Genomic DNA, 207418 nt, shown 5'->3' with positions numbered 1-207418 from the left:
TATAATCGGTAGCGAGAAAAATCCCATTTCCTAAGAGCGCGATATACAGACGTTGATCCATCGAATGAACCAAACCGCCCACATATCTCTTCAGATATTATCAATTTCAAAGAGCGTAGAGACAAAAGCAAACCGTGATGCGCCCTAACTTCTTGGCGCGCCCCGCCTGCTCTATCTCTGTTTTTCGTTCCGCCTCGTCACCCTTGCGTCTCCGCTCCGGCCCGTCTGGCGCCCCGCCGCTGCATCACTGCGCCGCCGGTGAAGGGGGTTCTAAGTCTAACACCCAAAACCCGCAACCCCTTTTTTCAACATTATGACGGTTTTCTGAAAAAACCCCGTTTCTCCATATAAATCATGGTGTTGGGTTGCAGAAATTTCGCGGACCCAAGGTCAGATCGGATGATTATTACCCGGAGCCCACCGATCCGTTAGCGCAGGACAGTGCATCGCCCGACTTATCCACAGGCTTAGCCACAGGATCGGGCAAAATCGGGGTCGGTGAATCGCAAATTCAGCGTTTCGAGTCGGTCCGAACGGGTGATTTTTCACATCCGACTCGCACATCGGGGTGAATCGCTTTCGATTCTGACTGCGATTCACCCCTGATTTCTCGAATCTTTCGGATATTGCGGCGACTCGCTGGTTTGCATGTTGCGATTCTTTGCGGCAAGTCGCGCGCTCGACTGCCTGCATGGGCCGCAAATTGAAAACGCTTCGCCTGCAAGCCCCCTCAAATCGGCAACACGCTACCGTTTGGCGCGTTTCGGCCAGGGAAGACGCAGGGCAAGCAGCGCCAGAATGATCGCCATATAGACCAGCGGCTCGACCTGAATGCCTTTCACCAGCCAGACATAATGCACGCCCCCCAGGAGAGCTGCCACATAGACCAGCTTGTGCAGCCTGCGCCAGGTGACAGGACCCAGCTTGCGGATGGACCAATTGTTCGACGTCACCGCCAGCGGGATCAACAGCACGAAGGCAGCAAAACCGATGGTGATAAAGGGGCGCTTGAGGATGTCTGCCCAGATCTGGCTCCAGATCTGCACGTCCAGAAACAGCCAGACGGCAAAGTGCAAAGCCACGTATATAAACGTCACCACCCCGATGGCGCGACGAAACCCGATCAGGTTCAGCCCCGCAAACCGGCGGAGCGGTGTGATCGCAAGCCCCGCAATCATCAGCTGCAAGGCCCACTGCCCCAGTTCATGTTCAAGCCCCTTGAGCGGATCACGGCCAAGGCCACCGTTGAGGGCCAGATACAACAGCCACGGCACCGGCAGCAGCAACACTATATACAACGTCCATGCTGGAACACGGCGCGCCAGCGCATTCAGACGGTCGATCATCGGAAATCCCTGCTGTCGGCTTAGAAGTTCGCCTTGAGGTCCATGCCCTCGTACAGGCTGGCAACTTCCTTTTCGTAGCCGTTGAACATCTGCGTGGGCACACGGGATGCAAAGACCCCGCCGCCGATGGGCCGTTCGGTGGCCTGTGACCAGCGCGGGTGGCTGACCTCCGGGTTCACGTTGCTGTAAAAGCCGTATTCGTTCGGGTTGGCCTTGTTCCAGCTGGTCGGCGGCTCTTCATCCGTCAGCGTGATGCGCACGATCGACTTGATCGACTTGAAGCCGTATTTCCACGGCACCACCAGACGCATCGGCGCGCCGTTCTGGTTGGGAATGTCCCTGCCGTAGATGCCCGTCGCCATGATCGTCAGCGGGTGCATCGCCTCGTCCAGACGCAGCCCCTCGACATAGGGCCAGTCGAGCACGGGGTAGCGGACACCCGGCATCTCGTCAGGACGCAGCGCGGTTTCGAAGGCCACATATTTCGCGCCCGATTGCACCCCGGCCATGTTCAAGAGGTCGGCCAGTTCGAAGCCGTTCCACGGAATGACCATCGACCACCCCTCGACACAGCGGAACCGGTAGATGCGCTCTTCGGTGGTCATCGCTTGCAGGATGTCTTCCAACGCATAATCGGCGGGCTTGTCGACCATGCCGTCGATCTTCACGCTCCACGGCTGGGTTGTCAGCGCGTCGGCATAGCGGGCGGGATCTTCCTTGCCGGTGCCGAACTCGTAATAGTTGTTGTACTGGGTGATGTCTTCCCAGGGGTTCGGCTCCAACGCGTCCTGCGCCTTGGCACCGGAGGCCATGCCGATCAGGCCCAGGCCCGCCGCCCCGGCCATCAACTGCCGACGGTTCAGGAATGCAGCCTCGGGCGTTACGTCCCGGTCGGTCAGTGTGTTTGTCCAGCGATTGGCCATTTGGATCGTCTCCCCGTGGGTTTTCCGAATGTTGTACAGAAAGTGGGGTAAATATGTACAAACACCAGCCCCCTCACGCGAAGTTGGCCAAAGTGTAACAATTGCCGGTGCGCCGCGATCACGGCAGCTAGGCTTCGGCGGGCACGCTTGGATAGATCTCGTTCATCGGCACGGAGCGGCCATTGTCCTGCATGATCCGCACGTGCCTGCGCCGCAACAGACGCGGCTCTGCCACCCCGACGGAATGCGAAATCACCTCGACCTCGTGGATGATCTGTTGGGCGTAAAGCGCCACGCGGGCGTCCTTGTCTTCGACCACCAGCCCTTTTTGCAGGCGCGGATCGTGGGTGGTGATGCCGGTGGGGCAGGTGTTCTTGTTGCACTTCAGCGACTGGATGCAGCCCAGCGCAAACATGAACCCACGCCCCGAGGTGACGAAATCGGCACCCGCCGCCAATGCCCAGGCCACGTCGCTGGGATTGACCAGCTTGCCGCTGGCGACCAGACGGATGCGATCCTTCAACCCTGCCTCGTTGCGCAGATCAGCCGCGAGAGGCAGCGATTCCCGCACAGACATCCCCACCAGGTCAATCAACGGCATGGGTGCGGCCCCGGTGCCGCCCTCGCCGCCGTCGATGGTGATGAAATCGGGCGCGCAATCCTGTCCGCGTTTCCTGATCGTCTGCATGAAATCGCGGAACGACGCCCTGTCGCCCACCACGGTCTTGATGCCAACGGGCTTGCCGGTGATGTCGCGCAGGCGCACGATCATATCCAGCAGATCGTCCCAATCGTCGATCTCGGTGTGGCGGTTGGGCGAAATCGCTGCGACCCCGACCTGCAGCCCGCGAATCTCGGCGATCTCGGGGGTGACCTTCTCTCCCGGCAGGATGCCGCCCTTGCCGGGCTTTGCCCCCTGCGCCAGCTTCAGCTCGAACATCTTGACCGACGCATGGGCCGCAATCTTGCGCAGCCGGTCCTCGTCCAGATTGCCATCGGCATCGCGCACGCCAAACTTGGCGGTGCCGATCTGAAAGACGATGTCGCAGCCGCCTTCGAGGTGATAGGGGCTGAGCCCGCCCTCGCCGGTGTTCATCCAGATGCCCGCCCGTGCCGCACCCCGGCTGAGTGCGCGCACTGCGGGCCGCGACAGCGCACCATAGCTCATGCCCGAAATGTTGAAGAACGACTGCGATGTATAGGGCATCCGCGCGTCCGGTCCGATCACCATCGGGGCGGAGCTGGCAAACTGGTCATCGAGCGGCGGAAAGGCGGCGTTGACGAAAATCGGCGTGCCGACGATCGACAAGTTGCGCGTGGACCCGAAGGCCACCGTGTTGCTGTGCGGCTCGCCCGTGCGCTTGATCCAGTCGCGTTGCGCGCGGTTGAACGGCAGCTCTTCGCGGTCCATCGCGAAGAAATACTGACGGAAGAACTCGCCCAGCGTCGAGAAGATATGTCGAAAGCGCCCGATCACCGGATAGTTCCGGCGGATCGCGTCTTCGGTCTGCACCCGGTCGGCGATAAACAGGACCAGCGCCAGCAACAACCCAACGCCGATCAGCCCGATGAACACGAAGGCCAAGATTTCCAGCACCGTCAGTGTCGTGTCCATGTCGCCCGTCTCCTTGCTTGCCCGATCACGCGCACACTGTGGCCAGAACGGAGCCAGCGCAAGCCGATGCAGGCATATGCAAAAGGGCGCCCGGATCGGACGCCCTTTCGTTTCTCTCTATAATACCGCTCAGTGCACCACGGCATCGTCCGGTCTGGGCCGGTTGGTCCCGCCCACGCGGTCGCCGATGATCAGCCCATCGCTGCCCGCTGTCACAGGCACCGTGTCGCCGTCCATGACATCCCCGGCCAGCAGCATCTCGGCCAGCGGGTTTTGCAGCGTGTTCTGGATCACCCGTTTCAGCGGGCGCGCCCCGAACACCGGGTCATAACCTTCGTCCGCCAGCCATTTGCGGGCTGCGTCGTCCAGATCCAGCGTGATCTTGCGCGCCGACAGACGTTTCAGCAAACGTGCCATCTGGATATCGACGATACCATCCATATTGTCGCGGCTCAGCCGGTCGAAGATGATCGTCTCGTCCAGACGGTTCAGGAACTCGGGGCGGAAGTGCGCCCGCACCGCATCCATCACATCGCGTTTGGCACCCGCCATGTCGCCGCCCTCGGGCAGTTGGCTCAGTGCCTGCGCGCCAAGGTTGCTGGTCAGGATGATCAGCGTCTGCTTGAAGTCGACCTTGCGGCCCTGACCATCGGTCAGCACCCCGTCGTCCAGCACCTGCAACAGCACGTTGAACACATCGGGGTGCGCCTTTTCGACCTCGTCGAACAGCACGACCTGATAGGGTCTGCGCCGCACCGCTTCGGTCAGCACGCCGCCCTCGTCATAGCCGACATAGCCCGGAGGGGCACCGATCAGACGCGCGACGCTGTGTTTCTCCATGAACTCGGACATATCCAGACGCACCATCGCGTTGTCGTCGTCGAACATGAAGTTCGCCACGGCCTTGGTCAGTTCGGTCTTGCCGACGCCGGTTGGCCCGAGGAACAGAAAGCTGCCCAAGGGGCGGTTTTCGTCGTTCAGACCGGCCCGCGCACGGCGCACCGCATTGGCCACCGCATGCACGGCGCTGTCCTGACCGACCACGCGGCTGTGCAACTGGTCTTCCATGCGCAGCAGCTTGTCACGCTCGCCTTCCAGCATCCGCGAGGTCGGGATACCGGTCCAGCGCTCGACCACGCTGGCGATCTGCTCGGGGCGCACGGTGTCGGCGCTCTTGGCATCCGCCTCGGTCGCGTCCAGCGTCTCGAGCTGGCGCTCTAGTTGCGGGATCACCCCGTAGGACAGCTCGCCCGCCTTGGCCAGATTGCCCTCGCGCTTGGCGATGTCCAGATCGGCGCGGGCGCGGTCCAGCTGTTCCTTGAGACCCTGGGCCGAAGCGATGGCATCACGGTTGGTCTGCCACTGCGCCGTCATTTCGGCACTTTGCTCCTGCAGGTCGGCCAGATCTTTCTCAAGCGTGCCCAGACGGTCCTTGCTGGCCGCATCATCCTCGGCGCGCAGGGCCTCGGCCTCGATCTGCAATTGCAGGATCTGACGGTCGAGCGCATCCAGCTCTTCGGGCTTGCTGTCGACTTCCATCCGCAGACGGCTGGCGGCCTCGTCCACAAGGTCGATGGCCTTGTCCGGCAGGAACCGGTCGGTGATATAGCGGTGGCTCAGCGTGGCCGCCGCGACCAGCGCGCTGTCACTGACACGCACACCGTGGTGCATCTCGTATTTTTCCTTGATGCCGCGCAGGATACTGATCGTATCCTCGACCGTGGGTTCCTGCACCATCACGGGCTGGAACCGACGGGCCAAGGCCGCGTCTTTCTCCACATACTTGCGGTATTCATCCAAGGTGGTCGCGCCGATACAGTGCAATTCACCCCGCGCAAGCGCCGGCTTGATCAGGTTGGCCGCATCCATCGCGCCATCGGCCTTGCCCGCGCCGACCAGCGTGTGCATCTCGTCGATGAACAGGATGATCTCGCCCGCAGCATCGGTGACTTCGTTCAGAACGGCCTTCAGCCGCTCCTCGAACTCGCCGCGGTATTTTGCACCGGCGATCAGCGCGCCCATGTCCAGCGCCAACAGACGTTTGTTACGCAGGCTTTCGGGCACATCGCGGTTGATGATCCGCAAGGCCAGACCTTCGGCAATCGCAGTTTTACCCACGCCCGGCTCGCCGATCAGAACGGGATTGTTCTTGGTCCGGCGGCTCAGCACCTGCATCGTGCGGCGAATTTCCTCGTCGCGGCCGATGATCGGGTCGATCTTGCCCTGCTCGGCACGTTCGGTCAGGTCAGTGCTGTATTTCTTCAGGGCCTCGTAACTGTCCTCGGCGCTGGCGGAATCTGCCGTGCGACCCTTGCGGATGTCGTTGATCGCGGAATTCAGCGTCTGCGCCGACACGCCGCCCGCATCCAGCGCGGCCTTCGCGTTGGATTTGACCATGCACAGCGCCATCAGAATACGCTCCACGGGCACGAAGCTGTCGCCCGCCTTCTTGGCCAGCGCTTCGGCCTCGGCCAGAACCTTGGTCGTGTTGTTGTCCAGATAGACCTGCGCCGCCTCGCCGGTGACGCGGGGCATCTTGTCCAGCGACAGGGTCAGCGCCTCGGTCACGCGCGCCGGGTTGCCGCCCGCGCGCCCGATCAGGTTGCTCGCAAGCCCCTGTTCGTCGTCCAGCAATGCCTTGAGTATGTGCTCGGGCGCCAACCGCTGATGGCTTTCCCGTGTGGCGATCGTCTGCGCTGCTTGCACGAAACCGCGCGACCGCTCTGTGAACTTGGACAAGTCCATAGATATTCTCCTTTTTAAAAGCGCCCCGGATGATGTCACGCGCCTGACTTGGCAGCACACATGACGGGTTGGAACCTTGAGCTTAATTTGGGCACATCAGCAGCCGGGTTCAAGATTTCGGCGGGTTTAATTCGACGTCGATGCGGCGGCCCCCCCGGCGCAATGCGAGGCAATCCATCATTGGCATGCGCATGCCGCCCCCCGCAGACGATTCGCGCAACACGGGCCAAAGCCTTTGCCAGACAGGCGCGAAAAACCCTTATTAATCAATGTGTCAAAAAAATGTTAACCGGATGTGCAACCGTAAGCCAAGGTCAAGCGTTTATTGATCAGACGACGACGTACAAACGTACAGGTGTTAAGATGCAACAGTATCCAGTCGAACTGAATAACGTTAACTACAACGCGACCACGCAAAGCTTTGAAGCGCTGGTAGCGGTCCACACCCCCCAGGGCACCCATCGTTATGCTTGTGCGATAGATGCGCCCATCACGATGGCATATTCCGACGCCGCATCTGGCCTTGCGACGCAAGCCCTGCGCCGTCACGCAGGCGAGCCCGGCCTGTCGTCTTCTCTCAATCTGGCCGACGCCCAGGCCCGTGCCCGCGCGGGCAAGCCCAAGGCGCGGCGCACGCTGAATATTGACCCCATTGCTATGTTGCGTCGCCTCGCAGCATAGCATCGCGGCCCGCTCTGAGGTGTAATTCTGTCCCCGCACCTTATGACGCCGCACTGCCAGAGACATGTGCCTGCCTGCTAGGTCTCTGTTTCACTGCCCGGATGTGCAAAAGCCATCCGGGCATTTTTTTGGCCTGTGGCCCCCTAAGCTGCGCAGCCTTGCCGCAAAGGCCCCATTCGGGCTAAGCGCATCGCAGCGCAAAGGAGCCCGCACATGACCCAATCGCCCAACCCCCAATCACCCAATGACCGCCTTATTGTCGCCCTCGATGTTCCCAACGCCGTTGCCGGGCTGAAACTGGCGCACGATCTGGGGGACGCCGTGACCTTTTACAAGATCGGGCTGGGGATGCTGACCGGGGGCGGGCTGGGGCTGGCCAATGAGTTGAAGCAGGAACAGGGCAAGCGCATCTTTCTGGACATGAAGCTTTTCGACATCGGCGCCACGGTCGAGGCTGCGGTGCGCGGTCTGGCACAGTTCGATCTGGATTTCCTGACCGTGCACGGCGACCCCCACGTGGTCCGCGCCGCGAAAGAGGGCGCTTCGGGGTCGAACATGAAGATCCTCGGCGTCACGATCCTGACCTCGCTGGATCGCGGCGATCTGGATGACTGCCTGATCAAGGCAGGCGATACCGCCGATCTGGTGGTGGAACGGGCGGGTCGCGCATTCGACGCAGGAGCAGATGGCATCATCGCATCGCCGCAAGAGGCCGCGATGATCCGCGCCCTGCCAGAGGCATCGGGCCGCCTGATCGTGACCCCCGGCGTGCGGCCTGCAGGCGCCGATCTGGGTGACCAGAAACGTGTGGCAACACCGGCGCAGGCGATTGCCGACGGGGCCGATCACATCGTCGTCGGACGCCCGATCTGGGCCGCAGCCAGCCCGCGCACTGCAGCAAAAGACATACTCGCCAGCCTGTCCTGAACGCGGCCTGAGGGCATAGAATGTGGGAAAATTGGCACAGGCCACCTCATATGGGGATGGTCTGGATTTCCCTACTCGCGCAAAACGCGAAAGCTGGCTATGTTAAATGACAGGTGATACTCCCCGACGAACTGGTTCTTCCTGAAGTTCGTCACCTCCCCCCGCTCTGACAGCGGGGGGCTTTTCCGTCTCTGTCAGCCGAACGCACCGCCCTTGGCACCCGACAGGTACAGCGCCAGCCGGTCCTGAAACCGCGGCACGGCCCGCGGATGGGCAATGAACGCCTGCGGCGTCATCAGGTGCCAGCTTTGCCCCTCGTCCCCCAGCACGATCTGCGCGCCAGCCTCCTCCGGCAGATGGGCTGCGAAAAACCATTTGTCGCCAGTGTCTTCGTCAAAGCGTTTGCCCCAGGCCACGGCCTCCGGCGGCACGCGCAGTCCCAGCTCCTCATGGGTTTCGCGCAGCGCGCAGGCCAGCGGGCTTTCGTCGCCTTCACGCCCGCCACCGGGCAGGTCGAAATAATCGGGCCAGGGGATCCTTGGATCGTCGTCGCGCCGGATCACCGCCAGTCGCGCGCCAATGAAAAGCGCCAGTTTGGCACCGTCAAATGGCATGTTCATTTCCGCAACCCCGCGTTAATATCTCACTCACTCTAGCACAGATGCAAACCCATGCCTGCCCTCTGCCGAGACTGCCTGCACCAATTCGATACCGCGCGCCGCTGTCCGGCCTGCGCCAGTCCGCGTGTGGTCAACCATCCCGAACTGCACAGCCTGAGCATCGCGCACATGGATTGCGATGCCTTCTATGCCTCGGTCGAGAAACGCGACAATCCCGAGCTTGAGGGCAAACCGGTGATCATCGGCGGCGGCAGACGCGGCGTGGTGTCGACCGCCTGCTATGTCGCGCGCATCCGTGGCGTACGCTCTGCGATGCCAATGTTCCAGGCGCTGAAACTCTGCCCCGACGCGATCATCGTCAAACCCCGCATGGCCGCCTATGTCGACGCCTCGCGCGCGATCCGCGCGATGATGGAGGATCTGACGCCCGCGATTCAGCCGCTGTCGCTGGACGAAGCGTTCATGGATCTTTCGGGCACCCAGCGTCTGCACGGCGCCCCGCCCGCCGTCATGCTGGCGCGACTGATCAAGCGGATGCGCAGCGAGTTGGGGCTGACCGGATCCATCGGGCTGTCGCACAACAAGTTTCTGGCCAAGATCGCCTCGGACCTCGACAAGCCGCACGGATTCTCGGTGATCGGCAAGGCCGAAACCGAAAGCTTCCTGCACGACAAACCTGTGCGTCTGATCTGGGGCGTGGGCAACGCGGCACAGGCAGCGCTGGACAAGGCGGGGATTCGCAGCTTTGCCGATCTGAAACGCTGGGACCAGCAGGATCTGATCGCCCGCTTCGGCGCGATGGGCGACCGGCTGTGGCATCTGGCGCGTGGCATCGACGCCCGGCGGGTGACGGCGCATGAGCCGATGAAGTCGATCTCGAACGAGACCACGTTCAACGACGACACTGCCGATCCCGACATTCTGGACGGGCACCTGTGGCGCATGGCCGAAAAGGTCTCGGACCGTGCCAAGGCCAAGGATCTGGCGGGCCGCGTCGTCACGCTGAAGCTGAAACGCGCGAATCACACCACGCTGACGCGGCGCCTGTCGCTGCACAGCCCGACGCAGATGGCCGACACCATCTACCGCACCGCCCGCGCCCTGTTCGATCAGGTCGGAAGCGAGGGGCCCTACCGCCTTCTGGGCTGCGGCATCTCCGATCTGACAAACGCCGACCGCGCCGACGTGGAGGGCGACCTGCTGGACCCCGGCAAGGCCAAGCGCAGCCAGGCGGAGCGCGCAACCGACAAGATCCGCAGTCGTTTCGGCCCCGACGCCATCGTCAAGGGCCGCGCCCTGCGCTGACGTTCAGGCTTGGTCGAAGCCGACGAAGCGTGCGGTTTCGCTGACGTCCCGGCGGCGCGAGACAACCGCGTTGGCCGAAAATTCCTCGTCCGGCCAACCCAGCGCCACGCAGGTCATGATCACCTGATCATCGGGAATGCCCGCATGTTCGCGCACCACCGGCGATTGCATGATGCCTTGTCCGTTGATCACGGCACCCAGTCCCCGGCTCCACGCCGCCAGAACCAGCCCGTAGGTCACCGCCCCCAGATCGAAATGCGCGATGGTGCCGCCCTCAAGATCCTTGTCGAAGGTCACGACGACCGACACCGGCGCGTCAAACTGGCGAAAGCCGCGCATGACCCAATCCTGCCGCTTTTCCTTGTTGTCACGCTCGATGCCCATTGCCTCGAACAGCTGGACCGCGATTTCGACCTGCCGGTCGCGGTGCACACCCTGATAGGCCCCGTGGTCCACAATCTCGCGCTGCGGCGGCACGCCTGACAGCATCCGTTCGGAATTGCCGCTGCGCACGGCTTCCAGCGGGGCACCGGTCAGCACGTGAAAATGCCAGGGCTGGGTGTTCATCGACGACGGCGCGCGGTTGGCCAGGGCGATGATCTCTTCCAGCAGGTCGCGCGGCACCGGGTCGGGTTTGAACCCCCTGATGCTGCGCCGTTCGGAAATTGCCTGATCCAGTTCCATCGTCGTCTCTCCCCTGACATGTCTCAAGGGCCAAGCTACCTGCAAATCGCACAAGGACCAGCGTAACGACGCGTCAGATCACTCGGCAGCCAGCGGCATCCGCTCCTGACCGATCTGCGCGATCTCGGCCACGACGGTTTCCAGCCTTGCGCGCACATCCTCGAACCCGCCATTGGGCCGCACCAGCGCCTCGTTCATGTAAAGCGAGCGGTCGATTTCAACCTGAACCGCATGTTGCCCGCGCGCGGGACGTCCGTAAGCCTGCGTGATATAGGCTCCGGCAAAGGGCGCATTGCGCGTGACCACAAACCCGGCGGCGGCAAAAGCCGCCTCGATCCGGTCCACGACCTCGCCCCCCGCAGCGGCGCCAAAGCGATCACCCAGCACCACATCGGGCCGCTTCATCCCGCCGCGCACCACGCTGTCTATCGCCTCGTGCGGCATCGAATGGCAATCGATCAGCACCGCCTGCCCGTGCCGCCGATGTGCGCTGTCCAGCAACTGCTGCAACATCGCGTGATAGGGACGCCAATAAAGCTCGATCCGTCGCTGCGCCTCTTCCAACGTCAGCTTGCCGCGATAGATCGCGCGCCCGTTGGCCACCACGCGCGGCACCACACCCAGACCGGACGCGACACGCGGATTGTGACCGCGCGGACGCACCCCCTCGATCAGCGCGGGGTCCAGCTCGTCTGCCGCCCGGTTCAGATCGACAAAGGCACGCGGCGCGCCTGCCTTGAGAAAGCTGGCACCAAAACGCGGCGCGCAGTCGAACAGCATGTCGACAAAGGCATCTTCCGACGACCGCACCTGGTGTTCGTTCAGCACCGTGCTGCGCAGGAATCGCCAGGAATAATCGCGCCCGGAATGGGGCGAGGCGAACACGACACAGGATGCGTTAACATCCGGGTGCAGGACTTCGTAGGCAAGCTTTGGCATGAGGTCTCCTCGTGAAAAGAACATAGCGCATGAAATACGCTTATCAAAAGCCCTTGATCCCGCTTCCGACTCCTTTTATACGCCCCCCTACCGGCGCGAAATCTCGCGCCCCATTCTTGTTTGGGGCAAAGTTTCGTGAAGGCCAGAGTGGGCGATTAGCTCAGCGGTAGAGCACTTCGTTGACATCGAAGGGGTCACAAGTTCGATCCTTGTATCGCCCACCATTCTATTCACTGTTCGGGCACCCGCCCGGACGCCCGCAACCCCGGCGCTGCTTCGCGCCATGAAACATGAGGAAGAAGCGCCATGAAGGTTCGCAACTCGCTCCGCTCGCTCAAAAACCGGCACCGTGACTGCCGCGTTGTGCGTCGCAAAGGCCGTGTGTACGTCATCAACAAGACGCAGCGCCGGTTCAAAGCCCGCCAAGGTTGAGCATTCAACACATCACGTTTTAAAGAGCCGTCCCACAGTGGGCGGCTTTTTTTATGTCCCGAACCATCGCGCTCTGCCCACCTTCCCTTCTTTTGGCCTTCAAATATCCCGGGGGAGGCGCGTCAGCGCCGGGGGCAGCGCCCCCAGTGTCATCCTGCGGCCTTGCGCCTTTGGCATAAGACCATAGGTTACCCCAGAACCCCTGACCGAAAGGCACTCACGATGACCGACACCTACACGCCACCCGACGTCTGGACCAACGACGCCCAAAGCGGCGGCAAGTTTGCCAACATCAACCGCCCCGTCGCAGGTCCGACCCACGACAAGGAGTTGCCGGTCGGCAAGCACCCGATGCAATTGCATTCGCTGGCCACGCCCAACGGCGTCAAGGCGACCGTGATGCTGGAAGAACTGCTGGAAAAAGGCCACGCGGGCGCGGAATACGATGCCTATCTGATCAACATCGGTGAGGGCGACCAGTTTTCGTCCGGCTTCGTCGAGATCAACCCCAACTCGAAGATCCCCGCGCTGATGGACCGCTCGGGCGACACGCCCGTCCGCGTCTTTGAAAGCGCGTCGATCCTGTTTCACCTGGCCGAAAAGTTCGGTGAATTCCTGCCCGCCTCCGGCCCTGCGCGCACCGAAGTGATGAACTGGGTGATGTGGCAGATGGGCAGCGCGCCCTATCTGGGCGGCGGTTTCGGTCACTTTTACGCCTATGCGCCGGAAAAGTGGGAATACCCGATCAACCGCTTCACGATGGAAGTCAAACGCCAGCTTGACGTGCTGGAACGCCAGCTTGCCGATCATCCCTATGTTGCGGGCGACGACTATACCATCGCCGACATCGCGATCTGGCCCTGGTATGGTCAACTGGTCCTGGGGCGTCTCTACGAGGCGGCGACCTTCCTCGATGTCGAAAGCTACACCAACGTGATGGCCTGGGCGAAAAAGATCGACGCACGGCCCGCCGTGAAACGGGGCCGCATGGTCAACCGTGCCTTCGGCGCACCCGAAACCCAATTGCGCGAACGCCACGATGCGTCGGATTTCGAAACCCAGACTTGGGACAAGATCGGCGACGACAGCTGAGCAACGCCGGTGCGGGCGGCCCGAAGGGGCTGCCCGCGACGCTTCTGCGGTTACCGGCTGCGCCCGACCTGACGGCAGATCAGGATCACCGGCAGCACCCCCACCGCCACGATCACCAGCGATGGCACCGCCGCCCCGTCCAGCCGTTCGTCACTGGCCAGCCGGTACGCCTGCACCGCCAGCGTGTCATAGTTGAAGGGGCGCATGATCAGCGTCGCGGGCAGTTCCTTCATCACGTCCACAAAGACGATCAGCGCCGCCGTCAGCAGGCTGGGCGTCAGGATCGGCAGATGCACCCGGCGCAGCGTCGCCAGCGGCCCCTTGCCCAGCGACCGGCTGGCCGCGTCCATGTTCACATGCACCAGCGCCTGCCCGCCCTCGTAGGCCCCCAGCGCCGCCGCCAGGAACCGCACCATATAGGCCAGCACCAGCAACCATATCGACCCGGTGATCAGCAGCCCGGTAGAGATGTCGAACGTGGTGCGCATCCACGCGTCCAGCCGGTTGTCGAAGGCGGCAAATGGCACCAGAAGCCCCACCGCGATCACCCCGCCCGGCACGGCATATCCCAGCCGCGCGACATAGGCGGCGCCGCGCGCCAGCGGCCCAGGCTGGATGCGATTGTAGAACCCCACAGCAATCGCCGCTCCCAGCGTCAGCATCGCCGCAATCGCCGCCAGCGTCAGTGAATTTCGCGCAAAGCCCAGATAGCGCGCACTGGTCAGATCCTGCTCGGACGCGAGCCCCATGGTCACCAGAATCAGGATCGGCAGCAACGCCCCCAGCAGCACCGGCACACCGCACAGCACCATCGCCAGGGCTGCCCGAAGACCCCGCAGCTCGACAGGGGGATTGCCGCCTTTGCTGCCACGCGACGGATCATGATATTTCGCCCGTCCGCGCTGCGCGCGTTCCAGCATCGCCAGCAGCAGCGCAAAGCTCAGCAGGCACAGCGCCAGTTGCGCGGCCCCGGTGCGGTCGCCCAGGCTGAACCAGCTGGTGTAGATTCCCGTGGCAAAGGTCTGCACGCCGAAATAGGCCACGGTGCCGAAATCGGCGATCGTCTCCATCACCGTCAGCAGCACACCCGCCGCGATGGCCGGGCGCGCCAGCGGCAGGCTGACCTTGAAAAATGCACCCCAGACCGAACTGCCCAGCGCCCGCGCCGCCAGAAACGTCGTGCCCGATTGCTGCAGGAACGACGCCCGCGCCAGCAGATAGACATAAGGATAAAGCACCAGCACCAGCATCAACGCGGCCCCACCCAGGCTGCGGATCTCGGGAAACCAGTAATCGCGCGGCCCCCAGCCCATCACCGCCCGCAGCGTCGACTGCACCACGCCGGGATGATCCAGAACACTGGTATAAGCATAGGCCAGCACATAGGCCGGAAAGGCCAGCGGCAGCACCAGCGCGATCTCGAACAGCCGAACACCGGGAAACCGCGTCATCGTCACCAGCCATGCGGCACCGACGCCCACCATGAAGGTGCCCGCCGACACCAGCAGCACCAGCGCCAGCGTGTTGCCGACATAGCGCGGCAGCACCGTCTGCATCAGGTGTTGCACCGTCTCGAAACCACCGCCAAAGGACGCAAGCAGGACCGCCACCATCGGCAGCAGACAGATCGCCGCCGCCATCAGGGCAACGGTCGACAGCCCGCGCGGTGCCAGCCGGGTTTTTGCGGGCCGCCCCGCGGAATGTATCGCCTGATCGCTCATCGCCCTTATGTCGACCATTTCCGTCGGAATGACCAGAGCACAGCCGCCGCCCTAGCTCGCCTCGAAGAACGCAAGGATGTCATCGAACACACGCGGCTCTGCAACATAGAGCAGATGCCCAAGGCCGGGATAGAAGGTGATCGGTGCGCCTCCGACCCGTTGCGCGAACCTGCGCACCTGCCGGGGCCTGAACACGGTATCGGCACTGCCCGCATAGAAATGCACCTGTCCGGGCGGCAGGCTGAAATCCTCGGGCAATTGCCAACCCACCAGCGCCATCGTGTGCGCCTTGAAGGTGTTGAACGACGGCTCGACCACGATCTTTTTCTCGCGCCCGGCGATGCGCGCGATATCGTCCGCGCGTTCGGGCGACCGCGCGCCTTCGCGTCCGAACAGAAGCACCGGAAAGTAGTCCTCCCAGACCTTGCGGCTGTTGACCGATCTGGCCCGCGCGGCGGCCACCAGAATGTCGTCGATCCCCCGCAGCCCGGTCTGCGCCCCGCCGCCGAACTCCACCGCGCTGGACATGGCCGCCACCTGCGCGCGCGGACCGATCTGCTTGGCCGCCAGCATCGCAATCGGGGCACCGGTGGAAAACCCCAACAGCTTGATCTCCTTGTCGGGATACCGCTCGGCCAGCGTCACGATGGTCTGCGCCGCGCGCGCAATGTCCAGCGGCCCGTCCAGCGGGCGGCCGTCCATGCCCGGAAACCGATAGGCGGCAAAGGCATAGCCCTTGGTATGCCACTCCACTACGGGATCGAAAATGCCCAGCGGCGTCATCGAGCCGGGCACCAGGATCAGCAGCTTGTCCTGCCTTTCGATGTCGGCGGCGTTGAACAGCAGCGGCGTGACCGGGGCCCGCGACGGCTCGGGCCGGGTGCCACAGGCTGCCAACAGGCAGCATACCAACAAAACCCTTACGATCCACATGCGCTCGGCCAGCCCCTGATTTATCCGACGTCTCCTGCCCTTGTCCTAGCCGCGCGGGGCGGTGACCACCAGCCCGCCCGCGATCACAAAATGTCGCGCAGGCCATCCGGGCGCGCACAGAAACTTCGGAACCTTCCAGCCCTGCAAGCCCGTTTTACCACCACGGACCCCGACACCGATCGCCAAAGACGAGGAGCACAGCAAATGACCGAGAAAACCGCCCGCCTGTACCGTATGGTCATGCCCGATCACCTTTGCCCCTTCGGTCTCAAGTCCAGATCCCTGCTCGAGCGTCACGGTTACGACGTCGAAGACCACCACCTGACCACCCGCGACGAAACCGACGCGTTCAAGGACGCGCACAATGTCGAGACCACCCCGCAAACCTTTATCGGGGGCGAACGTATCGGCGGCCACGATGATCTGCGCCGCTTTTTCGGCCACAGGGTCAGCGAAGGCGACGAAAAATCCTACCGCCCCGTGTTGGTGATCTTTGCCATATCGTTCCTGATCGCGCTGGCCATCGCGATCAATGTCCACGGCACGCTCCTCCACTGGCGCGTGATCCCGTGGTTCGTAGCCACCGCGATGACCATTCTCGCCCTGCAAAAGCTGCAGGACGTCGAACAGTTTTCAACGATGTTCCTGAACTACGACCTGCTGGCGCGCCGCTGGGTGCCCTATGCCTATTTCTACCCCTACGCCGAGGCGACGGCTGGCGTGCTGATGCTGGCCGGTGTCGCCCTGTGGTTAGCGGCCCCACTCGCGCTCTTCGTCGGCACCGTCGGCGCGGTGTCGGTGTTCAAGGCGGTCTATATCGACAAACGCGAATTGAAATGTGCCTGCACCGGGGGCAACGACAACGTGCCGCTCGGGTTCATCTCGCTCAGCGAAAATCTCGCGATGGCGGGCATGGGCACATGGATGCTGATCCGCATGATCGCAGGCTAGAGCTTCATCTTGCCAAATAAACTCCGGGGGAGCGCCGCCAGGCGCTCGGGGCAGAGCCCCCTTTCTTCTAACAACTGTCGGCAGAGCTCGCCAAACGCTCAAGCCTCAATCGTACGTCCGCTGATCCTCGATCACCAACCCGTCACGCGGCAGGCTGCCCACGGGCACGATCTCGACCGTACCTTTCAGTTTCAGCGTATCGACCACGCTCGCGGCATAGCTGTGTGCATCACCACCATCCGATTCGATCCGCACGGTCATCGCATCCTGCTGCCCGTCGCGCATCGCAATCACCCGCGCGCGGGCGATATCGCCATGTTTGGCAACCAGCGCGGCAACCTGCTCGGGGCGCACGAACATGCCCTTGATCTTGGTGGTCTGGTCGGCGCGTCCCATCCAGCCCTTGATGCGCATGTTGGTGCGCCCGCAGGGGCTTTGCCCGGCCATCACGGCGCTCATGTCGCCGGTGGCAAAGCGGATCAGCGGATAATCGGGGTTCAGCGATGTCACGACGACCTCGCCCACCTCGCCCGGCTCGACGGGGTTGCCGGTGCCGGGGGTCAGGATTTCGACGATCACGCCTTCGTCCACGATCATCCCTTCCATTGCCGGGGTCTCGTAGGCGATGTTGCCCAGATCGGCGGTGGCATAGGATTGCAGGCAAGCAATGCCGCGGTCCGCGTATTCCTGACGCAGGCTGGGGAACAGCGCCCCGCCACCCACGACCGCGCGCGTGAGCTTCAGGGTCACACCCATCTCGTCGGCCTTGTCCAGGATCACCTTCAGGTAATCCGGCGTGCCGGCATAGGCGGTGGTGCCGATGTCGCGCGCCGCGATCACCTGCAGTTCGGTCTGACCGGTGCCCGCAGGCAAAACGGCAGCGCCGACCGCCCGCGCACCGGATTCAAAGATCATGCCCGCAGGCGTCAGATGATAGCCAAAGCAGTTCTGGACGATATCGCCCTTGCCGATGCCTGCCGCGTGCAGGAATCGCCCCATGCGCCACCAGTCGTGGCTGATCCCGCCCGGCTCGTAGATCGGGCCCGGCGACTGGAACACATGCGCCAGATTGCTGACCGCGATGCCCCCGAAGGGCGGGTTTTCCTTTTGCAACGCCGACAGGTCCGATTTGCGCATCACCGGCAGCTTGACCAGATCCTCCGGGCCCTGCACCTCGGCCGCCGCCGCGCGCCACTCAGCGGAGGCATGGGATATCGACGCCAGCCGGTCGCGCAGCAAGGTCGCCTGCTCGGCCTGCCGCTGGTCCGCACTGCGGGTTTCCAGATCGTCAAAATACGCTGTGTCCGGCATCGGAAGGTGTCCTGTTCGTCTATATGAGAGGTGGGCCGCAGCCCCTGTCGTCGGTCGGGCTTAGCTCAGCCAGCGCTTGCGCCGCCGGTAGGACCGCACATCGCGGAACGATTTGCGGCCTTCATCAGACATGCCAAGATAGAATTCCTTCACGTCGGGGTTCTCGCGCAGCTCGGCGGCGGGGCCGTCCATGACCACGCGACCCGATTCCAGAATGTATCCGTAATGCGCAAACCGCAGCGCCACGTTGGTGTTCTGTTCGGCCAGCAGGAAGGACACGCCTTCCTTTTCATTGACCGATTTCACGATCGAGAAAATCTGCTCGACCAGTTGCGGCGCCAGGCCCATGCTGGGCTCGTCCAGCAGGATCGTCTCGGGGCGGCTCATCAGGGCGCGACCGATCGCGCACATCTGCTGCTCGCCACCCGAGGTGTAGCCTGCCTGCGACTTGCGGCGCTCGCGCAGCCGTGGAAAGTAATCGTAAACCATCTCAAGGTCCGCTGCCGTGGCGCCCTTGCCGTCGGTGCGCGTATAGGCGCCAGTCAGCAGGTTTTCCTCGATGGTCAGGTGTTCGAAACAGTGACGGCCTTCCATCACCTGAACGACGCCGCGTTTCACGGTTTCGGCCGGGTCGGTGTGCTGGATCGCATCGCCGCGATATTTGATCGAGCCCTTGGTGACCTCGCCCCGCTCCGAGGCCAGCAGGCCGCTGATGGCTTTCAGCGTCGTGGTCTTGCCCGCGCCGTTGCCCCCCAGCAGGGCGGTGATCCCGCCCTTGGGCACCGACAGGCTGACGCCTTTCAGCACCAGGATGACGTGATTGTAGATCACCTCGATGTTGTTGACCTCAAGCAAGGTCTCGTCAGTTTTTGCGGCGTCCAGCATGATCAACCTGTCCCGATGGCAATGTTCAGATGGATCTCCGGCGACGGCACCCCGCCGCCGGAGAAAGGGGGTTTAGTTGCAGCGTGGCTCGATGTTGTTCTCGGCGGCATAGGCAGCCGAGTCCTCTTCGATCAGACGCCCGATCAGCTCGCGGTCGGTGGGTTTGTAATCAGAGATCACGTTCCACTGCTGTGCGGCTGCATCCCACTGGGTCACACCAACCAGGCCGGGCCCGCCGTGCTGTTCGCACGACACCTTGAACGCGGGGCCATAGTTCGGCAGGCCCAGTGCGGCCATCTTCTCTTCGGTGATCTCCAGCGCTTCCATGCCATCGCGCATCATCGCGGGGGTGATGTCCGCAGTGCCGTGGATTTCCTGCGCTGTCCGCGCCGCCTCGGCTGCCAGCATCGCGGCGTACATGCCACGGTTATACTGGACCGTACCGATCTGGTCGCCCGCACCGGCAGCCTTGCCTGCGTCCAGAACGAATTTCTGGATGTCGTCATAGACCGGATAGTCCTTGCCGACGCCGTGGAACGTCAGCGCCTTGTAGCCATTCGCCGCAGCGCCTGCGGGGATCACGTCCGCTTCGGAACCCGACCACCACACACCGATGAAGTTTTCCATCGGATAGCGGATGTTCACCGCCTCTTGCACGGCAACCTGGTTCATCACGCCCCAACCCCACATCACGACATAGTCGGGACGGTCACGGCGAATTTGCAGCCACTGCGATTTCTGCTCCTGACCTGGGTGGTCGACGGGCAGCAGCGTCAGCTCAAAACCATGTTGTTTCTGCAGCTCTTCCAGCGTGCGGATCGGCTCCTTGCCATAGGCCGAGTTGTGGTAGATCAGCGCGATCTTCTTGCCGTCCAGATTGCCACCGTTCTCTTCCAGCAGATAGTTGATCGCACCCGACGCACCATCCCAGTAGTTGGCGGGATAGTTGAACACGTGGCTGAACACGGTGCCGTTCGACGCCGACGTCCGGCCATAGCCCATCGAGTGGATCGGGATGCCGTCAGCCGTCGCCTTGGGGATCAGCTGATAGGTTATGCCGGTGGACAGCGGCTGATAGACCAGCGCGCCTTCACCCTTGGTGGATTCGTAGCATTCCACGCCTTTTTCGGTGTTATAGCCGGTTTCACATTCCACCATGCGGACGGGGGCACCTCCAATGCCGCCATCCCGCTCGTTCAGCAGGGTGAAGTAATCGGCATATCCATCCGCAAAGGGAATGCCGCTGGCCGCATAGGGCCCGGTCCGATAGCTCAGCGACGGGAACACGAGATCCGCCATCACCGGGCCTGCCGCCATCACGGCAGCAACCGCCATTGTCGCAAACTTCATCTTCATCGGTGTTTCCTCCCTTGGTTTTTCCGATGCAGCCCCTTTACCGGAGCCTTACGCAGGGCAGGGTTCGTCCCCGCCAGTCTTGGTCGCCAGCCCCGTCAGTGCGGGAATGGCCACAATCTCAATTTTTCCTTGGCCACGCGCCAAAGCTGCGCGATGCCATGTGGCTCGGCGATCAGGAACACGATGATCAGCGCCCCCACGATCACCAGCTGCAGATGCGCCACGATGTCGGTGGGCCAGCCCAGCCAATCCACGCCCACGACCTTCAGTGCCACGGGCAACAGGACCAGAAAGGCCGCCCCGGCAAAGCTGCCAAAGATGCTGCCCAGCCCGCCGATGATGATCATGAAGAGCACCAGGAACGACTTGTTGATGCCAAAGACCTCGCCCACTTCGACCGCGCCCAGATAGACGCTGAAGAACAGCGCGCCCGAGACGCCGACAAAGAACGACGAGATGGCAAATGCGCTCAGCTTGGCGGTCAGCGGGTTCACCCCAATGATCTCGGCGGCGATGTCCATGTCGCGGATTGCCATCCATTTGCGTCCCACAGATCCGCGCGTCAGGTTGCGTGCGATCACGGCGCTGACGATGGTGAAGACCACGCAGAACAGATAGGCAGCCCAGGCTTCGGTGTTGGGCCCGGTGATCAGCACGCCGAATGTGTCACGCTCGGGTGCGTTGATCTGGCCCGAAGCGGAATAGTTGTAGAACCACGGCACGCGGTTGAACAGCCACACCAGAAAGAACTGCGCCGCCAGCGTCGCCACCGCCAGGTAGAACCCCTTGATGCGCAAGGACGGCAGACCGAACAGCACCCCGACCACCGCCGTGATGGCGCCTGCAATGATGACATGCACGAACATGCTGACATCGGGAAAGCTAGTCATCAGCTTGTAGCACGCATAGGCGCCCACAGCCATGAACCCGCCGGTGCCCAGCGACACCTGCCCGCAATAACCCACCAGGATGTTCAGCCCGATCGCGGCAATCGCATAGATCAGGAACGGCAGGAAGATCGAGTTGACCCAATAGTCGTTGACCATGAACGGAATGACGAACACCGCCACGAACAGCACGAAGTAGTAACGCCACCGGTCGAACTTGATCGGAAAGGTCTGGCTGTCATCCTTGTATGTCGTGCTGAATTCGCCTGCTTCACGATAAAACATCAGACTTCTCCCACAGCCCGGAGGCCTTTGTTTCTTTTGGCTGCAAATATCCCGGGGGTGCGGGGGCTGGCCCCCGCGTCCGCTATGACCGGATCACACACGTTCAATGATCTTCTCCCCGAACAGACCCTGCGGACGGAACACCAGGAACACCAGCGCCAGCATGTAGGCGAACCAGTTCTCGGTTGCCCCGCCCAGGAACGGCGCACCGATCAGGAACTCGAACAGCTTTTCACCGACGCCGATGATCAGCCCGCCGACGATGGCACCGGGGATGGATGTGAATCCGCCCAGCATCAGCACCGGCAGCGCCTTGAGCGCGATCAGCGACAACGAGAACTGCACGCCCGATTTCGCGCCCCACATGATGCCCGCGACCAAGGCCACAAAGCCCGCCAGCGACCACACCAGTATCCAGATAAAGTTCAGCGACACGCCCACGGACAACGCCGCCTGGTGGTCATCCGCCACGGCCCGCATCGCGCGGCCCTGCTTGGTATACTGGGCAAAGGCCACCAGTGCCGCGACCAGCACCATCGCCACCAGCGCGGCCACGATATCAAGACTGTCGATAAAAAAGCCGTAGAAGCCTTCACCGCCCAGCCCCTCGGTCGCCTGTTCGATCCACAGGTTTCCGCCTTGCGGCAGGCATGCGCCCACGGCCCAGCACAGGTCCAGCGTCTTGATTTCCGAGCCCCACATCAGGTCCGCGACCCCTTCGAGGAAATAGGCCAGCCCAATGGTCGCCATGAACAGGATGATCGGCTCTTGTCCCACCAGATGCCGGAACACGAACCGCTGCACGGCCCAGGCCAGCGCGATCATCACCAGCACCGTCAGGAACACCGCGACAGTCGAATGCAGGTTCCACCCGAAGGTCGTCACATGCAGCCCGAAGGTCGCGTTGATCAGATGTGCGAACGGCACCTGCCCGTTCTGAAAGCCCACCAGCGTCATCGCCGCGAACAGCGCCATGACCCCCTGGGCAAAGTTGAAGATGCCCGACGCCTTGTAGATCAGCACAAAGCCCAGTGCGACCAGCGCATAAAGCACCCCGGCCATCAGACCGTTCAGGAACACCTCTACCGTATAGAGAAAAGCCTCAGACATCGCGCAGTTCCTTCACATTCCACATCGTTGCATCAGTCATGTGCGACCCCCAGATAGGCGTCGATCACATCCTGATTGCCGCGCACCTCGTCGGGGGTGCCGTCACCGATCTTCTTGCCGTAATCCATCACGACCACGCGGTCGCTCAGGTCCATCACCACGCCCATGTCGTGTTCGATCAGCGCGATGGTGGTGCCGAATTCGTCGTTCACATCCAGGATAAAGCGGCTCATGTCCTCTTTTTCCTCTACGTTCATGCCCGCCATCGGCTCGTCCAGCAGCAGCAGCGACGGCTCGGCGGCCAGCGCGCGCGCCAGTTCGACCCGCTTTTTCAGCCCGTAAGGCAGCCGTGCAACGGGCGTCTTGCGGATCGCCTGAATTTCCAGAAAGTCGATGATCTTTTCCGCGACTTCGCGGTTCACGGTCTCTTCCGTCTCGGCGCGGCCCTTCCACATCGACTGCCAGAACAAGCCGGTCTTCATATGGGTCAGACGCCCGGTCATCACGTTGTCCAAGACGGTCATGCCCTCGAACAGAGCGATGTTCTGGAACGTCCGCGCAATGCCCTGGCGGGCCACCTGATAGGGTTTCATCGGCGGGCGCGGCTGGCCCTGATAGAATACCTGGCCCTCTTGGGGCACGTAGAACCCCGAAATCACGTTCAGCATCGACGATTTACCGGCACCGTTCGGCCCGATGATCGCGCGGATTTCGCCCTCGCGGATGTCGAACGAGATGTCCTTGATCGCCTCGACGCCGCCAAAACGCAGGGTGATGTTCTTCATCTCCATCACCACCGGACCGATCTTGCGACCGTCCGCGGTTGTGTAGCCTTCTGACTGGTCCAGCATCACACGTCTCCCTGCATTGTTGGCCGCTGCATCTGCGCTCCGAGAAAAGCCAGGCCCATCATTCCGCCGCCATCCGCGTCGTCACCTTCTCGACGGCCGCTTCGCGGATCTCCAGCGTCGCCTTGATCGCGCCCTTGCGGCCGTCTTCATAGGTCACTTCGGTCACCGTGCTGATCTGTCTGGACCCGTCGTAGAGCGCCGTGATGATGTCGTGGAATTTCTCTTCGATCTTCTTGCGGCGCACCTTGCGGGTGCGGGTCAGTTCGCCGTCGTCGGCATCCAGTTCCTTGTGCAGCACGACAAAGCGGTGGACTTGGCAGCCCGACAGCATCTCGTCCTCGGCGACCGAGCGGTTCACCGCCTCGACGTGGCTCTGGATCGTGGCCAGCACCTGCGGGTGGCCTGCAAGCTCCTGATAGGACGCATAGGCGATGTTGTTGCGCTCGGCCCAGTTGCTGACGGCGGTCAGGTCGATGTTGATGAACGCCGTGCACTCGTCGCGCCCGTTGCCAAAGACCACGGCCTCCAGGATATTGGGATAGAACTTCAGCTTGTTCTCGACGTATTTGGGCGCGAACAGCGATCTGTCGGCCATCTTGCCCACGTCCTTTGCGCGGTCGATGATCCGCAGATGGCCCGTGTCAGGCTCGATAAAGCCCGCGTCGCCGGTGGCGACCCAGCCCTCGGCATCCTTGGTGTCGGCGGTGCTTTCGGGGTTCTTGTAATACTCGACGAACACGCCCGGCGAGCGGTAGTAGACCTCGCCGTTGTCCTCGATCTTCAGCTCGACGCCGGGGCACACGACGCCCACGGTGTCGCTGCGCACTTCGCCATCGGGCTGGGCGGTGATGTAGACGGTGGCCTCGGTCTGACCGTAGAGCTGTTTGAGGTTGATCCCCAGCGAGCGGTAGAAATCGAAGATTTCCGGCCCGATGGCCTCGCCCGCCGTATAGCCGACGCGCACGCGGGTGAAGCCCAGCGTGTTTTTCAGCGGGCCGTAGACCAGCAGATCGCCCAGCTTGTATTTCATCCGGTCCATGAAGCTGACGGGCTTGCCGTCCAGCAGATCGGGGCCGACCTTGCGCGCATGGGCCATGAAGTGGTCGAACATGCGTTTCTTCAGCTTGCTCGCATCCTCCATCCGGATCATCACGTTGGTCAGCTGGGTTTCGAACACGCGCGGCGGGGCAAAGTAATAGGTCGGCCCGATTTCGCGCAGGTCGGTCATCATCGTCTCGGGGCTTTCGGGACAATTGGTGCAATACCCGGTCCACAGCGCCTGGCCGACGGAAAAGATGAAATCGCCGACCCATGCCATCGGCAGATAGGCCAGAATGTCGTCGGTCTGGCGCAGGTGGTCAAATTCGGAGCTGGTGCGCGAGGTCTCGATCACATTGCGGTTGCTCAGCACCACACCTTTGGGGTTGCCGGTGGTGCCCGAGGTATAAAGCATCACGGCGGTGCTGTCGTAATCCAGCTTGGCGATGCGGGCCTTCATGTCGGCGATCAGGTCGTCTCGCCTGGCGCGCCCGGTGTCCTGCACCTGCGCATAGGACCGCAGCTTTTCATGGTCGTATTTCCGCAGACCACGCGCGTCGAGATATATCATCTCCTCGAACTGCGGCAGGTCGCCTTGTATTTCCATGACCTTGTCGACCTGCTCCTGGTCGCCCGCGATCACGTATTTCGCGCCGCAGTGCCCCAAGGTATAGGTCATCTCTTCAGCGGCGGCGTCACTGTAGAGCGGCACCGGAATGGCCCCGCACATCTGCGCCGACATCATCGCCCAATAGAGCCGAGGCCGGTTGCGCCCGATCACCGCGACGAAATCGCCCTCGGCCACACCAAGGTCGATCATCCCCAGCGCCAGCGCCTCGATTTCATCAAGTGCCTGCGACCAGCTCCAGCTTTGCCAGATACCGAATTCTTTTTCGCGATAGGCAGGGGCATCTGCGAACTTGGTCGCATTGCGATGCAGCAACGCCGGTATGGACGTCAGTCCATCGGCGCCTTCCAGCGTCTTGGTCAATGTATTCTCCTCCCAAACCCGCTGCGGTCGTCGCAACAGGCCCTCCCCGCATGACGCGCGAATCCTCCCCGCGCATCACGCTGTCAGCACACTCGCGGTCAACTTTTTCGGGATGTTTGCGGAATTCTTACGAATTGTTACAGGGCGCGTAAAAGCAATCCGCCCGCGCCGATCACCACCAGAGCACCTGCCGCGATTTCGATCACCGGCAGCAGGCTTGCGGCCATCGGGCTGCCCGCGACGCTGCCCAGCAGGCCGCTGCGCAACCCCACGGCACCGGTCCCGACGGCGACGGTAACCACCGCCGTGCCGATCGCCATCGCAAAGACACCCGCGATGCCAGCGGGCAGGATGCCCATGCCATGGGTGATCACCAGCACGAACAGCGCGCCGGTGCAGGGCCGGATCGCCACCCCCGCAATCAGCACCACCGCTTCGCGAACCGAGTTGATGCCTGCGACCTCTTCCACGCTTGGCGCATGGCGATGCCCGCAGGTGGCGCAATGCCCGTCGTTGTGGCTGTGGTCGTGGCTCTGGTCGTTGTCATGCGAATGACCACCCGCAGGGCTGCGCCGCAGCAACCGCCGCGCGCCACGCCCCAACAGCCACAGCCCGATCAGCGCAATCGCGGCGTAGCTGACCGGCGCCATCACATCCTCTGCGGTGTCGACCATCTGCTCGCGGGTCAGCGCGAACAGCCATAGACCGCCCTGCACCAGCACAATCGCCGTCACCGCCTGCCCCAGCGACGACAGCAGGGCGATTACGCCCAACCGCAGCACCGTCACCCGACGTCCCAACCCATAGCCGCCGATAATCACCTTGCCGTGCCCCGGCCCGACCGCATGAAAAAAGCCGTAAGCGAAACACGCACCCAAAAGCGTCCAGAACGCCCCGGGATTGCCCGCACGCGTCGCACGCAGCGTCAGCGCCATCTCGTTCTGGAACGACCGCTGATAACCCGCAGCCATCTGGCCGATCTGTCCCAGCCCGCCACCGGGCGACAGCCACCAGCCCAGCGCGGCCAGCGCCGCAAGCAAGGCGATCAGCGGGGCGCGCATGTCATTTCAACTTCGGTCGCAAAGGCCTCGCCGACCTCGGGAAAGCCCGCCTCGATCGCATCCTCATCCCGGCCAAGTTTCGACAGCGCGCTTTGCATCTGTTTCATCCCTGCATCCAGATCGGGCAGATGGCGCGCGATCATGCACCCGTCCAGCCCCTCGACGGTCACGTTCAGCGTGACGTCATAGGCCGTGTAATATGTCGGATCAAAGGGCTTCATCGACAGGCTGTGACCGGCCAGCACGGGCGCACCCACCACATCGCGCACATGCGTCGTCACGATCCGCCCCTCGCGCATCACCAGCGAAACATCGCGCGGCCGCGACAGCTTCAGCGGCGCACCGTCCAGCCGCGCGACCAGATCGCCGTCGTATCCTGGAATCCACTGCATGTCGAAACCACGCAGCTGTTCCTCTTCCTGCGGCGTCAGAACCGCATCACCGTCCGGGTCCAGCCCGAAATCCTCGGTGATCAGCAGCGAATAGAACGCATCGTAGGCCCAAGTGACCTCGACCGCCTGCAGCGCGCCCGCATCATCGACAATCGCCACCAAACCCGCATCAATAAAGATGTGCGGATGTGCCTGTGGGGCGGTGGCGGTGCAGATCAAAGCGATTGCGGCGAGGGATCTCATGGCGCAATCTGTAATCCCCTTCGCGGGCGCGCGCAAACCACCCCTTTGCGAAAACGACCCGCGGTGCTACCCCCATCGGCGGAGGATCGCCACGTGCCAAAGAACGATGACCAGAACCGAGCGCTGACCACAGCGGGGCTGAACCTGATCGCGCAGGCCCTGTCGATCTACGATAGCGACCTGCGGCTTTCGGTGTGCAACGTGGCCTTTCAGCAGATGTTCAACCTGCCCGATGCGCTGGTGAAACCCGGCGCCACGTTCGAGGACACGATCCGCCACATCGCCACCCACGGCGAATATGGCCCCATCGACGACATCGAAACCTTCGTGTTTGAGCGTGTCAGCACCGCCCGCGCGTTCGAGCCGCATTACATGGAACGCACCCGCGCCAACGGACGCACGATCTCGGTCGAGGGCGCGCCGCTGCCACAGGGTGGCTGGGTCACCGTCTATACCGACATCACCCGCACCAAGGATCAGGAGCATATGCTGCGCGCACGCTCGGATGCGCTGTCGGATATGGTGCTGTCGCGATCCGAGGAACTGGCCGCGACCAACCGCCAGCTGTCGGCCACCGTCGCCGCGCTGAAGGAGGCTAAGCGCGAGTTGACCGAGATGGAGGCACGCACCCGTCTGGTCACCGAAATGATGCCCGCGCACATCGCCCACGTCAGCGAAACGGGCCACTACACCTATACCAACCGCCGCCTGTCCAGCATCATCCCCGACCGGCCCAGCGACCTCATGGGCCTGCATATCTCCGAGGCCTTGGGACCGGTGAACCACGCGCTGATCGCGCCGCACCTGCAAGCCGCTTATGAGGGGCGCGCTTCGGTGTTCGAGTTTACGGACGGACCCAGCGCGCGCCGCATCCGCGTGGCGTTCACGCCCGACACCGACCGGGGTGCCTATATCCTGTCGATGGACGTGACCGAGGAAACCCAGGCCCGCGTGGCCCTGCAACAGAACCGCAAACGGGCGCTGGCGGCGCAGATGACCTCCGGCCTCGCGCATGACTTCTCCAACCTGCTGACCATCATCCTCGGCCTGCAAAGCAAGCTTGAGCGGATGGACGGCCTGCCCGGCGACGCCAAACCGCTGATCGAAGGCACCCGTGCCGCCGCACGTCGGGGTGGCGATCTGTTGAACGGCATCGCCAACGCCACCGCCGCGCGCCCCCTGCGCCCCGGCCCGGTCGAGGTTGCGGGGTTGCTGGCGGATGTGGCGACGTTGGCCTCGCCGACCTTGCCCGCGGGCCAGACGCTGCGTGTCGACTGTACGCTGCCGTCCGGCCCCCTGCTTCTGGACAACGGGATGGTACAGGACAGCCTGCTGAACCTGATCCTGAACGCCCGCGATGCCTGCGGCGTAAAGGGCACGATCACCCTGACCGCCGCTGCCATCGGCGAGACCTGGGTGGAATTTTCCGTCACCGACACCGGCCCCGGCTTTTCCGAAGAGGCGCTGCACAAGGCCTGCGATCCCTTCTTCACCACCAAGGGCGGCGAGGGATCGGGCCTGGGCCTGCCGATGGTCTATGACATGACCAAGACGGCGGGCGGGCACCTGAGCCTCAGGAACACCCGCGGCGGAGCGGAAGTGCGCCTGCGCCTGCCGCTCAACCGCCCCGCACCGGTGACCGGCGGCATGGTCCTGCTGGTCGAAGACCGCGACGACCTGCGCACGCTCTACCGCGACATGTTGATGGGTCTTGGCCATTCGGTGGTCGAGGCCACCAGCGTCGACGAAGCCACTGCCCTGACCGCCGATCTGCCCGACATCGGCCTGATCCTCAGCGATATCCGGCTCGGCGGTGCCTCGGGGCTGGATCTGGTGGACCGCTTGCAGGACGCAGGCACACCGATCATCCTGATGACCTCGCTCCCGGTGGGCGACCCGATGCACCGCGCGGCCCTCGCCCGCGCGCCCGTGCTGCAAAAGCCGTTCTCGGCGGAAGACCTTGCCGCCCTCCTGATGCCACAGGCCGCACAATGAACAGACCCGACAGCCCCCTCGTGACCATCCTTGACGACGAACCGGCGATCCGCACCATGCTGGCCGACGCGCTGGAAGAGGCGGGGTTTCGCACCCTCAGCTTCGGGCGCGCCTCGGCCTTCGAGGCCGCGTTGAAGACGCACCAGCCCGATGTCTGCCTGGTCGATCTGGGCCTGCCCGACACCGACGGGCTGACCATCGTGCACCGGCTCGCGCTGGAACAGGGCGCCACGGTCATCATCATCTCGGGACGTGCACAGGTACAGGACAAGGTGACGGGGCTGGAACTGGGTGCCGACGACTACATCATCAAGCCCTTCGATCCCGCCGAAGTCGTGGCCCGCGTCCGCGCCCGCCTGCGCTCGACCCAGCAACCCGCCCACAGCGGCAACACCGCCCTTTTCCAGGGCTGGACCGCCTCCTTCGACCGCTATGTGCTGACCGACGACGCAGGCTCGGAAACCCCCTTCTCCCATGCCGAAGGCGAGGTGCTGCGCCTGTTCCTCTCCAGTCCCCGCCGCCTGATCTCGCGCGCGCAGATGCAGGAACAGCTGGGCGGCGGTGCGGGCGAAAGCTTTGACCGAGCGATGGACGTGCGCATCTCGCGGCTGCGCACGAAACTGCGCGAAGACCCGAAAAATCCGCAATTGATCAAGACAATCTACGGCGCAGGCTATATCTTTCTCGGTGACGTCCACTGGAGCTGACGATGCTGCAAGCCCTTCTTTACCGCACCGGCAAGGCCCGCCCGCTGTTCTACCGCGTCGAGATTTCGCGCAACCTCTTCGAAGAGGCCTCGGTCACCCGCGAATGGGGTGCCGTGGGCGGCACACCGCGCACGATCACCTCCTGCCACACCGACCTGCGCGCTGCATCCCGCGCCGCCGACAGCCACCGCCAGCGCGCCCTTGATCGGGGATACATCCGCGACACCTCCCCGCTTCATCTTGCCCGAAAAACTCCGGGGTGAGCCCGCAAGGGCGAGGGGCAGCGCCCCTTACCCCGCCAGCACCAGATCGACGGCCCGCGCCATCACGCGCAGGCCCGCAACCAGATCATCCTCGGCGGTGTCTTCCTCGAACGCGTGGCTGATCCCGCCGATGGACGGCACGAACAGCATCGCCACAGGCATCAGCTTCGAGACATTGGTGGCATCGTGCAGCGCCCCCGAGGGCATCTTGCGCCACTTGCCCGCGGCCTCTGCTAGCGCCGCAGCCTCCAGTGCCCCGCGCAGGCCCGCGTCCATCTGCACCGGCTCCAGCCCCAGCATCTGGCCGAACTCCAGCTTCATCTTGCGCTCCTGCGCGATCTCGCCCGCCAGGTCGCGGATGATCGTCTCCATCCGCCCCAGCCGGTCCGCGTCGCCGTCGCGCCACTGCATCGAAAACCGGACGCGTCCGGGCACGATCGACGAAGCATTGGGCGACAGCGACACGTGGCCGATGGTCCAGACCGTATCGGGCGTCACCACATTGCGCAGCCGGTCATTGAGGCCCGTATTGAACGCGCTCAGCGCCTGGAAAGCATCCTGCCGCAGGTGCATCGGCGTGGTGCCCGCGTGGTTCTGCTGCCCGATCAGGGTGATCGCCATATCGCGGATACCGACGATGTGGCTGACCACACCGATCTGCTCGCCATTCGCCTCGAGGTAGGGCCCCTGCTCGATGTGCATCTCGATGAACCCGGTGAACTGCGCCGGATCCACCTCGCCGGTGACCATGTCCGCCACCGCCTGCCGCGCTTCGGTCAGCGACACGCCCGCGTGGTCTTGCAGCCCGTCCGCCGTCTCCAGCGTCAGGCTGCCCGACCAGACAGCACTGCCCGTGGTCACGCCAAAGCGGCCCTCTTCATCCTGGAACGAGACCACCGAGACGCCGCCGCCCGCTGCCCGCGCGATCTCGAGCGCTGCGATCACGCCCAGCGCGCCGTCCAGCCATCCGCCTGTCGGCTGGCTGTCGCTGTGCGATCCCAGCAGCAGCGAAGGCCCGTCGGCCAGTCCGAACAGATTGCCCATCGCGTCCATCTCGACCCGCAGGCCCGCATCGCGCATCTGTTCGGCCAGCCAAGCCCGCGCCGCCACGTCCGGCTCCGAATAGGCGGGCCGCACCACGCCAATGCCCTGCGCGCCAAAGCTGCGCAGCTTGTGCAAATCCCTCAGAAATCTCTGTCCGTCCACCTGCATAATCGCCCCTCGCGGTTGACCGCCGCACTGCCTCAAGAAATAACGAACGCAACATGCCCCGCCACAAGGTAAAAAGTCCATGACCCAGCCCATCATTGGCATTGATCTCGGCACCACGAACTCGCTGATTGCCGTATTTGAAGAGGGCGCGCCACGTCTTCTGGCCAATGCGCTCGGGCACAGATTGACGCCTTCGGTCGTGTCGTTCGACGATGGTGCCGTGCTGGTGGGCGAGGCCGCGCGCGACCGTCAGACCACGCACCCCAAACAAACCGCCGCTGCGTTCAAACGCGCGATGGGCACCGAAACCACCTTTGCCCTGGGGCCCAAGTCCCTGCGCGCCGAGGAACTGTCGTCCCTGGTGCTGCGCAAGCTGAAAGACGATGCCGAAGCGGCCCTTGGTCAGACCATCCGCGATGTGGTCGTATCGGTGCCCGCGTATTTCAACCAGGGCCAGCGTCAGGCCACGATGGCCGCCTGCGCGATGGCCGACCTGAACGCGGTGCGGTTGGTCAACGAACCCACGGCGGCGGCGCTGGCCTATGGATTGCAGGACCGCGAGGGCGAAAGCCAGTTTCTCGTGTTCGATCTGGGCGGCGGCACCTTCGATGTGACGGTGCTGGAACATTTCGATGGCGTGATGGAGGTCAAGGCCTCGTCCGGCGACGCCTTTCTGGGCGGCGAGGATTTTTCCGAAGCACTGGCCAAGACCATGGCGGACAAGATCGGCACGCCCTGGGCCAAGCTGGGCGCTGACATACAGCAACAGCTACGGCTTCAGGCCGACGTGGCCAAGCGCCACCTGAGCGGCAAGGATGAGTACGAAGCCAGGATAAAGATCGACAGCACGCACCACGGTCTGACCCTGACCCGCACCGACTTTGAAACCGCTTGCGCGGCGCTGATCAAACGTCTGCACCGCCCGATCGAGCGCTGTTTCTATGACACCGGCCTTGATACCGACGGGCTGGACCGCGTCATACTGGTCGGCGGTGCGACCCGTATGCCGATGATCCGCCAGATGGTCGCGCGGCAGTTCCGGCGGCTGCCCGAAATGACCATCGACCCGGATCATGCCGTTGCACTGGGGGCGGCGGTACAGGCCGCGCTGGTGGCACATGACCGCGCTTTGGATGACGTCGTGATGACAGATGTCTCGCCATTTTCCGTGGGTATCGAGACCGCGACCAGACTGAAGAACGGCACCAGCATCCACGGTTTTTTCCAGCCGATCATCGAACGCAACACGCCCCTGCCCGCATCGCGCCAACAGATCTTTTCCACGATGAGCGACAACCAGACCAATCTGCGCATCGACATCTATCAGGGCGAAGCCCCCAAGGTCAGCGACAATGTGCACTTGGGCCGGTTCGACATCAATGTGCCCAAGGGCAAGGCCGGTCAGGAAAGCATGTTCGTACGCGTGACCTATGACCCGTCGGGCCTGATCGAGGTCGAGGCGACGTCGATCAGCACCGGCAAGCAGGCGGGCATCGTCATCAGCGACAACGTCTCGAACCTGACCGAGGCAGACATTGCCAAAAAGCTGAAGCAGATGCAGGCCTTCAAGATGCATCCGCGCGAAGACGAGGCCAATGTGACCTTCATGGCTCGCATCCGCCGACTGTACGAAATGGCCGCAGGCGATGACCGGCACATGCTGCAAGACATACTGATGGCATTCGAAGCCGCGCTGGAAGGGCAGGACCCTGCCGAAATCGCGCGGATGCGGGGCGATATGGGCGAAACGCTGGACCGCATAGACGACTATTATGTCTCCTAGGTGGCCGTGGTCCGAACTGGGCCTTGCAAAACCCACGACCGAACGCGAGGTCAAACGCGCCTATGCCGTACGGTTGAAACAGATCGACCGCAACGATCCCGCCGCGTTCGGCGCACTGCGCGATGCTTTCGACGCCGCCAAACGTCAGGCGCTGGAAGACGACGCAGCACCCAACCGACCCAGCATGGCCGATATCATGGAAGGGCGCACCGGCCAGGACGACGCCGCATCTGTTACGCTGCGCGAACCGGTGCGCCCCACAGACACGGGCCACCCGCCGCCGCAGGAAACCACACCGGATCAGGAAGCGTGCCGGACCAAACCGCAGACCGATGACACCGGCCACAGCCCCATTGCCGAAGAGCAGTTCGCACAACTGCCTGACCCGCCCAAGGCCACATTGAACCCCACGACCGCGCGGCCCTGGGGGCTGGGCATCGGTCAGCTAGACGCGCTCGCCCAAAAGGACTTGGACGCGGCACTTTCGATATTCCAGACAAAGTTCAACGATGCGCTGCGTCCCATGTACTGGGACACAAAGGCGCTGGATGCCCTGTTGTCACTGAACATGGCCCATGACCTGACCCTGCGCCGCAGGCTCGAAGAGCAACTTTACGACTCCCTTCAATCCCGACTGAGCGATCCCGAAACCGGCTATCCCACCGGCATGGCCCGCGTGGTCGAAACCCATTTTCAATGGGCAACGGACGGTGTCGGCGCCAGCAAACGGCTGGGATGGCGGCCCGATTATCAACTGCTGATGTACGGCCACGCGCAATCTCTGCCGCAGGACGAAAAGGCCGCAACCAGACAGACTTCGCGAAACAAGGAAACATACCTCTGGCACAAAGTCGGTATCTTCGTTGTGCTGTACCTGCTGACCATTTCAGGTCAGGAAACGGAGGGCGCTTATGCCGACTTTGCTGTCTTTGTCGCGCTCGCTCTTATTTTCATCGCTGTCCGAGTGCTGACCATTCTGAGTGTGGCGATCATCGTCAAACTGGCCGACCTCCTCAGACTGAACCGCCCCGCGATACGGCTGGCGCACTGGGCCTTTCCCGCAACAACGGCCAAGCTGGCCACCAGCCCGGAATTCCGCAGGCTGGGAGCTTTCGTATTAACCGCTGTCGTTTTGGTCGGGCTTTACCTGATCGACAAATACGCCTGATCCCACCTGTACCGCAGCCGCCTACTCAGCGGCCACCGTGTCATCCTGCGCAGCCTCTACCCGGACCGCCGAGAACTTAAACTCGGGGATCTTGCCGAAAGGGTCAACCGCCGGATTGGTCAGGATATTCGCAGCCGCCTCGACATAGGCAAAGGGCAGGAACACCATGTCGGGGGCCACCGCGCGGTCTTCGCGCGCCATCACCGTGATGCTGCCCCGTTTGGTGGTCAGGCGCACGTGTCCGCCCGCCGCCACGCCCAGCTTGCGCAGGGTCGACGGATGCAGCGAACAGTTCGCCTCGGGTTCCAGCCCGTCCAGAACTGTGGCGCGGCGGGTCATCGACCCTGTGTGCCAATGCTCAAGCTGGCGGCCGGTGGTCAGGATCATCGGATACTCGGCGTCAGGCACATCATCGGGCGCAATCACCGCCGCCGGGGTGAATTTCGCGCGCCCGTCCTTGCGCGGGAAACCGTCGCCAAAGACAATCGCCTGGCCGGGATCGGTCGGCGACAGCGACGGATAGGTCACCGCATTCTGCGCCTCGAGCCGGTCCCAGGTGATGTTATTGAACGACGGCATATTCAGCTTCATCTCGGCAAAGACCTCCGCAGGCCCCTGATAGGTCCAGCCAAGTCCCAGCCGTTTGGCCAGTTCCACCTCGATCCACCAATCCTCGCGCGCCTCGCCCGGAGGGGCCACCGCCGCGCGGCCCATCTGCACCTGGCGGTTGGTGTTGGTCACCGTGCCGGACTTCTCGGCAAAGGCAGAGGCGGGCAGGATCACGTCTGCATAGTTCGCGGTTTCGGTGATGAAGATGTCCTGCACCACCAGGTGGTCCAGCTTGGCCAGCGCATCGCGGGCGTGTTCCACATCAGGATCGGACATGGCGGGGTTTTCACCCAGCACATACATCGCCTTGATGTCGCCCGCATGAACCGCGTCCATGATTTCGGTCACGGTCAGGCCCTTCTGGGCAGAGAAATCCTCGGTGCCCCAGACTTCGGTAAAGGCACGGCGCACGCCCTCGTCGGTCACGTCCTGATAGTCCGGCAGGAACATCGGGATCAGCCCCGCATCGGATGCGCCCTGCACGTTGTTCTGCCCGCGCAGCGGATGCAGGCCGGTGCCGGGGCGGCCCACCTGCCCGGTCATCAGCGCCAGCGAAATCAGGCAACGGCTGTTATCCGTGCCGTGAATGTGCTGCGACACGCCCATGCCCCAGAAGATCATCGCCGACTTGGCGCCTGCAAAGGTGCGGGCCACATCGCGCAGCACTTCGGCGTCGATACCGCACATCGGGGCCATCTTTTCGGGGCTGAAATCCTTCAGATGCGCCTTCTCGGCCTCCCAATTCTCGGTGTAGGCTTCGATATACTGCTGATCGTAAAGCTTTTCCTCGACGATGGTGTGCATGATCGCGTTCAGCATCGATACGTCCGCACCGGGGCGGAATTGCAGCATGTGGCTGGAAAACCGTTTCAGCGCCTGCCCGCGCGGGTCCATCACGATCAGCTTGCCGCCGCGCTTGGTGAACTGCTTGAAATAGGTCGCGGCGACAGGATGGTTTTCAATCGGGTTGGCCCCGATCACGATGGCCACATCGGCGTTTTCGATTTCGTTGAACGTGGCCGTCACCGCCGCTGATCCGACGTTTTCCATCAATGCGGCCACCGATGACGCATGGCACAGCCGTGTGCAGTGATCGACGTTGTTGTGGCCAAAGCCCTGGCGGATCATCTTCTGGAACAGATAGGCCTCTTCGTTGGTGCATTTCGCACTGCCGAAGCCTGCGACCTCGCGGCCCCGGCCCTTCATGCCGCCTGCGGCAAAATCCAGCGCCTCGTCCCAGGACGCCTCGCGGAAATGGGCCTGCCAGTTGGCGGGGTCCACGTTCAGCCCCTTGGCGGGTGCATCCTCGCGGCGGATCAGCGGTTTGGTCAGACGGTGTTCGTGGTGGATATAGTCAAAGCCGAACCGTCCCTTGACGCAAAGCCGTCCTTCGTTCGCGGGGCCGTTGATGCCGTCGACGTATTTTACCTTGCCGTCCTTGACCTTCAGGCTGATCTGGCAGCCGACGCCGCAGAACGGGCAGATGCTTTCCACCTCGCTGTCGAAATCGGCGCTGTCGCCCACCTGGTCGGCGTCCACCACAGTCGCAGGCATCAAAGCACCCGTCGGGCAGGCCTGCACGCATTCGCCGCAGGCCACGCAGGTGCTGTCGCCCATCGGGTCGGCCATGTCGAAGACGGGATAGGCATCATGCCCGCGCCCCGCCATGCCGATCACGTCGTTCACCTGCACTTCGCGGCAGGCGCGCACGCACAGCCCGCATTGAATGCAGGCATCAAGGTTCACGCGCATCGCGACATGGCTGTCGTCGAGCAGCGGAATGCGGCCCTCTTCCAGCTTGGGAAAGCGGCTGTGCGTGACGCCGCTGAGCGCTGCCATATCCCACATATGGGCGGATTTGTCGTGGGCTGTGTTCTGCGGCGGCTGGTCGGTCACCAACATCTCGACCACCATCCTGCGCGCGGTCTGGGCGCGGGCGGAGTTGGTGGTGACGACCATGCCCTCGCTGGGTTCGCGGATGCACGAGGCGGCCAGCACCCGCTCGCCCTCGATCTCGACCATGCAGGCGCGGCAGTTGCCGTCGGGGCGGTATCCGGGGGCCGGCTTGTGGCACAGATGCGGGATGACCAGACCGCGGCCATTGGCCACTTCCCAGATGGTCAGACCGGCTGCGGCCTCGACCTCTTGTCCGTCCAGCACAAACTTAACGACGTCCGACATCACTCTTGCCTCCCAAAACGATGCTTCCTTCTATCAAGATGCCGTGCCCTGCGGGACCCCATTCCCGACGCCCGATCCCGAATTTGCGCCATAGCCGCTTGCCGATGGAATGCAGGTCGTCACAGCAGGCAAGCACCTTCGGCAATCATCGGGTCGGGGGCATCAGCTTGCACCGCGAAAAATCCGCTCCTCCGCTGCGCACTGCACTTTCCACGCCTGCGCCCCTCGCCTACAACGGCGACAAAGCGCGAAAGGCTGCCCATGTCCCACATCACTCTCATCCGTCACGGTCAGGCCAATTCCGGTGCCACCGACGAGGCATCCTACGATCGCCTCTCGCCTCTGGGCTTCCAGCAATCCGCCTGGCTGGGCGAACACATGCGCGCGACAAAGCAGCATCATGTGCGGCTCTATACCGGCACATTGCGCCGCCATATCGAAACCGCCGACGCGATGGACACCGGGCTGATTCCCACCCGCGACGGACGGCTGAACGAGCTGGAGTATTTCACCCTCGCCGCCGCATTGCGCGACGAACAGGGCATTCCGATCCCGACCGAGCAGGTCGAGTTCACCGCACATCTGCCAAAGGTGTTCGCCGCCTGGCAGAACGGCGAAATCCTGAATGTACCCGAGACGTTTCAGCAATTCGAAACGCGCGTCAGCGCCGCCCTGACCGAGATTGCAGCAGGCGACGGCCCCGCGCTGGTGATCACCTCGGGCGGTCTGATCTCGATGGCGATGCGCCAGCACATGGGGTTGGACATCAGCGCGATGGCCAACCTGGCGCTGGCGATCATGAACACCTCGCAGCACCGGCTTTTTCCGGTCGGCGGCACGTGGTCGCCGGTCCTGTTCAATGCGGTCCCGCACCTGGAACACCCCGACCGTCACCACGCGCAAACCCACGTTTGAGTCTCGCAGAAAGGCCATCCAATGCAGCTTTACTACACACCGGGCACCATCTCGATTGCGGTCGCCATCGCGCTGGAAGAAGCCGGGCTGGATTACACCGCCGTCAAGGTCGACTTTGCCGAGGCTGAACAGACCAAGCAGCCCTATCTGGACAAGAACCCCAAGGGCCGCGTGCCCGCGCTTGAGGTGCAGGGGCAATTCCTGACCGAAACCGGCGCGCTGCTGGACTATGTCGCGGCCACCGCACCGCAGGCTGGTCTGGTGCCCGCCACCCCGCTGGAAGCCGCCCGCATGCGCAGCGTCATGTACTATCTCGCCTCGACCATGCACGTGAACCACGCCCACAAGATGCGTGGCAGCCGCTGGGCCGACCAGCAATCCAGCTATGACGACATGACCGCGAAGGTGCCGCAGACGATGGCCGCATCGGCGCGTTATATCGAAGATCACGCGCTGCAAGGGCCCTATGTGATGGGAGACAGCCTCAGCCTGGCCGATCCGTATCTGTTCATCACCTGCAACTGGCTGAAGGGCGACGGGGTCGATCCCGCCGATTATCCGCGCATTTCGGCGTTTCTGGCAGCGATGGAGGCCCGCGCCTCGGTCAAGGCGGTGCGCGCCAACGGGATGTTGCCATGACGCATCTGTGGGTCCGCGCCGAGCAACGCGACAACGAAGAACGTGTGGGTCTGACGCCCGACGGGGTCCGCGAACTGACCAAGGCAGGCATCCGCGTGACCGTCGAGGACAGCCCGACGCGCTGCATGCCCGTCGAAAGCTTTGCCGAGGCAGGGGCCAAGATTGCCGACGCCTATTCATGGCCCGATGCCCCGAAGGATGCGATCATCTTCGGGCTAAAGGAACTGCCCGAGGACGGCACGCCGCTGCCGCACCGCCACATCATGTTCGGCCACGCCTTCAAGGGACAGCCCGCAGGTCTGCGCCTGTTGCAACGGTTCAAGGCAGGCGGCGGGACGCTCTATGATCTGGAATATCTGGTCACACCCGAAGGCCGCCGCGTCGCCGCTTTCGGCTATTGGGCAGGCTATGCGGGTGCCGCCGTCGCCCTGAAATGCTGGGCGGCGCAGCAGCGCGACGCGCTGTGCGGCCCCGTGGGCACCTACCCCTCGGCGCAAGCGTTGCGCGACGATCTGCAATCCGAGCTGGGCGATTCAAAACGCCCCGACGCGCTGGTGATCGGAGCCCTTGGCCGTGTCGGCACCGGCGCTGCGGACCTCTGCGAAGCGATGGGCGTCGCGGTCACCAAATGGGACATCGACGAGACCCGCTCCGGTGGGCCGTTCCCGCAGGTGTTGCAACACGCGCTGTTCTTCAACTGCATCCTTGCCCGCCCCGGCACGCCGGTCTTCGTGCCCGCATCAGCCAAGACAGACGACCGCGCCTTGCGGGTGATCGGCGATATCGCCTGCGATCCCGACAGCGACTTTTCCCCGGTCAAGGTCTATGACCGCACCACCACATGGGACGCGCCCGCGCTGCGCGTGCATGATGCGCCGCCGCTGGACGTCACTGCCATCGACAACCTGCCGTCGATGCTGCCGCTGGAAAGCTCGCAGGATTACGCAGGCCAGTTGCTGCCCAGCCTGTTGACGCTGGGCGATCTGGACAGCGGCGTCTGGGGCCGTGCCAGGGCGACGTTCGACGACCACATGGCCGAACTGTGACGCGTAGGCTCAGCTGAAGATACGGTAATAAATCCAATCGGGCAGGAAGTTCGCGCCGCGGAACACCAGCGAGAACAGCCAGGGGAAGCTGGTCTTGAAATGGTCGGTTTCCATGTGCTCGACCATATGGCGCGCGGCAATATCCGGCTCCATGATCATCGGCATCTTGAAGTCGTTCTTGTCGGTCAGCTGCGTCCTGATGAAGCCCGGATTGCAGACCTGAACCAGCACGCCGGTCTTGCGCAGGTCGGCGTGCATGCATTCCGCCAGCGACATGGTCGCGGCCTTGCTGGCGGTGTAGCCGATTGATCCCGGCAGCCCGCGAAACCCCGTCAGGCTGGACGTGATCACGATGTGCCCCGCATCGCGCGCGACGAAATCCGGCACCACCTGCCCCAGCACCCGCATGAAACCGGTAAAGTTGATATCAGCCATCGCGACGGCCTGATCGGCATCCCATTCCTTGGCGCCGAAGGGCCAGTAGACGCCCGCCAGCAGCACCAGCCCGTCGACCTGCCCCACCGCCTTGGCCGCCGCCCTGACACTGTCCATGTCGGCGATGTCCACAGGTTGCACCGTCGCCTTGCCGGGCAGATCATCGGCCAGCGCCTGCAACTTGTCCTCGGACCGGGCGGACAAGACCAGTTCGACGCCGCGCGCGCTGAGTTTGCGGGCCAATGCCGCCCCCAGACCGTCGCTTGCCCCTACCAGCCAATACCGCTTGCCCTGCCAATCCATGTTCCGTCTCCTATTCCTTGAATTTTCCCGCACCGTCGGCGGGCCTTATGGTCGCCACCAGTTCCGCCACGCAGATCCCGAATTTGTAGAATTGCGAGCGGTTGGTGATCGTGCCATTCGGCGTCAGATACATCCAGTCGATGGCGCTCAAAACATGCCCGCCCGCATCCTCCGCCAGCTTGATGCGGTAACGCAACTGGAACGCGGGGCCGCTGGTCGCGCCCTCGGCGGTTCCGACCACATCCTCGGCGGTGGCGGTCACACGGCCCTCGGCGTGACACTTCAGGGCCCAGGCGCGCGCTTGCGTGCTGCCGTCGGCATAGGTGAAAAGCTCCTTCATCACGCCGGTGTCGCCATCCCATGTGCACGTGAACTGCCCGTGAAACCGGCTGGTCACACGGCCAAGCGGGCCATAGATCACGCCCTCGCAGATCATCGGGCCATCCAGATGGGTGCGCAGGTCAAAGGCGGGGCCGTCTTGCCCGCCGTAATCCGCAGGCCGTTGCGCGGCAAAACGCGTCCAGCGGTTGCGTGCCCAGACCAGCGCCAGAATAAGAATCGCGGCAATCAGTGCGGCTGTCATCATGTCGCTCCTTCAATGCGGGTGGCAATCGGGGTGGCGGCCAACAGGGCCATCGCCAGCAGTTTCAGCCCGCAAGGCACCAGCGCATAAAGCACCGCGAGCAACGTCAGCGCGGCGGCAGGGCTTTCCCCCTTGCTGTCGAAGCCTGCGGCCTCCAAGGCGGGCAGCAGGGTGACGGCGGCAAAGGCCAATGTGAATTTCGACACGAAAGACCACAGCCCGAACCCGTCGGTCGCACCCGGAGAGATCTGCGCCATGCGCGCGGCAAATATCGCAGGCAGCAGCGTCAGGTCCGCGCCAAGTGCGGCCCCCGACGCCAGACAGATCACCGCGAACCACGCCCAGTCGCCCGCGCCCAGAAACACGGCACCGCCCAGCGCTGCAATCGACAGGGCCATCGCGGCCAGCAACACGGGCTTGGGCCCATGACGTTCCGCCAGCACGCCCCAGACCGGCGCGGCGCAGGCCGCAGACAGGAAGAAGGCCAAAAGCAGCGGCCCCTCAAGCCCGCCCGCATCCAGCCGCGCATCGACGAAAAACAAAAACAGCGTGGTCGTAACCGCGACAGGTGCGGCGTTCAGCATCGCGATCAGCAGCAACCGCAGCGCCAGCCCGTCACGCAGCACCGCGCGCAGCCCGGTCGAGGCAGGCAGTCCCGCCCCCGACCATTCGCCCCGCATCAGCACCACAGCCGCCAGCGCCAGCACCGCGAACCCTGCGGCAAAGCCCGCAAAGGGCATCTGCATCCAAAGGCCCAGCACCACAGGCGCAATCGCCGCCACGCAGACGCCCAGCAGCGCACCCGTTTCACGCCAGCGGGCCAGCCGCAGATGGCCCTGCCCCGGCAGTTTAGCCGCGCTCAGCACCCCTTGGGCATAGAACACGATGGTCAGAAAGCTGAACCCCGAGAACACCAGCGTCAGCATCACCGCGAACCAGACCAGCGGCGACACCAACGGCGGCACTGCGAACAGCCCCACCATCGCCAGCGCCATCACCGACGCCGCCACGCCGACGGCCAGCCCGCGCCGGTCGCGCAGACGGTCGCCCAGACGCCCGAACAGCGGGTCCTGGACCACGTCCAGCAAACGCAGCCCAAACAGCACCGCGCCCAATGCGCCCAGCGACACGCCGTATTCATCCACATAGAACTTTGGCGCGTGAATGTAGATTGGCAGACCTGCCGCGGCCAGAAGGGCTGCAAAGACTGCGAAAGCGGGCAAATGCGGAGCGCTGCGGGTCATCCCCGCGACACGTCTTCGGCGGGCGGCGCGGGGCGTGACCGGAACGTCGCGCCCTTCAGCCGCAGCTTAAGCGCTTGCCACAGGATCAGCGCCTGCACCCGGCGCGATCCGAACGGACGGCGCAGCAGCGCGCGCAATATGCCCGCGTTGCTCAGCGGCACACGCTGGCCCGTCAGCGTGGCGATCAGCCCGCCATGGCCCCGGCTGTAGTCGATCCAGATGCCGATACGATCCTGCGAGATGTCGAACCGGAATTCATAGCCGCCTTCGATGGGCTGAAACGGCGAGACGTGAAAGATCTTGGTCGCCCGCATCCGGTCGCTGGGTGCTATGGGCCGGTGATCGGGATGGTGCACCAGATAGCTGTGGCGGTCGCCAAAGGTGTTCGACACCTCGGCGATCACGGCCACCAGCGCGCCGTCCTCGCGACGGCAGAGCCAGAAGCTGACCGGGTTGAACACATGTCCCAGCATCTTGGGCTGGGCCAGCAGTTCAATCCGGGCCACATTCGGCACCTGCCAGTCGCGCAGCACATCGCGCACCCACGCAGCCCCGCGCCCGTCCTTTGGCGCGCCGCCGTGGTCCGCATCGTCCAGTGCGGCGATCCCGCGCCCGTTTCGGGTAAAGAGGGAAGGACCCGTCACTTCGGCCTCGGCATCCAGCAGAACGTAGTCTATCGAATAGCGAAACGCGTTTTCGACCGCCCCCTTGCGCCCGTGAAAGGTCTGCGCCGCGATATGATCAATGCCCGCCGTCATTCCGCCGCCAACATCCCCTGGGGCGTCAACAGGTCCTGCGCCACGTCAAAGGCCGAAGACAGCCCGTCTTCGTGAAAGCCGTTCTTCATCCACGCGCCGCACAGCCAAGTGTGATTGGTGCCGTTCATCTGCGCCGCCTGCTTTTGCGCCGCCAGTGCCGCCAGATCATAGACCGGATGGCGCAGCGTGGCCTGATCCCAGATCAGATCGGGGCGGATGTCGCGGCGGGTGTTGAGCGTGACAAAGAACTGCTCGTTCTTCAGCCAGGGTTGCAGCGAGTTCATCCAATAGGTCAGGTCGATCCGTTCGGAACTGGCATCGGCTGCTTCGGTATAGACCCAGGACGACCATGTCTGACGCCTGCGCGGCATCACGCTTTCGTCGGAATGCAGCACGATGTCGTTGGGCTGATATTTAATGGCACCAAGAACCGATTGTTCCTGCGCGGACGGGTCCGCCAGCATCCAAAGCGTGTCGTCGGAATGGGTGGCAAAGACCACCTCGTCGAAGGCCTCCCACGCACCGCCCCGCGCCTTGACCTCGGCACCAAACCCGGTGCGCCGCACCGATTGCACCGGCGCGTTCAGGCGAATATCGACACCATTGCGGGTCAAGGCAGCCTCCAGTCGGCTGACGTACTGACGGCTGCCGCCCTCGACCGTGTACCACTGATGCTGACCCGAATAGTTCAGCAGCGCGTGGTTTTCAAAAAACTGGATCATCGCGTGCGCCGGAAAATCCATGATCTTTTCCGTGGGCGTCGACCAGATCGCGCCGGACAGGGGCAACAGGTAATAGTCGCGGAACCATTTGCCTGTTCCCAGCAGGTCAAGAAACCCGCCAACAGTCATGTCCTGATCCGCCTGCGCCAGCCGCAGGGCGCGCTTGTTGAACCGCAGGACATCGCGCACCATGCCCAGGAACCGCGGGTCAACCGCATTGCGCCGCTGCGCGAACAGCGCGCCAAGGCTGGCCAGACCATATTCCAGACGCCCGCCGCCGATGGATGCGCCAAAGCTCATGTTCGACGGCACCACCGGCACCTCCAGCTCTGCGAAGAGCTTGGCCAGATGCGGATAGTTTGCATAGTTGAACACGATGAATCCGGTGTCGACCGGCGTGTCGGCATTGCGCCCCGCCATCCGGGTCCGCGCGTGGCCGCCCAGTCGCGGTTCGGCCTCGAACAGCGTCACGGCATGCTGACCCTGCAGCATGTGCGCCGCACCCATCCCCGAAATACCTGCTCCGATGACTGCGATTTTTTTGTGGCCCATATTCTGGCCTTGGGTGCGAGGGGCACCGGGTTCTTCAAAAGGCATGTAGTCTTGCTTCCTTGGCAGCCATTGTTCTTGTGTCTTGATTACGGACGAGATCCGGTTTCGGATGTAAATGCTGTCAAAATAAATTTATTGATCCAACTGGTGACGCGCCGCGTAACTTGGATATGTTCGCAGGTCTCGACACCGCAACGCCTGCCCTTCGGGTCGGCCGAAGTAACAAGAACAAGGGGTTTGGCCCTGCGACAGGACGTAAAATAGTGACGACGCGTGAAAAGGTTGAAAAACGCGCCCTCTGGGTGGAACAGATGGTGCGTATCCACAAGGAAAAGGACCGCGCCGCGTTCGCCGAGCTTTATGCCCATTTCGCGCCGCGCGTGAAGGGGTTCTTGATGAAATCGGGGGCGGATGCGTCCCTGGCCGAGGAATGCGCGCAGGAGGTCATGGTGACCGTCTGGAACAAGGCGCACATGTTCGACGCCTCGCGTGCGTCGGTGGCGACGTGGATTTTCACGATTGCCCGGAACCGAAAGATCGACGCGCTGCGCAAGCAGCGCCGCCCCGAGCCGGAAGACCTGACTTGGGGACCCGCAGAAGAACCGGCGCAGGCGGATGTGATCGCCCTGCAGCAGGAAAGTGAAACATTGGTGCGCGCCATCGCGGATTTGCCCGCGCAACAGCGCGCACTGATCGAAAAGGCATATTTCGGGGATCTGACCCACAGCGAAATTGCAGCACAGACCGGTCTGCCCTTGGGCACGATCAAATCCAGGATACGTCTGGCGCTGGATCGTTTGCGTCACACAATGAAGTAAGAGCAATGACAAACAACATCAAACACCACATCACGGACCAGTTGCTGATGGGATACTCGGCAGGCACCCTGCCCGAGGCGTTCAATATCCTGGTGGCGACCCATGTTTCAATGTGTGACGAGTGCCGCGCGCAACTGGCCAGCTACGACAGCATCGGCGGCGCGATGCTGGACACTGGCGACGAAACGCTGGCGACGCTGGACACCGGCAGCCTGGCCGCCGTGATGGAGCGGATCGAGAATGCGGCTGTCACAGCCAAGCGCGCACCGGCCAAACGCACGGGCAGCACTGTGCCCGCACCGCTCAGCGATTACATCGGCGACGATCTGACCGGCGTAAAATGGCGCCATATCGGCATGGGCGTGCGTCAGGCGATCCTGCCCACGTCGTCGCAAGCCACGGCGCGGCTGCTGCACATTCCGGCAGGGGCCGCGATGCCCGACCACGGCCACAACGGCGTCGAGATGACGATGGTCTTGCAGGGCGCGTTCCAGGACGAAGACGGTTATTTCGCGCGCGGCGATGTGGAAACAGCGGATACGGCGGTGAACCACACACCCATCGCCGACATTCACGAAGATTGCATCTGTCTCGCGGTTTCCGACGCGCCCCTGCAGTTCAAGGGGCTGTTGCCGCGGATTGTCCAGCGGTTCATCCGTATCTGACGGGTGGTCTGGGTCTTCGGTCGCGTCCGTCTTGAGCATGGGACGCGACCTGCTGCTTTGGACCGTTCAGTCATGGCTTTTCTTCGATTCGGCTGCGGCCTTCATGCGGGCCAACAATGCGGCCTTGTCCGAACCCTTGCCGAAAGGGTTCTTGTCCGACCCTTTGGCGTTGTGTTCGCTGTGACGGGGCGCGTTTTTACCGACTTTGGCATTGCCTGATTTCTTGTAATCCACGGGGGTCGCCTTTCGTGGCTGGGGGATGGCTGCCTATGCCGCAAATGCAGGCGCTTCACAAGCCTGCGTTATGTCTCGGGCGTGGCCAGCGGCACGACTTTGCTGGGCACCTCGTCGATTTCCTCGAAGTCGAAGTTGTCCAGCCGCGCCGCCCGTTTTCCCGCACGCTCAGCGGCGGTGCTGATCCCGTCCAGATCCTTGCGCGCCTGACCGAAATGCAGGTTCAGCTTGTCCACGCGCTCCACCACGATCTCGACGTCGCGGTGCAATTGGCGCAGCGTCGTGCGGATCGCGCCCGCCTGTTCGCGCATCCGCGCATCCTTCAGAATCGCGCGCATGGTGTTCAGCGTGGCCATGCAGGTGGTCGGGGACACGATCCAGACCCGCGCATCGAACCCCGCACGCACCAGTTCGGGGAAATTCGCGTGCAACTCGGCATAGACCGCCTCGGACGGCAGGAACATCAGCGCCCCGTCTGCGGTTTCGCCCTCAAGGATATACTTGGTCGAAATATCATTGATGTGTTTCTTGACCGCGACACGCATCGCCTTGGCGGCCTCGTTCAGATCCCAATCCGACTTGGCCTTGCGCAGCGCCTCGTAGGCTTCCAGCGGGAATTTGCTGTCGATCACGATGGGGCCGGGCGGGTTGGGCAGATGGATCAGGCAATCGGCCCGCCGTCCGTTCGAAAGCGTCGCCTGCATCTGGTAGCTGTCGCGCGGCAGCGCCTTGCTGACGATATCGGTCAGCTGGATTTCCCCGAACGCCCCGCGCGTCTGCTTGTTGGACAGGATGTCCTGCAGTGACAGCACGTCCCCCGACAGCTTGGTGATATTGTCCTGCGCCTTGTCGATGGACGCCAGCCGTTCCTGCAATTGCGTCAGGCTGGTCGTGGTCTGCTTGGACGAGCCGTGCAAGGTCTCGCGCATGCGTTCCTGCATCTCGGTCATGGCGCGCTGGCTGCGCGCGGCGTTGTCGGCCAGACGGTCCTGCATCTGTTGCTGGACATGTGCCAGACGCGCCTCGACGGTCTGGATCATCTGCGCCTGTGCATGGGCCTGCGTGTCGCTGACCGTCTGCAGCCCGCCCTGCAATTGCGCCTGCCCCATGCCCAGCTGGTGTACGTTCTGCCCCAGCATCTGCATCTGCTGCGACAGCGGTATCGCCATCCGCGCAGAGCGCCCCGCCGCACGCACCGTCGCGATCAGCAGGAATACGATCAGCAACAGCATCAGCCCGGCCCCCGCAGCGGCCAGCACCAGCGGATCGCTCAGCGCATAGGATTGTCCCGCGATCTCGATCATGTGCGCCCGAAAAGCCGTTCGATATCGGCCAGCTTCAACTCGACGTAGGTGGGCCGCCCGTGGTTGCACTGTCCCGAATGCGGTGTCGCCTCCATCTCGCGCAAGAGCGCGTTCATCTCTTCGGCGCGCATCCAGCGCCCCGACCGGATCGACCCGTGACAGGCAACGCGACTGAGAATAGCCTCGATCCGCGCCTGTACGGTCTGGCTGCTGCCCATGTCGTCCAGCTCGTCCAGAATATCCTTGATCATCGCCTCGGCATTGACCTCGCCCAGGATCGCGGGCGTTTCGCGCACGGCGATGGCCCCGCCGCCAAAGGCCTCGATCCCCAGGCCCAGCCGCGCCAGATCATCCGCCAGTTCCAGCAGACGCGCGCAATCGCCCTCGCTCAGCTCGACGATCTCGGGGATCAGCAATGCCTGCGCCGCCACGCCGTTGTCGGCCATCTGGCGTTTCAGCTTTTCGTAGACCAGACGCTCGTGTGCGGCGTGCTGATCGACGATGACCATGCCGCTGGCGGTCTGCGCGATGATGTAATTCTCGTGCACCTGCCCGCGCGCGGTGCCCAGCGGCAAATCGTGCGGATCGCCGTCCTGCACGGGCGCAGGTGCTGCCACCTGCCCGCTGTAATCGCGCGCCATCTCGGCAAAGCCGCCGTGCTGCGGCGTTTGATAGGGCGACGCCCGCAGACCCAGGCTGGGCCGGTCCATCTGGTAGACACGCGGTACGCTGACATCCGCACCGGTCCGCTCGGGCTGCATCGCCTCGATCACGCCGCCCGCCACGGTCGATGACGCACGGTGCCCCGCCCCCGCCAGCGCATGACGCAGCGCCGACACGATCAGCCCACGCGCCAAAGCCGGATCACGAAACCGCACCTCGGATTTCGCGGGATGCACGTTCACATCGACCAGCGTCGGATCGCAGTCCAGAAACAACGCCGCCGCCGGATGCCTGTCACGGCTCAGGAAATCGAAATAGGCCCCACGCAGCGCGCCCACCAACAGCTTGTCACGCACGGGACGCCCGTTGACGAAGAGGTACTGCGCCACGGCAGACCCGCGTGAATATGTCGGCAACGCTGCATAGCCCGTCAGGTGCAGCCCGTCCCGCTCGGCATCAATCGCCAGTGCATTGTCGGCAAATTCACGGCCCAGAACCGTCGCCAGCCGCCCGTGCAGCGCGTCGAACATATCGCCCGACTGCGCCTCGGCGACGAACACCGTGCGCGGGCTGTCGTTGGAGATATCGCGCAACTCGAATCGCACGAAAGGTTCTGCCATCGCCAGCCGCTTGATGATGTCGGTGATCGCCTGCGCCTCGGCACGGTCGGTGCGCATGAACTTCAGCCGCGCGGGTGTGGCATAGAACAGATCGCCCAACGTGACGACCGTGCCCGCATTCAGCGCCACGGGGCGGACAGTGCCCATCGCGCCCCCCTCGACCTTGATCTGATACGCATCGGCACCGGGCACCCGGCTTGAAATGCTCAGCCGTCCCACGGCGCCCAGGCTGGGCAAGGCCTCGCCGCGAAAGCCGAAGGTGTGGATGTTCAAAAGGTCCGAACCGTCGATCTTGGACGTGGCATGGCGGCTCAGCGCCAGCGCCAGATCGTGGCCCGCGATCCCGCACCCGTCATCGGTGACGCGGATCAGCGTCTTGCCACCGTCGGCGATGTCGATGGTCACACGCCGCGCGCCCGCGTCCAGCGCGTTCTCGACCAACTCCTTGACCGCAGAGGCGGGGCGCTCGACCACCTCGCCCGCGGCAATGCGGTTGATCGCGCCCTCGTCCAACTGTCGGATCACGGGGCGCAGATCGCTGATATTGTTGTCTGGTATGGCCATGACGCCATATCTAGCACGCCACGCGCCGATTCTAAAAGCGCGAAGCCCGAGTTATCCACGGGCCATTCCCAGCGCTTCAGGCCTCGGCAAAGCCCTTGTCCAGCGCGGAAATCACCTGATCGACCTCGGCCTCGGTGATGATCAACGGCGGTGACATCAGGATATTGTTGCCCCCCAGACGCACCATCGCGCCGTTGTCATAGGCGGTTTTGTGGACGCGTTTCATCGTCTCCATGTCCATCGGTGTCTTGTTGATCGTCTCGCTGACCAGCTCCACCCCGGTCATCAGCCCGTGACCGCCGCGCACGTCACCGATGAAATCGTATTTCTCGGCCAGTTTCAGCATCCCCTCGTACAGTTGGGTGCCCCGCGCCGCCGCATTGGTCCTTGTGTCCAGCCGCAGCGTTTCCGACAGGCAGGCGGTGACGGCTGCAGCCCCCACCGGATGGGCCGAATAGGTATAGCCGTGGTAGATGGCACCGGTCTCGTCCGCCGTTTCGAACACCTGTGCCACCTCTTCGCTCAGCAGCGCTGCGCCGACGGGAAAATAACCCGAAGTGATGCCCTTGGCCGTGCACATCATGTCCGGTTTGACGCCCCAATGGCGGCTGCCCGACCAATCGCCGGTGCGCCCGAACCCGGTGATCACCTCATCCGCGATCAGCAGGATGCCATGTCGGTCGCAGATTTCGCGCATCAGGCTCATGAAGCTGGCGTCGGGCACGATCACACCACCTGCGCCCTGGATCGGCTCCATGATGAAGGCCGCGATGCTGCCCGCGCCCTGAAACAATATCTCGTCCTCCATCGCGGCGGCGATGTTCTGCGCCAGAAACACCGGATCGGTCTCGCCGTAGGGGTTGCGATAGGTATAGGGCGCAGGAAGGTGGAAACAGCCCGGCATCAGCGGCTCGTAATTGACCCGGAAGCGGTTATTGCCGTTGACCGACGCACCCCCAAAATGGGTGCCGTGATAGCCTTTTTTCAGGCTCAGGAACTTGGTCCGCCCCGGCTCCCCCTTGATGCGGTGGTATTGCCGCGCCAGCCGCAGGCAGGTTTCCACGCTGTCAGACCCGCCCGAAGTGAAGAAGACGCGGCCGATGCCGTCGTCCTCAAAGAATTCGCGCACGGCATAGCTGGCTTCGATAGCCGCCGGGTTCGACGTGCCCGCAAAGGCCGAATAATAGGGCAGATCGTAAAGCTGCTTGGCAATCGCCTCTTTCACCACGTTGTTGGAATAGCCGAGATTCACGCACCAGAGCCCGCCCACGGCATCCACCGTCTGGTGCCCGTCAATGTCGGTGATCGACGAATTTTCTGCCTTGGTGATGATCGTCGGCGCATGGGCCAGCGCGTCGCCGGGGTGGCCCATCGGATGAAACATGTGGCGCGCATTGTTGGCGCGCAGGAAATTGTCGTCTTTCATGGCGTGGCCCTCCGGTTCGTGTTCGCGCCAAGTCAGCCACGAAACGCCACAGGGGGCAAGCCGACTGTCGCCCGAACGGGGGGCGAAATCCTTTTGCGCTTCGGACGCCGCTGTGGTCAATCTGTGCAAAAGACAGGAGAAGACGCAATGGCATCGGGATATCTGACAACGCATGTTCTGGACACCAGCACCGGCAAACCCGCCGCCGGTCTGTCCATCACGCTCTATCGCTTCGAGGCAACAGCCAAGGTCAAGGTGTCGCATATGGTCACCAATGCCGATGGCCGCACCGACAGCCACATCCTGCCCGCCGAAGGCTTCCGCGAGGGCCAGTACGAATTGGAATTCGAAGCGGGCGACTATTTCGACAGCATTGGCGTGCCCGCTGAGCACCCCCGTTTCCTCAACCGTATCCCGATCCGGTTCGGCATCTCGGACGTCGACGCGCATTACCACGTGCCACTGTTGCTGTCGCCCTTCGGCTATTCGACCTATCGCGGCAGCTGACACCGCGCCAGTTAACGGCGCGCCGGCCCCATCAGGGCAGCACCTGCAACCAGCACGCCCGACACCGTGGCGATCATCCCTGCGGCGCTGACCGAATCCGCAGCGCCCAGCCAAAGCGGGCCGTAGCCTGCCAGCACGTAACCCGCCACCGCAGCGACGGTCGCAAAGACCACCGACCAGGCCACCTGCGTCTCCAGCCGGTTGGTCATCAGCCGCGCGGCGGCAGGCGGACAGATGAACATCGCGATCACGATTATACTGCCCACCGCGTCAAACGCCGCCACCGCCGCAATCGCCGCGACGACCACCAGCGCCAGACCCAGGGGCCCGGTTTGCATACCCATGGTGCGGGCAAACCCCTCGTCGAAGGTCGAGATTTTCAGGGGCCGCCAGAACACCGCGATGAACAGCGCGACCAGACCCAGCGCGCCCGCCATCCGTGGCAGTTCGACCGGCAAATAGGCCAGCGCCTGCGGGTCCCAAAGCGACGACCAGCCCGTCGCGTCCAGCCAGATCAGGCTTTCCAGATTGCCGTACAGCGCGTGTTCCACGTCCAGATGCACGGCAGATGTGTCCGACATTTCCAGCAGCAGCACACCGCCCGCGAACATGGTGGTAAAGACGACACCCATCGCCGCGCCCGGCTCGATCTTGCCCAGCCGCCGGATCGCCTCGATTGCCGCGACGGCCACCAGTGCGGCACCCGCAGCCCCCAGCAGCATGGGCAGGCTGGCCACGATCCCGGTCAGCAGAAACGCCACCACGATCCCCGGCAGAACCACGTGGCTGATCGCATCGCCGATCAAGGCCTGCCGCCGCAGCAGCAGGAAGTTCCCCGGCAGCGCACAGGCCACGGCGACGCAGACACCGATCAGCATCGGTACCAGGGACAGCGGGACAAATTCGGAACCGCTCATGGCATCATCACCTGCGGCGCGGGCAGGCGCGCGTCGATGTCCCGGATCTGGTCAGGGGTCAGCACCTTTTGCATTTCGGTCAGCCCATCATAGCGTTGTGCGGCAGCGGCATAGGCCTGATCGTTGCGCACCACATGCCAACGCGCCTCGTCCAGCAACGCGCGCGCCGCGTGGGCGCGCCCCTCTTCGGTCGCCACACCGTCGCCGCGTATCAGTCCGCGCTGCTCCATCAGACGCCTTGTCAGACGCTCGTAAATCGGCTGGCCCTGCGCCAGCGCCAGCAAGCCCTGCCGTAGATGCACCCGGCGCTGATACTGGCGGTGCTGCAGCACCGACGACAGGACACCACGCCCCGGCGCGCACATCATCGAGATCAGGAACAGCGCAGCGCCGACCAGCACGATGATCGGCCCCGTCGGCACATCCGGCACCGCCGCCGAGATCGCGGCACCGATATAGCCCGACAGCCCGCCAACGATGCCCGCGCCCAGCAGGACACGGTCAACCCGTTCGGTCCAGAACCGCGCGGTGACCGGCGGGATGATCAGCAGCGCCACGATCAGGATCAGCCCCACGATCTTCAGCCCCACGACGGTCACAGCCATGACGATGCCCATCATCGCAAGGTCAATGCGGTTCACGTCGCGTCCCGTCGCGCGGGCAAAATCGGGATCGAAGGCCACCAGCGTCAGCGGACGCCGCAGGATCAGCACCAGCGCCAGCGTCAGCGCCGCCGCCAGCGCCAGCACCAGCGCATCGCTTTGCAGCATCCCGGCGGTCGAGCCCAGCAGGAACCCTTCAAGCCCTGCCTGCCGTCCGCTGCTCATGGTCTGGATATAGGTCAGCACCACGACGCCAAAGCCGAAGAACACCGACAGGACAGCGCCGATCGCCGCATCCTCGGCCAGCCGCGTGCGGGTGGTCAGCCAGTTCACGCACAGCAGCCCGATGGCCGCCGAGACGGCTCCACCCGCCAGCAGGCCGACCAGATTGCGCCCGTCACCGCCCAGCGCCACCATCACCACAAAGGCCAGCCCGACACCGGGCAGGGTCGCATGGCTGATCGCGTCGCTGACCAGCGCACGTTTGCGCAGGAACAGGAATGACCCGCCTACCCCAGCGGCGATGCCCAGAATAGCCGCGCCCAAGGTCACCAGCGTGGCGTTGTAGCCCAGCCCGAGGGTAAGCGCCTCCCAGATCATCGGGCGGATGTCCCAGACAGCGTTTCGGCCAGCGCATCCATCTGCGCGCCCGCCAGCCGTCCACCGTAAGCGGTCTGCAGGTTCTCCTGGGTGAACGTCGTCTCGACCGGCCCTTCGGCCACGGCCTGGGTGTTGATCAGGAACACATCGTCGAAATAATCGCGCACTGTACTCAGGTCATGATGCACGGCCACCACAGTCTTGCCTGCATCCCGCAACCCTTTGAGCACGGTGATGATCGCTTGCTCGGTCGCGGCATCGACCCCGGCAAAGGGTTCGTCCAGAAGGTAAAGATCAGCGCCCTGCGCCAGCGCCCGCGCCAGAAAGACACGCTGCTGCTGGCCACCGGACAACTGCCCGATCTGGCGGGTGGCGAAATCGGCCATGCCGACACGTTCCAGACAGTCCATCGCCTGCGCGCGGTGCCTGGGGCGGACGCGGCCCAGCAGACCCAGCTGCCCGTACATGCCCATCAGCACCACGTCGATCACGCGGGTCGGAAAATCCCAATCGACACTGGCGCGCTGCGGCACATAGGCGATGTGATCGCGCCGCCAGGCAACCGGCTGGCCCAGCACGGTGACCGTGCCCGCAAGCGGTTTCAGAATACCCAGCGCGGCCTTGAGCAAGGTCGATTTGCCCGCCCCGTTCGGCCCGATGATCGCTGTCATGTGCCCGGCCCGCACCGTCATGTCCACCGAGAAAACGGCAGGCTTTTGCCCATAGGATACCGTCAGCCCGCGCACCGCCAGCGGGCTTGCCAGTCGCCGTTCGGCGTCGGTTGCGGCACCGTTGTCGCGTGCAAGTTTGAGGTTCATGGCTCAGCTTCCCTGGTTCAATTGCCCCGACATGCCGCCCGCCGGAACCTCGACGCCCAAGGCGCGGGCGATGGTGGTCACGTTGTGGTCTATCATGCCGATATAGGTTCCCTCATAGGTTCCGTCCTGCCCCATCGCGTCGCTGAAAAGTTCGCCACCGATGCGCACCTGGTGGCCACGCGCCTCGGCCCCTTCGACCAGCGCGCGCATGTTCCGGTCCGAGACCGAGGTTTCGACGAACACCGCCCCCAGCCCGCGCGTCACGATGGTGTCGACCAGCGCGCTGATCCGGTTCAACCCCGCCTCGCTTTCGGTCGAGATGCCCTGAATGCCCATCACTTCGAAGCCGTAAGCCCGTCCGAAATAGCTGAAGGCGTCATGTGCGGTCAGCAGCACACGCTGCTCCTGCGGCACTTGTTCCAGCGTCTCGCGGGCATAGGAATCCAGCGCCCGCAGGCGATCCGCATAGGCCAGCGCATTCGCGGCGAAGGCTTCTGCCATCTCGGGGCGCGCCTCGCCCAGCACGCGACCCACTTCGATGACCACGCCGATGAACAGTTCGGGCGCCATCCAGACGTGCGGGTCAAAGCGGTCTTCGTAATCCGCATTGCTCAGCAAGACATCCTTGGGCAGCGCCTCGGCGACGGCAAAGACGGGCCGCTGGTGCGCCAGATTGAAAAAGAACTCCTCCATCTGCGCTTCCAGGTACAACCCGTGCCACAGGACCACGTCGGCGCGGGTCATCGACACGATATCGCTGCGGGTCTGGCGGTAAGAGTGAGGATCGACCCCCGGCCCCATCAGCGCCTTGACGGTGACGGCATCGCCCCCGATCTGGCGGGCGACGTCGGCGATCATCCCGGTGGTGGCCACCACGTTCAGTGGTTCGGCGGCAAATGCGGGAAGGGCAAGCGCGCTGGCGGTCAGGGCGGCAAGACCACCCAATGCGGCGCGGCGGGACAGGGCAAAGCTGCGTGTTTTGTGTTTCATACCCTTCAATATGAGAATCATTCGCAACAAGTCAAGGCTTTTGCGAATGGCTCGCAATAAGCGGCCCATTGTGCCTGTTTTTCAGCCAAAGTGGTCGGCAAAGCCCGATGCGCGCCCCGGCGCTCTCCTGCGGTTTGCCCACTGGCTGACGCCGCGCCGCACCTTGCACTTGGGCCCCGCCCATGCCAGTTTTCAGACCTTGTTTCCCTTGAAGGTGACCCCATGCTTCAACCCGCCACCACATCGCAGGACGCGCACCTGCCGCAGCTGACCCTGGCCCGCAATCCGGGCATGGATCTGGACATGAACTGGGTCCGCTCGGTACAGGCCAACACTTCGGCCATCGAACGGCGCGCGGCGACCTTGCCCGCCCGCCGCTCGGTGAAAAAAGACCATCAGGCCGCCTGGCTGCTCAAGGCGGTCACCTGCATCGACCTGACCACGCTGTCCGGCGACGACACCGCCGCCCGCGTCCGCCGCCTCTGCGCCAAGGCACGCCATCCGGTCAACGCGCAAGTTCTGGCTTCCCTGGACATGACCGGCATCACCACAGGGGCGGTCTGCGTCTATCACGAAATGGTCGAAACCGCCGTCGCCGCCCTCGACGGTTCGGGCATTCCGGTTGCCGCCGTCTCGACCGGCTTTCCAGCGGGCCTGTCGCCTTTCGATCTGCGCATCGAGGAGATCCGCCGCAGCGTCGCCGCCGGGGCCGCCGAGATCGACATCGTCATCTCGCGTCGGCACGTGCTTGAGGGCAACTGGCAGGCGCTCTACGACGAGATGCGCGAAATGCGCGCGGCCTGCGGCGATGCCCACGTCAAGGCGATCCTTGCCACGGGCGAGCTGGGCACCTTGCGCAACGTCGCGCGCGCCTCGCTGGTGTGCATGATGGCCGGCGCAGATTTCATCAAGACGTCGACCGGCAAGGAAAGCGTGAACGCCACCCTGCCCGTCAGCCTGACCATGATCCGCGCGATCCGCGACTATCACGAGGCGACGGGCATTCACGTCGGCTACAAACCTGCCGGCGGCATTTCCAAGGCGAAGGACGCGATCACCTACCTTGCCCTGATCAAGGAAGAGCTGGGCGCGCGCTGGCTGCAACCCGACTTGTTCCGCTTCGGCGCGTCGTCGCTGCTGGGCGATATCGAACGCCAGCTGGAACACCATGTCACCGGCAACTACTCTGCCGCTCACCGCCATCCGATGGGATAACATCATGACCGTGAAAGAGATTTTTCAGACGATGGACTATGGCCCCGCCCCCGAATCGGCCGCCGAAGCGCTGACGTGGCTCGTCGATCAAGGGGGCCGCTTCGGCCACTTCATCGACGGCCAGTTTACCAAGCCCGCAAGTGGCTTCGACAGCCGCAATCCCGCCACCGGCGAGGTACTGGCAAGCCTGAGCCAAGCCAGCCAGTCGGACGTCGACAGCGCAGTTTCGGCGGCCCGCAAGGCGCAACCCAAGTGGGAAAAGCTCGGCGGTCCGGGGCGCGCGCGATACCTCTATGCCATCGCGCGGCTGCTGCAAAAGCACAGCCGCCTGTTCGCCGTGCTCGAAACGCTCGACAACGGCAAACCGATCCGTGAAAGCCGCGATATCGACATTCCACTGGCGCAACGGCATTTCTATTATCACGCGGGCATGGCCCAACTGATGCACGACGCGCTGCCCGACCGCACAGCGATCGGCGTCTGCGGCCAGATCATCCCGTGGAACTTTCCGCTGCTGATGCTGGCGTGGAAAATCGCGCCAGCGCTGGCGATGGGCAACACCGTGGTGCTGAAACCGGCGGAATACACGTCGTTGACCGCACTGCTGTTCGCCGACATCTGCCGTCAGGCGGGCCTGCCTGCGGGCGTGGTCAACCTCGTCACCGGCGACGGGGCCGTGGGCGAAATGATCGTGAACGCCGACGTCGACAAGGTCGCCTTTACCGGATCAACCGCAGTGGGCCGCCGCATCCGCGAAGCGACCGCAGGCACCGACAAGGAACTGACGCTGGAGCTGGGCGGCAAATCTCCCTACATCGTCTTCGACGACGCCGATCTGGATTCCGCCGTCGAGGGGCTGGTCGATGCCATCTGGTTCAACCAGGGCCAGGTCTGCTGCGCCGGGTCGCGCCTGCTGGTGCACGAGCCCGTGGCCGAACGGTTCTACGCCAAGCTGCGCGCCCGCATGGACAAGCTGCGCATCGGCAACCCGCTGGACAAGAGCATCGACGTGGGGGCCATCGTCGATGCCACGCAACTGAAGACGATCACCGACATGGTCGCCGCCAACAGCGATGGCGACATGCACCAGACGGCTGGCGACATGCCTGCGCAGGGCTGCTTCTATCCGCCCACCCTGATCACCGGCCTCGATACCGCGCATCCGCTGATGCAGGAGGAAATCTTTGGCCCCGTGCTGGTCGCGACCACCTTCCGTACGCCCAGCGAGGCGGTCGAGTTGGCCAACAACACCCGCTACGGGCTGGCCGCGACGCTCTGGACCGAGAACATCAACCTCGCGCTCGACGTGGCGCCGAAACTGGCCGCGGGCGTGGTCTGGACCAATGCCACCAACCTCTTCGACGCCGCCGCAGGCTTTGGCGGCGTCCGCGAAAGCGGCTTTGGCCGCGAAGGCGGCTGGGAAGGGCTAAGCGCCTATACCAAGCCGAAAGACACGGGCAAAACCCTACCGCAAATCGCCCCCTTCGAGGGCAACAAGGGCCCGGCGGAGGGCATCGACCGCACTGCAAAGCTTTATATCGGCGGCAAGCAAACGCGCCCCGATGGCGGCTACTCGGCTCCGGTCTATGCCAAGAACGGCACGCTCCTGGGCCACGCGTCTCAATCGAACCGCAAGGACCTGCGCAATGCCGTCGAAGCGGCCCAAGCTGCAAAAGGCTGGGGCAAGTCCACAGGCCACCTGCGCGCGCAAATCCTGTACTACATTGCTGAAAATCTGTACGCACGTGCCGATGAATTCGAGGCACGGCTGAACGCCCTCCAGGGCGGCAAGACCGCCGCGCAAGAGGTGCAGGACAGCATCGACACGCTGTTCACCGCCGCCGCCTGGGCCGACAAGTACGACGGTCAGGCACACGGCGTCCCGATCCGCGGCGTGGCGCTGGCGATGAAGGAACCGACCGGCGTGATCGCGGCGCTCTGCCCCGACGCGTATCCGCTGCTGGGCCTCGTGTCGCTGATGGCGCCCGCCATCGCGATGGGCAACCGCGTGATCCTTGGCGCATCGCAGCCGTTCCCGCTGGCGGCGACCGACTTCTACCAGATCCTTGACACCTCGGACGTGCCTGGGGGCGTGGTCAACATTCTGACAGGCCCGCATGACGCGCTGGCAGACACGATGACGCGCCACATGGACATCGACGCGGTCTGGTCCTTCTCGGACCCTGCCTTGTCGGAAACCATCCGCAAGGGCTCGGCCAGCAACCTCAAACGCACATGGATCGGCACCAGCCTGCCCGCCATGCGCGACACGCTGGCCGCCGCCACGGAAATCAAGGACATCTGGATTCCCTACGGCGAATAACCCGGATTTCTTTTGGCTCAAAATGTCCCGGAGTTTGAGGCAGAGCCTAAAATAAATGACGCCGGCCAAATGCGGGCGTCATCATCTAAATCAAAACGAACTCACTCAGGCAGCGGCCCGGTCTCCAGCCCCTCGGGCTGACCAACCACCACGAAATGCAGCCCATCAGGGTCCAGCAATTCGTCGGCCACCCGCTTCACGTCGTCCATCGTCACGGCCTCGACCATCTCGTTGCGCGTGGCGATATAGTCGATGGGCAAGCCCAGCATCTGCATCCCCACCATGATCCGCGCGATCGGCGCATTGCCGTCGAACCGCAAAGGATACGCGCCGGTCAGATAGGTCTTGGCATCGCGCAGCTCGTCCTCGGTCACGCCTTCGCTGGCGGCCTTGGCCCATTCGTCGCGGATCACCGCAATCGCCTCCTCGATCCGGTCGTTGGCCGAAGCCACCCGACCCATATAGGTGGCGGCGTAGTCACGCGGCACCAGATAGGAATAGACGCCATAGGTCAGGCCGCGCTTTTCGCGCACCTCGTTCATCAGGCGGCTTTCAAACGATCCGCCCCCCAGCACCTGGTTCAGCACGGTCGCTGCAAAGAAATCGGGATCTTTCTGCGCCATGCCGGGCTGACCGAACAGCGCCACCGACTGCGGCGTTTCAAAGTCGATCACGGTCACGCCGCCGGGAATGTCCACCTCTGCCATTTCTGGCAGCGGCGCGCCGACTTCGGGCAGATCGCCCAGCAACTCGTCCAGCAGCGGACCCAGCTCTTCGGGGGTGATGTCGCCGACGACACCCACATAGAGCCGATCCTTCGCCAGAACCGCATCATGTGCTGCCACCAGATCATCACGGGTCAGCGCGCTCACGCTGTCCACGGTGCCGGTGTACGACGTGCCATAGGGGTGATCGCCATAGGCCAGCTTGTCAAAGGCACGGGCTGCCAGCTCCTCGGGGTTCTTCTCGTCCGAGAGCAGCCCGGTCAGCACCTGCTGGCGCACGCGTTCCACCGCCTCGGGGTCAAACGCAGGCTCCAGCAGCGACGCGCGCAGCAGCTCCACCGCCGCATCGCGGTTCTCGGTTAGGAACCGCGCCGAGACGGCCAGCGCATCGTCGCCCACGTCATAGCTGAACGAGGCAGCAAGTCCCTCCAGCGCGCGGGCAAAGGCGCGGGCGTCCATGTCGGCGGCCCCCTCTTCCAGCAACCCGGTCATCAGGTTGGTCGCACCCCGCTTGCCCGGCGCATCCAGCGACGCACCGCCGCGAAACCGCAGTTCCATCGCGGTGAAGGGGATCGACGGTTCCTCCACCAGCCAGGCGGTGATCCCGCCGGGGCTGACGACTTCGGTAATCTCGACATCGGCACGGGCGGGCAGCGCCAGCACCACGGCCATCATCATCGCAAGGATATATCTCATTGAACTGCCTCCACGGGTTTGGTCAGCCAGCCGGTCACCGATCCTTCGGGACGCAGCACCGATGCGGCGGCCGCCATGATATCCTCTTCGGTCACCGCCTGCAGCACGTCGGGCCATGCCTGCACATCCTCGACCGTCAGGCCGGATGTCAGCGCCGCTCCATAGCGGTTGGCAACGCCGTCCGCGTCATCCCGCGCATAGATCTGCTGCGCGCGCAGCTGCAACTTGATCCGCTCCAGCTGCTCGGCGTCGATGCCCTCTTCCATGAAACTGACAAGCGCTGCGTCCATCGCGTCCTCGGCCTCTTGCAGGCTCACGTCGGGACCGGGCACCACCACCAGATCGAAGGTCGTGGCGTCCAGCGAGTTGCCCCGGTAGAACGCGCCCGAATAGACGGCCACACGGGTGTCGAACTGCAGTTTTTCCGCCAGATAGGACGTTGTGCCCCCGCCCAGAATTTCGGCCAGGATGGTCAGAGCCGCCGCCTCTTCCTGCGCTCCTGCATCCCGCTCGGGCGCGATATAGGACCGGCTTACATAGGGTTGCGCCACCCGCGCATCGCGAAAGATCACCCGGCGTGCGGCGGTTTGCGGCGGCTCTTCGGTGCGCAGGCGTTCGGGCAGGTCCGGCTCGGCGGGGATCACGCCATAATGGGTTTCGGCCAGTTCACGCACTTCCTCGGGGTCCACGTCGCCCGCGACCACCAGAACCGCGTTGTTGGGCGAATAGTAAATATCGTAGAAGCTCAGCGCATCCTCAAGGTCGAGGGTCCGCATCTCGTGCATCCAGCCGATGATCGGCACGCCGTAGCGGTGGTTCAGATACTGCGCCGCGTTCATCTGTTCTCCGAACAGCGCTTGCGGATTGTTCTCGGTGCGCTGGTTGCGCTCCTCGATGATGACGTCACGCTCGGTCTCGATGTTTTCGGGCGTCAGAAGCAAGTTCTCCATCCGGTCCGCTTCCATCTTCATCATCAGGCCCAGCCGGTCTGCGGCAACGCGCTGGTAATAAGCGGTGTAATCATAGCTGGTGAACGCGTTGTCGCGCCCGCCGTTGGCCGCGACCGTGGCCGAAAACTCGCCCGCGTCCATGTTGTCTGTGGCCTTGAACAGCAGGTGTTCCAGGAAATGCGCCACGCCCGACGCGCCCTTGGGTTCGTCCGCCGATCCGGCCTTGTACCACAACATATGGGTCACGACCGGGGCACGGTGGTCTTCGACCACTACGACCTGCATGCCGTTGTCCAATTCGAATGTGGTGACGTTTTCGTTCGCTTCGCTTTGCGCCCATGCTGCCAGTGGCAACAGGGCTGCGATCAATGCCGTAACGGCGCGCAGTCTGGTCATCCTCGGTCCTATATCGGTGGCGTTTCAGGTTTCAGATGGCCACCCTGCCGCGATGTTCAAGCGCGCTGTCGTTTTTGTGACTAGTCGCGGAACCTTGTATCGACGGGGGGCGCACTGGGTGTCGGCACACCGGCACGGCGATAGGCCCGTGCCACCTTGTTCGGGTCGATGGCCTGCGGCTTGTAGGCCTGATTATAGCGGTCCACGGGCACGATCCGGTACTGGGTAAAGCGCCCACGACGCTTGCGAAAGGCTTCGTCCTCGGCGGCCAGAGTGGCGCGAATGTCCGCAGTGCGGCCAAAACGGCTGGCGTGGTTGACCACGGCGCCATCGCTGGCAGGCACGGCGCCCGTGGGCGATCCGCGACGCCCGCCCAATGTGCCGACGCTTTCCTCAAGCGGGCGCAGATCGACCAGGTTGGCCTGACCGGGGGTCGGCGCAGGCAATGCCGTATAGCTGTCGGGTTCCTGCAGGGGCTTTGACGGGGTCACGATAAACTCGTCCGGGCCATCGGATGTGCCGTTCAGATCGCGCAGACCCGTATTGGCGCAAGCTCCCAAAGCCAGCGCTGCCGTCAATGCCATCAGTCCGCGTACCAGGCGCATTGCCTTCTCCCACCACTTGCCCCAACGGGCCTTTGTTCTCTGACTATCGCAGCAGGCGGGGCAATGTCACGCCCGCTTTTTGTCCTGCGCGAAAATCACCAGTCCTATTGCGCCCGCAAATATGAAGATATCGCCAACATTGAACACAAAAGGGTTCTGGATGCCGCAGCACGACATGTTCAGGAAATCCAGCACATAGCCATAGAGCACACGGTCCACGACATTGCCCAGCGCACCGCCGATCAGCAGGCCCGCGCTGACGAACACCACGGGCCGCTGATGCGCCCCACGCAGCCACCACAGCACGGCTGAGCAGATCAGCAGGGCCAGCACGATCAGGATCCACCGACCGGCATCGCCCTCGCCATCCATCAGGCCAAAGTTGATGCCCCGGTTTTCGCCGTAACGGAAATTCAGCAGCGGCGGCAGCACGTCGATCTCGCGCACGCGCCACAGCTGCATCATGTGCACCACGACATATTTGCTGGCCTGATCCAGCAGCAGCGCGATCAGCGCCGATATGGCAATCAACCGCATCTGGTCAGTGCCGGAAGTGACGCATGCCGGTCAGCACCATCGCCAGACCCGCCTCGTCCGCTGCCGCGATGACCTCGTCGTCGCGCATCGACCCGCCGGGCTGGATGATCGCGGTCGCGCCGGCTTCGGCGGCGGTGATCAGACCGTCGGCAAAGGGAAAGAACGCATCAGACGCCACGACAGACCCTAGGGTCAGCGGCTGCGACAGGCCAAGTGCCTCGGCCATGTCCTGCGCCTTGCGCGCGGCGATGCGGGTGCTGTCCACGCGGCTCATCTGGCCCGCGCCGACGCCCACCGTCGCCCCGTCCTTGACGTAGATGATCGCGTTGGATTTGACGTGTTTCGCCACGGTCCAGGCGAAGAGCAGATCGTTCAATTCCTGCTCGGACGGCGCGCGCTTGGTCACGACCTGCAGATCGTCGCGGGTGATCCGGCCCACGTCCTTGTCCTGCGCCAGAAATCCGCCCGACACCTGCCGCACGGCCAGCGCGGCGGCACCGGCAGCGGCCAGACCGTCGGTGGTCAGCAGACGCAGGTTCTTCTTCTGGCTAAAAATATCCATTGCCTCTGCGCTGGCACCGGGCGCGATCACAACTTCGGTAAAGATACCGGTGATCTCGCGCGCCGTGTCTGCGTCAAGCGGCTGGTTCAGGGCGATAATCCCGCCGAATGCGCTGGTGCGGTCGCAATCGAACGCGCGGGCATAGGCTTCTTTCAGTGTCGCCCCGCGCGACACGCCGCAGGGGTTGGCGTGCTTGATGATCGCACAGGCAGGCCCCTGCGCCGGGTCGAACTCGCTGACCAGCTCGAAGGCCGCGTCGGTGTCGTTGATGTTGTTGTACGACAGCTCCTTGCCCTGATGCTGCTTGGCCGTGGCCACACCGGCGCGCGCGCTGCCGTCGGTATAGAAAGCCGCCGCCTGATGCGGGTTCTCGCCATAGCGCAACCCTTGGGCCAATGTGCCCGCAAAGCTGCGCCGCCGCGGGGTGCCGCCGACCTGCGCCGCCATCCAGGTGCTGACTGCAGTGTCGTAAGCCGCCGTGCGCCCATAGGCCGTCTGCGCAAGACGCTGCCGCAAGGCATAGCTGGTCTGGCCATCGTTGGCCTCCATCTCGGCCAGCACCACGTCGTAATCTTCCACGTCCACAACGATGTTGACGAACCCGTGGTTCTTCGCCGCCGACCGGATCATCGCAGGGCCGCCGATGTCGATATTCTCGATCACCTCGTCATAGGCGGCACCCTTCGCCACGGTTTCCTCGAACGGGTAGAGGTTCACCACGACCAGGTCGATCGCACCGATCCCGTGCGCGTCCATCGCGGCACGGTGGTCGGCATTGTCGCGCAGCGCCAGCAAGCCGCCGTGGACAGCGGGGTGCAGCGTCTTGACCCGCCCGTCCATCATCTCGGGGTATCCCGTCACCTCTGCCACGTCCCGCACCGTCAGACCCGCCGCCCGCAATGCCGCCGCCGTGCCGCCGGTGCTCAGCAACTCGACGCCCCGCGCGGCCAGGGCCTGACCAAACGGCACAAGGCCGGTCTTGTCGGATACGGAAATCAGCGCGCGGCGCACGGGATAGAGATCGGTGGTCATTGTATTCAGCAGCCTTTTTGCGGCCTAATCGGCCATATCAAGTTCATCTCGGGACAGGTCCCTGATGCCAATTGCAGTCTCCTGCGCCTTGGACAAGGACCAGCGAATGCGGGTGGCATACTGCATCGCGCGCCCGATGAGAACGATCTGTTGCGTCGCACGCGGCTTTAATCTGCCTTTTTCCAGATAAACGCTTGGGTCCAAACGCAATTCACAATTGCCATCATGCCGAAAAACCCAGATTTCACCGCTTTTCAGCGCCATCGAGATGGCGGCACCGCCCAGATCGAGGGTCGCATCGACCTCCGGGTGCAGGTGAAAGCGGATCGCGAAGGGCACGCCTTGCAGCTTGCCCGCGTCCAGAACCCGGTCAAAGCGGCGCTTGGCGTTGTCTTCCAGCGCCAGCAACATGTCCTCGCCCGCCATGCCGCGCCCGTCAAAGGTCAGCTCGAGCATCCGCGCGTGGGTCAGACCGTGGGTGCTGACAAATCCGTCATGCCCGCCCTCGAACCTGATGCCGTCATAGGCCTGGCTCATCTCGACGGGCACGTCCTTCGGGGTATCGACCAGAATCTCGTTGGCCCCCGAACGGTCCGCGTCGCCCAGCCGCGCGCTGGAATAGCCGTCCAGCACCAGCGTGCTGTGCGACGGCGTCGCACGCCCCGCCCGTCGCCATTCCGCCCCGAACGATCCACCGGGGCCGCAGCTGACGATCAGCGGTCGCCGCCCCGAAGTCAGCTCGAACGCAAGGGTCGAGGCATGTGCATTGCGGCTGGCCTTGCCCGTGGCAGGCGGGCTCGCATCGACGATCACGCTGGTGCGCCCCGCACTCAGCCGCGCATAGCCCATAGACAGCCCGTCGGCCTGCCGCGTCTTTATCCCGCTGGCCGCCAGCGCATGATCCAGCCAGCCCTCCTGCCCGCGCCCGCCGCCATGGAACCGCGCCAGCGCGCCGTCGGAATGGCGCAGGGTGCGCAGGGTCGGTGCGATACGCTCGATGGCGTCCAGATGGGCCGCAGGGGCTTCGCGCCCCGCCTCGCTCAGCGTTGCGGCGGCCCAGGTCAGCAAGGTGAAGACATCCAGCAATTCCTCGGGATTGCGCGTGGGCAGACCGCCCTGCGCGTCGATCTGGCTTTGACATTCGCGGGCCAGCGCCTTGATCGCGGGTTCGGCCAGCGCCTCCATTCCCTCCAGCGACAGACCTGCATAGATCAGCCCGGTCAGCGCCTCGAACCGGGGCAGCCCGGGCGCGGCGGAAGGCCAGCGTTTCGACAGGAACCGCGTCTGCTGCGCGAGCGACTGATAGAACAGATCGCTCTGTTCCTTTTCCTGTCCGCGCAGCACGAACAGCGCGTGGTTGATCCAGCGGATCAGCCGACGCCCGGTCAGATCAGGCGTCCAACCCGCCCCCGCGCCCCTGCCGAAACGGTCGATCCAGCCCCACAGCCACCGCTGCGCGGCCTCGCGCGTGGCCAGATCGCCGACGGCGGCCAGATCGTCCAGCCAGGCAAACCCGTGGAGTTCGTTGGCAAAGGCCTGGTCGGGCACCGCCAGATCCCACAGCCCGACATCGGGCGCTGAAATCAGGTGCCCCGCGAACAGATAGTTGCCCGCGGACAGTTGCCGCCCCCGCGCAAAGCTGCCGATCGTCTTGGGTTCGGGAGAGGACACAAACGCCGTTGCCACCCGTCCACGCGTTGCCAACCGGGCATGAAGCCGGTTGAGAAAACGCGCTTTTCGCGCGGTGAACCCTGTGGGTTCAGACATGGGTGTATCCCGTCATGGGGTCTGGCTCGGCCTCGTGCGCTCTTGCGGTGCGCTCTGACGGCGCTTGGGCCGGATGATAACCCGTCCGGGGGCTCAAGTCACCGCTCTTTGCGCAGCACCGCGATGTAAAATCCGTCCATGCCGCCCAGCGTGGCCCAATAGTCGGGTCGCAGGCGCAATCCGCCTTCTTCGGTGATCCAATCCGCGTCGATGCCCGGTGCGTCCAGCGCTGCGCGGTCCACTGACATATCCTGGTGGCGTTGCAGCGCTTCGATGACCTGCACCTCGCCCTCGTCCGGCAACAGGCTGCAAGTGCAATAAACCATCCGCCCGCCTGCCTCTAGCAGTCCCCATGCGTGGTCGATCATTTGGGTTTGCAGGTCGATCAGCGCGCCGAACTCGCTGCCGTCCTTGGCGTGGGGCAGATCGGGGTGCCGCCGGATCGTGCCCGTGGCCGAACATGGCGCATCCAGAAGGATCGCGGGCCAGCTGCCCTGCAGTTCCAGCACGTCGCCTGCCTGCACCGTGGCGCTCAGCCCGGTGCGCGCCAGGTTTTCGCGCAACCGGCCAAGGCGGCTGTCGGAGATGTCCACCGCCGTCACGTCGGCGCCGGTGGCGGCCAGTTGCAATGTCTTGCCGCCCGGTGCCGCGCAGAGGTCGAGGACGCGGGTGCCCGCCTGCACCTGCAACAGGCGCGCGGGAATCGCGGCGGCGGCGTCCTGCACCCACCAGTCGCCCGCCTCGAAACCCGCCAGGGCTGACACCTGCCCCGCATCCGCCACACGCACCGATCCGGTCGGCAGAACCTTGCCACCGACGGCCTGCGCCACGGCGTCTGCATCGCCCTTCACGCTCAGGTCCAGCGGCGCGCCTGCAAAATGCGCGGCCTCCATCGCCAGCATCGCCTCGGGCCCCCAGGCATCCACCAACGGACTGCGCAGCCATTTCGGCAGGCGCGGCACCCGCAGGGCTGCCCACTGTTCGGGGCCCGTCGCCGCGACCTTGCGCAGCACCGCGTTCACCAGCCCCTTTAGGTGGCCATAGCGTTTGTGCCGCCCGATGATCTGCACCAGATCGTTGACCACACCATGCGCGGCACCGCCGTTGCACAGCTCGGCCGTGCCCAGTCGCAGTGCGTTCAGCACGGTCAGCGGCGGCACCTTGTTCAGGTGTTTCTTCAGCACGCGGTCCGCACGTTCCAGCCCGCGCAGGGTGTCCGAGGCCAGCCGCTGCGCCCGCGCGCGGTCCGGCGCGTCCAGCCTGTCGAGCATGCCCGAACCGATCAGCTCGGCCATCAGACGGCCCTCGTCCTGGATCTGGTCCAGCATCGCAATCGCACTGCGCCGCGCCGGGATGCCCGCCTGCGGTTTGCCCGCCGATTGTGTGCCTTGGTCTGCCATCTTGCGCCTACTCGGGTTGTTCTGTTCCCGAAGGGGCGTATATCAAGGGGGATGACAGGGAAAGCACCCATGACGATGACAGATAACTCCGATACCGACCTGCCTCCCGCCGCCCTGCGCGCTCTGGCCGAGGCCGAGGAACGCCGCAAGGCTGCCAAGCCCTTGGACCTGCCCACCGAACACGGCGGGCGGATCAACGGGCTCGAGCCCGTCCGCTATGGCGATTGGGAGAAAAAAGGGCTGGCGATAGATTTCTGAGCCTCAGGCCCTTTCAAGCGCCTCTGCCAGCAGATCGTAGACCAGCCTGATCCGGCGATTCGTGTGCACCTCGCGGTGGACGGTCAGCCATGTGGGCACCATGACCGGAGCGATCTGCGGCATGATGCGGACGACTTCGGGGGTGTGCAGTGCAATGGTTTCGACCATCACGCTGACGCCCAGACCCTGCCGCACCATTTCCCAGACCGCGACACCGTTGGCCGAGGTCGCGCGGATCATTGCGGCAGTCACCGGCAGACCGTGCTGGTTCAGCAATGCGATTCCCGCCGGGTCTGCGTCGAAGGCGATGAAATCCAGCTGCTGAAAATCGGCCAGCGTGTGCGGCGTGCCGGTCTTGTACAGATAATCCCGAGATGCGTACAGATAAGCGGGCATGTCGGGCAGCTTGCGGGCGATCAGCTCGGGCTCTTTCGGGGCGACGTGGCGGATGGCGATGTCCGCCTCGCGGCGCTGCAGGTCGCGCACCGTGTTGCTGGCGATCACGTCGATGATGATGCCGGGCGCGGCCTTGCGCAATTCGACCAGCACGGCGGGCAGCCAATAGGCCGACATCGCATCGCTTGCGGTGATGCTGACGCGCCCCTCGATACTGTCGGCCCGACCGGCAGCGGCCATCGCCAGCGCATCTGCCGCCGCACCCATCTTGCGCACGTGGGTCAGCATGTCCTGCCCTGCGGGGGTCAGCACCAGAGACCGACCCACGCGCTCGAAGAGTACCACGCCCAGCGCTGCCTCAAGCGCTGCGACCTGACGGCCCAAAGTGGGCTGCGTCAGGCCCAGCGCACGGGCTCCGGCCGACAGTGACCCCTGTTCCGCCGTGGCCAGAAACCCGCGCGCCTGTGTCCAGTCGATCCGCTTATCCATGCGTTAATGCATAGGCTAAGTAAGAATTCTCGCAATTTCTTTTTAAGCCGCGCGGCGCTAATCGTACCCCATTATTTTAACGGAAAGACAATTCATGCCCACCGCAGCAACATTCTGGAGCAAAGCCGCCCCGAAATACGCCAAGTCAAAGATCAAGGACATGGCGACTTATGAACACACTCTTGCGCGCACCCGCGCGTTCCTGCCCGCCGAAGCCAAGGCGTTGGAAATCGGCTGCGGCACCGGCACCACGGCGCTGAAACTGGCCGGAGATGTGAGGACGCTGCTGGCGACGGACATCGCGCATGGAATGATCGGGATCGCGCAGGCCAAGCCCGCGCCGGACAATCTGCGCTTTGCCACGCATGCGCCCGACGATGCCGCGCTGCAAGAGCTGGCGCCGTTCGATGCGGTCCTAGCGTTCAACCTGCTGCATCTGGTGCCAAACCTGCCGGAAACGCTGGGCGCGGTGAGCGGGCTGCTGCGCCCCGGCGGGCGGTTCATCAGCAAGTCGACCTGCCTGCGCGATGGCAGCATGTTCCTGCCGCCGTTGATCTGGGTGATGCAGAAGCTGGGCAAGGCGCCCTATGTCGGAAATTTCGACGCCGCATATCTGGAAGGGGCTATCACAGAAGCCGGGTTTCGGATCGAGGTCGCCGAAACGCATGGCAACGGGTTCAGCCGCTTTGTCGTCGCCACGAAGCTCTAGTTCAGACGGAATGCCGCCGAATCGCCACGCCCCTCGTCGGATGTGAACTGGATGCGGCCATCGACCATGCTGACCTGCTGGCAGTTGTAACCCAGCGGATCACCGCCCCAGAACAGATCGCGGCAGAAATAACCGCCCTGCCAGTTCCAGGTGCCGGTGACATCCCAGGCGGCACCCTTGCCGGTGATGCTGCCGTCTGGCCGCACCTCAAGCCGCACGAGCGGGCGCGTCAGGGTCTTGCCGTTGACCAGCTTGATGAAATCGGACTGCGAGTTGACCACGCCCGTCTGTGCCCATGCGGGCATGGCGGGAAGGGCGAGTGCGATGGCGGCCAGCGCCGTGAACATGATACGCTTAGCAAACATGATGAAAACTCGGCTTTGAGATACTGTTGACAAGGTATACGGACACCCTTGCCAAATGGTTCACAAATGCTTTGTTTTATCGCAGGTGTCTCAGCCGTTCAGGCCCAGCACGTCCAGCATGTCATAGGCACCAGGTGCGCGCCCTTGCGTCCACTTCGCGGCACGTATCGCGCCGCGGGCAAAGACCAGACGGTCGGTCGCCATGTGGCGCAGCACGATCCGCTCGCCGGGGCCTGCGAACATAACGTCATGTTCGCCCACGATGTCGCCCCCGCGAATCGCCGCAAAGCCGATGTCGCCGCGCTTGCGCGCACCGGTGATGCCGTCGCGCCCGCTGTCGCGCACATCGTTCAGGGCCACGCCGCGGCCTTCGGCGGCGGCCTCGCCCAGCATCAGGGCAGTGCCCGAGGGCGCATCGACCTTGTGGTGGTGGTGCGCCTCGATCACCTCGATGTCGAAATCCTCGTCCAGGGCGGCGGCGACGCGTTTGGTCAACTGCACCAGCAGGTTGACCCCCAGGCTCATGTTGCCCGCCCGCACGATGGCGCATTTTCGCGCTGCCGGTTCCAGCTGCGCGATCTGCGCGTCGGTCATGCCGGTGGTGCCGATCACATGGGCCACGCCCGCCTGCGCGCAGAGATCGGCAAAGGCCAATGTCGCCTCGGGCGCGGTAAAGTCGATCACCACCTGCGCGGCGGCAATTGCACGGGACGCGTCATCGGTCACGATCACGCCATTGGCCTGCCCGCCCATAGCCTGCCCCACGTCCTGTCCGACCCAAGTATGACCCGCGCGCTCGATGGCAGCGGCCAGATGCACGCCGTCGGTTTGGGCAATGGTACGGATCAGCATCTGCCCCATGCGCCCCGAGGCTCCGGTGACGGCAATTCCTGTTGTATCGGCCATGGGTCAATTCCTTGGATAAGCGGTTGATCTCAGGTCTAGCCTGTGCGGTGCGGCTTGGCAAAGCCTGCGGCCTGTCCTAGATGGGGGGTATGGCAAAGAACAAGTCTCATGACGGAGCCGGTCCGTCCCAGCGTCAACTTCGGGTTGGTGAATTGATCCGCCGCGCTTTGTCCGAAGTGCTGGCACGCGGTGACGTGCACGACCCCGAACTGAACCGCATGTCGATCACGGTGGGCGAAGTGCGCACGTCGCCCGATCTGAAAATCGCCACGGCCTACGTGCTGCCCCTGGGGGGTGCCGGCAAGGACGAGGTGCTGAAGCTGCTGGGCCGTAACAAGGGCGAGTTGCGGCACGCCATCAACAAGAAGCTGGCGCTGAAACATTCGCCTGATCTGCGCTTTCAGTTGGACATGACATTCGACCAGATGGACGACACGCGCCGGATGCTGAACCAGGACGCGGTACGCCGGGACACCGAAAGCTGATGCGCGCCCTGCTGATCGGCGCGCTGGTCTGGCTGGGCTGCGGGCCGGTCTGGGCGGCTGAATGCGAGAATCGCGAACATGCAGGCAATCGCTATACGATCTGTTCGGTTGATCTGACGACAGAGGACTTGCGCCTGTTCCTGCGCAATGACGCGGGCGGCATCTATGGCAGCTTCAACGCGATCAATCAGGCGCTGGGCGCGAACGGCCAGACCCTGGGTTTTGCGATGAATGCGGGCATGTACCACGAGGACCGCGCGCCCGTGGGTCTGTACGTCGAGGACGGCCAGCAGGAGATGGGGTTGGTCACCCAAGAGGGGCCCGGCAACTTTGGCCTGCTGCCGAACGGTGTGCTGTGCCTGCGTGACGGGCGCGCCGACGTAATCGAAACCCTGCGTTTCGCGCGTGAGAACCCCGCCTGCACCAGCGCCACGCAATCCGGCCCGATGCTGGTGATCGACGGCGAACTGCACCCCCGTTTTCTGGTCGATGCAACCTCGCGCTATGTGCGCAACGGGGTCGGCACCAGCGCTGACGGGCATAGGGCGGTTTTCGCGATTTCGAACAATCCGGTCACATTCCACGAGTTTGGCAGCTTTTTCCGCGACGCGCTGGACGTGCCGCAGGCCTTGTATTTCGACGGCAACGTCTCGCGGCTCTATGCGCCGGGGTTGGGGCGGCACGATCCCGGTCGCCGCCTGGGGCCGATCATCGGCACCGTGGCGCGCAAGGCACCCTGAGCGACACCGAATTGACAGCATGAGGCCGCTCGGCTAGGCCGCACGCTCTGAATTTCACGAAGATCCGACAGGGCAAACCAAGGGGGCACCATGGGCCGCAGATCCAAAGGACGCGATATTTCCGGCTGGCTGGTCATCGACAAGCCCGCAGGCCCGACCTCCACCACCGTGGTGAACAAGGTGCGCTGGGCGCTGAACGCCAAGAAGGCGGGCCACGCGGGCACGCTGGACCCCGATGCCACCGGCGTTCTGGCGATTGCATTGGGCGAGGCGACCAAGACGGTTCCCTATATTACCGATGCGCTGAAGGCCTATTCGTTCACCGTGCGGCTGGGTCAGGCCACCAACACTGACGATGCCGAGGGCGAAGTGATCGCACAGTCTGATACACGCCCCACCGACGATCAGATCAAGGACGCGCTGGGGGCCTTTGTCGGTGACATCATGCAGGTGCCGCCGCAGTTCTCTGCGGTCAAGATCGATGGGCAGCGCGCCTATAAACGTGCCCGCGACGGCGAAGAGATGGAGATTGCCGCACGGCCTTTGTGGGTCGAGGAGCTGCTGATGGCGGGCCGCCCCGATGCCGATCATGTGACGCTGGAAATGACCTGTGGCAAGGGCGGCTATGTGCGGTCCATCGCGCGTGATCTGGGTGCGGCGCTGGGATGTTTCGCCCATGTACGAGAATTGCGCCGCATCTGGTCGGGCCCGTTCGACGTCGAGGACGGGCTGACGCTGGAGCAGATCGAGGCGATGGCGCATGATCCCGCGCTGGACGCGCATCTGCGCCCGGTCGAGGAAGGTCTGGCCGATCTGCCGGAGCTGAAGGCCACCGCCGAGGGTGCCGTGCGTCTGCGCAACGGCAACCCCGGCATGGTGCTGCCGTCGGACGTGGAATACGGCGACGAGGTCTGGGTGTCGTTCGAAGGCAAGGCCGTGGCCGTGGGCCGGTACAAATCCGGCGAAGTGCACCCCGCGCGCGTGTTCAACCACTGACCATGATCACCCGCACGCATACCAAGGGCGACGCGCCGTCGACTGCCGTCTATTCCGACTGCGAGCGCTATCGTTACAGCCTGACGCGGATCTGGGACGACAATGCCGCGCGGGTGACGTTCGTGATGCTGAACCCTTCGACCGCGACCGAGGTGCAGAACGACCCCACGGTGGAACGCTGCGAACGGCGGGCGCGCACGCTGGGCTATGGTGCGTTCTGTGTGACCAACATCTTTGCCTGGCGCGATACCGATCCGCGCAAGATGCGCGCGGCTGCCGATCCTGTTGGCCCTGAGAATGACGCGGCCATCGCGCAGGCGGCCCAATGGGCCGATGTGGTGATTGCCGCATGGGGCACGCACGGCGCGCATCTGGAGCGCGGCCCGCAGGTGGCGCGTTTGCTGGCGCAGACCGGACAGCCGCTGTTTCATCTGGGCCTGTCCAAGGCGGGACATCCGCGTCATCCGCTGTACCTGCCCTATTCCCAGGCACCCGAGCCCTGGCACCCCGCAGACCCCGCGTTTTCCAAGGGTTAACCATGAGGTCGGAATTGCTTTGATATCAAATCCCAAACGTGGCCTTATAAAGTGGGTGTATTGTTAGAGAGTTTGGTCGCAAATGTTGTGGTTGGCGGGATTGATGGGCTTGATGACCGTTGGTGCGGTCAGCTTCGTAGACATGTCCGGACAGGACGACGACGCCGAAGGTGACGCGCCGCAGCCTGAAAAACTTGCCGACGACGCGCCGCGCATTGGCGACGATTTCAACCTGAATGCAAACGATCCCGTGGGCTTTCGGGATGCGTCGATCATCATCGGGAACGACGACGCCGAAACATTGACCGGCACCGGCGATGACGACCAGATTGGCGGCTATGACGGTGAAGACACCGTTCACGGCGGCGATGGCGACGACGACATCCACGGCATGGACGGCCATGACACGCTGAGCGGCGATGCGGGCGACGACACCCTGCACGGGGGCGACGGCCATGATGAAGTGCACGGGGGCGCGGGCGACGACGCGCTGTTCGGGCACAACGACGACGATATCCTGCACGGCGGAGAGGGCAACGACACGCTGTACGGGTCCGCAGGCAACGATCTGCTGTCTGGCGGCGATGGTGACGACGCCCTGCATGGCGGGCTGGACGACGATACCCTGCACGGTGGCGCAGGTGCCGACACGCTGTTCGGCGGCTGGGGCAATGACGTGCTGTTCGGCGTGACCCACGACGCGAACACCGGCGCGCTGACCGAAGAAATCACACGCGACGACAGGGAAAGCGACGACGATGAAAGCGACGACCGCGATTTTCTTAACGGCGGCGGCGGTGACGATGTGATCGTTGCGGGCGCGGGCGACGTGGTGACCGCAGGGGCCGGTCTGGACACGATTGTCGCGGGCGACTGGATCGCAGGGGGCCATGCGGTCGAGGTCATCGACTTTGACGTCGAAGACGACAGCATCGTGCTGATCTGGAACGACACTGAAGCCGCAGCCGAGCCTCAGATCGCCCTGCGCCCCGATCCGCTGGACGCCAACGTCATGCATGTGATGATGGGCGGTATCACCATTGCGGACATCAACGGCGGCGCGAGCCTGACCCTTGGCGACATCTCCGTGATCCCGCTGAGCGCGGCGCAGACCAGCGGCATCGCCAACCTGTAAGCTGTGCGAAATCCGCCAAAATCCACCGTAAATTACCTGTGCGAATAAATCTTTGCCTTCGCGCGGGAATCCCCCTATACGCCCCCATCGCCGCTGCGCTTTTGCACGGCTGCGACACTCTCCACGGGCCCTGCTGGACGACATCCCGGCTTGCGCCATCACCTTAACCTTTTGAAAAGGAGACCCCGATGTCGATTACTGCCGAAGAAAAGCAACGCGTCATGAAGGAATTTGCAACTGCCGAAGGCGACACCGGTTCGCCCGAAGTGCAGATTGCCATCCTGACAAACCGCATCGCGACCCTGACCGAGCACTTCAAGACCCACAAGAAAGACAACCACGGTCGCCGTGGTCTGTTGAAGATGGTTGCCCTGCGCCGCAAGCTGCTGGACTACCTGAAGGGCAAGGAAGAAGCGCGTTACCAGGACCTGATCAAACGCCTGGGCATCCGCCGCTAAGCTGTTGATTTTATCCTGACGCAGCCGTTTCGGTTGCACCGGATCAGAACGCTCGCCCTTATCGGCGGGCGTTTTTGCGTTCTGCCGGGGCCATTTCGGCGAAAGGGCGAAATGCAAGCATTGCGTGTCGAACAGGCCGAACTCTTTGCATCAAGGCCGTTGCGCAGGCCGATTTTGCGTTGAGCGGGTAAGTTTTGGTTCCCTCGACTGGACTTGCGGGACTATGCTTTTTCGCCAAGGGACAGGAAAAAACAACCTTGGCGTGAAGTCGGCCACTTCGATGTGGGCAGGTCCCCTCCGCACCACACCCGCGCCCGGGGACACCGACAGAAGGATGCCCTCATGACGACGAAACTGTTGATCGGGCTCGACGGTCAAAGCTCGGGTGACCGCGCTTTGACCTTTGCTGAAAACCTCGCAAAATTGATCGGACAGGCGGAACTGCTGGTCGTCTATGTGATCGAATGGTCGCCCTATTCGTTCCAGACGCCCGAAGAGAACGCCCAGCGCCACAAACGCCGCGAAGAGGAAATCTCGACGGCGATGGAACGGGTCGTGACCCCCGCGATCGAGCGGCTGGAGGCATCGGGGATCAAGGCGGTGGGCATGGTGCGCCATGGCAATGTCGCCGACACGCTGGACCAGATCGCGGCCAAGCAGAACGCATCGCAGATCATCGTCGGGCGGTCCACCGAATCCAGTCTGAGCAAACGCATCTTCGGAAGCTCAACCGCCAACCTTGTCATGGGTGCCAACGTGCCCGTGACGGTCGTGAGCTAAGGAGGTCCTCATGAACATCTTGCAAAAAACATCTCTGTCACTGGCAGTTCTCACAGCTTCGGCCGCACCGGCACTGGCGCAAGAGGCGGCGAGCCTGGATGACCGTGTCAACGCCGCCTTTGCCGCGTTTACCGGGCCCTTCGTCAATCTGATCTTTGCGCCCTTCCCCGGCACCGACTTTCCCTGGATCGTCCTGTGGCTGGTCATCGCGGCCACGATCTTCACGCTCTATTTCGGCTTTGTGCAGTTCAGGTTCTTTGGCCATGCCATCGCGCTGGTCAAAGGCGACTATTCCGATCCCGATGACGCGGGCGAGGTCAGCCATTTTCAGGCGCTGGCAACAGCCCTTTCGGGCACCGTCGGTCTGGGCAACATCGCGGGCGTCGCGGTGGCTGTCGGCATTGGCGGGCCGGGGGCGACATTCTGGATGATCCTGGCTGGTCTGCTGGGCATGGCGTCGAAATTCACCGAATGTACGCTGGGCGTGAAGTATCGCAATGAATACCCCGACGGGACGGTTTCGGGCGGCCCGATGTATTACATGTCAAAGGGTTTTGACGAACTGGGTCTGCCCGGCGGCAAGATCCTGGCGGTGCTGTTCTCGATCTTCTGCATCCTGGGCGCGCTTGGCGGGGGCAACATGTTTCAGGCCAATCAGGCACACGCGCAACTGACCGGCATTATCGGAGAGTATCCGGGCTGGATCACCGGTGTGATCTTTGCCGCCGTCGTCTTTGCCGTGATCATCGGCGGGATCAAATCCATCGCCAACGTCACCGAAAAGATCGTGCCGCTGATGGGCATTCTCTATGTCGGTGCGGCGCTGATCATCCTTGCGGTGAACTATGACAAGATCGGCTGGGCCTTCGGCCAGATCTTCGAGGGCGCGTTCAGCGGTCTGGGCGTTGCGGGCGGTCTGGTCGGGGCGTTGATTCAGGGCTTCAGGCGTGCTGCGTTTTCGAACGAGGCGGGCGTGGGCTCTGCGGCGATCGCCCACTCGGCGGTGCGTACCAAGGAGCCGATCACCGAAGGCTTCGTATCCCTGCTTGAGCCGCTGATCGACACCGTGGTGATCTGCACGATGACCGCGCTGGTCATCACCATATCGCAACAGTTGATCGTCGATCCGGCGACGGGTTTGTTCGTTCTGAACGAAAACGGATCCATCGCCACCGTCAACGACGTGAGCGGCGTCGCCCTGACATCGGCGGCATTCGCGTCGGGCATCAGCTGGTTCCCTTATGTCCTAGCGGTCGCGGTGATCCTGTTCGCCTTTTCCACGATGATCTCGTGGTCGTACTATGGGCTGAAAGCGTGGACCTACCTGTTCGGCGAGGGAAAAGCGTCGGAACTGACCTTCAAGGTGATCTTCTGCATCTTCGTCGTGATCGGCGCGGCAGCCAGCCTCGGCCCCGTCATCGACTTTTCGGATGCAGCGATTTTCTCGATGGCCGTGGTCAACATCTTTGCGCTGTATTTCCTCATGCGACTGGTGCGCAAGGAACTTAACTCTTACGCGCGCCGTCTGAAATCGGGCGAGATCGTCAAGTTCAACTGATCGCGCCCAAGGTGCAGGCGGAGCAACCGCCGCCTGCACCCCGCTGCCCCCGCAACCGCGTGCCGTTTCTGGACGGCCAGAGCGGCGTTTCGCCATAGCAGCAAAGGCTTTCCATATAGGCCAAAACACTGTATGCCCCGCCAATCTGAGATCGGCGCCCGGACTCCAGCGCCCGAAAAGAAGATACCGGAGTCAGGGGCAATACGGCCCCTAAGCAAATGGCCGATGTGGCCAACCTGAGGAACGTAGATGTTTAACGTAACGACGAAAACGATGCAGTGGGGCGAAGAGACGCTGACACTGGAGACCGGAAAAGTGGCCCGTCAGGCGGACGGGTCGGTGATCGCCACGCTGGGCGAGACTTCGGTCATGGCAAACGTGACGTTTGCCAAGAAACAAAAACCCGGTCAGGATTTTTTCCCGCTGACCGTACATTACCAAGAGAAATACTATGCTGCGGGCAAAGTGCCCGGCGGCTTTTTCAAACGTGAGGCACGCCCCACCGAGAAAGAAACCCTGACCGCGCGTTTGATCGACCGTCCGATCCGCCCGCTGTTCGTCCCCGGCTTCAAGAACGAAGTGCTGGTGATGTGTACCGTTCTCTCGCACGATCTGGTCAATGATCCCGACATGGTCGCGATGATCGCCGCCAGTGCAGCGCTGACCATTTCGGGCGCGCCGTTCATGGGCCCAATCGCCGGTTGCCGCGTTGGCTTCGAGGATGGCGATTACATCCTGAACCCGACAGTCGACGACATGCAGGACCTGCGCCTGAACCCCGAACAGCGTCTGGACCTGGTTGTTGCCGGCACCAAGGACGCCGTGATGATGGTTGAATCCGAAGCCTACGAGCTGTCGGAAGCCGAAATGCTGGGTGCGGTGAAATTCGCGCACGAGCAGATCCAGCCAGTCATCGACCTGATCATCGAACTGGCCGAAAGTGCCGCGAAAGAGCCGTTTGATTTCCAGCCTGCCGATTATTCCGAGCTGTCCGCCGCTGTCAAAGCCGCAGGCGAGACCGAAATGCGCGCAGCCTTCGCGATCAGCGACAAGCAAGAGCGTACTTCGGCTGTTTCCGCTGCCCGCGACACCATCCTGGCGGCGCTGTCGGACGAGCAGAAAGAAGATCCGAACCTCGGCTCGGCTCTGAAAAAGCTCGAAGCGTCGATCCTGCGTGGCGACGTGGTGAAAACCGGCAAGCGGATCGACGGTCGCCAGACCGACGAAATTCGTGACATCGTGTGCGAAACCGGCTTCTTGCCGCGGACCCACGGTTCGGCTCTGTTCACCCGTGGCGAAACCCAAGGCCTAGTCGTGACCACGCTGGGCACCGGCGACGACGAACAGTTCATCGACGCCCTGCACGGCAACTTCAAATCGAACTTCCTGCTGCACTACAACTTCCCTCCCTATTCGGTTGGTGAAGCGGGTCGTGTGGGCCCTCCCGGTCGCCGTGAAATCGGTCACGGCAAGCTGGCTTGGCGTGCGTTGCAGGCGGTTCTGCCCGCATCGACCGACTTTCCCTATACCATTCGCGTCGTGTCCGAGATCACCGAATCCAACGGCTCGTCCTCGATGGCGTCGGTCTGCGGCGGTTCGCTGTCGATGATGGACGCGGGCGTTCCGCTGAAATCGGCTGTGGCCGGTGTGGCGATGGGTCTGATCCTGGAAGAAGACGGCTCCTATGCGATCCTGTCCGACATCCTGGGTGACGAAGACCACCTGGGCGACATGGACTTCAAGGTTGCGGGCACCGAAAACGGTATCACGTCGCTGCAGATGGACATCAAGATCGCAGGCATCACGCCCGAGATCATGGAAAAAGCTCTGGAGCAGGCCAAGGCAGGTCGTCTGCACATCCTGGGCGAGATGAACAAGGCGCTGACCGGCGCGTCGGATTTCTCGGTGCACGCACCGCGCATCGAAACCATGCAGGTTCCGACGGATAAAATCCGCGAAGTCATCGGCTCGGGCGGCAAAGTGATCCGTGAAATCGTCGAAGTGTCGGGCGCCAAGGTCGACATCAACGACGACGGGATCATCAAGATTGCGTCCCCCAACGGCGAGGCGATCAAGAAAGCCTATGACATGATCTGGTCGATCGTGGCCGAGCCCGAAGAGGGTGCGGTTTATACCGGTACCGTCGTGAAGATCGTCGATTTCGGCGCCTTCGTGAACTTCTTCGGCAAGCGCGACGGCCTGGTGCACGTCAGCCAGATCGAAAACCGCCGCCTGAACCATCCGTCGGATGTGTTGAAGGAAGGCCAGGAGGTCAAAGTGAAGCTGTTGGGCTTTGACGACCGTGGCAAGGTGCGCCTGTCGATGAAAGTCGTCGATCAGGAAACCGGCGAAGAAGTGAAAAAGGAAGAAGACGCCGAATAAGGCGCTTTGTTCTTCTAGAAATGTTGAAAGGCCCCGGTAGTGATACCGGGGCCTTTTTGCTTGTACTAAGCCGGACTATTCGGCCGCCTGCGCGCTGCCGTCCATGATCGGGTAATCGGTGTAGCCCTCTGCTCCGCCACCATAGAACGTATCCGGGTTCGGATCGTTATAGGGGCCATCCATCGCGATGCGCTTGGTCAGGTCAGGGTTGGCAATGTACATCCGACCAAAGGCGACGGCATCCGCGCGCCCCTCTTCGATCCACTCTGCGGCCTCTTGCGGCTGGAACCCACCGTTGGCGATGAACGGACCGTCGAACGCCTTGCGCATGGCATCGACGATCTTGGTGTTCTCGGGATCGCCCGAACGGACCACGTGCAGATAGGCAAGCCCCTTGCCCGACAGCGCCTTGGCCGCGGCGACATATGTCTCCATCGGATCATCGTCTTGCGATCCGCCGGGTCCGCCCATCGGCGACAGGCGCACGCCGACGCGGTTGGCACCCAGAACCTCGATCAGCGCATCGACCCCCTCGTCCAGCAGACGCACGCGGTTCTCGACCGAACCGCCATAGGGGTCATCGCGTTTGTTCACCGACGACCGCAGGAACTGGTCGATCAGATAGCCGTTCGCCCCGTGAAACTCGACACCGTCGAAGCCCGCCTGATCCGCGCATCTGGCAGCGTGACGGAAATCTTCGATAACGCGGGGGATTTCGTCCAGTGACAGCGCGCGGGCCTGCGGGTGCGGCACCATCGGGCCGTCGGGGTGCAGATCGCCGACGAAAGCGTCGCCCTTGGGCGTCCAGACGCTGGACGAGACGGGCGCTGCGCCATCGTGGAACACGTTGTGGCTGATCGCGCCCACGTGCCAAAGCTGGCAGAAGATGTGGCCGCCAGCCGTGTGGACAGCGTCGGTGACCTGTTTCCAGCCCGCGATCTGGGCGTCTGTGAATATGCCCGGCGTCCAGGCATAGCCCTGCCCCTCCTGGCTGATCTGCGTCGCTTCCGAGATGATCAGACCCGCGCCCGCGCGCTGAGTATAGTAGAGGGTGTGCAGGTCGGTCTGGACGTTGTCACCGGGCGTCGAGCGCGCGCGTGTCAGCGGGGCCATGACGATTCGGTTGGGCGCTGTGATGCCGCCCAATTTCACGTCTTTGAATAGGGGGGCGTGCGCTGGAACATCAGCCATGTGGTTCTCCGTCTTGTTTGAGTGCTCTTTTCTATATCTCGGCAGCACAACGTGCCCTTTCAAGAGGGGGCTGCGTTCGCCAGCGCACAAGGCGGGGTTCCATTTCGCACCCGAAATTTGATACAAGCATGAAAAACCACCAGACGGGTATCGCATGAAATATTCCACTGCGGAAAAGGCATTGCTTCGGGAACTACAGCGCGATTGCAGTCAGTCCTTGGCACAAATTGCCGAAGCCTGCGGAATGGCGCAGAGCACGGTCTGGCGCAAGGTTCAGGATTTTGAAGCCTCTGGAACGATCCTGCGCCGGGTCGCGCTGCTGTCGCCTGCACATGCGGGATGCAAGCTGACTGTGCTGGCCGCCATCACCCTGCGCGACCACGCCGAAGCGACCGTGTCGGGCTTTGCCACACTGATTGAGGGGCGCCCGGAAGTGGTCGAATGTCTGGCCACATCCGGTGCCGCCGATTACCAGATGAAGGTGCGCGTGGCAGATGTCGAAGCCTACGAGCATTTCATGACCAACACATTGCTGCGCAGCCCATTCGTGCGCGAGGTACAGTCTTCGTTCGTGCTGAAGGAACTGAAGTCCACCACCGAACTGCCGCTCTGACCACTGGTGCGGGTCGGCGTTTCACGCTAGCCATGCGCGATGCATTCCCTGATCATTCATATGTCCAGCGCCACGCAGCGCCGCTCGAACGTAGAGGTGTTGTTGCAGACGCTGCCGGGAGCCAGCTTGATCGAGGCCGTGCGCGGTGCCGATGCAGGCGTGACGCCTGCGCCGGGCGATGTCCACCAGCCGCCCTATCCGTTTTCCATCGGCGCGGGCGAAGTGGGCTGTTTTCTGTCGCATCGGGCCTGCTGGCAGCGGATCGTGACCGAAGGCTGGGAGTATGCGCTGGTGGCCGAGGATGATCTGGCGCTGGACCCCGTGCTTTGGACCCATGTACAAGCGCTGATCGAGACACATGCCACTGCCGACAGCTTTATCCGCATCCCTGCCAAAACCCACGAGCTTGCCCTGCGGGAGCTGGCCAGCAACGGGCCCTGCACCTTGATGCTGCCCCGTGTGATCGGCCTGCAAACCGTGCTTCAGGTGGTCGGGCGCACTGCGGCACAGCGGCTTCTGGCCGCGACCGAGATTCTGGACAGGCCCGTGGACACGTTTCTGCAAATGCACTGGGTGCACGGCCAGACCGTTCAGACGATCCTGCCCAACGGCGTGCGCGAACTGACGGCGGACCTGGGCGGCTCGACCATCCAAAAGAAAACCCGCACCAGCGGCAAGCTGATGCGGGAGATCAAACGCTGGCGGTACAGGCGCGCCGTGGCGGCGCGCCCGCAAGCCTAGTTACTTGGGCAAAGCGGCCTTGCGCAGGTAGGGCAGAACAGTTTCGAAACTGCCGAACTTGGCCTTGGCGTCTTCGTCCGAGACCGTCGCCGGGATGATCACGTCATCGCCCACGTTCCAGTTGGCGGGCGTCGCCACACCGTGACCAGAGGACGTTTGCAGCGCGTCCAGCGCGCGGACCACCTCGGCAAAGTTGCGGCCAACGGTCATCGGGTAGGTCATCGACAGCTTCAGCTTTTTATCGGGGCCGATGATGAACACCGCGCGCACGGTGGCGCTGTCGTTGGGGGTGCGGCCATCGGACATGTAGGCTTCGGCGGGCAGCATGTCGAAGGCCTTGGACACTTCCAATCCGCTGTCGGCGATGATTGGAAAACCGGCCTTGGCCCCGGAGGACGATTCGATATCGCCCTTCCATTTCTTGTGCTCTTCCACGCCATCGACGCTGACGCCGATCACCTTGGTGCCGCGTTTGGCCCATTCGTCGGACAGTTGCGCGACCGCGCCGAATTCGGTGGTGCAGACGGGGGTGAAATCCTTGGGGTGCGAAAACAGGATGGCCCAGCTGTCGCCGATCCAGTCGTGCAGGCCAAAGCTGCCTTGGTCGGTTTCGACGGTCAGGTCGGGGATGGTGTCGTTGATGCGCAGGGACATGAATGGTCCTCCTATTTTGAATTCTACTGCACAATGTAGTGTGGCTTTTGCCCGGTTGCATCCCCTGTCTTGCGTGTCGCGGTGCGGGGTGAAAGAGTAACGCCAAATTCCGCAGTTAATAAGGAGGCTTTACTATGCTCGAGAAACGCGAGTTCTATATCAACGGTCAGTGGGTTGCGCCGATCGAGGGCCGTGACCACAACGTCATCGACCCGTCCACCGAAGAACCCTGTGCCGTGATTTCGCTGGGTGGTCAGGCCGATGCCGATGCTGCCGTCGCTGCCGCCAAGGCCGCGTTGCCAGGCTGGATGGCGACCCCCGCCGCCGAGCGGATCGCGCTGGTCGAAAAGCTGATCGAGGTCTACAAGTCGCGCGCCGAAGATCTGGCACAGGCCATGAGCAACGAGATGGGCGCGCCCATTTCCATGTCGAAATCGTCGCAGGCCGGCGCCGGCATCTGGCACCTGTCCAACTTTGTGGCGGCGGCGAAAAAGTTCGACTTTGTCCGCCCGCTGGGGGACCATGCCCCGAACGACCGGATCATCTATGAGGCGGTTGGCGTCGCGGCCCTGATCACGCCCTGGAACTGGCCGATGAACCAGGTCACGCTGAAGGTCGGCGCGGCAGCCATCGCAGGCTGCACGATGGTTCTGAAGCCGTCCGAGGAAAGCCCGCTGAACGCGATGATCTTTGCCGAGCTGATGGACGAGGCAGGGTTCCCCTCAGGCGTGTTCAACCTGGTCAACGGCGACGGCCCCGGCGTCGGCAGCACCCTGTCGGGCCACAAGGACGTAGATATGGTCAGCTTCACCGGCTCGACCCGCGCAGGCACGCTGATTTCCAAGAATGCGGCTGACACGCTGAAACGCGTGCATCTGGAGCTGGGTGGCAAGGGCGCCAACCTGATCTTTGAAGATGCCGATGAAAAGGCCGTGAAACGCGGCGTTCTGCACATGATGAACAACACCGGCCAGTCGTGCAACGCGCCCAGCCGGATGCTGGTGCAACGCGGCATCTACGACCGCGTCGTGGACGAGGCCGCAGACGTCGCCAGCAAGGTCACTGTCGGCCCCGCGTCGGAAGAGGGCAACCACATCGGGCCCGTGGTGAACGAAGTGCAGTGGAACAAGATCCAGGACCTGATCCAGAAGGGCATCGACGAAGGCGCACGCCTGGTCGCCGGTGGCACGGGCCGTCCCGAGGGTCTGAACCGGGGTTTCTACGTCAAGCCGACCGTCTTTGCCGACGTCGACCGTGACATGACCATCTCGCGCGAGGAAATCTTTGGCCCGGTGCTGTCGATCATCCCCTTCGACACCGAAGAAGAGGCGGTCGAGATTGCCAACGACACGGTTTACGGTCTGACCAACTACGTCCAGACCCAGGACGGCGCGCGCGCCAACCGTCTGGCGCAGAAATTGCGCTCGGGCATGGTCGAGATGAACGGCACCAGCCGCGCGGCCGGCTCGCCCTTCGGCGGCATGAAACAGTCCGGAAACGGCCGCGAAGGCGGCGTCTGGGGCATCGAGGATTTCCTCGAAGTCAAAGCCGTCTCGGGCTGGGCTGCCGAGTAATCGGGGCTGATCCCGAGGCACGGGGGGGCGAAGGTTATCCTTCGCCCTGAGTCGTTCTCGGCGCACTGTCAGGCGTCTCGTTAGGCGTCTCGTTAGGCGTCTCGTTAGGCGTCTTTTCTCGCCCACTGCTCCCAGACGAACGGATAGGCCCATTCGCAGACATGCGTGTGCGAAAGCCCCTCGCGGATTGCATCCCGCCGCGCCACGTCTTCGGAGGAGTATTTGTGAAACTGGACGACCAACCGGTCGACCCGCTGCATGAACCCGCTGTCGATCATCGCAGGCAACAGATCGTATTCACCGCCTTCGATGTTCATCTTGATCACGGCAACATCGCCCAGCGCCAGGTCTGCGCTGACCGCGCCCAGTGCGCGCACCATGCCCTTGACCGTCGGTCCCTCGTTGACCAGCGCAGATGATGCGTTGGCCTGGTCCGAAAGTTCCAATGCGCCATCTTCACTGCCCACGGCATAGGCGTGCACATGCACATCCGTATAGTCACCAAAGCGTTCCCCCATCGCTGCTGCGAAACCGGGGTTGGGTTCAAAGACATGAGACACGACGCCATAGCGCTTGGTCATGTCAGCGGACCAATCACCAAGGTAGCCACCGATATCAAGCACCACATCGCCCTGTCGGACATGCGGAAACTGGGCCGGGGTTTGCGATCCGTGCTCTTTGCGGAATGCACGGTACGGTGCACGCGCGGCGCGGTATGACGGGCTGGTCGCGATGTTCCAAAGCTTGGTCAGCTCGCTCTTGATCGACATGGAAGGCCCCTTTGATCTGGTCCGGTCGCGCACAAGCGCGTATTCATCACAGACAAATAACCGCTAACCAAGGCAAGGTCATGATCTTTTCCCGACTGCATGGACGCCTGGGCAACCAGATGTTCCAATATGCCGCTGCCCGCGCTTTGGCCGAACGCCTGTGTACGCGGGTGGTATTGGACGACCGCACGGCATTGCACAAGGGCGATGGTACGCTGTTGCGCGTGTTCGATCTGCCCCAGCTTGCGAAAGCGCCGTTGCCGCCTGCCAGGCACACGCGTCCGTTGGCCTATGCCGCGTGGCGGGCGATGGGATTGCGCCCGCGCATCCGGCACGAAAAGACGCTGGGGTTCGATCCGGCCTTCACGGGTTGGACAGATGACGGTTATCTGCACGGCTACTGGCAATCCGAGCGGTATTTTGCCGACATTGCACAAGATATCCGCCGCGCTTTCGCGTTCCGCACGCCGATGTCCACCCGGAACGCCGAGATGGCCGCGCAGATTGCCAGCGGCCCGTCCGTGGCGCTGCATGTCCGGCGTGGGGATTATGTTTCGGTGAACGCGATGGCACTGTGCGATCAGGCCTATTACGACGCGGCGCTTGATGCCATTCGTAAGCGTATGGATACTGATCCGACCGTGTTCGTTTTCTCCGACGATCCGGCGTGGGCCAAGGACAACCTGCCATTGCCATTTGAAAAGGTCGTCGTGGATTTCAATGGACCCGATGCAGACTATGAAGACCTGCGACTGATGACTCTCTGCCAGCACAACATCATTGCGAATTCATCGTTCAGTTGGTGGGGCGCTTGGCTGGGCGAAACCCAAGACAGCCTCGTCGCAGGCCCGGCCCGATGGTTTGCGAACGCCGCCCCGTCCAACCCAGACATTCTGCCCGCCCGCTGGATCAGCGTCGGCACGTCCGCCTGAGCGTGCCCCCCTAAAACGGTGCCTTCGCGCGGAAACGGATGGACTGGCCGTTCTCGGGGTGTTTCACGCGCAGTTCTTCCGCGTGCAGCATCATGCGTGGATAATCGGCAGCGGCGCCCGTTGCATAGAACGGATCGCCCAGGATCGGGTGGCCCAGCGCTTGCATATGCACCCGCAATTGATGGGTGCGGCCCGTGTGCGGCACCAGTCGCACCCGCGCGGTGTCACTGTGCCGCTTGGTCACGCGCCAGTCTGTCACCGCGGGTTTGCCCGTCTCGTGGCAGACCTTTTGCAGCGGGCGGTTCGGCCAGTCCACGATCACCGGCAGATCGACGGTGCCCTTGTCCTGATCGGGCAGGCCCTGCACCAGCGCGACATAAGCCTTTTGCGTCCGACGCTCGGCGAACTGTGTCGACAGCGTGCGCTGCGCATGGGGCGTCAGCGCAAAGACCATGACGCCACTGGTGTCGCGGTCCAGCCGGTGCACCAGCAACGCGGTGGGAAACACGGCCTGCACCCGGGTGATCAGGCAATCGGCCAGATGGTCGCCCCGTCCGGGCACGCTGAGCAGACCCGCAGGTTTGTCCACCGCCACAATATCGGGATCATCGTGCAAAAACACCAGCGGATCGGTCGGAGGGGTATAAACAGTTTCCATGCCGCTGCTTTCCAGATGTAGGCTATGGTTTCAAGCACAGACACCGAAAGGCCCTGATATGCACGCCACCATTCAAAGCTTTCACGACGCGGTTCTGGCCAAGGATGACGACGCGATCCTGCCGCTTTTTGCCGAAGACGTCCGGTTCATGCCGCCGACCTATTGGAAGACATGGACCGGCCGCGCGGCGGTGTCGGCTGTGCTGGGGCACGTGAATGCGGTGTTCACCGATTTCACCTATCGCCGTGTTCTGGGCGAGGGGCGCGACTGGATGCTGGCCTTCAAGTGCAAGGTCGAGGGGCTGGATGCGGTCGGCGTGGACCTGATCACGTTGAACGATGACGGGCTGATACAGGAATTCGAAGTCGCCATGCGCCCCCACAAGACCATCGGTGCCCTGCGCGAGGCGATGATGGCGCGCATCGCGAAAGACCCCGATTTTGCCACCTTCCGCGAGACGATCAGCTAGACGCGGCCAATGGCTGGACGCGGCGGGCGCGCATCTGGCGGACCATCGAGATCGTGTAGATCACCAGCGCCCCCCAGATCATCGGAAAGGCGATCATCCGCGCCTGCCCGAAAGGTTCGTCAAAGATAAAGACCGCCACCAGAAAGATCATCGTGGGCGCCACATACTGCAGCACGCCTATGGTGGTCAGACGCAGACGCTTGGCCCCATTGGCATAGAGAATCAGCGGCACCGCCGTAACCACCCCACAGCCGAGCAGCAGCCAGGTGTCGTAACTGCCGGTGGTCATGAAATGGCTTTGCCCCGTGGCCCCCAGATAGATCACATATATTAACGCCGGGCCCAGCAACAAAAGCACTTCGAGCAGGAAACCCTGATTGGGGCCGATGGGCAGCTGTTTCTTGGCCAGCGCGTAAAAGCCCCAGCTGACGGTGATCCCGACTGCGGCCCAGGGCACGGAGCCAAGCGAGGCGGCCAGCACCACGACCGCGCCAAGCGCCAGAGCGACCGCGGCCAGTTGCAACCTGTCCAGCTTTTCACCCAGCAGCAAGGCGCCCAGCGCCACGCTGAACAACGGGTTGATGTAGTACCCCAGCGCCGCATCCAGCGCGCGGTTTTCGGCGATGGCCCAGACATAGATGCCCCAGTTGACCGTGATCAGCGCGGCGGTGACGCAGCCCATCGCCAATGTGCGCGGGCTGCGCAGTGCCGTGCGGATGTCTGCGGTACGCCCCAGCATGATCAGCAAGGCGGCTGCGATCGGCACCGCCCAGATGATCCGGTGCGCCACCACTTCGGCGGCAGGAATATGGCTGACCATCTTGAGGTAGAGCGGCAGAAAGCCCCAGAGGATGTAGGCCCCTAGGGCAAAGCCCAGTCCCTGCGGTGTGTCGCCACTCGGGGCCAGTACGTTCGGGGCGGGGGGTGTGCGCATCGGGTCTGTCCTGCTGGTTCGCCCGATGCGTAGCACTGCGGTGCGCGGGGCACCAGAGCATCAGACTTTAGCGCGCGCCCCGGTCGGGTCATAGAAAGGTTTCAGCGAGGCTTCTGCTGCGTACCGGCGTCCGGCGACGTCGATCTGGTAGGACGAGGCCAGCACATCCGCCACGCTTTCGCCTTCGCAGGGAACGTACCCCATGCCCATCGCCGCGCCAAAGTGGTGACCGTACCCCCCCGAACTGAGGTAGCCCACGATCTTGCCGTCGCGCAGCACCGGCTCGTTATGGTAGAGCAGCGGCTCTGGATCAGTCAGGCGAAACTGCACCAGACGACGCATGAGCCCTGTCTCCTTTTTGCGGAGCACCGCGTCGCGCCCGATGAAGGCGGGTTTGTCCAGCTTGACGGCAAAGCCCAGACCCGCCTCCAGCACGTGATCCTCGGCGGTGATGTCGTGACCGAAATGGCGGAACCCTTTTTCGATACGGCAGGTGTCCATCATGTGCATCCCGCACAGTTTGGCCCCGAGCTGCTGTCCGGCGGCATGCAGCACCTCGAACACATGAGCTGCCATGTCGGCGCTGATATAGACCTCCCAGCCCAGTTCGCCCACATATGTCACGCGGTGCACGCGGGCCAGAGCCATGCCGATCTCGATCTCTTGTGCCGTACCGAAGGGGTTGGTTTCGTTGCCGAAATCTGCGGGCGAGACCATCTGTAGCAGCTTGCGCGCGTTCGGCCCCATTACGGCAAGCACCGCCTCGCCCGCCGTCACGTCGGTCAGGATCACGTTGTGATCGCCCTTGTTGCGCATCATCCATGTCTGGTCGGCGAGACGCGTGGCGGCGGGGGTGACGACCAGATAGGCAGTCTCGCTCAGGCGGGTGACGGTCACGTCCGCCTCGATTCCGCCTTGCGGGTTCAGGAACTGGGTATAGACGATGCGGCCAACGGGCACATCGTATTGGCCGCCGCCGATGTGGTTGAGGAAAGCGCAGGCGTCCGGCCCTTCGACGCGGATCTTGCCGAAGGACGACATGTCGTAGATTCCGACATTCTCGCGCACGGCGCGGTGTTCGGTGGCTACGTTTTCGAAGAACGCCTGACGTTTCCAGCTATAACTATACGCTGGCGTCTGGTCCGGGTTGGCGAACCAGTTGGCACGTTCCCATCCCGCCAGCTCGCCCATCACCGCGCCCTGTTCCAGCAGGTGGTGGTGAAACGGCGTGCGGCGAATGCCGCGTGCGGTGGCCTTTTGCCGATAGGGGAAATGATCGGCATAAAGCAGGCCAAGCGTCTCGGACGCGCGGGCGGCGAGGTAGGTCTTGTTGCCCTGAAAAGGCTGCATCCGCGCGATATCGACATCGCCAAGGTCGAAGGGTTTCTGGCCTGCGTCCATCCACTGCGCCAGCGCCATGCCTGCCCCGCCCGCCGACTGGATACCAATCGAGTTGAAGCCCGCCGCGACCCAGACGTTGTCCATCTCTGGCGCGAGGCCGAGGTGATAGGCATCATCGGGTGTGAAGCTTTCGGGGCCGTTGAAGAACGTATGGATGCCCGCTTCAGCCAGCATCGGCATCCGGTTGACCGCAGCCTCCAGTATCGGCTCGAAGTGGTCGAAATCCTCGGGCAGCTGGTCGAACTCGAAGTCGGGGGGGATGCCGCCCGTCGCCCATGGCTTGCTGACAGGTTCGAACGCGCCGAGCAGGATCTTGCCCGCGTCTTCCTTGTAATAGGCGCATTCGTCCGGCACCCGCAACACTGGCATTGGCGTGAGGCCGGGGATCGCTTCCGAGACGATATAGAAGTGCTCGCAGGCTTGCAGCGGCACGTTGACGCCCATCATCCGCCCGACCTGATGACCCCACATGCCCGCACAGTTCACCACCGTATCGCAGGCGATGTGACCGCTGGTGCCATCCTCGCCCTGCCAGTCAACACCGGTGACACGACGACCCGCGCGGGTGATCGCGGTGACGGCAGCGCGTTCCTGAATGCGCGCGCCGCGCTGCCGCGCCCCCTTGGCCAGCGCAAGCGCGATATTGGCCGGATCGCCCTGCCCGTCGAGCGGCAGATAGACGCCCCCCGTCACACCGTCGATGTTCAGGTGTTCGTATTTCGCCTTGATCTCGGAGGGGCTGATCTCTTCGACCGCAACGCCGAATGCGCGGGCCATTGCGGCCTGACGTTGCAGCTCTTCCAGACGCTCGTCCGTCAGGGCGGCGGTGATCGAACCGACGCGTTTGAACCCCGTGGCGACGCCTGTCTCGGCTTCTAGATTGCCATAGAGCTCTTGCGAGTATTTGGCCAACCTGGTCATGTTGGCACTGGCGCGCAGTTGCGCGATCAGGCCGGCGGCGTGCCAGGTGGTGCCGGAGGTAAGCTGCTTGCGCTCCAGCAGGACGACGTCGGTCCAGCCCAGTTGCGTGAGGTGATAGGCGACCGAGCAGCCGATGACCCCGCCGCCGATGATGATTGTGCGGGCACTATCTGGAAGGTCAGGCATCTTGGGTCTCCATTCAGGGTGGGCGGTTAAACGGGGGCCAGCCCCCGAACCCCCGGGATATTTGGGGCCAAAAGAAATCAGGGACGTGCAAGCCTGTGACCTGCCGCGATCAGGCGGCGGGCGATTTCGGCGATATGGGCGGGGCCGACTTCGCAGCAGCCGCCGACGATGGTGGCACCTGCATCGACCCAGGCCATGACGTGGTCGGCGTAGAGCGGCGGGGTAAGGTCGTGGCGCGATTGCAGGTCTGCGACGGTGGGGCGGGTTTGCAGGAATTCCCTGGTGATGCGCTGGAAGCCGTTGGCATAGGCACCATACGGTAGCGTACCTTTTGAGAGGATCGCGAGGGCGGCCGGGATCGCCTCGGGGGCGGAGCAGTTGATGAGGATTGCTGTGGCGTGCTCTTCGGCGATTGGCAGGATGTCTTTCAGCGGCTCGCCCGAGCGCAGTCTGGAGCCGTCGCGGTCGTCCACGGTCAGGGCCAGCCAGACGGGTTTGCCAGTCGGGCAGGCACCCGCCAGCACACTGCGCGCATGGTCGAGCGAGGCGACGGTTTCGCAGATCAGCAGATCGCATGTGGGGGCGAGCAGCCCCGCGACTTCGGCATAGAGGGGAACGGCGGTCTGTGCATCGGGGTGCAGATCGGGCCGGTACGAGGCGATAAGCGGGCCGATGGCCCCCGCGATACACGGCGCGCCGCTGTCGCGGGCTTCGGTCAGGGCGCGGGCCATCAGGCTGCCGAAGGCATCTTCCATGCCGGTGCCTGCGAGCCTGTCGTGGTGGATCGCATAGGTGTTCGTGGTTGCGACCATTGCCCCTGCGGACCTGAAATCGCGATGAATTTCCGCCACCAATCCGGGATGGTCGATCATCACTTGTGTGGACCACAAAGGTGTCGGCGTGTCGCCCGCGCGGTGGATCAGTTCCTGACCCATGCCGCCGTCGAGGAGGATTATTTCTGTCATCGTATCGGTCATGTCCCTGATAGAATCCCCTGCGCTTTGACATTCATGGGATCAGGCCCGCAAGCGGATGTTGTCGGGGTCCCACAGGGGCTGTTCCGGTTGCACCACGGCGCGGCATTTCGTGCCGAAGATCTCGACATGCAGTTCGGTGCCAGCCACGGCCAGATCAGCGCGCACCATGCCCAGCGCGATCGACGCATTGACGCGGAAGCCCCAATCGCCGCTGGTGGTTTCGCCGACGACCACGCCGTTATGCCAGAGCGTCGACATATAGGGCGCGTCGGCGTCGCCTGCGTCGACGATCAGCGTGACGAAGCGTTTCGCGACGCCCCGTTGCCGCTCGTTCATCAGCGCCTGTTTGCCGGGGAAGTCCTGCGGTTTGTCCAGTTTGACGAAGCGGTCGAGGCCGCCTTCGAACAGGGTATAGTCTGTGCTGAGGTCGCCCTTCCACGTGCGGTAGCCTTTTTCGATGCGCAGCGCGTTCAGCGCGTACATTCCGAAAGGTCTCGCGCCTGCGCCGGTCACGGCGGCGTAGAGTGCGGCGATATCCGCGTTGGCCGCGTGGATTTCCCAGCCGAGTTCGCCTGCGAAGGAGACCCGCGCGAGGGCGCAGTCGATGCCCGCCACCCTGGCTGGTTGATGCGTGAGCCAAGGGGCGGCTAGGTCTGCCTGCGTGTCCAGACGTTCAAACAGCGCGCGGCTGTTGGGCCCGGTGACGATCAGCGTTCCGTACTCTGTCGTATGGTCAGTGAGTGACAGCGCTACGGGAAGCCCCTCGCGCAGCACGTCGCGGTCGTGCCACTGGGCGGTCGCCGCGGTGATCAGGGTGAACGCATCCTGGGCGTGCCGCAGGATCGACATTTCGGTCAGGATGCGGCCCCGGCTGTCGGGGAAATAGCCGAGGTTCATGCGCCCGACCTTGGGCAGGCCGCCAGCAATCTTGCCGCGCAGGTATTCGGCGGCACCTGCGCCCGAAAGGTCGAAGCGCGAGAACCCCGGCAGGTCCAGCACACCGACGTCGTCGCGCACCGCCTCGACTTCTTCGCGCACGCGCACAGACCATGGGCCTGCGCGCTCCCATGTCTGGGTCGCCGCCTCGCTCAGGTCGTCGCCGGGTTTGGCGAACCAGTTGGCGCGTTCCCAGCCGTTGTAGGCGCCCATGACGCCGCCCTTTGCCAACACCAGATCATGCGCGGGCGACAGTTTGCGATCGCGTCCTGCAGGCCAGGAATGACGCGGGAAGTGCATCGCGTATTCGTGGCCATAGGTCTCCGTCGCCTTATGATTGCAATAGTCCTGATCGGTATAGTCGGTATAGCGGCGCGGATCGCAGGACCACATATCCCATTCGGTCTGACCTTCGGTGACCCATTCGGCCAGCACCTTGCCCGCGCCGCCGCCTTGGGTAATGCCAAAGGTGAACACGCAGGCTTCGAAAGCGTTGGGCACGCCGGGCATCGGACCCAGCAGCGGCAGACCGTCGGGCGCATAGGGGATGGGTCCGTTGATCACGCGGCCGACACCGGCGGTGCCGAGGATCGGTACGCGGGCCATCGCATCCTCGATATACCATTCCAGCCGTTCCAGATCGTCGGGATAGAGCTGAAAGCTGAAGTCCTCCGGCATCGGATCGTCGGGTGTTATCCAATGCGCACGGCAGTTCCGCTCGTAGGGGCCAAGGTTCAGCCCGTTCTTGTCCTGCCGCAGGTAGTACGAGCTGTCGACATCGCGCAGCAGCGGCACCTTGCGGCCGTTTTCGCGGGTCCAGTCGGCGAGGGCCGGGATTTCCTCGGTCAGGAAATACTGATGGCTCATCACGGTCATCGGCACGGTTCGCCCGCCGAAAGGTTTGAACCATTCGCCAACGCGCTGCGCATAATATCCGGCGGCGTTCACCACCTTTTCGCAGCGGATGTTGCCCTTGTCGGTGTGGACGATCCATTCGCCACCTTCGCGGCTGATACCGGTGGCGGGACAGAAGCGTTCGATGCGGGCGCCCATGCTGCGCGCGCCCTTGGCCAGCGCCTGTGTCAGTTGCGCGGGGTCGATGTCGCCGTCGTCAGGGTCCCACAGGGCACCCGCAAGATCGTGAACCTCGATGAACGGATAGCGGTCCTTGATGTCGCTGACGGCCATCATCTCGAGGTCGAGACCCTGATAGCGGCCCATCGCACGGGCGCGCTCGAACTCCTGCATCCGTTCGCGGGAATGGCCCAGCCGCACCGATCCGGTGACGTGGTAGTTCATCGGGTAATCCACCGCCTCGGCAAGTCCGGCATAGAGGCCGAGCGAATAGCGCTGCATGTTCATCACCGCCCAGGAGGTGCTGAAGCTGGGGCAGTTGCCCGCCGCGTGCCAGGTGCTGCCTGCGGTCAACTCGTTCTTTTCCAGCAGGACGCAATCGGTCCAACCCGCCTTGGCCAGATGGTAGAGCGCCGAGGTGCCGACGACACCGCCGCCGATGATGACCACACGGGCCGTGGTGGGAAAGGTGCTCATGCGTCGCGGTCCTCATGTGCGGGGATACGGGAATGATCGCCGCTGGCTTCGGTGAAGAGGTGGCATGTCAGGCGTCTAGAGGCCGCAAGCATACCGGACGCGCGCCCGAAGTTGACCTCGTCACGGTTTTGCCCGTCTGGAAATGCGCGGCCCATCACATCACCCTCAATACACAGGGGGCGCGATGACCCAGATCGCCACGGCGGGCGTATCATGGGGGTTGATCCAGCGGAAAGGCTCGCCGCGAATGCGGAAACTATCGCCGGGCTGGATAGTGTAGCGGATGCCTGCAATCTCCAGTTCAAGCGTGCCCGAGACCAGATAGCCGACTTCCTGCGTCGGGCGCGTGACCGGGTCGGCAATCTGGGAATGCGGTGCAAAGGTGGAATGCACCATCTCGAAGTCGTCAGTCAGATCGGGCGACAGCAGTTCCTCGACCAGTCCGGCGATGGGCGTCCCGATGGGACGGCGCGCGTTCTTGCGCACGATATAGCCTGCCTCGTCCGCAGGTGCGGCGGCATAGCGAAACAGCATCGACACCGACACGCCCAGGTGCGCCGCGATATGGCGCAGATCGGTGATCGACGGCTCGGAGAGATCACGCTCGACCTGGCTGAGCCAACCGACGGAGCGGCCCAGCGCGTCCGCCATGTCCTGCAAGGTGATCCCCCGCGCCTTGCGCAGCGCACGCAGATCCGCGCCCAGCGTTTTGGCCGTATCGGGATTGGATTGCAGCATCTGCGACTCGCGGTGAAAAATGACTTGATAATTTCACGGTGCGGCGGCGCCCGTGAAAAATCAAGAGATTATTTCACCGCGCGTCGATCAGCGGCTGAAAATGCCCGCCAGAATACGTTCCAACGCCTCGGCGTCGCCTTGGGTGAACGCATCGGGCTGGTCGCTGTCGATGTCGAAGACCGCGATCAGATCGCCATTACGGTCATGCACCGGCAAGACCAGTTCCGACCGTGTGCTGCTGGCGCAGGCGATGTGGTCGGCAAAGGCCTCGACGTCAGGCACCAGCTGCACCTGTCCGGTGCGCGCCGCAGCGCCGCAAACCCCGCGCGAAAACGGGATCTGCAGACAGCCGTGCCCGCCCTGATAGGGGCCGATCTTCAACATTTCGGGCGCGGTGACCCGGTAGAACCCGGTCCAGTCGAACCTGTCGTCGGAATGATGCACCTCGCAGGCAACCGTCGCCATCAGGGCGACGGCATCATCCTCGCCCTCGGTCAGCGATTGCAGCGTCTGCGCGAGCGTCTGGTAGTTGACCATCATATACGTTCGATCGCGATGGCGGTGCCTTCGCCGCCGCCGATGCAGATGGCGGCCACGCCCCGCTTGAGGTTGCGTTTTTCCAGTGCGTTCAGCAGCGTCACGATAATCCGCGCGCCCGATGCACCGATGGGGTGGCCCAGCGCACAGGCACCGCCGTTGACGTTCACGATGTCATGGCTCAGCCCCATTTCGTGCATGAAGGCCAGCGGCACCACGGCAAAGGCCTCGTTGACCTCCCACAGATCCACGTCGTCCTTGGTCCAGCCGATCCGCGCCAGCAGCTTTTGCGCGGCAGGCACGGGGGCCGTGGTGAACAGGCCCGGTTCCTGCGCATGGCTGGCGTGGCCCAGGATGCGCGCACGCATGGTCAGACCACGCGCTTTGGCCGCCTCGGCAGAGCTGAGGACAAGAGCCGCCGCCCCATCCGAGATCGACGAGGAATTGGCCGCAGTGACGGTGCCGCCCTCGCGGAACGCGGGCTTAAGCTGCGGGATCTTGTCGGGGCGGGCGTTGGCGGGCTGTTCGTCCGCGCTGACCGTGACCGAGCCCTTGCGGGATTTGACGTCGACCGAGGCGATTTCATCAGCAAAGGCACCGCTTTCCTGTGCCTCAAGCGCGCGGCTGAGCGAGGCCAACGCATAATCGTCCTGCTTTTCGCGGGTGAACTGGAACGCCTCGGCGCAGTCTTCGGCAAAGGTGCCCATCAGGCGCCCCTTGTCATAGGCGTCTTCAAGCCCGTCGAGGAACATGTGGTCAATGACCTGACCATGCCCCAAGCGCGCACCCTCGCGCATCTTGGGCAGGAGGTACGGGGCCTGTGTCATGCTTTCCATGCCGCCCGCGATCATCAGGTCGGTGTGACCCAGCGCGATCTGGTCGAAGGCGATCATCGCCGCCTTCATGCCCGAACCGCACATCTTGTTCAGCGTTGTCGCAGGCACCTCCTTGCCCAGTCCCGCAGCGAAACCGGCCTGACGCGCCGGAGCCTGCCCCTGGCCTGCGGGCAACACGCAGCCCATCAGCACCTCGTCCACCGTGTCTGTGCCGGCCCCTGCCAGCGCTGCGCGGATCGCGGCACCGCCCAGTTCGGCGGCTGTCAAACCGGAAAGAGCGCCCTGAAAGCTGCCCATAGGTGTGCGCGATGCACCGGAAATGATCACTTCGGTCATGGTTCACCTTCTGAATGTTCTGCCCGTGGTCACGGGTTGGTAAGTTTTGCGACCTAAGCATGATCGCGAGCGAATGACGTGAGGGATATTATGGAACTCTCCAGCAAAACAGAAGAGCGGGTGCGCATAGTGACGGTGCGTGACGCGCGGATAGATGCCGCCGTCGCGATCGAGTTCAAGGACGCGATGCGCACGGAGACCGCAGATGGCCCCGATCTGGTGCTGCTGGACCTGTCAGCGGTGGAATTCATCGATTCCAGCGGACTGGGCGCGATCGTCGCCGCGATGAAACACCTTGCCCCGCCGCGCAAGCTGGCGCTGGCCGGGCTGACCCCCACTGTGGACAAGGTGTTCAAGCTGACACGGATGGATTCGGTCTTCAGCCTTTACGCCACGCTCGACGACGCGCGCCGCGCACTCGCGGTCTGACGTGGACATGATGCAAGGCAGCCCGGTCCAAAGGGTGCACAACGCCTTGCCACCCGTCCAGATCACCGTGCAAAGCGGGCCGCAGGCGGCACGACAGGTGCTTGAGCAACTGAAACGGACGCTGTCCCCCCTGCCCCTTGCGTCCGAAGACCTGAGCGCGGTGGATCTGGTTCTGGCCGAAGCGGTCAACAACATCAGCGAACATGCCTATGGCAACGGTGCGCGCCGGGGCCCCATCGAGGTCATCTGTCGGCAACATCGCGACGGCCTGCATTTCACCATCACCGACCAGGGGGCACCCATGCCCGATGGCCGTGCCCCGCCGGGGCTGGCCGTGGACGTGAATGTCGATTTGTCGGACATGCCAGAGGGTGGTTTTGGCTGGTTCCTGATCCGGGATCTGGCGCGGGACGTCACCTATCTTCGCGAGGGGGCGACAAACAAGCTGTCGCTGCGCATGGCGGTTGCGCTGCGCTGAACGCGAAGCGAGGGACATGCGCCATCCTGTCAGGAAAAAGGCGACTGTTGAACCAAACCCCAAAAGGGCCTGAATAGCTCCACATTCCCGCCTTGATCCGCAGGCAATACTGTCCTTGTAGCTGCATATAGCTTCCCTCGGTGTCGTGTGTAACAGCCCCCACCCAGTGCACGGCACCGAGGATCTTATTTCTCCCGCATCACCGCGACTTGGCCTTTGGCCTTTGCCCCGTTAGGTATCAGTTGTCTGACAACCAAGGGAGCAACCATGCGCGACTTTCATTTTCCGGGCCGCTCGCCCGTTCTGGCCACAAACGGAATGTGCGCGACATCGCACCCTCTGGCAGCCGCCACCGCCATCGACATCCTGAAACGCGGCGGCAACGCAATGGACGCGGCCATCGCGGGCGCCGTCCTGCTGGGCATCTGCGAGCCGCAGATGACAGGGATCGGCGGCGATTGCTTTGTGCTGTGGTCGATGCCGGGCGAGACCAAGGTCCACGCCCTGAACGGATCGGGCCGCGCCCCCGCCGCGCTGAACGCCGCAATGCTTCGCGAGGCGGGCCATGACACCGTTCCGCTGGGCAGCCCGCATGCAGTAACCATTCCGGGTGCCGTGGATGCGTTCTGCACCCTGTCGGACCGCGTGGGCAAACTGGGCCTTGATGCATTGCTGGCCCCCACGATCCACTATGCCGAAACCGGCGTCCCCGTGGCCCCCCGCGTTGCGTCGGACTGGAATGATTCCGCTGACGTGCTGCAGGGATCGGCGCGCCAGACCTATATGGTCAACGGCACCGTACCCAAGGTCGGCGATGTCTTCCGCGCCCCCGGTCAGGCCGAGGTGCTGCGCCGCATCGCCAAGGATGGCCGCGACGCGTTCTACAAGGGCGAGGTCGCGGACGACATGATCGCCACGCTGACCGGCATGGGCGGCGCGCATACGGCACAGGATTTCGCGGATGCCGCGTGCACCGACACGTCGCCCATTGCCGGATCTTACAAGGACATCGAGGTCGTCGAGCATCCGCCGAACGGACAGGGTGCCGTGGCGCTGTTGCTGCTGAACATCCTCAAGCATTTCGACATCGCGTCGATGGACCCCTTCGGCGCAGAGCGCGCGCATATCGAGGCCGAGGCCACCAAGCTGGCCTATGATGCACGCAACCGGTTTCTGGCCGACCCTGACCACATGACCCGGCTGGACCACCTGCTGTCGGACGACACCGCCGCCAAACTGGCCGCCCTGATCGACCCCAAGCGCGCGATGCCAAGTGCCACGACCATTTCCGAAGCTGTCCACAAGGACACGATCTATATCACCGTTGTCGATGGCGACGGCATGATGGTGTCACTGATCTATTCGATCTTTCACGGCTTCGGCTCGGGCATCGCATCGGACAAGTTCGGCATCCTGTTGCAGAACCGAGGGGCCGGTTTCTCGCTGAGCGAAGGGCACCCGAACGAGTTGAAGGGCGGCACGCGCCCGATGCACACGATCATTCCGGGCATCATCCGGTCGAACGGCAAGCCGATCATGCCGTTTGGGGTGATGGGCGGTCAGTACCAGCCCGCCGGGCATGCGCGCTTTGCGACCAACCTGACCGATTTCGGCATGGACCCGCAGTCGGCCATCGACGCACCGCGCTGCTTTGCCGAAAAGGGCGTGCTGCAGATCGAACGCGGCTATTCCGACGCCGTGCGACAGAAGCTGACCGACATGGGGCACAAGGTGGAAATCTCGGACGGTGCTCTGGGCGGGGCGCAGGCCATCCGCCTGCACGACAGCGGTGTGCTGGAAGGCGCAAGCGACCCGCGCAAGGACGGCTGCGCGCTAGGGTACTGAAATCAAGGGGTGCGCGGTTTGGTCCGCGCGCCCCTATCGCCTCAGTTCAGCTGGAAATGCAGGGGATAGGCGCCGTCCTGAAACGGACCGAAGAGATCAGGGATGTCGGGGTGATCCACCGGCTCGCCCGAATAGTCGGCCACCAGGTTCTGCTCGGACACATAAGCCACGTAATAGCTTTGGTCGTTCTCGGCGAGCAGGTGATAGAACGGCTGTTCTTTGCGCGGGCGGCTGTCTTCGGGGATCGCCTCGTACCACTCGTCGGTATTGGAAAACTGTGGGTCCACGTCAAAAACCACGCCGCGGAACGGGTGTTTCTTGTGACGGACAACCTGCCCAAGGTGATATTTCGCACGCAATCTCAACATAAGTTCCAGCCCCTATCGGGGGAATGTAGCCTTTTCAAGCAGGTTTTGTCCATGAAACAGCTTAGTACGGCTCGGAAACAATCATTGGCGTTTGCGCACACGTGGCGCAACTGCATCAGGGCGCAAAGCGCCGCCCATGCACGCAAAGATGATTTCCTCGGGCGACGAAATTTGCTAGTGTAGCTGCAAAACAATCCGCCCGCTAAATGTGGTGGAATCTTGAGGCAGAGTAACAAAATGAGCAGAACTTTACGAGCAATGATCGTGCTGCTGGTGTTGGCTTCGTGCGGGGGCGGGCAATCGACCGCGCCCAGCAAGCTGGACGACGCCTGTGCCATCGTGCAGCAGCGTCCTGAATATCTGCGCGCCTTCCGCGCCACTGAACGCCGGTGGGGCGTGCCGGTACATGTGCAGATGGCCACCATTCACCAGGAAAGCAAATTCGTCTCGAACGCGCGCACGCCCTTCCGCTATGCGGCGGGGGTGCTGCCGATGGGCCGTCAAAGCAGCGCCTATGGCTATGCGCAGGCCCTTGATGCGACCTGGGAAGAGTATCAGCGTGAAACCGGCAGCTACCGCGCGCGCCGCGACCGGATCAAGGACGCGACGGACTTCATGGGGTGGTACATGACCACCACCAACCGCCGGAACAGCATCGCGCTGACTGATGCGCGCAACCAGTATCTTGCCTATCACGAGGGGCACACCGGGTACGCGCGCGGCAGCTACAACAGCAAGACGTGGCTGGTGCAGGTCGCGGGCAAGGTCGATGCCCGCTCCAACATGTATGCCACGCAACTGGCCCGGTGCCGCCGCTGAGCGGCCTCGGGATGCTCCGGGCCTAGCGGCCCGGTGCCCGCCCCGGACTGCCGGTGTCGAACATGCTGTTGGCCAGCGTGCCACCGACCTTGAGGTCACCCAGAACCACGGTCGTGCTGGACCCGCCGCTATCGTTGATCACCCATTGGCGCAACTGCACCGGGTTGCCGGTGAATTTCAGTTGAATGTTACCATAATCCGGGTTGTCGGGGTCCTGCGCCGTCACCGTCGTGGCCGTGCCGTCATAGGTGTGGCCGGTGACCATACGCGCCCGCCCCAGATCGACGTTGTTGGCCAGAATGATCGACAGCGGCGTTCTCGACAGTGGATAGCTTTCGGGCGGGGCGTTCGATTTCGAATCGTAGATGACCACGGCACCGGCACCTGCCACCACCAGCGCGGTGTCGGGGGCGTTGTATTCGAACCGCACGCGGCCCGGACGCTTGATGAAGATCTCGCCGGTGCTGATCGACCCGTCGTCGTTGATCTGGGTGAAATCGCCCTGCGCCGTGCGCAGCGTGTTCAGGTACTGCGAAATCTCGTTCAGCGACAGTTTGTCCGCCGCAGCGGAACTGGCAACGCTCAGCGCGATGGCGCAGGCGGGCAGAAAGGTTTTCAAGCTCAGCATGATGATTTGCCTCGTTTTTACAGGTGTTTCTTGCTGACAGATATAGGGGCGCGCGCGGTGATATGCGATATCAAGCCGCGCAAAACCACTATCAACGGGCAAAACCACGCCGCAGCATGGCTCATAGACCGCTATTCTGTGAAAACGCATAGGCCGGTCTGGCCCCCTTTCGTTGACATTGAAAGGGAGCCGAATGGCAGGGCGCGTTATTGCTCGGGCACCAGAATTTCGCGTTTGCCAACGTGGTTGGCCGCGCTGACCACGCCTTGGTCTTCCATCTGCTCGACCAGTCGCGCGGCCTTGTTATAGCCGATGGCCAGCTTGCGCTGGATATAGCTGGTTGAACACTTGCGATCCTTGATCACGATCGCGACGGCAGTGTCATAAAGCGCGTCTTCGCCATCGGTGTTGCCACCCAAGCCCAGCACCGCGTCGATGTTGCTTTCCTTGTCCTCGTCGGGTCCTTCGACCACGCCACTGACATAGTCAGGCGCGCCGTAAGCCTTGAGGTGGTTGACGATCTCCTCGACCTCTTCATCGCTGACGAATGGACCGTGGCAGCGGGTGATCTTGGCGCCGCCCGCCATGTAGAGCATGTCGCCCATGCCCAGAAGTTGTTCGGCCCCCATCTCACCCAGGATCGTGCGGCTGTCGATCTTCGACGTCACCTGGAACGAAATCCGCGTGGGGAAGTTCGCCTTGATCGTGCCGGTGATCACGTCGACCGAGGGCCGCTGCGTCGCCATGATCAGGTGGATGCCGGAGGCACGTGCCATCTGCGCCAAACGCTGGATGCAGGCCTCGATCTCTTTGCCGGCAACCATCATCAGATCGGCCATCTCGTCGACGACGACCACGATATAGGGCAGTGCGACGGGCTGGAATTCTTCGGTCTCGAACATCGGCTCGCCGGTGTCGTCATCAAACCCGGTTTGAACCGTGCGACTGAACATCTCGCCTTTGGCCAATGCCTCGCGCACGCGGCCATTGTAGCCTTCGATGTTGCGCACGCCCATCTTGGACATCTTGCGATAGCGTTCCTCCATCTCGCCCACGGTCCATTTTAGCGCGACAACGGCCTTTTTCGGGTCAGTCACGACGGGGGACAAAAGGTGCGGGATACCGTCATAAACGCTAAGTTCCAGCATCTTGGGGTCGATCATGATCAGACGGCATTCCTGCGGCGTCAGCTTGTAGAGCAGCGACAGGATCATCGTGTTGATCGCCACCGACTTGCCCGAACCGGTCGTACCGGCAATCAGCAGGTGGGGCATCTTGGCCAGGTTCGCGACAACACTGTCGCCGCCGATATCCTTGCCCAGCGCCAGCGGCAGGCGCATGTTGCTGTCGCCGAAATCGCGGCTGGCGAGGATCTCGCGCAGGACCACCTTTTCGCGGTGCTCGTTGGGCAATTCAATCCCGATCACCGAGCGACCCGGCACGGTGGACACACGCGCCGAAAGCGCTGCCATCGAACGCGCGATGTCATCCGCCAGACCGATCACGCGGCTGGCTTTCAGACCCGGCGCAGGTTCCAACTCGTACATCGTGACCACAGGGCCGGGGCGCACGCTGACGATCTCGCCTTTGACGCCATAGTCGTCCAGCACGCTTTCCAGCATCCGCGCGTTCTCTTCCAGCGCTTCGTCCGACAGGTGCAGACGCTGAACGGTCTCGGGGCTTTCCAGCAGGTTCAGCGGCGGCAGTTCAAACCCCGGATGGGTGTCTTCGAAAGACAGGGCGGGCTGCGCCTCGGCGCGGGCCTGTCTGCTGGGCTGGACCACCTTGCGCGCGGGCTGCTGAACGACCTTGCGCGGCTCGGCAATGGGGATGGTCGGCGCGGGGGACTGCGGCTGTTCCAGCGACAGCGCGTCCATGCCCTCGTCCTCATCCTCGATCAGCTGATCGGCATAGGCTTCGGGCTCTGCGTAAGGCTCGGCATAAGGCTCTGGTCGTGACAGCGGCGCGGGCTCGGGCCTGCGCACAGGCGCTGCAACCGGCTGCGAGAAATAGTCGGGCGCGGTGCGCGATGCAGTCAGGCGCGGCTCTGCCCGCAGCGACGCGGCAGGTGCTGCGGCAGCCGTCAACGGGGGTTCCGCAGGCAGTTCAGCCGTGCGCGTGGTGTTCAGGATCAGCGGCTGCGGCCCACGGCCACGCCCCCCGGTCAGCGGCTTGGTCGCATCGGCCTGCAACACGGGCACCTGGCGCACACGGCTCTTGATCACATCCGCGATCTTGGCCCTGATGCGATCGTCTCCGGGGCCTTCGCCCACATCGACCATGCTGTAGTGTTCCACCAGTTCGGGCTCGGGCATCTCTGTCTCATGCTGCACGTCCGGGCGCTTCACCAGCCCTGGCATCCGTGCCAACAAGCCGCTTTTGGGCGGCGCTTCGGCCTGGAACATGCCGCGCGTCAGTTGCGGCTCGGCTGGCGGGGCATAGGCATGGGCGTCATAGGCCGCATATTCCTCGGCTTGCGCGCGCCTCATCGCCCGGCGCTCGGCCGTCTTCGCCTGGAGCGTGCGCGCACCGTGCACGGCCCCCGTGGCCCCGCGGCCCAGCAGCGTCATCATCCACGCATAGACCATGATCAGCCCGATCATCATGAAACGCCCGATCCGCTTCAGCTCGGGGCCCGTGAACCCCAGCACGAAGGCCGACAGCACCACGATGCCGACACCCATCAGGAACGACATCGTCTTGACCGCAAAGGCAGAGCCCAGCGGCAGGATGGTCAGGATCGCCCCCATCACCGTGTCGCCGAACAGCCCGCCCAGCCCGAAGGAATGCGTGCGCAACCATTCTGCATCGGGCTCCAGCGTCGCGGCATAGATCGCGCCACAGGCCACCACGATCGGGGCAAAGATCAACCGGCCCACGGCCCGCTCGTCGCCCGCGTGCAGCGCAAAGCGCGCGCCCCAGACCAAAAGCACGGCGGCAATACCCCAGGCACCCCAGCCCGCAATCATGAACAGCGGTGCGGCAATCGACGCACCCGTGCGCCCCAGCCAGTTCTGCACCGGCGCATCGGTCGAGACCATCCAGTTGGGATCATCCGGCGTATACGATCCGATCATCGCCGCAGCCATCAGTCCGGCAATCAGCAGGGCAATGCCGATCAGCTCCTTGCCCCGTTTCTCGATAGCCTCGGCCATGTTGGTGTCCAACAGTGGATCGCGCCCGCGTGTCTGATATGCCATTGCTTTGGGTCCCTCGTTATTGCACGCCGTAAAGATGGTCGCGGATCGCCGTAAGGCCCCGCTCCACATCCGGCTTTGGGGCCACCATGGCGACCCGAATATATCCTTGTCCGGGGTTGACCCCCTCGGCGTCCTTCTGGCTGAGATAGGCCCCCGGCAACACGCGGACACCCGTCGCCTGCCACAGGCTCAGCGCTGCGGCCTCGCCGTCGTCGACCGGCAACCACAGGAAGAACCCGGCCTGCGGGGAAACATAGCCTGCGACATTGCCCAGAATACGGTCCGCCAGATCGTATTTTTCGCGGTAAAGCGCGCGGTTTTCGTCGACATGCGCCTCGTCGGCCCAGACCGACGCTGCCGCCGCCTGCAACGGCAAGGGAAGGGGCGCGCCCGTATACATGCGCAACTGCCGCATCCGCGCGATGCTGTCCGGCCCGCCGGTGACGAAACCCGACCGCAGCCCCGGCAGGTTCGACCGTTTCGACAGGGAATGAAACGCCACGACCCGCTCAGGGTCGGCACCCACATCCCGCGCAACCTGCAAGACGCCCACGGGCGGCACGTCGCGGTAAATCTCGGAATAGCATTCATCGGCGAAGATCTGGAAATCGTGCTTTTCCGCCAGCGCGATCAGATCCGCCCAATAGGCATGGCCAGCAACCGCCCCCTGCGGGTTCGCAGGCGAACAGATGTAGCAGGCAACCGTCCGGTCCAGCACATCCGCAGCCAGGGACGCATAGTCAGGCAGATGTCCCGTGGCCTCGGTCGCGTTCACGAACACAGGCTCGGCCCCGACGGATGTCGCCGCCAGCATATAGACCTGATAGAATGGGTTCGGCATCAGCACCGCAGGCCGCTGCCCGTTCTTCTGCTCGGGGCAAAGCGCCATCGCAACGTTATACAACCCCTCGCGGGTGCCATTCAGCGGCAGCACATTGGTCTCGGGGTCCAGCGTCAGACCATAGCGCCGCGCCGCCCAGGCACAGAACGCCGCGCGCAATTCCGGCCTGCCCTCATTCGGCGGATAGGCGTTGAACCCGGCAGCGTTCTGCGAAATCACATCCGTAACCCAGGCCGGAAACACGTGTTTCGGCTCGCCAATGGTCATATGCACCACGTCCCCGCCGGGCGCGTGATGGTCCAAAAGCGCCCGCAGACGCGGAAACGCATAGGCCGGAAGGTTCGAGAACCGCTCGGGAAAATTCATGTAACTGCCTCGGATCGGGATCGTTATCGCCCCGTTTCCCCGCAGGATAGCGCAAGGGCCCCCGACGCGTCCACCAAAACCACGTCAAAACGGCAACTTGTGTCATTCGCGCACTGCGGGCGTTTCTTTTGGCCGCAAATATCCCGGGGACGCCCGCAGGGCGGGGGCAGAGCCCCAAAAAAATCGACCTCTCAGGCCAGAGTAGCCTCTGCCGCAGCGCCCAGCCGCAACAGCGCCTCTTCGCAATTGGGCGGCATCATCAGCATCACGCCACAGCTCGGCACGCCCGTGGGCAGGCTCAACGCGCTCAGGCCCAGCAGGTTGCCGATGCGCGTGTTGCGCAGGGTCATCAGGTTCTCGGTGCGGTAATAGTCATCATCGGTCTTCAACCGTTCCAGATTGGGCGGCATGTTGGCCCCCGTCGGCACGATCACCGCGTCATAGCCCGCCACCGCCGCGTCATAGTGCGACCGCGCAGCATCGAGTGCGGCCCAGGCGGCAACGTAGTCCGCGCCGCTGACGTCCGCACCCAGCCGGAACCGGTTCAGCACCCCGGAAAACATCGCATCGGGGTTTGCTTCGATCACATCCCGCCACAGACCATACGCCTCTGTCGGGATCAGGGGCCCGGCGCAATCCAGTGCTTCCTGCACCGCGTCCACCTCGATCCGCTCGACGATGGCCCCCGCGGCCTGCATCCGCGCGACAGCGTCTTCGAACGCAGCAAGCGGTTGTTCCCGCACGTCCTGCATGAACACCGTCTCGACCACCGCCAGACGCCGCCCCTTCAGCGAGGCACCTGCCAGATCGGCGGGCTTGCCGCCCTCCATGACAGCCAGCAGCTGCGCGCAATCCTCGACGCTGCGGGCCAGCGGACCCAGCGTGTCGAATTTCAGCGCCAGCGGCACCACCCCCTCCAGCGATACCCGCCCCGAGGTCAGCTTCAGCCCTACCAGATCGTTCCAGGCCGCCGGGATGCGCACTGATCCACCGGTGTCCGACCCGATCGCCGCCGCCGCAAGGCCAAAGGCGACCGATGTGGCCGCCCCCGAAGACGACCCACCCGGCACCGCATCCGCATCGTTCACGCAAGGCGGCGTGGCGGTTGACGGGTTATAGCCCAGCCCCGAGAACGCCAGTTCGCTCATATGCGTCTTGCCCAGGCACACCAGCCCCGCCGCCGTCGCCGCCTGCAAGACCACCGCGTCGCGGTCTGGAACGCGGCCTTCCAGCAGCTTCGACCCTGCCTCGGTCCCGATGCCTGCCGTATCGAACAGGTCTTTCCAACTGATCGGCACCCCGTCCAGCAAGGACCGCCTCTGCCCCGACGCCGCACGTTCGGCGGCAGCACCCGCTTCGGCCAAGGCGCGCTCGCGGGTCACGCGGGCATAGATACGGTCGCGCAAATCGTGGCTTTCTATGGCGTCCAGATAGGTCTGCGTCAGTGCGACGGGGTCAATCTCCCCCGCGCCGATCCCACGACCCAAATCGCTTGCCGTCATCCACAACCAGTCCTGCATCGCGCCACTCCCTTGCGTTTTCCAGACGGTATCTGCGCCTTGTCGCATGGACAATCCCCGCCGCGCGTCCATATTGAGCGGCATGGACACAGATACCGATATCGCCGTCATCGGCGGCGGGCTGAACGGCCCCCTTCTGGCACTGGCCATGGCGGCCCAGGGCCACCGCGTCACCGTCATCGACGCCACGGCACAGTCCGTGCGCAAGAATGCGGCCTTCGACGGGCGCTCCTATGCCGTCGCGCTGACGTCGCAGCGATTGCTTGCGGGGCTTGGTCTTTGGGATCAGCTGGCTGACAACGCCCAGCCCATGCTGGAGATCAAAGTGACCGACGGGCGCGCGGGCGAAGGGCCATCGCCGTTCTTCATGCACTTCGATCACGCGGAAATCGAAGAAGGACCAATGGGTTACATGGTTCAGGACCGGCACCTGCGCCGTGCATTGATCGACGCGATGGACGCCTGCGATCACATCACGCAGGTCTCCGGCCAGACGGTCACTGACCAAAGCCCCCACGCCGCTGGCGTCACCTTGACGCTGGCCGACGGCAAGAGGATCACGGCAAGGCTGGCCGTCGGCGCGGATGGCCGAAGCAGCGGCACCGCCCAGCGTGCCGGGATCAAGCGGGTGGCGTGGTCCTACAACCAGACAGCGCTGGTCTGCGCCATCGAACACGACCTGCCGCACCACGGGATCGCGCACCAGTTCTTCATGCCGCAGGGCCCGCTGGCAATCCTGCCGCTGCCCGGCAATGTCTGCTCGATCGTCTGGTCGGAAACCGATGCGAACGCGCGCGCCTTCGACGCACTGACGGATGCGCAATACATCGACATGTTGCGCCCGCGCTTTGGTGACTTTCTCGGAGACATTCGCCTGACCGGCAAACGCTGGACCTATCCACTCGGCCTGTCGCTGGCGACGGAAATGGTCGCGAACCGTGTGGCGCTGATCGGGGATGCGGCGCATGGGGTGCACCCCATCGCGGGTCAGGGCCTGAATGCCGGGATGCGCGATATCGCCGCGCTGGCCGAAGTGCTGACCGACGCGACCCGGCGTGGCGAAGACATCGGCAGCATCGCGACACTGGCCCGCTATCAGGAATGGCGCCGCTTCGACAACACCGCGTTGGCGATGGCAACGGATGCATTCAACCGACTGTTTTCCAACGATAGTCCGATCCTCCGCATGGGTCGGGACATCGGCATGGGCGTCATCGGCGCACTGCCCGGATTGCGGCGCGGTGCCATCCGTGAAGCCGCTGGACTGACCGGAGATCTGCCGCGTTTGATGCAGGGCAAACCGCTCTAGGCGACCCCCCTGCCCTACCTGAAAAGGTCAGTCGATCACGCGCGCTTCGCTGTCCAGCATGATCGGAATGCCGTTGCGGATCGGATAGGCCAGTTTCGTGCCTTCCGAGATCAGTTCCTGCCGTTCGGCATCATAGCGCAGGGTGCGGTGGGTGCGCGGACAGACCAGCGCCTCCAGCATCTTGCGGTCGGTTTCGATGGTCTGACCGGTCATTGCAACAAATCCCCTTCGCCGCCGCCGCGCAGCGCATATTCGATCAGTGTCACCAGCGTCTCGCGGCGCGTGTCCAGCGATGGCGCTTCCAGCAGCGCCTGTTTGTCCTCAGGCTGAAAGTCCAGCATCATCGACAGCGAGTTGACCAGCAGTTCATCGTCCGCCTCTTTTAGCGTGTCCCAATCTGCGGACAGATCCCGCGCCTCGAAATAGCGGCCCAGCAGAGACAGAAACGGACCACGGTCCAGTGTATCGTCGCTTTCGCTGTCGCCCAGATCGCGGTCGAACCCGACCCATGACGCCCGGCAGCGCCGATAGGGCGTGAACCCTTCAATCTCCTCGACCACACGGAACCGCGACATGCCGGTCAGCGTTACCATGTAACGACCGTCTTCCGTCTCGGAAAACTGGGTGACGCGCCCGGCGCAGCCAATGGTCTGCAACCCCTTCTCCGACCGTCCGGGGACCGGGTTGGGCTGCACCATCCCGATGATCCGGCTGTCGGTTTTCAGCGCGTCTGTCAGCATCTGCAGATAACGCGGCTCGAAGATGTGCAGCGGCAAATGTGACCGCGGCAACAGCAACGCCCCCGGAAGGGGGAAAACGGGTATCGTGTCGGGAAGATCAACTGCCTTGCGCATAACCCTTACCTAGCCCGCCAAACGGCTCAGACAAATATCATTGAGCTAAGTTTTCGGCGACCGTTCAGAACCACCGGATCGTTCGGTTTCAGCGCGTCGAAAATGGTGAACAATTGGGTCTTTGCAGCGGCGTCGTTCCACTCGCGGTCACGCTTGAACAGCTCCAGCAACTCGGCCACGGCACCTTCGGCGTCACCGTGCGCATGCAGCGCCTTGGCCAGGTCGAACCGCGCCTGATGGTCGTCGGCATTGGCCTCGACCGCCGCGCGGTATTCATCGACCGGACCTGCGTTTGCCGCCTGTCGCGCCAGTTCCAGTTGCGCATGAGCAGCCTCCAGCTCGGGCGCTTTGGAGATTTCGACCGGTGCACCGTTCAGGATCGCCTCGGCCTGGTCCAGATCGCCCATCGCGATGTGCGCGCGGACCCAGCCGCCATAGGCACCGGCATGCGCAGGCTCTTCTTCCAGAATCGCCTGGAATGTCTGCGATGCATCCTCGAACGCGCCATCGGTCAGCATCTCGTCCGCCGCCTCGACCGCATCGTTCAGCGTGTCGCTGGGGGACTCGCCGCCGCCCGCCTTGATCACACGCTCGACAAAGGCGGTCACTTCGGAGGGCGGCACGGCCCCCTGAAATCCATCGACCGGCTGACCCTTGTAGAATGCATAGACCGTCGGGATCGACTGGATCTGCAACTGTCCGGCAATGCCTTGCGCCTCGTCCACGTTGACCTTGGCCATCTTCACGGCACCCTTGGCCGCGCGCACGGCGTCTTCCAACAGCGGACCCAGCGTCTTGCACGGGCCGCACCACGGCGCCCAGAAGTCCACGATCACCGGCACCGTCTGGCTGGCTTCGACCACGTCGGCCATGAACGTCGCCTCGGACACGTCCTTGATCAGATCCGCCGCTTCGGGCGCTGCAGCACTCAGGTTCAATTCCATTTCATCCGTCCTTGCATCAGTGTTTGTCGTCTATATGTGCGCGATTGCGCCAAATTCAAAGGTCGAAGGTCGCAAAGACCGGCGCATGATCGCTGGGTTTTTCCCAACCGCGCGCTTCGCGCAGCACATGGCTGGAATGGCCCGCCTGCGCGATATCGCCCGTGGCCCATATATGATCGAGGCGGCGGCCCTTGTCAGCGGCATCCCAATCCTTTGCGCGGTAGGACCACCACGAATACAGCAGACCCTCGGGGATGTCCTTGCGGGTCACATCCACCCAGTCACCTGCATCCTGAACCTGTGCCAGATGTTCGACCTCGATGGGTGTATGGCTGACGATCTTCAGAAGCTTCTTGTGGTCCCAGACGTCATCTTCGCGCGGGGCGATGTTCAGATCACCAACCAGAATCGACTTTTCAGGTTTCTTTGCGTGGAACCAGTCACGCATGCCGGTCAGGTAATCCAGCTTTTGCCCGAACTTCACGTTGCGCTCGCGGTTCGGCTCGTCGCCGCCTGCGGGCACATAGAAGTTGTGGACTGTCACGCCGTTCTCCAACTGCGCCGACACGTGGCGCGCATGGCCAAGCTCTGCAAAGTCCTCGGCGCCGACTTCCTCGATGGGCATACGGCTGAGGATCGCGACACCGTTATAGCCCTTGTCACCGCGCGCGACCATGTGGGTATAGCCCGCAGCGGTGAACGCCTCGCGCGGGATCTTGTCCACCGGGCTCTTGCATTCCTGCAGGCACAGCACATCCGGCCCGTGTTCGGCCAACAGCTTCAGCACAATCGGCTCGCGCAGACGGACCGAGTTGATGTTCCAGGTTGCGAGAGAAAATGCCATTTAGATGCCCCATATTTGCAGTGGCTGGACCCTATGCCCCTCACGGGCGCGCCGCCACCGAAAAACCCCGCCACATTGGGTGGTTTGGTGATTCCGTGCAGGGTAACGCAGTACCCAAAGGCGCAAGGGGCTGCGACTGAACAAAAAAAAGACCGGGCACAAAGGCCCGGCCAAGTCCAACAGGGAGGTGCATGTATAACCCGGACATGCAGCGGGATAGAATGGAAACGTGGTAGCGCCTGCCTGAGTTCCCGTGATACTAGAATAAATCACTAGGACATCAAACGATAGCCCCCGGATTCCGTAACCAACAAACGCGCGTTGGAGGGATCGGGTTCAATTTTTTGACGCAGCCGGTAGATGTGGGTTTCCAGCGTGTGCGTGGTGACACCGGCGTTATAGCCCCAGACCTCGTGCAGAAGCACATCGCGCGCCACCACCCCATCGGTGCTGCGATAGAGAAACTTGAGGATGTTGGTTTCCTTTTCGGTCAGACGCACCTTCTTGTCGTCCTCGGTCACCAGCATCTTCATTGATGGCTTGAACGTGTACGGCCCCAACTGGAACACCGCGTCTTCTGACTGTTCGTGCTGCCGCAGTTGCGCGCGGATACGGGCCAGCAGGACCGGGAATTTGAACGGTTTGGTCACGTAATCGTTCGCACCGGCGTCCAGACCCAGGATGGTGTCGGCGTCGCTGTCATGTCCGGTCAGCATCAGCACCGGGGCCTTCACCCCCTGCTTGCGCATCAGGCGGCACAACTCGCGGCCATCGGTGTCGGGCAGGCCAACGTCCAGGATCACCAGATCATAGAGCGCTTCCTTGGCCTTGGTCATCGCTTCGGCCCCGTTGGCGGCCTCGAAGACGTCAAAGTCCTCGGTCATCACCAATTGCTCGCTCAGTGCCTCGCGCAGGTCCTCGTCGTCGTCGACCAGCAGAATTTTTTTCAGTTGTGCCATTGTGGGCCTCCTGTGTTCTGCAAGACCAAATGAGCGTGCATCACGAACCTGACAAGTTTTGCTGCAAGGCTTTCACGCGGACGTGTGCCAAACCGGGCAAATGTTTCATTTTCTCTTCGCATGGCTTACATGACAAAGCGAGACAGATCAGGACGCGGCACATGGCCTTTACCCCCGACATCATCGAACAGCTTGCGCGCGCGCGGGCCGATCTGCGCATGGGCGTGCCCGTGGTGCTGACCGGAGACGATGCCGCGCTGATCCTGGCGGCTGAAACACTGACGCCGCAGCGGCTGGCCGATGTGCTGGCACTGGGCAGTGCGCCCGTCCTTGCGATCACCGCACGGCGCGCCGCGACGTTGAAGGCGCGCGCCTATGACGGCGATCTGGCGCGGCTGGTCCTGCCCGATGATGCGACGCCGGGCTGGGTGCAGGCCATCGCAGACCCCGCCGACGACCTGCGCAGCCCGATGAAGGGACCACTGCGCTCCGACCGGGACGGCACTGCACTGGCGCATCGCGCAGCACTTGCCTTGTGCAAATCCGCGCGTTTGCTGCCCGCCGCCGTGGTGTTGCCGCTGACCGACGCGCGCAGTTTTGCCGCGCAACACGCGCTGACCACGCTGCCACTGGAACGGCTGGCCGATCACATCGCGTCGTCCAGCCCGCTGCACCCGATCGTGGCGGCGCGCCTGCCAATGGAAGCATCCGAGGCAGGGCGGCTGCACATCTTCCGCCCCGAGGACGGTGCAGAGGAGCATTACGCCATCGAAATCGGCCGCCCCGACCGCAGCAAGCCGGTTCTGGCACGGCTGCATTCCGCGTGTTTTACTGGCGACATTCTGGGATCGTTGAAATGCGACTGCGGCCCGCAGCTGCGCGGGGCGCTGCACCAGATGGGCGCACAAGGCGCGGGCGTTCTGCTCTACCTCAATCAGGAAGGGCGCGGCATCGGGCTTATCAACAAGATGCGCGCCTATTCCCTGCAGGATCAGGGGTTTGACACCGTCGAGGCCAATCACCGCCTGGGCTTTGAGGATGACGAGCGCGATTTTCGTCTGGGGGCCGATATTCTGAAATCCATGGGGTTTTCGTCGGTGCGCCTGCTGACCAATAACCCCAAGAAGGTCGACATGATGACCACCTGCGGCATCACCGTGGCCGAACGCGTGCCGCTGAAAGTCGGCGAGAATCGCCACAACACCGCCTATCTGGCGACCAAGGCGCGCAAGTCGGGCCATCTGCTGTGACCCCTTCCGATATGGTCCTGACTCCGCGCGGTCTGCGCTTTGGCGGGCTGGTCTATCCCTGCACCATCGGCAAGGGCGGGATTTACCAAGACAAACGCGAGGGCGATGGCGCGACGCCGGTGGGCGTGCACCGGGTTGTTGGTATGCTCTACCGTCCCGACCGCATCCCTGCGCCTGCGCCATGGGCAATTCCCATCGGGCCGCGTGATCTGTGGTCGGATGCTTCCGGTCAGCCGGATTACAACCAGCAAGTTTGCGCGCCCTATGACCACAGCCACGAAAGCCTGCGCCGCGCCGATCCGCTTTATGATCTGGTGATCATACTTGATTGGAACTGGCCCGATGCCGTGGCGGGGCGCGGTTCTGCCATCTTCATGCACCGCTGGCGCAGACCGGGATACCCGACCGAGGGCTGCGTGGCCCTGCGCCCTGATCATCTGGCACGGATCGCGGCGCGCATCCGCATCGGCACGCGCCTGATCGTACCCGCCCGCTAGGTCGGAACGCGTTCCCCGAAAATGGCCGATCCCACGCGGATATGCGTGGCCCCCAAGGCAATCGCACGCTCGAAATCGCTGCTCATGCCCATGCTGAGACCGCCCAAACCGTTGCGCTCGGCGATCTTGGCCAGCAGTGCGAAATGCAGCGCGGGTTCTTCGTCCACCGGGGGGATGCACATCAGCCCCCGCACGGGCAGATCCATTCCGCGACATTCCGCAATGAAATCATCGGCCTGCGCGGGCATCACGCCCGCTTTCTGATCCTCTTCGCCGGTGTTCACCTGCACGAACAGCTCGGGGCAATGCCCCTCTTCCTGCGCGATCCGCGCCAAGGCGGTCGCCAGTTTGGGACGGTCCAGAGAATGTATGAATTGAAACAGACCAAAGGCAGCGCGCGCCTTGTTGCTTTGCAGCGGGCCGATCAGGTGCAGGTCGATTCCCTCAAAGGTTTCGCGAAACTCCGGCCACTTGCCCTGCGCCTCTTGCACGCGATTCTCGCCGAAACAGCGGTGACCCTGCTCCAGCACGTCGCGGATACGTTCGTTCGGCTGTACCTTGCTGACCGCGATCAGTTGAACCGCATCCGCCGCACGCCCTGCGTCGGCGCAGGCCTTGGCGATCCGGTCCTGAATATCCTGAAGTCCCATACGTCCCCCTTTGGTTGTCTTCAGATACCAAGCCGGGCGGCAGAAAGGAAAGGGGCCACAAAAGAAAAGGGGCAGCCCAAAAGGACTGCCCCAAATCGTCAGATGTCGTTCAACTTAGAAGTTGAAGCGAACACCCAGGTCGGCAACGGTGTTGCCGGCGTTGTTGTTCTGGATACCACCGCGGACCGAAGTACCGCCGCCCAGGTCGTGGTTCACGCCAACACCGTAAACGGTGTCTGCATAGTTTTCTTGGTCGAGCACAACCACGTTCACACGTGTCGCGGCGCCAACGTCGAAGCCGGCGTTGATTGCGAATGCGTCGCCTTGTGTGCCGTTGTTTGCGTAACCGAATGTCAGGTCAGCAATGCCAACCGAACCAGCAACGGTCAGGGCAACTTCGGTGTCTGTCACGATGTCGGAGTCTGCGAGACCCAGAGCAACGGTCCAGCCGCTGAATGCGTAAGCAACGTGTGCTTCCAGACGGTCGCCTTCCAGGTTGCCGTTACCTGCAACCAGGTCCAGCTCGGAGTACGACATGTGCGCGCTCAGGTCGCCCATTGCGTACATGACTTCAACGCCGTTGAAACCTGCTGCGCCGTTACCATCGGAGTCATATGTCGCCGAGTATGCGCCAGCGCCGTTGATGATGTAGTCATACGACAGACCTGTCAGACCCAGCTCTGTGGGGTACATGCCAGGCATGGAGTCGATCGCGCCGAAGATGTTGCCAACGCCGACTTCCAGACCGCCCGAACGAGCGAAGAAGCGAACGCCGTTGATGCCGCCTTCGAGACGGTCGTTGCGGAATGTACCCGATGCCGAAGCAGCGTCAGAACCCAGCAGAGCGCCGTTCGAAGAACCGTCGTTGTCCTGTTGGATACGTGCGCGGGCACCGAAAACGATACCGGAGTCGGACTCAGCAGTCGCGTCGATCTGCAGACGGAAACGGCTGGTGATGGTGGTTTCGTTGGCAGCACCTTCAACGTGGATGATACCAAAACGGCCGTAACCGCCGAAAGTTACGTCTGCAGCTGCGACACCAGCGGTGGCGACCAGGGCAGTCGTGGCGAAGAGAACTTTTTTCATGAGTTGTCCCTCGAGTTTCAAATTTCACATGCCCACGTCGGGGAATCCGATGAGGGTATGAAAGGTGTTTCCCTCTTTTGCCCCCAAGTTGGCAAGCAAAGTACACGGCAGTGACACAATGTGTTCGATTATTGATGCAGCTTTGCCACACCACAATTCCGACGCATTTCCGCAGGCTGTCCGGCACCAGCACGGCGTGGCGCGTTTTCCTTCTTGGCTCCTTATAATGTATAAACCGGGGAATTTGCGCCAAACGCGGCAGTTTCCGACATAGACCTTGCCCCGACACCCTCGCTTGGGTAGACCAAGTGCCAAACAGGCATAGGTGTGCAGGCATGGGGCGGAAATCCTTTTTCAAATTCACGGCGGCGGTTGTGGCCTTGGGTGCTTTGACGGCATGCGGCTCTCTGGGCCAGTTCGGCAGTCCCGCGACCGAACGGCCGGAACAATATTCCGACCCGACGCACCCGCGTAACATCGACACCACCAACACGATCTGGAACGCGTTCAACCGCAGATCGAACGAGACCGAGGTGTCGGTCAACCGATACATCTGGCAGGCCTCGCTTGAGGTGCTGGATTTCCTGCCGGTGCAATCCGTCGATCCGTTTACGGGTGTGATCGTGACCGGGTTCGGCACCCCTCCGAACGGTGGCAACACCTACCGCGCGACCGTGTTGATCAAGGACCCTGCCCTGGATGCGCGTTCGCTGAACGTGGCGCTGCAAACGCGCGGCGGTCCGGTGGATGCGGCAACCACGCGCGCGATCGAGGATGCGATCCTGACCCGCGCGCGCCAGTTGCGGATTGCCGACAACAGGCTTTAAGCCCCCGACATTTCGCTTTAACAGTTGCGCCGGGCCAATCGCCCGGCGTTTTCGTGTCAGACAGGACAATTTCACATGGCCAGCTATACCCCCTCAGATATCGAAGCCCGTTGGCAGGATGCCTGGGACAAGGCCGGAATATTCCAGGCCAAGCGCGACGAGAGCCGCCCCAAGTATTACGTGCTGGAAATGTTCCCATATCCGTCGGGGCGCATCCACATGGGCCATGTGCGCAACTATACACTGGGCGACGTCGTGGCGCGCTACAAGATGGCGACGGGTCACAACGTGCTGCACCCGATGGGCTGGGACGCCTTTGGGATGCCCGCGGAAAACGCCGCGATGGCCATCGGCGGCCACCCCAGCGACTGGACCTATGCCAACATCAAGGACATGCGCGGCCAGATGAAGCCGCTGGGCTTGTCCATCGACTGGTCACGCGAATTCGCCACCTGCGACCCGGAATACTATGGCCAGCAGCAGGCGCTGTTTCTCGATTTCCTCGACGCAGGGCTGGTGCACCGCAAGAACGCACAAGTGAACTGGGACCCCGTCGACATGACCGTTCTGGCCAACGAACAGGTGATCGACGGCAAGGGCTGGCGTTCGGGCGCCGAGGTCGAGCGGCGCGAGCTGACGCAGTGGTTCTTCAAGATTTCCGACATGGCGGGCGAGCTGAAGGACGCGCTGGACGGGCTGGACAACTGGCCCGCCAAGGTGCGGCTGATGCAGGAAAACTGGATCGGCGAATCGCGCGGTCTGCAATTTGCGTTCTCGCTGATCGGCCAGCCCGACGAAGGTGCCCCCGCGCCGGAAGGGTTCGACCGTGTCGAGGTTTACACCACCCGCCCCGACACGCTGGCCGGTGCGTCCTTTGTCGGTATCTCACCCGATCACCCGCTGGCCAAGACGCTTGAGCGTGACAATGCCGAAATTGCCGCCTTCAACGCCGAATGCCGCAAGGGCGGCACCACAGCCGCCGAGATCGAGACCGCCGAGAAGATGGGCTTCGACACCGGCCTGCGCGTGCGCCATCCCTTCGACACGGCGTGGGAATTGCCCGTCTACATCGCCAACTTCATCCTGATGGACTATGGCACCGGCGCGATCTTTGGCTGTCCTGCCCACGACGAGCGCGATCTGGAATTTGCCCGCAAGTACGATCTGCCGGTGACATCGACCTTCGTGCCCACCAGTACCGAAGGGTTCACCGCCCCCGAAGACGGCGGCGACGCATTCGTGCCGGGCAAGGACGTGACCGTACATTTCAACCGCCCATTGGGCGGCGAGCCGCGCGACATGACCGGCGACGCCGCGATCATCGAAGCCATCGAGACCTGCGAGACCAACGGCGTGGGCCAGGGCGTGACCAAGTACCGCCTGCGCGACTGGGGCCTGTCGCGGCAACGCTATTGGGGCTGCCCGATTCCCGTGGTGCATTGCCCGAGCTGCGGAGTGGTGCCAGAAAAGAAAGAGAACCTGCCGGTCAAACTGCCCTACGACGTCAGCTTTGACACCCCCGGCAACCCGCTGGACCGTCACCCGACATGGCGGGACTGTGCCTGCCCGAAATGCGGGGAACCGGCGCAGCGCGAAACCGATACGATGGATACCTTTGTCGATTCGTCATGGTATTTCGCCCGCTTCACCGCGCCGAACGCCACCACACCGACCGACCCCGAAGACGCGGCGTACTGGATGAACGTCGATCAGTACATCGGCGGGGTCGAGCACGCGATTCTGCACCTGCTGTATTCGCGCTTCTTTGCCCGCGCGATGCACATCACCGGGCACCTGCCTGCCAGCGCCATCGAGCCATTCGATGCGCTCTTTACGCAAGGCATGGTGACCCACGCCTGCTATGCGTGGGAACAACCTGTAGAGATATTAAATGGCAAATCTGATAGTGCCGTTGAAGGCGACAAAACACACCGAATAGTGAAACGATATTTCTATCCCGAGGAAATAGAGGAAACGGCTGAAGGTTTGACGGCATATTTTGAGCCGATCGGCAGTCTTGTTCCGATCACTGTCGAAGCAAGCGTCAAAATGTCGAAGTCCAAGAAAAACGTGGTCGATCCGTTGAACATCATCTCGGCCTATGGCGCGGACACCGCGCGCTGGTTCGTGCTGTCCGACAGCCCGCCCGAACGCGACGTGGAATGGACCGCATCGGGCGCCGAGGCTGCGTACAAGCATCTCAGCCGGGTCTGGAACATCTCGCATCGGATCACCGACATGGACAAGGAAACGGCGGGCGAAGGCGACGACGAGTTGCTGCGCGCGATGCACAAATGCATCCATGACGTGACCGTTTCCATCGAATCCTTCGGCTTCAACGCCGCGATTGCCAAGCTCTACGCCTTTACCGCGACCTTGCAGAAATCCAAGGCGGGCCACCCGGCGCAGCGCACGGCGATCATGACGCTGGCGCAGCTGATGGCACCGATGACGCCCCACCTGGCCGAGGCGATCTGGTCGCATCAGGGCGGTGCGGGCCTGATCACGCTGGCCGACTGGCCGCAGGCGGACGAAGCGATGATGGTCGACGACACCGTGACCCTGCCGATCCAGATCAACGGCAAGCGGCGCGGGGAAATCACCGTGCCCGCCGACATGACGAAGGAAGATGTTGAAAAGCTGGCGCTGGCCAGCCAACCTGTTCAAAAGGCTCTCGACGGGGGCCAGCCGAAAAAGGTGATCGTGGTGCCGGGACGGATCGTCAATGTCGTTGTATAGAACGCTGCTTGCCCTGCCCTTGCTGGCCGCATGCGGGTTCGCGCCCGTTTATGGGCCGCAGGGCGCAGGCACGGCATTGCAAGGCCGGGTGCTGGTCGAAGCGCCTGACACCCGCGACGACCAGCTTTTGCTGCAACAGATCGAACGCCGTCTGGGCCGTGCGGCCACGCCGACATTCGATCTGGGCATCGACCTGATCGTGACTCAGGAAGGTCTGGCCATCGACGCCGACGGCGACATCGACCGCTATAACCTCTTGGGCACTGCCACCTATGTCCTGACCAGTTCCGAGAACGGCGCGGTCATAGGCACCGGCACCGTGACCAATTTTACCGGCTACTCCGCGACCGGCACCACCGTGGCCACGCTGGCCGCCGAGCGTGACGCCCGCAAGCGGTTGATGACCATATTGGGTGACATGATCGTCGATCGGCTGATCGCCACCAAGCTATGAAACTGGCGGGCGCGCAGGCGAACGGCTATTTCGCCAAACCTGACCCGAACAGCACCGGCATCCTGATCTACGGGGCCGATGCGATGCGTGTGGCCCTGAAACGCCAGCAACTGCTGAAGGCGCTGATCGGGGAAAAGGGCGAAGAGGAAATGCGCCTGACCCGCATCCCCGCCGCCGACCTGCGCAAGGACCCCGCGATGCTCTTGGACGCGATCAAGGCCATCGGGTTCTTTCCCGGTCCCCGCGCCGCCTTTGTCGAGGATGCCAACGAAAATACCGCTTCGACCATCATCGCGGCCCTCGCCGACTGGCAGGCAGGCGATGCGCAGCTCATCGTGTCCGCAGGGGCGCTGAAACCCACGTCGAAACTGCGCAAGGCCTTCGAGGGCCACAAATCCGCGTTGGCGGTGGGCATCTACGACAACCTACCCACACGCGACGAGATCGAGGCAGCCCTGCGCACAGCAAACGTCACCGCTCCCGACCGTGCGGTGATGGACATGCTGAACGATCTGGCCCGCGATCTGGACCCCGGCGATTTCCGGCAGACGCTGGAAAAGATCAGCCTCTATAAACACGGCGACAGCACGCCGCTAACCGCCGCCGACATCGTGGCCAACGCCCCCACCTCGACCGAGGCGGATGTGGACGATGTGCTTCTGGTCGTGGGTGACGGGCGCGCCGCCGACATCGGGCCGGTGATGCGCAAGCTGCAGGCTCAGGGCGTCACCGCCGTGACCCTGTGCATCGGTGCGATGCGTCATTTCCGCACCCTGCACCGCGCCGCCGTCGATACGTCGGGCCGTCCGCAGATCTGGGGGCCTCACCGCGACAAGATGATGGCGCAGGCCCGCAGCTGGGGACCTGCGAAGCTGGAAACCGCGCTGACCGTGCTGACCGACACCGACCTTGCCCTGCGCTCTGCCGGGCAACACGCGCCCGCGATGGCGCTGGTGGAACGCGCCTTTATCCGGCTTGCGATGCTGGCCGCGCGCTAGGGCCTAACCCGGCGCAAACATCGCCATAACCTCCGCTTCGGTCATCTTGGCCGTGTCCCCGGCAAAGGCATAGCCCTGCGGTTTGATGTCGATGAAGATCTCTTCGGTCAGGGTGATGCCACCCGGATCGTCCAAGGTGCCGAGCCCGACATGAAAGGTGCCCTGATGCGGCCCTTCTGCCGTTACCCTATAGAATATGCTCGACCCGCAGGTGTTGCAAAATCCGCGTTCGGCCCACGGCGAAGAGGCATAGATGCTCAGGCTGTCCTTTGCCTGCAGCTCGAAATCCTTGGCCGCCACTTCGATGCCCAGATAGACGCCCCCCGACCATTTGCGGCACATGCCACAGTGGCAGGCCCCCGTATGTCGAAGATCCGCCGCGATGCTGTAGCGCACGCCACCGCAGATGCAGGACCCTGTTCGTGCCATGTGTCTTCTCCCTGTTCCGGTCTATGTGATGCAGGCAGGCTATCCGAAGCACGTGACAGATATTGTCAGCACACGCCTTGCCTTTCGGGTGGCCATCACGCCATCTGTGGACTGAAAAATCAGGAGGATTTCACATGTACACTGTCATCGGTGCCACCAAGTCCCGCGCACTGCGCGTGATGTGGCTGCTTGAGGAACTGGGCGAGGCCTATGACCAGGACCCCGCGGGCCCACGGTCGGATACCGTGCTGAAGCACAACGTGCTGGGCAAGATCCCCGCGCTGATCGACGAGGGCCACAGCCTGACCGACAGCGTGGCGATCATGACCTATCTGGCGGACAAGCACGGCAAGTTCACCGCCCCCGCAGGCACGCCGCAGCGTGCGCATCAGGATGCGATGACCCTGTGGCTGATCGACGAGGTCGACGCGACCCTTTGGACCAACACCCGCCACAAGGATGCCCTGCCTGATCTGGAAGCGCGGATGCACGAGCAATACGCGCAGGCCATGAAGGTCCTGTCGAACAGGCTGCAGTCAGAGTTTCTGATGGGCGACGAGATGACGGTGCCCGACATACTTGCGGCGCACTGCATGGGCTGGGCGGCAGGCGTGGGGTTTCCGCCACTGGACGAGAAACTCTCGGGCTACCTCAAGAAGTTGCGCGCACGCCCTGCGTTCCGCGCGGCGCTCGACCACTAGGCGGCGGCTTGCAGGTGGGCGATTGCCCCCTGCGCCGCCCAGCGGCCCGTCGCAAGACAGGCGGTGATCAGATAGCCGCCGGTCGGGGCCTCCCAGTCCAGCATCTCGCCCGCCGCAAAGGTGCCCGGACGGGATGTCAGCATCAGATGCGGATCAAGCGCGGCGAAGGGCAGCCCGCCGCTGGTCGAGATCGCCTCGTCCATCGGGCGCAGGCCCGCGTGCGCCACCGGCAACGCCTTGAGCACGCGCGCCAGCGCCTGCGGATCCTGCGGCAGGGGCCGCGCACATTCCTGTGCCAGCGCCAGCTTCAACGGCTCCAGCTTCAGCGCCTTCCGGATGTGGTTGGCGTGGCTTTCCTTGCCGCGTTTTCTTGCCAGACGTTGGGCAACCTGTTGCACGGTCTGGTCCGGCATCAGATCGACCGTCAGCGCGGCCCCTTCGCGCACGGCGCGGGCGATGGAATAGATGCCGCTACCTTCGAGGCCTTTGGCCGACAGGATCGCCTCGCCGCGCGAGATCGTGTCACCTGCCCGCCAGGCGACGGCCTTGACCGGCTGGCCGAAGTGCGGCGCCATATGCGCCGACCAGTCCACGCGCAGGCCCACGTTGGCCGGACCAAAGGGTGCGACTGCGATGTCCTGACCCTGGAGTGTTTCAGACCAAGCCCCGTCAGATCCCAGCCGCGCCCAACTCGCCCCGCCCAGCGCCAGAACGGTCACATCCGCCGTGATGCGCCCCTGATCAAAGATCAGCGCATCGCCATCCCATCCGGTCCAGCGCCAGCGTGTCTGCAGCTGCACCCCCATATCCGCTAGCCGCACCAGCCAGGCGCGCAGTAACGGCGACGCCTTCATCGCATGCGGGAACACACGGCCTGACGATCCGGTGAACACATCCTGTCCAAGACTGCGCGCCCAGTCCTGCACGGCTGCGGGATCGAATGCCTGCAAGATAGGGCGCAGGACATCGGCGGTTTCGGCGTAATGCGGCAGGAACCCGTCAAAAGGCGCATCCATCGTGAGGTTCAGACCCGACTTGCCCGCCATCAGGAACTTGCGACCAATCGACGGTTTGTGATCGTAGAGGGTGACCTGCACCCCGGCCTGCGCCAGCACCTCGGCGGCCATCAGCCCGGCGGGGCCTGCGCCGATCACGGCAGCGGTTTTTGTGGACAGATCCTGTTGCAAGGTCATTTCCTTTCGCGAACACCCCGTCTTGCCCGCCCGCCAGCCAAGGATCAAGCCCGACGATGCCCGATGACAGCCAAACGCCGATCTGTCCGCTCTGCCTGCGGTCGATCCCGCCGGACGTGCCGCAAAGCCTGCATCATCTGATCCCGAAGCTGAAAGGCGGCAAGGGCGGCCCCGTGGTTCTGCTGCACCACATCTGCCACCGCGAGGTGCATCGCACGTTTTCGGAGGTCGAGCTGGCGCGGCAATACAACACGCCCGAGATGATCCGTGCCGAACCTCGAATGGCGCGGTTTCTGGACTGGGTGTCCAAACGCCCGCCGGGCTTTGCGTCGAGGGTGCCGGGCAAGCGGCGGGGGCGGTGAGGGGGGAGGGCTTCGCCATTGTTTTAGAAAGGGGGCTCTGCCCCCGGCGCCTTCGCGCCTCCCCCGAAGTTTATCCGGCAAGATGAACTGTCAGACCGGCCCGCACATCTCCTTGATCTGCCGTGCGATTTCAGGGTCTGCGGCCAACGTGTCGGCGGCGATGTCGCGGGCGGTCTGCACCAGCGTATCGGCATCTACGATGCGGTCGATCAATCCGTAGGCAAGCGCTGTTTCGGCGTCGATCTTCTGGCCGCCCATCAGGATCAGCTTGGTCCGCGCCGGGCCGATCAGGGCCGCCATGCGCACAGGGTCGGAAGGCTGCGGCAGAAAACCCAGCTTCATCACCGGATAGAAGAACCTGGCACCGGCCACGGCGATGCGCAGATCACAGGCCAGAGCCAAGCCGGTCGCACCGCCCGCAAGCGTGCCGTTCAGCGCGGCGATGGTCAGCCCCGGCAGCCGCGCGATGGCAGCGGACAGACGTTCCCAATCGGGCGAGGTGGCCATCCCTGCGCGCGCGGCGTCCAGATCGGCACCGGCGCTGAACACCTTTCCCCGACCCGTCAGGATCAGCGCGCGCGCTTCATGTGCACCCTCGGCAATATCGGCCAGTTCCGACAGCATATCGGGCGTCAACGAGTTCGCCTTGTCCGGACGGTTGATCGTGACCGTCCAGACGCCGCCCTCGCGGGTCGTTTCGATCATGAAAGGCCGACCTTGGCGCGGATACCCTCGTCGCGCAGCGAGATTTCCTGACCGCAGTAGCTGTCGGCCTCCTTGGAACACATCCACAGCAGCGCCTTCGCGGGCCAGTCGGCGGGGATGTGGTCGGACCAATCCAGCTTGCTGATCGGGTTCACGCCGCTCTGCTTGATCTCGCGCTGCATCTGAGTGGCGACCGTACCGGGCGACAGGCCCATCGCGCGGATGCCGTCGGTGGCGTTTTCCTTGTCCAGACAGGCGGTCAGCATGTGCACCGCGGCCTTGGAGGCGCAATAATGGCTCCATGCCTCGACAGGGCCGTGGGCCGCGCCCGAACTGATGGTCAGCACCGAACCGCCGCCGCCCTTGATCATTTCGGGCACCGCCGCGCGCATGCCGTTGAACACGCCGCCGAGGTTGATGTCGATCACCTTGGACCATTCGGCGGGGTCCGCATCAATCAGGTGCGCGATCGGCTCGATCACGCCTGCGTTGTTGATCAGCACGTTCAGCCCGCCAAAGGTTTTCACCGTCGCGTTGACTGCTGCCTCGACCTCCCAATAGCGGCTGACATCGCAGGGAATTGCGATGGCCCCCTGACCGATTTCACCCGCCAGTTCGGCAATCTCGTTGTCGCTGCGGGCCAGCAGCGCCACCTTTGCCCCTGCGGCGGCGAAAATCCGCGCGGTCTCGGCCCCGATCCCGCGGCTTGCGCCGGTGATCATCACCACTTGTCCTGTCATATCCATATCGCAGCATCCCCCAGTTCGATTCCGTCCAAGGGGTAGTGTGCATGCGCGCATACGTCCAGTGGGGAGAATCCTGACCCTTCCTCCCCCTTGACGTGCAGGGGCCCCTGCAACACCATAGTGGCAACACGACATTCAACCGCCCTCAGAGGATCGATTTCATGACCCGTTTCGCACGCTATTCCAGCAGCACAGCCCTTGCCATTTGTCTTGGAAGCACCGCCGCATACGCCGACCTGACCGCCGCCGAAGTCTGGAACAACTGGCGCGATTACATGAGCGACGTAGGCTATGAAGTCACCGGCGCCGAATCCCAGTCGGGCGACACATTGACCATATCCGACGTGCGCATGCGTATGGAGATCGAGGGCGAAGGCGACACCGCCGACACCTCGATCACGATGGACACGCTGACCTTTACCGATGTCGGCGATGGCAGCGTGTCGGTGGAAATCCCGGCGGTCAGCAAGATCACCGTGGATGCAGACCCCGCCAGCGGCGAGACCTTCGACATGACGCTGGACTATACGCAGAGCGGCTTTGTCATGGTCGTCACCGGCGACCGCGAGGACATGACCTATACCTATTCCGCAGACACTATGGGCATCGCATTGGCTGAGCTGATGGTCGACGACGAGGCCATGGACCGCGACACTGCGCGCGCCAGCGTGACCATCGCAGACTTAAGCGGCGTGTCGCGGGTCATGCAGGAAGAGTTGCGCAATGTCAGCCAGACCCTGACCACCGGCCCAGTCACCTATGACATCGCATTCACCAGCCCCGACGATGACGGCGCGGCCACGATCACCGGCGGCATGGAAACCCTGGCCTTTACCGGCGGCGGCAACATTCCCACCATCGACGACCCCTCGGACATGAACGCGATGATCGAGGCCGGTTTCAACTTTCTGGGTGAATTCACCTTTGAACAGGGCAACTCGAACATCGAGTTCGACGGACCGGACGGCGGCGGCACCATGAACACCTCGTCGATCGGGGGCGCATTGTCGGTGTCGATGTCCGAAGACGGTTTGTCCTATTCCGGTTCGCAGTCCGGTCTGGTGCTCAAGGCGATGGCATCGCAGATGCCGATTCCCATCGACCTAAACATGGAAACACTTGGGTTCGGGATGGTGATCCCGGTGCAGAAATCCGAAGAGCCGCAGGACTTCGGCCTGACGCTGGCGCTGGAAGGTTTCACCATGTCCGAAGTGCTTTGGGGTATGTTCGACCCGCAGGCGCAGTTGCCGCGCGATCCGGCCACCATTGCCGTGGATCTGGCGGGCAAGACCACCCTGGATGTCGATCTGCTTGATCCGCAAGCTGCCGCCGCGATGGAAACCTCGGACGCGGCCCCGGGCGAGCTGAACGCGCTGGATATCCGCACCCTGACCGTCGAGGCCGCAGGCGCGGAACTTAACGGTACGGGCTCGTTTACCTTCGACAACAGCGACATGACCACCTTTGACGGAATGCCCAAGCCCGTTGGCAGCCTTGACCTGACGCTGGTCGGCGGCAACGGCCTGCTCGACAAACTGGTCGCCATGGGTCTTTTGCCTGAACAGCAGGCACAGGGTGCGCGGATGATGATGGGCCTGTTCGCAGTGCCGGGCGATGCGCCCGACACGCTGAATTCCACGATCGAAGTCAACGAAGCGGGACAGGTTCTGGCGAACGGTCAGCGCATCAGGTAAACGTCTTTCAGATGAAATGTCGGAAGGGGTCGTGCGCAGGTACGGCCCCTTTTTGGTGCAGGCAAAGCCCCGCCCCCTTGTGCGCGGCGGGTGCGAGGGCTACCTCATGCCCAGTTCAGCCGGAGAATTTGATGACCCGTTCCCTTGAAGCCCTGACCGATCAATTGCTTGATGCCGCCCGAACGGCGGGCGCTGATGCCGCGGATGCGATGGCCGTGCAGAGCACATCGGTATCGGTCGATGTGCGCGGGGGCGCGCTGGAACATGCGGAACGCTCCGAGGGTGTGGAAATCGGCCTGCGCGTCTTCGTCGGCAACCGTGTGGCGAACGTGTCGGCCTCGGATATTTCCGAGCGCACGATTGCCCAGATGTCTGAACGCGCCGTGGCGATGGCCCGCGAGGCACCCAAGGACCCCTACGCGGGTCTCGCTGATCCGGAACAGTTGGTACAAGACTGGGATGTTTGTGTACTGGAATTGAGTGACCCGACCCCCGAACCCGATGCGGCCACGCTGGAACATGACGCGGCCCGCGCCGAAGCGGCGGCATTGGAGCAGGACGGTGTGAGCCAGGTGTCGCAAACCTCGGCGGCCTATGGCGCGAGCCAGGTGCACATTGCGGCCAGCAACGGCTTTGCCGGGGGATATGCCCGCACAGATCGCGGCATCAGCTGCGTCGCAATCGCGGGCACCGGCAACGGGATGGAGCGGGATTATTCGGGCGACGGGCGCATCTTTCAGGCCGATCTGCGCAGCCCCGAAGAGATTGGCCGCGAGGCCGCAGAGCGTGCCGTTGCACGCCTGAACCCGCGCAAACCGCGCACCGGAACCTATCCGGTGTTGTTCGACGAGCGCGTTTCCTCGACCCTGATCGGCCACCTGCTGTCGGCGGCAAACGGGGCCGCCATCGCGCGAGGGTCGTCGTGGTTGCTGGGTGCCCTGGGCGAAAGCGTCCTGCCCGATGACCTTTCGCTGATCGAAGACCCGCACCGCGCGCGTTGCTCGGGCTCGCGTCCCTTCGACGCCGAGGGGCTGCCGACCACGCGCCGTGCCATCGTTGATGCCGGCGTGCTGACCGGCTGGACACTGGATCTGGCGACGGGGCGCAAGCTGGGGATGCCGTCCACCGGCAATGCCGCGCGCGGCACCTCGTCCGGGCCGTCACCCAGCATCTGGAACGTGGCCCTGACCCAAGGCACCGCCAGCCGCGCCGACCTGATCCGCGACATGGGCACGGGCCTGCTGGTCACCTCCATGATCGGCTCGACGATCAACCCCAACACCGGGGATTATTCGCGCGGGGCGTCGGGGCTGTGGGTCGAAAACGGCGAAGTCGTCCATGCGGTGAACGAGTGCACCATCGCGGGCAATCTGCGCGACATGCTGCGCGCCATCGTGCCCGCCAACGACGCGCGCACCCATCTCAGCCGTGTCGTGCCGTCCTTGCTGGTGCCGGGAATGACCCTTGCCGGCAGCTGATCTTCCCCTGCTGATCGACGCGGCGCGCCGGGCCGGCCGGATCGCATGCAGCTTTACCGGGCCCGACGCGCAACGCTGGGACAAACCCGGCGACGCGGGTCCGGTGACCGAGGCCGACCTGGCCGTCAATGACATGCTGACCGACGTGTTGCGCAGCGCCCGCCCCGATTATGGCTGGCTGTCCGAGGAGACCGAGGACACCACCGCGCGGCTGGATGCCGACACCGTCTTCATCATCGACCCCATCGACGGCACCCGCAGCTTTGTCGAGGGCAGCAAGACATGGGCGCACAGCATCGCCGTGGCCGAAGGCGGCACGATCACCGCCGCTGCCGTCTATCTGCCGATGCTGGACAAGCTCTATACCGCGGCGCTGGGGCAAGGTGCGGCGCTGAACGACAGCCCGCTGACCGTCTCGGCCAACGACCGGATGCAGGATTGCTCGGTTCTGGTCACCAAGCCCGCAATGCAGCCGCATCACTGGCGCGCAGGCGTGCCGCCTGCCTTGAAACGCGGGCACCGTCCGTCGCTGGCCTACCGGTTGGCGCTGGTCGGCGAGGGGCGTTTCGACGGTATGCTGACCTTGCGTGACAGTTGGGAATGGGACATTGCCGCCGGGGCCCTGATCGTCAGCGAGGCAGGCGGCACCATCACCGACCGTGCAGGCCTGCCGCTGCGCTTCAACAATCCGCACCCCACGCTGAACGGGGTCATCGCAGCGACACCAGTGGTGCACAGCGGCTTGCATGCCGCATTGCGCCCACCATCGGCTTGACCCTGCCACCGGGCCTTGCGCACACTGCACGTGATCCAGATATTTTGCCGACCAAAGGACCAAAACCATGACCCAGCGCCTGCATCTCGTCTTCGGAGGCGAGCTTGTCACCCCCTCCGAGAACGTGTTCAAGAACGTCGATGACCTGCACATCGTCGGCATTTTCCCCAACTATGCCGCCGCCTATGACGCCTGGAAGACCGAAGCCCAGCGCACGGTCGACAACGCGCACATGCGTTATTTCATCGCCCACCTGCACCGTCTGCGCGATGAAAAGAACGCCGCCGCCGCAACCGAAGAGCTGGGTTGATCCGCAGCCATGGCACGTTCGCTGGGATTTGCAGCCTATAGGGCGCTGACCCGTCGCGGGCCCGCGCCCAAACTGCCCGAATACGCCCCCCGTCCCGAGGGCGAACTGGTCTGGCTGCATGCCGCAGAGCCGGGAAAGGCCACGCATGTGCGCGATCTGGCACGTCGCCTGATCGCCGCGCGCTATGGGCTGCGCGTGCTGGTGACCGGCCCGGCAGAGCCGTTCGCAAGCGACGATCCGAACCTGCTGACTGCCGAACTGCCGCCGGAACATCCCGTGGCCACCGCAGGTTTCATCGCGCATTGGAAGCCCGACGCGGTGATCTGGGTCTGGGGCGCGCTTCAGCCCAATCTGGTCGAGGCGGCGGCGGCGTCGGGCTGTCCGATGTACCTGGTGGATGCCGGTGCCGAAGGGTTCGACACCCGCCGCGACCGCTGGCTGACCGAAGTGCCCAAACAGTTGCTGGCGCATTTCGACAATGTGCTGGCCCGCAGCGATGCCGCCGAGGCGCGGATGAAGCAGCTGGGCGTGCCGCTGGCCAAGATCGACCGCACAGCGCCCCTGGTGCCCGGCGGTCAGGCACTGCCTGCCGCGCAACAGGATGTGGACGAACTGTCGCAATCGCTTTCGGGGCGCCCGGTCTGGTTCGCCGCCGGGGTGACCGCCCCCGAAGTCTCTGCCGTTCTGACGGCCCACCGCCGCGCCCAGCGCCTGTCGCACCGGCTGCTGCTGATCCTGAACCCGCAGGATGCCGCCGCCGATGCGATGGCCACCAACCTGTGCACGCTGGATGCCCTGCGCATGGTGCGCTGGTCCGATGGCGCTTATCCTGACGAGAACACCGCCGTGCTGCTGGCCGATCTGCCTGATGAGATCGGCCTGTGGTTTCGCGTAGCCCCTGTGTCATTCCTCGGCGGGTCGCTGGTAACGGGACAGGGCGGACAGGACCCCTTTGCCGCTGCAGCGTTGGGGTCGGCGGTTCTGTACGGGCCCAGCGTCGGCAAGCATCTGGATGCCTACCGCAGGCTGGCCAATGCCGGGGCCGCGCGCATCGTCAACGACGCCGAGAGCCTGGGCGCGGCCGTCACCTGGTTGATCGCACCCGATCAGGCGGCGAAAATGGCGATGGCGGGCTGGGACGTGGTGACCGAAGGAGCAGACACGATGGAACGTATCATCGCCCTGGTGCAGGATGGGCTGGACGCCCGACAGGACGGCCCGAATTGATGCGCGCGCCCGATTTTTGGAACACTACCCCCGAGCGCCCCGCGTGGCAGGCGCGGCTGCTGGCTCCCTTGGGCCATCTCTATGCCCGTGCAAGCGCGCGCAGGCTGGAAAAGGGCAGCCCCTTGCGGCTGGATATTCCGGTGGTCTGCGTCGGCAACATCAACGCGGGCGGCACAGGCAAGACGCCGACTGTGATCGCGGTCGCCGAGAAATTGCGCGATCTTTATCACACACCGCACATCGTCACGCGCGGCTATGGCGGATCGCTGGCGGGCCCGGTGCGTGTCGATCCCGCACGCCACAGTGCCAAACAGGTGGGCGACGAGCCGCTGTTGCTGGCCGCCTTCGCCGAGGTCTGGGTCGCCCGCGACCGCGCTGCCGGGGGCCAAGCCGCTCAAGCGGCGGGGGCCACGGTGGTGATCATGGACGACGGTCTGCAGAACCCTGATCTGGCCAAGGATGTCAGCATCGTTGTGGTGGACGCCGCAACAGGTTTCGGCAATGGTCGCTGCCTGCCCGCGGGGCCGCTGCGCGAACCCGTGGCCACGGGTCTGGCGCGCGCGGATCTTCTTCTGAGCATCGGGAGCGCCGAAGATCAGGCAGCGTTCCGGCCCGATACGACCTTGCCCCACGTGCGCGCCGAGCTAAAGCCGCTGCAAACCGGAATGGACTGGACCGACACGCCGGTCTTCGCCTTCGCAGGCATTGGCCGACCGCAAAAGTTCTTTGACACACTGCGGGGGCTCGGGGCCACGATCGTGCACGCCGAACCCTTGGGCGACCACCAGACGCTGTCGACAGCGCTGCTGTCCCGGCTTGAGGCCGACGCCCGTGCGCGTGGCGCGCAGCTGGTGACGACCGAGAAAGACGCAGCGCGCCTGCCACCTGCCTATCGGAGCAAGGTTATCACCCTGCCCGTCCGCCTGCACTTTGACGACGCTTCGGCGCTTGATGAAAGGCTGAAGGCGCTGCCGCAACCGTAAGGCTTACAAAAGCGTGTCGTCTTCGCCCAGCTTCGGCGCGGGGCGGTGCAACGACAGCTCTGATCCAGAAAACACGATGGGCGTGCGCACACCCGGTACGCCGTCCAGCTCGATCTGCATGCCGCGTGCGACGACCTGCGGGTCTGCCATCACATCGGCCATGTCGTTGATCGGCCCGGCGGGCACCCCTTCGGCCTCGCAGGCGGCGAGCAGATCATCGCGCGCGCGCAGCGCTGTCGCCGCCGTCAGCTTGCGGGTCATCTCGTCGCGATTGGCGATCCGGTCGGAGTTTTTCAGGAACTCCGGTGCCACAGCCATCTCGTCCAGCCCTAGCAGGCGACAAAGCCGCTGATACTGGCCATCGTTGCCGGTGGCGATGATGATGTGCCCGTCGGCGCAATCAAACACCTGATAGGGCGTCAGGTTCACATGCGCATTGCCCATGCGGCCCGGAGCCTTGCCGCTGGTCAGATAGTTCATCGCCTGGTTGGCGGTGATCGCCACGGCCACGTCCAGCAGCGCCATGTCGATCTGTTGGCCTCGGCCCGTCTGGCTGCGCTGGTGCACAGCGGCGAGGATGGCAGTGGTCGCGTAGACGCCGGTGAAGATATCAGTGATCGCTACGCCGGATTTCTGCGGCTGGCCATCGGGCTCGCCCGTAATCGACATCAGGCCCGACATGCCCTGGATGATGAAGTCATAACCCGCACGGTGGGCATAGGGGCCGGTCTGACCAAAGCCCGTGACCGAGCAATAGATCAGCTTGGGAAATTCATCCTTGAGCGAGGCGTAATCCAGCCCGTACTTGGCCAGCCCACCCACCTTGAAATTCTCGATCATCACGTCCGCATCGGCCAGAAGCGCCTTGAGGCGGGCCTGACCTTCGGGGGTGCGCAGATCGACGATGATCGACGCCTTGCCGCGATTGGTCGAATGGAAATACGAGGCAGACACGTCGTCGTCGCGGGTCACGAAGGGTGGACCCCATTGGCGCGTGTCGTCACCTGCTGCGGCCTCGACCTTGATGACCTCGGCCCCCAGATCCGACAGCGTCTGACCGGCCCAGGGGCCGGCCAGTACACGTGCCAGTTCGATAACCTTCAGACCGGCAAGCGGTGCAGTCATTATTCGGCACCTGCTTCGTCGAGGACTGTTTTCAGCTCGGAGTAGGCCATGTTGCTATATGTCTCGCCATTGATCACGAAGCTGGGCGTGCCCTCGATCCCATGTTCGGTGGCGTTGGCCTGGAACCACTCGACCATCTTCTTGGCCTGCTCTTCGTCCTGCATGCAGGCTTCGACCGTGTCGCCATCCAGCCCGGCCAGACGCCCGATCTTTTTCAGCTCGGCGGCAATGGCGACCGGATCACGTCCACCGGCATTCGCCCAAGTGGACTGGCCTGCATAAAGCAGATCGGTGATGCCAAAGAACTTTTCCGGACCCGCACAGCGCGCCATCAGCGATGCCCAGACGCCGGGCCCGTCGAAATAGACCTCGCGGTAGACAAAGTTGATCTTGCCGGTGTCGATATAGTCGGCCTTCAACTGCTTGAACGGCCCGGTGTGAAAGGCACCGCAGTGCGGGCAGGTGTAGCTGGCGTATTCGATCATCGTGACAGGCGCATCGGGGTTGCCCAATGTCATTTCCTGAACGTCCGAAATGTCGATATCGCTGTCCGCGCCGGTTTCCTGCGCATTGGCGGAACCCAGCGGTGTGCCGGACAGTTCGGTCGAGCTGTTGCCGCTTGTCAGGAACCAGCCTGCGACGGCGACAACCGCGATGGCTGTCAGAATTGCGATCACTCTTTTCATGAGACTTACCTCTTAGCGTTTTGCTTTTGTGAGTACGTTGGTGCCCAGCCGTTCCAATGCGGCGCGCAGGCCTTCATCGGCGACGGGGGCGGTTGTTTCTTCGGCGCGAGCGCGCAGGCTCGGGTCGATCTCCTTGGGCACGTCGGGCTTGCGATGGCCGAATGCCACCTGCCCTTCGGCAAAGCCTGTGGGCGCGGTCTGCGTCACCCGGATACGGGCGATGGCGTTGTAGCCATAGACGCTGTTGACCTTGGTGCGCAGCTGTTCCTTTTGCATTTCCAGCATCGGAGCCTGCGCGCCGGTGGTCAGCAAGGTCAGCGTCGCGCCCATACCACCACGGGCATAGCTGACCTCGACAGGATGGGCGATGGCGGCGATATCGTCGCCCACCACTTCGGCCCAATGGGTCAACAGACGCGATTGCGCAAAGCCACGGCTCTCGCTGGCGGTGCGGATGCGCCCTGTCAGCAAGCTTGCGGTTCGTTTGAACCCTTTTGTGGTGGCGTGACGCCGAGCCATGACTATGTTCCCCCAGAGGTTGGCCGGGATCATAAGGATTTGCGCGCCCGCTGCCAGACATAGCCGTCTAGGAAAGGCATAAATCTTGCGTGATCTGTCTAAAGAGTTGCTGGACTGGTATGATGTTCATGCCCGCGCGATGCCGTGGCGGACCCCGCCCGCCGACAAGCGCGCAGGTGTGCGGCCCGACCCCTATGCCGTTTGGCTGTCAGAGGTGATGCTGCAGCAAACGACTGTCGCCGCTGTCACCGCGTATTTCAACCGCTTCACCATGCGCTGGCCCACGGTGGCCGATCTGGCCGCGGCGGAGGATGGCGATGTGATGGCCGAATGGGCGGGCCTTGGCTACTATGCCCGCGCCCGCAACCTGCTGAAATGCGCGCGTGCGGTGGTAGCTGAGCACGGTGGCGCGTTTCCGGCGGATCATGCTGCACTGCTGATGCTGCCGGGGATCGGGCCCTATACCGCTGCGGCCCTATCCTCGATCGCGTTCGATCTGCCTCATGCGGTGCTGGACGGCAACGTCGAGCGGGTGATGGCGCGGATCTACGACGAACACACGCCCCTGCCTGCGGCGAAACCGATACTGATGACCCACGCCGAGGCGCTGACGCCAGACGCGCGCCCCGGCGATTACGCGCAAGCGGTGATGGATCTGGGGGCCACGATCTGCACGCCCAAATCCCCTGCCTGCGGCATCTGCCCCTGGAGTGATCCTTGCCTCGCCCGGCAGCGTGGCACCGCACCGGAGCTTCCCCGCAAGACGCCGAAAAAGGCCAAGCCGGTGCGTCATGGCACAGTCTATATCGCGCGCCGGTCCGATGGTGCCTATCTGCTGGAGCGCCGCCCCGACCGTGGCCTGCTGGGGGGGATGCTGGGCTGGCCCGGATCGGATTGGGTCGATGTCAGCCTTGATCGCCCCGAAGGAACGCCGCCCGTCAATGCCCAGTGGAGCAAAGTGCAAGGCGAAGTGCGCCACACCTTCACGCATTTTCACCTGATCCTGACCGTGATGTTGTCGGACACCGATCAGAAGCCTGACGCGGGCCCGAATACGGCAGGGTACATGACCAAAACGGAATTCGGCCCCTCGGACCTGCCAACGGTCATGCGCAAGGCCTTCGATCTGACGCGGCATTAAGCGCGCTTGGTTCATCTGCGGGCTGCGCTATACTGCCATTGATCAACTGACCAGCCGAGTGCGCACCATGACCACGTCCCACTACATCCCCGCCACCGATATGACGAAGCTGACGCGCGCGGCACCCTATGCCATGTCGATCCTGCTGCTGCCGCTGGCGTGGGCCTGCGCCGTCATGGGGGGCTGGACGGTGATTCTGCTGCCGGTGTTCACGTGGTATCTGTTTGTCGCGCTGGACTTTGCCGTGGGCCTTGACCCCGACAACGCCGACCCCGAGACCGATGACGACGATCTGTTCTGGTATCGCGCCATCACGATCGCCTGGGCACCGCTGCAGTTCATCACCCTGTTCGGCATGATCTGGTATGTGGCCCCGGCCGAGCATCTGGGCACGCTGGAAAAACTGGTGCTGTTCTTTGGTGTCGGCGCGATCACCGGCACCGTGGGCATCAACTATGCGCACGAGTTGATGCACCAACGCTCGAAGCTGGAGCGCTGGTGCGCCGATGCCCTGCTGGCAATGGTGCTCTATTCGCATTTCCGATCCGAACACATGCTGGTGCATCACCGCTATGTCGGCACCCCGCGCGACACAGTAACCGCGCGCATGGGTGAAAGTTTCTATCGCTTTTACCCGCGTGTGCTGAAGGAATCGCTGATCAGCGCATGGCGCGCGGAAAAGGACATGCTGGCCCGCAAGGATCTGCCATGGAGTGATCTATCGAACCCGTTCTTCAAGTATTGGGCATTGCAAGGCACCTTCCTGGTGCTTGCCTTTGCGCTTGGCGGCTGGGCCGGACTGGGCCTGTTCCTGTTGCAGGCGGGCGTCGCGGTCTGGCAGCTTGAGCTGGTCAACTACATCGAACACTACGGCCTGACGCGCAAACATCTGGGCGAGGGCAAATACGAACACGTCCACCCGCGCCATTCGTGGAACGCGACCCACCGCGCGTCGAACTGGCTGCTGATCAACCTGCAACGGCATTCGGACCATCATTACAAACCAGACCGCCGCTTTCCCGTGCTGCAAAACCACACCGAAGCGGACGCGCCGCAACTGCCCTACGGCTATCCGGTGATGACGATGGCGGCGATGGTGCCGCGCGTGTGGAAACGGGTGATGCACCCGCGCGTGCGGGCCTGGCGGGACATGTATTACCCCGAGATCACCGACTGGAGCGCCTATAACAAGGCGACCAATCCGCGCCCGCGCTGACCGCTGCCGCAAAACGAAAAAGGCCCCGCCATGACGGCGGGGCATAGGTAGGTGCCCCATGTGAGTGCGACAATGGGTGAAAGTCGCGGGGGCACCGGCGGTGTTCGTAAAACTGTGGTGTATCGGTCCCGAAAGGGATCAGTCGTGCATTTCCGACCGGATCTGCTGGCGCAGCACGTCGATCGGCACGGTCTTGCCCTCGCGCTTGAAGCACCAGTAGGTCCAGCCGTTGCAGCTGGGTGCGCCTTCAAGGTGGGCGCCGACCTGATGGATCGACCCCTTGACGTCATCGCCGATCAGGGTGCCGTCGGCGCGGACCTTGGCCTTGTGACGGTTGTTCATCGAATAAAGCTGTTCGCCCGGACGCAGCATGCCACGCTCGACCAGCTGGCCGAAGGGCACGCGCGGCTCGGCGCGTTTTGAGGTGCTGACCGCCAATGCGTCGCGGTCGAACTTGCGCACCGACGCGATGCGTTTCGCGGCAACCTTGCGGTATTCTTCCTCGCGCTCGATCCCGATGAATTCGCGGCCCAGCATCTTGGCCACCGCACCTGTGGTGCCCGTGCCAAAGAACGGGTCGAGAACCACATCGCCGGGATTGGTCGAACCGACCAGCAGACGGTGCAGCAGGCTTTCGGGTTTCTGCGTCGGATGTGCCTTGTCGCCCTCGTCATTCTTCAGACGCTCGTGGCCGGTGCAGATCGGCAGAACCCAATCGCTGCGCATCTGGATGCCATCGTTCAGCGCCTTCAGCGCCTCGTAGTTGAAGGTGTATTTGCTGGCCTCGTCCTTGCCCGCCCAGATCATCGTCTCGTGTGCGTTGGTGAAGCGTTTGCCGCGAAAGTTCGGCATCGGGTTCGACTTGCGCCAGACCACGTCGTTAAGAATCCAGAAGCCCGCGTCCTGCAAGGCGGTGCCGACGCGGAAGATGTTGTGATAGCTGCCGATGACCCAGATCGCACCGTTGGGTTTCAGCAGGCGGCGCGCGGCTTTCAGCCAGGCGCGGGTGAACTTGTCATAGACCTTGAAGCTGTCGAACTGGTCCCAGGCGTCGTCGACCGCATCCACCTTGGAATTGTCGGGCCGGTGCAGGTCGCCGCGCAACTGCAGGTTATAGGGCGGATCGGCAAATATCAGGTCCACCGATTCTGCCGGAAGACTGTTCATCACCTCGATGCAATCGCCCGCAATGATTTCGTTCAAGGGAAGCGCCTTGGCGCTCTTGGTCTTTGTCATCATATCTGCCTCTATCCGCGGCCCATTTTGAGCTCGTTGGTTGTGGACAAAGATGAGTCAAAGCTGATTCGTGGTCAATTTCTTTATTGAATCAATTGGTTAACTATTTATCTTGATACAAGATATTGTGTACAGGTTTGAACGAACGTCTATGGTGTGGGGTCACACCAATTCGCAACAGCGCCTCTTTGTGGCTTTTCGACGGATAGCCCATGTTGGTCTCCCAGCCATAACCGGGATGCTGTTGCGCCAAATCCACCATCACCGCATCGCGCCTGATTTTTGCCACAATTGAGGCCGCCGCAATCGACACCGACCGCCCGTCGCCCTTGATCACCGTGGTCGCGGGAAGGTTGAGCCCACGGGGCACCATGTTGCCGTCGATCAGCACGTGATCGGGGCACATCGGCAGCCCCGCAATCGCGCGCACCATCGCCAGATGCGAGGCGCGCAGAATGTTGTGTTCGTCGATCTCTTCCACCGTCGCGATGCCCAGCGACACATGCGCGCGCGACATCAACTCGGCATAGAGAGCGGCGCGGCGCTTGGCGGTCAGCACCTTGGAATCGTTCAGCCCTTCCAGAATGTCGGCCGGGTCCAGCACCACGGCAGCCGCCATGACCGGCCCCGCAAGCGGTCCCCGACCCACTTCGTCGACGCCCGCCACGCAACCACCGATCTCAAGCTCGAATGAATAATCCGGCACCCTGTCACATCCCCATATGCTGACTTGGGGTTATACACGCGCTTGCCCGCGACGAAAACACGGATATCCATGAAACCGATACGCGGGCCTGCACAACAAAAAAGGGGGAAGGTGCCCGAACACCCTCCCCCCAGTTCGACCGGCAACAGGGACCCATCCCCGGTCATGACACCGCCTTTTTAACGGCGGGCCAATTGGTAGCCCTGGTGACGCAGGCATCGCGCGTCATACCCCACGCCAACGCCGTTCCGATTGCGGAACCGCACTTCGCAGGCGCGTGGCAGGCTGTTGGAATAGCGGTAGTTCTTGCTCAGGCACTTGTCGCCAAAGCCGTTGATCTTGCCCTGGCGGGTCTGGAACGTGCGCAGGCAGGCCTGCGGCAGCAGCTTGCGATTGTCGGCACGCGGTGGCAGCGGACGCGGGCGCACAGGGCGGTGATCGGGCCGATAGTCCGGGCGATAGCTGTCATGCCGCGTGACCCGGTCGTTGTCCTTGCGGGAATCGTTGATCGCAGCCCCGATGATCGCGAGACCAAGGATCGCCGCAAGGGCACGCGCCGTGTCATCCTGATCAGCGGCGGCGGGCGTGACGGACAGCCCCGTGATGGCAATGGACAGGCCTGCGACAAGGGCGATGAACTTGCGGTGCAGGGACCGTGGCGTGAAAACCGGCATGGTGTGTTCCTTTCAATCGGGTGATGCGTTGTTGGGTGGCCCTGCCTGATTGGCCGAACCTTGGACCGACGATGGGCGGTTTGGCCGAAGTCACACAATATCAGTCGGCTGTTATCCGATATCAGCCCCGCGAAACCCTTGCGGTTATTGAATATCGCGGCGACAAGGCGCACAGTCAGTCACATGAAACACATCCTTCTTTCCCTTGCCTGTGCCGCCCTGCTGGCCGCTCCGGCAGCGGCCCAGGCCGCAGATTGCTTTGCCGATTACAAGGCAAAGAAAGACGACCCCCTGCGCCTGCACTACGGTGTGGCGCAGGTTTCGGCCTGTGATCAGGGCACGGCGCAGGCCGAACTGAGGAACCGGCTTGCCGCAAGCGGCTGGACGTTGCTACAGATCATGTCTGTGTTCGGCCCCGATGGCCTCGATCAAAGGAAAGACAGTGCCGGACAATACTTCCTCCGCTTCTGAGATGCGCCAGACCGGTGAACGACTGGTGCTGGGCGGCATCGCGGCGATCGTGGCAATCCTGCTGGCCGCCGCCATCGTGCTGTTCCTGACTCTGCCCGACGCCGGTGCCTTCAACGCGCAGGTCGAGCAGATCTTTGTCGAGAACGCCGATCTGACCAGCCAGTCCGAGATCAAGCTGCTTGAGATCCTGGCGCAATCGGGCACCGCCTTTTCGGCGACGCTGAACAGCTACCGCTTCGTCATCTTCGTGCTGCTGACCTTCGCCACCGCCCTGCTGGTGGCTGCACTGATCTTTCTGGTGATGCTGGTCGGCATGGGCCGCCGCCTGGCCCAGATCGAGCGTGCAGGCATCGAGGTGAACTCGCTGCTGATCAGCCGCGAGGAAAACACCGTCTACCTCAACAACCTGGGTTTCAAGCTGACGGATGCCGCTATGGAAACCATGTCGATCCTGGCCGAGGCGCGGATGGACGACGACGTGCTGTCGGGTGTCGAGATTGAGGCGATCATCTCGGGCCGCGACGCGTCGGATTGCGAAGAAGCCGCTGGTGCCACGCGGATCAAACGCCTGCGCGACACGCTGGGCAACCAGATCGTCAGCGAGCTTCTGGTCAAGAACATCGCGCGGCGCGGCTATATGCTGGCCGTGGGCAAGCACGTGATCAAGGTCATCTGATCCCCCGCTGCCTGCTGCCTCTGGTCAAATCCTGCGAGAGCGGCATAAGCTGCGCTCCAATGACCGCCCCCCGCAGGAGAGACCGATGCCAGCCCTGATCAACACGTTCAAACAATCCCTCGCCAACGGCGAAACCGTTTTTGGGGCATGGCTCAGCCTTGGCACGGTCAACACGACCGAACTGATGGGCGCGATGGGCTTTGACTGGCTGCTGATCGACGGCGAACATACGCCCTACGACATCACGGTCATCCGCGATCAGCTGATGGCGCTCGAGGCGTCGCCGTCGCAGGCTGCCGTGCGCGTGCCCGTGGGCGAGACCTGGATGATCAAACAGGTGCTGGACGCGGGCGCGCAAACCGTTCTGGTGCCGATGGTCGAAAGCGCCGATCAGGCGCGCCAGCTGGTGCGCGCGATGAAATACCCGCCCTTCGGCATTCGCGGCGTGGGCTACTCCAGCACCCGTGCGGCGGGCTTCGGCAAGATCGCAGACTACGGCCAGACGGCGGACGACCAGACCTGCCTGCTGGTACAGGTCGAAAACCGCGCGGGCCTTGCCGCCCTCGACGAGATCCTGACGATCGACGGCGTCGACGGTGTGTTCATCGGCCCCGCCGACCTCTCTGCCGATCTGGGGCACATGGGGCAGCTTTCGCATCCGGTTGTGATGGAGGCGATACTGGACGCAACCCGCCGCATCGCGGCCTCGGGCAAGGCTCCGGGTATCCTCAGCAGCGACGAAGCCGTGCTGAACGCCGCAATAGACGCGGGCGCCCGCTTTGTCGCGGTCGGTGTCGATGCAGCCATGTTGGCAAACACCGCCCGCGCGGTCGCGTCGAAATGGATCAAATAACCTGTTTCTTTTGGCCTTAAATATCCAAATCCGGCATATGCCTCAGGGGCCCGCGCCCCTGATCTGCGTGGCCGCCTGCGTATAGCCCCCTGTCGCGCCGTCGATGAAATGCACATGATCGTCGCGCATGATCGACGGCACGATGCAGGTCATCATCGCCTCGCTCTGGCTGTGCGTGCCGTAGCGGATCAAGCCCGCCTGCCGTGCGGTTTCCAGAACCTCGGTCAGACGCGCAGCGGTGACGTCGTCGCAATCCAGTGTCATCTTCAGCCCGTCGTCGAACTTGCGAAAATCAGCGTTCTCGCCCACGACACGCGCGTAGCGGCGCGCATCGAAACCGCCGACCTTCAACCCGGTCTTGACCAGCACCCACGCCATAAATGTCTCGAACAGGATCTGCCGCTTGCGCTTGGCCACCGTCAGCCTGCCACGTGTTGCGCGGGCCTCCATTTCGGCCCCCGCGGGTGGCCAGTCGGTGCCGGGGCCGTCCACCGGGGCGGGGTGGCCGTTGCGTTCAAGATCGCCGACAACACCCAGAACCTTGTCCACCAGCGCTGCGAACGCCGCCGCCTCCGCGCCATCTTCGGGCTGGATCAGCACCGAAAGGATCTGCCCGTTGCGCGCCTTCATCTGGCTCCAGCGGCACGACAACCCGGTCAGATCGGGCTGGGTGCCCGCAGGCGCATGCGGCAGATCATACTGCCCGCGCTTCATCTGCGCCTCTGCCCAGCTGATGCCGCCGCCGATGAACATGGCGTAATCCACACCCTGCGACGCCTGATAGCGTGCAACCGCCACCTCGCGGCCCGCCTTGCGGATCGCGGCCACCGGCACCAGCGCCACGCGCAGGCTCAGCCCAAACTCCTCCTCTGCCCAGCGGCGCACGGCGCTCAGCGCGCGTTTCGCCGCCTCGGCCTGTTCCTGCGGACAGGCAAAGGCCGCACCATCGCCCCCGAACACGAAGGGAAAGGCACGCCCCTCGGCGGCATTGATCTGCGCCGAGATCACGGCGGCCCCGATCATGTTCACGGTCTTATAGCGCCCTTCGGCAATCGCCTGCGTCGAGCCCACGATATCCGCAGCCCCCACCACCCAATCGTCGGGCAAGGGCGCGTAGCATTCGGCATCCGACAGCGTGCCAAAGGCGTCCTGCAGCGGCAGGCGGTCATAAAAGTCGTCCATGATCGCTGTCCCTTTCGCCACTGCGGTCTGATCCGTAATACTACGCACTCTTGCACGGCCTGACTGCCCGTGTAACCAAGCTTCACCAAAGCTTGAAAGGCCTTCCTCATGCGGACCGGACTGTTTCTGCTGGCGCTGGCCTATGTGCTCAGCCAGTTTTTTCGCGCCTTTCTGGCGGTACTTGCGGGCCCGCTTGAGGCCGATATCGGCGTGGGCGCTGAAGACCTGGCTTTTGCGTCCGGGCTTTGGTTCATCTCATTCGCGCTGATGCAGCTTCCCGTGGGCTGGGCGCTTGACACATTGGGGCCACGGCGCACTGCGGCCTCGCTGTTGCTGCTGGGCGGCGGCGGCGGTGCAGCACTCTTTGCGCTGGCGACCGGTGCCCTGCACATCCACATGGCGATGGTGCTGATCGGGATCGGCTGCGCCCCGGTGCTGATGGCGTCCTACTACATCTTTGCGCGCGAATTCCCCCCGGTTCAGTTCGCCACGCTGGCCGCGCTGATGGTGGGCGCGGGCACCACGGGCAACCTGATCGCGTCTTATCCGATGGCGATCTCGGCCGAGCTGATCGGCTGGCGCGCGTCGATGGGTGGGCTGGCGGTGCTGTCGGCGGTGGTGGCGGCTGGCGTGTTCGTGACCGTGAAGGACCCCGAAAAGCCGCAAAGCGATCTGCGCGGATCGGTGTTCGACCTGCTGAAGATGCCGGTGCTCTGGCTGATCCTGCCGCTGGTGTTCGTGCATTACGCCCCCGCCGGTGCGATCCGTGGCCTGTGGATTGGCCCCTATCTGCGCGACGTCTTTGACGCCAGCCAGTCGCAGATCGGGATGGCGACGCTGCTGATGGGCCTGGCGATGATTCTGGGCGTGGTGATCTACGGCCCGCTCGACCGTCTGGTGGGCAGCCGCAAATGGGTGAATTTTGTCGGCAGCACGCTGACCGCCCTGTCGGTGCTGGCGCTGTGGGCGTTCCCGCAGCCCGGCATGTGGACCGCGATTGCGCTGATGTGCGCCGTGGGCCTTTTCGGTGCGTCGTTCCCGATGATGATCGCCCATGGCCGCAGCTTTGTGCCGCCGCATCTGACGGGGCGCGGAGTGACCCTGCTGAACCTCTTTGGCATCGGCGGTGTCGGGCTGATGCAATTCGTCAGCGGGCGGCTGCACGCGGGTGCACAAGGCGGCGATGCGGCAGCCCCCTATGCGGCGATCTTCGGGTTCTTCGGGATTGCCCTGATTGCCGGGCTAGCGGTCTATGGGTTTTCCCGAGACAACACCGACTGAAACAGCCATCCGCGCCCCTTTCAACGCGGGGACAAGCGGTATATGGACGCCAAGCACCCAAAAATGGAGAATCGCAATGGGTTATCGCGTCGTCGTCGTTGGTGCCACCGGAAACGTGGGCCACGAAATGCTGAACATCCTGGCCGAGCGTCAGTTTCCGATTGATGAAATCACCGCCCTGGCCAGCCGCAAGTCAATGGGCACGGAGGTCAGCTTTGGCGACAAGACACTCAAGACGAAGGATCTCGACACGTTCGATTTCACCGGCTGGGACATCGCGCTGTTCGCCGTAGGGTCGGACGCGACAAAGAAATACGCGCCCATCGCCGCCAAGGCGGGCTGCTATGTCATTGATAACTCGTCGCTCTATCGCTACGACCACGACATTCCGCTGATCGTTCCCGAGGTGAACCCAGACGCCATCGAACTGGCGGTGAAGCGCAAGATCATCGCCAACCCCAACTGCTCGACCGCGCAGATGGTCGTGGCGCTGAAGCCCCTGCACGACCGCGCGCGGATCAAGCGGGTCGTCGTCAGCACCTACCAGTCGGTGTCTGGCGCGGGCAAGGAAGGCATCGACGAGCTGTGGGACCAGACCAAGTCGATCTACAACCCCACCGATGACAAGCCTGCGCGCAAGTTCACCAAGCAAATCGCATTCAACGTGATCCCGCACATCGACGTCTTCATGGACTCGGGCGAGACCAAGGAAGAATGGAAGATGGTCGCCGAGACCAAAAAGATCATCGACCCGTCGATCAAGGTCACCGCGACCTGCGTGCGGGTTCCGGTCTTTGTCGGGCACTCCGAGGCGATCAACATCGAGTTCGAAGAGTTCCTGGACGAGGACGAAGCCCGCGACATCCTGCGCGAAGCGCCCGGTGTCATGGTGATCGACAAGCGCGAAGACGGTGGCTATGTCACGCCGGTCGAATGCGTCGGCGACTTTGCCACGTTCATCAGCCGCATCCGTCAGGACAGCACCATCGACAACGGGCTGAACCTGTGGTGCGTCAGCGACAACCTGCGCAAGGGCGCGGCCCTGAACGCGGTGCAGATCGCCGAAGTGCTGGGCCAGCGGATCCTGAAAAAGGGCTGAATTCCGCCGAAATATGTACAGAATTCAAGGGGCGCTTGCTGGCGCCCCTTTTCTTTTGGGCGCTGCTTTCGCAGGCTGGGGCACATTGAATTTCACAAGGTCCCCCGATATGCGCTTTGCCATTCTCGCCCCCGCCGTTGCGATCAGTGCGTTGCTTTGTCCGCTGACCGCATGGGCCGACACGCTGGCCATCGACAGCGCCCCATCCGCCATCACCGTCTATCCGCGCGGCGCGCTGGTCACGCGGACCACCACCGTGACACTGCCGCAGAGCACGCATGATCTGGTGCTGGCCGACCTGCCGCAATATGTCGATCCGGCCCGCATCTCGGTCAGGTTGGCGGGCGCGCAACTGCAATCGGTGTCGTTTCGCGACCGCAACCAGCCCCCGGCCCCGGATCAGGTGTCCGCCCGGATCACGGCTGCGCGCGATGCCGTAAAGGCCGCGCAGGTGACGCTGGATGCATTGGACGACCGCATAGCGCTGGCCCAGATCGCGGTGCAGGCCGCCAAGGCGCAGGCCGATTTCCTGACTGCCTTAGGCACCTCGGAAACCCTGCCCGCCGATGTGGACACATTGCGCGACCTGTCCCAGATGATCGGCGATCAGACACTGGCCGCAGGGCAATCCGCGCAAACCGCCCGCACGTCGATGCGCCTGTTGAATGCAGAGCGCGAGGACCGAGTGAAAGACCTTAACGACGCGCAAGCCGCGCTGGACGCCCTGTTGACAGCAGATCAGGACCGCACCCGCCTGACGCTGACGGCCACCGCCGCACAGGCAGGCGCGGCCACGCTCGAGGTCAGCTATCAGGTGGACAGCGCCCTGTGGTATCCAGTCTATGACCTGCGCCTGACGACAGGCGACACCCCCACGCTGAAGATGGAGCGAGGTGCAGAAGTGGCCCAGAACAGCGGCGAGGACTGGCGCGACGTCGCCCTGACCCTTGCCACGGTCCAACCCAGCGGCCAGACCCGCCCCAGCGAGATCTATCCCGAACTGCGCCGCGTCGAAGACCGCGAAGATCCGCAGCCCCGCATGAGGTCAGAGGCCGCACTGGGCGCCACAGCAGACATGGCCCTGCCCGCGCCCGTGATGGAGGCGCCGACCGTCGCGATGACCATGCTGGACGGCCCCAGCGTGCAATATGCCTTTCCCCGGCCTGTCAGTGTCGCCAATGGCGCGGACGATGTGCGCATCGCACTGGACAGCGTCGATTTCACCCCGGACGTCTTTGCCCGCGCCGTGCCTCTGCAGGACGATGTTGCCTATCGCATGGCGCGTCTGACCAACACGACCGGCGAACAGCTTCTGGGCAGCGGGTTTGCCACGGCCTTTGTTGATGGGCAGATGGTGGGGCAGTTCGATTTCGCGCCCGTCGCTGCGGGCGAGAAGGTCGACCTTGCCTTTGGTCCCATTCAAACACTGCGGCTGAACCGCGTCCGCCTGAACCGCAACGAAGCCGATCGCGGTATACTTTCGCGGTCCAGCGAGATCGTCGAGGCGACGCGGATCGACATCGAGAATACTGGCGACAGAGCCTGGCGCGTCGAGCTCATCGACCGTGTGCCCATCACCGAGCAGGCAGACCTTGAGATCGACTGGACAGCACAGCCTGCCCCCACTGTCACCGGGCACAATGATCGCAGGGGCATTCTGATGTGGGACATGGCGCTCGCCGCAGGTGAGGATGCAAGCGTGACGCTGAACGTCGAAATGAACTGGTCCGAGGGAAAGGTTTTGCGCTGACCGGGTTTGCGCAAAGCAATTGTTAACAAATATCGGGCTATAGAAGTCAGGTCAGCGATTGCCGCGCTTCTTGGGAAGCGCTTTCACCATCAAGACATGATTGCCCGTCCGGGCGCAAAGGTTACGCATTACGCGGCTCCGGGGGGAACCGTGCAGCCAGTGCCGCAAAAGCGCGCTTGGCGAAAGCCGCCGCATATCAGGTTGCTTTCGAACAATAGTTCACATGCCTTCAATCAAAAACGATGATTGTCAGTGCCACAGCGGTTCAGGGGTGAACCGAGGCAACTGTTCAAGGCTGGACCCAGAGTGCTGCGGCGGTTGCTCTTCGCTCCGCGAGAGGCAGGCCTCGACACGGTCCGGCGCGCGTGGAACCAGAATACCAAGGCGGCGATGCTCCGGGTGGGAGGATCGCCGCCTTTTCGTTTCAAAGGGCGCTCAGGTGGTCGAGACCGGCAGGAATTTCTCATCCGCGTTGTTGTAATACTCCAACCCGCCCTCGCCGATATCCATCCACAGACCGTGCATCGTCAGTTCGCCCGTGGCCAGCCGATCCGACACGAACGGGAAGGTCAGCAGGTTTTCCAGCGACGCGACGACCGCGTGTTTCTCCAGCTGCCGGATCTGAACCTTTGGGTCGGTCTCGTCCGCGACCAGATCGTATTTCGGGCGCAGAATATCCATCCAGCGACCAACAAAGCTGGTCTTTTCCTCCAGTTCCGGAGCCTTGCCCTGGCACATGTCGAGGCAGCCCTGGACGCCGCCGCAATTGGAATGGCCCATGACGATCAGATGCGCCACCTTCAGCACCGTCACCGCATATTCGACCGCAGCGGACGTGCCGTGGTGGTCGCCATCGGGCTCGTAGGGCGGAACCAGATTGGCAATGTTGCGGTGAATGAAGAACTCGCCCTGGTCCGCCCCGAAGATCGACGTCACGTGCACACGGCTGTCGCAGCACGAGATCATCATCGCGCGCGGGCGCTGTCCCTCGTTGGCCAGACGCCTGTACCATGCCTGGTTGTCGGCATATCCGGTGGCTTTCCAGCCGTGATAGCGTTGCAGCAAATAGCCGGGCAGTGGCTTGATGTTGTGCATCTTGCGGTCCTGTTATTTGGGGCCTCTGGTCGAGGTCTTGCCCGCGATATAGCGAATTCGACCCAATTTCGAGCGATAATTGCCCCATGATCCCACAAGCATCAATCAAATACAAAGATCCACAGGCCTAACGTGCGCTCAGGGCCGTGGGGGCCTTTTATTGGGGTGAGCAAGAGCATGTGCCATATAACCAAGATCAATCCGCGCGAAACCGTGGCGGTCAATGACGCGCGTCTCAGCGCGCTTTATGCCGAATTGGGCGATGCCAGCGCCGAGGATGTGCTGTGCCGCGCGATGGAGGAACTGGCCCTGCGCATGTCGCATTGCGAGCGTCTGTTTCGCACCGATGACTTCGACGGGCTGCGCAAAAGCGCGCGGTCGCTGATCGCCATCGCCGAACAGATCGGCATGGACGTTCTGGCCCGTGTAGCCGCCGATGTGACCTATTGCATCGACCGCAACGACACCGTGGCGCTGGCGGCCACATTGACCCGTCTGATGCGCACGGGCGAGGGATCGCTGACCGCCGTGTGGGAACTGCAGGATATCACGCTGTAAGGGGGTGAAGTGGTGAGCCGTGTTGGGTTCGAACCAACGACCTACTGATTAAAAGTCAGTTGCTCTACCAACTGAGCTAACGGCCCACTGGGCGGGTAACTAGAAAGAGTTGGAGGGACGGTCAAGCCCTATTCCTCAACTTTATTGGCGGGGCACTGGATTCGCCCCGATGGCGGCGTTATATGCGCGCAATGACACAGGAATATAAAACAAATTTTCCGTTCATGAAGATGCATGGGCTGGGCAACGACTTTGTCGTGGTCGATGCGCGCGCACGCCCGGTTGCGATTACGCCTGCACTGGCGCAGGCCTTGGGCGACCGGCACCGGGGCGTGGGGTTCGACCAGCTGGCGGTGATCGAGAACGGAAAGGGCGACGCGCATCTGACGTTTTATAATTCCGACGGAACGCTGTCTGCCGCCTGCGGCAATGCGACCCGCTGCATCGCACGCTATCTGATGGACGAAAACGGGGCGGATCATCTGCACCTGACAACCGATCGCGGTGATCTGGCGGCCCGAGATATGGGCGCCGGGATCACGGCGGTGAACATGGGCCATCCGCAGCTTAACTGGGACGAAATTCCGCTGGCCGAGGCGATGGACACGCTGGAATTGCCGATAGACGGTGCCCCCACGGCGAACGGCATGGGCAATCCGCATTGCACATTCTTTGTAGAGGACGCCGAGGCGGTGGACCTGTCCGAACTTGGCCCCCGCATCGAACACCATCCGCTTTTCCCGCAGCGCACCAACGTGCAGGTGGCACAGATCACCGGCCCCGGCCGCATCCGCATGCGCGTGTGGGAGCGTGGCGTGGGGCTGACGCTGGCCTCTGGCTCGTCGTCCTGCGCCACCGCCGTGGCCGCCGCGCGGCGCGGGTTGACGGGGCGCGATGTGGTGATTGACCTCGACGGGGGACAGTTGCGCGTTGAATGGCGCGAGGATGGCGTCTGGATGACCGGGGCCACGATGCATGTATTTTCCGGCCAGCTGAGCCAAGCCTTTCTGGACAGCCTGACATGAGCGCTCCGATATTCTCGAATCACGGCTGCCGCTTGAACGCCTACGAGCTTGAGGCGATGAAGGAACTGGCCGCCGGTGCCGGGCTGCAGGACGCCGTGGTGGTGAACACCTGCGCCGTCACGGCCGAGGCCGTGCGCAAGGCGCGGCAGGACATCCGCAAGCTGCGCAAGGCCAACCCGAACGCGCGGCTGATCGTAACCGGATGCGCGGCACAGACCGAGCCCGAGACGTTCGCAAACATGGCCGAAGTAGATGCGGTGATCGGCAACACCGAAAAGATGCAGCAGACCACGTGGTCGGGCTTGGCCGGTAATTTCGGGACAGAGCCCGTGCAGGTCGATGATATCATGTCGGTGACCGAAACCGCAGGCCATCTGATCGACGGTTTCGGCACCCGCAGCCGCGCCTATGTGCAGGTGCAGAACGGCTGTGACCACCGCTGTACGTTCTGCATCATCCCCTTCGGGCGCGGCAATTCGCGCTCGGTGCCTGCGGGTGTCGTGGTGGACCAGATCAAGCGTCTGGTGGATCGCGGGTATAACGAGGTCGTGCTGACCGGCGTAGATCTGACGTCGTGGGGGGCCGATCTGCCCGCCACCCCAAGACTGGGCGATCTGGTGATGCGCATCCTGCGGTTGGTGCCTGATCTGCCGCGCCTGCGGATCAGTTCGATCGATTCCATCGAAGTGGACGAGGCGCTGATGCAGGCCATCGCCACCGAACAGCGGCTGATGCCACATCTGCACCTGTCGTTGCAGCATGGCGACGACATGATCCTGAAGCGGATGAAGCGGCGACACCTGCGCGGCGATGCGATCCGCTTTGCCCAGGAGGCGCGCGCACTGCGGCCCGACATGACATTCGGTGCGGACATCATCGCGGGCTTCCCGACCGAGACCGAGGCGCATTTCGAAAACGCGCTGGCGCTGGTCGAGGAATGTGATCTGACCTGGCTGCATGTCTTTCCCTATTCGCCCCGCTCCGGCACACCGGCTGCAAGGATGCCGCAGGTTGACGGGCGCGCGATCAAGGCGCGGGCGGCGCGGCTGCGCGCAGCGGGTGCAGCGCAGGTTCAGCGCCACCTTGGCGCACAGGTGGGGCGCACCCATCAGATCCTGATGGAAAGCCCGCATATGGGCCGCACCGCGCAGTTTACCGAAGTGCATTTCGACAGCGCTCAGACTGAGGGCGACATCGTGACCGCCACGATCACCGGGCGGTCGGACAGCCAGCTTCTGGTCTGAATCCAGCCCCCCTTCACTGACAACGAAAAACCCCCGCCCTGTTGCCAGTGCGGGGGTTTGTCATTCTGTCGTCAAGCTGCAGGGATCAATCCTTGCGCTTGTACTTTTTCTTGATCGGTGCCCAGAGACGTTTGTTCGTCAGGTAGAGCAATACCGACAGGATCGTCAGGAACATCACGCCGACAAAACCTGCCTGCTTGCGCTGCGACAGCTTGGGTTCTGCTGTCCACATCAGGAACGCGGCGACATCCTGTGCTTCCTGGCGGATATCGTTTGACGTACCATCAGCATAATCGACGTCTTCACCATAGAGCGGAGGCGCCATCGCGATCCAGCTGCCCGGATACATATGGTGGCCTTCTTCATCCTTGCACGCTTCGGGATAGCCGCCCGCGGTGAATGCGGTGTTATAATAGCCCTCGAAGTCCTCGGGGGCGCAGCTGGGCGGATCTTCGTAGGCCAGCAGCAGGGTGGCGATGTATTCCGCGCCGCCCATGCCTTTCAGGAACTGGTTGATCCCCAACCCGTATGGGCCGTGAAATCCGGCACGCGCCTTGGCCATCAGGCTGAGGTCGGGCGCGTTTTCCAGTGCTGATCCGGCAAAGTGATCGACCGGAGTGGCCGGGCGGAAGTCGTCCAGTTCGGGGTCGAACACTTCGAACTGTTCGGCATAGGCACGCATCTGGTCTTGGGGCAGGCTAGGCCCGCCTTCGTCCGAGAGGGTGCGCAACGCGATATATTGCAGGCCATGACAGGCCGAGCAAACCTCGGTGTAGATCTTCAGACCGCGTTGCAGCTGGTTGGTGTCGTAGGTGCCGAACGGACCATCGAAGGGAAAGTCGAAGTTTTCGACATGCGCTTCTCCGCCCGCGGCATAAGCGCCGCCTGCCAGACCAAAGGCCACGGCAGCGCCAAGTGCGATTTTCTTGAACATGGTGCTCATCCTCTTATTCCGCAGGCTGCGACGCGGCGGCTGATTTGGCCGAACCGGTCCTGGCCACGTTTGCGGCAAAGTCGTCTTCGATTGTCGCGGGCTGTGCATCGGGTTTTTCAATCACACCCAGCAGCGGCAGGATGACGAGGAAATAGCCGAACCAATAGGCCGAAGCGATCAACGAGAAGGTCGCGTATGGCTCTTCCGCAGGCATGGCACCCAGCCACATCAGCGCGAAAAAGTCGATGACCAGAAGCGCGAACCACATCTTGAACATCGGGCGATACCGGCCCGAACGCACGGACGATGTGTCCAGCCACGGCACCAGTGCCATCACCGCAATCGCACCGAACATCGCCAGCACGCCGAAGAACTTGGCGTCGATGATGCCGCCGGTCACGAAGGACGCGATCTGAACGACCCAGACTTCGGACGTGAACGCCCGCAGGATCGCGTAGAACGGCAGGAAGTACCATTCGGGCACGATGTGCGCAGGTGTCGAAAGCGCATTCGCCTCGATGTAGTTGTCGGGGTGACCCAGGTAGTTGGGCATGAAGCCGACGACGGCAAAGAACACCACCAGGATCACGGCCAGCGCGAACAGGTCCTTGATCACGAAGTAGGGCCAGAAGGGCAGCGTGTCTTTCTCGGCTTCTTCCTTCGATCCTTTGCGCACATCAACGCCCGTGGGGTTGTTGTTGCCGGTCGAGTGGAAGGCCCAGACGTGCACGATGACCAGACCCGCGATCAGGAACGGCAGAAGATAGTGCAGGCTGAAGAAACGGTTCAGGGTGGCATTGTCGACCGCAGGCCCGCCCAGCAGGAAGGTCTGCAGGCCTTCACCGATGAACGGGATCGCCCCGAACAGACCGGTAATGACCGTGGCGCCCCAGAAGGACATCTGACCCCAAGGAAGAACATAGCCCATGAAACCGGTCGCCATCATCAGCAGATAGATCAGCATGCCGATGATCCACGTGACTTCGCGGGGCGCCTTGTAGGACCCGTAGTAAAGGCCGCGGAAGATGTGCGCATAGACCGCGACAAAGAACAGCGAGGCGCCGTTCATGTGCATATAGCGCAGCATATAGCCGCCATTCACGTTGCGCATGATGTGCTCGACGCTGGCAAACGCCAGATCGACCTGCGGCGTGTAGTGCATCGCCAGAACGACGCCGGTGACGATCTGCAACACGAGGCAGAACACCAGAACGATGCCCCAGATCCACATCCAGTTCAGGTTCTTGGGCGTGGGGATCATCAATGTGTCGTAGAGCAAGCCGACGATCGGAAGGCGGCTGTGCAGCCACTTCTCTCCGTTGGATTTCGGCTCGTAATGGTCGTGAGGAATTCCAGACATAGCGTTCCCTTCCCTTAACCCAGTTTGATCGTGGTTGCGTCCACGAATTCAGCCACAGGAACCGGCAGGTTCGTGGGGGCAGGCCCTTTGCGGATCCGGCCCGACGTGTCGTAGTGCGACCCGTGGCAGGGGCAAAACCACCCACCAAAATCGCCCGCGTCGCCCAAAGGCACGCAGCCAAGGTGCGTGCAAACGCCCATCATCACCAGCCAGTCGCTGGTGCCTTCTTCGGCACCGGGCGGCAGCAAGGCGCGGTTCGGGTCGATCGCGGGCGCATCGCCTGCGATGTTGGCGTTGCGGGCGATGGGATCGGGCAGCAATGCCAGATCGACCTCTTCCGCAGCGGTTACTTCGGCCTCGGTGCGGCGGCGGATAAACACGGGCTTGCCCAGCCATTTCACGGTCAGCTGCGTCCCCGGTTCGACACCGGACACGTCAACGCGGATCGACGACAGCGCCGTGACGTCAGCCGAGGGATTCATTTGATTGACCAGCGGCCAGACGGCTGCACCTACTGCCACAGCCCCTGCACCCGCCGTTGCGTAGTACAGGAAATCGCGCCGGTTGCCGTCGTGTTCATCTGTGTGGGACACGGGGTTTTCTCCAACTCTCTTGACCCTCGGGGGTCATTCGCCAATGGGGCCGCACAGCAAAGCGCGGCCTTTCTTTGGGCGTATCTAACGGGGTGAACCTGTTCAGTCCAGCAGCATTGATGTCGCATGTCGTCGCATTTGGGAACTTTATCAGCCCGGCATGCATCGAACAGCGGGAATCAAGCGCCTTCTTTCAGGGCACAGTCGCCTGCATTGATTCGCGCGCGGCGAACTTCTCGGCCCAGGCTGCCAGCGCATCGTGACCCTGGCGCCAGTTGCGCCCGTCGTGCCGGAAATCAAGATATCCCAGCGCGCAGGCAACCGAGATCTGTCCGATATCCAGCGGCCCGTTCAGATGCCCCATCCAGCGGCTGTCGAGGGTCGCAAGCGCACGCGAAATCTTTTCCCACTGGTTTTCGACCCAGCTGTCGGATTGCTGCGCTTCCTCGCGAAAGCGGCGCTCGTAGACCATCGCGACCCCGGCCTCCATGATCGCATCGCCTGTCGCTTCCAGTGTCAGCGCCTCCCAGGGGTTCGTCGCGGGATAAAGCCCTGCCTTGGCCCGGTCGTCCAGAAAACGCGTGATCACCCGACTGTCATAAAGTGTCGCGCCATCATTGCGCACCAGCGCGGGGATCTTGCCGATGGGGTTCGCCGCCGCCAGATCAGCCGGTGTGGCACCGGGTGCCGTGGTCAGCTCGAAAATCTCGACATCGTCCAATTGCTGCGTTTCGCGCAGCACCACCAGAACTTTGCGCACAAAGGGCGAGGCCCCGGACATCATCAGCTTCATCTTCGGTCTCTCCCTTGGGTTCGCCGTCACACTAACGCCGCCCCGCGCACAGTCAAACGCGCAACGCGCCTTATGCACCCGCTCCCCGCATCAAGGCCGCCAGAACCGCGAGATCACTGCCGAGACCATAGGCCTCGACACCATCCGCCGCACGCTCGCGCACATCGTCAGACTTGTTCTGGCTCAGCTTCCACGTGCCATCGACACCGGTGACCGTCATCCGGCAAGGTACGATCTGGCGCATCATCCGGTCCAACACGTCCGCACTCATCTTGGCCGCGGTCCAGGGCGTCTTGGGCTGCAACTGCTCTTCGAAATGCGCCGATTGCGCGTCCAGCAGCGCGCGCATCTCGTCCTGCGGGCGCTGCTCAAGCGTGCCGGTCAGATGCACGGCGACATAGTTCCAGGTGGGCACCTGATCGGGCACCTCGTACCAGTCGGGCGAGACATAGCTGTCGCCACCGCTGACGGCCAGTCGCACGGCCCTGGGTTCGCTCAGCAGCCGCGCGATGGGGTTCGAACGCACCAGATGCAGCGCGACGCTGCCGCCGTCCTCGGACAAAAGGAACGGCACATGGCTGATCAGCGGCCCGTCGGGCGCATTGATTGCCAGCACACCGAACCCGCGATCGCGGGCAAAGGCCAGATTGCGGGCGGCATCTGCATCGTGAAAGATCGGATTGGGGTGCATGTGTAACGTCCCGTTCAACTGCGACAGTTTCTATTGCAGGCCTGGCCCGCTTTTGCCAATCTATTGCTGTTCTCAGGGCGGGGCGCAATTCCCCACCGGCGGTATGCGGGCATGACCCGCGAGCCCGCGAGCGGCGTCTGCGCAGCAGGCGTGTCAGCAGATCCGGTGAGATGCCGGGGCCGACGGTCATAGTCCGGATGAAAGAGAACGTGCCATACCCGCGCCATTTCGGCGAGGGCTGTGGCATGTAATCGCCTTGGGTGACGTGTCTGTTACGATAGGAGATTACACCATGACACACACCCGCATTGCTTATGTTCAGGCCCGTTGGCACGCCGATATCGTCGACCGTGCGCTGGACGGATTTTCGGAGATCATTCCGCGCGCCCAGATCGACGTGATCGACGTGCCGGGCGCGTTCGAGATGCCGCTGATGGCGCGCGACCTGGCGGCGACGGGGCGCTACGACGCAGTTGTTTGCGCGGCCTTGGTGGTGGATGGCGGTATATATCGCCACGATTTCGTTGCCAGCGCCGTGGTCGACGGGTTGATGCGCGCAGGGCTGGACACTGGGGTTCCGGTGCTGTCGGTCTCGCTGACACCGCACCATTTTCAAGAAACCGATCACCATATGACGATCTATGGCGATCACTTCGTGACCAAGGGGCGCGAGGCTGCACATGCCGCCTTGGGCATCCTCAAGGCACGCGGCAGTCTGCGCGCGGTGGCGGCGGCCTAGCCCAGATAGGATTTCAACGCAGGCGGCGGGTTGTCCATCAGGGCCCCTGCCGCCTGTGGCGCATGGGCTGTGCCTGCATCGACAAAGATCACATCGTCGGCAAAGCGGCGCACGTCCTGCGGCGCGTGGGTGACCATCAGCACCGCAGCGCCCGTATCTGCCGCGACCTTGGCGACCAGATCCAGCATTTCATCCCGTAGCGCGGGGCCAAGGGCCGCAAAGGGTTCGTCCAGCAACATCAGTGGCTTGCCCTGCACCAGCATCCGCGCCAATGCCGCGCGGCTTTGCTGACCGCCCGACAGGTTGGCGGGTTTGCGATCCTCGAACCCGGCCAGACCGACACGCGCCAAGGCGTCGCGCACCTGGCTCTGTTCATCCGCCGTCAGCCGCAGCGCCGGGCGCAGGCCCAGCCCGACGTTCTGTGCCGTCGTCAGATGCGGGAACAGGTTGCCATCCTGGAACAGCATCGCCATGCCGCGCTGATCCGGTGCTGCATGGGTGATGTCGCGCCCCTGCATCGTCACCGTCCCCTGCGCCAGCGGCACGAACCCCGCAACAGCGCCCACCAGCGTCGATTTCCCTGCACCCGACGGCCCGATGATCGCCACCTTGCGCCCCGCTGGCACCGACAGATCGGCGCGCAGGGTGAAATCGCCCAGCGCAATCAGCACATCATTCAGATACAGCACCACGTCGCCCCCAGGCATCACAGATCCAGAACGCCCCAAAGGCGAGGATAATCAACAACAGCGCAGCGCCTGCCGCCGCCTCCATCTGATAGGCACCCATCAGGCGGTACATCTGCAAGGGCAGTGTGGCACGGTCCTGATCGGCAAAGAGCGCGATGACCCCCAGATCGCCCATCGACAGCGCCGCCGCCAGCCCTGCGGCAAACCCGATCTGCGGGCGCAGCCCCGGCAGGATCACCCAGGCCCACAGCCGCCAACCGCGCAGACCCAGTGCAGCGCTCAAGCGCCCTTGGGACGCAACCACGTCGCGGACCCCCGGCACCAGCACGCGCAGCGCAAAGGGCAGCGCCATCAGAGCGTTGACCAGCGCCGTCACCGGCAGCGCCAGCGAGGCGGGCGCGGCAAAGGGATAGATCAGGATGAACCATCCCGTGCCGATCATCAGCGGTGACGCGGCAAATCCCAGGAGGCCCGCCGCCTCGATCCCGCCGCTTCGGCTGGTGCCGATCCATCCCGCCATGGGCAGGGCCAGTGCCAGCAGGACACAAACGCTGAGCGACGATACCCAGACCGACGACCATGCGGCGCGAAACACCTCTTTGGGCAGCGCCGCGAGTCCCGGTAGGCCGGACAGCACGACAGAGACCAAAGGCACCAGCAGGAACCCCGCCGCCAGCCCGATCAGCACTGCGTCCAGCCAGCGAAGTGCGCCCTGCGGCGCATCCCAGCGGCGCACCGTCCGGCCCATACCGCCCGTTAACGACACCTGCGGCACCAGCCAAAGCGCCAGCGCCGCAGCCCCGCCCGCAAGACCCAATTGCATCAGCGACAGGACCGCCGCGCGCCCCAGGTCGAAATCGAACAGAAACGCTTGGTAGATCGCGAGTTCAATCGTGGTGGCCCTTGGCCCCCCGCCCAGCGTCAGCGCGACGGCAAAACTGGCCAGACAGATCACAAAGATCAGCGCCAGCGCGCCCGGCACCACACGCAACAGCACAGGCCATTCCAGCACCCGAAACACGGTGCGCGGTCCAAGGCCAAGCTGTGCGGCCAGCCGGAACCGCTCTGCCGGAATGCTTTGCCAGCCTTGCAGGATCAGGCGCGTCGCCAGCGGCAGGTTGAAAAACACATGGGCCAGCAGCACGCCGCCCAGACCGTAGATCGACAGCGGCGCGATCCCCAAAAACCCGAAAAGCTGGTTGACCCAGCCGCCACGTCCGAAGACCGCGAGAAGCCCCAAGACCGCGACGATCACCGGCAGGATGAATGGCGCGCCCAGCAGCGCGATCAGCACGCCGCGCCCCACAAAACGACGTCGCGCCAGTGCGCGCGCCACCGGAACCGCCAGCGCGACCGAGATCACCGCCGACCACAACGCCTGCCAAAGGGTAAAGCGCACCGCGGCCCAATCGGCGGGCCCAAGAGAAAACGCCCCCTCGGCCCGCCATGCCACAGCACCCAGCGCCGACGCGATCAGTGCCACGACCAGCGTCGCGGCACCGATACCGCCTGCGCGGCTTATCTGGAGAGGGCTTGCAGCCATTCCTGCAAGGCCTCATCCCGCAGGGCGGGCGCATCTTCGGACGGAACCAGCAGCGCCGTTTCGGGCGTGATCAACGTCTCGAACCCTTCAGGCAGACCGTCCTTGGGTGTCACTGCAGGATACATCCAGTTGGTCGTGGGAATGGCCGACTGGAACGCATCGGTCACCATGAATTCCAGGAACCTGTCCGCCAGTTCTGGCTGATCGCTCGCCGCGAGCTTGCCCGCAACTTCGACCTGCAGATAGTGCCCCTCGTCGAAGGCGGCGGCCTGCTTGGAGCCGTCCTCTTCCGCGATCAGGTGATAGGCGGGCGAGGTTGTGTACGACAGCGCCATGTCGGCCTCGCCCTCAAGGAACAGGCCATAGGATTCCGACCAGCCTTTGGTCACCGTGACGATATTGTCGGCAAGGCCTTCCCAGATCGCAGGGGCCTCGTCGCCATAGGCGGTCTTGACCCACATCAGCAGGCCCAGACCCGGCGTGGACGAACGCGGGTCCTGAATGACGATCTTCAGATCGCTGTCGGCCAGTTCGCGAAAGTTCGCCGGCGGCGTGATGCCTTCCCCGTGAACAAAGGCGAAATACCCCCAGTCGAAAGGCACGAAGTTTGGATCGCTCCATTCCATCGGCACGTCATAGGCGACATCGACGGAATGCGGCGCGAACAGGCCGGTCTCGGCCGCCGCAGCGGTTAGATTGGTGTCCAGCCCCAGCACCACATCGGCGTCCGAGCGGGCACCTTCCAGCTTGATCCGGGCCAGCAGTGCCGCACCATCGCCTGTGCCCACGAATTGGAGATCGCAAGCGCAGACTTCCTCAAAGGCCTTCTCGATCACCGGGCCGGGGCCCCAGTCGGACACAAAGCTGTCGTAGGTATAGACGGTCAGAACAGGCATCTGGGCCTGCGCTGTGGTGGCAACGGTTGCTGCAAGAACTCCCGCTGCAAGGTGGATCGGCTTCATGGCAGTCTCCAATTTGCTGGCGAAAGGGCAAAGCGTGGAGATGTATCCAGACCTTCCCTCCGCCGGTGTTAACCGGTTCAGGTTCAACGGGTCCGCGATCATTCGCATCTCAGCCGCTATGGCCCCCCGAGGTGTCACAACAGCTAGGGCGTGCGGCGTGCAGAGGCAAGGCGAAATCAGATTGGCGCGGGCCGTGCGGCTTCCAATCACCCTTGAGCCGATGCGCCCGGCCCGCTATGGCCTTGGGCCAAAGGAGACCGCGATGTCGATCAACAGCTTTGGCCACCTCTTCCGTGTCACCACCTGGGGCGAAAGCCACGGGCCCGCCCTGGGTGCGACTGTCGATGGCTGCCCCCCCGGCGTGCCGGTGGATGCCGCGATGATCCAGCATTGGCTGGACCGCCGCAAACCGGGCCAGAACAAATACACGACACAGCGTCGCGAGGCTGACGAGGTGCGTATCCTGTCCGGCGTGTTCGAAGGCCAGACCACTGGCACGCCCGTCCAGCTGATGATCGAGAACACCGACCAGCGGTCGAAAGACTATGGCGACATCATGGACAAGTTCCGCCCCGGTCATGCCGACATCACCTATTGGCAGAAATACGGCATCCGCGACTATCGTGGCGGTGGCCGGTCGTCTGCCCGCGAAACCGCATCACGCGTCGCGGCGGGCGGTCTGGCGCGCGAAGCGATCCGGGCACTGGCGCCCGACGTGCAGATCAACGGATACATGACCCGCATGGGCGCCCACGAGATTGACCGTAGCCGGTTCGACTGGGATCAGATCGAGCAGAACCCGTTCTGGGCCCCAGACGCACAGGCGGCCAGCGACTGGGCCGAATATCTGGACGATCTGCGCAAGTCCGGCAGCAGCGTGGGTGCCGTGATCGAAGTGGTCGCGCGCGGCGTGCCTGCGGGCCTCGGCGCGCCGGTCTATGGCAAGCTGGATACGGATCTGGCCGCAGCGATGATGTCGATCAACGCCGTCAAGGGCGTCGAGATCGGCGAAGGCATGTCCGCCGCGATGCTGACCGGAGAGCTGAACGCCGACGAGATTTTCATGGGCAATGACGGCAAGCCCTCCTACTCCAGCAATCACGCGGGCGGCATTCTGGGGGGCATCAGTACCGGACAGGACATTGTGGTGCGTTTCGCGGTGAAACCGACGTCTTCGATCCTCAAGACCCGCAAGACGATCACCAAGGCCGGCGCCGAGACCGAGATCATCACCAAGGGCCGCCACGATCCCTGCGTCGGCATCCGCGCCGTTCCCGTAGGCGAGGCGATGATGGCCTGCGTGATACTGGACCACATGCTGCTGCATCGTGGTCAGGTCGGTGGGCAGATCGGCGAGAACCGTGGCCAGATCGGCTGAGCAGATCGGCTGAAATGTCACATACCCAAGGAACTCTGCGCGCCCCTTTGGATTCTGCCCGGCGCGTATTACATCTGTGGTGTGTCGAAAGGATGCATCATGAACCGACGTTTTATTATCACCGCGTGTCTGATTTCCCTGCTGCTGCCCGCATTGCCTGCGATGGCACAGGACAAGGGACGTGAAGGCACGTTTCAAGGCCAGAACGGCGCAAGCGCCAGCGGCGTGGTCGTTGTGACCAGCGCAGGCGTATCGCTGATGCGTGATTTCAAACTGGAAGGCGCCGAAGCGGCCCATGTGGGTCTGGGCCGGAACGGCAATTTTGACGCCGGAACGGACATGGGCGCATTGCAATCCGCGGAAGGGTCGCAAGACTATTCCGCAGGCAGCACCTTCAACGTCTCGGACTATAACGAAGTCTGGATCTGGAACCCCGCGGACGGCACCGCACTGGCAATCGCAAAGATAAACTGACACTTGCAAGTTGACGGCTGACGGATCAAGGGTGGCGCATGCCGTTGCCCTTGACCGAAAACCGTCCCGGAACTGCTGTCACGCTCAAGCTGCTGGCAGTGTTCCTCTTTATGGTCATGTCCGCGATGATCAAGGTCGCGGTACAAGAGGTCCCCTCGGGCGAGGCGGTCTTTTTCCGGTCGTTCTTTTGCATCCCTGTCATCCTTCTGTGGCTGTGGCAAACGGGCGAATTGCGCCATGGCCTGTCGACCAAGAACCCCATGGGCCATGTCTGGCGCGGATTGTTCGGCACCGCCGCGATGACGCTGACGTTCATGGGTCTGGGCCTGCTGCCCCTGCCCGAAGTGACCGCAATCGGCTATGCGACCCCGATGTTCACCGTGGTACTTGCAATCTTCATGCTGGGCGAAAAAGTCCGCGCGATCCGCATGACGGCGGTGGGCCTTGGTCTGGTGGGCGTTTTGATCGTGATCTGGCCGAACCTGACGCTGGGACCGGGCAACCTCAGCCAGGCGGCGACGATGGGCGTGCTTGCCATTCTCGGGGCGTCACTGGTGCGCGGTCTGGTGCAGATCCACATCCGCCGGCTGGTGATGACCGAACACACCGCCGCCATCGTGTTCTATTTCTCGATCACCGCCACGGCGCTGTCGCTGCTGACAATTCCCTTTGGCTGGGTGATGCCTTCGCCCCTGAACCTTGGGCTGCTGATCGGGGCCGGGTTCATCGGCGGCGTCGCCCAGATCCTGATGACCAGCGCCTTTCGCTTCGGGGCTGCGTCAATGCTGGCGCCCTTCGACTATGCTTCGCTTATCTTTGCAACCGCGATCGGCTTTGCGATCTTCGGTGAAATTCCCACATGGTCCACGGTGGCCGGTGCCGCGCTGGTCGTTACCGGCGGTGTGCTGATCATCTGGCGCGAACGTCAACTGGGTCTCGAGCGTGGCCGCGCGCGCGCCGTGACCGATCCGAAAGGCTAGAACATGACAGACGACCACAAATCCAAGATGCAGGATGTCCAGACCAAGCACCGCGAAAAGATCGCCCGGGCCGAAGATCCCGGTCGCGGGCTGATCCTGGTGCACACCGGCAACGGCAAGGGCAAATCGTCCTCGGCCTTCGGTGTCGCCATCCGCGCATTGGGCTGGGGCAAGACCGTGGGCGTGGTCCAGTTCATCAAGGGCAAGTGGATCACCGGCGAACGCCAGTTCTTCAAGAAACTGCCCGAGGTGACATGGCACACAATGGGCGAGGGTTTTACCTGGGACACCCAGGACCGCGACCGTGACATCGCCGCCGCCACCGCCGCTTACGCCAAGGCCTGCGACATGATGCAGTCGGGCGACTATGATCTGGTCCTGCTGGATGAAATCAACATTGCGCTGCGCTACGATTACCTGGACGTCTCCGAAGTGATCGACGGGCTGAAGGCGCGCAGCGACCGCACCAGCGTGATCCTGACCGGACGCGATGCCAAACCCGAGCTTATGGACTATGCCGATCTGGTCAGCGACATGACCGAAGTGAAACACCCCTTCAAGTCGGGCATCAAGGCGCAGCGCGGCTTGGATTTCTGACGCCGCGTTACCCGCTGCAATCTGCTACCTGTGGTAAGCTTCCCTTGCGTCACGCGATTCCGGTGACGTTCAAGGGAGGAATTACAATGACCACAAAAATCACCTGCGCGATTGTCGCGCTTGCCTTTTCAGCAACGACCGCAATTGCGGAAACCCATTCCGACTGTGCCCCGTCCAAATGGGGCGCGGAAGACACCATCGGATCTGCCAACCACGTCAGCACCGAACGCACCCTGGACGCGGCCAAGCTTATCAAACAGGGCAAATCGGTGCCTTTGGGCATCACCATCGACGCCCAGACTCCGGCCTTTGCGCCGCGAACTCTGAGTTTGCAGGTGGTACAACCGAACCAGCAGGGCGGGGTCAAGCTGGAGGCATTCGGCTATCCCGGTAACTACAATGACGACATCCTGCACACTTGGGTCGGGATCGGCTCGCAGCTGGATGGCCTCGGCCATCTGGGCGAGGAAGGGCTGTACTACAACTGTCTCGACGAAAAAGAGATCAGCGTTCTGACCGGCCTGACCAAGCTGGGTACCCACGATGTGCCGCCAATGGTCGCGCGCGCGGTAATCGTGGACATGGCCAAGCATTTTGGCACCGATGTGATGGAAGCAGGTCAGGGCTTTGGCTCTGAGGACATCAAGGCCGCTATGGAAGCGCAGAACCTCAGCTTTAATGCTGGTGACATCATGCTGTTTCACACAGGCTGGACCCAAGGCATGTTCGAACAGGACCCCACCGCCTGGGTTTCGGGCGAACCGGGCTTGACCAATGAAGGCGCGGACTATGTCGCCTCGCTGGACCCGATGGCCGTGGGCGCTGACACCTGGGGCCTTGAAGCGGTGCCCGCCATCGAAGGCGACGGCACCTTCTACGGCCACGTCATCTTGCTGAAACAGAACGGCATCTACATCCTTGAGACGATGAACACCGGGCCGATCCTGGATGATGGCGTGAACGAATTCATGTTCGTTCTGGGGCAGGCCCGCATCCGCGGCACCGTTCAGGCGATGATCAACCCCGTCGCCCTCTACTGAACCAATCGGGCGCGGGGATATGTTGCCCCCGCGCCCGCATCTTCATCTTGCCCCTTAAACTCCGGGGGAGGCACGAAGTGCCGGGGGCAGCGCCCCCATAATCAAAAGCGTGGCGCAGCCCCCTTGGCAATCAGCTGCGCACCAGCTTCTCGTACCCTTCCGAGACGTCCCGCGTCAGCGCGCCGACCTCGAAGTTATAGTCGCCGATCTGCCCCACGGGCGTCACTTCCGCCGCCGATCCGGTCAAAAAGCACTGCTCGAACCCTTCCAGCTCTTCGGGCATGATGTGGCGTTCATGTACCTTGATCTGGCGGTCTTTCAGCATGCCGATGACGGTCTGGCGTGTCAGCCCGTTCAGGATCGAATCCGCCAGCGGCGTGTGCACTTCTCCGTCCTTGACGAAGAAGATGTTGGCGCCTGTCGCCTCGGCAACGTAGCCGCGATAATCCAGGAACATGGCATCCGAGCAGCCCTTCGCTTCGGCGGCGTGCTTGGACATCGTGCAGATCATGTAGAGCCCCGCAGCCTTGGCCGCGACGGGGATGGTTTCGGGGCTGGGGCGTTTCCATTTGGCGATGTCCAGCTTGGCGCCCTTCATCTTGGCGTCGCCGTAATAGTTGCCCCACTCCCAGGCGGTTACCGCCATGCGGATCGGGTTGCGCGATGCGGCGACACCCATGTCCGGGCCTGCACCGCGAAACGCCACGACGCGCAGATAGGCATTGGTCAGACCGTTGGCATCCAGCGTCGCGCGCTTGGCCGCCTCGATCTCGTCCACAGTATAGGGGATCGCCATGTCCATCAGCTCGCCCGATTTCAGCAGACGCTCCGAATGTTCGCGGCTCTTGAACACCTTGCCATCATAGCACCGCTCGCCTTCAAAGACCGAGGACGCATAATGCAGCGCGTGCGTCAGAATATGGACATTTGCATCGCGCCATTCGATCAGTTTACCATCCATCCAGATCTTGCCGTCACGATCATCATATGCGCCAGACATCGCCATATCCTTTTAATTTGTTTTCCTAATATTGCGCAGCTATGACCGGTACGGACACTTTATTGCGCAAAACCTGAGATTCGATAGCCCTTGACTATTGGAATGTCAACAACACTGACGTAAGCTGATTGCTACCAAAAGACGAATGAGGCACAAAATATGCGCGACACCGGCATGGGCGCGGGTCTGGGGGGCGAAAGCCTGCTGTTCCTGACGGACGAACAATTGCGGCAGGGTATCGAAGCGATGTTCTTTGCCTATCGCGGGTTTACGGCAGATCCCGACCGTATTCTGACGGATCTGGAGTATGGACGCGCGCACCACCGGGCAGTGCACTTCATCAACCGCGCGCCGGGGACCACGGTGAACAATCTGCTGAACATCCTGGGCGTGACCAAGCAATCGCTGAACCGCGTGCTGCGCACCCTGATCGCTGACGGGCTGGTCGAAAGCCGCATTGGGCACAGCGACAAGCGCGAACGCCATCTCTATCTGACCGACGAGGGACGCGCGCTGGAACAGAAGCTTTCCGATGCCCAGCGCGCCCGCATGCGCACCGCCTTCCGCGAGGCAGGCCCGGATGCCGTGGGCGGCTTTCGCCGCGTGCTCGAAGCGATGATGGACCCCGAAATGCGCCGCGCCTATGCCCGGCTCAAGGAACAGGGCGCATGAGCGATTTTGACGCGCACCTGCTGGTCGTTGACGATGATGAACGCATCCGCACACTTTTGCAGAAGTTTCTGATCCGCAACGGGTTCCTGGTGACAGCCGCGCGTGACGCACAACACGCACGGCGCATCCTGACGGGTCTCGACTTTGACTTGATCGTGCTGGACGTGATGATGCCCGGCGAAGACGGCCTCAGCCTGTGCCGCTCGCTGCGCGAGACCAAGACGACGCCGATCCTGCTGCTGACCGCGCGGGGCGAGACCGATGCGCGCATCGAAGGGTTCGAGGCTGGCGCGGACGACTACCTGCCCAAACCTTTCGAGCCCAAGGAGCTGCTGCTGCGCATCAACGCGGTGCTGCGGCGTATGCCGGAAACACCCGCTGCCGATAGTATTCCCAAGATCCTGCATCTGGGCGACATCCGCTATGATCTGGAACGCGGCGAGATGTGGCAGGGCCAGGACATCGTGCGTCTGACCGGCACCGAGATGTTGTTGATGAAGATCTTTTCGGCCCAGCCTGGCAACCCGATCAGTCGTGCCAAACTGGTCGAGGAACTGGGGCGTGACCGCGGGCAGGCACAAGAACGCGCCGTCGACGTGCAGATCACCCGCCTTCGTCGCAAGCTGGAAAGTGATCCAAAACAGCCGCGTTACCTGCAGACCGTGCGAGGTGCGGGTTACATGCTGGCCCCGGATTAGACAGGCGAAACTGCGCAAAAACTGCCAGCCGCCCGTCTGGCATCGGCTGGCGAAGGCCGCTATGCTGCGCGTTGAAATGATATGAGGCCCGGCGCAATGACTGATACCCCCGTGAACGAAATGAGCTTTGAACAGGCCATGGCCGAGCTTGAGCAGGTTCTGGGCCAGCTGGAACGCGGCGACGTGGCACTTGACCAGTCGATCACGCTCTATGAACGTGGGGCTGCGCTGAAAGCCCGCTGCGAGGCCAAGCTGAAGGAAGCCGAGGAAAAAGTCGCCGCCATCACGCTGGACAGCGACGGCAATCCCACCGGCACCGCGCCCGTCGACATCCAGTAAGACGGATGTTTTCCGCCCGGCTGGCACAGGCCGCAACGCAGATCCAATCGCAGTTCGACACGGTTTTGGGCAGTCTGGACGATGTGCCCGTAACCGACGCAATGGCCCATGCCACCAGGGGCGGCAAGCGGCTGCGCGGCTTTCTGGTGCTGGAGTCGGCGCGGTTGCACGGGGTGGACCCTGCCGCTGCGCTCTGGCCCGCCACCGGGATCGAGGCGATGCACGCCTATTCGCTGGTGCATGACGATCTGCCGTCGATGGACGATGACGATCTGCGGCGCGGTCAGCTAACCGTGCATGTGAAATGGGACGAGGCCACCGCCATTCTGGCAGGCGACGCGCTGCATGCGCTCAGCTTCGAGCTGGTCACCCACACCGACGTTGGCCCCGCCCGCGCAGATCTGGCGCACACGCTGGCACTGGCCGCCGGGCAACGGGGCATGGTTCTGGGTCAGGCCTTGGACATTGCCGCCGAAACCGCGCAGGTGCCGCTGACACTGGAGCAGATCGAATACCTGCAACACGGCAAGACCGGCGCGCTGATCGAATGGTCGGCCTGCGCCGGAGCCCGCATGGCGCAGGCCGATCCGACACCGCTGCGCACCTATGCGCGAGCGCTGGGGCTGGCGTTTCAGATCGCCGATGATGTGCTGGACGTGACCGGCGACGCCACCACCGTGGGCAAGGCGACGCGCAAGGATGCCGACGCCGGGAAAGCCACCTTCGTGTCGCTGCTGGGCCTCGACGGTGCGCAAAGACGCGCCTCCGAATTGGTGCAATCCGCCTGCGATGCCCTAGATACATATGGACCGGAAGCCCAAGTGCTGCGCGACGCCGCCGCATTTGTCATCCGCCGCGAGAAATGACAGAAGGCCGCGATATGACGGACCGCCCCAAGACCCCCCTGCTGGACACCATCCAGCGCCCCGCTGACATGAAGCGTCTCAGCGACGAGCAGCTATGGCAGTTGGCCGACGAGGTGCGCCACGAGACCGTCTCGGCGGTGTCGGTCACCGGCGGGCATCTGGGCGCGGGTTTGGGCGTGGTCGAACTGACCGTCGCCCTGCACGCCGTTTTCGACACACCCCGCGACAAGATCGTGTGGGACGTGGGGCACCAGTGCTATCCGCACAAGATCCTGACAGAACGCCGCGACCGCATCCGCACCCTGCGCCAAAAGGACGGGCTGTCAGGGTTCACCAAGCGCAGCGAATCCCCCTATGACCCGTTCGGCGCGGCGCATTCCAGCACTTCGATCAGTGCTGCCCTCGGTTTTGCCGTGGCGCGCGATCTGGGCGGCGTGACGCCCGAGGGGCTGGGCGACGCCATCGCGGTGATCGGCGACGGCAGCATGAGCGCCGGCATGGCCTATGAGGCGATGAACAACGCGGGCGATCTGGGCAAACGGCTGATCGTGATCCTGAACGACAATGAAATGTCCATTGCCCCGCCGGTGGGCGCGATGTCGTCCTATCTGTCTCGCCTGTACGCAGAAGAACCGTTTCAAGAGTTCAAGGCCGCGGCCAAAGGCGCCGTAAGCCTGCTGCCGCATCCCTTCCGCGAAGGTGCGCGGCGCGCCAAGGATATCCTCAAGGGGATGGCCGTCGGCGGCACATTGTTTGAACAACTCGGCTTTTCCTATCTGGGCCCCATTGATGGGCACGACATGGACCAGTTGCTGCCCGTCCTGCGCACGGTCAAGGCGCGGGCAACCGGCCCGATCCTGATCCACGTGCTGACCAAGAAGGGCAAGGGCTATGCCCCTGCCGAGGAATCTGCCGACCGCGGCCATGCCCGCGCCAAATTCGATGTGATCACCGGCGAGCAGAAAAAAGCCCCCAGCAACGCGCCCAGCTACACCAACGTCTTTGCCCAGCATCTGATGAAAGAGGCAGCCGACGACGACAAGATTTGCGCGATCACGGCGGCGATGCCCGATGGGACCGGCCTGAACCTCTTTGCCGAACGCTATCCCAGCCGCTGTTTCGACGTGGGCATTGCCGAACAGCATGGCGTGACCTTCTCGGCGGCGTTGGCTGCGGGCGGGATGAAACCGTTCTGCACGATGTATTCCACCTTTCTGCAACGCGGTTACGATCAGGTCGTGCACGACGTGGCGATCCAGCGTCTGCCGGTGCGCTTTGCCATCGACCGTGCGGGGCTGGTCGGGGCCGATGGTGCGACGCATGCAGGTGCATTTGACGTGGCCTTTCTGGCCAACCTGCCCGGTTTCGTGGTGATGGCCGCCGCAGACGAGGCAGAGCTTGCGCATATGGTCGCCACCGCCGCCGCGCATGACGACGGGCCCATCGCGTTTCGTTTCCCGCGCGGTGAAGGCACCGGCGTCGAGATGCCCGAGCGCGGCACCCCGCTGGAAATCGGCAAGGGCCGCATGATCCGCGAAGGCGGGCGTGTCGCGATCCTGTCGTTCGGCACCCGGCTAAGCGAGGTCGAAGCCGCCTGCGAGAGCCTGCAGGCCAAGGGGATCACCCCGACCGTGGCCGACGCCCGGTTTGCCAAGCCGCTGGACCGCGCTCTGATCCTGCAACTGGCGGCCGATCACGAGGCGCTGATCACCATAGAGGAGGGTGCAGTCGGCGGTTTCGGCAGCCACGTGGCGCAGCTGCTGGCTGAAGAGGGCGTTTTCGACGAGGGTCTGAAATACCGCTCGATGGTGCTGCCCGACACGTTCATCGACCAGTCGAGCCCCGCTGACATGTACGCGACCGCCCGGCTGAGCGCCAAGGACATCGAGGCCAAGGTTCTGGACGTGCTTGGCGTGTCTCGGATCGACGCGGAACGGGCCTGAACAGGGTCTAGCTGGGCCAGATCCACACCGCGATGCAGACCAGCACCGCGACCTGCACATAGCCTGCAAGCACCCAGAGCCCGTCGCGCGTCAGCACGCCAAAGGCGATCATCGCGATGGCACCGGCGCTGAACGACGACACGAAAGGCAGGATTTCCAGAAACGGCATGGTCGCAGCCACGGCCATGCACACCAGCAGGGTCAGGGGCCGCAGCACGCCCGAGGTCAGCACCCGAAGCCGGGGCCGCGCATGAGCATCCAGCCATGCGCAGGGCCTGCGCAGCCAGCCCGTCGCCGTCTGCACCCGATGCGTCGGCATTTCGCGCCGCAAAAGAATGTCGGGCAACCACAGCCGCCGGTGCCGCCCCATCGCCTGCCCCATCAGCACCAGCAAGATCAGCGAAGACAGCGTCGGCACCGTCGGAATGCCCGACAGGGGCGAAACGATCAGGATCGACACCGCCAGAACCAGCGGCATGATTGATCGGTCGCCAATTGCCCGCAGGACATCGCGCACCGACACCACATCGCCCGCCGCAGCCTCGTCAATCGCATCCAGCAGATGCGTCAGCGTCTTGTCATTATGTATCGACATGGTGCGGGTTCAGCCCTTGTTCAAAAGGGCGGCAAGTCCTTCGCGGTAGGTAGGGTAACGCAGCCTGACACCCAACGCATCCTTTATCCGATCGTTCCGCACCCGCTTGCTTTCGGCATAGAAACTGCGCGCCATCGGCGACATCTCGGCCTCTTCAATCGGAACGGCGGGCGGCACAGGCAACCCCAGCAACGTCGCCGCATAGGCAATCACCTCTTGCGGCGGGGCGGGATCGTCATCGCAGACGTTATAGGCGGTTCCGGGCGCAGGCTGCGCAATCGACGCGGCCAGCACCTGTGCGATATCCTCGACGTGGGTGCGCGAGAACACCTGACCTTCCTTGATGATCCGCCGCGCCGTGCCCTGGCGCACCTTTTCGAACGGTCCGCGTCCGGGGCCATAGATGCCCGCGAGACGGAAAATATGCAGCGGCAGATCGGGGATCGCACGCCACGCCGCTTCGGCATCCTTGCGCAACTGGCCCCGCTCCGTGGTGGGGTTCAGCGGCGTATATTCGTCGACCCAATCGCCGTCATGGTCGCCGTAAACGCCGGTGGTCGACAGATAGCCGACCCAGCGCAGATCGGCAGCCCGCGCCGCAATCGCACCATGCAGAGCGTTCAGCACCGGATCACCTTCTGGCCCGGGCCCCGCCGAGATCAGCAGATGCGAAGCGGCATCCAATACGGGCAACACATCATCCCCATCTGGCCAGACCAACGGCTCGACGCCCGTGCGCAAAATCTCTTGCGCCTTGTCCGCGCTGCGCGTGGTGCCGATCACCCGCCAGCCTTGGGGTATCAGCACCGCAGCCAATGCGCGCGCCGAATAGCCGTGTCCGAAGGAAAGCAATGTCTTGTTCATCCGCCATAGGTGCCCCGCCCGGACGCCACGTTCAAGCCCCTTGAACCGCGCAGCGCAACACGTGAACATGGCCCCATGACCGATGACCCGAACCTGTCCGCCGCCTACGCCCTGCAAACGCCGGAAGATTCCAGACGGCTTTACGCCCGCTGGGCCGAAACCTACGACGCCGGATTTGCCGAGGCCACGGGATATGTCCTGCATCTGCAAGTCGCGTCGCTCTTTGCCGAACAAGGCGGTTCAGGCCCAGTTCTGGACGTGGGCGCAGGCACCGGCCTGTGCGGTGCGGCACTGACGGCCCATGGCATAACGCCCGTCGATGCCACGGACATCGCGCCCGAAATGCTGGAGGTCGCGCGCGGCAAGAAAATTTACCGCACACTTTTCACCGGGGACATCCTGCGGGGTCTCGACGTGGCCGACGAAACCTATGCGGGCGTCGTCAGCAGCGGCACGTTCACCACCGGCCATGTCGGACCAGAGGCGCTGGACGAGGTGATGCGGGTGGCAAGCTCTGGCGGGCGCATCACGCTGTCGATCAATGCACAGCACTTTGCCGCGCAGGGGTTCAAGGGCAAACTGTCAGCGTTAGAGCCTGATATCCAAGGTCTGACGCTGACCGATGTGCCGATCTACGCCCCCGGCACCACAGGCGACCACGCCCAGGACCGCGCCTGCATCGCCAGCTGGATCAAGCGTTAGCGCCCCTTCCAGACCGGATCACGCTTCTCGGCAAAGGCTTTCGCCCCCTCCAGCTGATCCTCCGACGCATAAAGCGCATCGACAGTCGGCAGTTGCCGCCCGGTGATCCGGTTCATCGCATCCTGAAACTTTGCGTCCTCGGCATCGCGCACGATCTCTTTGATTGCGGCATAGACCAGCGGCGGCCCCGACGCGAGCACGCGCGCCAGGTCCCATGCTCGGTCGGCCAGTGCATCCCCCGGCAACACCTCGTTCACGATCCCCCAACGGTGCGCCTCCTCCGCGTCGAACCAGCGCCCGGTCAGCAGCAGCTCCATCGCGATATGATAGGGAATACGCTTTGGCAGCTTGACGCTGGCGGCATCCGCCACGGTGCCCGACCGGATTTCGGGCAAGGCAAATTGCGCATGGTCCGCCGCCAGGATCATATCGGCGCTCAGTGCCAGTTCCAGCCCGCCGCCGCAGCAGATGCCGTTCACCGCGGCGATCACCGGCTTGTTCAGCCCGCGCAGTTCCTGCAAGCCGCCAAAGCCGCCCACACCATAATCTGCATCCACCTCGTCGCCGTCGGCTGCGGCCTTCAGGTCCCAGCCGGGGCAAAAGAACTTGCCCCCCCCGCCGGTAAGGATCGCCACGCGCAGGTCGGGATCATCGCGGAAATCGGCGAACACATCGCCCATGATCCGGCTGGTCGCCAGATCAATCGCGTTGGCCTTGGGGCGGTCCAGCGTCACGTGCAGAATGCCGTCTTCGCGGCGGGTCTTGATCGGGTCCATCTGTCAGTCCTTTGCAATTCTGATCAGCGCGTCGGCAGCAACAGCGCGCGTCGGGGTACAAATCAGCGGATTGACTTCAACCTCGCTGATCGCATCGGCCTGCGCAATCACATAGGATTGCACCGCCATGATCGCGTCTACGATGCTGTCGCGATCGGCCGCGGGTTTGCCGCGGTATCCGTCCAGCAAAGCGGCGCATTTCAACTGTGTCAGAGCCTGTATTACCGCAATCTCGTCAGATGGCACCAGCAGGGAAACCGTGTCTTCCAGCAGCTCGGTGAGCACTCCACCCGCACCGATTGTCAGCACGAACCCATGTGCAGGGTCGCGCGTGACGCCCACCAGCAATTCGGCGACGCCGCCCGAAACCATCTCTTCGATCATTGAACCCGTACCGGGCAGATCCGCCAGCGCCTGCGGGACGTCTTCCACAGCTATGTTCAAAAGCACGGCACCCGCCTCGGTCTTATGCGCAAGGCCCAGGCCCTTGACGGCAAAGGGCGGCGTCAAACCGTCGAGGCCAGACGCAGTTTTTCCCAAAACAGTGACGGATTTGGGAACATCCAGCCCATGTTCCGCCAGCGCCGCCTTGGCCTCGTATTCCATAAGCACGGCGCCCCCCCGCGCCATGCCCGGTGGCAGGGGGGGCCGCGCGACAGGCAGCTGCAAATGCGCCGCTACATCGGCGGCGGCAATGGCCTCTGTCAGCCCGTTCATCGGCACGACGCGGCCGTCAATCAGTCTCTGTGCAACGTCTTTTGGCATCAGTTCGGGCAGGGTCGCCACCATCGCCACGGGTCGCCCGGTCTGCGCGCGCACCTGCAACGCGGCCAGCGTCGCGCATTCCCAATCCGTCGCATCCGTGTGCGGATAGTCCACGATCAGCAGGGTCAGCCCGATATGCTCTGCCGCCATGGGCGCCCAGGCGCGCGCCATCGCATCCGCATCGCGCCAGATATAGGTGTTGTAATCCAACGGGTTCGACAGCGCGACCATAGGCCCCAGAGCCGCCGCCAGTGCACCGTGTTGTCCCTGCGTCAGTCCCGGAAACGACACGCCGCGCCCGTGTGCCGTGTCCGCCGCCAGACTGGCCTCGCCTCCCGAACAGCTGATTGAAGACAGCGTGGGCGCGTCCAGTGGCCCCACGACGTGCAACAGCTTCAGCGTCTCGACAAAGGTCGGCAGGTCACGCACGCGCCCGATACCCAACCTCTTCAGCAATGCCGCCGCCCCCGCATCACCACCCGCCAGGGACGCCGTATGCGAAACCGTCGCCCGCTGCGCTTGTTCCGACGCGCCAACCTTCAATGCGATCAGCGGAACCCCACGCTCGGCCGCGCGCAGGGCCAGCCGGTGCCAGGCACCCGTATCGCCGAACCCTTCGACATGCAGCCCGATGGCGGTTACGCGCGGGTCATCCAGCAGACCCAGCGCAATCTCGGCCTGCGATGTCTGCGCCATGTTTCCGCAGGCAACGGTATAGGCAATCGGCAACCCGCGCAGCTGCATCGTCAGGTTGATCGCGATGTTCGAGCTTTGCGTCAGGATCGCCACGCCTCTTTCGACCCGCGCACATCCATGCTGATCGGGCCACAACAGTGCCCCATCCAGCGCGTTGACATAGCCATAGCAATTCGGCCCTAAAAAGGGCATTTTGCCCGCTGCCACAACCAGTTGCGCCTGCAGGTTCAGTCCGTCCGCATCCTCCGCCGCCGCTTCGGCAAAGCCCGACGCAAAGCAGACAGCGCCCCCTGCACCCATGCGCGCAAGCCGACCGATCACGTCAATCGCGACATGCCGATTGACACCGATAAACACGGCATCGGGCACCTGCGGCAAATCCTCGACCATCGGCACGGACGCGATCCCCTCGACCACGATGCCCTTGGGATGCACGATGTGAACCGCGCCCGGATACCCCATAAGCAGGGTCTGTTTCACCACCTGCGCACACCACGCCCCGCCGCCGACCACAGCAATCGAACGGGGCCGCAACAACCGCGAAAGATCACGCGTCATAACGTGCAGTCCAATCGCTTCTTTTGGCCAAAAATATCCCGGGGTGAGGCCGCAGGCCGGGGGGCTGGCCCCCCTCTATGCGCCCAGGGCACGCAAAAGCTCGCGGCTGATGATGTGGCGCTGGATTTCGCTGGTGCCGTCCCAGATCCGCTCGACCCGCGCATCGCGCCAGAACCGTTCCAGCGGATAATCGTCCATCAGCCCCATGCCGCCATGGATCTGGATCGCGGCGTCAGTCACCCGCGCCAGCATCTCGCTGGCGTAAAGCTTCGCCGAGGCGATCTCGCGGTTCGCAGGCAGCCCCTTGTCCAGCCGGTCGGCACTGGCCAGCGTCAGCAGATCGGCGGCGTCGATCTCGGTGATCATATCGGCAATCTGGAACGACACGCCTTGAAACTTGCCGATCTTCTGGCCGAACTGTTCCCGCTCGGCGGCATAATTCAGCGCATAGTCGAACACCCGGCGGGCACGGCCCACCGACATCGTCGCCACGGTGATCCGCGTCGCATAAAGCCAGGTGTTCATCACTTCGAAACCGCCGTGCACCTCGCCCAGCACCTGCGCGTCGGGCAAACGACAATCGTCGAAATCCAGGATCATGTTCTTGTAGCCCCGGTGCGACACCGATTTATAGCCGTCGCGGATCGTGAAACCCGGCGTGCCGCGATCCACCAGAAATGCTGTAATCCGCTTCTTAGGCCCTTTTGGCGTCTGATCCTCGCCCGTGGCGATGAACACGATGATAAAGTCGGCATGATCCGCGCCCGAGATGAAATGTTTGGTCCCGTTCACCACCCAATCGCCGCCATCGCGCACGGCGTTGCACTTCATGCCGCGCACATCCGATCCGGCACCCGGTTCAGTCATCGCAAGCGCGTCCATGCGTTCGCCGCGCACGGCGGGCATCAAATAGCGGTCGATCTGTTCGCCCTCGCAGGCCATCAGGATGTTCTGGGGCCGCCCGAAAAAGTGGTTCAGCGCCATCGACCCGCGCCCCAATTCACGCTCGACCAGCGCGAATTCGACGTGGTTCAGCCCGGCACAGCCAACGCTCTCGGGAAAGTTGCAGGCGTAGAATCCCAGGTCCAGTGTCTTTTTCTTGATCTCCTGCGCAATCTCGACCGGCACTTCACCGGTACGTTCGACCAGCTGTTCGTGCGGGTAGATCTCGCGCTCGACGAAACTGCGCACCGTGTCCGCAATCATCGTCTGCTCGTCCGTCAGACCATAAATCATGTGCATGTTTCCCTATCAGCTCGCGTAGTTCGAGCCTTCTTCGTCCAGAATGGATTTCAATTCTGCCAAGTGGCGCAGGTCCTGCTCGGGGTAATCCTCGATCTCCTGCGCGGTCTTTTCCGCGACCTCGTCCGGCAGCACCCGCAGCGGCTGTCCCGTTTGCAGCGCGCGGATGTAAGTTTCGGCAGCGCGCTCGAAATAGTAGAGCCTGTTAAAGGTTTCCGCGACCGTATCACCAATGATCATCACACCGTGGTTGCCCATGATCATGACCTTCTTCTTCGGGTCGTCGAACAGCCGCGCGCAGCGTTCGCCCTCATCCTCGAAGGCCAGCCCGTTATAGCCGTCGTCGATCACATAGCGGTTGAAGAAAGTCGCGCAGTTCTGGTCGATCGGCGGCAGGCGACTGTCGGCAAGCGATGCCAGGACCGTGGCGTGGATCGAATGCACATGCATCGCGCAGCGTGCATGGGGGCAATGACGGTGAATGCCGCCATGCAGACCCCAGGCCGTCGGGTCCGCATCGACCCCCACCATGCTGTCGGTGTCGTTGGCATCCATTTCGATCAGGTCCGACGCCTTGATCCGCGAGAAATGCATCTGGTTAGGGTTCATCAGGAACTTGGTTCCAGCCTCGTTCACCGCCAGCGAAAAGTGGTTGGCGACGCCCTCGTGCAGGTTCAGGCGCGCGGTCCAGCGGAATGCGGCGGCAAGGTCCACGCGCTCCTGCATGTGGTCCATATTCGGGCGAAGCTGGCTGACAGACATGGGGCGGCTCTCCGGTTGTTGGTTTGGCACAGAGTGGCGGGGGTGCCGTCAGTTGGCCAACGAAAAAACTGTTGTTATGGGATAAGCAATGCTAATGGCTGGTTTATGAATACCCGCGCCCTGCCCCCACTGAACCAGCTTCGCGCCTTCGAGGCCGCCGCGCGGCATCTGTCGTTCACCGCCGCGGCGGGCGAGTTGAACATGACGCAAAGTGCTGTCAGCCAACAGATCAAATCGCTTGAGGGCTACTTGGGTCAGCCGCTGTTCTATCGCCGCCCCCGCGCGTTGGAACTGACAGTGACGGGGTTGAACTACCTGCCCGTGGTGCGCGACGCGTTCCAGACCCTCAGCCGGGGCACGCGGATGCTGGTTGACGGCGATGCCCGCGACGCGCTTCAGGTGCAGTGCAACCTGACCTTTGCCACCTGCTGGCTGGCGCCGCGCCTGCCACGTCTCTATGCCCGCCATCCCGATCTGCATCTGCAGATCAACACAGCGATCTGGGACCCGATGGAGCGGGGCGACATGGCCGACATCGAGATCAGATTTCTGATGGCTCCCCCAAGGGATCGTCCCGCCACGCGGCTGACATGGGACAGGTTCTATCCGGTCTGCGCACCGGACTATCAGGTGACACTTGAGGATATCGCCCGCCATCGGCTGTTCTATTGCACCGCGATGCTGACCACATGGCACGCCTGGGCCGAAGGCACCGACCTGCGCCCGCAAAAGGGGCCTCGCGTCACCCACGCGCAGGTTCTGGCAACTGCCCTTGCTGCCGCCGAAGCAGGTGCGGGTCTGGCCATGGCCCATGATTGTGCCGCGCGGCTGGCGTTGGATGCGGGCCGGCTGGTGCGGCCATTTGAGGGCGCTGTGCAGATGCACGAGGCCTATTACCTCTGCATCGTACCGCAGGCCGAGGACAATGCGCAGGCGCAGGCCTTTGCCGCATGGATCAAGTCGGAGATGGCCGCAGATTACCCCTTGTCAGGCTCTGAAATGGGGCATGACGGCACCCAGGCATAGCCATCGGCGCACAGGATATACGCCTCGCGCAGACCGTGGGGTTTATCGGTGGGCGCTTGCAGCACCGTGGCCCCCGCAGCTTCGGCGCGCAGGGCGGCAGCGTCGGGATCGGTTTGGTAGAGCCTGATTTCCAGCCCAGCGCCGCGCGGCGGGTTCTCGGGCAGAAGCCCCAGCAGCGGGTTCGCATGATAAGTGCCATCGCTGTGCAACTGGAATACCTGATCGCCATAGGTCAGGATCGCGAAATCACTCGAAACGCGGTGTGCCTGCATCTCGAAAACAGTCTCAAGAAAGGCCACGTGCGTGCGCACATCCCGCACCAACAGGTTCAGCCCAAGACCGCGCAGGCTGCGGCCAAACTTTTCGGGAGTGACGGTTTCGTAGTCCATGGCACAGGATGCGCGGGTTTCGTGACGTTTTCAAGAATGCGAACGCAGCCCCTTGCACCCACCAGTGACTTTGGAACAAATGGGGCATGGAACACACCCCCTTTCCCTCGTGGCCCGATGTGGCCGCCGATCTGATCGCCGTGGCCACGGGCCGCACCCCTGCGCAGACCGTCATCAAGGGCGGCAAATGGGTGAACGTGCACACCCGCGAGGTGCTGGACAGCCACGACATTGCCATCACTCACGGTCGTATTGCCTGTGTGATGCCCGATGCCGACTATTGCACTGGCCCTGAAACGGAAGTGATCGAGGCCAATGGCCGCTATATGATCCCAGGCTTGTGCGACGCGCACATGCACATCGAAAGCGGCATGCTGACCCCGGCGGAATTCGCCCGTGCCGTGATCCCGCATGGCACCACCAGCATGTTCACCGACCCGCACGAGATTGCCAATGTGCTGGGACTGGAAGGCGTGCGGATGATGCACGACGAGGCGCAGTTGCAGCCCGTGAACATCTTCACCCAGATGCCCAGCTGCGCGCCCAGCGCGCCGGGCATGGAAACCACCGGCTTCGAGATATCACCCGAGGACGTAGCAGAGGCGATGGGCTGGCCCGGTATTATCGGCTTGGGCGAGATGATGAACTTTCCCGGTGTCAGCAATGCCGATCCCAAGATGCTGGCCGAGATCGCGGCGACCCAGCGCGCGGGCAAAACCGTGGGCGGGCACTATGCCTCGCCCGATCTGGGGCCCGCGTTCGCAGGTTATGTGGCGGGCGGCCCTGCGGACGATCACGAAGGCACCTGCGTGGCGGACGCAATCGCGCGGATGCGGCAGGGGATGCGGTCGATGATCCGGCTGGGCAGTGCCTGGTACGATGTCCAGAGCCAGATCACCGCGATCACTGAAAAGGGTCTGGACCCGCGCAACATGATCCTGTGCACCGACGATTGCCATTCCGGCACTTTGGTGAACGACGGGCATATGAACCGCGTGGTGCGCCATGCCATCGACTGTGGATGCGATCCGCTGGTGGCCTTGCAGATGGCGACGATCAACACCGCGACGCATTTTGGGCTTGAGCGCGAGATCGGATCGCTGACGCCCGGACGGCGGGCCGATGTGATCCTGACCTCGGATCTGCGGACGCTGCCCATCGAGCATGTGATTGCGCGCGGAAAAACAGTCTCTGTCAACGGTGAAATCACCGTCGACTGTCCGCATTACAACTGGCCCGAAAGCGCACGGCAGACCGTGAACATGGCGCGCGACCTGAGCGCTGACGATTTCCGCATCGCGGCCCCGAAGGGTGCCAACGCCGTTACCGCCAATGTGATCGGCGTGGTGGAAAACCAAGCACCCACCAAGGCGCTGCAATTCAAGCTGCCCGTGACCGAGGGCCGCGTTCAGGCCACCGGCGAGGTGTGCCAGATCGCATTGGTCGAGCGGCATCAGGCGACGGGGGGCGTGGTCAATGCCTTCGTCTCGGGCTTTGGCTATCAGGGACAGATGGCGATGGCCTCGACCGTGGCGCATGACAGTCACCACATGATCGTGGTGGGCACAGACGCCGACAACATGGCGCTGGCCGCCAACCGTCTGCGCGAGGTCGGCGGCGGCATCACCGTGTTCAAGGACGGTGCCGAACTGGCGCTGGTCGATCTGCCGATTGCGGGCCTGATGTCCGACAGCCCCGCCCGCGAGGTTGCCGCCAAGGCCGATGCGATGATGGACGCGATGCGCGCCTGCGGCTGCACGCTGAACAACGCCTACATGCAGCATTCGCTGCTGGCTCTGGTGGTGATCCCCGAACTGCGCATCTCGGACCTTGGCCTTGTCGATGTGCGTACCTTTGAATTCAAGCCAGTGATAGAGACACATACATGACACGTATCCTGACACCGGACGATGGCCACCCGCGCACCTTTACCGATGCGACGGCTGCCGTGGACTATCTTCAAGAGCTTTATACAGCCGCCACCGATTTCCTGCGGACCCAGTTCCTCCAAGCGATGGCGGAAGGTGCCCCCGATGCCCGTGTGCGCGCCTTTTACCCAGAGGTTCGCGTGACCACCCTGAGCTTTGCGCAGATCGACACCCGCCTCAGCTTTGGCCATGTGCCGAACCCCGGTGCCTATGCAGCCACGATCACGCGGCCCGACCTGTTTCGCAACTATCTGATCCAGCAGATCAGCTTGCTGATCGAAAACCACGGACAGCCGGTGCACATCGGCGCGTCGAACACGCCGATGCCGGTGCACTTTGCCGTCGGCTCTGACGCGGCGATTCAGGTGCCGCAACAGGGGGCCGCCAACTTTACCCTGCGCGATGTATTTGACGTGCCGGACCTTTCGACCACCAACGACGACATCGTGAACGGCACCTATGCGTCCAGCGACGGTGTCGGCCCGCTGGCCCCGTTCACCGCCCAGCGCATCGACTATTCGCTGGCGCGGCTGGCGCATTACACCGCAACCGACGCCGAGCATTTCCAGAACTTCGTGCTGTTCACCAACTACCAGTTCTACGTGTCCGAGTTCGAGGCATTCGCCCGCGCGCAGCTGGATGACCCCGACAGCGGCTATTCCGCCTTCGTCTCGACCGGGAACGCGACGATCACTGCAGGCGATCAGCCGCTGGCCGATCCGGTGAAGATGCCGCAGATGCCGACCTATCACCTCAAACGCAAGGATGGCGGCGGTATCACTCTGGTCAACATCGGCGTCGGACCGTCCAACGCCAAGACGGCGACCGACCACATCGCGGTGCTGCGTCCGCATGCCTGGCTGATGGTCGGGCACTGTGCGGGGCTGCGCAACTCGCAAGCCTTGGGCGATTTCGTCCTGGCGCACGCCTATCTGCGCGAGGATCACGTGCTGGACGACGATCTGCCGGTGTGGATACCGATCCCGGCGCTGGCGGAAATCCAGATCGCGCTGGAACAGGCGGTGGGCGAGGTGACGGCACTGGAAGGGTTCGAACTGAAGCGGATCATGCGCACCGGCACCGTGGCCACCATCGACAACCGCAACTGGGAACTGCGCGACCAGTCGGGCCCGGTGGCCCGGTTGTCGCAATCGCGGGCCGTTGCACTGGATATGGAAAGTGCGACGATCGCTGCCAATGGATACCGGTTCCGCGTGCCATATGGCACCTTGCTGTGTGTCTCTGACAAGCCGCTTCATGGCGAATTGAAGCTGCCCGGCATGGCATCAGAGTTCTATACCACGCAGGTTCAACGCCATCTGATGATCGGAATTCGGGCGATGGAGCGGTTGCGGAAGATGCCGCTGGAACGTATCCACAGCCGCAAATTACGGTCTTTCGACGAGACAGCCTTCCTCTGAGCGGCCAAATCAGGGGTAAATCAACGAAAATAAGCGGGAAATGCACGATTAACGCTTGTCTTGGACCACTATTCGTTGTGTTCATATACAACATTCCGTTACTCTACGGGCATGAGGCCCTATAATTCGGGCGGACGAAGGAGACCATAAAATGGCAAAACCGATGACAAAGACTCAACTCGTCGCCGCACTGGCCGAGGAAATGGGGACAGACAAGAAATCCGCAGGCACAGCGCTCGACGCCGTTTGCACGCTGATCACACGTGAAGTGTCCGGCGGCGGCGCCGTCACCCTGCCCGGCGTCGGCAAGATCTATTGCCGCGAGCGCCCCGAGCGTATGGTGCGCAACCCTGCGACCGGCGAGCAGTTCAAGAAAGAAGCCGACAAGGTTGTCAAAATGACAATCGCCAAAGCGCTGAAAGACAGCGTCAACGGCTGATCCTGACCGCGACGTGATACATGCAAAGGGTCGCCCCAGGGGCGGCCCTTTGTCGTTTCGGCCCTCCACGCGGCATTTGGCATTATTGTGCCCGCGTCTTGCCTTGGGGTCTCAATTGCTAAAGGGTCGCGGCAAAAGACAACCTCAGGACCGCTTCCCCCACATGGATATCAAGGCAATTTTGATGGGCGTCATATTCGCCCTGATCTGGTCGTCGGCTTTCACCTCGGCGCGGATCATCGTCGCGGACGCCTCGCCGCTGGCTTCGCTGGCGCTGCGGTTCTTTATCTCCGGGCTGATCGGCGTCGCAATCGCGCGGATGATGGGCCAGACGTGGAACCTGACGCGGGACCAGTGGCGCGCGACGCTCGTGTTCGGCCTGTGCCAGAACGCGATCTATCTGGGTCTGAATTTTGTCGCGATGCAGACCATTCAGGCGTCGCTGGCGTCGATCATCGCGTCGACCATGCCGCTGATGGTCGCGGCGGCGGGCTGGATCGTGTTTCGCGACCGGCTGCCGTTCGTCGGCGTGATCGGGCTGCTGATGGGGATCGCCGGTGTGATCATCATCATGTGGGCCCGGATCGAGGCGGGCGTGGATCTGCGCGGGCTGGCGCTGTGTATCGTCGCCGCAGCTTCGCTGACGGTGGCCACCCTGTCGATGCGCGGGGCGTCTTCGGGCGGCAACCTGATGATGGTCGTGGGCCTGCAGATGTTTGTGGGCGCGGGTGTTCTGGCCGTGGCGTCAGCCCTGACTGAAACCGTTCGTGTGAACCCGACGCCGGAACTGGCGATGGCCTTCACCTATACCGTGCTTGCCCCCGGTCTGCTGGCCACCTACATCTGGTTCACGCTGGTCCAGCGCATCGGCGCGGTCAAGGCGGCGACGTTCCACTTTCTCAATCCGTTTTTCGGCGTGGCTATCGCGGCGCTGTTGCTGGGCGAACAGCTGGGGCCGCATGATATCCTGGGCGTCGTTGTCATCGGATTGGGCATTCTTGCGGTACAACTGTCACGCGCGGCGAAAACCTGACCCCGATGGGGCGCATCAACGTTGAAGCGCGCGACGCCTGACCGTTAGGTAGGGGAAGCATTCACCCCCGGAGCCCGCCCTGTGATGAACCGTCGCGCCTTTCTGACCGCCACTGCCGCCACCCTTGTCTTGCCGCACGCGGCGTCCGCGATTCAGGTGCGCACCTTCAGTCCCGCACTCTGGGATGCGGTGCGCGCCACGGATCAGGTGGTGATCCTGAACTTTCGCACCAGTTGGTCGCTGACCTGCCAGATCAAGCAGGAATTGATCGCCGAGGCATTGTCGCGCACGCCTGCCTACCGCGAACTGCAATTCATCGACGTGAACTGGGACACCTACGGCCCCTCGCGCATGGCCGCGCGGTTGAAGGTCGACCGTCGTTCGTCCCTGCTGGTGATGAAAAGCGGCGCCGAACTTGCCCGTCTGGTGAACCAGCCGCAGGCCCACAAGATCCGCGAACTGCTCGATGCGGCGCTGAACGCGGCCTGATCTCTCCTGCCGCGTTTCGTTGCGAACACCGCAAGGCCGCGCCAGGCTTTGCACACTCAGCCCCAAGGTATTTTGATGAAACTGCTTTTTGTGCACCAGAACATGCCCGGACAGTACCGCGAATTCGTGCAGTGGCTGGCCGACACCGGCGATCACGACATCGTCTTTCTAACCCAGCGCAAGCAACCGCCGCAGATGACCGGCGTGCGCGCGGTGATCTATAAATCCCACCATAAGGCCTCCAAAGACGCCTATGGGTTGGTCAAGACATGGGAAAACGCCGCCGGGTCCGGCTTTGGCTGTGCACTGGCGGCGCAAGTCCTGCGAGACAAGGAAGGCTGGACACCCGACATCATCATCGGACACATCGGTTGGGGCGAATTGACGTTCATCAAGGAAGTCTATCCAAAGGTGCCGGTCATCGGTTTCTTTGAATACTACTACAGCGTCACCGGCGGACCTGTCGGCTTTGACCCCGAAGACCCCGCCAATGCCCACGCGTCGTTCATGATGCAGGCACACAACACTGTGCCGCTGGTCAACATCGACCGCGTGGACCTGGCGCAATGCCCGACCGAGTGGCAGAAGAACCGATTTCCCAAAGCCTTTCATGACAAGATGTATGTCTGTCACGATGGTATCCGCACCGACACGCTCCTGCCAAACCCGGACGTGACAGTGCAGGTGGGGCGGCTCAATCGTCCGCTGACCCGCGACGACGAAATCGTCACCTATGTCGCCCGCAACCTTGAGACGACGCGCGGCTTTCACCAGTTCATGCGCGCCTTGCCCGATATCCTTGAAGGTCGGCCAGAGGCCCGCGTGATGGTGGTGGGCGGCAATGATGCGTCCTATGGCGGCAAGTCCAAGCATCCCAAGGGCCTGCGCGGTCAGATGGAGGCCGAGGTCGGCGACCGCGTCGACTGGTCCCGCCTGCATTTTCTGGGGCAGGTGCCTTACGACGCCTACCAGAGCCTGATCCAGATCAGCCGGTGCCACATCTATCTGACGATGCCCTTCGTCCTGTCGTGGTCGCTGCTGGAATCGATGTCGATGCAGGCCACCATCGTCGCCAGCGACGTGGATCCGGTGCGCGAGGCGATCACCCATGGCGAAACCGGATTGCTGGTGGATTTCTTCGATCCTAAGGCGCTGGCAGCACAGGTTGTCGATGTCTTGGCGCGTCCCGACGCCTATGCCCATCTTGGCCCGAACGCGCGGGCGCATGTGGTCAAGACCTATGATTTCCTCAACGTCTGCCTGCCCGAGCATCTGCGCCAAATCAATGCGCTGGTCCCGGCGTACAAGGCGATTGCATTGCCTGCGTGATCAGTTGCGGGCGTTGCCGACCGTGTTGACCACGCCAAAGACCGACCCCACCAACCCCAGTACGGTCCGTGCCCCGTTGACCGGGCTTTCGGTGACCAGCACCACGTCGCCCGAGTTGATGAGGAAATTGCGGGCCGAGAACAGACCGTCGGCATTGGTCAGGTCCAGCGTGAACACCACGCGCGGCTGACGCGGGCCGCGCACGCCGGGGCGCACGGCGCTGGCCGGATACTCGCGCAGGATCAGGATGCCCTTGGGATTGGCCCGCGCGGGGTTCACACCGCCCAGAATCGCCACCGCGTCCGTCGCGGTGATCTGATCCTTGGTGAACGGGTGCAGGGATTGGTTGCCTGCGGCCCCCATGGAGACGAAATAGCGCTCGTCCGCCTCGACGATCACCTTGTCGCCGCCGCGCAGCCGGGTGTCATCGCCGGGATTTTCATACAGCCGGTCCATCGAGGTGCCGTAGATATCGCCGCCCCGCATCAGCCGGATCTGCGGGTTCTTCAGGCTGCCGTCAACACCGCCACCCGCCGCGATCAGCGACAGGACGGAAAAGTTCTGGTCCGGCATCGCGAATGCGCCGGGCGCACGCACGCCACCCACCAGATCGACCGAGTTCAGACGCCCCTCGGCCATGGTCACCTGAACCTGCGCCGAAGGCACCACCTCTTCCAAGCTGTTCTGAATGACCGAACGCGCACTGTCTGGAGTGCGCCCCGCCACGTTGACCTTGCCCACATAGGGTATGAAAACAGTCCCTGCGCTGGTCACACGCACCGCCGTCAGATCGGCCACCGGCGATCCTGCAGCCGTCAGCAGTGAATTTTCACCCGAATCCCAAATGCGGATGTTCAGCGTATCCCCGGCCGAGATCACCTGCGAATTGGACCCTTTGGTCGCGCCGATCCAGGTGTAATGTTCGTCCCCGACGCTGGGCCAATTCTGGATCGAAGGCAGGAATGCCTTGGTCACCGGATAGATCGCAAAATCCGCTTCTACGTCAGATGAGGTTTTCAGGATTTCCGTATCGACGGCAGCACCACGGGGCAGTTCCGAACAGGCGGCCAGCACCCAGAGAAGGCAAAGCGACCCGATAAACCGCATTGGTCCTGTCATCACGTTTGCGCCCCCGGCGGATATGGTCCAAGCAACTCAGCTGGCAGAATGATGCTGCGTTGTTGGAACTTTCATCTTGGCAAGATACTGAATGGGGTCATGCCGTCAACGTCAACACGCCCGGAAGACGAGAATAAGCGCTGCGTGGTTCTGGGGGCCACGGGGCGCTTGGGTGCTGTTCTGCGCGCTTTCTGGCAGACAAAGCGCGTCTGCTGGCAATCTCGGACGGCAAGGAACGGCTTTGCCACCGTGGACATCCTGCACGATCCCCGGGGGCTGAAGGACCTTTGCGCCGAGGCGCACAGCATCCTGTGTCTAGCGGGTGTGACCGGCAGCGATCCCCACGCGCTGAGGCACAACACCGCGCTGGCGCTGGCCGCAATCGACGCGTCGCAGGGCGCGCGGGTGGTTCTGACCTCGTCCGCGGCGGTCTATGGCGCGGGGGGTGCGAACCTGCGCGAAACGGACATATGCGTGCCCACCTCAGCCTACGGGCAGTCCAAGCTGGAGATGGAGCAGGCCGCGCTTGCCACGGGGGCACAGGTCACCTGCCTGCGCATCGGCAATGTGGCAGGGGCGGATGCGATTCTGGGCGGCTGGCATCCCGGCATGACACTGGACGCGCGCCCCGATGGCGCCACCCCACGCCGCAGCTATATTGGCCCCCAGACCTTTGCGCGCGTCCTGCGCCATCTGGTGACCGCAGACGCGCTGCCGCCGATCCTGAACATCGCGGCCCCCGGCGCGGTGCAGATGGGCGCATTGCTGGACGCCGCCGGTTTGTCATGGCGGCCCCGCACGCCGGATGATCGCGTGATCTGGGATGTGACACTGAACACCGAAGAACTTGCCAGAATAGTGCCAATTGCCCCAGAATGCGGCAGTGCTAGCGGTATCATCGCCGATTGGCGTCAGGCAAAGGCACCGTCATGACGTGGCGCAAACGGATATTCGATCTGTTTTTTGCAAGCCTGCTGGTGATCATCCTGGGGCCGGTCATCCTGTGGCTGATCTGCTATATCCTGATCCGACAGGGCCGCCCGCTGTTTTATGTCGCCGAACGGATGAAGACCCCGACGCAACCGTTCGGTCTGTGGAAGTTCCGCACCATGTCCGTGGTCGACGGCGATGCGGGCGTCTCGGGCGGGGACAAGCACCTGCGGATCACGCCCTTGGGCGCCAGTCTGCGGGCCAGACGGCTGGACGAGTTTCCGCAACTGTGGAACATCCTGAGGGGCGATCTCAGCTTTGTCGGACCGCGCCCGCCCCTGCGCGAATACGTCGAACGGTTTCCCGACATCTATGGTCAGGTGCTGCACTCTCGACCGGGCGTGACGGGTCTGGCGACGATCATGTTTCACAAGCACGAAGATCGGTTGCTGGCGCGGTGCAAAACCGCGCAGGAAACCGACGACATCTACACCCGCATCTGCATTCCACGTAAAGCGCGGCTGGATATGCTGTACCAGCGCAACCAGTCCACCTGTTACGACTTTGGTCTGGTTTTTCAGACCATCGGCAACCTGTTTCGCGGTCGGTCTTCTGCCACTCGCGCGGATGACGGCTGACAGCGGTTGCTACTTTTCTTTAGCTGCTGACCGCGCCTGTTGTCTGTTTGTTAACCTTTTCGATCCAACGCTATCAGGGCCGGATGATGCTTCGCAGTATCCCGGCATTTTCAATGCGGTCGGGGCTGTTGCCACCTGAACCGCAACGGATCACGCGGTTTTAGTGCAGCTTGGGACGCCTATGTTGAGTTTTGTCAAATCCTTGTCCCGGCCCCAAAAGCGCAACATCATGCTCGGCGTCGACTCCGTGCTGATACCGCTTGCGCTTTTGCTGGCGTTTTCGCTGCACGCGGGCAGCAGCGGCGCAGGCTCCGCCTTGGAGATGATGCACTCCTATCTGCAGGTTCTGCCCCTGTTGCTGCTTGCCGCGGGCGCGCTGTCGATCTTTCTTGGCGTCTCTGCCATTCAGCTGAATGCCTACGAGACGGCGGCAATCGGCCTGACGGGTGCATTTTCCATAGCGCTTGTGATGGTTTCCGTTCTGCTGGCCACTGCGGTGCAGCTGCCCATGGTAATTTCAACGCATATCGTCTTTGGCATCAGCTTCTTCATCTTTTCGATCAGCAGCCGCGCGGTGCTGTTGCAGGTGGTGCTGGCGATCTATCGGCGGTCGTCGGTGCGCTGCCGGGTGTTGATCTACGGCGCGGGAACGACCGGGACGCAACTGGTCTCTGCGCTGCGCACCCATGAACACATCGAACCGGTCGCCTTCGTCGATGACAACAAGGCGTTGCACGGGCTGGTGGTCGCGCGTCTGCATGTCTATTCGCCCGTTCGCATCGCGGAAATCGCGGCAGAAAAGCAGATTGATCGCGTTCTGCTGGCCCTGCCGTCCCTCAGCCTGCCGAAACAGGCGCAAATCTCGCGCCGGTTAAAGAAGCTCGGGCTAGAGGTGCAGACCCTGCCCTCCTTCGCCCAGCTGATCGGAGAAGAGGCGCTGGTCGACAAGTTGACCGATGTGGAGCCGGCGCTGTTCCTGAACCGCGATGAGGTGGAGAATGTGACGGGCAATGGCGGTGTCGAAAGCTATCAGGGCAAGACCGTCTTGATTTCGGGCGCCGGGGGGTCCATCGGCTCGGAACTTTGCCGTCAGGTCATGCAGTGCCGCCCCGCCAAGATGGTGCTGTTCGAATTAAGCGAGGTCGCCTTGTATAGGGTCGATCTTGAACTGCGCCAGCTTGCCGAAGAGACGGACACCGAAATCGTGCCGATCCTCGGCTCCGTGACCGATGGCCGACAGGTGCGGCGCATCCTGTCTGATCACGACATCCAGGTGGTGCTGCACGCCGCCGCCTACAAACATGTGCCGCTGGTCGAAAGCAATCCGCTGACCGGTCTTGCAAACAATGTGCTGGGCACCCAGACCCTCGCCTCCGAAGCGGCGAAAGCCGGGGTGGAGCGGTTCATTCTGATCAGCTCGGACAAGGCAGTGCGCCCCGCGAACGTCATGGGCGCGTCCAAACGTCTGGCGGAACTGGTGATACAGGATCTGGCCACGCGCGTGCCCGCCGGTGAGGGCCCCGTCTACACGATGGTCCGGTTTGGCAATGTGCTGGGCTCTTCCGGGTCGGTCGTCCCGCTGTTTCAGGAACAACTGCGCCGCGGCGGGCCGATCACCGTGACCCACCGCGACGTGTCACGCTATTTCATGACCGCCCAGGAGGCCGTGCATCTGGTCCTGCGCGCCGGTGCGATGGCCAAGGGCGGCGAGGTCTTCGTGCTGGACATGGGCAAACCCGTGCCCATCGAACGGCTGGCCCGCCAGATCGTCGAAAGCGCGGGCTACACCGTGCGCGATGTCATCACCCCCGACGGCGACATCGAGATCGAATTCATCGGCCTGCGTCCCGGCGAGAAACTGACCGAAGAGCTGACCGTGACCGGTAATCTGACAGGCACCAGCCACCGCAAGATCCTGTCGGCAGACGAAGCCGCCCTGTCCGAGATCGAAATCGCAAGCGTCCTGAGTGCGTTGCGGTCCGCATTGGCCGCAGGCGACGAACAGGCCGCCAAGGAGGTCGCAATGCGCTGGGTCGAGGGCTATTCGCAGGCCGTCAGAACGGCGCACGACGCCCAAGCACAGGCCGCGCCAGCTTCATGATCCCTGCAAATCCGTCGTCACCTGAACACCTCGCTGCGTCAATAACCATCCCCGCCATAAGAATTATCTGGCGTTTAGTACGCACGATCGAACCCTGAGTAAGTTTGCCAAAGAACGGATGCCGCGTGCTGCGAGACATTTTCCGCAAGACGATATTTGCCGCAGCCCTCGCCACGCTGGGCACTGCCGGTGCGGCACAAGGTATCGACGACACCCCCCGTTTCCGCATGCCGGTGCAGCCCTCGCTGAACCTCTACGGCAGCCCCGGCCTGATGGATGTGCCCACCGCCGAAGCACTGCCTGACGGACAGCTCGCGGTCAGCTATTCGTTCTTCGGTGGAGTAAGCCGCAGTGCAATGACGTTCCAGTTTTCGCCCCGCATCTCTGCCACCTTTCGCTATGTCGGCATTCAGAACTGGAATTCGAACGGTTTCGACACCTACCGCGACCGCAACTTCGACATCCGCTTTCTGCTTCGCCGCGAAACCCTGTACTGGCCCGCAATCACGGTTGGCCTGCAGGATTTTGCAGGCACCGGCATCAACGCCGCTGAATATGTGGTCGCCACCAGGACTTTTGACAGCCCTCTAAGCCTTCCCGGCACCCTGCGTGTCACGGCGGGCCTTGGCTGGGGACGGCTTGGCACAGATGGGTCCATCGGGTCCCCGCTTGGCAATGTCCGCCCAAGTTTCGATCCCAACAGCAAGGGTGGCACGCTGGCCACCGATCAATGGTTTCGCGGGCCCGCCGCACCCTTTGCCGGGATCGAATGGCAGATTGACGGCCGCTGGGCACTGAAGGCAGAGCTTTCCACCGATGCCTACACCCCCGAAACATCGCGTGGGGTCTTCACCCGCAAAAGCAGGTTCAACTTTGGCGCGGAATATCAGCATTCGCCAAGACTGCGACTGGGGGCCTACTGGATGTACGGCGCAGAGTTCGGGCTCAGCGTGCAGTTCCAGATCAATCCTGCACAGGCCGTTACGCCATTGGTGGTCGCAGGTCCGCGCCCCATCCAGCCGCGCCCCGAGCTCACCACCAGCCCCGACGCCTGGTCAGAAGAGTGGAGCCGCAGCGCATCCGCCCCTCAGTCAATCCGCGACGCCCTTGCCCCCGCATTGGAAAAAGAGGGCCTGTCGCTGGACCAATTGAGCGTCAGCACCAACAGCGCCGAGTTGCGGTTCATCAACCGCCGCTATGCCTCCGACGCCGCGGCGATCGGCAGGGCCGCGCGTGTGATGGCGCAGCAGTTGCCTGCGTCGGTCGAAACCTTCCGCCTCGTGGTGGTCGAGAACAACCTGGCGCTCAGCACCATCATCCTGCGCCGCTCAGACCTTGAAGCGCTGGAATTCGCGCCAAACAGCGCCGACGCGCTTCTGGCGGTCGCCGGTTTCAGCGAAGCCGCACCAGACCTGCCCGGCGCCATTTACAGCGCCGATCTGTATCCATCGCTGGCCTATTCCATCGGTCCCTATGTCACACCCAGCTATTTCGACCCCGACAGTCCGATCCGCGCCGATGCCGGTCTCAGCGCTGAGTTCCGTTATCGCTTTGCCCCCGGCTGGCTGGTCGCGGGCGAGGTGCAACACCGCCTGGTCGGCAATATTTCTGACAGTCGGCGATTTGCCAATTCGCGCCTGCCAAAGGTGCGCACGGATGCGCTGCGCTATGCCCAAGCGGGTGACACCACCCTGCGCAATCTCTACATCAGCAAGCAGTGGAAACCCCGCGCAGACACCTATGCCCGTGTGTCCGCAGGTTACCTTGAGGCGATGTTCGGCGGCGTATCGGCTGAAGTTTTGTGGAAGCCCGTCAACAGCCGCCTCGCCTTGGGAGTCGAAGCGAATTACGTCAGACAGCGTGATTTCGAGCAACGCCTTGGCTTCGCTGACTATTCCGCAGCCACGGGCCACGTGTCGGCCTACTACGAATTTGGCGGCGGCTATCACGGGCAACTGGAAGCGGGCCGCTATCTGGCGGGCGACGTGGGTGGCACGGCAACCGTGACCCGCGAATTTGCCAATGGCTGGCGGGTCGGCGGGTTCTTTACTCTGACGGATGTGTCGGCCGCGGACTTTGGCGAAGGGTCCTTCGACAAGGGTATCTTGCTGAGTATTCCGGTCAGCTGGTTCATCGGACAGCCATCCAAGCGCACCGTTTCCACCACGATCCGCCCGATCCAGCGCGATGGCGGCGCCCGTCTGGCCGTGCCCGGACGCCTGTACGAACAGGTCCGCCACGGGCACCGCAGTGGTATCGCAGCTGACTTTGGAAGGGTCTGGGAATGAGAACCTTTTTCAAATGCGTGGCATTGGCCGCGATCTTGCTGGGTGTCGCCTGCACCGGCGGAACCGAAGGAACCGATTCGCAATCGGCCTCCCTGGGCGAAGTGGCGAAGGTGGCGATTGCCCAGCGCAAAGCCGAACGCACGCCCGCGCAACTGCCAAGCCTGACCCGGCCCTTGCTGAACAGCCTGGGCGCGCCATCTCTGGAAATCATCGCCGCAAAAAACGGCCGGACTGCGTATCTGATCCCCTTGGCAGAGCGCGCGGACGATGGAACTGTGGTGATCTGGCGCACGGCTGCGATGGGTCAGGTGATCCTGCGCGATGGCGTGCTGATCGGCACCAAGGGGTTGGGGCGCGATCTTGCCTCTGCCGACGCCACCCCTGCGTTGACGGCGGTGCGTGGTCTTTCGGACAGTTCCGGCCAGCGGGTGATGTATTTCCGAAACGACGTGAACGGCATTAACCAGATGTCATTCGCCTGCGAGGTGCGCAATCTTGGCCCCGAAACCATCGAGATTGTCGGACAAAAGTTTCCGACCATCCACCTGCAGGAAGACTGCAGCGCTGCGTCTGGACAGATTTCAAACCACTATTGGATCGACCGTCGCGATATAACCGTTTGGAAATCGCGACAATGGGCGGGGCCGGAACACGGCTATTTCGACATACGCCTGCTCAAAAAATAGTGCCTTGTCATCAACGACTGCTAGTTCAGCAGCGCCTCGATCGCTTTTGTCACCGGCGACGACAATGGTTTGACCGGCGCGCCCCAGGTTGCTGCGACCTTTCCGTCCGGCCCGATCAGAATTTTGTTGAAGTTCCAGCGAGGCTCGAACCCGGTTTCGGCGCGCACCTGGACGTAAAACGGGTGGGCCGCAGCACCGCGCACGTGGGTGATAGCCGTCATCGGAAGGTCCAGCCCAAAGTTCATCTCGCAGAATTCCTTGACCTCGGCGGCGCTGTCCAGTTCCTGGCGGAAATCGTCGGAGGGCACGGCAAGAACGATCAGACCACGGGCACGGTAGCGGTCATACAGTGTCTGAAGCTGGTCATATTGCGAGGTATAGGCGCATTGCGAGGCGGTGTTCACCACCAGGATCGGGCGTCCGGCCCAATCGTTCAGATCCAACTGGCCACCGTCGATATTCGAAAAGCTGCGGGCGCTGACACCGGCCCAGACGGCAGAGGCAATCGCAAGGCTTGCCGCCAGACCTGCAAAAAGTGAGATAAGACGTTTCATGGCGTCGCTCCTCATGGTTCTTACCAAGGATACGCAAGGCACCCGCTGCCGGATCATCTTTCCTTTCCGTGACCGCGCTGTAACATCCCTTTGAATTTGGCGCACGCGCACCATCTTATAGCCAAAGAAACCAGACCAGAGGAGGCACCATGGCCACCTATACCAAAGACCCCGACGCCATCGCGCGCCTGTCCCCCGAAGAATTCCACGTGACGCAGGAAAGCGGAACCGAACGCCCCGGAACAGGCAAGCTGCTGGACAACAAGGCCCCCGGAATCTACGTCGATATCGTCTCGGGCGAGCCATTGTTCGCATCCGCCGACAAATACGAAAGCGGCTGCGGCTGGCCCAGCTTTACCAAGCCGATCGAGTCTGCGCATGTGAACGAATTGCGCGACAGCAGCCTGGGCATGATCCGCACAGAGGTGCGCAGCGCCCACGGCGACAGCCACCTGGGCCACGTCTTTCCCGACGGCCCGCGTGACCGTGGCGGCCTGCGCTACTGCATCAATTCGGCATCGCTTCGGTTTGTGCACCGCGATGACATGGAGGCGGAAGGCTATGGTGATTACATCAATCAAGTGGAGGACGTGGCATGAGTGACGCACGCGCAGTACTGGCAGGCGGCTGTTTCTGGGGGATGGAAGACCTGATCCGCAAGCGGCCCGGTGTGAAATCGACCCGCGTCGGATATACCGGCGGCGACGTGCCCAACGCAACCTATCGCAATCACGGGACCCACGCCGAAGGCATCGAGATCATCTATGATCCCGAAGTGGTCACCTACCGCGAGTTGCTGGAGTTCTTTTTCCAGATCCACGACCCGACCACGCCCAACCGTCAGGGCAACGACGTCGGGCTAAGCTATCGTTCGGCGATCTATTACGTTGACGAAGACCAGAAGGCCGTGGCGCTGGCCACAATCGCGGACGTCGAAGCGTCGGGGATTTGGCCCGGCAAGGTCGTGACCGAAGTGGAGCCTGTCGGCGACTTCTGGGAGGCCGAGCCAGAGCATCAGGGTTATCTGGAGCGCATCCCCAACGGCTATACCTGCCATTTCGTGCGCCCCGGTTGGGTGCTGCCTAAACGTGCTGCGGAATAGACCCTAAAAGATGAAAATCAGCCGTCCGCCATGCGCGGGCGGCCCGACGCCTCGACGGTCAGCGTCGCTTCGACAAAGACCTGCCGCGCTTCGGCTTCGGCGGTGCGAATGTCCCGTTCGACTCTGATCTGGATATCACCCGCGCCCGCCGCTTCGGCATCCGACACCGCAGCTTGACGCAGGGCCGTTTCCAGCCGTGTCAGAGCCGCATCCGATGCCGTGAAGTCTTCGGGGCCACTGTGCAAGTGCACACGGAACCGCCCTTCGGAGGGCGAGGTGATCGTCCCACTACGCCGCATCGTCACCCGCCCGACGACTGCGCCGATGGCGTTGGCGACACCTGCGTGCTCGGGCAGGATCATCTCGCAGCCCATCAATGCGCCCACCGCAGGATAATAGCTGTCTGCCGACGCGCCCAAGCCGATAACCGGCACGTTCAATCCTGTGTCGATACGTATAACGCCCCTGTGCGGACCAAGGCCCCGTTGCATCAACACATGACGGGCCAAGGTCTCTTCTGGAAGGCCGAAGTCCTGCGCGTCTTCGGCAAAGGCAGTCTCTAGCAAGGCAAGACCAGACTGATGTGTCAACTGATCCACGATGATCTGCGCCATCACAAGCGGATCACGCGCCAGCATCACCCCAGCCCCAGTGCGGCGTCTGCCGAACAGTTCCAGCGCCATACGCGCGGCCTCCCCATTCCAGACGTTCACGCGCCCCAACACGTGCGCGGCGTCCGACGGGGTCGCGCCCGCGATCTGCACCAGCCCGCGTTCCACCAGCCGCTTGAGCGCACCCAGCTCCAGCCGGGATTTCAGAACGTTGCCCAGCGGCCAGACTTTCGCGCCAATCCGGTCCAGCAGTTCCGCATCGCGCGGGGCAAGCCCGTGCGCCTCGATGCCCTGCACCGCACGGACAAAGCGGGCGTCGTGATCGCCGGGCGTAGTGCTGCGCAATTGTTGCTCTAAGGCGGGCAAAACGACGTCTTCCGCCTCGTGCGCGATAAGCGACACAGGCAGCAACCTGCGCGGCCCCAGCGTGACGCCGCCCTGCAAGCCATCAACCGTGAAGTGCACTTCGCTGTCGCCACCGAGGCCCGTGGTGCGCATCGCCACCGCCTCGACCATCGTGCGGTAAGGACCCACGCGCGCGCCTCCCGGATCAATCGCGGGTCGCCCGTTTTTCAGCATCGCAACATCCGTCGTGGTGCCGCCGATGTCGCTGACCAGCGCCATGTCGGCCCCGGTCATCCAACGCGCGCCGACAATCGACGCAGCAGGGCCGCTCAGGATCGTCTCGATCGGCCGGGCACGGGCCTGGGCAGCACTGATCAACGCGCCATCGCCCCGCACCACCATCATCGGAGCAGTGACACCCAGATCGGCCAGCACCTGTTCGGCCCGCCCGATCAGACGCAGCGTCAGCCCGATCAGCCGCGCGTTCAGCACAGCCGTCAGCGCCCGCTTGGGCCCATTCAGCTTGGCCGACAACTGGTGCGAAGCCGACACCGCCCGGCCGGTGATCTGGGTGACCAGTTCAGCCGCGCGGACCTCGTGTGCGGGGTTGCGCGTGCCAAACTGCGCGGCAACAGCAAAGCCGCTGACATCCGTCTTATGTGTCTCTAGAAAGGCAATCAGCGCTGCCTCGTCCAGCGGGGTGACCTGCGCTCCTGCATGGTCATGACCGCCCTCAAGCACGATGTAAGGATCGCCCTTCAACGCCTCGCGCAGGCCATGGCCATCAAGATCCCTCTCGCGAAAACCGATATATATTAGCGCCACGCGACCGCCCTGCCCCTCTACCAGCGCATTGGTGGCCAGCGTGGTCGACAGCGACGCCATCGTGATCTCTGCCGCCGTCACGCAAGATTGCGCCAGCACCGCGCGCACGGCCTCACCCACGCCGATGGCCAGGTCCTGCCGCGTGGTCAGGGCCTTGGCGCTTGCGATCACCACCTCTTCATCGCGGATCAGGACCGCATCGGTATAGGTTCCGCCCGTATCCACACCCAACAAGATCGCCATCAGGCTGTTCCCTTCAATCGCGCCACCGCCCAGCGCGCCGCATCGGCCACCGTCGCATCCGCATCTTCACACAAGCCTTGCGCCACTGGCAGCAATTCCGCGACACCTGAATTCCCGATTGCGTACAATACGTTGCGTACAAACCGGTCGCGCCCGATCCGCTTGACTGGAGAGCCTGAAAACCGCGCCCGAAACGCCGCATCGTCCAGCGCCGCCAGTTCTGCCAGCGGGGGCGCCCCGACACCGCCGTGATAGCGCATGTCGCTGGCCACAGTGGCGAATTTGTTCCACGGACAGATCGCCAGGCAATCGTCGCAGCCATAGATGCGGTTGCCCATCTTGGCGCGCAACTCTTCGGCTACGGGGCCTTTGTGCTCAATCGTCAGATAGGAAATGCAGCGGCGTGCATCGAGCTGGTAGGGCTGGGGAAATGCATTGGTCGGGCAGATGTCCAGACAGGCCGTGCAAGAGCCGCAATGACCCGTTTCGGGTTGGTCGGGCTCAAGCTCAAGCGTAGTAAAAACAGAGCCTAAAAAGGCCCAGTTGCCCCATTCGCGGCTGAGCAGGCTGGTGTGCTTTCCCTGCCATCCCAACCCGGCCGCTTGCCCCAGCGCCTTTTCCGGCACCGGGGCGGTGTCGACAAAAACCTTGATCTCGCCGCCGGCAGTGTCGATCAGCCAGCGGCCCAACCGCTTGAGCCGTTTCTTGACGATATCATGGTAATCACGACCCTGGGCATAGACAGAGACCACACCGCGATTCCGTTCCTGCAGCAAAGGCAGCGGGTCATATTCCGGCGCGTAGCTTTCGGCCAGCATGATCACCGACCGCGCCTCGGGCCAGAGCGCTGCGGGGTTGCCACGCCAGTGCATCCGTTCGGCCATCCAGGCCATCTGCCCGTGATAGCCCGCCTCGACGAAGGCCTGAAGCCGTGGGGCGGCGTGCGGCACGGCATCGGGCCTGCAGACGCGCGCCATTACAAACCCTTCTTCCAGAGCGCGGGCGATGACCTGTTGTTTCAGGTCCATAGGCGCGCGGGATCGACGACACCCGGCACGCCGAAGCGCGCCTTAGAAATCCAGGTCATTGTAGTGCCGGGGCGGCGGAAATCCGGGCACCTGATCGGCCAGGATGTTGCGAAACGCCGGACGGCTCTTGATCTTGGCGTACCAGTCCTTGACCACCGCCGAGCGGTTCCAATCCACGTCAGAGATATAATCGAGCGACGACAGATGCGCGGCAGCCGCGAAATCGGCCAGGGTCATCTGGTCGCCCGCCAGCCAGCGCCGGTGATCCAGCAGCCAGGTCATGTAATCCAAGTGGTATTTGATCGCCTTGGCGCCCGCCTTGACGTTCTTGGAGTCGGGATAGCCCTGCCCCATCATCTTCTTGTTCACCCGCTCGTAGAGCAGTTTCGACGTGACTTCGTTGTGGAACTTGTCGTCGAACCAGTTGACCAGCCGCCGCACTTCCAGCCGTGCAACCGGGTCCTTGGGCAACAGCGACGGTTCGGGCCGCGTCTCTTCGAGATATTCGCAGATCGGCCCGCTTTCGGACATGGTAATGCCGTCCAGCTGCAACACCGGCACCTTGGCGGCGGGGTTGCGGCGCAGGAAATCGGCGTCTGCCTCCCAGTATTTCTCTTCTACCAGATCCACCCCGATCTTCTTCTCGGCAAGGCTCAGACGGACCTTGCGGCAGAAGGGGGACAGGGGAACGTGAAACATACGGGCCATGGGGTATCCGCTATAAGGTGATCGAAACGTCCGCCTTCCTTGCACGGGCTGACGGGCCTTTTCAACTCTGGAAACAGGATGCGCGCCCATCCGCGTCAATTGTTGCCGCCCCGTCAAGGACTGCGGCGGCGCGCCGCCGGACGGATTGACTGGGATTGCTGGCCGACCGTTCCTTGGGCAGCGGAAGGATCGCGGCAAGGCGCGCCGCCTGCACATCGCTCAGCGCGTCGGGGGTCACGCCGAAGTAGTGGCGCGCGGCGGCATGGATGCCGAATATGCCATCGTCGAATTCGACCACGTTCAGATAAACCTCGATGATCCGGCGTTTCGACCAGATCGCCTCGATCATGGGGGTCATCACCGCCTCGATCGCTTTGCGTGTCCAGTTGCGCCCCTGCCAGAGATAGACGTTCTTGACGACCTGCTGGCTGATGGTGGAAGCCCCCCGGCCAGAGCCTTCTTCAATCGCGGTGCGAATCGCCACCAGATCGAAGCCCCAGTGGTTGCAGAAATTCGCGTCCTCGGCGGCCACGACAACCCGCGCCATCACCGGGGCCACGTTGTCCAGCGTCACCCATTGACGTTCAAGCCCGCCCAGCCTGCGCGATTCCTGCAGCATGTAGATAGTCGTGGGCGGGTTCACAGCGGCATAGAGAACCGTCAGCGCGGACATCACCAGAAACACGATGCTGACCGCACGCAACGACCAGCGAAACAGCCGCCGCCGCAAGCTGGGGCGCGGGGCCGTCCTGGTTGTTTTTCCGCTGTTTTTCTTCGCCATCCGACAGCTATAGACCTCCCGTTGCGGCCTCGCAATCTTTGGCACTGCCAGGGGTGCGGGACTGGCGGGAAAGCCCGAGCCTTTTACAGATCACGGCTCAGGGGTCGCACCCGGTGCAGCGTCGCCTGGAATTCACACAAATTTAAGAAATAACAAAATGTTAATGCGTCGGAGACTGCGCAAATCCGTGCTATTTTCCGGGCATGGTCAATTAGGCCCGCACCTGAAGTTCCCGCATTGCAACATGGAGAAACCGGGATGATCACCGCACTTAACACATCCGGCAGCGTCGGATTATCGACCTCTTCACCGGCACCGGTGTTCAGCTATGCCGATGCCGCAACGGTTTGGCTGCTCAGCTGGACCGGAAACGACCAGCACGTCATCGCCGCAAAGATGGGCACCAACGTGGGACGCGTGGCCGACATATTGGCAGAGAACATCTATGTCGGGTCGCGCGAAAACGCCGTGCGGATAAGAGATGCCCGCACGGCGCTGAAGCAAGGATAGGGCCAAAAAGGCCTTGTCAGTCCCTATTCCGCCGGTATCGCCTTTTCCTCGATGGACAGGGGCGCGGGCAAATGCACCAGCATCTCCTTGGGGCAGACCTGCATGAAATGCTTCTGCTCGGTGTCCCAATGCTGCAGGATATCCGCCGTCTTCTGGCTACCCGTCTCTTCGAGATGCCGTTCCAGCAGCGTTTCCAGCTGGTTGCGCCAATGGTCTACCGTCACCGGGCAAGTCACCAGCGTTTCCATGTTCATCATCGCAGGCGCGTGACCATCGGGATCGTAGAGATAGGCCATACCGCCCGTCATACCGGCACCAAAGTTGGCACCGATTTCGCCCAAGATCACCGCAACGCCGCCGGTCATGTATTCGCACCCGTTGCTACCGCAGCCTTCGATCACCACCGACGCGCCCGAGTTGCGCACCGCGAACCGCTCGCCCGCACGGCCTGCAGCGAAAAGGTATCCCGCCGTCGCGCCATAAAGCACGGTGTTGCCGATGATGGTGTTTTCCGAGGCGACAAAGGTCGAGGACATCGACGGCCGCACCACGATGGTGCCGCCCGACAGGCCCTTGCCCACGTAGTCGTTGGCATCGCCCGACACTTCCAGCTTAAGCCCCGGCGCCGCGAAGGCCCCCAGGGACTGACCGGCAGAACCAGAGAGCTTGACCGTCAGGTGATCGGGCTGCAGCGAGTTTCGCATCCCGAACTTGCGCACGATGTGGCTGGAGGTGCGGGTGCCCACGGTGCGGTGCGTGTTCTGCACCGCATAGGACAGCTGCATCTTTTCGCCGTCTTCCAGGAACCGCGCGGCATCGCGCACGATCTTGGCGTCCAGCGTGTCCAGCACGGGATTGCGCGGCTTGTCCCGGTCATAGACGATTTCAGACGCGCCATCGACGGTGATCAACAGCGGGTTCAGGTCCAGATCGTCAAGATGCGCCGAGCCACGGGACACCTGAGCCAGCAGGTCCGCGCGCCCAATCACCTCGGACAACGACCGCGCGCCGATGGAGGCCAGCAGCTCGCGCACTTCCTGTGCGTAGAAGGTGATCAGGTTGACGACCTTGTCGGCATTGCCGGTGAACTTGCCCCGCAGCGCCTCATCCTGGGTACACACGCCCACGGGGCAGGTGTTCGACTGGCACTGACGCACCATGATGCAGCCCATCGCGATCAGCGCGGCTGTGCCGATGCCGTATTCCTCGGCCCCCATCATCGCGGCCATCACGATGTCACGGCCCGTGCGCAGCCCGCCGTCGGTCCGCAGCGTGACGCGGCCCCGCAGGTTGTTCATCGCCAGCACCTGATGCGCTTCGGTCAGGCCCATTTCCCACGGAAGACCAGCGTATTTGATCGAAGTCGCGGGCGATGCGCCCGTGCCGCCGTTGTGGCCCGAAATCAGGATCACGTCGGCCTTTGCCTTGGCCACGCCCGCCGCAATCGTGCCGACACCGCTGGACGCCACCAGTTTCACGGTGACCTTGCAGCGCGGGTTGATCTGTTTCAGATCATAGATCAGCTGGGCCAGATCCTCGATCGAATAGATGTCGTGGTGTGGCGGGGGCGAAATCAGCGTGACGCCCTTGGTCGAATGCCGCAGCCGCGCGATCAGGTCGGTGACCTTCATGCCGGGCAATTGGCCGCCTTCGCCGGGTTTGGCGCCCTGCGCCACCTTGATTTCCAGCTCTTCACACTGGTTGAGATATTCGGCGGTGACGCCAAAGCGCCCCGATGCGACCTGCTTGATCTTGGCCGACGGGTTGTCGCCGTTCGCCTCGGGCACGAAGTGCGCGGGGTCTTCGCCGCCTTCTCCGCTGTCGGATTTCGCACCAATACGGTTCATCGCGACGTTCAGCGTCTTGTGCGCCTCGGGCGACAGCGCGCCCAGCGACATGCCCGGCGTCACGAACCGCTGACGGATCGACGTGATGCTTTCGACCTCATCCAGGGGCACCGGTTTGCCCATCGGCTTGATGTCCAGCAGATCGCGCAGGTGGATCGGTGGGTTGCTGCGCATCTTGGCGCTGTATTGCTTCCACAGCTCGAACGACGCGCGGTTGCACGCCATTTGCAGCATGTGCATCGACGTCGCTTCCCAGGCGTGGGTCTCGCCCGAACGGCGCGCCTTGTAGAAGCCGCCGATTGGCAAAACCGCGTCGCTCAACCAGCCGCGGGCGTGGACCTCTTCGACTTTCGACTGAATGCCGGTAACGCCGATGCCGCTGATGCGGCTTGTCATGCCGGGGAAGAACTCGGCACACATCGCCCGGCTCAGGCCCACGGCCTCGAAGTTCAGGCCCCCACGATAGGACGACACGACGCTGATACCCATCTTGGCCATGATTTTCAGCAAGCCCTGGTCGATTGCCTCGCGGTAGCGCGCGATGGCGTCGGTCAGGTTGCCGTCCAGCAGGCCGCGTTCGATCCGGTCGGCGATGGAATCCTCGGCCAAATAGGCGTTGACGATTGTGGCCCCGCAGCCGACGAGCACCGCGAAATAATGCGCGTCCATGCATTCGGCGCAGCGCACGTTCAGCGAACAGAAGGTGCGCAACCCCTTGCGGGTCAGATGCGAATGCACGGCAGAGGTGGCCAGGATCATCGGCATCGCCACCTTGTCGGCGTTGCTGTAGTGATCGGTCAGCACGATGTGGCCAGCGCCCGACCGCACGGCGTCTTCGGCCTCGGCGCGGATACGCGCTAGACCTGCGCTCAGGGTGTTTTCACCGGGCGCGAAGGAACAGTCGATCTCGACCAGATTGGCGTTGAAATGCGTGGTCAGCTCGTCCCATTGGGCGTTGCCGACAAAAGGGCTGTCCAGCGTCAGAATCTCGGTCTGGCTGCTGTCTTCATCCAGCACGTTTTTCAGGTTCCCGAACCGCGTTTTCAACGACATCACGCGGAATTCCCGCAAGCTGTCGATGGGCGGGTTGGTCACCTGGCTAAAGTTCTGGCGGAAGAAATGGCTGAGCGGGCGGTACATCTTGGACAACACGGCAGAAGGCGTATCATCGCCCATCGAAGCCAGCGCCTCTTTGCCATCCTCGGCCATCGGGGCCAGCACCTGTTCCAGATCCTCGACACTGAAACCGGCAGCGATCTGGCGGCGGCGCAATTCTGCACCAGAAAACAGAGCCTTTTCGGTGACGGACCCAAAGCTGTCGCCCAGTTCCTTGATCTTGCCGACCCACTCGCCAAACGGCTGCGAGGCGGCAAGCTGGTCCTTGATCTGTGCGTCGTCGAAGAGCTTGCCCTCGGTCATGTCCACGGCCAGCATCTGACCGGGGCCAAGCGCGCCCTTGCGCACGATGCGGGTCTCGTCCAGCGGCACCATGCCTGCCTCAGACCCTGCAATGACCATTCCGTCACTGGTCACGACATAGCGCATCGGACGCAGCCCGTTGCGGTCGAGACCGGCGCAGACCCAACGGCCATCGGTCATCGCAAGGGCGGCGGGGCCATCCCAGGGTTCGATCACCGAGTTGCAATAGGAATACATGTCGCGCCATGCCTGCGGCAGTTCCACCGCCTGCTTGGACCAGGATTCGGGCACCAGCATGGTTTTCGCCATCGGCGCGTTGCGGCCCGCGCGCACCAGCACTTCGAACACCGCATCGAGTGCAGCCGAGTCCGACGATCCGCTGGCAACGATGGGTTTGATGTCCTCGGCCATTTCACCAAAGGTGCTGGATGCCATGCGAATCTCGTGGCTGCGCATCCAGTTCAGGTTGCCCTTCAGCGTGTTGATCTCGCCGTTGTGGGCCAGCATGCGGAACGGCTGGGCCAGCCACCACTGTGGGAACGTGTTGGTCGAATAGCGCTGGTGATAGATTGCGAATGCGCTCTCGAACCGCTCGTCCATCAGGTCGGGATAGAAATCGGCGACCTGCTCGGCCAGCATCATGCCCTTGTAGATGATGCTGCGGCACGACAGCGACGCGATGTAAAGCTGGGGCGCCTGTGCAGCCAACGCCGCTTTTTCGATGCGTCGACGGATCACGTAAAGCTCGCGCTCGAAGGTTTCCTCGTCCACGCCCTTGCTGTTGGAAATCAGGATCTGCTCGATCTCGGGACGGGTCGCGTTGGCCTTTTCACCCAGGCAGGCGACGTTCACCGGAACATGCCGCCAGCCGTAGATGTTGTAGCCCATGCGCAGCACTTCGGATTCCACGATCGTGCGGCAGGTTTCCTGCGCGGCAAAGTTGGTGCGCGGCAGGAACACCTGACCGACAGCGATAAGCTGGTCCTTGCGCGGACGGTGGCCCGTGCGCTCGATCTGGTCATAGAAGAACGGCACCGGAATCTGTACGTGAATGCCCGCGCCGTCGCCGGTCTTGCCGTCGGCATCGACAGCACCGCGGTGCCAGATCGCCTTGAGCGCGGCGATACCGTTTTCGACGACCGCACGGCTTTTGGAGCCGTCGATATTGACCACAAGGCCGACGCCGCAGGACGAATGCTCTTCTTCCTCGGAGTACATGCCGTTTTCGGCCATGTATTTGCGTTTGGCTTCCTCGGCCCGGACCCAGTCTGCATCATATTTGGTCATTGGTCGTCTCCTTCTACGGGCGCGAACATCGCGATTGTTTCGGGCGTGCTCAGGCGACGATGATCGCCCGCCAGCGTATAGCCCTGCGGACACATGTCCGCGAAAAATTCCACAGTCAGCGGCGCATTTGCCGCATTTTTGAACAGCCCTGCCGCGACATTACGTTCAGCCGCAGCAGGGATTTCGTAGAAAAGCGTCGACCCGCAGGTGCCGCAAAAGCCGCGATTTGCCCATTCAGAAGACGTGTAGGTCGTGATCGGACCACTGAACCGCAGACTGCCTGCATCTGTGGTCAGCGATACGAACATGCCGCTGGTCAGCGCACGGCACATGTCGCAGTGACAGGCGCGCAGCACCGGATCGGTCACGGTCGCGCTAACCGTCACGGCACCGCAAAGGCACTGGCCGTTGATCTGCTCAGCGCTCACTGTGTGTCCTCGACGTGCAGGTTCGCGGCCTCGTAGTCGGCCTTGGTCACGCGGTCGAGGTTACCGGCCAGCTTCACGCCCTCGGGCGCTTGATCGGCATAGACAACGCGGGTCAACTGTGCGCCGCCGAAACCGTCAAAGAGACCGGGTGCCAGTTCAAGACAGGCCGCACCGTCGCCTTCGGTATCGGTGAACCAGACGGCGGTGCCACAGGTGTCGCACCATGCACGCTGCGCGAATGACGACGAGGCATAGGTCTTGATCGGGCCGTCATAGACCACGCGGTCGCGCGGGATTTCCAGGCCCATCAGGACAGACCCCGACCAGCGTGTGCATGGACCGCAGTGGCAGGCAGAGATGTCACCCAAGGGGCCCGTGACGGTAACCGTCACCGCGCCGCAAAGGCAGCGTCCCTTGGTCTGCTCAGCATGTGTTCCGCTCATAACCTGTCTCGCTTGGGGTATGGGCTGCGTCGCGCTGCAGCCCCGTGCCTACTCTGCCGCGACCTGATGCGGCGCTGCCATCTGTTCCAGTATCGCGTTGGCGCAATCGCGTCCGTCGCGGATGGCCCAGACCACCAATGACGCGCCCCGCACGATATCGCCGACGGCATAGACGCCTTCCATCGCGGTTCTGCCGGTGGTGAATTCCGCCATGACGGTGCCCCAGCGGGTCACCTCCAGATCGGGCTGATCCCACAGTGTCGGCAGCGCTTCGGGCTCGAATCCCAGCGCCATGATGACGATATCGGCGTCTTCGACGTAATCCGCGCCCTCGATGATCTCGGGCGTCTGACGGCCCGTGGTATCGGCAGCACCAAGGCGCATCTTCTGCACCATTACACCCGTGACCTGACCGTTATTTTCGGTAAAGCCTTTCGGCGCGCTCAGCCATTCGAATACTACGCCTTCTTCCTCGGCGTTCTGCACTTCGCGTTGGCTGCCCGGCATGTTGGCCCGGTCACGGCGATAAAGACACTTCACCGAAGTGGCCCCCTGGCGGATCGACGTGCGCACGCAGTCCATCGCGGTGTCGCCACCGCCGATGACCACGATCCGCTTGCCGTGTGCGTTCAGCTCGCCGCTGTCGAATTCCGGCACCGCATCGCCAAAGCTCTTGCGGTTGCTTGCGGTCAGAAAATCAATCGCGCGCACCACGCCGCCGGATGTGCTGTTGGGCACGGTCAGATCCCGGCTTTTGTAGACGCCTGTCGCGATGATGATCGCATCATGTTTCGCGCGCAGATCGGCAAAGCTGATGTCGGTGCCGACATTGCAGTTCTGCTGGAAGGTGACACCGCCCAGCGCCAGCTGATCGTTGCGGCGCATCACCACGTCCTTTTCAAGCTTGAAGCCGGGAATGCCATAGGTCAGCAAACCGCCCGCACGGTCATAGCGGTCATAGACGGTGACCTGCACACCGGCGCGGCGCAGCACGTCGGCTGCGGCCAGACCACCGGGTCCTGCGCCGATGATGCCGACGCTTTCGGCGCGTTCATGCTTGGGCTTGATCGGCAGGACCCAGCCCTTATCCCAGGCGGTGTCGGTGATGTATTTCTCGACAGCACCAATGGTGACGGTGCCGTGACCCGATTGCTCGATCACACAGTTGCCTTCGCACAGACGGTCCTGCGGGCAGATGCGGCCACAGATCTCGGGGAAGGTATTCGTCGCCTGGCTGATCTCATAAGCTTCCTGCAGACGCCCTTCTGCGGTCAGGCGCAGCCAGTCGGGGATGTTGTTGTGCAAGGGGCAGTGCGTCTGGCAATAGGGCACGCCGCACTGGCTGCAGCGGCTGGATTGCTCTTGGGCCTTTGCATGTGCAAACTCGGCATAGATTTCGGCAAAATCCTCGCGACGTTCAGGGGCTGCACGCTTCAGGGGCATGTCCCGCTCGACTGTCGTGAATTTCAGCATCGGCTGCTTGGCCATGGATTACCTACCTTGCTTGGGGTCCTCTGCGCGCCTGATACTTCACCTTCAAGATCATTAAAAGGCAGCACTACTGACCTATATATGACTTTTTCTGCAATGCCACGCTAGGCACGCAATTTAAACCTAGGATTTAATTCCGATCCGGACCCACATTGCCACTTTCAATTTGATTCGCAGCGATTATACCAGCGTTATCCAGACCGATGGGGACGAGTATGCCGTTGTATTATCTGCTGATCGCGGCCGTCATTCAGGGCATCACCGAATTTCTTCCGATCAGCAGTTCCGGCCACCTGATCTTGCTTCCCGCACTCACCGGGGCCGCCGATCAGGGCCTTGCCATTGATGTCGCGGTTCATGTCGGCACGCTTTTCGCGGTAATCGTGTTCTTCTGGACCGATGTGCGCAGCGCAGTAATCGGGACGGGCCGACTGATGCGTGGCAAGATCGACACCCCCGGTGCGCAGCTTGCCTTTTACCTGGCCATCGCCACGGTGCCGGTGATCTTCGCTGGCCTGATCATCAAGCTGACGGGACTGGATCAGGCGCTGCGGTCGGTCGCGGTGATTGGCTGGACCATGATCATCTTTGGCATTGTGCTCTATTGGGCAGACATGACCGGAGCGACGACCCGGTCTAAGGACGACTGGACCGCGGCCGACGCGGTCAAAATGGGTCTGGCGCAGGTCATCGCACTGATCCCCGGCACGTCACGGTCCGGCATCACCATCACGGCGGCACGCAAGCTGGGCTATGACCGCGAAGCGGCTGCCACCCTGTCGATGCTGATGTCGATCCCCACGATCATCGCCTCTGGCGTGTTGCTGGGGGTCGATGTGGTCGATCACGCCGACTGGGCACTGGCACGCGATGGTGGCATCGCTGCCGCATTCGCCTTTGTCGCGGCGCTGCTGGCTCTGAAGGTGATGATGCGCCTGTTGCAAAGCGTCAGTTTCACGCCCTACGTGATCTACCGCCTCGTCTTTGGCGCGTTTCTTCTGTGGTGGGCGTATAGTTAAGTGCGCAGGTTCTTCGCGCTTTCCTTGATCGCGTCATACTGGCCCGACGGGCGGAAGCGCCACAGGTAATCCGGCAGCACCGATTCCATCGCAATCGGCTCGATCCCCAATTCGGCAAAGCCGCGCGCCCCTTCGCTGACAACGTTGTCGTGACGCAGGTTGGCGACCTGGTCGGCGGTGATCGGCGCCTTGACGATGCCCAGCGACAGGGTTTGACCCACACTGCCAAAGAACGCGACGGCGCGCGCAACGCCGAACGGCATGTTCAGAACCATGCGGCGGCGGCGGATCAAAAGCAGCATCTGCTGCATCAACTCGCGGAACGTGTCCACGTCCGGACCGCCCAGTTCATAGACACCAGAGACGTCATCGCGGGTCACGGCCACTTCGGCGGCACGGGCGACATCCTCGACGTAGACGGGCTGAAACTTCGTATCCGCGCCGACAACAGGCAGGACCGGACCCATGCGGGTCATCCCGGCGAAGCGGTTGAAAAACTCATCCTCGGGACCGAACACGATGGACGGACGCAGGATCACCGCATTCGGCATGTGTTCCAACACGCCCGCCTCGCCCTCGGCCTTGGTCCGGGCATAATCGCTTTCGGCATTCGCATCTGCACCGATGGCCGAAATCTGCACCATCTTCGCGACGCCCTGCTGCGCTGCGATCCGCGCGATGCGGGTCGCGCCCTCGGACTGGATGCTGTCAAAAGTGTTCTTGCCGCTGGGCGCGAGGATACCGACACAGTTGATCACCGCATCGGCCCCCACCATCACCTCGGCCACCGACGCCTCGTCGCGGATGTTGCACAAGACCGGCTCGACCTGGCCGACAACGCCGTAGGGTTTCACAAAAATCGCCTCGTGCGGGCGCCGCACGGCGACACGCACGCGCCAGCCTGCCTTGGCCATGCGACGCGCGATATAGCGCCCGACAAACCCGGACCCGCCGTAGATAGTGACCAGCTTGGACATCGCAAAAGCTCCTTGGGGCAATTCGTTGCAATCGGGTCTAACGGGCAGGCCCGCGCCAGACAAGACGGCAATTTGGCACGCTTTCGCCGTCATCGGATGTTTTTCGCCAAAACTTATACGGCGATCCCGAATTTCATGTGAGAATCTGTTTGACACCCACCGCCACCTTGCCTAAACGACGCGTCACCAACCCGTGCCCAGATGGCGGAATGGTAGACGCGCTAGCTTCAGGTGCTAGTGTCCGCAAGGACGTGGAGGTTCGAGTCCTCTTCTGGGCACCATCATTCTCCCATAAGATATTGTATTATCTCGTTAATTCGAGATTGATCTGGATTCAATCCACCCTGCAATCCCCCCCCCTTGAAGGCCACATCGACGCTGGATTATTCTCTAGAGTCCTGACGGATCAAGTAGAGACCGCTGCCCTGAGGCAGCAGAATCAGATTAGCGCCTCCTTCCAACAAACAGCAGGTGGGCGCCCGCCCTTCAATTCTACTTTTGGATAATGCGGTGTGACCACTCCTAGCAGCGGAGCCTAAGGCACCACGGCCTCCATCTCGGACAGGAACGCTTCGCGCCGCGTCTGCTTCTTGTCCATCGCATCACGAAGGCCAAGAAATGCAGTCTGCTTTGGCATCTGGTCGGCTCCTTGTAGGGGGCGCCCAAGATTTCTATATCACGTTGAAGGTGGGGAGTCAGACGTTCCCTAACTGAAGCTAATGCCCGTAAGCGCGCTATTGGCTTCAGATTGCTCTTTCGGCTCTGATCCAACGGATGCCACACCTTCGTTCTTGGGGGCATGAATAATTGGCGGCAAATTTACGTCCCTTCTTGGAATCGGATCGGACGTGAGATTGCGTTTTGTTTGATCATCCATGGTTGGTCTCCAATGGGTTGAGTTCGCTTCCATAAAAGTGCTTCCGCGCGACCCATTTAAAATTTTCGTGCTTGGTGACGGTAGCAATATCAATGTGACCACCAACCGAGTTGGAGCCCGGAGAAAAGCGAACGAATTGCTTTGTAGTTTCAGCCAGAAACCTAGTGCTCTGAGTCTGACGTATCTTACCGGTTCCCTCGGATTTGATCGAGCTTATCCAAGGCGCGGCGTTCCCGGGTGAGAATATCCTCGGCGGTTTTGGTCCATTTGAAGGGCTTGGGGCTCTCG

General features: G+C 63.1%; 198 protein-coding genes, 3 tRNA genes and 2 riboswitches. Of the genes, 95 read left to right on the top strand and 106 right to left on the bottom strand.

What is annotated here, in order from left to right:
* Nucleotides 1–746: 746 nt before the first annotated feature.
* The 4 genes from msrQ to clpB form a co-directional block, all read right to left on the bottom strand.
* Entirely contained in the window at nt 747–1346 is a 600-nt protein-coding gene (gene msrQ / locus NTA49_RS10440; protein ID WP_258294694.1) for a protein-methionine-sulfoxide reductase heme-binding subunit MsrQ, read from the bottom strand.
* 20 nt (nt 1347–1366) lie between these two features.
* Nucleotides 1367–2269, bottom strand: coding sequence for a protein-methionine-sulfoxide reductase catalytic subunit MsrP (gene msrP / locus NTA49_RS10435; protein WP_258294693.1), 903 nt, complete (start codon nt 2267–2269; stop codon nt 1367–1369).
* 127 nt (nt 2270–2396) lie between these two features.
* The gene (locus tag NTA49_RS10430; protein ID WP_258294692.1) at nt 2397–3884 is read right to left on the bottom strand and encodes an FMN-binding glutamate synthase family protein; all 1488 of its coding nucleotides are present in this window, start codon (nt 3882–3884) and stop codon (nt 2397–2399) included.
* A gap of 129 nt (nt 3885–4013) precedes the next feature.
* The gene (gene clpB / locus NTA49_RS10425) at nt 4014–6629 is read right to left on the bottom strand and encodes an ATP-dependent chaperone ClpB (RefSeq protein WP_258294691.1); all 2616 of its coding nucleotides are present in this window, start codon (nt 6627–6629) and stop codon (nt 4014–4016) included.
* Nucleotides 6630–6689: 60 nt separating this feature from the next.
* On the opposite strand from clpB, the gene NTA49_RS10420 reads away from it, so the two are divergent.
* Both NTA49_RS10420 and pyrF read left to right on the top strand, forming a co-directional pair.
* The gene (locus tag NTA49_RS10420) at nt 6690–7310 is read left to right on the top strand and encodes a hypothetical protein (RefSeq protein ID WP_258294689.1); all 621 of its coding nucleotides are present in this window, start codon (nt 6690–6692) and stop codon (nt 7308–7310) included.
* Nucleotides 7311–7523: 213 nt separating this feature from the next.
* Nucleotides 7524–8237, top strand: a complete 714-nt coding sequence (gene pyrF, locus NTA49_RS10415) for an orotidine-5'-phosphate decarboxylase (protein ID WP_258294688.1) — start codon at nt 7524–7526, stop codon at nt 8235–8237.
* Nucleotides 8238–8431: 194 nt separating this feature from the next.
* On the opposite strand, the gene NTA49_RS10410 is transcribed toward pyrF, so the two are convergent.
* Nucleotides 8432–8857, bottom strand: coding sequence for an NUDIX hydrolase (locus NTA49_RS10410; RefSeq protein ID WP_258294686.1), 426 nt, complete (start codon nt 8855–8857; stop codon nt 8432–8434).
* A 51-nt stretch (nt 8858–8908) separates the two neighbouring features.
* Here NTA49_RS10410 and NTA49_RS10405 point away from each other — a divergent pair, with 51 nt between their 5' ends.
* Nucleotides 8909–10162, top strand: a complete 1254-nt coding sequence (locus NTA49_RS10405) for a DNA polymerase IV (protein ID WP_258294685.1) — start codon at nt 8909–8911, stop codon at nt 10160–10162.
* A gap of 3 nt (nt 10163–10165) precedes the next feature.
* On the opposite strand, the gene NTA49_RS10400 is transcribed toward NTA49_RS10405, so the two are convergent.
* Together NTA49_RS10400 and NTA49_RS10395 are read right to left on the bottom strand one after the other, a co-directional pair.
* Nucleotides 10166–10846, bottom strand: coding sequence for a nitroreductase (locus NTA49_RS10400; RefSeq protein ID WP_258294684.1), 681 nt, complete (start codon nt 10844–10846; stop codon nt 10166–10168).
* 78 nt (nt 10847–10924) lie between these two features.
* The gene (locus NTA49_RS10395) at nt 10925–11785 is read right to left on the bottom strand and encodes an N-formylglutamate amidohydrolase (protein WP_258294683.1); all 861 of its coding nucleotides are present in this window, start codon (nt 11783–11785) and stop codon (nt 10925–10927) included.
* A gap of 149 nt (nt 11786–11934) precedes the next feature.
* On the opposite strand from NTA49_RS10395, the gene NTA49_RS10390 reads away from it, so the two are divergent.
* The 3 genes from NTA49_RS10390 (at nt 11935) to yghU (ending at nt 13309) form a co-directional block, all read left to right on the top strand.
* Nucleotides 11935–12009 (top strand) — tRNA-Val (locus tag NTA49_RS10390).
* Between the two features lie 82 nt (nt 12010–12091).
* Complete coding sequence (ykgO, locus tag NTA49_RS10385) at nt 12092–12217, top strand: type B 50S ribosomal protein L36 (RefSeq protein ID WP_005850168.1); 126 nt, start codon at nt 12092–12094, stop codon at nt 12215–12217.
* A 222-nt stretch (nt 12218–12439) separates the two neighbouring features.
* Nucleotides 12440–13309: a glutathione-dependent disulfide-bond oxidoreductase gene (gene yghU, locus NTA49_RS10380; RefSeq protein WP_258294681.1), complete on the top strand. Its 870-nt coding sequence runs from the start codon at nt 12440–12442 to the stop codon at nt 13307–13309.
* A gap of 50 nt (nt 13310–13359) precedes the next feature.
* Here the strand turns inward: yghU and NTA49_RS10375 are convergent, their stop codons facing one another.
* Complete coding sequence (locus tag NTA49_RS10375; RefSeq protein ID WP_261368257.1) at nt 13360–15030, bottom strand: ABC transporter permease; 1671 nt, start codon at nt 15028–15030, stop codon at nt 13360–13362.
* A 51-nt stretch (nt 15031–15081) separates the two neighbouring features.
* Nucleotides 15082–15927, bottom strand: coding sequence for an alpha/beta fold hydrolase (locus tag NTA49_RS10370; protein WP_258294678.1), 846 nt, complete (start codon nt 15925–15927; stop codon nt 15082–15084).
* A 240-nt stretch (nt 15928–16167) separates the two neighbouring features.
* Between NTA49_RS10370 and NTA49_RS10365 the strand changes: the two genes are divergently transcribed.
* A complete protein-coding gene (locus tag NTA49_RS10365) occupies nt 16168–16914 on the top strand; it encodes a MauE/DoxX family redox-associated membrane protein (RefSeq protein WP_258294677.1) in 747 nt (248 codons plus the stop codon).
* 105 nt (nt 16915–17019) lie between these two features.
* On the opposite strand, the gene NTA49_RS10360 is transcribed toward NTA49_RS10365, so the two are convergent.
* From NTA49_RS10360 to NTA49_RS10320, 9 genes are all read right to left on the bottom strand, one after another.
* Nucleotides 17020–18225 carry a phenylacetate--CoA ligase family protein gene (locus NTA49_RS10360; protein ID WP_258294676.1) on the bottom strand — a complete coding sequence of 402 codons (1206 nt, stop codon included), beginning with the start codon at nt 18223–18225 and terminating at the stop codon, nt 17020–17022.
* Between the two features lie 60 nt (nt 18226–18285).
* A complete protein-coding gene (locus tag NTA49_RS10355; RefSeq protein ID WP_258294675.1) occupies nt 18286–19110 on the bottom strand; it encodes an ABC transporter ATP-binding protein in 825 nt (274 codons plus the stop codon).
* A 72-nt stretch (nt 19111–19182) separates the two neighbouring features.
* Nucleotides 19183–20466 (bottom strand): ABC transporter substrate-binding protein, encoded by a 1284-nt coding sequence (locus NTA49_RS10350; RefSeq protein WP_258294674.1) that lies wholly within the window; start codon nt 20464–20466, stop codon nt 19183–19185.
* Nucleotides 20467–20561: 95 nt separating this feature from the next.
* On the bottom strand, nt 20562–21638 hold the full coding sequence (locus NTA49_RS10345; protein ID WP_258294672.1) for a branched-chain amino acid ABC transporter permease: 1077 nt from the start codon (nt 21636–21638) through the stop codon (nt 20562–20564).
* A gap of 93 nt (nt 21639–21731) precedes the next feature.
* Nucleotides 21732–22748, bottom strand: a complete 1017-nt coding sequence (locus NTA49_RS10340) for a branched-chain amino acid ABC transporter permease (protein ID WP_258294671.1) — start codon at nt 22746–22748, stop codon at nt 21732–21734.
* Between the two features lie 32 nt (nt 22749–22780).
* Entirely contained in the window at nt 22781–23599 is an 819-nt protein-coding gene (locus tag NTA49_RS10335) for an ABC transporter ATP-binding protein (protein WP_258294670.1), read from the bottom strand.
* 58 nt (nt 23600–23657) lie between these two features.
* On the bottom strand, nt 23658–25628 hold the full coding sequence (locus NTA49_RS10330; RefSeq protein ID WP_258294669.1) for an AMP-binding protein: 1971 nt from the start codon (nt 25626–25628) through the stop codon (nt 23658–23660).
* A 137-nt stretch (nt 25629–25765) separates the two neighbouring features.
* On the bottom strand, nt 25766–26689 hold the full coding sequence (locus tag NTA49_RS10325) for a nickel/cobalt transporter (RefSeq protein WP_258294668.1): 924 nt from the start codon (nt 26687–26689) through the stop codon (nt 25766–25768).
* Nucleotides 26674–27324 carry a DUF1007 family protein gene (locus NTA49_RS10320; RefSeq protein ID WP_258294667.1) on the bottom strand — a complete coding sequence of 217 codons (651 nt, stop codon included), beginning with the start codon at nt 27322–27324 and terminating at the stop codon, nt 26674–26676. Before NTA49_RS10320 ends, NTA49_RS10325 begins: the two co-directional genes overlap by 16 nt.
* A gap of 93 nt (nt 27325–27417) precedes the next feature.
* Between NTA49_RS10320 and NTA49_RS10315 the strand changes: the two genes are divergently transcribed.
* From NTA49_RS10315 to NTA49_RS10305, 3 genes are read left to right on the top strand one after another with little or no spacing between them, the layout of a single operon-like run.
* Nucleotides 27418–29319 (top strand): PAS-domain containing protein, encoded by a 1902-nt coding sequence (locus NTA49_RS10315; protein WP_258294666.1) that lies wholly within the window; start codon nt 27418–27420, stop codon nt 29317–29319.
* Nucleotides 29316–30026, top strand: a complete 711-nt coding sequence (locus NTA49_RS10310) for a response regulator transcription factor (protein ID WP_258294664.1) — start codon at nt 29316–29318, stop codon at nt 30024–30026. Before NTA49_RS10315 ends, NTA49_RS10310 begins: the two co-directional genes overlap by 4 nt.
* A gap of 2 nt (nt 30027–30028) precedes the next feature.
* Nucleotides 30029–30289, top strand: coding sequence for a WGR domain-containing protein (locus NTA49_RS10305; RefSeq protein ID WP_258294663.1), 261 nt, complete (start codon nt 30029–30031; stop codon nt 30287–30289).
* Nucleotides 30290–30316: 27 nt separating this feature from the next.
* Here the strand turns inward: NTA49_RS10305 and NTA49_RS10300 are convergent, their stop codons facing one another.
* On the bottom strand, nt 30317–31501 hold the full coding sequence (locus NTA49_RS10300; RefSeq protein WP_258294662.1) for a hydantoinase/carbamoylase family amidase: 1185 nt from the start codon (nt 31499–31501) through the stop codon (nt 30317–30319).
* 79 nt (nt 31502–31580) lie between these two features.
* Between NTA49_RS10300 and NTA49_RS10295 the strand changes: the two genes are divergently transcribed.
* Both NTA49_RS10295 and NTA49_RS10290 read left to right on the top strand, forming a co-directional pair.
* Nucleotides 31581–33284, top strand: a complete 1704-nt coding sequence (locus NTA49_RS10295; protein ID WP_258294661.1) for an Hsp70 family protein — start codon at nt 31581–31583, stop codon at nt 33282–33284.
* Nucleotides 33274–34452, top strand: a complete 1179-nt coding sequence (locus tag NTA49_RS10290; protein ID WP_258294660.1) for a hypothetical protein — start codon at nt 33274–33276, stop codon at nt 34450–34452. Before NTA49_RS10295 ends, NTA49_RS10290 begins: the two co-directional genes overlap by 11 nt.
* A 21-nt stretch (nt 34453–34473) precedes the next feature.
* On the opposite strand, the gene fdhF is transcribed toward NTA49_RS10290, so the two are convergent.
* Nucleotides 34474–37242: a formate dehydrogenase subunit alpha gene (gene fdhF, locus NTA49_RS10285; protein WP_258294659.1), complete on the bottom strand. Its 2769-nt coding sequence runs from the start codon at nt 37240–37242 to the stop codon at nt 34474–34476.
* A gap of 261 nt (nt 37243–37503) precedes the next feature.
* Here fdhF and NTA49_RS10280 point away from each other — a divergent pair, with 261 nt between their 5' ends.
* From NTA49_RS10280 to NTA49_RS10270, 3 genes are read left to right on the top strand one after another with little or no spacing between them, the layout of a single operon-like run.
* On the top strand, nt 37504–38157 hold the full coding sequence (locus tag NTA49_RS10280; protein ID WP_258294658.1) for a histidine phosphatase family protein: 654 nt from the start codon (nt 37504–37506) through the stop codon (nt 38155–38157).
* Between the two features lie 21 nt (nt 38158–38178).
* A complete protein-coding gene (locus tag NTA49_RS10275; protein WP_258294657.1) occupies nt 38179–38796 on the top strand; it encodes a glutathione S-transferase family protein in 618 nt (205 codons plus the stop codon).
* Complete coding sequence (locus NTA49_RS10270; protein ID WP_258294656.1) at nt 38793–39842, top strand: saccharopine dehydrogenase; 1050 nt, start codon at nt 38793–38795, stop codon at nt 39840–39842. Before NTA49_RS10275 ends, NTA49_RS10270 begins: the two co-directional genes overlap by 4 nt.
* 9 nt (nt 39843–39851) lie before the next feature.
* On the opposite strand, the gene NTA49_RS10265 is transcribed toward NTA49_RS10270, so the two are convergent.
* From NTA49_RS10265 to NTA49_RS10245, 5 genes are read right to left on the bottom strand one after another with little or no spacing between them, the layout of a single operon-like run.
* Entirely contained in the window at nt 39852–40580 is a 729-nt protein-coding gene (locus NTA49_RS10265; RefSeq protein WP_258294655.1) for an SDR family NAD(P)-dependent oxidoreductase, read from the bottom strand.
* Nucleotides 40581–40590: 10 nt separating this feature from the next.
* Nucleotides 40591–41163 carry a DUF3833 domain-containing protein gene (locus tag NTA49_RS10260; RefSeq protein ID WP_258294654.1) on the bottom strand — a complete coding sequence of 191 codons (573 nt, stop codon included), beginning with the start codon at nt 41161–41163 and terminating at the stop codon, nt 40591–40593.
* Nucleotides 41163–42407 (bottom strand): MFS transporter, encoded by a 1245-nt coding sequence (locus NTA49_RS10255; protein WP_261368249.1) that lies wholly within the window; start codon nt 42405–42407, stop codon nt 41163–41165. Before NTA49_RS10255 ends, NTA49_RS10260 begins: the two co-directional genes overlap by 1 nt.
* A complete protein-coding gene (locus tag NTA49_RS10250; RefSeq protein ID WP_258294652.1) occupies nt 42404–43165 on the bottom strand; it encodes a DUF1365 domain-containing protein in 762 nt (253 codons plus the stop codon). The genes NTA49_RS10255 and NTA49_RS10250 overlap by 4 nt, the downstream gene beginning before the upstream one ends.
* Nucleotides 43162–44484, bottom strand: a complete 1323-nt coding sequence (locus tag NTA49_RS10245; protein ID WP_408637137.1) for an NAD(P)/FAD-dependent oxidoreductase — start codon at nt 44482–44484, stop codon at nt 43162–43164. The genes NTA49_RS10250 and NTA49_RS10245 overlap by 4 nt, the downstream gene beginning before the upstream one ends.
* Nucleotides 44485–44750: 266 nt before the next feature.
* On the opposite strand from NTA49_RS10245, the gene NTA49_RS10240 reads away from it, so the two are divergent.
* Nucleotides 44751–45257 carry a sigma-70 family RNA polymerase sigma factor gene (locus NTA49_RS10240; RefSeq protein ID WP_258294698.1) on the top strand — a complete coding sequence of 169 codons (507 nt, stop codon included), beginning with the start codon at nt 44751–44753 and terminating at the stop codon, nt 45255–45257.
* Between the two features lie 5 nt (nt 45258–45262).
* Nucleotides 45263–45922 (top strand): ChrR family anti-sigma-E factor, encoded by a 660-nt coding sequence (locus tag NTA49_RS10235; RefSeq protein WP_258294650.1) that lies wholly within the window; start codon nt 45263–45265, stop codon nt 45920–45922.
* A gap of 66 nt (nt 45923–45988) precedes the next feature.
* On the opposite strand, the gene NTA49_RS10230 is transcribed toward NTA49_RS10235, so the two are convergent.
* From NTA49_RS10230 to NTA49_RS10215, 4 genes are all read right to left on the bottom strand, one after another.
* Complete coding sequence (locus tag NTA49_RS10230; RefSeq protein WP_258294649.1) at nt 45989–46156, bottom strand: hypothetical protein; 168 nt, start codon at nt 46154–46156, stop codon at nt 45989–45991.
* 68 nt (nt 46157–46224) lie between these two features.
* Complete coding sequence (locus tag NTA49_RS10225; protein WP_258294648.1) at nt 46225–47460, bottom strand: DNA recombination protein RmuC; 1236 nt, start codon at nt 47458–47460, stop codon at nt 46225–46227.
* Nucleotides 47457–49307, bottom strand: coding sequence for a DNA mismatch repair endonuclease MutL (gene mutL, locus NTA49_RS10220; RefSeq protein WP_258294647.1), 1851 nt, complete (start codon nt 49305–49307; stop codon nt 47457–47459). The genes NTA49_RS10225 and mutL overlap by 4 nt, the downstream gene beginning before the upstream one ends.
* 76 nt (nt 49308–49383) lie before the next feature.
* Nucleotides 49384–50733 carry an aminotransferase class III-fold pyridoxal phosphate-dependent enzyme gene (locus NTA49_RS10215; RefSeq protein ID WP_258294646.1) on the bottom strand — a complete coding sequence of 450 codons (1350 nt, stop codon included), beginning with the start codon at nt 50731–50733 and terminating at the stop codon, nt 49384–49386.
* A 147-nt stretch (nt 50734–50880) separates the two neighbouring features.
* Here NTA49_RS10215 and uraH point away from each other — a divergent pair, with 147 nt between their 5' ends.
* On the top strand, nt 50881–51240 hold the full coding sequence (uraH, locus tag NTA49_RS10210) for a hydroxyisourate hydrolase (RefSeq protein WP_258294645.1): 360 nt from the start codon (nt 50881–50883) through the stop codon (nt 51238–51240).
* An 11-nt stretch (nt 51241–51251) separates the two neighbouring features.
* Here the strand turns inward: uraH and NTA49_RS10205 are convergent, their stop codons facing one another.
* From NTA49_RS10205 to NTA49_RS10190, 4 genes are read right to left on the bottom strand one after another with little or no spacing between them, the layout of a single operon-like run.
* Nucleotides 51252–52157 carry a metal ABC transporter permease gene (locus NTA49_RS10205; protein ID WP_258294644.1) on the bottom strand — a complete coding sequence of 302 codons (906 nt, stop codon included), beginning with the start codon at nt 52155–52157 and terminating at the stop codon, nt 51252–51254.
* Complete coding sequence (locus NTA49_RS10200; protein ID WP_258294643.1) at nt 52154–53359, bottom strand: metal ABC transporter permease; 1206 nt, start codon at nt 53357–53359, stop codon at nt 52154–52156. Before NTA49_RS10200 ends, NTA49_RS10205 begins: the two co-directional genes overlap by 4 nt.
* Entirely contained in the window at nt 53356–54177 is an 822-nt protein-coding gene (locus tag NTA49_RS10195) for a metal ABC transporter ATP-binding protein (protein WP_258294642.1), read from the bottom strand. The genes NTA49_RS10200 and NTA49_RS10195 overlap by 4 nt, the downstream gene beginning before the upstream one ends.
* A 3-nt stretch (nt 54178–54180) precedes the next feature.
* Nucleotides 54181–55167, bottom strand: a complete 987-nt coding sequence (locus NTA49_RS10190) for a metal ABC transporter solute-binding protein, Zn/Mn family (protein ID WP_258294641.1) — start codon at nt 55165–55167, stop codon at nt 54181–54183.
* Nucleotides 55168–55389: 222 nt separating this feature from the next.
* On the opposite strand from NTA49_RS10190, the gene deoC reads away from it, so the two are divergent.
* Both deoC and NTA49_RS10180 read left to right on the top strand, forming a co-directional pair.
* A complete protein-coding gene (gene deoC, locus NTA49_RS10185; RefSeq protein ID WP_258294640.1) occupies nt 55390–56382 on the top strand; it encodes a deoxyribose-phosphate aldolase in 993 nt (330 codons plus the stop codon).
* 4 nt (nt 56383–56386) lie between these two features.
* Entirely contained in the window at nt 56387–58705 is a 2319-nt protein-coding gene (locus NTA49_RS10180) for an aldehyde dehydrogenase family protein (RefSeq protein ID WP_258294639.1), read from the top strand.
* A 101-nt stretch (nt 58706–58806) separates the two neighbouring features.
* On the opposite strand, the gene NTA49_RS10175 is transcribed toward NTA49_RS10180, so the two are convergent.
* From NTA49_RS10175 to NTA49_RS10145, 7 genes are all read right to left on the bottom strand, one after another.
* Nucleotides 58807–60126: a M16 family metallopeptidase gene (locus tag NTA49_RS10175; RefSeq protein WP_258294638.1), complete on the bottom strand. Its 1320-nt coding sequence runs from the start codon at nt 60124–60126 to the stop codon at nt 58807–58809.
* Complete coding sequence (locus NTA49_RS10170) at nt 60123–61472, bottom strand: M16 family metallopeptidase (protein ID WP_258294637.1); 1350 nt, start codon at nt 61470–61472, stop codon at nt 60123–60125. Before NTA49_RS10170 ends, NTA49_RS10175 begins: the two co-directional genes overlap by 4 nt.
* A gap of 80 nt (nt 61473–61552) precedes the next feature.
* On the bottom strand, nt 61553–62077 hold the full coding sequence (locus NTA49_RS10165; protein WP_258294636.1) for a DUF3035 domain-containing protein: 525 nt from the start codon (nt 62075–62077) through the stop codon (nt 61553–61555).
* A 66-nt stretch (nt 62078–62143) separates the two neighbouring features.
* Nucleotides 62144–62614 (bottom strand): signal peptidase II, encoded by a 471-nt coding sequence (gene lspA / locus NTA49_RS10160; RefSeq protein ID WP_258294635.1) that lies wholly within the window; start codon nt 62612–62614, stop codon nt 62144–62146.
* A 4-nt stretch (nt 62615–62618) separates the two neighbouring features.
* On the bottom strand, nt 62619–64208 hold the full coding sequence (gene purH / locus NTA49_RS10155; protein WP_258294633.1) for a bifunctional phosphoribosylaminoimidazolecarboxamide formyltransferase/IMP cyclohydrolase: 1590 nt from the start codon (nt 64206–64208) through the stop codon (nt 62619–62621).
* A 24-nt stretch (nt 64209–64232) separates the two neighbouring features.
* Nucleotides 64233–65975, bottom strand: coding sequence for a heparinase II/III family protein (locus tag NTA49_RS10150; protein ID WP_261368248.1), 1743 nt, complete (start codon nt 65973–65975; stop codon nt 64233–64235).
* A gap of 98 nt (nt 65976–66073) precedes the next feature.
* The gene (locus NTA49_RS10145) at nt 66074–67375 is read right to left on the bottom strand and encodes an RsmB/NOP family class I SAM-dependent RNA methyltransferase (RefSeq protein WP_258294631.1); all 1302 of its coding nucleotides are present in this window, start codon (nt 67373–67375) and stop codon (nt 66074–66076) included.
* Between the two features lie 75 nt (nt 67376–67450).
* Here NTA49_RS10145 and NTA49_RS10140 point away from each other — a divergent pair, with 75 nt between their 5' ends.
* Nucleotides 67451–67633, top strand: coding sequence for a DUF1674 domain-containing protein (locus NTA49_RS10140; RefSeq protein ID WP_261368255.1), 183 nt, complete (start codon nt 67451–67453; stop codon nt 67631–67633).
* 3 nt (nt 67634–67636) lie between these two features.
* On the opposite strand, the gene NTA49_RS10135 is transcribed toward NTA49_RS10140, so the two are convergent.
* Nucleotides 67637–68518: a LysR family transcriptional regulator gene (locus NTA49_RS10135; protein ID WP_258294629.1), complete on the bottom strand. Its 882-nt coding sequence runs from the start codon at nt 68516–68518 to the stop codon at nt 67637–67639.
* A 94-nt stretch (nt 68519–68612) separates the two neighbouring features.
* On the opposite strand from NTA49_RS10135, the gene NTA49_RS10130 reads away from it, so the two are divergent.
* Nucleotides 68613–69227, top strand: a complete 615-nt coding sequence (locus tag NTA49_RS10130) for a class I SAM-dependent methyltransferase (RefSeq protein WP_258294628.1) — start codon at nt 68613–68615, stop codon at nt 69225–69227.
* Here the strand turns inward: NTA49_RS10130 and NTA49_RS10125 are convergent.
* A complete protein-coding gene (locus NTA49_RS10125) occupies nt 69224–69592 on the bottom strand; it encodes a hypothetical protein (protein WP_258294627.1) in 369 nt (122 codons plus the stop codon). The two genes, NTA49_RS10130 and NTA49_RS10125, sit on opposite strands and share 4 nt — an antisense overlap.
* A gap of 90 nt (nt 69593–69682) precedes the next feature.
* Nucleotides 69683–70498: a 4-hydroxy-tetrahydrodipicolinate reductase gene (gene dapB, locus NTA49_RS10120; protein WP_258294626.1), complete on the bottom strand. Its 816-nt coding sequence runs from the start codon at nt 70496–70498 to the stop codon at nt 69683–69685.
* Between the two features lie 89 nt (nt 70499–70587).
* Between dapB and rbfA the strand changes: the two genes are divergently transcribed.
* From rbfA to pnp, 9 genes are all read left to right on the top strand, one after another.
* Nucleotides 70588–70983 carry a 30S ribosome-binding factor RbfA gene (gene rbfA / locus NTA49_RS10115; protein WP_258294625.1) on the top strand — a complete coding sequence of 132 codons (396 nt, stop codon included), beginning with the start codon at nt 70588–70590 and terminating at the stop codon, nt 70981–70983.
* Nucleotides 70983–71723 (top strand): phosphodiester glycosidase family protein, encoded by a 741-nt coding sequence (locus tag NTA49_RS10110; RefSeq protein ID WP_258294624.1) that lies wholly within the window; start codon nt 70983–70985, stop codon nt 71721–71723. The genes rbfA and NTA49_RS10110 overlap by 1 nt, the downstream gene beginning before the upstream one ends.
* A 90-nt stretch (nt 71724–71813) precedes the next feature.
* On the top strand, nt 71814–72719 hold the full coding sequence (truB, locus tag NTA49_RS10105; protein ID WP_258294623.1) for a tRNA pseudouridine(55) synthase TruB: 906 nt from the start codon (nt 71814–71816) through the stop codon (nt 72717–72719).
* Between the two features lie 2 nt (nt 72720–72721).
* Nucleotides 72722–73255, top strand: coding sequence for a DUF1643 domain-containing protein (locus tag NTA49_RS10100; RefSeq protein ID WP_258294622.1), 534 nt, complete (start codon nt 72722–72724; stop codon nt 73253–73255).
* A 112-nt stretch (nt 73256–73367) separates the two neighbouring features.
* Nucleotides 73368–74390 (top strand): calcium-binding protein, encoded by a 1023-nt coding sequence (locus NTA49_RS10095; RefSeq protein ID WP_258294621.1) that lies wholly within the window; start codon nt 73368–73370, stop codon nt 74388–74390.
* A gap of 188 nt (nt 74391–74578) precedes the next feature.
* Complete coding sequence (rpsO, locus tag NTA49_RS10090) at nt 74579–74848, top strand: 30S ribosomal protein S15 (RefSeq protein ID WP_258294619.1); 270 nt, start codon at nt 74579–74581, stop codon at nt 74846–74848.
* A gap of 342 nt (nt 74849–75190) precedes the next feature.
* A complete protein-coding gene (locus tag NTA49_RS10085) occupies nt 75191–75628 on the top strand; it encodes a universal stress protein (RefSeq protein ID WP_258294618.1) in 438 nt (145 codons plus the stop codon).
* A 10-nt stretch (nt 75629–75638) separates the two neighbouring features.
* Nucleotides 75639–77186 carry an alanine/glycine:cation symporter family protein gene (locus NTA49_RS10080; RefSeq protein ID WP_258294617.1) on the top strand — a complete coding sequence of 516 codons (1548 nt, stop codon included), beginning with the start codon at nt 75639–75641 and terminating at the stop codon, nt 77184–77186.
* A gap of 249 nt (nt 77187–77435) precedes the next feature.
* The gene (pnp, locus tag NTA49_RS10075) at nt 77436–79568 is read left to right on the top strand and encodes a polyribonucleotide nucleotidyltransferase (RefSeq protein WP_258294616.1); all 2133 of its coding nucleotides are present in this window, start codon (nt 77436–77438) and stop codon (nt 79566–79568) included.
* Nucleotides 79569–79643: 75 nt separating this feature from the next.
* Here pnp and NTA49_RS10070 read toward each other — a convergent pair whose 3' ends face one another.
* A complete protein-coding gene (locus NTA49_RS10070; RefSeq protein ID WP_258294615.1) occupies nt 79644–80759 on the bottom strand; it encodes an alkene reductase in 1116 nt (371 codons plus the stop codon).
* 154 nt (nt 80760–80913) lie between these two features.
* Between NTA49_RS10070 and NTA49_RS10065 the strand changes: the two genes are divergently transcribed.
* Both NTA49_RS10065 and NTA49_RS10060 read left to right on the top strand, forming a co-directional pair.
* The gene (locus NTA49_RS10065; RefSeq protein WP_258294614.1) at nt 80914–81372 is read left to right on the top strand and encodes an Lrp/AsnC family transcriptional regulator; all 459 of its coding nucleotides are present in this window, start codon (nt 80914–80916) and stop codon (nt 81370–81372) included.
* A 39-nt stretch (nt 81373–81411) separates the two neighbouring features.
* Entirely contained in the window at nt 81412–82113 is a 702-nt protein-coding gene (locus NTA49_RS10060; RefSeq protein ID WP_258294613.1) for a glycosyltransferase family 25 protein, read from the top strand.
* Here NTA49_RS10060 and NTA49_RS10055 read toward each other — a convergent pair whose 3' ends face one another.
* On the bottom strand, nt 82114–82767 hold the full coding sequence (locus tag NTA49_RS10055; RefSeq protein ID WP_258294612.1) for a peroxiredoxin: 654 nt from the start codon (nt 82765–82767) through the stop codon (nt 82114–82116).
* 134 nt (nt 82768–82901) lie between these two features.
* Between NTA49_RS10055 and NTA49_RS10050 the strand changes: the two genes are divergently transcribed.
* Nucleotides 82902–84341: an aldehyde dehydrogenase family protein gene (locus NTA49_RS10050; protein ID WP_258294611.1), complete on the top strand. Its 1440-nt coding sequence runs from the start codon at nt 82902–82904 to the stop codon at nt 84339–84341.
* A 104-nt stretch (nt 84342–84445) separates the two neighbouring features.
* Here NTA49_RS10050 and NTA49_RS10045 read toward each other — a convergent pair whose 3' ends face one another.
* Nucleotides 84446–85111: an FkbM family methyltransferase gene (locus NTA49_RS10045; RefSeq protein WP_258294610.1), complete on the bottom strand. Its 666-nt coding sequence runs from the start codon at nt 85109–85111 to the stop codon at nt 84446–84448.
* A gap of 11 nt (nt 85112–85122) precedes the next feature.
* On the opposite strand from NTA49_RS10045, the gene NTA49_RS10040 reads away from it, so the two are divergent.
* Nucleotides 85123–86043: an alpha-1,2-fucosyltransferase gene (locus NTA49_RS10040; RefSeq protein WP_258294609.1), complete on the top strand. Its 921-nt coding sequence runs from the start codon at nt 85123–85125 to the stop codon at nt 86041–86043.
* Between the two features lie 10 nt (nt 86044–86053).
* Here NTA49_RS10040 and NTA49_RS10035 read toward each other — a convergent pair whose 3' ends face one another.
* The gene (locus NTA49_RS10035) at nt 86054–86701 is read right to left on the bottom strand and encodes an RluA family pseudouridine synthase (RefSeq protein WP_258294608.1); all 648 of its coding nucleotides are present in this window, start codon (nt 86699–86701) and stop codon (nt 86054–86056) included.
* 58 nt (nt 86702–86759) lie between these two features.
* On the opposite strand from NTA49_RS10035, the gene NTA49_RS10030 reads away from it, so the two are divergent.
* Entirely contained in the window at nt 86760–87170 is a 411-nt protein-coding gene (locus NTA49_RS10030) for a nuclear transport factor 2 family protein (RefSeq protein WP_258294607.1), read from the top strand.
* Here the strand turns inward: NTA49_RS10030 and rarD are convergent.
* The 7 genes from rarD to NTA49_RS09995 form a co-directional block, all read right to left on the bottom strand.
* Nucleotides 87163–88104, bottom strand: coding sequence for an EamA family transporter RarD (gene rarD / locus NTA49_RS10025; protein WP_258294606.1), 942 nt, complete (start codon nt 88102–88104; stop codon nt 87163–87165). The genes NTA49_RS10030 and rarD overlap by 8 nt on opposite strands.
* A gap of 60 nt (nt 88105–88164) precedes the next feature.
* On the bottom strand, nt 88165–90612 hold the full coding sequence (locus tag NTA49_RS10020; RefSeq protein ID WP_258294605.1) for a GcvT family protein: 2448 nt from the start codon (nt 90610–90612) through the stop codon (nt 88165–88167).
* Nucleotides 90613–90689: 77 nt separating this feature from the next.
* A complete protein-coding gene (locus NTA49_RS10015; RefSeq protein WP_261368254.1) occupies nt 90690–91577 on the bottom strand; it encodes a homocysteine S-methyltransferase family protein in 888 nt (295 codons plus the stop codon).
* 51 nt (nt 91578–91628) lie between these two features.
* Nucleotides 91629–94076, bottom strand: a complete 2448-nt coding sequence (locus NTA49_RS10010) for a GcvT family protein (protein WP_258294603.1) — start codon at nt 94074–94076, stop codon at nt 91629–91631.
* Between the two features lie 165 nt (nt 94077–94241).
* Nucleotides 94242–94814, bottom strand: a complete 573-nt coding sequence (locus NTA49_RS10005) for a helix-turn-helix domain-containing protein (RefSeq protein WP_258294602.1) — start codon at nt 94812–94814, stop codon at nt 94242–94244.
* An 87-nt stretch (nt 94815–94901) separates the two neighbouring features.
* Nucleotides 94902–95354 carry a GAF domain-containing protein gene (locus NTA49_RS10000; RefSeq protein ID WP_258294601.1) on the bottom strand — a complete coding sequence of 151 codons (453 nt, stop codon included), beginning with the start codon at nt 95352–95354 and terminating at the stop codon, nt 94902–94904.
* On the bottom strand, nt 95351–96523 hold the full coding sequence (locus tag NTA49_RS09995; RefSeq protein WP_258294598.1) for a thiolase family protein: 1173 nt from the start codon (nt 96521–96523) through the stop codon (nt 95351–95353). Before NTA49_RS09995 ends, NTA49_RS10000 begins: the two co-directional genes overlap by 4 nt.
* A gap of 90 nt (nt 96524–96613) precedes the next feature.
* Here NTA49_RS09995 and NTA49_RS09990 point away from each other — a divergent pair, with 90 nt between their 5' ends.
* The 3 genes from NTA49_RS09990 (at nt 96614) to ggt (ending at nt 99275) form a co-directional block, all read left to right on the top strand.
* Nucleotides 96614–96952 (top strand): STAS domain-containing protein, encoded by a 339-nt coding sequence (locus NTA49_RS09990; RefSeq protein ID WP_258294597.1) that lies wholly within the window; start codon nt 96614–96616, stop codon nt 96950–96952.
* Between the two features lie 7 nt (nt 96953–96959).
* A complete protein-coding gene (locus NTA49_RS09985; protein WP_258294596.1) occupies nt 96960–97430 on the top strand; it encodes an ATP-binding protein in 471 nt (156 codons plus the stop codon).
* A 267-nt stretch (nt 97431–97697) separates the two neighbouring features.
* Nucleotides 97698–99275 (top strand): gamma-glutamyltransferase, encoded by a 1578-nt coding sequence (gene ggt, locus NTA49_RS09980; protein ID WP_258294595.1) that lies wholly within the window; start codon nt 97698–97700, stop codon nt 99273–99275.
* Nucleotides 99276–99316: 41 nt separating this feature from the next.
* Here the strand turns inward: ggt and hspQ are convergent, their stop codons facing one another.
* The gene (gene hspQ, locus NTA49_RS09975; protein ID WP_089421479.1) at nt 99317–99643 is read right to left on the bottom strand and encodes a heat shock protein HspQ; all 327 of its coding nucleotides are present in this window, start codon (nt 99641–99643) and stop codon (nt 99317–99319) included.
* 237 nt (nt 99644–99880) lie between these two features.
* Here hspQ and NTA49_RS09970 point away from each other — a divergent pair, with 237 nt between their 5' ends.
* The gene (locus tag NTA49_RS09970; protein WP_261368247.1) at nt 99881–100462 is read left to right on the top strand and encodes a transglycosylase SLT domain-containing protein; all 582 of its coding nucleotides are present in this window, start codon (nt 99881–99883) and stop codon (nt 100460–100462) included.
* 22 nt (nt 100463–100484) lie between these two features.
* On the opposite strand, the gene NTA49_RS09965 is transcribed toward NTA49_RS09970, so the two are convergent.
* The 4 genes from NTA49_RS09965 to NTA49_RS09950 all read right to left on the bottom strand — a co-directional run bounded on the left by NTA49_RS09965 (nt 100485) and on the right by NTA49_RS09950 (nt 107017).
* Complete coding sequence (locus tag NTA49_RS09965) at nt 100485–101090, bottom strand: LolA family protein (protein WP_258294593.1); 606 nt, start codon at nt 101088–101090, stop codon at nt 100485–100487.
* Between the two features lie 206 nt (nt 101091–101296).
* Entirely contained in the window at nt 101297–104290 is a 2994-nt protein-coding gene (locus tag NTA49_RS09960; RefSeq protein ID WP_258294592.1) for a DNA translocase FtsK, read from the bottom strand.
* 16 nt (nt 104291–104306) lie between these two features.
* Entirely contained in the window at nt 104307–105497 is a 1191-nt protein-coding gene (locus NTA49_RS09955) for an aminotransferase class I/II-fold pyridoxal phosphate-dependent enzyme (RefSeq protein ID WP_258294591.1), read from the bottom strand.
* Nucleotides 105498–105688: 191 nt separating this feature from the next.
* Nucleotides 105689–107017, bottom strand: coding sequence for an amidase (locus NTA49_RS09950; RefSeq protein WP_258294590.1), 1329 nt, complete (start codon nt 107015–107017; stop codon nt 105689–105691).
* An 82-nt stretch (nt 107018–107099) separates the two neighbouring features.
* Here NTA49_RS09950 and NTA49_RS09945 point away from each other — a divergent pair, with 82 nt between their 5' ends.
* Nucleotides 107100–108326: a UbiH/UbiF/VisC/COQ6 family ubiquinone biosynthesis hydroxylase gene (locus tag NTA49_RS09945; RefSeq protein WP_258294589.1), complete on the top strand. Its 1227-nt coding sequence runs from the start codon at nt 107100–107102 to the stop codon at nt 108324–108326.
* Between the two features lie 27 nt (nt 108327–108353).
* On the opposite strand, the gene NTA49_RS09940 is transcribed toward NTA49_RS09945, so the two are convergent.
* From NTA49_RS09940 to NTA49_RS09920, 5 genes are all read right to left on the bottom strand, one after another.
* Nucleotides 108354–108539, bottom strand: coding sequence for a Trm112 family protein (locus NTA49_RS09940; protein WP_258294588.1), 186 nt, complete (start codon nt 108537–108539; stop codon nt 108354–108356).
* A complete protein-coding gene (locus tag NTA49_RS09935) occupies nt 108536–109180 on the bottom strand; it encodes an LON peptidase substrate-binding domain-containing protein (protein ID WP_258294587.1) in 645 nt (214 codons plus the stop codon). Before NTA49_RS09935 ends, NTA49_RS09940 begins: the two co-directional genes overlap by 4 nt.
* Nucleotides 109181–109206: 26 nt before the next feature.
* Entirely contained in the window at nt 109207–110124 is a 918-nt protein-coding gene (locus NTA49_RS09930) for a thioredoxin family protein (protein WP_258294585.1), read from the bottom strand.
* 55 nt (nt 110125–110179) lie between these two features.
* Nucleotides 110180–110968, bottom strand: a complete 789-nt coding sequence (locus NTA49_RS09925; RefSeq protein ID WP_258294584.1) for an exodeoxyribonuclease III — start codon at nt 110966–110968, stop codon at nt 110180–110182.
* Between the two features lie 272 nt (nt 110969–111240).
* Nucleotides 111241–111927, bottom strand: a complete 687-nt coding sequence (locus NTA49_RS09920; RefSeq protein ID WP_258294583.1) for a response regulator transcription factor — start codon at nt 111925–111927, stop codon at nt 111241–111243.
* A 161-nt stretch (nt 111928–112088) separates the two neighbouring features.
* Here NTA49_RS09920 and ribA point away from each other — a divergent pair, with 161 nt between their 5' ends.
* The gene (gene ribA, locus NTA49_RS09915; protein WP_261368246.1) at nt 112089–113177 is read left to right on the top strand and encodes a GTP cyclohydrolase II; all 1089 of its coding nucleotides are present in this window, start codon (nt 112089–112091) and stop codon (nt 113175–113177) included.
* Complete coding sequence (locus NTA49_RS09910; RefSeq protein ID WP_258294582.1) at nt 113174–113674, top strand: L,D-transpeptidase family protein; 501 nt, start codon at nt 113174–113176, stop codon at nt 113672–113674. Before ribA ends, NTA49_RS09910 begins: the two co-directional genes overlap by 4 nt.
* Here NTA49_RS09910 and NTA49_RS09905 read toward each other — a convergent pair.
* Nucleotides 113671–114324, bottom strand: a complete 654-nt coding sequence (locus NTA49_RS09905) for a YggS family pyridoxal phosphate-dependent enzyme (protein WP_258294581.1) — start codon at nt 114322–114324, stop codon at nt 113671–113673. The two genes, NTA49_RS09910 and NTA49_RS09905, sit on opposite strands and share 4 nt — an antisense overlap.
* 114 nt (nt 114325–114438) lie before the next feature.
* Nucleotides 114439–115410 (bottom strand): porin, encoded by a 972-nt coding sequence (locus tag NTA49_RS09900; protein ID WP_258294580.1) that lies wholly within the window; start codon nt 115408–115410, stop codon nt 114439–114441.
* Between the two features lie 335 nt (nt 115411–115745).
* Here NTA49_RS09900 and NTA49_RS09895 point away from each other — a divergent pair, with 335 nt between their 5' ends.
* From NTA49_RS09895 to holA, 4 genes are all read left to right on the top strand, one after another.
* The gene (locus NTA49_RS09895; protein WP_258294579.1) at nt 115746–116237 is read left to right on the top strand and encodes a DUF3576 domain-containing protein; all 492 of its coding nucleotides are present in this window, start codon (nt 115746–115748) and stop codon (nt 116235–116237) included.
* Between the two features lie 75 nt (nt 116238–116312).
* On the top strand, nt 116313–118976 hold the full coding sequence (gene leuS, locus NTA49_RS09890; protein ID WP_258294578.1) for a leucine--tRNA ligase: 2664 nt from the start codon (nt 116313–116315) through the stop codon (nt 118974–118976).
* Nucleotides 118963–119430, top strand: coding sequence for an LPS assembly lipoprotein LptE (lptE, locus tag NTA49_RS09885; RefSeq protein ID WP_258294576.1), 468 nt, complete (start codon nt 118963–118965; stop codon nt 119428–119430). Before leuS ends, lptE begins: the two co-directional genes overlap by 14 nt.
* A complete protein-coding gene (gene holA / locus NTA49_RS09880; protein WP_258294575.1) occupies nt 119427–120428 on the top strand; it encodes a DNA polymerase III subunit delta in 1002 nt (333 codons plus the stop codon). Before lptE ends, holA begins: the two co-directional genes overlap by 4 nt.
* A 3-nt stretch (nt 120429–120431) precedes the next feature.
* On the opposite strand, the gene NTA49_RS09875 is transcribed toward holA, so the two are convergent.
* The gene (locus NTA49_RS09875; protein ID WP_258294574.1) at nt 120432–120857 is read right to left on the bottom strand and encodes a GFA family protein; all 426 of its coding nucleotides are present in this window, start codon (nt 120855–120857) and stop codon (nt 120432–120434) included.
* Nucleotides 120858–120991: 134 nt separating this feature from the next.
* Here NTA49_RS09875 and NTA49_RS09870 point away from each other — a divergent pair, with 134 nt between their 5' ends.
* Entirely contained in the window at nt 120992–121558 is a 567-nt protein-coding gene (locus NTA49_RS09870) for a glutathione S-transferase family protein (RefSeq protein WP_258294573.1), read from the top strand.
* Here the strand turns inward: NTA49_RS09870 and NTA49_RS09865 are convergent.
* Nucleotides 121555–122751: a TIGR03862 family flavoprotein gene (locus NTA49_RS09865; protein ID WP_258294572.1), complete on the bottom strand. Its 1197-nt coding sequence runs from the start codon at nt 122749–122751 to the stop codon at nt 121555–121557. The two genes, NTA49_RS09870 and NTA49_RS09865, sit on opposite strands and share 4 nt — an antisense overlap.
* Nucleotides 122752–122807: 56 nt before the next feature.
* On the opposite strand from NTA49_RS09865, the gene NTA49_RS09860 reads away from it, so the two are divergent.
* On the top strand, nt 122808–123113 hold the full coding sequence (locus NTA49_RS09860; RefSeq protein WP_258294571.1) for an HNH endonuclease: 306 nt from the start codon (nt 122808–122810) through the stop codon (nt 123111–123113).
* Nucleotides 123114–123203: 90 nt separating this feature from the next.
* Here NTA49_RS09860 and NTA49_RS09855 read toward each other — a convergent pair whose 3' ends face one another.
* Nucleotides 123204–123818: an enoyl-CoA hydratase/isomerase family protein gene (locus NTA49_RS09855; protein ID WP_258294570.1), complete on the bottom strand. Its 615-nt coding sequence runs from the start codon at nt 123816–123818 to the stop codon at nt 123204–123206.
* A complete protein-coding gene (locus NTA49_RS09850) occupies nt 123815–124564 on the bottom strand; it encodes an SDR family oxidoreductase (protein ID WP_258294569.1) in 750 nt (249 codons plus the stop codon). Before NTA49_RS09850 ends, NTA49_RS09855 begins: the two co-directional genes overlap by 4 nt.
* Nucleotides 124565–124725: 161 nt before the next feature.
* Between NTA49_RS09850 and NTA49_RS09845 the strand changes: the two genes are divergently transcribed.
* The 6 genes from NTA49_RS09845 to lpxK all read left to right on the top strand — a co-directional run bounded on the left by NTA49_RS09845 (nt 124726) and on the right by lpxK (nt 131031).
* On the top strand, nt 124726–126258 hold the full coding sequence (locus NTA49_RS09845; protein ID WP_258294568.1) for a DUF2125 domain-containing protein: 1533 nt from the start codon (nt 124726–124728) through the stop codon (nt 126256–126258).
* A 131-nt stretch (nt 126259–126389) separates the two neighbouring features.
* Nucleotides 126390–127736, top strand: coding sequence for a TldD/PmbA family protein (locus NTA49_RS09840; protein ID WP_258294567.1), 1347 nt, complete (start codon nt 126390–126392; stop codon nt 127734–127736).
* The gene (locus tag NTA49_RS09835) at nt 127723–128511 is read left to right on the top strand and encodes an inositol monophosphatase family protein (RefSeq protein WP_258294566.1); all 789 of its coding nucleotides are present in this window, start codon (nt 127723–127725) and stop codon (nt 128509–128511) included. Before NTA49_RS09840 ends, NTA49_RS09835 begins: the two co-directional genes overlap by 14 nt.
* A gap of 67 nt (nt 128512–128578) precedes the next feature.
* Nucleotides 128579–128821 (top strand): DUF4170 domain-containing protein, encoded by a 243-nt coding sequence (locus NTA49_RS09830; RefSeq protein ID WP_258294565.1) that lies wholly within the window; start codon nt 128579–128581, stop codon nt 128819–128821.
* Between the two features lie 9 nt (nt 128822–128830).
* Entirely contained in the window at nt 128831–130048 is a 1218-nt protein-coding gene (locus NTA49_RS09825) for a 3-deoxy-D-manno-octulosonic acid transferase (protein ID WP_258294564.1), read from the top strand.
* A complete protein-coding gene (gene lpxK, locus NTA49_RS09820) occupies nt 130048–131031 on the top strand; it encodes a tetraacyldisaccharide 4'-kinase (protein WP_258294563.1) in 984 nt (327 codons plus the stop codon). Before NTA49_RS09825 ends, lpxK begins: the two co-directional genes overlap by 1 nt.
* 3 nt (nt 131032–131034) lie before the next feature.
* Here the strand turns inward: lpxK and NTA49_RS09815 are convergent, their stop codons facing one another.
* Genes NTA49_RS09815 through NTA49_RS09805 form a run of 3 tightly spaced genes read right to left on the bottom strand, consistent with a single transcriptional unit; the run spans nt 131035 to nt 133361 of the window.
* Complete coding sequence (locus tag NTA49_RS09815) at nt 131035–132156, bottom strand: CaiB/BaiF CoA transferase family protein (protein WP_258294562.1); 1122 nt, start codon at nt 132154–132156, stop codon at nt 131035–131037.
* A complete protein-coding gene (locus tag NTA49_RS09810) occupies nt 132156–132842 on the bottom strand; it encodes a DsbA family protein (protein ID WP_258294561.1) in 687 nt (228 codons plus the stop codon). The genes NTA49_RS09815 and NTA49_RS09810 overlap by 1 nt, the downstream gene beginning before the upstream one ends.
* A 12-nt stretch (nt 132843–132854) precedes the next feature.
* Nucleotides 132855–133361, bottom strand: a complete 507-nt coding sequence (locus tag NTA49_RS09805; RefSeq protein ID WP_258294560.1) for a DUF721 domain-containing protein — start codon at nt 133359–133361, stop codon at nt 132855–132857.
* Between the two features lie 139 nt (nt 133362–133500).
* On the opposite strand from NTA49_RS09805, the gene NTA49_RS09800 reads away from it, so the two are divergent.
* Nucleotides 133501–134502 (top strand): A/G-specific adenine glycosylase, encoded by a 1002-nt coding sequence (locus tag NTA49_RS09800; RefSeq protein WP_408637138.1) that lies wholly within the window; start codon nt 133501–133503, stop codon nt 134500–134502.
* A 67-nt stretch (nt 134503–134569) separates the two neighbouring features.
* Entirely contained in the window at nt 134570–135718 is a 1149-nt protein-coding gene (locus tag NTA49_RS09795) for an alkane 1-monooxygenase (RefSeq protein WP_258294558.1), read from the top strand.
* 138 nt (nt 135719–135856) lie between these two features.
* On the opposite strand, the gene NTA49_RS09790 is transcribed toward NTA49_RS09795, so the two are convergent.
* The 3 genes from NTA49_RS09790 to NTA49_RS09780 form a co-directional block, all read right to left on the bottom strand.
* Complete coding sequence (locus NTA49_RS09790; protein WP_261368245.1) at nt 135857–136957, bottom strand: site-specific DNA-methyltransferase; 1101 nt, start codon at nt 136955–136957, stop codon at nt 135857–135859.
* Nucleotides 136958–137057: 100 nt separating this feature from the next.
* Nucleotides 137058–137660 carry a ribonuclease HII gene (locus NTA49_RS09785; protein WP_258294556.1) on the bottom strand — a complete coding sequence of 201 codons (603 nt, stop codon included), beginning with the start codon at nt 137658–137660 and terminating at the stop codon, nt 137058–137060.
* Between the two features lie 179 nt (nt 137661–137839).
* Nucleotides 137840–138334: a hypothetical protein gene (locus tag NTA49_RS09780; protein WP_258294555.1), complete on the bottom strand. Its 495-nt coding sequence runs from the start codon at nt 138332–138334 to the stop codon at nt 137840–137842.
* A gap of 183 nt (nt 138335–138517) precedes the next feature.
* On the opposite strand from NTA49_RS09780, the gene NTA49_RS09775 reads away from it, so the two are divergent.
* The 3 genes from NTA49_RS09775 (at nt 138518) to NTA49_RS09765 (ending at nt 140334) form a co-directional block, all read left to right on the top strand.
* Entirely contained in the window at nt 138518–138805 is a 288-nt protein-coding gene (locus tag NTA49_RS09775; RefSeq protein WP_258294554.1) for a hypothetical protein, read from the top strand.
* 1 nt (nt 138806) lies between these two features.
* Nucleotides 138807–139481: a winged helix-turn-helix domain-containing protein gene (locus tag NTA49_RS09770; RefSeq protein WP_261368252.1), complete on the top strand. Its 675-nt coding sequence runs from the start codon at nt 138807–138809 to the stop codon at nt 139479–139481.
* A gap of 85 nt (nt 139482–139566) precedes the next feature.
* Nucleotides 139567–140334 carry an HpcH/HpaI aldolase family protein gene (locus NTA49_RS09765; RefSeq protein WP_258294552.1) on the top strand — a complete coding sequence of 256 codons (768 nt, stop codon included), beginning with the start codon at nt 139567–139569 and terminating at the stop codon, nt 140332–140334.
* Nucleotides 140335–140376: 42 nt separating this feature from the next.
* Here NTA49_RS09765 and NTA49_RS09760 read toward each other — a convergent pair whose 3' ends face one another.
* Nucleotides 140377–141516, bottom strand: coding sequence for a DUF3095 domain-containing protein (locus NTA49_RS09760; protein WP_258294550.1), 1140 nt, complete (start codon nt 141514–141516; stop codon nt 140377–140379).
* Between the two features lie 108 nt (nt 141517–141624).
* Between NTA49_RS09760 and NTA49_RS09755 the strand changes: the two genes are divergently transcribed.
* From NTA49_RS09755 to NTA49_RS09745, 3 genes are all read left to right on the top strand, one after another.
* Complete coding sequence (locus NTA49_RS09755; protein WP_258294549.1) at nt 141625–142797, top strand: MFS transporter; 1173 nt, start codon at nt 141625–141627, stop codon at nt 142795–142797.
* Between the two features lie 76 nt (nt 142798–142873).
* Complete coding sequence (locus NTA49_RS09750) at nt 142874–143896, top strand: aspartate-semialdehyde dehydrogenase (protein WP_261368244.1); 1023 nt, start codon at nt 142874–142876, stop codon at nt 143894–143896.
* 109 nt (nt 143897–144005) lie between these two features.
* Nucleotides 144006–145646, top strand: a complete 1641-nt coding sequence (locus tag NTA49_RS09745; RefSeq protein ID WP_258294548.1) for a DUF4139 domain-containing protein — start codon at nt 144006–144008, stop codon at nt 145644–145646.
* 435 nt (nt 145647–146081) lie between these two features.
* Here NTA49_RS09745 and NTA49_RS09740 read toward each other — a convergent pair whose 3' ends face one another.
* Complete coding sequence (locus NTA49_RS09740; protein ID WP_258294547.1) at nt 146082–146741, bottom strand: carbonic anhydrase; 660 nt, start codon at nt 146739–146741, stop codon at nt 146082–146084.
* A 177-nt stretch (nt 146742–146918) separates the two neighbouring features.
* On the opposite strand from NTA49_RS09740, the gene NTA49_RS09735 reads away from it, so the two are divergent.
* Complete coding sequence (locus tag NTA49_RS09735; protein ID WP_258294546.1) at nt 146919–147299, top strand: hypothetical protein; 381 nt, start codon at nt 146919–146921, stop codon at nt 147297–147299.
* Nucleotides 147300–147309: 10 nt separating this feature from the next.
* Here the strand turns inward: NTA49_RS09735 and NTA49_RS09730 are convergent.
* Nucleotides 147310–147385, bottom strand: a tRNA-Lys gene (locus NTA49_RS09730).
* Nucleotides 147386–147481: 96 nt separating this feature from the next.
* Between NTA49_RS09730 and dapF the strand changes: the two genes are divergently transcribed.
* Both dapF and mtaB read left to right on the top strand, forming a co-directional pair.
* Nucleotides 147482–148324, top strand: a complete 843-nt coding sequence (dapF, locus tag NTA49_RS09725; RefSeq protein WP_261368243.1) for a diaminopimelate epimerase — start codon at nt 147482–147484, stop codon at nt 148322–148324.
* Complete coding sequence (gene mtaB, locus NTA49_RS09720) at nt 148321–149568, top strand: tRNA (N(6)-L-threonylcarbamoyladenosine(37)-C(2))-methylthiotransferase MtaB (protein WP_258294544.1); 1248 nt, start codon at nt 148321–148323, stop codon at nt 149566–149568. Before dapF ends, mtaB begins: the two co-directional genes overlap by 4 nt.
* A gap of 85 nt (nt 149569–149653) precedes the next feature.
* Here the strand turns inward: mtaB and NTA49_RS09715 are convergent, their stop codons facing one another.
* From NTA49_RS09715 to NTA49_RS09695, 5 genes are all read right to left on the bottom strand, one after another.
* Entirely contained in the window at nt 149654–150502 is an 849-nt protein-coding gene (locus tag NTA49_RS09715) for a cytochrome c1 (protein ID WP_258294543.1), read from the bottom strand.
* 13 nt (nt 150503–150515) lie between these two features.
* Entirely contained in the window at nt 150516–151862 is a 1347-nt protein-coding gene (petB, locus tag NTA49_RS09710; RefSeq protein WP_258294542.1) for a cytochrome b, read from the bottom strand.
* A gap of 14 nt (nt 151863–151876) precedes the next feature.
* Complete coding sequence (gene petA, locus NTA49_RS09705) at nt 151877–152455, bottom strand: ubiquinol-cytochrome c reductase iron-sulfur subunit (protein WP_258294541.1); 579 nt, start codon at nt 152453–152455, stop codon at nt 151877–151879.
* A 193-nt stretch (nt 152456–152648) separates the two neighbouring features.
* The gene (locus NTA49_RS09700; protein WP_258294540.1) at nt 152649–153248 is read right to left on the bottom strand and encodes a glutathione S-transferase; all 600 of its coding nucleotides are present in this window, start codon (nt 153246–153248) and stop codon (nt 152649–152651) included.
* A gap of 70 nt (nt 153249–153318) precedes the next feature.
* Complete coding sequence (locus NTA49_RS09695; protein WP_258294539.1) at nt 153319–153939, bottom strand: FMN-binding negative transcriptional regulator; 621 nt, start codon at nt 153937–153939, stop codon at nt 153319–153321.
* A gap of 64 nt (nt 153940–154003) precedes the next feature.
* Nucleotides 154004–154152, top strand: a riboswitch (FMN riboswitch).
* A 79-nt stretch (nt 154153–154231) separates the two neighbouring features.
* On the opposite strand from NTA49_RS09695, the gene NTA49_RS09690 reads away from it, so the two are divergent.
* Nucleotides 154232–154678, top strand: a complete 447-nt coding sequence (locus NTA49_RS09690; RefSeq protein ID WP_258294538.1) for a 6,7-dimethyl-8-ribityllumazine synthase — start codon at nt 154232–154234, stop codon at nt 154676–154678.
* Here the strand turns inward: NTA49_RS09690 and NTA49_RS09685 are convergent.
* Genes NTA49_RS09685 through thiB form a run of 3 tightly spaced genes read right to left on the bottom strand, consistent with a single transcriptional unit; the run spans nt 154675 to nt 157872 of the window.
* Entirely contained in the window at nt 154675–155367 is a 693-nt protein-coding gene (locus NTA49_RS09685) for a thiamine ABC transporter ATP-binding protein (protein ID WP_332844285.1), read from the bottom strand. The two genes, NTA49_RS09690 and NTA49_RS09685, sit on opposite strands and share 4 nt — an antisense overlap.
* Nucleotides 155351–156910, bottom strand: a complete 1560-nt coding sequence (locus NTA49_RS09680) for a thiamine/thiamine pyrophosphate ABC transporter permease ThiP (protein ID WP_258294536.1) — start codon at nt 156908–156910, stop codon at nt 155351–155353. Before NTA49_RS09680 ends, NTA49_RS09685 begins: the two co-directional genes overlap by 17 nt.
* Nucleotides 156886–157872 carry a thiamine ABC transporter substrate binding subunit gene (thiB, locus tag NTA49_RS09675; protein ID WP_258294535.1) on the bottom strand — a complete coding sequence of 329 codons (987 nt, stop codon included), beginning with the start codon at nt 157870–157872 and terminating at the stop codon, nt 156886–156888. The genes NTA49_RS09680 and thiB overlap by 25 nt, the downstream gene beginning before the upstream one ends.
* 37 nt (nt 157873–157909) lie before the next feature.
* Nucleotides 157910–158011, bottom strand: a riboswitch (TPP riboswitch).
* Between the two features lie 123 nt (nt 158012–158134).
* Between thiB and aroC the strand changes: the two genes are divergently transcribed.
* From aroC to NTA49_RS09650, 5 genes are all read left to right on the top strand, one after another.
* Nucleotides 158135–159250: a chorismate synthase gene (gene aroC / locus NTA49_RS09670; RefSeq protein ID WP_258294695.1), complete on the top strand. Its 1116-nt coding sequence runs from the start codon at nt 158135–158137 to the stop codon at nt 159248–159250.
* A gap of 99 nt (nt 159251–159349) precedes the next feature.
* Nucleotides 159350–159724, top strand: coding sequence for a hypothetical protein (locus NTA49_RS09665; protein ID WP_258294534.1), 375 nt, complete (start codon nt 159350–159352; stop codon nt 159722–159724).
* Nucleotides 159725–159762: 38 nt separating this feature from the next.
* Nucleotides 159763–160704 carry a DMT family transporter gene (locus NTA49_RS09660; protein WP_258294533.1) on the top strand — a complete coding sequence of 314 codons (942 nt, stop codon included), beginning with the start codon at nt 159763–159765 and terminating at the stop codon, nt 160702–160704.
* Between the two features lie 3 nt (nt 160705–160707).
* Complete coding sequence (gene cobO / locus NTA49_RS09655) at nt 160708–161301, top strand: cob(I)yrinic acid a,c-diamide adenosyltransferase (RefSeq protein ID WP_258294532.1); 594 nt, start codon at nt 160708–160710, stop codon at nt 161299–161301.
* Between the two features lie 86 nt (nt 161302–161387).
* Nucleotides 161388–162341 (top strand): cyclase family protein, encoded by a 954-nt coding sequence (locus NTA49_RS09650; protein WP_258294531.1) that lies wholly within the window; start codon nt 161388–161390, stop codon nt 162339–162341.
* Nucleotides 162342–162471: 130 nt separating this feature from the next.
* On the opposite strand, the gene NTA49_RS09645 is transcribed toward NTA49_RS09650, so the two are convergent.
* Nucleotides 162472–163341, bottom strand: a complete 870-nt coding sequence (locus tag NTA49_RS09645) for a branched-chain amino acid aminotransferase (protein WP_258294530.1) — start codon at nt 163339–163341, stop codon at nt 162472–162474.
* A gap of 159 nt (nt 163342–163500) precedes the next feature.
* Between NTA49_RS09645 and NTA49_RS09640 the strand changes: the two genes are divergently transcribed.
* The 5 genes from NTA49_RS09640 to dxs all read left to right on the top strand — a co-directional run bounded on the left by NTA49_RS09640 (nt 163501) and on the right by dxs (nt 167859).
* Entirely contained in the window at nt 163501–164013 is a 513-nt protein-coding gene (locus tag NTA49_RS09640; protein WP_258294529.1) for a MarR family winged helix-turn-helix transcriptional regulator, read from the top strand.
* A complete protein-coding gene (locus tag NTA49_RS09635) occupies nt 164010–164711 on the top strand; it encodes a response regulator (protein WP_258294528.1) in 702 nt (233 codons plus the stop codon). The genes NTA49_RS09640 and NTA49_RS09635 overlap by 4 nt, the downstream gene beginning before the upstream one ends.
* 96 nt (nt 164712–164807) lie before the next feature.
* Nucleotides 164808–165050 (top strand): exodeoxyribonuclease VII small subunit, encoded by a 243-nt coding sequence (locus tag NTA49_RS09630; RefSeq protein WP_258294527.1) that lies wholly within the window; start codon nt 164808–164810, stop codon nt 165048–165050.
* A 5-nt stretch (nt 165051–165055) separates the two neighbouring features.
* The gene (locus tag NTA49_RS09625; RefSeq protein ID WP_258294526.1) at nt 165056–165916 is read left to right on the top strand and encodes a polyprenyl synthetase family protein; all 861 of its coding nucleotides are present in this window, start codon (nt 165056–165058) and stop codon (nt 165914–165916) included.
* A gap of 14 nt (nt 165917–165930) precedes the next feature.
* Nucleotides 165931–167859, top strand: a complete 1929-nt coding sequence (dxs, locus tag NTA49_RS09620) for a 1-deoxy-D-xylulose-5-phosphate synthase (protein ID WP_258294525.1) — start codon at nt 165931–165933, stop codon at nt 167857–167859.
* 7 nt (nt 167860–167866) lie between these two features.
* Here dxs and NTA49_RS09615 read toward each other — a convergent pair whose 3' ends face one another.
* Complete coding sequence (locus tag NTA49_RS09615) at nt 167867–168454, bottom strand: exopolysaccharide biosynthesis protein (protein ID WP_258294524.1); 588 nt, start codon at nt 168452–168454, stop codon at nt 167867–167869.
* 9 nt (nt 168455–168463) lie between these two features.
* Complete coding sequence (locus NTA49_RS09610) at nt 168464–169318, bottom strand: SDR family oxidoreductase (protein WP_258294523.1); 855 nt, start codon at nt 169316–169318, stop codon at nt 168464–168466.
* A 75-nt stretch (nt 169319–169393) separates the two neighbouring features.
* Here NTA49_RS09610 and NTA49_RS09605 point away from each other — a divergent pair, with 75 nt between their 5' ends.
* Nucleotides 169394–170020, top strand: coding sequence for a class I SAM-dependent DNA methyltransferase (locus NTA49_RS09605; protein ID WP_258294522.1), 627 nt, complete (start codon nt 169394–169396; stop codon nt 170018–170020).
* Here NTA49_RS09605 and NTA49_RS09600 read toward each other — a convergent pair.
* The 4 genes from NTA49_RS09600 to NTA49_RS09585 form a co-directional block, all read right to left on the bottom strand.
* Nucleotides 170017–170796, bottom strand: coding sequence for a carnitinyl-CoA dehydratase (locus NTA49_RS09600; protein ID WP_258294521.1), 780 nt, complete (start codon nt 170794–170796; stop codon nt 170017–170019). The two genes, NTA49_RS09605 and NTA49_RS09600, sit on opposite strands and share 4 nt — an antisense overlap.
* A gap of 3 nt (nt 170797–170799) precedes the next feature.
* The gene (locus NTA49_RS09595; RefSeq protein WP_258294520.1) at nt 170800–172815 is read right to left on the bottom strand and encodes an acetate--CoA ligase family protein; all 2016 of its coding nucleotides are present in this window, start codon (nt 172813–172815) and stop codon (nt 170800–170802) included.
* A 75-nt stretch (nt 172816–172890) separates the two neighbouring features.
* Complete coding sequence (locus NTA49_RS09590; RefSeq protein WP_258294519.1) at nt 172891–174051, bottom strand: acyl-CoA dehydrogenase family protein; 1161 nt, start codon at nt 174049–174051, stop codon at nt 172891–172893.
* 15 nt (nt 174052–174066) lie between these two features.
* Nucleotides 174067–174819 carry a class II aldolase and adducin N-terminal domain-containing protein gene (locus NTA49_RS09585; RefSeq protein ID WP_258294518.1) on the bottom strand — a complete coding sequence of 251 codons (753 nt, stop codon included), beginning with the start codon at nt 174817–174819 and terminating at the stop codon, nt 174067–174069.
* Between the two features lie 105 nt (nt 174820–174924).
* Here NTA49_RS09585 and NTA49_RS09580 point away from each other — a divergent pair, with 105 nt between their 5' ends.
* Nucleotides 174925–175845 (top strand): LysR substrate-binding domain-containing protein, encoded by a 921-nt coding sequence (locus NTA49_RS09580; RefSeq protein WP_258294517.1) that lies wholly within the window; start codon nt 174925–174927, stop codon nt 175843–175845.
* On the opposite strand, the gene NTA49_RS09575 is transcribed toward NTA49_RS09580, so the two are convergent.
* Nucleotides 175797–176234: a VOC family protein gene (locus tag NTA49_RS09575; protein ID WP_258294516.1), complete on the bottom strand. Its 438-nt coding sequence runs from the start codon at nt 176232–176234 to the stop codon at nt 175797–175799. The two genes, NTA49_RS09580 and NTA49_RS09575, sit on opposite strands and share 49 nt — an antisense overlap.
* Before the next feature lie 86 nt (nt 176235–176320).
* Here NTA49_RS09575 and ade point away from each other — a divergent pair, with 86 nt between their 5' ends.
* From ade to NTA49_RS09545, 6 genes are all read left to right on the top strand, one after another.
* A complete protein-coding gene (gene ade / locus NTA49_RS09570) occupies nt 176321–178123 on the top strand; it encodes an adenine deaminase (RefSeq protein ID WP_258294515.1) in 1803 nt (600 codons plus the stop codon).
* A complete protein-coding gene (locus tag NTA49_RS09565) occupies nt 178120–179583 on the top strand; it encodes an AMP nucleosidase (protein ID WP_258294514.1) in 1464 nt (487 codons plus the stop codon). The genes ade and NTA49_RS09565 overlap by 4 nt, the downstream gene beginning before the upstream one ends.
* A gap of 151 nt (nt 179584–179734) precedes the next feature.
* Complete coding sequence (locus NTA49_RS09560) at nt 179735–180022, top strand: HU family DNA-binding protein (RefSeq protein WP_261368242.1); 288 nt, start codon at nt 179735–179737, stop codon at nt 180020–180022.
* Between the two features lie 163 nt (nt 180023–180185).
* Nucleotides 180186–181055: a DMT family transporter gene (locus tag NTA49_RS09555; RefSeq protein ID WP_258294511.1), complete on the top strand. Its 870-nt coding sequence runs from the start codon at nt 180186–180188 to the stop codon at nt 181053–181055.
* Between the two features lie 84 nt (nt 181056–181139).
* A complete protein-coding gene (locus NTA49_RS09550; RefSeq protein WP_258294510.1) occupies nt 181140–181544 on the top strand; it encodes a thioredoxin family protein in 405 nt (134 codons plus the stop codon).
* 75 nt (nt 181545–181619) lie between these two features.
* Complete coding sequence (locus NTA49_RS09545) at nt 181620–182873, top strand: glycosyltransferase family 4 protein (protein WP_258294509.1); 1254 nt, start codon at nt 181620–181622, stop codon at nt 182871–182873.
* Here NTA49_RS09545 and NTA49_RS09540 read toward each other — a convergent pair whose 3' ends face one another.
* Nucleotides 182874–183992 carry a polysaccharide biosynthesis/export family protein gene (locus NTA49_RS09540; RefSeq protein ID WP_258294508.1) on the bottom strand — a complete coding sequence of 373 codons (1119 nt, stop codon included), beginning with the start codon at nt 183990–183992 and terminating at the stop codon, nt 182874–182876. It abuts the gene before it with no gap.
* 99 nt (nt 183993–184091) lie between these two features.
* On the opposite strand from NTA49_RS09540, the gene NTA49_RS09535 reads away from it, so the two are divergent.
* The 5 genes from NTA49_RS09535 to NTA49_RS09515 all read left to right on the top strand — a co-directional run bounded on the left by NTA49_RS09535 (nt 184092) and on the right by NTA49_RS09515 (nt 190635).
* Nucleotides 184092–184925: an NAD-dependent epimerase/dehydratase family protein gene (locus NTA49_RS09535; protein ID WP_258294507.1), complete on the top strand. Its 834-nt coding sequence runs from the start codon at nt 184092–184094 to the stop codon at nt 184923–184925.
* On the top strand, nt 184922–185560 hold the full coding sequence (locus NTA49_RS09530; protein ID WP_258294506.1) for a sugar transferase: 639 nt from the start codon (nt 184922–184924) through the stop codon (nt 185558–185560). Before NTA49_RS09535 ends, NTA49_RS09530 begins: the two co-directional genes overlap by 4 nt.
* A 181-nt stretch (nt 185561–185741) precedes the next feature.
* Nucleotides 185742–187661 (top strand): polysaccharide biosynthesis protein, encoded by a 1920-nt coding sequence (locus tag NTA49_RS09525; protein WP_261368241.1) that lies wholly within the window; start codon nt 185742–185744, stop codon nt 187659–187661.
* 125 nt (nt 187662–187786) lie between these two features.
* Nucleotides 187787–189949 carry a YjbH domain-containing protein gene (locus NTA49_RS09520; RefSeq protein WP_258294504.1) on the top strand — a complete coding sequence of 721 codons (2163 nt, stop codon included), beginning with the start codon at nt 187787–187789 and terminating at the stop codon, nt 189947–189949.
* The gene (locus NTA49_RS09515) at nt 189946–190635 is read left to right on the top strand and encodes a YjbF family lipoprotein (RefSeq protein WP_258294503.1); all 690 of its coding nucleotides are present in this window, start codon (nt 189946–189948) and stop codon (nt 190633–190635) included. The genes NTA49_RS09520 and NTA49_RS09515 overlap by 4 nt, the downstream gene beginning before the upstream one ends.
* A gap of 20 nt (nt 190636–190655) precedes the next feature.
* On the opposite strand, the gene NTA49_RS09510 is transcribed toward NTA49_RS09515, so the two are convergent.
* Nucleotides 190656–191189 (bottom strand): glutathione peroxidase, encoded by a 534-nt coding sequence (locus NTA49_RS09510; protein WP_258294502.1) that lies wholly within the window; start codon nt 191187–191189, stop codon nt 190656–190658.
* A 149-nt stretch (nt 191190–191338) separates the two neighbouring features.
* On the opposite strand from NTA49_RS09510, the gene msrB reads away from it, so the two are divergent.
* On the top strand, nt 191339–191788 hold the full coding sequence (gene msrB, locus NTA49_RS09505; RefSeq protein ID WP_258294501.1) for a peptide-methionine (R)-S-oxide reductase MsrB: 450 nt from the start codon (nt 191339–191341) through the stop codon (nt 191786–191788).
* On the top strand, nt 191785–192291 hold the full coding sequence (gene msrA, locus NTA49_RS09500) for a peptide-methionine (S)-S-oxide reductase MsrA (protein WP_258294500.1): 507 nt from the start codon (nt 191785–191787) through the stop codon (nt 192289–192291). Before msrB ends, msrA begins: the two co-directional genes overlap by 4 nt.
* 17 nt (nt 192292–192308) lie before the next feature.
* Here msrA and NTA49_RS09495 read toward each other — a convergent pair whose 3' ends face one another.
* The 4 genes from NTA49_RS09495 to mtgA all read right to left on the bottom strand — a co-directional run bounded on the left by NTA49_RS09495 (nt 192309) and on the right by mtgA (nt 196832).
* Nucleotides 192309–194315, bottom strand: a complete 2007-nt coding sequence (locus NTA49_RS09495) for a hydantoinase/oxoprolinase family protein (protein WP_258294498.1) — start codon at nt 194313–194315, stop codon at nt 192309–192311.
* Nucleotides 194315–195343, bottom strand: coding sequence for a tRNA epoxyqueuosine(34) reductase QueG (gene queG, locus NTA49_RS09490; RefSeq protein ID WP_258294497.1), 1029 nt, complete (start codon nt 195341–195343; stop codon nt 194315–194317). The genes NTA49_RS09495 and queG overlap by 1 nt, the downstream gene beginning before the upstream one ends.
* A 42-nt stretch (nt 195344–195385) precedes the next feature.
* A complete protein-coding gene (fzlA, locus tag NTA49_RS09485; RefSeq protein WP_089421616.1) occupies nt 195386–196051 on the bottom strand; it encodes an FtsZ-binding protein FzlA in 666 nt (221 codons plus the stop codon).
* A 61-nt stretch (nt 196052–196112) separates the two neighbouring features.
* A complete protein-coding gene (mtgA, locus tag NTA49_RS09480; protein ID WP_258294495.1) occupies nt 196113–196832 on the bottom strand; it encodes a monofunctional biosynthetic peptidoglycan transglycosylase in 720 nt (239 codons plus the stop codon).
* Between the two features lie 258 nt (nt 196833–197090).
* Between mtgA and NTA49_RS09475 the strand changes: the two genes are divergently transcribed.
* Complete coding sequence (locus tag NTA49_RS09475) at nt 197091–197342, top strand: hypothetical protein (RefSeq protein ID WP_258294494.1); 252 nt, start codon at nt 197091–197093, stop codon at nt 197340–197342.
* A gap of 23 nt (nt 197343–197365) precedes the next feature.
* On the opposite strand, the gene gltB is transcribed toward NTA49_RS09475, so the two are convergent.
* From gltB to NTA49_RS09455, 4 genes are read right to left on the bottom strand one after another with little or no spacing between them, the layout of a single operon-like run.
* Entirely contained in the window at nt 197366–201895 is a 4530-nt protein-coding gene (gltB, locus tag NTA49_RS09470) for a glutamate synthase large subunit (RefSeq protein ID WP_258294493.1), read from the bottom strand.
* On the bottom strand, nt 201892–202323 hold the full coding sequence (locus tag NTA49_RS09465) for a GFA family protein (protein ID WP_258294492.1): 432 nt from the start codon (nt 202321–202323) through the stop codon (nt 201892–201894). The genes gltB and NTA49_RS09465 overlap by 4 nt, the downstream gene beginning before the upstream one ends.
* A complete protein-coding gene (locus NTA49_RS09460) occupies nt 202320–202766 on the bottom strand; it encodes a GFA family protein (protein ID WP_258294491.1) in 447 nt (148 codons plus the stop codon). The genes NTA49_RS09465 and NTA49_RS09460 overlap by 4 nt, the downstream gene beginning before the upstream one ends.
* Nucleotides 202767–202814: 48 nt before the next feature.
* Nucleotides 202815–204254: an NAD(P)-dependent oxidoreductase gene (locus NTA49_RS09455; RefSeq protein WP_258294490.1), complete on the bottom strand. Its 1440-nt coding sequence runs from the start codon at nt 204252–204254 to the stop codon at nt 202815–202817.
* Nucleotides 204255–204472: 218 nt separating this feature from the next.
* On the opposite strand from NTA49_RS09455, the gene NTA49_RS09450 reads away from it, so the two are divergent.
* Nucleotides 204473–205276: an undecaprenyl-diphosphate phosphatase gene (locus NTA49_RS09450; RefSeq protein ID WP_258294489.1), complete on the top strand. Its 804-nt coding sequence runs from the start codon at nt 204473–204475 to the stop codon at nt 205274–205276.
* Here the strand turns inward: NTA49_RS09450 and NTA49_RS09445 are convergent.
* Nucleotides 205273–206253 carry a complex I NDUFA9 subunit family protein gene (locus tag NTA49_RS09445; protein WP_258294488.1) on the bottom strand — a complete coding sequence of 327 codons (981 nt, stop codon included), beginning with the start codon at nt 206251–206253 and terminating at the stop codon, nt 205273–205275. The two genes, NTA49_RS09450 and NTA49_RS09445, sit on opposite strands and share 4 nt — an antisense overlap.
* Before the next feature lie 195 nt (nt 206254–206448).
* Here NTA49_RS09445 and NTA49_RS09440 point away from each other — a divergent pair.
* Nucleotides 206449–206534: transfer RNA gene (locus NTA49_RS09440), tRNA-Leu, on the top strand.
* Nucleotides 206535–207418 lie beyond the last annotated feature (884 nt).

Source organism: Pseudosulfitobacter koreensis (genome assembly GCF_024733015.1).
Lineage (GTDB): Bacteria > Pseudomonadota > Alphaproteobacteria > Rhodobacterales > Rhodobacteraceae > Pseudosulfitobacter > Pseudosulfitobacter koreensis.
The sequence above is the reverse complement of the archived record's forward strand: the minus strand, read 5'-3'. Positions and strand labels throughout refer to the sequence as shown.

Coding starts and splice junctions, on each gene's coding strand:
- rarD (WP_258294606.1), bottom strand. CDS start 88,104: ATGCGCACACCCCCCGCCCCGAACGTACTGGCCCCGAGTGGCGACACA.
- NTA49_RS09920 (WP_258294583.1), bottom strand. CDS start 111,927: ATGGCACAACTGAAAAAAATTCTGCTGGTCGACGACGACGAGGACCTG.
- NTA49_RS09690 (WP_258294538.1), top strand. CDS start 154,232: ATGACACACACCCGCATTGCTTATGTTCAGGCCCGTTGGCACGCCGAT.
- NTA49_RS09750 (WP_261368244.1), top strand. CDS start 142,874: ATGGGTTATCGCGTCGTCGTCGTTGGTGCCACCGGAAACGTGGGCCAC.
- dxs (WP_258294525.1), top strand. CDS start 165,931: ATGACGGACCGCCCCAAGACCCCCCTGCTGGACACCATCCAGCGCCCC.
- NTA49_RS09925 (WP_258294584.1), bottom strand. CDS start 110,968: ATGGCATTTTCTCTCGCAACCTGGAACATCAACTCGGTCCGTCTGCGC.
- NTA49_RS09790 (WP_261368245.1), bottom strand. CDS start 136,957: ATGATGACAAAGACCAAGAGCGCCAAGGCGCTTCCCTTGAACGAAATC.
- NTA49_RS10035 (WP_258294608.1), bottom strand. CDS start 86,701: ATGGAAACTGTTTATACCCCTCCGACCGATCCGCTGGTGTTTTTGCAC.
- NTA49_RS10300 (WP_258294662.1), bottom strand. CDS start 31,501: ATGCAGGTGGACGGACAGAGATTTCTGAGGGATTTGCACAAGCTGCGC.
- NTA49_RS09740 (WP_258294547.1), bottom strand. CDS start 146,741: ATGCACAACATCAAGCCACTGCCCGGCTATTTGCTGCAACGCTATCAC.
- NTA49_RS09780 (WP_258294555.1), bottom strand. CDS start 138,334: ATGCCGGTTTTCACGCCACGGTCCCTGCACCGCAAGTTCATCGCCCTT.
- NTA49_RS10225 (WP_258294648.1), bottom strand. CDS start 47,460: ATGATCGAGATCGCGGGACAATCCTATGCGCTGAGCGATCCGCTGGTG.
- NTA49_RS09495 (WP_258294498.1), bottom strand. CDS start 194,315: ATGGCGATCTTGTTGGGTGTGGATACGGGCGGAACCTATACCGATGCG.
- NTA49_RS09680 (WP_258294536.1), bottom strand. CDS start 156,910: ATGGCTGCAAGCCCTCTCCAGATAAGCCGCGCAGGCGGTATCGGTGCC.
- NTA49_RS09860 (WP_258294571.1), top strand. CDS start 122,808: ATGCCCGATGACAGCCAAACGCCGATCTGTCCGCTCTGCCTGCGGTCG.
- ade (WP_258294515.1), top strand. CDS start 176,321: ATGGAACACACCCCCTTTCCCTCGTGGCCCGATGTGGCCGCCGATCTG.
- NTA49_RS10305 (WP_258294663.1), top strand. CDS start 30,029: ATGCTGCAAGCCCTTCTTTACCGCACCGGCAAGGCCCGCCCGCTGTTC.
- NTA49_RS09935 (WP_258294587.1), bottom strand. CDS start 109,180: ATGCGCAAGGCAGTTGATCTTCCCGACACGATACCCGTTTTCCCCCTT.
- NTA49_RS10395 (WP_258294683.1), bottom strand. CDS start 11,785: ATGCCAAAGCTTGCCTACGAAGTCCTGCACCCGGATGTTAACGCATCC.
- NTA49_RS10085 (WP_258294618.1), top strand. CDS start 75,191: ATGACGACGAAACTGTTGATCGGGCTCGACGGTCAAAGCTCGGGTGAC.
- NTA49_RS10110 (WP_258294624.1), top strand. CDS start 70,983: ATGCGCGCCCTGCTGATCGGCGCGCTGGTCTGGCTGGGCTGCGGGCCG.
- leuS (WP_258294578.1), top strand. CDS start 116,313: ATGGCCAGCTATACCCCCTCAGATATCGAAGCCCGTTGGCAGGATGCC.
- NTA49_RS10000 (WP_258294601.1), bottom strand. CDS start 95,354: ATGATGGTCAACTACCAGACGCTCGCGCAGACGCTGCAATCGCTGACC.
- NTA49_RS10255 (WP_261368249.1), bottom strand. CDS start 42,407: ATGACCCGCAGCGCTCCGCATTTGCCCGCTTTCGCAGTCTTTGCAGCC.
- NTA49_RS09535 (WP_258294507.1), top strand. CDS start 184,092: ATGCCGTCAACGTCAACACGCCCGGAAGACGAGAATAAGCGCTGCGTG.
- NTA49_RS09580 (WP_258294517.1), top strand. CDS start 174,925: ATGAATACCCGCGCCCTGCCCCCACTGAACCAGCTTCGCGCCTTCGAG.
- NTA49_RS10355 (WP_258294675.1), bottom strand. CDS start 19,110: ATGCTGGACGCCGCAAAAACTGACGAGACCTTGCTTGAGGTCAACAAC.
- NTA49_RS09745 (WP_258294548.1), top strand. CDS start 144,006: ATGCGCTTTGCCATTCTCGCCCCCGCCGTTGCGATCAGTGCGTTGCTT.
- NTA49_RS09870 (WP_258294573.1), top strand. CDS start 120,992: ATGTACACTGTCATCGGTGCCACCAAGTCCCGCGCACTGCGCGTGATG.
- NTA49_RS10140 (WP_261368255.1), top strand. CDS start 67,451: ATGACAGATAACTCCGATACCGACCTGCCTCCCGCCGCCCTGCGCGCT.
- NTA49_RS09695 (WP_258294539.1), bottom strand. CDS start 153,939: ATGCACCCCAATCCGATCTTTCACGATGCAGATGCCGCCCGCAATCTG.
- NTA49_RS10070 (WP_258294615.1), bottom strand. CDS start 80,759: ATGGCTGATGTTCCAGCGCACGCCCCCCTATTCAAAGACGTGAAATTG.
- NTA49_RS09900 (WP_258294580.1), bottom strand. CDS start 115,410: ATGAAAAAAGTTCTCTTCGCCACGACTGCCCTGGTCGCCACCGCTGGT.
- NTA49_RS10065 (WP_258294614.1), top strand. CDS start 80,914: ATGAAATATTCCACTGCGGAAAAGGCATTGCTTCGGGAACTACAGCGC.
- NTA49_RS10055 (WP_258294612.1), bottom strand. CDS start 82,767: ATGTCCCTGCGCATCAACGACACCATCCCCGACCTGACCGTCGAAACC.
- NTA49_RS10260 (WP_258294654.1), bottom strand. CDS start 41,163: ATGACAGCCGCACTGATTGCCGCGATTCTTATTCTGGCGCTGGTCTGG.
- NTA49_RS09445 (WP_258294488.1), bottom strand. CDS start 206,253: ATGTCCAAGCTGGTCACTATCTACGGCGGGTCCGGGTTTGTCGGGCGC.
- NTA49_RS10405 (WP_258294685.1), top strand. CDS start 8,909: ATGCCTGCCCTCTGCCGAGACTGCCTGCACCAATTCGATACCGCGCGC.
- NTA49_RS10145 (WP_258294631.1), bottom strand. CDS start 67,375: ATGGCAGACCAAGGCACACAATCGGCGGGCAAACCGCAGGCGGGCATC.
- NTA49_RS10420 (WP_258294689.1), top strand. CDS start 6,690: ATGACGGGTTGGAACCTTGAGCTTAATTTGGGCACATCAGCAGCCGGG.
- NTA49_RS09510 (WP_258294502.1), bottom strand. CDS start 191,189: ATGAAACGTCTTATCTCACTTTTTGCAGGTCTGGCGGCAAGCCTTGCG.
- NTA49_RS09455 (WP_258294490.1), bottom strand. CDS start 204,254: ATGGCCAAGCAGCCGATGCTGAAATTCACGACAGTCGAGCGGGACATG.
- NTA49_RS10135 (WP_258294629.1), bottom strand. CDS start 68,518: ATGGATAAGCGGATCGACTGGACACAGGCGCGCGGGTTTCTGGCCACG.
- NTA49_RS09635 (WP_258294528.1), top strand. CDS start 164,010: ATGAGCGATTTTGACGCGCACCTGCTGGTCGTTGACGATGATGAACGC.
- ggt (WP_258294595.1), top strand. CDS start 97,698: ATGCGCGACTTTCATTTTCCGGGCCGCTCGCCCGTTCTGGCCACAAAC.
- NTA49_RS09765 (WP_258294552.1), top strand. CDS start 139,567: ATGCCAGCCCTGATCAACACGTTCAAACAATCCCTCGCCAACGGCGAA.
- NTA49_RS09795 (WP_258294558.1), top strand. CDS start 134,570: ATGACCACGTCCCACTACATCCCCGCCACCGATATGACGAAGCTGACG.
- NTA49_RS09640 (WP_258294529.1), top strand. CDS start 163,501: ATGCGCGACACCGGCATGGGCGCGGGTCTGGGGGGCGAAAGCCTGCTG.
- NTA49_RS09650 (WP_258294531.1), top strand. CDS start 161,388: ATGACCACAAAAATCACCTGCGCGATTGTCGCGCTTGCCTTTTCAGCA.
- NTA49_RS09590 (WP_258294519.1), bottom strand. CDS start 174,051: ATGATTTATGGTCTGACGGACGAGCAGACGATGATTGCGGACACGGTG.
- NTA49_RS09905 (WP_258294581.1), bottom strand. CDS start 114,324: ATGGGACTTCAGGATATTCAGGACCGGATCGCCAAGGCCTGCGCCGAC.
- NTA49_RS09460 (WP_258294491.1), bottom strand. CDS start 202,766: ATGAGCGGAACACATGCTGAGCAGACCAAGGGACGCTGCCTTTGCGGC.
- NTA49_RS10250 (WP_258294652.1), bottom strand. CDS start 43,165: ATGACGGCGGGCATTGATCATATCGCGGCGCAGACCTTTCACGGGCGC.
- NTA49_RS09850 (WP_258294569.1), bottom strand. CDS start 124,564: ATGGATATGACAGGACAAGTGGTGATGATCACCGGCGCAAGCCGCGGG.
- holA (WP_258294575.1), top strand. CDS start 119,427: ATGAAACTGGCGGGCGCGCAGGCGAACGGCTATTTCGCCAAACCTGAC.
- NTA49_RS09610 (WP_258294523.1), bottom strand. CDS start 169,318: ATGAACAAGACATTGCTTTCCTTCGGACACGGCTATTCGGCGCGCGCA.
- petB (WP_258294542.1), bottom strand. CDS start 151,862: ATGTCTGGAATTCCTCACGACCATTACGAGCCGAAATCCAACGGAGAG.
- NTA49_RS10020 (WP_258294605.1), bottom strand. CDS start 90,612: ATGCCTGACCTTCCAGATAGTGCCCGCACAATCATCATCGGCGGCGGG.
- NTA49_RS09775 (WP_258294554.1), top strand. CDS start 138,518: ATGAAACACATCCTTCTTTCCCTTGCCTGTGCCGCCCTGCTGGCCGCT.
- rbfA (WP_258294625.1), top strand. CDS start 70,588: ATGGCAAAGAACAAGTCTCATGACGGAGCCGGTCCGTCCCAGCGTCAA.
- NTA49_RS10180 (WP_258294639.1), top strand. CDS start 56,387: ATGACCGTGAAAGAGATTTTTCAGACGATGGACTATGGCCCCGCCCCC.
- NTA49_RS10295 (WP_258294661.1), top strand. CDS start 31,581: ATGACCCAGCCCATCATTGGCATTGATCTCGGCACCACGAACTCGCTG.
- NTA49_RS09895 (WP_258294579.1), top strand. CDS start 115,746: ATGGGGCGGAAATCCTTTTTCAAATTCACGGCGGCGGTTGTGGCCTTG.
- msrB (WP_258294501.1), top strand. CDS start 191,339: ATGGCCACCTATACCAAAGACCCCGACGCCATCGCGCGCCTGTCCCCC.
- NTA49_RS10430 (WP_258294692.1), bottom strand. CDS start 3,884: ATGGACACGACACTGACGGTGCTGGAAATCTTGGCCTTCGTGTTCATC.
- ykgO (WP_005850168.1), top strand. CDS start 12,092: ATGAAGGTTCGCAACTCGCTCCGCTCGCTCAAAAACCGGCACCGTGAC.
- NTA49_RS09540 (WP_258294508.1), bottom strand. CDS start 183,992: ATGACAGGACCAATGCGGTTTATCGGGTCGCTTTGCCTTCTCTGGGTG.
- NTA49_RS10345 (WP_258294672.1), bottom strand. CDS start 21,638: ATGTTTTATCGTGAAGCAGGCGAATTCAGCACGACATACAAGGATGAC.
- NTA49_RS10275 (WP_258294657.1), top strand. CDS start 38,179: ATGCAGCTTTACTACACACCGGGCACCATCTCGATTGCGGTCGCCATC.
- ribA (WP_261368246.1), top strand. CDS start 112,089: ATGGCCTTTACCCCCGACATCATCGAACAGCTTGCGCGCGCGCGGGCC.
- NTA49_RS10400 (WP_258294684.1), bottom strand. CDS start 10,846: ATGGAACTGGATCAGGCAATTTCCGAACGGCGCAGCATCAGGGGGTTC.
- NTA49_RS10265 (WP_258294655.1), bottom strand. CDS start 40,580: ATGGATTGGCAGGGCAAGCGGTATTGGCTGGTAGGGGCAAGCGACGGT.
- NTA49_RS09955 (WP_258294591.1), bottom strand. CDS start 105,497: ATGAATTTTCCCGAGCGGTTCTCGAACCTTCCGGCCTATGCGTTTCCG.
- aroC (WP_258294695.1), top strand. CDS start 158,135: ATGTCGATCAACAGCTTTGGCCACCTCTTCCGTGTCACCACCTGGGGC.
- NTA49_RS10170 (WP_258294637.1), bottom strand. CDS start 61,472: ATGACCAGACTGCGCGCCGTTACGGCATTGATCGCAGCCCTGTTGCCA.
- pyrF (WP_258294688.1), top strand. CDS start 7,524: ATGACCCAATCGCCCAACCCCCAATCACCCAATGACCGCCTTATTGTC.
- NTA49_RS10005 (WP_258294602.1), bottom strand. CDS start 94,814: ATGCTGCAATCCAATCCCGATACGGCCAAAACGCTGGGCGCGGATCTG.
- NTA49_RS09645 (WP_258294530.1), bottom strand. CDS start 163,341: ATGTCTGGCGCATATGATGATCGTGACGGCAAGATCTGGATGGATGGT.
- NTA49_RS10350 (WP_258294674.1), bottom strand. CDS start 20,466: ATGAAGATGAAGTTTGCGACAATGGCGGTTGCTGCCGTGATGGCGGCA.
- NTA49_RS09575 (WP_258294516.1), bottom strand. CDS start 176,234: ATGGACTACGAAACCGTCACTCCCGAAAAGTTTGGCCGCAGCCTGCGC.
- NTA49_RS10325 (WP_258294668.1), bottom strand. CDS start 26,689: ATGCGCGCCCCGCTGATCGCCTTGCTTGCGGCGCTGGCCGCGCTGGGC.
- NTA49_RS09525 (WP_261368241.1), top strand. CDS start 185,742: ATGTTGAGTTTTGTCAAATCCTTGTCCCGGCCCCAAAAGCGCAACATC.
- NTA49_RS09995 (WP_258294598.1), bottom strand. CDS start 96,523: ATGACCGAAGTGATCATTTCCGGTGCATCGCGCACACCTATGGGCAGC.
- rpsO (WP_258294619.1), top strand. CDS start 74,579: ATGTCGATTACTGCCGAAGAAAAGCAACGCGTCATGAAGGAATTTGCA.
- fdhF (WP_258294659.1), bottom strand. CDS start 37,242: ATGTCGGACGTCGTTAAGTTTGTGCTGGACGGACAAGAGGTCGAGGCC.
- NTA49_RS09550 (WP_258294510.1), top strand. CDS start 181,140: ATGAACCGTCGCGCCTTTCTGACCGCCACTGCCGCCACCCTTGTCTTG.
- purH (WP_258294633.1), bottom strand. CDS start 64,208: ATGACCACCGATCTCTATCCCGTGCGCCGCGCGCTGATTTCCGTATCC.
- NTA49_RS09450 (WP_258294489.1), top strand. CDS start 204,473: ATGCCGTTGTATTATCTGCTGATCGCGGCCGTCATTCAGGGCATCACC.
- NTA49_RS10365 (WP_258294677.1), top strand. CDS start 16,168: ATGACCGAGAAAACCGCCCGCCTGTACCGTATGGTCATGCCCGATCAC.
- NTA49_RS10195 (WP_258294642.1), bottom strand. CDS start 54,177: ATGAACCTCAAACTTGCACGCGACAACGGTGCCGCAACCGACGCCGAA.
- mtaB (WP_258294544.1), top strand. CDS start 148,321: ATGAGCGCTCCGATATTCTCGAATCACGGCTGCCGCTTGAACGCCTAC.
- hspQ (WP_089421479.1), bottom strand. CDS start 99,643: ATGTTGAGATTGCGTGCGAAATATCACCTTGGGCAGGTTGTCCGTCAC.
- lspA (WP_258294635.1), bottom strand. CDS start 62,614: ATGCGGTTGATTGCCATATCGGCGCTGATCGCGCTGCTGCTGGATCAG.
- NTA49_RS09545 (WP_258294509.1), top strand. CDS start 181,620: ATGAAACTGCTTTTTGTGCACCAGAACATGCCCGGACAGTACCGCGAA.
- NTA49_RS10030 (WP_258294607.1), top strand. CDS start 86,760: ATGCACGCCACCATTCAAAGCTTTCACGACGCGGTTCTGGCCAAGGAT.
- NTA49_RS09830 (WP_258294565.1), top strand. CDS start 128,579: ATGACCCAGCGCCTGCATCTCGTCTTCGGAGGCGAGCTTGTCACCCCC.
- NTA49_RS10150 (WP_261368248.1), bottom strand. CDS start 65,975: ATGTCTGAACCCACAGGGTTCACCGCGCGAAAAGCGCGTTTTCTCAAC.
- cobO (WP_258294532.1), top strand. CDS start 160,708: ATGACAGACGACCACAAATCCAAGATGCAGGATGTCCAGACCAAGCAC.
- yghU (WP_258294681.1), top strand. CDS start 12,440: ATGACCGACACCTACACGCCACCCGACGTCTGGACCAACGACGCCCAA.
- clpB (WP_258294691.1), bottom strand. CDS start 6,629: ATGGACTTGTCCAAGTTCACAGAGCGGTCGCGCGGTTTCGTGCAAGCA.
- NTA49_RS09990 (WP_258294597.1), top strand. CDS start 96,614: ATGGAACTCTCCAGCAAAACAGAAGAGCGGGTGCGCATAGTGACGGTG.
- NTA49_RS09735 (WP_258294546.1), top strand. CDS start 146,919: ATGTGCCATATAACCAAGATCAATCCGCGCGAAACCGTGGCGGTCAAT.
- NTA49_RS09970 (WP_261368247.1), top strand. CDS start 99,881: ATGAGCAGAACTTTACGAGCAATGATCGTGCTGCTGGTGTTGGCTTCG.
- NTA49_RS09875 (WP_258294574.1), bottom strand. CDS start 120,857: ATGGCACGAACAGGGTCCTGCATCTGCGGTGGCGTGCGCTACAGCATC.
- gltB (WP_258294493.1), bottom strand. CDS start 201,895: ATGACCAAATATGATGCAGACTGGGTCCGGGCCGAGGAAGCCAAACGC.
- NTA49_RS09615 (WP_258294524.1), bottom strand. CDS start 168,454: ATGTCGATACATAATGACAAGACGCTGACGCATCTGCTGGATGCGATT.
- NTA49_RS10320 (WP_258294667.1), bottom strand. CDS start 27,324: ATGAGATCCCTCGCCGCAATCGCTTTGATCTGCACCGCCACCGCCCCA.
- lptE (WP_258294576.1), top strand. CDS start 118,963: ATGTCGTTGTATAGAACGCTGCTTGCCCTGCCCTTGCTGGCCGCATGC.
- NTA49_RS09800 (WP_408637138.1), top strand. CDS start 133,501: ATGCCGTGGCGGACCCCGCCCGCCGACAAGCGCGCAGGTGTGCGGCCC.
- NTA49_RS10015 (WP_261368254.1), bottom strand. CDS start 91,577: ATGACAGAAATAATCCTCCTCGACGGCGGCATGGGTCAGGAACTGATC.
- NTA49_RS09760 (WP_258294550.1), bottom strand. CDS start 141,516: ATGGACGACTTTTATGACCGCCTGCCGCTGCAGGACGCCTTTGGCACG.
- NTA49_RS09965 (WP_258294593.1), bottom strand. CDS start 101,090: ATGCTGAGCTTGAAAACCTTTCTGCCCGCCTGCGCCATCGCGCTGAGC.
- msrA (WP_258294500.1), top strand. CDS start 191,785: ATGAGTGACGCACGCGCAGTACTGGCAGGCGGCTGTTTCTGGGGGATG.
- truB (WP_258294623.1), top strand. CDS start 71,814: ATGGGCCGCAGATCCAAAGGACGCGATATTTCCGGCTGGCTGGTCATC.
- NTA49_RS09555 (WP_258294511.1), top strand. CDS start 180,186: ATGGATATCAAGGCAATTTTGATGGGCGTCATATTCGCCCTGATCTGG.
- NTA49_RS09565 (WP_258294514.1), top strand. CDS start 178,120: ATGACACGTATCCTGACACCGGACGATGGCCACCCGCGCACCTTTACC.
- dapB (WP_258294626.1), bottom strand. CDS start 70,498: ATGGCCGATACAACAGGAATTGCCGTCACCGGAGCCTCGGGGCGCATG.
- lpxK (WP_258294563.1), top strand. CDS start 130,048: ATGCGCGCGCCCGATTTTTGGAACACTACCCCCGAGCGCCCCGCGTGG.
- NTA49_RS09600 (WP_258294521.1), bottom strand. CDS start 170,796: ATGGACCCGATCAAGACCCGCCGCGAAGACGGCATTCTGCACGTGACG.
- NTA49_RS10205 (WP_258294644.1), bottom strand. CDS start 52,157: ATGAGCGGTTCCGAATTTGTCCCGCTGTCCCTGGTACCGATGCTGATC.
- NTA49_RS10100 (WP_258294622.1), top strand. CDS start 72,722: ATGATCACCCGCACGCATACCAAGGGCGACGCGCCGTCGACTGCCGTC.
- NTA49_RS09755 (WP_258294549.1), top strand. CDS start 141,625: ATGCGGACCGGACTGTTTCTGCTGGCGCTGGCCTATGTGCTCAGCCAG.
- NTA49_RS09985 (WP_258294596.1), top strand. CDS start 96,960: ATGATGCAAGGCAGCCCGGTCCAAAGGGTGCACAACGCCTTGCCACCC.
- NTA49_RS10335 (WP_258294670.1), bottom strand. CDS start 23,599: ATGCTGGACCAGTCAGAAGGCTACACAACCGCGGACGGTCGCAAGATC.
- NTA49_RS09660 (WP_258294533.1), top strand. CDS start 159,763: ATGCCGTTGCCCTTGACCGAAAACCGTCCCGGAACTGCTGTCACGCTC.
- NTA49_RS10010 (WP_258294603.1), bottom strand. CDS start 94,076: ATGAGCACCTTTCCCACCACGGCCCGTGTGGTCATCATCGGCGGCGGT.
- NTA49_RS09845 (WP_258294568.1), top strand. CDS start 124,726: ATGACCCGTTTCGCACGCTATTCCAGCAGCACAGCCCTTGCCATTTGT.
- NTA49_RS10310 (WP_258294664.1), top strand. CDS start 29,316: ATGAACAGACCCGACAGCCCCCTCGTGACCATCCTTGACGACGAACCG.
- mtgA (WP_258294495.1), bottom strand. CDS start 196,832: ATGGCGAAGAAAAACAGCGGAAAAACAACCAGGACGGCCCCGCGCCCC.
- NTA49_RS09560 (WP_261368242.1), top strand. CDS start 179,735: ATGGCAAAACCGATGACAAAGACTCAACTCGTCGCCGCACTGGCCGAG.
- NTA49_RS10360 (WP_258294676.1), bottom strand. CDS start 18,225: ATGCCGGACACAGCGTATTTTGACGATCTGGAAACCCGCAGTGCGGAC.
- NTA49_RS09475 (WP_258294494.1), top strand. CDS start 197,091: ATGATCACCGCACTTAACACATCCGGCAGCGTCGGATTATCGACCTCT.
- NTA49_RS10125 (WP_258294627.1), bottom strand. CDS start 69,592: ATGTTTGCTAAGCGTATCATGTTCACGGCGCTGGCCGCCATCGCACTC.
- NTA49_RS09805 (WP_258294560.1), bottom strand. CDS start 133,361: ATGGCTCGGCGTCACGCCACCACAAAAGGGTTCAAACGAACCGCAAGC.
- NTA49_RS10045 (WP_258294610.1), bottom strand. CDS start 85,111: ATGTCGATCAAGAGCGAGCTGACCAAGCTTTGGAACATCGCGACCAGC.
- mutL (WP_258294647.1), bottom strand. CDS start 49,307: ATGGCCATACCAGACAACAATATCAGCGATCTGCGCCCCGTGATCCGA.
- NTA49_RS09515 (WP_258294503.1), top strand. CDS start 189,946: ATGAGAACCTTTTTCAAATGCGTGGCATTGGCCGCGATCTTGCTGGGT.
- NTA49_RS10340 (WP_258294671.1), bottom strand. CDS start 22,748: ATGTCTGAGGCTTTTCTCTATACGGTAGAGGTGTTCCTGAACGGTCTG.
- thiB (WP_258294535.1), bottom strand. CDS start 157,872: ATGAAGCCGATCCACCTTGCAGCGGGAGTTCTTGCAGCAACCGTTGCC.
- uraH (WP_258294645.1), top strand. CDS start 50,881: ATGGCATCGGGATATCTGACAACGCATGTTCTGGACACCAGCACCGGC.
- NTA49_RS10095 (WP_258294621.1), top strand. CDS start 73,368: ATGACCGTTGGTGCGGTCAGCTTCGTAGACATGTCCGGACAGGACGAC.
- NTA49_RS10215 (WP_258294646.1), bottom strand. CDS start 50,733: ATGAAAGACGACAATTTCCTGCGCGCCAACAATGCGCGCCACATGTTT.
- NTA49_RS09930 (WP_258294585.1), bottom strand. CDS start 110,124: ATGGAATTGAACCTGAGTGCTGCAGCGCCCGAAGCGGCGGATCTGATC.
- msrP (WP_258294693.1), bottom strand. CDS start 2,269: ATGGCCAATCGCTGGACAAACACACTGACCGACCGGGACGTAACGCCC.
- NTA49_RS09950 (WP_258294590.1), bottom strand. CDS start 107,017: ATGCAGGACTGGTTGTGGATGACGGCAAGCGATTTGGGTCGTGGGATC.
- NTA49_RS09840 (WP_258294567.1), top strand. CDS start 126,390: ATGACCCGTTCCCTTGAAGCCCTGACCGATCAATTGCTTGATGCCGCC.
- deoC (WP_258294640.1), top strand. CDS start 55,390: ATGCTTCAACCCGCCACCACATCGCAGGACGCGCACCTGCCGCAGCTG.
- NTA49_RS09585 (WP_258294518.1), bottom strand. CDS start 174,819: ATGTCTGTCAGCCAGCTTCGCCCGAATATGGACCACATGCAGGAGCGC.
- dapF (WP_261368243.1), top strand. CDS start 147,482: ATGCGCGCAATGACACAGGAATATAAAACAAATTTTCCGTTCATGAAG.
- NTA49_RS09855 (WP_258294570.1), bottom strand. CDS start 123,818: ATGATCGAAACGACCCGCGAGGGCGGCGTCTGGACGGTCACGATCAAC.
- NTA49_RS09865 (WP_258294572.1), bottom strand. CDS start 122,751: ATGACCTTGCAACAGGATCTGTCCACAAAAACCGCTGCCGTGATCGGC.
- NTA49_RS10200 (WP_258294643.1), bottom strand. CDS start 53,359: ATGATCTGGGAGGCGCTTACCCTCGGGCTGGGCTACAACGCCACGCTG.
- NTA49_RS09605 (WP_258294522.1), top strand. CDS start 169,394: ATGACCGATGACCCGAACCTGTCCGCCGCCTACGCCCTGCAAACGCCG.
- NTA49_RS10060 (WP_258294613.1), top strand. CDS start 81,412: ATGCATTCCCTGATCATTCATATGTCCAGCGCCACGCAGCGCCGCTCG.
- NTA49_RS09945 (WP_258294589.1), top strand. CDS start 107,100: ATGGACACAGATACCGATATCGCCGTCATCGGCGGCGGGCTGAACGGC.
- NTA49_RS10290 (WP_258294660.1), top strand. CDS start 33,274: ATGTCTCCTAGGTGGCCGTGGTCCGAACTGGGCCTTGCAAAACCCACG.
- NTA49_RS09665 (WP_258294534.1), top strand. CDS start 159,350: ATGAACCGACGTTTTATTATCACCGCGTGTCTGATTTCCCTGCTGCTG.
- NTA49_RS09700 (WP_258294540.1), bottom strand. CDS start 153,248: ATGAAGCTGATGATGTCCGGGGCCTCGCCCTTTGTGCGCAAAGTTCTG.
- fzlA (WP_089421616.1), bottom strand. CDS start 196,051: ATGGCCCGTATGTTTCACGTTCCCCTGTCCCCCTTCTGCCGCAAGGTC.
- NTA49_RS09810 (WP_258294561.1), bottom strand. CDS start 132,842: ATGAAAAGAGTGATCGCAATTCTGACAGCCATCGCGGTTGTCGCCGTC.
- NTA49_RS10280 (WP_258294658.1), top strand. CDS start 37,504: ATGTCCCACATCACTCTCATCCGTCACGGTCAGGCCAATTCCGGTGCC.
- NTA49_RS09815 (WP_258294562.1), bottom strand. CDS start 132,156: ATGACTGCACCGCTTGCCGGTCTGAAGGTTATCGAACTGGCACGTGTA.
- NTA49_RS10130 (WP_258294628.1), top strand. CDS start 68,613: ATGCCCACCGCAGCAACATTCTGGAGCAAAGCCGCCCCGAAATACGCC.
- NTA49_RS09715 (WP_258294543.1), bottom strand. CDS start 150,502: ATGTTCAAGAAAATCGCACTTGGCGCTGCCGTGGCCTTTGGTCTGGCA.
- NTA49_RS09940 (WP_258294588.1), bottom strand. CDS start 108,539: ATGACCGGTCAGACCATCGAAACCGACCGCAAGATGCTGGAGGCGCTG.
- msrQ (WP_258294694.1), bottom strand. CDS start 1,346: ATGATCGACCGTCTGAATGCGCTGGCGCGCCGTGTTCCAGCATGGACG.
- NTA49_RS09625 (WP_258294526.1), top strand. CDS start 165,056: ATGTTTTCCGCCCGGCTGGCACAGGCCGCAACGCAGATCCAATCGCAG.
- NTA49_RS09630 (WP_258294527.1), top strand. CDS start 164,808: ATGACTGATACCCCCGTGAACGAAATGAGCTTTGAACAGGCCATGGCC.
- NTA49_RS09770 (WP_261368252.1), top strand. CDS start 138,807: ATGCGCCAGACCGGTGAACGACTGGTGCTGGGCGGCATCGCGGCGATC.
- NTA49_RS10245 (WP_408637137.1), bottom strand. CDS start 44,484: ATGCCTTTTGAAGAACCCGGTGCCCCTCGCACCCAAGGCCAGAATATG.
- NTA49_RS10190 (WP_258294641.1), bottom strand. CDS start 55,167: ATGAAACACAAAACACGCAGCTTTGCCCTGTCCCGCCGCGCCGCATTG.
- NTA49_RS09825 (WP_258294564.1), top strand. CDS start 128,831: ATGGCACGTTCGCTGGGATTTGCAGCCTATAGGGCGCTGACCCGTCGC.
- NTA49_RS10080 (WP_258294617.1), top strand. CDS start 75,639: ATGAACATCTTGCAAAAAACATCTCTGTCACTGGCAGTTCTCACAGCT.
- NTA49_RS09960 (WP_258294592.1), bottom strand. CDS start 104,290: ATGGCATATCAGACACGCGGGCGCGATCCACTGTTGGACACCAACATG.
- NTA49_RS10235 (WP_258294650.1), top strand. CDS start 45,263: ATGACAAACAACATCAAACACCACATCACGGACCAGTTGCTGATGGGA.
- NTA49_RS10240 (WP_258294698.1), top strand. CDS start 44,751: ATGGTGCGTATCCACAAGGAAAAGGACCGCGCCGCGTTCGCCGAGCTT.
- NTA49_RS10050 (WP_258294611.1), top strand. CDS start 82,902: ATGCTCGAGAAACGCGAGTTCTATATCAACGGTCAGTGGGTTGCGCCG.
- NTA49_RS10270 (WP_258294656.1), top strand. CDS start 38,793: ATGACGCATCTGTGGGTCCGCGCCGAGCAACGCGACAACGAAGAACGT.
- NTA49_RS10165 (WP_258294636.1), bottom strand. CDS start 62,077: ATGCGCCTGGTACGCGGACTGATGGCATTGACGGCAGCGCTGGCTTTG.
- NTA49_RS09530 (WP_258294506.1), top strand. CDS start 184,922: ATGACGTGGCGCAAACGGATATTCGATCTGTTTTTTGCAAGCCTGCTG.
- NTA49_RS09595 (WP_258294520.1), bottom strand. CDS start 172,815: ATGACGCGTGATCTTTCGCGGTTGTTGCGGCCCCGTTCGATTGCTGTG.
- NTA49_RS10375 (WP_261368257.1), bottom strand. CDS start 15,030: ATGAGCGATCAGGCGATACATTCCGCGGGGCGGCCCGCAAAAACCCGG.
- NTA49_RS10410 (WP_258294686.1), bottom strand. CDS start 8,857: ATGAACATGCCATTTGACGGTGCCAAACTGGCGCTTTTCATTGGCGCG.
- queG (WP_258294497.1), bottom strand. CDS start 195,343: ATGGACCTGAAACAACAGGTCATCGCCCGCGCTCTGGAAGAAGGGTTT.
- pnp (WP_258294616.1), top strand. CDS start 77,436: ATGTTTAACGTAACGACGAAAACGATGCAGTGGGGCGAAGAGACGCTG.
- NTA49_RS10175 (WP_258294638.1), bottom strand. CDS start 60,126: ATGAGATATATCCTTGCGATGATGATGGCCGTGGTGCTGGCGCTGCCC.